Here is a 230,686-nt window from a genome sequence, read left to right on the forward strand (position 1 = left end):
GCGCCTGCGGCTCCTGCCGGAATCCCCCTTCGTCTCCGAACGGGGCCGACGTGGTTCCACCCCTCAGGAGGCGCTCCGCACCGTGCAGCGCGTCACCGCCCTCGCGGACTCGCTCGAGCAGTCCATCGCGTCCTGACCGGGCGAATCACCGCTGAGGACACGGATACGACAAAGCCGCCGCCGTTAAGGGAAGATGGGTCCCATGAAGGGACGCATTCTGGTAGTTGACGACGACGAGGCACTGGCCGAGATGATCGGCATCGTGCTGCGCAACGACGGCTTCGACCCGAGTTTCTGCGCCGACGGCGCCCAGGCGCTCAGCGCGTTCCGCAACGCCAAGCCGGATCTGGTCCTGCTGGATGTGATGCTGCCCGGTTCGGACGGCATCGAGGTCTGCCGGGCCATCCGTGCGGAGTCGGACGTCCCGATCGTGATGCTGACCGCCAAGTCGGACACCACGGACGTGGTCCGCGGTCTGGAGTCCGGCGCGGACGATTACGTCCCCAAGCCGTTCAAGCCGGCCGAGCTCGTGGCCCGTGTCCGCGCCCGCCTGCGCCCGGGCGATCAGAAGGCCCCCGAAACCCTCAAGATCGGTGACGTGTCCATCGACGTGGCCGGTCACACCGTGACCCGCGCCGGTGCCCCGATCTCCCTGACCCCGCTGGAGTTCGATCTCCTCGTGGCCCTGGCCCGTAAGCCCTGGCAGGTCTTCACCCGTGAGCTGCTCCTGGAGCAGGTCTGGGGTTACCGGCATGCCGCGGACACCCGGCTGGTCAACGTTCACGTCCAGCGGCTGCGGTCCAAGATCGAGAAGGATCCGGAGTCCCCGGAGATCGTCCTGACGGTGCGCGGTGTCGGATACAAAGCCGGTTCCTGATCCCGGAAGCCCTGCCGGAACTCCCGCCGCCGGGCCGGGCAAGGCTCTGGTCCGCATGACCCCTGAGACCTTCCCACCGCACAGTGGGACGGACGCCGAGCCGGACCCCAGGCAGGACGCCGAGCCGGACTCCAGGCAGGACGCCGTCGTGACCCGGGCCCAGGACACCAGCGGGGTTCTGAAACGGTACGGCGGACGAGGCGGACGGCTGGTCCGCCTCTTCGGGCTGCGGGCACTGGCCGTGCTCCGTCGTGCCGCCCGGATGCTCTGGCGCGGGGTGACCTGGCTGGGCGGATCCCTCATCCACCGCTGGCGCCGTTCGCTCCAGTTCCGGACCGTGCTCGTCACGGTGCTTCTCGCCTCCGTCGCCTTGGTCGCCGTGGGCGCGTATCTCAGCAGCCAGATCGCCAGCAACCTCTTTCAGGAGCGTCTCCACCAGGCCGAAAGCGACACCCGGAGCAGCGTCGCCACCGTGCAGAACACCTTCGACGGCGCCCAGGTCACGGACCTGGCCTCCGTGCAGAAGCTCGTGGGGGACACCCTGGCCGCGCTGGACAGCAGGGGAAACCAGCTGAACCGGCGGTTCATCTTCCTGGCCGTCCCGGATCAGACCCAGCCCCGTACCCGCTGGGTCGACTCGCGGAGTTCCACCGACATCGGCTTGAGTGTCCTCCCGGACGATCTGCGGGAGGCCGTGCAGAAGGCCGGCCACGAGCAGTACTGGGCCTCCACCTCGCTGCCCGTCCCCGGAGGGACGGCTCCCGCCATCGCCATCGGCAACAAGGTGTCCTTCAACGGCAGCGTCTATGAGCTGTACCTGATCTATGACATCTCCTCGGCCGAGACCACGCTGAACGACATCCAGAACGTGCTGCTCATCGGCGCCGGCGTCCTGGTGGTGCTGATCGGTGTGCTCGCCTGGTACGTGACGAGTGCCGTGGTCCGGCCCATCAGTCATGCCGCGCACGTCTCCGAGAATCTCGCGGCCGGGCAGCTCCAGGAGCGGATGCTGGTCAAAGGCGAGGACGAGGTCGCCCGGCTGGGTGCTTCGTTCAACCACATGGCGGCGAGCCTGCAGGAGCAGATCACGCAGCTCAACACCCTGTCGCAGATGCAGCAGCGCTTCGTCTCGGACGTGTCCCATGAGCTGCGGACACCGCTCACCACGGTCCGCATGGCAGCGGACGTGCTCTACGAATCCCGGGACGACTTCGACCAGATCAACAAGCGGTCCGCGGAGCTGCTCCACACCCAGGTGGAACGTTTTCAGTCCCTGCTCGCGGATCTGCTGGAGATCTCCCGCTACGACGCGGGCGCCGCGCAGCTCGACGCCGAACCGCTGGATCTCGCCGCGCTCATGGGCCGCGTGATCGAAGGCGCGGAGCCGGTGGCGCACGAGTACGGTTCGGACGTGCGCCTCAACGCGCCGCCCGGGGGTGTCGTCGTGGACATGGATGCCAAGAGGATCGAGCGGATCCTCCGGAACCTGCTGCTGAACGCCCTGGAACACGGCGAGGGCCGGAGGGTCGACGTGACGGTGGCGGCTAATGACGAAGCGGCCGCGGTGACCGTGCGGGATTACGGCCTGGGGCTGGATCCGACCCAGGCCGCACGGGTGTTCGACCGCTTCTGGCGTGCCGATCCGGCGCGTGCCCGGTCCACCGGCGGAAGCGGTCTCGGGCTGTCGATCGCCCTCGCCGACACGAAATTGCACCACGGCTGGCTCGAGGCTCGCGGACGCAAGGGGGACGGCAGCACCTTCCGGCTCACGCTGCCGCTCAAGGTCGGGGGCACGATCGTCGAGTCCCCGCTTCCCGTGGACAACTATCAGCCGGCGGAGGCTCCCGTGAGCCTGCCGCGATTCCTGCCGCCCGCTCTTCCTGCCGGGCCCGGCATCGCGGAACAGCGCTCCGAGGACCTGGGACGGGAGGACTCCCGATGAAACGGATGCGGTCCGGCGCGGACCACAGGGTCCCGGCAGCGGTGCGCACGGCGCCGGGTGCGGTCCGGCACGCCCGCCGCGACGGACGACGGCGGTGCGCGCCGTCGGTGCGCTCGGCGCTCGCGCTGGTGCTCGCCGTCGTCGTGCTGGTGACGGCGGGAGGCTGCGCCTCGATCCCGCGGTCCGGCCCGGTGGGCAAGAGCCAGGGTGACACGGTGCAGCAGCCCAAGGATGCCCAGAATTTCTATCCGCAGGAGCCGACGCCCGGCGGATCGCAGGACTCGATCATCGAGGGCTTCTACAACGCGGGCAGCAGTGACGCCGACGATTACCAGGTGGCCCGCCACTACCTGTCGCAGAGTGCCTCGACCACCTGGAAGCCGGAGGTCGGCACCCTGGTGTACCGCACCGCGAAGGTGGTGCCCGGCGCCAAGACCCACGAATACGTCTACGACCTCGATCTGGCCTACGAGGTCGACGGTCAGGGCATCGTGACCACGTTCCCGAAGGGGACCCACCGGAAGGTCCCGCTGACCCTGACCCAGGTCAACGGCGAATGGCGTATCGCCCAGCTGGAAGGCGGGACGGTCATCCCCCAGGACGTCTTCCAGCGCCGGTACAACCCGTACACGCTCTACTTCTACGATCCGAGCTTCCGGTACGCCGTTCCCGACGTCCGGTGGTTCCTCACCGGTTCCAGCACGGCCACGTCGATCGTCAAGGCGGTCCTCGCGGGCCCGGCGCCTCACCTCAAGGGCGCCGTGGTCAGCGCTTTCCCGGATGGAACCAGGCTCGCCAAGGACTCGGTGCCGATCGTCTCGGGCACCGCGCAAGTGGACCTCACCGCGGAACTGCTGCAGAGCTCGGTGACCGACCGTCACCGGATGCTGAACCAGCTCACGATCGCGCTGCGCGCTCCCGCCTCGGTGGTGAGCGTGCAGCTCCTGGCCGGATCCACGACACTGACCATGGACGGCTCCGATTCCGTGGTCCCTCCGATCCTGAACGCCACGGTTCCGTCCGGGCAGGTGTCCGTGCTTCAGGGACAGCTCGGGATCTACGAGAACAACAAGGCCGAACGGGTCAAGGGGCTGGATACCGCGTCGTACAACCCGCGCAATCCGGCGGTCTCCTACTCCCTGGACAGCTTCGCCTTCCTCAATCAGCAGCGTTCCGCCCTCTACATGGCCAGCGCCGGCAAGACGGTCAAGGAAGTGCTGGACGGGCCCGAGCTGCTCCGCCCGAGCTTTGATCCTCAGGGCTGGGTCTGGAGCGGCATGGGCAGCCCGCAGGGAGGCAGGCTCACGGCGTTCAGCTCGGACAACGCTTTCGGTGCTGCTCCGCCCGCCTCGGTGTCGCTCGCGCCTGACTGGCTGCGCGGGCAGACCGTCAAGGACGCCCAGCTGTCCCGGGACGGTACCCGAATCCTCATCCTGACGGGCACCGGCGAAGGCACCAAGGTGCTGATCGCCGGGGTCATCCGCGGGGCGGACGGCACGCCGCGCGGTCTGACCACGCCGCTCCAGCTCTCCGACGGGAAGAACGTGACGCAGGGCGCCTGGGTGAGCGACACCCAGGTCCTCGTGGCGAACACCTCGGGGACCGGCGCCGAGTCGCCCCTGCTGCTGTCGTTGAGGAGCTTCCAGGTTCAGGAACTGTCGGATGTGGTGGGCCTGCGTGGGATCAGCGTCGGCAATGGCATCCAGGACATCTATGTGCAGACGGCCACCGGGCTGGCCCAGAGAGTGGGCAACACCTGGGTCCAGCAGGGCGCGGGCGTGAAGGACCCGAAGTTCGCGGGCTGAGCCGGTTCTGATCACCCGGGGGTGGACTGCTCTTGTCCACATGGCTGTTTTCGGCTCTTCCGGCGCAGGGGTCGCCGAGGGAGCATCGGTGCATGGGAACCTCCGCGGCCTCTGAGCCGAGCCGCACACCGCACCCTTCTGGCCTGGGTCGATCCGGTCCGGATCGACCCAGGCCAGGCCGTCGTGCCGCTCGGCCGCGAGGTCCAGGGCGGGTGGCGGACGAGGCGCTGGCCGGGCTGTCCGCCATGGCGAGTCTGGTCACCGGCGCCGAATGCGCGGCCTGTGGCCGGCCCGAGGTGGTTCTCTGCGCCGCCTGCACCGGGGAATTGCACCGGAAGGGGCTGAAACCCTTCCCTGCCGGGCATCGGGCACCGGCTCTGGGCGGTGTTCCGGACTGGGCGGTTCTCGCCGCGTCGGATTACGGGGGCGAGGCCGCTCAGGTCATCCTGGCCCAGAAGCACCGCGGACACGGTGTGCTGTCCCGGGAACTCGGCGCGATGCTGAACCGCGTGATCTGGGCGTTTCCCGCTCCCGCCGAAGGAACCGGCGGTGGGAGCGCCGTCCCGCGGAGACTGTGGCTCGTGCCCGTTCCCACCAGCGGAGCGTCATTCCGCAAACGTGGCTTCGACCCGCTGGCGCTGGTCCTGCGGTGCTGCGCCGCCGCGGGCCTGCCCCCGCGCTGCACCGTGATGCCGACGCTCGCCGTCCGGAGCCTGCCGGAACGCCTCTGGCGCTCGCTGACCGCGGAACCCGGCTCGCCCGACGACGGCGCGGCGGTGCCTGCCGTGCGCCGAGCGCGCCGTGCGCTGGGGAAGCTCCTGCCGGGGCGAGGCGGCGGCCGGAAAGGGAACGGCCAGAAAGGCCTCGGCGCGTCGGCGAGAAAGGCACGTCTGTCCGGCAGCATGAGGCTCTCCCTGAGCTTCCGGACACGGCGCGGTGGAGGTGCCCTCGAGGGCGCCGAGTGCGTCCTCGTGGACGATGTGCTGACCACCGGGGCCACGCTGGCGGAGGCCGGACGCGTCCTGGAGGAAGCCGGGGCCAGAGTCCTCGGAGCGGTGGTCCTCGCCGCCACCAGGCCGCCGGCGGACCGGGAGAGTTCCCAGGAAGAAATAAGTGAACAAGGGATGAATTACTGAGCGCTATCCACTAACGTCAGTACTGGGTACCAAGCCAAGAAGGTACCTGTCGATAGCGGCTCGGAAAGGGGCTCGACTGTCAAACAGACCGGCCCCAGGAACCAGCCGTCGTCGTGCCACCGAAACACTGTGGAGGACACCATGGAGTTCATGATCAGCGGCCGCAACGTGACTGTATCGGACCGTTTCCGCGAGTACGCCAGCGAGAAACTCTCCAAGCTGGAAACGCTGGGCGACAAGGTCCAGCGGATCGACACGAAGGTCTCCAAGAAAGCCCACTCCCGTTCGGCGGATAACGATCTCACCGTCGAGGTCACTGTTCTGGGACGTGGCCCGGTGATCCGGGCAGAGGCTGTTTCGGGTGATAAGTTCGCGGCGTTCGACCTGGCCTACGGCAAGCTCCTCGAACGGTTGCGCAGGGCCAAGGACAGGCGCAAGGTGCATCATGGCAGGCACACCCCGCAAGCGGTGCACGAGGCGACCGCAAGCCTTGAACCGCCGGCCCAGGAGTCTCCCGAGCCACCCGCTCCCTATGAGATCCCCAATGACATCCCGGCAGGCGACTCGCCGGTGCTGATCCGCCGGAAGGTCTTCCCCGCCACCACCATGACGGTCGACGAGGCCGTGGACAACATGGAACTCGTGGGCCACGCTTTCTACCTGTTCGTGGACAAGGAGACCGAACAGCATTCCGTGGTGTACCGTCGCACCGGATGGACCTACGGCGTCATCACGCTGGACCCCGAATGCACGGAGGCCGAAGGGCTGGAGAAGATCCACGCCTACCGCTCCGATGACGAGGACGCGGTGGTCGTCGCCTGACGCAGGCGCGCGGGAGAGGCCGCGCGCAGAACAGACAAGGAGCACCGTGCCGGAAACGCTGACTCTCGCCCAGGCGAGAAGAATCGCATTGGCCGCACAGGGGCTCTCGAAGGAACGGCCCACCGGCCCCGCCACGGCGAGGTCGGTGGGCCGTTCCTTCGCCCAGATGCAATTGGTGCAGATCGACTCGGTCAACGTCCTGTCCCGCAGTCACTACCTGCCCTTCTTCTCGCGTCTGGGACCCTATGACAAGGCCCTGCTGGATCGCATGTCGCAGAAGGCCCCACGCAGCATGATGGAGTTCTGGGCCCACGAGGCCAGCTTCATCCAGCCCGCGCATTTCGAAGCACTGCGGCACTGGCAGCGCCGCCGCTGGGTCAGCGCCGAGCACCTCGACGCCGCCCAGCGCGAGCAACTGCGGGAGAGCATTCTCGGCCTTCTCGCGACCTCACGGCCACTGACGGCTTCGCAGATCACCGAACGCCTCGGCCACGTCGAGGAGAAGAAGAACGACCACTGGGGCTGGAACTGGAACGCGGTGAAGGTGGTCCTCGAATACCTGTTCGCGCGGGGCGAAGTCACCTCGGCGGGCCGGACGGAGCAGTTCGAGCGACGGTACACCCTGACCACCCGGGCGTATCCGCTGGTGGAGTCGCAGCCTGGGGCTGACCCTCACGATCCGCTGGCCCGGGAGGCGGCCCTCGACCTCCTGGTCGAGGCCTCCGCCAAGGCCCACGGGGTCGGCACGGTGAAGTGCCTCGCGGACTATTTCCGGCTGCCGGTCCGTCCCGTGGGCGAAGCGCTGGAGCGGTTGGCCGCGCGCGACGTCGTCTGCCCGGTCGACGTCGACGGCTGGGGGAGCGGGCTGTACCGGCACCTGGGTGTGAAGCTCCCGCGGGCCGCCTCCGGCCAGGCCCTGCTGAGTCCATTCGACCCGATGGTTTTCGAACGCACCAGGCTCGAACGGCTTTTCGGCTTCCACTACCGGATCGAGATCTACACCCCGGCTCACAAGCGCCGTTTCGGCTACTACGTCCTGCCCTTCCTGCTTCGTGACACGATGGCCGCACGCGTGGACCTGAAAGCAGACCGGGCCGCATCACGCCTGGTGGTGCGCGGAGCCTATGACGAACCGGAGGCCCCCTCGGACACGCCCGTCCAGCTCGCAAGGGAGCTGGAGAGCATGGCCTCCTGGCTGGGCCTGGCGACGGTGGAAGTCGAGGGGACGGGCGGGTTCGCCGCGCAGCTGAGGCGTTCGCTGTAGGCGCATTTGACCCCGTTGGTGGGAACTCTGAGCAGTTCCCACACGTGTCTCACGTAGACTGAACACGCCGTGAACGGCATGCCAAGACACGCGTATCGATTGGGAGTACCCGCACGTGGCCTCACTTCTTGAAAAACTCTTGCGCACCGGCGACAAGAAGACGCTCAAGCGTCTCCGCAACTATGCGGACGCCATCAATGCACTTGAGGATTCCTTCACAGGCTTCACCGATGCGGAGCTCCGTGCGGAGACGGACCGCCTGCGGGAACGCCACGAAGACGGCGAGTCCCTGGACGCGCTGCTGCCGGAAGCCTTCGCCGCCGTGCGCGAGGCATCGGCCCGGACGCTCGGCATGCGGCACTTCGACGTCCAGCTCATGGGCGGCGCCGCGCTGCACCTCGGCAACATCGCCGAGATGAAGACCGGTGAAGGCAAGACCCTCGTGGCCACCGCCCCCGCGTACCTGAATGCGCTGAGCGGCAAGGGCGTGCACGTGGTCACGGTCAACGACTACCTGGCCGAATACCAGTCCGAACTCATGGGCCGTGTCTACCGGTTCCTCGGTCTGACCAGCGGTTGCATCCTGGCCAATCAGGATCCGGCACTCCGTAAGGTCCAGTACGACGCCGACATCACCTACGGCACGAACAACGAGTTCGGTTTCGATTACCTGCGCGACAACATGGCGTGGGACAAGTCGGAACTGGTGCAGCGCGGCCACAACTTCGCGATCGTCGATGAGGTCGACTCCATTCTGATCGACGAGGCCCGTACGCCGCTCATCATCTCCGGGCCCGCCCAGGGCGACGCCAATCGCTGGTACGGCGAATTCGCCTCGCTGGTGCAGAAGCTGGGGGAGGGCCGCGACTACGAGGTCGACGAGAAGAAGCGCACCGTCGGTGTGCTCGAATCCGGTATCGCCAAGGTGGAGGACTACCTCGGCATCCACAATCTGTATGAATCGGCGAACACCCCGCTCATCGGGTTCCTGAACAACGCCATCAAGGCCAAGGAACTGTTCAAGCGGGACAAGGATTACGTCGTCATGGACGGCGAAGTCCTCATCGTCGACGAGCACACCGGGCGTGTGCTGGCCGGCCGTCGCTACAACGAGGGCATGCACCAGGCCATCGAGGCCAAGGAAAAGGTCGAGGTCAAGCCGGAGAACCAGACCCTGGCCACCGTGACCCTGCAGAACTACTTCCGCATGTACGACAAGCTCTCGGGCATGACCGGCACGGCCGAGACCGAAGCCGCGGAATTCATGTCCACCTACAAGCTCGGCGTGGTGCCCATCCCCACGAACCGGCCGATGCAGCGCATCGATCAGCCCGACCTCGTCTACAAGAACGAAGTGGTCAAGTTCGACGCGGTCGTGCAGGACATCGTGGAGCGCCACGAGAAGGGTCAGCCGGTCCTGGTGGGCACCACCAGCGTGGAGAAGAGCGAATACCTCTCCCAGAAGCTGGCCAAGGAAGGTGTGCGCCACGAGGTGCTCAACGCCAAGAACCACGCTCGTGAAGCCGCGATCGTGGCGGAGGCCGGCCGCAAGGGTGCCGTGACGGTGGCGACCAACATGGCCGGCCGTGGTACGGACATCATGCTCGGCGGAAGCCCCGAGTTCACCGCGGTCGCGGCGCTCAAGGCTCGTGGGCTGGATCCGGAAGAGAACCCCGAAGAGTACGAGGCTGCGTGGCCCGAGGCTCTGGAAGCCGCCAAGAAGGCGGTCAAGGACGAGCACGAGGAAGTCCTGGAGCTCGGCGGCCTGTACGTGCTCGGCACCGAACGGCACGAATCACGCCGTATCGACAATCAGCTCCGTGGCCGGTCGGGCCGTCAGGGTGACCCTGGTGAGTCCCGGTTCTACCTCTCGCTCACGGACGATCTCATGCGCCTGTTCAACTCGGGTGCGGCGGAGCGCCTGATGGCGTCCACCCTCGACGACGAGACCGCCCTCGAGTCCAAGATGGTCTCCCGCGCGATCGCCTCGGCGCAGGGTCAGGTCGAGGGCCGGAACGCCGAGCAGCGCAAGAACGTGCTCAAGTACGACGACGTCCTGAACCGTCAGCGTGAAGCCATCTATGGTGACCGCCGCCGGATCCTCGAAGGCGACGATCTGCACGAAAAGGTCCAGTTCTTCCTCGAAGACACCATCAACGCGGTGATCGACGACGCCACGGCGGAAGGTCACAGCGAGGAGTGGGACTACGACCTGCTCTGGAGCAACCTCAAGACCCTCTACCCGATGACTCTGAGCCAGAAGGACGTCTTCGACGAGGCCGGTGGCAAGGCGGGAGTGACGGCGGCTTTCCTCAAGGAGGAGATCCTCTCCGATGCCCGCTTGGCCTATGAGGCGCGGGAGACGCAGCTCGGCAGTGAGAACATGCGTGAGTTCGAGCGCCGGGTGGTCCTCTCGGTGATCGGCCGTAAGTGGCAGGAACATCTCTATGAGATGGACTACCTGAAGGAAGGCATCGGCCTTCGCGCCATGGCGCAGCGTGATCCGCTGGTCGAATACCAGCGTGAGGGGTACACGCTTTTCCAGGCCATGATGGCGGGCATCCGCGAGGAGTCCGTCGGTTTCCTCTACAACCTCGAGGTGGAGGTCACCGAGACGCCGGCGGCCGAGGCTGCGTCCGAACCGCACATCCACGCCGCCGGTCTTGAAACCCCTGAGCAGCCCGCACAGCTGCAGTACTCCGCGCCGGGCGAGGACGGGGAGACTGAGACCCACGTCGAGCGGAAGGATTCCGCCTCGGAGGCCATTCGCGATGCACGCTCGGGCAACCCCGCGCGCAGCGGAGGCAAGAAGGGCAATCGCAAGCGTCGTTAGCGGGACGGCGTGACGGCCCGGTCAGGAGTTCCTGGCCAGGCCGTCACCCGATCTCCAGGGCCGTCACGATCCAGGAAGCACGCCGTGCCTCCAGCCGGATCGCGACGGCCCTGGTGCGTTTACGGCACCGGACCACGGCGCTGGCCTCCAGAATCGCGGGCGTGATGCACTGGGCGTGAACACTCTGGACGTGGGCATCCGCATAGGGCGAAGGCCGGTCACGGCCGAAGTGCTCCTGAGCTTCCTGAACCAGGGCGCGACGGAGCTGGAGCGAGGAGAATAGCGAAGGTTCCATCCACCGGGAGAGCTGCTGCAATGGCCTGGCGCCGTTGAGTGCCTCCATGACTGCCTGGACCAGCTGTTGGACCTGCCCTGTGAGCTGATGGAGGCGTCGCGCGTCGTCCAGTGACGTGGGTGGTGAGGAGGCCGTCCTCGGCCGCGGCGCCGTGACGGTTCCCAGGGCTGCGGTCCGCTGAGGGAGGACCGAAAGGCCGGGCTGGGTGCGTGAAGCCGGGTCACCACCGGCAGTGACTGGTGTGGATGCTGACGGTCTCATGAACGGTTCCTTCAACGGTGAGTGGTGGGGGGGAGGGGGCGGATGCGTCCCGTCCGTGGGCGCGCGGCAATGAGTGGTGCAGCGTGATGACGGATGACGGTGCAGCGCTCATCGAGCAGGTCAGGCCCGTCACGCCCGGTCCGGGACGGTGAGAACCATCCCCGGCAGAAGGTGATCAGGGTCCTCGCCGATGACCGCGCGGTTCGCGGTGTACCAGCGGGGCCAGAACCGGGCGATCTCCAGGTCGGTGGCCCTCGGCCCGAGTTCCTGCGCCGCCAAGGTCCAGAGGGAATCCCCGGGGCGGACTTCCACTTCGCGGCCAGCGGTACGGCTTGCTGCCGGGGATCTTTGTGGGCTCGCCGCCAGATGTCCTGCCTCGGGTGGTGAGGGCGACGGTGTCCAGCCGGGATCCAGGGAACCGGAATCCTCTGCGGAGGCTGCAGGTGTCTGATGACCTGCCGGTGGGACCTCCGGGTCCGACAGCAGTGATCCGTGGACGGCGGCGGACCACGCCGGATCGAGAGGATCGGCAGGGGGAGAAGGCCGGCCTGGCGCCGTCGTGTCGATCTGAGTCCTGATCCCGCCCATGTGCGCCGGCTCGGCAGGGTGCCCAGGATCCTGCATGCGAAGGACACCCCTCACGTTCCGGGAGATGCCGGACACGGATGGAGCTGCCACCCCGGTGTCAGAGGCTGCGCTGACGTCGGCATGGGCGCCCGGCGCGGCAAGCAGGTTGAGGCTCAGGATCGCCAAAGCCAGACGACGCATGAAGGACGGCGTCCATCTGCGCAGCTGCGCCGAGGGAACCCGCCGCCCCCGAAGTTCGCACGCAGCGGCGAGAAACGCGATCATCATGGACATCAGCCACCAGATCAGGACGGCTGCACCCGCCCAGAGAGCGAGTGAACCCACCAGCGTCTCCGTTCTCAATCCCGGTGTGTCCGCTGTTTGCGCCCAGTCGAGCCGCCCGGCGGAGTAGGAGCGCCCCATCCAGCCGATGAGCAGGAGCGCCATGCCTGCGCCGAGCATCCCGAGGGACAGCAACGCGTCAGCAGCGGCCCCGGACGATGCAGAGGGTGTCCTCGGTGAACGACGCCGTCTCACATGATCTCCTTTGATGCGATTTGATGTCATTTGATGAAAGTAGATCCATCTTGATACGACCGACGCTGTTTGTCCAGACTCTGTTCCAATGAGCTGGACTTTTGAATGACAAGGCGACGCCTCTACCGTGATCCCATGCGCTGGGGACTGCTCTTCGGAGACATCGAAGCTCAACTCGAGGAAGCGCTGAGGCTCGAGCGGGAGTCCAGCGCTGCTGAACTGGAACGGGCCGAGTTCGCCAGAGTCCCCTTCCTTGACCGGATGCGCGGAAGCGAGGGGCGCACGATCTCACTGGTCCTGTCCGGGGCCGGCCGCCTGGAGGGTGTCGTGAAGCGGGTCGGCAACGGCTGGTTGGTTCTGGAGGACGGGCCTTCCGACTGGCTTGTCTGCGCCGACGCGATCAGAGCCGTATCCGGGCTGTCCCGGACCGTGCCGCCCGAGGAAGGGCTGCTCTGGCAGCGATTGGGGCTTGGTTCCGCGCTGAGGACGGTGTCCCGGGATCGCTCGGTCGTCCGGGTGTTCCTCGAAGGCGGCGGGCTGGAGCACTCGCCACCGTCGGGTGTGATCGCCCGGGTGGGTCTGGATTTCCTGGAACTCTGGGGGGCCGGGGAGCGCGGCCAAGGACGGAGAACTCAGACGGTCCGGGTCATTCCATTCGACGGGATCGCAGCCGTCCAGGGAGGGGCCGGTTCTGGAACGTTCCGGGGCGTTTGACCTCCATGGTCAGCTCGCCGACGAGTTCTCCGGCGTGGACGAAGGATTCTCGATGCTGAGCCTGGTCTGCTCGTACTGCTCCTGGATGTACTCCTCGAGCTTCTCCGACTCGATCCGCCAGACTCCGCGGCCGCCGACCCGGATGGCTTTCAGCTGCCCGCTCCGGACCAGCGCGTAGGCCTGTGACGAGGTGATCTGGAGAATCTCCTCCACATCGGCGAGGGTCAGAAAGCGGCGCATGGATCCATTCTGCCATCTTGTGGACGTCCGCACAGGCGAGTTATCCACAGTTCAGCATCATCATATGTCACGTGATGGAAAATTTCGTCAATCTTCATGAATAATGGTCCAAGATACGGACTGAAGACCCTGGTGAGGAATTGGAGAACCCCAGTGACTGATGCGACCATCACGCGCCTGAGGAAGCCCTCGTGGAAAGACCCCCGCCTGCTCCTGGGGATACTGCTGGTTCTGGTCTCCACAGCGGGCACGGTTGCGCTGATCGGAAGTCTGGACCATGGCGTGGAGATCTACGTGGCGCGCCAGGGCATCCCGGTGGGGGCGAGGCTTTCGTCTCAGGACCTGGACCGGATGACGGTGCGTCTGGGAGGCGCGGAAGCCCAGTACCTTCGAGCCGACGAACCGCTTCCCGAGGGTGCGATCGCCACGAGCTTCGTGGGGAAGGGCCAGCTCGTTCCCCGGGGCAGCATCGGCGCGGCCCGTGCGCTCACCGGCAAGCCGGTCGCGGTGCCCGTCGACGGGGTTCTCCCTGAACAGCTCCAGGAGGGCGCCCGGGCGGACGTCTGGGTGGCCGCACCTGACGAGCGCAACGGTTTCAAGGACCCCCACCTTCTGGTGCGAGCGGGGGAGGTGGTCAAAGTGGTGCAGAACCAGCAGGCCTTCGGCGCCAACGCATCCCAGGTGGTCATCGTCCTGATTCCGGATGACAAGCTGCCGCAGCTCCTCGCCGCTCAATCGAACAAGTCCAGGATCTCGCTCGTGTGGAACCCCGAGGGGAGTGCTCCGTGACGGTGGGCATCGCCGCATTCGGGAACGGTTCCGAAGATCTCGTGGAGGGTTTGAGCATGGGCCTCGGGAAATCGTTCCGGCTCGTCCGGCGGAGCGAAAGCCTGGAGGAGCTGATGGGCGCCTGCCAGGCCGGCCTGGCGCAGGTTGCGCTGTTCTTCGGAGATGGTCATGCCGTCGATGCCACCACGGTGGACCGCCTGCGGGCCCTCGGGGTCGTGGTGCTGGTGCTGCATCAGGAGCAGGCTGAGCGAAAACGCCTGGCCAAGGTGGGGGCGGTCACGCTGCCCGTCGATGCCGACGTCGCTCAGGTGGAGAACGTGCTCAGCACCGCACTGGAATCCTTGGGAACGCGAACAGAACCTGACCCGGTGGCCGACGGAAGCCCCGGGGCCGTCCCGAGAGTGAGGGTGGAGAGCTCGTGGTCGCTGGTGACCGCATGGTCCGTTCCCGGGGCAGGGAATCCGGGCCTGGCGGATCATCGTCCCCCGGAAGGAAACTCCGGTCAGGAGCGCACGCCTGTAGAGGCTGTGGAACGGACGACGGGCGGAGGGCCTGGAGAGGTCGTCGTGCGTCCCGACGGCGGAACGCCGGTGATCCGGGAGAGCGCGGATCCACCCCGTGTCCTCGCAGTCTGGGGCCCTGCCGGCGCCCCGGGGCGCACCACCGTGGCAGTCAACGTCGCGGCGGAGCTCGCGATGGAGGGGCGTCGGGTCATCCTGCTCGACGCCGATGCCTACGGCGCCAGTGTGGCGGCTCACCTCGGACTGCTGGACGAGTCCGCCGGCCTCGCCCAAGCATGCCGGCTGGCAGACCAGGGGCGGCTCGATGCGGCGGCGCTCGAACGAGTTCGTGTTCCACTGACCCTGGGTGCCGGCTCGTTGGATGTCCTGAGCGGTCTCACCCGGCCCGAACGGTGGACCGAACTCAGGGGCCCGGCTCTGGCGGTCGTACTGGACGTCTGTGCTTCCTTGTACGACCACGTGGTGATCGATTCCGGGTTCTGCCTCGAGGCCGACGAGGAACTCAGCTTCGACACCATGGCTCCACGGCGGAATGCGGCCGCGCTCACGGTTCTCGGATACGCCGACCGCGTCTATGCCGTGGGGGAGGCCACGGCTGTGGGACTGCCTCGTCTGGTGCGTTCCGTACCCGCTCTGCTCGACGCTGCGCCGCGCGCTCAAGCGGTTGTGCTGATGAACAAGGTACGGCAGAGCGCTGTGGGCCGCTTTCCCGAGCGCCAGCTGCGGGAGGCCTGGGAACGTTTCGGGCCGCCATTGCCGATCGGCTCTTTCCTGCCGTTTTCCTCCGAGGTTGCGGACCTTGCGTTGCGAAATGGGAACGTGCTGGCCGAGTCGGCGCCCCAGTCCGAGCTGCGCCGGGCGGTCCGATCTTTGGTTTGTGCACCTGCACAGCGTTCTCGGAAATCCTCTGTGTTTTACGCCACGACGCGGCGCGTGAGATCGCGCTAGGCTCGCCACTAAGACCGCAACGAAGCGGTGAATCATTCTCCCTGGAGGCGTGCAACGTGTCGCTGGCAGACAGCAATCCGACGATGACCAAGGAAACGGTCGACACTTTCCTGGACAACTACTACCAGCACCTCGCTCCCGAGGATCGGGCGCGCTATGACACGGACGTGCTCCGTGAACGGGCTCTCGCTCACCACGGGCTCGGCAGTCGCCGGTCCCCGGACCAGGCGCTCGTGGAAGTCCGGACCGAACCAGGGTGCAGTGTCGTTCTGATCGTCACGGACGACATGCCGTTCCTGGTCGACTCCGTCGTCGCCGAACTGGTCCGCCAGCACCGGGCCATTCGCCTCGTGGTGCACCCGATGCTCGTCGTGCAGCGGGACTCCGGCACTCACGAAGCGGGCAAGATCTCCCAGGTTCCGGCTCACGTCGGCCAGACCAGCGGCGACACGGCCGCGATTCCGTCCCTTGCGTCCTTCGTCGCCGCGGAAGGCGCCACCACCCGGCTCGAGTCCTGGATCGCGGTCGAGATCGACCGCGCCGATGAGGAGACCGCGGCTGCGCTGGTCGCCGGTCTCGAGAAGGTCCTGCATGACGTCCGCACCGCCGTCGAGGACTGGCAGAAGATGCGGGACAAGGCCTCCGAGGTCGCGGACGAACTCGGGCAGCTTCCCGCTGACGCGGGCATCCAGGACCTGACTGGGGCTCAGGCTCTGCTGCGCTGGATGGAGGACGACAACTTCACGTTCCTCGGCTACCGCGAATACGACCTCCTTGACGTCAACGGTGAGGATGTCCTCGAAGCCCACGAAGAGGGCGGCCTCGGACTCATGCGTCATCTCGGGGATTCCCCGAAGATCCAGCACCTCACGGACACCGGCCGGTCCAAGGCCCGCGAGAAGCGAGCCCTGCTCATCACCAAGGCGAACTCCCGATCCACGGTCCACCGTGCCGCGTACCTCGACTACATCGGCATCAAGAGCTTCGACGCCGCGGGCAATGTGACGGGTGAGCGCCGCTTCATCGGCCTCTTCTCCACCAACGCCTACACGGGCTCGGTGCGGACCATCCCGATCATCAAGGACAAGGTGCGTGCCGTCCTCGAGGCTTCCGGATTCCCCACCGAGTCCCATTCGGGCAAGGATCTGCTCGGAATCATGGAGACCTACCCGCGCGATGAGCTCTTCCAAATGGACGTGCCCGAGCTGGTCGCCACCACGCAGGCCATCATGCTGCTCCAGGAGCGTCGCCGCACGCGGCTCTTCCTCCGGCCCGACGTCTACGGACGGTTCATGTCTGCAGTGGTCTTCATCCCGCGTGACCGCTACACCACCTCGGTGCGTCTGCGCTTGCAGGACGAGCTGACCCGCACCTTCGACGCGGTGTCCATCGACTTCGAAGCCCGCATGAGCGAGTCTGCGCTGGCACGGGTCTTCTTCCGGATCCGTCTTCCCAAGAACGCGGACCTGAATGCGTTCGACACGGAAGGTCTGGAGGAGCGCCTGGTGCGCGCCGCCCGTTCCTGGTCCGAGGGCCTCGGTGAAGTCCTCGGCGAGAATCACCCCGAAGCGGAGGCCGAGCGCCTGGCTTCGCAGTGGAGCGACGCGTTCCCGGCCAGCTACCGGGTGGACTATGAGGTCGAGGACGCTCTGCTGGACATCCAGCGTTTCGAGGACTGCCTGAGCAATGCCGCCGCCCAGGGCACCGAGAAGGCGATGGAGCAGCAGATCCAGCTCCACGCCTACCTCCCGGACGGCGCCGGCGAGGTCCTCGAAGAGGACGCCCGCGTCAAGATCTACCTGCTTGCGCCGCGCAGCCTCAGCAAGATCCTTCCGGTGTTCCACAACCTGGGTCTCGAGGTGCTCGACGAGCGCCCGTTCGAGATCGAGACCAAGGACGGACGGGACTTCTTCCTGTACGACCTCGGGCTGAAGTACCCGGCTGGAACCGACCCGCTGGCCAGCAGCAGCCTCCTGGCCGAGTCATTCTCCGCGGCACTGAACGGGACCATCGAGTCCGACCGCTTCGACCGTCTGGTCCTGGCGGAGGGTATGACCTGGCGTCAGGTGCTGATCCTGCGCAGCTACGCCAAGTACATGCGCCAGATGGGCAACACGAACTCGTACGGTTTCATCGCGGACACCCTGCTTGCCAATGCTGAGGTCACGCGCGGGCTCGTCGCCCTCTTCGAGAGCCGTTTCGACCCTGCGCTTCCCGCGGCCGGCGGCGAACTCGACGGCGACGGCCGTGCCGCCGCCATCGAGCAGGCTCACGCTGCGCTGGAGGACGCCATGGCCGGCGTCGCGACGCTGGACGCCGACCGCGTGCTGCGGACCTTCATCAACCTGATCGACCAGACGCTGCGCACCAACTACTACCAGGGCAAGGACTACCTCAGCTTCAAGCTCAACCCGGCCGGCATCGAAGGGCTTCCCTTCCCGCGCCCGGCGTTCGAGATCTGGGTGTACTCGCCCCGCGTCGAGGGTGTCCACCTGCGCTTCGGCGCTGTCGCCCGCGGTGGTCTTCGCTGGTCCGACCGGCGCGAGGATTTCCGGACCGAGGTCCTCGGCCTGGTGAAGGCCCAGATGGTCAAGAACGCCGTGATCGTCCCGACCGGCGCCAAGGGTGGCTTCTTCGCCAAGCAGCTGCCGGACCCCGCCGTCGACCGTTCCGCCTGGATGGCCGAAGGCATCGAAAGTTACAAGACGTTCATCCGCGGTCTGCTGGACATCACCGACAACCTGGTGACCGACGCCAACGGCGAGCACGTGGTCGCTCCGCGCGACGTCGTTCGTCATGACGCGGATGACAGCTACCTGGTGGTGGCCGCCGACAAGGGGACCGCTTCCTTCTCCGACATCGCCAATGCCATTTCGGCCGAGTACGGATTCTGGCTGGGCGATGCCTTCGCCTCCGGCGGCTCGGTGGGTTACGACCACAAGGCCATGGCCATCACGGCGCGTGGCGCGTGGGAGTCGGTGAAGCGACACTTCTCCGAGCTTGACCTCGACACCCAGAACGAAGATTTCACGGTGGTGGGCGTCGGCGACATGTCCGGCGACGTGTTCGGCAACGGCATGCTGCTCTCCGAGCACATCCGCCTGCTGGCCGCCTTCGACCACCGGCACATCTTCCTGGATCCTCAGCCGGATGCCGCAAGCTCCTTCGCGGAGCGCAAGCGTCTCTTCGAGCTCCCGCGCTCGTCCTGGGACGACTACAACCGCGAACTGATCAGTGCCGGTGGCGGGGTGTTCCCGCGTTCGGCGAAGTCGATCCCGATCTCGACCCAGGTCCGTGTGGCGCTGGGTCTGCCCGATGGCACCGTGTCGATGAGCCCGCCCGATCTCCTCAAGGCGATCCTTCTGGCCCCGGCCGATCTCCTCTATAACGGTGGAATCGGCACCTACGTCAAGGCCAGCACCGAGAGCCACGCTGAGGTGGGGGACAAGGCCAACGACGGCATCCGGGTCGACGGCCGGGACCTGCGCGTCAAGGTCGTGGGCGAGGGCGGCAACCTGGGCATGACCCAGCGCGGCCGTATCGAGGCCGCCCTGCAGGGCGTCATCCTCAACACCGACGCGATCGACAACTCGGCCGGCGTCGACTGCTCCGACCATGAGGTCAACATCAAGATCTTCATCGATCGCATGGTGTCGGCAGGCAAGCTGGATCCTGCGGAACGGGCGGCCTTCCTGGCGTCCATGACGGATGAGGTCGGCGAGCTGGTGCTCGAGGACAACATCGAGCAGAACATCCTGCTGCTCAATGACCGCACCAGGGTGGCCGAATGGAGCCCGAGCTACGAACGGCTCATGGACTGGCTGGACGTCAAGGCCGACCTGAACCGCGAGCTGGAAGCACTGCCGTCCACCGAGGTCCTGCGTCAGCGCCTGGCCCAGGGACAGGGGCTGACCTCGCCCGAGCTTTCCGTGCTCGCCGCGTACGCCAAGATCGAACTCGCCGACGCCTTGCGCGACAGCGACCTCGCCGACGACCCGTGGTTCGGTTCCACCCTTCGGGCGTATTTCCCGAAGGCGCTGGCGGAGCGTTTCGACGCCGAGCTGGACAGCCACCCGTTGCGCCGCGAAATCATCGCCACCGTCGTCGCCAACGAGATGATCAACGTCGGAGGCATCACGTTCGCGTTCCGCGCGATCGAGGAGACCTCGGCCACGGAATCGGCCGTGGCGAAGGCGTTCATCGCCCTTCGTGAGATCTACAAGCTGCCGGAGATGCTGGATGCGCTGAACAGCCTGCCCGCATCGTTCCCGACCGCTCACTGGACCACGGTGCACCTGGACATCCGCCGACTTCTCGACCGTGCGGTGCGCTGGCTCGTCGCCGACGGGGCCACCAGCGCTCCGGTCGCGGAGATCATCGCGGACTTCGGCCCCAAGGTCGCGGCACTGCGCGGCCACCTGGCCGATTACCTGCGCGGTGAGGACCTGGTCCGCTTCGAAGCCTGGCGGGACCGCGCCAGCTCGTGGGGCCTGCCGGAGGAGCTCGGTATCCGCTGGGCCGAACTCTTCGAGAGTTTCCCCCTCCTGGAGATGGCCCGCATCTCCCGCCAGAGCGGTGAGAGCATGGACGACGTCGCTCGCGTATACTACACGGTGTTCGACCGGTTCCACGTGGACTCGCTGCTCGAGCGGATCAGTGCACTCCCGCGGGATGACCGCTGGCAGGCTCTGGCCCGTGCGGCGCTGCGCGATGATCTCTACTCGACGGTCGCAGACATGACCATCTCGGTGCTCGGCGTCAGCCAGGGCGAAACGGCTCCGGATGACCGTCTGGTCCAGTGGGAGGAACGGAACGCCGAACAGCTGCTGCGTGCGCGGAACATGTTCGAAGAGGTCAACTCGCTTGAGAAGGACGACATGGCGTCTCTCTCGGTAGCATTGAGGCTCTTGCGTTCCATCGTCCGGCACTGATCCAGGAGACACCCCGTGGCCATTTTCACTGATCCCATCAAGGAACATGCTGACTTCGGCCCCGGGGACGCGGAATGGCTCCATCTGCTGGTCGGCGACTGGCAGATGGTGGCCGATCTGGCCTTCGCCGACCTCGCCCTGTGGTTCCCCGATCCTGAACTGGGATTCGTGGCACTCGCTCATGTGAGGCCGTCCACGAGTCACACGGTGTTCCACACGGACTTCGTCGGCGAAGGCATCCGCTCCGACCTGCAGCCTCTCGTGGAGCGGGCCTGGAAATCCCGCCATATCGAGCGTTCCTCCGAGGCAGCTTGGAGCAACGGCGACTCCGCGCTCCGGGTGGAGGCCATCCCGATGGTCCGCAACGGCCGGACCCTTGCCGTCGTGACTTCTCACCTGGACCTGTCGAGCTCCCGGATGCCGTCCCGTCTGGAGCTCACCTACCGGCAGTGCGCCTATGACCTGCTCAAGATGGGGACCCAGGGCCTCTGGCCGGACTTCGCCTCACCGACGGGGTCGCGCCGCGGTGCGCCCCGCGTGGGCGATGGCCTCATCCGCTTGGACGCCGATGGCATCGTGCAGTACGCCAGCCCCAATGGAGTGTCCGCCTTCAGGCGGCTCGGCGACATCGAATCGTTGGAGGGGCGCTCCCTCGCCGAGGTCACGGCGGGTCTGATCAAGGATCGCCGTCTGGCGGATGAGACTCTTCCGCTCGTGGTCACGGGCCGGATGCCGTTACGCAGCGAGATCGAGTCCCGCGGTGTGTCTCTGACGCTGCGTGCCATCCCGCTTCGCGACGGGACTCATCGTTTCGGCGCCCTGGTCCTGTGCCGAGATGTCTCCGAGCTGCGTCGTCGTGAACAGGAACTGGTGAGTAAGGACGCCACTATCCGCGAGATCCACCACCGGGTCAAGAACAACCTTCAGACCGTCGCGGCATTGCTGCGGATGCAGTCGCGCCGCATGGTGAGCGACGAGGCCCGCCAGGGCCTGGAGCAGGCGATGCGCCGGGTGGCGACCATCGCCCGCGTGCATGAGACGCTGTCGCAGGGGCTGTCCCAGGTGGTGGATTTCGATGAACTCATCAGCCCTCAGTTCCGGCTTTCCGCAGAAGTCGCCTCCCCGGCGCAGAAGGTGAGCACGGAGCTGACCGGCGAATTCGGCAAGCTGCCGAGCGATCTGGCTACCCCGCTGGCACTGGTCATCAACGAATTGGTGACCAACGCGGTCGAACACGGCCTGCAAGACCGGGCGGGCACGGTATGGCTCGACGCGCAGCGGAGCGTGACCGAGGCAGGCGAACGCCAGCTCACCGTCACGATCTCCGACGACGGCGTGGGACTGCCTCCGGACGCGGAACCGGCCGCCGGGCCGGGGCTGCTTGGAGGCACCAGCGGCGGCCTTGGCCTGCAGATCGTGCGAACCCTCGTCACCTCGGAACTGCGGGGCACCATCAGGTGGCTCGCGCGGGACGGCGGAGGAACGGTCGTCCGGCTGGTGGTTCCTCTCGACGCGTAGTCTCAGGCCGCACGGCACACTCGGTTTCAGCCCGGCGGCTCGGCCGGGGGTGATCGTCTCGGAGCGCTGTCGGAGTGTCGGAGTATTGAGTGAAAACGCGAAGGCGGGCCGGAACCCTGAGGTTCCGGCCCGCCTTCGCGTTCGATGACTTCTGTGGCCTCAGGAGGCCCGACGAGCCCTCGCGGCGCGGCGCTTGAGTGCGCGGCGCTCGTCCTCGCTCATGCCACCCCAGACGCCGGCGTCCTGGCCGGACTCGAGGGCCCACTGCAGGCAAGTGTCCACGACCGGGCACCGGCGGCAGACGCTCTTCGCTTCTTCAATCTGGAGAAGCGCTGGGCCCGTGTTGCCGACAGGGAAGAAAAGCTCGGGGTCCTTGTCCAGGCAGGCGGCACGGCTACGCCAATCCATGCGATCACTCACTCCAAATCTGTGTCTCAGGCTTTGTGAAAAATTTCACTTGGCCCTTCATAGGAAAGGGGCCATTTCTGGCCCCGCGACTCTATTAACAAGCGTGTCACGTTAACGCGGAGCAAACAAGGGGTGAAAGCCGTCAAATCGCCGGAAAACATGAGTGGTGCATCACATCCCCGGCTCAGTGATGTCCCGAATTTGACTATGTCCGGTAGGGTGCGAATGTGTCAAGGGCCCTGCCGCGCGGCGCCCGTCACAGCCGATCGGCTGAAAGAGAAAGCATACAGATGAATCCGACAGAAACCGGTGTTCCCTCGCCACGTCCTCTCTCGGTGACCCTGGTCTCTTTGGTGGCGTTGGTTGAGGGGCTCGTCCTGCTGGTGGTCGCCGGCGTCTATGTGGTGAATCTCCTGGCGGGGACGCCCGTCCTCACCTTGGCGGGTGCGATCTTCCTGGCCGTGCTGTTCGCCGCGCTGGGCCTGGGCCTCATGGCGATCGGGCACTTCCTCTTCCGCGGGTACCGCTGGCCCCGATCGGGTGCCCTGGTGGCACAGCTCTTCATCCTTGCCATCGGAATCCCCACTCTTCAGGCGGGCCTGATCTGGCAGGGTCTTCTCATCATCATTCCTGCGGCCGTATCCGCAGTGCTCATTTTCGATCCGAGGGCAGTCGCCTACGGTCGATGGGGCACACAGGCTGTCGAGCCTGAGGAGGAACGCGGCGCCGGGGAGCAGGACTCCGAAGGCACAGCGGGTGGGACGTCCAGTACCCCGCGCTAAGGACCTTTGGCTGGAATGAGCTTCGGCTCTCTCGACGAGTTCGGATCATCGTGCCGGTCCTCGGCAGCGAGTGACACCGGCTGAGCCAGGTGAATGCCTCCGGGGAGGCTCGCACTTCTGATCAGCACTCGTGAAGACGATGGATGGAGTGCGGCGATTGCTTGGGCGAGCCGGCGGTCGTCCTCGATTTTCGCCGACGGCAAGTACAGCGCATGACTCACGGCTGTCATCACGCGCCCGCCGGCAAGCCCATCGTCGCCGCCCAGGAGAAATCGGAATCCGGCGTTTCCTTCATTGCGGAGCAGATCCAGAAGCTCATGCTCCAGCCCGTAGTTCTCCGAGCGCCGTATTGCGGCGAGCGTCGCCTCCCAGGATTCCACGTGAATGACCATCGCCTCAGCCGAGTCGGCTGGCATGGTGCGCAGGCGTCGGACGAGGCCGGCGATCCGTTCCGTGTCCTGGGCATGAATCTCCTGCAGCGGGCTGAGCCGTTGCAATTCCGGCTGTCGTGAAGTGTCCAAGTCCACGTCCGATCCCAAGTCAGGGCTTGCGTCCGTGAGGGTGCCGGTGGTCATTCGGTCCGATCGACAGCCTGTCAGCGGCTGGGCGGCGCCCGCCTTGCTCCCGGGACTCTGCACCCTGATGGAGATGAGCCGGCGGGCCCGTCCGGAGAATGCCTGGCTGAGGACTGCTTTGGCGAGGCCCTCCCGGTCGCGGGAGGCTCCGAGCAACGCCACTGACTCTCCTGGCGACCACCTCATGACGCGCAATTCCTGGAGTTCAGGAAGATCGACCACGGCGAGGGCCGGCCGGCCGTCGGGAGGGCATGATGGGTGCGGTTCGGACGTGAACGGCTCGATATTCAAGGGTCCGAAGCACAACGGATCGAAATATGAAGGAAGCGGAGACGCGAGAACCCGGCGCGGTTCTGGAGACGGCACTCCCGCCTCAGCGGAGGGCCCGGCGCCGACCTGCCCATGAGGGCCAGCGGAGCGCAGCATCCGGGCAGCCTCTGACGGATGAGCACCACGTTCGCCCCAGGGAGGCAGGGCACTGGCCGCTGCTTGCCAGTAATCCCAGGCCGTCGATATCTCCCGGCACCACTCCGCGATGCGCTCGGTGTCGGAGGGTGATTCCAATGCGGTGTCATCGGAGGGGACGCTGCTCTCATCCCACATCCGAACCTTCACCTCGTCCGCCCGCAGAGCGGGCACGGCGGCAGGGTGCGCCACCTGGATCATCATCTTCTCGGATCCTCTCGCCAGCACGGCCCGTCCAGGATGGTCGGCGGGGATGCCTGCGGCCAGGGCGGTTCCGATCACGTCCAGGGAATCGAGTTCGGACTGAACCCTCAAGGCGATGCGGGTACCGAGGTTGGCGCGGATGTCGGCGCTGATGGCACCCTGCGGCCGCTGTGTCGCCAGGATGAGATGCAGCCCGAGCGATCGCCCGATACTGGCCAGGCGGACGAGCTCGCCCAGGCTGTCGGGCGCGTGGTCCATCATCATCCGGAATTCGTCGATCACCAGGCAGATCCGGGGGAGTGGTGGCTCGCCGCTCGGTCGACGTCGCCTGTATGCGGCCCAGTCGGAGACGTTCAACTCGCGAAATCTTCGTTCCCTCTGAGTGATCTCCGCCCGGACAGACACGAGGACACGATCCAGCTCGGCCGGCCCCAGATCGGTGACGAGCCCATGCACGTGGGGCAATGAACGCAGTGCATGAAAGGCGGCGCCCCCTTTGAAGTCGACCAGGACGAAACCCAGCTCGGTGGGCGGCAGCCGGCTTGCCGCGGAGAGGAGGAGCGAACGGAGCAGGTCGGACTTGCCGGCCCCTGTGGTGCCGGCGACGAGAAAGTGTGGTCCGTCCTGTACCAGGTCCAGGGCGGCCGGTCCGTCTCCTCCGATTCCGAAGGGGACGACGAAGGTCTCCGTGCCGTATGAGGAATGCCAGGCTTCCAGAATCGCAGGGCAGGTGAAGGGAACGAGGTCGGCGAGTGCCACCTTGTCCGGAAGGTCGGAGGATCCCCAGGCCGGGCCCGCGGGCTCGACCGCGGCGGCCAATCGGCGGAAGTTCCGGCAGAACCTTTCCATGACCTCCGGCGAGACCAGATCGGGGACGAATCGGACGGCGCCGGGTTCTGAGGAGGATCCGTCCCCAAGCGGTGCGGCGCTCCCCGGTGCTCCGTGGGCGGGAAAGCCCGCTCCGGAACCGGCACGCCTGACCGTGCCGATGACGCGGTCGATTCTGACGACCGTGAAGCCGCGAGGCTCCGGAGACTCCTGAGGCACCGGTCCGCCGGGAACGGGTGAGCCGTGGACCACGACACTCAGTGGATCAGCGTCCGCCCGGATCTCCGCGGGGTCAGGTGGAGGAACTGCGGGAGCCCCGATCGCGACGATGCCGGCGGCTTCCGGCGTTCGTGAGGCGGAATCACGGGCTTCCTCCCAAGTGTCGGCCCAGCGGACGTGAGGAAGGAATCGCAAAGACGATGGCATGACGCGCCGGGGGTCCACCAGAACGAGCTCGGGACGGCGTTCGCGTGGTCGCCGGAGCAGCTGAACGATGAGTCCGTTGACGAAATCCACATACTCCGTCGGATTCCCCACGACGAGCAGCCCGGGATCCGCCCGGGTGATCACCGGCCCATCCGGGTGAACGATCGGGACCGATCCGGGGACAGCCGTTATGGACTGGCGAGAGGCCGGAGACCACGGCCATCCCCGGCCTCCGTGCTTTCGCTGAACGCGGGAACTCCGGCGCCCTCCCGGTCCCCAGCCGACTGCCGGCATCCATCTCAGTGCTCCCGCCCGGGGCTCCCGGGCCCGCCGCCACGCAGGGGATGTGCGCGTGGAGGTCACGTCCGTGCGGCACTCGATGTTCGCCACGACATTCCCGGTGCCGAGACGGAGCCAGAGGCCTGCACTGGAGTCCGGGACGCTTGAGCCCTGCCCGGGGGCGACGCCCAGGGCAGACGGTGAGCTCGTCGGTCTCCCGCGCGATGGCGAGGTGGGGGCGCCCCGGGCGAGGAGGAGCGCCCCCAACGGTGGAAAGGAGGTCTCCTGCTCCCTGCGGTCGTCGGCGATGGCCCGCTCGAGTTGTGCTCGGAATGACCGTGCCGCGCTGGTACCGGTGATCGCCGGATACACGAAGGGCGCCGTGGACAGCAGCGAAAGAAGCGCGAACTGCCACGATCCGGAGCCCCACGCCAGTACGACACCGCCGAGTAGAGGACCCAGAGCCATCATCACGGTGGTCAGGCGGTTTTGAGACGTCATCGGAGCAGCGACTTCGCGGGGTGCTCCCGGAGTCTCACCGAGCGATGCGAGATCAACTTCCCACAGCGCCGCAGGGCGGATGGAGAAGACGGTGGCGCCGCAGCGGATGACGCTGTCGGTGGAGATCGTGGTCGTGCCGCGGACCTCCACGCCGTCCACGAAGGTCCCGTGGAGACTCCCGCGGTCGGTCCACCGGATGGCCTCGGAGGAGACCGAGAGCACCGCATGGTCCCGGGACAGGCTCGGATCCGTGAGACGTATGGAGCGTCCGCCCCGTCCGAGGTGATGCTCGCCACGTCGCAGAGCGAGCGTCGCCCCCGCATCCGGCCCGGAGAGGACCACGAGCTCCAGATGCGCGGCCGGTTCCGATCGATCTTCCGGCCCGGGGCCGGTCGGAAATCCGGCCCCCAGGATGATGCAGCCTGCCACCAGGGGATCGCGGCCGGGAGTTAAAGCGTCCAGCGGCCGACCCGCGGCGGTGTGCTGAGCCGTGCCGAATCGGCGGTGGAGTGCGGACGAGAGGTCCTTGCCGGTCGCCGTCGGGCCGCATTCGACCGTGAGTTCGAGCGGGACCGCAGCGACGCCGGAAGGGTGCGCGGCGCCGTCGGGCATCACCAGCGTGCACTCGAGAATCACCGGCGGATTCAGAGGTTTCATGCCCTGAACATTAGGAAGAGAGGTGCCCGGATGGACCGCATGAGTCTCGCTATGTGGACAAGTCGGTCCTCCGGCCTGTGCACTCAAACTCGGGTACCCTAGTTCAGCAGGCGCATGCTCCTCCGTGCATGGGCACCGTACCGCCCCGAGTAGTTCAGGAGAATTGGTGAACGCTGATCTGGTTGTTGTCGGTTCAGGCTTTTTTGGTCTGACCATCGCGGAACGGGCCGCGCGTGAACTGGGCCTGAAGGTCGTGGTCCTGGACAAGCGCCACCACATCGGTGGAAACGCTTACAGCGAGACTGAGCCCCAGACGGGAATCGAAGTGCACCGTTACGGAGCGCACCTCTTCCACACCTCGAATGAGAAGGTCTGGGAGTACGTCAACCGTTTCACCACCTTCACGAATTACGTTCACAAGGTCTACGGCGTTCACAAGGGCGAGGTCTACTCCCTGCCCATCAACCTCGCCACGATCAACCAGTTCTTCCGGTCCAATCTGACGCCCGGTGAGGCGAAGGCGCTGATCCAGGAGCAGGCCGGCGAGCTGGCGGGCACCGACCCCCAGAATCTCAACGACAAGGGCATCCAGCTGATCGGACGTCCCCTCTATGAGGCGTTCATCAAGCATTACACCGGCAAGCAGTGGCAGACCGATCCCAAGGATCTGCCGGCGAGCATCATCTCCCGCCTTCCGGTCCGCTACAACTACGACAACCGGTACTTCAACGACAAGTACGAGGGTCTGCCCACCAACGGTTACACCGCGTGGATCGAGAAGATGGCGGAGCACCCGAACATCGAGGTGCGCCTGAACACCGACTTCTTCGATGACTCGCATGAGTACTCCAAGTCCAAGGTGGTCGGCAAGATCCCCGTGGTCTACACGGGCCCCGTGGACCGCTACTTCGACTACGTCGAGGGCGACCTCTCCTGGCGCACGATCGACTTCGAAGAGGAAGTCCTGCCGATGGGCGACTTCCAGGGCACGAGCGTGGTGAACTACAACGACGAGGACGTCGCCTTCACTCGCATCATCGAGCCCCGTCACTTCCACCCGGAGCGCGGCTACCAGGAGGAGAAGACCGTCATCATGCGCGAGTTCTCGCGCTTCGCGGACAAGGGTGACGAGCCGTACTACCCGATCAACACCCCTGAGGACCGCGACAAGCTCCTGAAGTACCGCGATCTCGCGGCAGCGGAGGACATGGTCCTGTTCGGCGGCCGTCTCGGCACCTACAAGTACCTGGACATGCACATGGCGATCGGTTCCGCCCTGTCCATGTTCGAGAACAAGATCCGTCCTGCGTTCGCGGACGGAGCCAAGATGGAAAGCGGTGGGGTGGACGCATGAGCTCCGAAACGACGGCAGCAGCGAACGAGTGGACCTGTCTCCAGAGGGTGATCCTGCCCGAGGTGACGCAGATGGACACCGCTCCTCTGTACATCGACATGGGGTCCGCGATCGGACGCTCCATCCCCACGATCCCCGGCGCAGCGCCGTCGGACACCTCGCGAGCCGGCGCGAGCGCGCCGTCCCGTGAGGTCCACTCCGAGGACTTCCTGAGCCGCACCTCGACGAAGGTCCGTGAGGGCGAACGTGCCTCCTTCGGCACTTACTTCAACGCGTTCGCCGCGAGCTACTGGCGCCGCTGGACCACGCTGGAAGCCGTGCAGCTCCGCGTGCACACCTCCGGCACCGGCACGGTGATCGTCTACAAGTCCAATGCGCGGGGCTCGCTCCAGCGCGTGGCCACCCAGCGGGTGTCCGGGACGGCGGAGTCGATCTTCGACCTCACGCTCGCCCCGTTCGGCGACGGCGGCTGGTACTGGTTCGACCTCGTGGCCGGCTCCGAGGCGCTGCTCCTCAAGTCCGCCGAGTGGGGGACTCCCACGAGCGGTCCGGAACTCGGTTCCGTGACGATGCAGATCACGACGCTCAACAAGACCGACTACTGCATCAACAACCTGCGCCTCCTCGCGCAGAACGAAGACGCGCTGACCCACGTCAAGGAGATCCTGATCGTCGATCAGGGCACCCAGAAGGTCTCGGAGGCCGCAGGGTTCGACGAGGTCAAGGAACAGCTCGGCGACCGCCTGCGCATCATCAACCAGGACAATCTGGGCGGGTCCGGCGGCTTCGCCCGCGGCATGTTCGAGTCGCTCGAGAACGGCAGCGACTATGTGCTGCTCATGGACGATGACATCGTCGTCGAACCGGAGTCGATCCCGCGCCTGCTGACCTTCGCGGCCTTCTGCCGCAAGCCCACTCTGGTGGGCGGTCACATGTTCGACCTCTACAACCGCACGGTGCTCCACACCTTCGGTGAGGTCGTGAACCCGTACCGCTTCCAGCCGGACGCCCCGCACCCGGACATGCAGATGGGCCACGACTTCATGGCCTCCAACCTGCGGCAGACCCCCTGGCTGCACCGCCGCGTCGACGTCGACTACAACGGCTGGTGGATGTGCCTCATCCCCACGTCCGTGATCCGCGAGATCGGCCTCTCCCTGCCGGTCTTCATCAAGTGGGACGACGCCGAGTACGGCCTGCGTGCCAAGGCGAACGGTTACGCGACGGTCAGCCTGCCGGGCTCCGCCGTCTGGCACGTCTCCTGGATCGACAAGGACGACCTGGTCGGCTGGCAGGCCTACTTCCACGCCCGGAACCGTGCCATCGCGGCGCTCCTGCACAGCCCCTACGAGCTGGGCGGCCGAGTGCTCAAGGAGTCCCAGTTCGCGGACATCAAGCACATCGTGTCCATGCAGTACGCGACCGTGGAAGGCCGCCAGTGGGCCCTCGACGACCTCATGGCCGGTCCGGACCGTCTTCACGAGATGCTGAACACCCGCCTGCCGGAGATCCGCGGAATGCTGTCGCAGCACCAGGACACCGTCTTCAAGAGCGACCCTGAGGCGTTCCCGACGCCCAAGATGGCCAAGCCCCCGAAGAACGGCAGGGGCTTCAGCAAGCCGAACCTGGTGAGCCTGCTGCCGTGGACGGCCAAGACCGTGATCCGCCAGCTGTTCGTCCCGGTCAACGAGCTCAGCAAGGAATACCCGCAGAGCAAGGTGGCCCACCAGGACAACAAGTGGTGGACGGTCTCGCAGTACGACTCCGCCGTGGTCTCCAACGCGGAAGGCACCGGCGCGTCCTGGTACCGCCGCAGCCCGGAGAAGGTCCGCAATTACCTGGCCGGCTCGAGCCGCCGTCACGCGTCGCTCCTGAAGGAGTGGAAGAACCTCCGCGAGGTCTACCAGAAGGCGCTGCCGGAGATGACCTCCGTCGAGTCCTGGCGGAAGACCTTCGAGAAGCACACGCAGCCGGGGGCTGAATGACGCAGGCAGAGACGGGCCTGGTCCAGCCAGGCCTGGGACGTGGCCTCCGGGACGTCTTCAGGGAGCGGTATCTCCTGAAGCTCCTGGTGGGCAAGGAACTGAAGATCCGCTACCGGGGTTCGATCCTGGGACTCCTGTGGTCCTATGTGAAGCCCGGCGTGCAGTTCGCCGTGTTCTATGTGGCGCTCGGCATCTTCCTCGGCCTGGAGAAGGGCCTGCACAACTATGCGGTGTACCTCTTTTCCGGCATCGTCCTGGTGAACTTCTTCTCGGAGTCGCTGAGTAACGCGTCCCGGTCCATCGTGAGCAACTCGGGTCTGATCAAGAAGATCTACCTCCCGCGGGAGCTGTTCCCGGTCAGCTCCGTGTGGGTCTCCGGGGTGCACTTCGTGCCCCAGCTCGCAGTGCTCCTGATCGCCTGTTTCGCGACGGGTTGGAAGCCCGATTGGCACAGCGCCATCGCGATGGTCGGCGGATTCCTGGTCGTGGCGATGTTCGCCATCGGCCTGGGCCTCTTCTTCAGCGCAGTCAACGTGTTCTTCCGCGATGTGGAGAACATCGTCGACCTGTTCCTCATGGTCGCCACCTGGGCCTCGCCCGTGATGTACCAGTGGACCATGGTGCGCAACGCTTTCGGGAGCACCTGGTACACGGTCTATCAGTGCAACCCGCTGACGATCGCCGTCGAACTCTTCCACTACGCGTTCTGGATGCCGACGACGGACGGCCGGGCACCTGCCGCACCCGACCACCTACTGAGCCTCTGGCTGCCTGTCGGCCTCGTGGTCTCGGCACTCGTGATGCTGCTGGGCCAGTGGACGTTCCGCAAGCTCGAATCCCGTTTTGCCCAGGAGTTGTAGACCGTGAACGAATCTCCGATCGCCGTCGAGGTCCGGGGCATCAGTAAGCAGTTTGTGCTGAGGCATTCCCGCTCCATCAAGGAGGCCATCGTCTGGCTGTTCAAGGGCCGGAAGGGTGATCTCTCCAGCAAGTTCCACGCCCTCAAGGACATCAACCTGGAGATCCGTCAGGGAGAGAGCGTCGCGCTGCTCGGCCTGAACGGCTCCGGCAAGTCGACGCTGCTGAAGCACATCTCCGGTGTCATGACACCGGATGAGGGCACAGTACGGACCCGCGGACGAGTTGCCGGGCTGATCGAAGTCGGCGCGGGTTTCCACCCAGACCTCTCAGGCCGGGATAATGTTTTCCTCAACGGCGCCATCCTGGGGATGACCGAGGAACAGATCAGGGAACGGTACGACTCGATCGTTGAATTCGCCGAGATCGAGCAGTTCATCGAGACTGAAGTGAAGTTCTACTCATCCGGGATGTATTTGCGGCTTGCTTTTTCAGTCGCGGTGCACACCGATCCTGAAGTATTCCTCGTGGATGAGATCCTCGCTGTGGGCGACGAACCGTTCCAGCGTAAGTGCCTTGCCAAGATTCGTGAATTGGTTGATGCAGGTAAGACTTTGGTGGTCGTGAGTCATGACCTGGACCTGGTTCAGCGGATCTGTGCCCGGGGAATCGTATTGGAGCACGGCAAGGTGGTCTTCGACGGGTCTTCCGAGGACGCAGTGTCCACTGTTCGGAGTCAGTGATGAGTGGGCCGCCAAAGCCAGTCCAGCGGCCCGACATCCAGGGCCTGAGGACGCTCGCTGTCGGTCTGGTGATCGTCTTCCATCTCGATCCGTCGTGGCTGCCCGGTGGATTCATCGGTGTGGACGTCTTCTTCGTGATCTCAGGTTTCCTGATCATCGGCTCGCTCGTCAGGGAAGCGGAGCGAAGTGGGACGGTCGACCTGGCGGCATTCTATTCGCGTCGTGTCAGACGACTTCTCCCGGCAGCCACCCTGGTGACTGTGCTCACTCTGGCCGCGAGCCTAGTGTTTTTACCCACCACCCGCTGGCTGTCGATCGCCTGGGATGCGATTATGTCCGCCTTGCAGGTGCAGAACTGGAACCAGGCGTACTCAGCCAATAGTTATGCCGACGCAACGGCAGCCCCCTCGCCTTTGCAGCATTATTGGTCACTTGCCGTCGAGGAACAGTTCTATCTTGTGATCCCTTTCCTCGTCATTGCGTGTTGTTGGGTCGCCCGCAGCGCCGGTCTCGACCGTCGGCGCGTCGTTTGGCTGGCTCTGGCCGTGATTGTCGGTGCATCCCTGATTCATTCCGCTGTCATCTCGGTCACCCAGCAGCAGATGGCGTATTTCATGACGACCACGCGTGCCTGGGAACTGCTCCTGGGCGGCTGCGCCGCCTTGCTCGCACCCCGGCTGAGATTTCCGCACGGAGTGAGAGCGCTCCTTGCATGGCTCGGCTTGGCCGCGATCCTCGTTTCCGCCGTGAGCTTCACCACGGCGATGCCGTTCCCCGGCCTAGTCGCCCTTCTTCCAGTAGCGGGGACCTGTCTCCTGCTTGCTCTGGGACCGGAAAACACCGGTGGCCAAGAACTGGACTTTCGTCATCCGGGAGGATTCTTCAGCCTCCGGCCGATGACTTTCCTCGGCGACATCTCGTACTCGCTATATCTCTGGCACTGGCCCCTGATCACGATGTGGGTTTCGGTCAAGGAACGCGCACCGGGACCCCTGGCGGCCATCGGTTTGACGGTGACGAGCATTCTTCTGGCAGTGATCTCCTACTATTGCGTGGAACAACCATTCCGCAGGCCACCTCGGCCAAGGCTTCCTCGGTTGGGCCGACACAGCCGGTCATTTGCTCGGAATTCCCGTCCGGCTGTGGGTCTTGCCATCTGCCTGACCGCCGTGAGCATTGCGTTCGGGGGAGGTCTTTGGCTATCAGAGGGTGAGCGTTCACGGAGTCTGTTCGACACATACCCATCCGCAGACTACCCAGGCGCGACGGCTATGGACGGGGGCGAACCCGCAACCCCAGCAGGTTCAGTTTCGGTAGCGCCTGACCCCGCCGTCGCCGCGCGAGATCTGCCCTTGGTGAACCGGCGGGGATGCGCGCTGTGGGAGCCAGGGAAGACTGACATCGCCAAGTGCGAGTATGGTGACCTCGGGGCAGAGAAGCGGGTCGTTCTGCTGGGTGATTCCCATGCAGGACAGTATTCTGATCCGCTCGACATCCTGGGTAGGCAGCGGCACTTCCGCCTAACGGCGCTGACAAGGAATGGGTGTCCGTTCAGCGCGGCACCTGCGTCCTCCGCCACCGAAGTTTTCACCAACTGTTCTGACCAGAATCGCAAGACAGCCAGGATCGTGCGGGATCTTCGCCCTCAACTCGTCGTGATCAGCGGCATGGTTCCTGCCGGGTATGCGAAGGATCTTAAGTGGACCTGGAGATCCGATCGAGAACTTGGCGATGGATACGGCGAACTCATCAGGACTTTTGCCAATGCCGGAATTGCAGTCCGGGTAATTCGTGACAATCCATTGCCTTCCCGCCGAATCCCGGACTGTGTCGCTTCGCGCGGATCGGACCGTGAGTGTAGTTTCCCCAGGGAGAACGCCGCCGATCCCATGGTAGAGATCTCGCGGAGGTTTCCATCCGTTCAGTTGGTTGACCTCGATCGATATTTCTGTGTGAAGGGGACGTGTCCGGCCGTGGTCGGCAATGTCCTGGTCTACCGGGACAACCACATGACCGCCACCTATGCGAAGACCCTGAGCCGGGCTCTAGGGAAGGAGCTGGGCCTGTGACCGGGCCTGGTGGATGCCCAGCGGCCCGTATGCGACGGCGAGTCATAGCCAACTTCAGGGCCTTGCCGGGCGGCTGATACTGCGGCGCGGAACGAGAACGGCTCAATTTTGGATATTCTGGCTTGCGGGGCTTGTTAGTAGCCTGCTTCGAGGCCGTCATCAGGAAAAGGATCACCGACACGTGAAAATTGCAGTCATCGCCCTGGGCAAGATCGGGCTCCCGCTTGCCGTCCAGTTCGCGTCGAAGGGCCACGAGGTGGTCGGCGTCGACGTGAACCAGACCGTGGTGGACCTGATCAACCAGGGGCAGGAACCGTTCCCCGGTGAGGCCCACCTTCAGGAGAAGCTCTCCGAACTGGTGCCCGCAGGCAAGCTGAAAGCGACCACCAGCTACGCGGAGGCCGTCCCCGGTGCCGACGCGATCGTCCTCGTTGTCCCGCTGTTCGTCGACTCTGAGGCCCGTCCGGACTTCGGCTGGATGGACGCCGCCACGGAGGAACTGGCCAAGCACCTCACGCCCGGCACCCTCGTCTCCTATGAGACCACCCTGCCGGTCGGCACCACCCGCACCCGCTGGAAGCCGGCCCTGGAAGCCGGTTCCGGTCTGGTGGAGGGCAAGGACTTCCACCTGGTCTTCTCCCCGGAGCGTGTCCTCACGGGCCGCGTCTTCGAAGACCTCCGCAAGTACCCCAAGCTCGTCGGTGGACTGAGCGAGGAAGGCGCCCGCAAGGCGGTCGAATTCTACGAAGCCGTGCTCGACTTCGACGAGCGCCCCGACCTCAAGCGCCCCAACGGTGTCTGGGACCTGGGCTCCGCCGAGGCCTCCGAACTCGCGAAGCTCGCCGAGACCACGTACCGCGACGTCAACATCGGGCTCGCCAACCAGTTCGCCCGTTTCGCCGGTTCCCAGGGCATTGACGTCTACCAGGTCATCGAGGCGTCCAACTCGCAGCCGTACAGCCACATCCACATGCCCGGCATCGCCGTCGGCGGCCACTGCATCCCGGTGTACCCACGCCTGTACCTCTGGAACGATCCGGAGGCCACCGTCGTGCGTGCGGCCCGTGCCGCCAACGCCGACATGCCCGACTACACCGTGGGTCTGCTGGAAGGCGCCTATGGCGACCTCAGCGGCGCCCGCGTCGTCGTGCTCGGCGCCGCCTACCGCGGCGGTGTGAAGGAGACCGCGTTCTCGGGCGTGTTCGACGCCGTCCGCTCGCTCCAGGCGCGCGGGGCCGTCGTCACCGTGCATGATCCGCTCTACACCGATGCGGAGCTGGAGAAGCTCGGCTTCACGGCTCATCACCTCGGCGACGCCGTTGACGCCGCCGTCGTTCAGGCCGATCACGCCGAATACCGGGAGCTCGCGCCTGAGGCACTGCCCGGCGTCAAGGTGTTCGTCGACGGCCGCCGGGTGAGCAGCGCAGAGCAGTGGCCTGGGGTGACCTACCGGGTCATCGGCAAGGCCTGAGGGGGAAAGGAACGGCATGAGTGCATTCATCGCGCCCGGCGCGGACGTCTCGGACGCCGCGACCCTGGGGGAGGGAACCAAGGTCTGGCACCTCGCCCAGATCCGTGAGGACGCCAACCTCGGGGAGAATTGCATCGTGGGCCGCGGAGCCTACGTCGGCACCGGCGTCCAGATCGGCGACAACACCAAGATCCAGAACTACGCTCTGGTGTACGAGCCGGCGAAGCTCGGCAAGGGCGTCTTCATCGGCCCCGCCGTGGTGCTGACCAATGACACGTACCCGCGTTCCGTGAGCCCGGACGGCTCGCTCAAGAGCGCGCATGACTGGACTCCGGTGGGAGTGACCATCGAGGACGGCGCGTCCATCGGCGCCCGTGCAGTCTGTGTCGCCCCGGTCACCATCGGTCGCTGGGCGACCATCGCGGCAGGTGCCGTGGTCGCCAAGGACGTCCCGGCGTTCGCGCTCATGGTTGGCGTTCCGGCACGGCGGGTCGGCTGGGTCGGCAAGGCCGGCGAGCCGCTGAAGCAGGATGGCGAGTACTGGGTCTGCCCCGCCACGGGTCAGCAGTACCGCGAAAATGGAAACACTCTTTCGGAAGTCGAGGACAACGCATGAGCACGGAATTCATCCCGGCAGCCAAGCCGATCATCGGGGACGAGGAACGCGCCGCAGTCGACGCCGTCCTCGCCTCGGGCATGCTCGCCCAGGGCAAGGAGGTGGCTGCCTTCGAAAAGGAGTTCTCCGACGTCCTGCTGGACGGCCGCGCCTCTGTCGCCGTGAACTCCGGAACCTCCGGTCTGCACCTCGGCCTCCTGGCAGCAGGCGTGGGTCCGGGCGATGAAGTCATCGTGCCGTCCTTCACCTTCGCCGCCACCGGCAACTCGGTCGCCCTGACCGGCGCCACCCCTGTTTTCGCCGACATCGAGCTGGACCACTACACGCTGGACGTGGACCACGTGGCCTCCCTCATCACGGACAAGACCAAGGGCATCCTCCCCGTGCACCTGTACGGCCACCCTTTCGCCGCCGAGGCGTTCGCCAAGCTGGCCGAAGAGCGCGGGATCGACCTGTACGAGGACGCCGCGCAGGCTCACGGCGCCAGCCTGAACGGTCGTAAGGTCGGCACCTTCGGCACCTTCGCCATGTTCAGCCTGTACCCCACCAAGAACATGACCAGTGGTGAAGGCGGCATGGTCTCCACCCCCGACGCCGACGTCGAGCGCCGCCTGCGCCTGCTGCGCAACCAGGGCATGGAGAAGCAGTACGAGAACGAGCTGGTGGGCTTCAATGCCCGGATGACCGATCTCCACGCCGCGATCGGCCGCGTGCAGCTGACCAAGGTGGAGGGCTGGACCGCGCAGCGCCAGTCCAACGCCGCGTTCCTTGACGCCAACCTCGAAGGCGTGGGCACGCCCAAGGTCGCCGACGGCGCCGTGCACGTGTACCACCAGTACACGATCCGCGTCCCCGAAGACCGCGACGGCCTGGCCAAGGCACTCCGCGAGGAGTACAACATCGGTTCCGGCGTGTACTACCCGGTCCCGAACCACCGCCTCCCGTCCTTCAACCGCACCGAGGATCTGCCCAACACGGAGGCCGCGGCCCTCGAAGTGCTCTCCCTTCCGGTGCATCCGTCCCTCAGCCAGGGCGACCTGGAGCGCATCGTCACTGCGGTGAACACGCTCGTCAAGGCAGGTGCCTGAGCCATGGCGAATCTGCGCGCAGGCCTGATCGGCCTCGGCATGATGGGGCGGCACCACGCCCGCGTGCTGAAGGAGATCGACGGCGTCGACCTGGTGGCCGTCGCCGACTCCTTCGGTGACCCCCACGGCGTGGCCGGAGGTGTGCCCCTGCTGTCCTCGGTGGAGGAGCTCATTGCTCAGGGTCTCGACATGGCCGTGGTAGCAGTCCCCACGGGGCTTCACGAGGAAGTGGGGCTCGCCTTGGCGGAGGCCGGTGTCCACACGCTCGTGGAGAAGCCGATCGCTGCGTCCGTTCCCGCCGGGGAGCGCCTGGTGGAGGCTTTCGACGCCAAGGGCCTGGTGGGCGCGGTCGGTCACATCGAACGTTTCAACCCAGCCCTGCAGTCGCTGCGGGCCCGGATCGAAGCCGGTGAACTGGGCGACGTCTACCAGATCGCCACGCGTCGGCAGGGGCCGTTCCCGGCCCGGATCGCGGACGTCGGAGTGGTCAAGGACCTCGGCACGCATGACATCGATCTGACGGCCTGGCTCGCGCAGAGCCCGTTCGCCACGATCTACGCGCAGACCACCACCCGCAGCGGCCGTCCGCATGAGGACATGGTCGTGGCCACCGGCCGTCTGGAAAGCGGCGTGATCACCAACCATCTGGTCAACTGGCTCTCTCCCATGAAGGAACGGATCACCATCGTCACCGGTGAAAAGGGTGCCTTCGTGGCGGACACCGTGACCGCTGATCTGACGTTCTTCGAAAACGGCACCGTGGCCACGCAGTGGGAGTCCATGGCGGCATTCCGTGGCGTGTCCGAGGGCAATGTCACCCGTCTGGCGATCGCCAAGCCGGAGCCGCTGCGCACTGAGCACGAAGCCTTCCGCGACGCCATTCTCGGCATCCGGAACGACGTCGTGACCATGCGTGAAGGCCTCGCCACCCTGCGTGTGGCGGAAGCCTGCCTGGAATCGGCCGCAACGGGCAACACGGTGGAGCTCTCCGCATAGTGGCTGGCCGAAAAGTCCTCATCACCAGCAGGATCTTCGCTCCGGAGCCGTCTGCTGCGTCGTTCAGGCTGCGCGCCTTGGCCAAGGGCCTCTTCCGCGCGGGCCACGACGTTCAGGTGCTCACGGTGAAGGACGGGGGTGGGCGAGCCGAGGAACACTTTGATTTCCCGGTGCGCCGCTGGCCCGTCAAACGGGATTCCTCCGGATATGTGCGGGGGTACGTCAGCTACATGAGTTTTGACATACCGCTGTTCTTCCGGGTCCTGTTGGCGAGGAAGCCTGCAGTGGTGATCACTGAGCCGCCACCCACTACGGGGGCCGTGATCCGGCTCGTCTGCTGGATCCGGCGAATTCCTTACCTCTACTACGCCGCCGATGTCTGGGCGGATGCCGCCGCCCAGACGGGTGCCAGTCCCATGGTGCTGAGAGTGCTGAGGGCCCTGGAGGTCTGGGCCTGGTCTGGAGCTGCGGGCATCCTCTCCGTTTCTCCGGGGGTCACTGTGCGGCTCAAGGAGCTGGGCGTCACTCGCCCGGTCCACACAGTGGGGAATGGGATCGACGCCGCTCTTCTGAACGTTGGGCTGGGGCAGCCTGCTCCACTCGGTGAACCCTATTTCGTCTATGCGGGTACGGCGTCCGAAGTCCACGGAGCGGGAATCTTCCTCGACGCGTTCCGTCGTCAGAGGGAGTTCCTGAGGCCCTGTCGTCTGGTATTCATCGGGGGCGGTGTGGACCGTCTCAAGCTGGAGGAAGAAGCTGAAGCCGCCGGGCTGAGCGGCCAGGTGATCTTCCTGCCGACGGTGCGCCCGGAGGAACTCGCACCGTGGCTGGCTCACTCGGTGGCTTCTCTGGCCAGCGTACGCCCTGGGCTGGGCTACGATTTCGCCTTCCCCACTAAGCTCTACTCCTCGGCGGCTTGCGGTGCGCCCATGATCCATTCCGGGGCGGGGCCGGCGCAGGAGTTCCTCGCCACCACGGTGGATGGCAGGCCGCTGGGCCGGAGTGTGGTCTTCGACGTGGAAGCGGTCGGGACCGCCATGACAGAGGCCTTCTCGACGTACTCCGGCGAGACCGTGGCCGATCGTACTGCACATCGCACCGCGGTCCGGGACTGGGCCGTGAACCACGTCTCGCTTGAGGCCGTGACAGACCGGATCGAGGCTGTCGTCCGCGCGGTTTGAGAAGTCCTGCGAGCGCTCCACGGAGCCGATCGTCACGACATTTGTGGAATACTGTTCCAGTGAGTCGAACTTGGATAGTCATCCCGATGTTCAATGAGGCGAGTGTCGTTGGGCAAGTCATCGAAGGCTTACTTCCACACTTCCCGTATGTCGTCTGTATCGATGACGGCAGCACGGATGGCAGCCAGGACGTGGCCCGCAAGGCAGGCGCCGTCGTCGTGCAGCACCCGGTGAATCTCGGTCAGGGCGCAGCCCTGCAGACCGGTTTCAGCTATGCTCTGCAGGATCCTGAGCTGGATTGCGTGGTGACCTTCGACGCCGACGGCCAGCACAGGGTGGAGGATGCCCTGGAGATGGTCGCCCGTGTCCGTTCCGGGGAAGCGGAGATCGTTCTCGGATCGCGCTTCCTGGACTCCCGGACCAACGTCGGGAAACTCAAACGCCTCGTTCTGAAAGTCGCAGCCATCCAGTCCAGGATCACCACAGGCATGAACCTGACTGATGCTCACAACGGACTCAGGGCGATCGGGCCGGATGTGCTGAAGAAGATCCATCTTTCCCAGAACCGCATGGCGCACGCTTCGGAACTGGTCAACCAGCTGGCTTCCATGAAGCCCCGCTGGGTGGAGCATCCAGTGGAGATCATCTACACGGACTACTCCAAATCCAAAGGCCAGTCGCTGCTCAACTCGATCAACATCATCGCCGACCTCTTCTTTAGGTAAGTCATGCAAATCCTTGTTCAGATCGTTCTGGTCATCGCCGTAATTCTCGGGTCGATCGCGCTCATGCGCGGAGGCACCAATGCCCGGCATCTTGCGATTCGCAGAATCATGCTCATGGTGTTTGCCGTGTGTGCTGCGCTGTCCGTCATTTTCCCGGAGATTCTTACGGGCGTCGCGCATGCTCTGGGTATCGGTCGTGGGACGGATCTGGTGCTCTACGCGATGGTGGTCCTGTTCTTCGTCTACATGGCCACGGCTTTTCAGCGCTCCCGGCAGACCGAAGTGACGCTGACCAAGCTGGCACGGAAGATCGCCATCGACGAAGCACCGAATCCTGTGGATGTGGCTGAGAAGGGCGACATCACGGGGCGTTGAGCTACGCTCCACTTTCCAGGATGGCAACGGAAGCATATTCATTCGACACCAGATGGGTGGGACGGGGCGTATGAAACCTCGGATTCTTTGTATTTCTTTCTCTGACATCAACAGTGACTCCCGGGTTCTGAGGCAGGTCGCCGTGCTGGCCGAGTTCGGCGAAGTCACCACACTGAGCTACGGCGCCAGACCTGAGCTGGCCACCAGCCATCTGGAGATCGATGCGAGCCTGCCCTCTTTGCCTCAGACGCTGAAGGGTGTCCTCCAGCTGGGCCTGAGAATGCATCGCGCGGCGTTGTTCGAAGCTCCCGCGGTCCGCGCAGCTTTCGAGGCGGCCCGTGGCATCCCCTTCGACATCATTGTTGCCAACGAGGCACGGGCGCTGCCGCTGGCCCACTCGCTGGCGGATCTGTTGTCCCCGCGTCCCATGGTCTGGTGCGATCTGCATGAGTGGGCTCCCGAGGAACGTGCCCATGTGCTTTCCTGGCGTCTGCTGGTGAAGCCGTTCATGACCTACGTCTGCCGGGAGTTCCTGCCGAAGACCGAGGCTGTGACGGTGGTCAACGGTTCGATCGGCGAGCTCTACCGGCAGCAGTTCGGCGTGAGCTGCCACGTGGTCAGGAATGCCAGCAAGTACCGTGACATCCAGCCCAGCGCCGTGCAACAGGGCACCGTGCGTCTGGTTCATTCAGGGTCTGCAGTTCCTGGCCGGAATCTGGAAGGCATGATCGAAGCAGTTCAGCTGCTCGATGAGAGCTACTCTCTGGACTTTTATCTGGTGGGGGCAAGGGACGGTGGCCGTTACCTTGAACAGCTCAAGGGTCTGGCCAAGGGTTCGGAACGCGTCAGGTTCCATGACGCGGTGCCGCCGGAGACATTGTCGGAAGTGCTCAACGCCTACGATCTGGGTATCTTCAGCCTCCCACCGCGGACCAAGAATCACGAGCTGATGCTGCCGAACAAGTTCTTCGACTTCGTCCAGGCGCGTCTGGGGATCGTGTTCAGTCCGTCCCCCGAGACCTCCAGGCTCATCGATGAATATCACTTGGGTGCCATCGCGGCCGACCACTCTCCTCAGGCCCTCGCCGACGCCATTCGTTCGGTGGGAACGGGTCAGAGCATCACCGAGCTGAAGAGGAATGCCCACGAAGCCGCGCGCTTCCTGAACTCTCAGCACGACGAGGAGACCGAACGGGAGATCCTGCGCGGGTTCTCCGACAGCCTCCCGGGCCACCGGTAGGACCGTCGTGCCGCGCCTCGAAGTGATCATCCCGGTGCACTCCGAGCACCGGCCGCTGGGACGAGCCATGGCCAGTGTACTGGGGGAGTCTCCGCAGACGGATGTTCATGTCACCGTGGTCTGCCACAACATCACCGCAGACCGCATCGCCGGGACGCTTGAGCAGCTCCCCCCGGCGGGCCGGGTCTCCTTCCTGGAGTTCCGGGACGGCATCAACTCACCAGCAGGCCCCAAGAATTTCGGGATCGCGGCAAGCGACAGCGAATACCTGACGGTCCTCGACTCCGATGACCACTTGGATCCCGGCGCCCTGGACGTCTGGACCGACAGTGCTGTCGAGAACCGGGCGGGCTTGGTGGCTCCTCGTCTGAAGAACGAGAACGGGCAGCGTATCAGAACCCCCCGCAGCCGGTGGCGACGGCACCACGACCTGGATCCGGCGAAGGACGGGCTCGCCTACGCCACCGCTCCCCGGGGACTTTGGCGGAGGAGTCTTCTGGAGTCGACGGGGGAGCGGTACACCAACGGGCTGCGGACCGGGGAGGACCTGGCACTGGGCCTTCGCCTGTGGTTCTCCGGGACCAGGATCGAACATCCCGTGCGCGGAGCTTACATCTTGACCGGGGACGGCAATGACCGGGTCACAGATCAGAGGTGGACCGTGGAGGAACAGCTTGAGCCGTTGCTGCGGCTGGACCTTGAGTGGCTGCAGAGCCTACGGACATCGGAGCGGCGTGCCATCGCCACCAAGCTCTGGCGCACCAACGTGATCGGTGCGGCAGTCTCGCAGGCCGGGACGAGCGTTTTCCCCAGCGCCACGGAGCTGGACGTGTTCCGCCGGCTTGGAGCATTTCTGGAGCGTGTGGCCCCGCTGAACCGTTTGCCCCTGAGCGTCGCGGAGGAGGGGCTGGCTTCGGCCCTGCTGCGCTCGGAGACAACCGAGAAGGTCGCTGACGGAATCTGCGGATTTTTGAACTCCTCTGTGTCCCAGAAGATCATGACGCGGTCGCCGGGGCTGATGTGCGCCGCCGACAGCCCCTTCCGTTCCCTGCTCAGGGCACGGCTGCCGGAGTGACCAGCCGGTGGCTCAGGAAGCTGAAGCCAGCGACCGGTAGTGCTCTTCGAGTTCCCGGACGCTCTCTGAGAGGCTGCGGTTCCTGACCACGAAATCGCGGGCGGCTCGCCCGCGTTGTTCGTGAGCCGCCCGATCCTCCGTGAGAAGGCGCGAAAGGCCCAGCGCGAGCGCATCGCCGTCGTTCTCGGCGATCAGGAGGCCGGCGTCCGGTGAGATCATCTCCGGCACCCCACCGCTGCGGTAGGCGACTACCGGAACGCCGCAAGCCTGCGCTTCCAACGGAACCAGCCCTGCTGCCTCACGGGTGCCTCGGTCCTCGGTGCTGGGGAAAGCCAGCACGGTGGCTTTGCGCAGCTCGTCACGAAGGCGGGCCCGGTCCACCTGGCCGAGAGGGGAGATATGCGGATGTTCCCGAGCGATGCGCCCGACTTCCTCCTCCAGAGGACCACGCCCGATGATGATCAGGTCATGAGGGAGTCTGGAGGAGAGCTCCACGGATGCCCTGAGGAGCTGGTCGATACCCTTCTGACGGTTCAGAGTCCCGGCGAAGACAAGTCTCGGACGGTCGCTACTCTCGCCGGAGGCCTCTCCCGGGGTGAAGTAGTCAGTGTCGATCCCTTGATAGTGCACGGCCAGCTTCTCCGCCGGGAATCCGAAGTCGCGGGCGAGCCCGGCCAGGTACTTGCTGACGGGGAGAAGAAGGCTGCTGACCGAGGCGGCTTGGGCGATCGTTCTTCGCTGATAGCGGTACATCGGGCTGTTGCGGGTGCTGCCGAGTAACCGGACGTCGGATCCGTGGAGAGTCATCATGAGAGGTGTTCCAGTCCGGATCGCTGCCTGAGTGGCGGGCCAGGCCCAGCTTGCGAAGTGCTGGTGGATCACGTCCGGAGAATACGAGCTCACCGCTCTGGACATCGGCAGAAGAGCCACGGGCAGGAGACGTTCCCTCTGTGCGAACGGCAGGCCCCGGAAAGGAGTGAACTCGCGTACCTTCAGACCGGGCAAGGAGTCCTGGATCGAAGCGGCCAGGGTGAAGAACTCGAAGCTGATGTCATTCCCCGGCTGATGGAGCATTTCCAGGGCATGAGAGACCGCGAAGTAGGTGGGTGGCACCTTGAGAGTTCCCTTGGTGAGAGCGATCTTCATGTCTGTCTCCTTTGCGGGCGTGCCGGGACGACCATCGGGGCAGGGACCATTCAGGATTTGGCAGGTCTGCCGGTAAAACTCTTCAGGTGTTTGATGTCGTGCCAGTTGACCGCGAACCAGATGATTGCGAAGGCCACGGCTGCTCCGGCATGGACCAGAGGGGAGGCCCCCAGCCCGCGGCAGAGGATGAACGCGCCGATGGCGACGGCCAGGCCCAGGAGCACCCGGATCACCATCCCGAGCCAGCGTTGGTCATCAAGCCTCCAAGCCCAGATGATCGGGACGGCGGACGTGGTGGTCACAACGCACAGATATCCGATGGCGATGCCCAGGACGCCGAGTGGAGGCCCCAGGACCGCCCAGAGGAGAAGGGCCAGGAGGAGGCCTCCAGCTGCGGTCAGGGAGACGCCGCGAGCCCCGTTCAACCCCATGGAGTTCAGCCGGTTGACGGCAGCGATGGGAAGCGTGGTGAACAGTACGGCTACCAGGAGGATCGCTAGCAGGGTGTCCGCTTCGGAGAACGAGGGACCGTACAGCACCAACATGACCAGGGGGCTGGCAAGGGCGAGCGTGCCGAAGACACCGGTCATCACGATGAACATGCCCTTGGTCGCGATGTCCGTTTGGCGCCGGAGCGACGCGGAATCGTTCCTGCCGGTGGCTTCGGCCATTGAAGGGAAGAGTACCTGGCTGAAGGTTCGGGCCACCATCGTGGCCGGAGTGGCGAGGCTGAGGGCGGCCGCGAAATGACCGGTATCCACTTTGGTGCCTACAAAGTTGGCCCAGATCATGGCCAGCTGGAGCATTCCGGTACTGGACAGCGTGCCCAGGACCCCATAGCTGACGAACTTGTTGACGGTACCTCGCAGCTCTTTGTCCAGGGGCCGGCCGGAACGACGAGGCCAGCAGATGACGGCATAGGCACCGTAACCGATGGACAATGGCAGGAGGAGGAGCGGCTCGGCATGGAAGAAGAGCACGCCCAACAGCAGAACGATGGCCAGTACCGAGCCTGCGGTGTCCCACAGCGAAGCCCGGACGATCAGGCCCGCGCCATACTGCACCCCTCGCGCATAGGACCATCCGGCGAAGCCGAGCAGCAGCGCACCTGAACCAAACGAGGTCCAGAGCCCCAGGTTCAGGATGAAATAGCTGACGAACACCGTGATGAGAGCCAGCAGGACACCGGAAACCAGGACTCGGCGGCCCAGATAGGTAGCGACGGCACGCGCCTGTTCCGGCTTGCCTGCACCGCGGAACTCGGCGACGTACCGCGTGGCGGCCTGCCCGGAGGAAGTCGGCCAGAGCAGACTCAGGAGAAGGGCCAGAGAGATTCCGGAATTCACATTGGCGAGCACCACGGGACCGAGGAAGCGGCCGATCAGAACACTGTAGAGGAACCGGACCAGGCCTTGGGAAATGGTTCCCAGCATCCCGAACGCCCACCGTGAGGACAGGGAACGATCCTGTTGCTCCGTGACATCGGTGCGGCGGAACATGGCCCTCAGCGCTGAGGAACGGGGTCCTGCCGGAACGGTCTGTTCCTGGGTTCCGGCAGATGAGCGTTCAGAATCAAAGGCTGGCGACTGGCTGTCTACCGGCATGCCGTCACCTGGTACAGCTTGTTGGTCCCTTGCTGGTCTACCAGCTTCAGCCCGGGAAGCTTCGCAAGTGTGGCGGAGTCCGGGAAGCGGTGCTTCATGCCGTTGACTTCCTTGGCCCCGAAATCGAGGACGTAGTCGATGCCCCGGCGGTCGATGGCGGTGCAGACCTCCGGGTTGGTGTCAAGATGCGGGAGTTCCTTTGCGAGGAATTGATCGTCCCTGGTGCCCTTGGAGTTGACTGCGAGCAGGTTCGTCTCGCGGTCAGCGAGAGAGAAGGCCAACGAGGCGCCGGTTCCCGGATTGACCATGATGAGAGCGTCGGGCGCGACCTTGCTGGGAAGTCGTTGCAGAAGTGCGAGTTCATCGGTGGTGATCAGCTCGGAAACATCGGTCACTTGATAGCCGGACTTAGCCTCGGCGAGGACGACGGCGAGCGGCTGGTTGGCTTTGGGTATCTGCAGAACGGCGGTGAGGGCGACGGCGGCCACCATCGCGAAGGCGAGCACGAGGCTCGTGTTCGTTGCGGATGTCTCCCGGTGCCGGCGCATGAAGAATGCCGGGACGCTCCGAAGTCCGGTACCGAGGAATCGCAGGCCCAGCGCAGCCAACGGTATGCCGAAGACCGGAAGCAAGGCGGCCACTCGATGGACATCGTTGTACCAGACCTGCGTGAAGAAATCCCTGTTCGGCCCGGCGGGAAAACCTGCCACGACGCAGTAGAGGAAGACAGCCACGCCGAAACAGGCGATGATCCAGAAGGACCCTCGGTGCCGGAGCACCACCACGATACCCAAGGCCACCAGGAGGGCGATGGCCCATGGGATGTACGGGGTGAGCGCTGCGAAGGTCAATGCCTCGCCCGCGGCCTGGGCCGGCTTCATGGTCGGGGGCCAGAATGAGGCGTCCTTGGACGGCCGTGCCTTGGTCCAGATGATGATGAGGGCGGTGGTGAAGGCGGCCACCAGCACGGCGCCGAGCAGCGCCTGTTTCACGGATGCCCGGCCTGCGGTCATCGACTTCGTGAGTCGCCACAGCCAGACCACGAGGATGGGAAGAGCGAATGCCCCGGCCGCGAGCACGGCGCTTGGGTGGGCCAGAGCGAGGCCAGGAGCGGTCGCCACCAGGGCGCACAGCGGAACCAGGAAGTGCCTGCTCCGCTCCGCAGAGAGGCCCACGACCATGATCGCCAGGGCGATCGTTCCAGGCAGGATGCTGAAGGCCAGGAAATTGGGGTAGAGAACGCCGAAGTCGATGAGATGGAAAGGGAACTGGGCGAAGGCCGCAACGAATGGGAGCGTGGCCAGGTAGCTGGAGGCTCGGTGCCCCATGATCCTGCTGGTCAGAAAGAAGACCGAAGCAGGCCACACCAGGCATGCGGTCACCGTGACCAGCGAGGACTGGGCGACGGGAATCGACGCGCCGGTGAGTTGGCACGCAGTGGCCACCACCACGTGCCAGATATCGGGGTAGAACCCTGCCGGCGACTGGGCATTGAGGTTCGAGATGGCCAGCGGTGACGCATTGCCGGTCTCCAGGATGAACCGGATTGCGTTCAGATGGAAGACATTGTCATACGTCTGCGAGATCAGTGAGGGATCGTTGATGATTCCTGTGACCGTGCGAAAGCACACTGCTGCCGCGAGCAGGAAGGAGAGAGACGCCACCACAGCGGTACGCCGGGCATCACCTTTCGCGGGGATCGACGGCAGGGAGAAGACGGATTCGCGTGGCTGCTTGAAGACCACCAGCCTGAGAAGCACGAGCACCGCGGAGACCACCAGAGTGAGCAGGAAGGGTACCCAGACGCTCCACGGTACTTTGACCACGTGTGCAAGGACCGCGGAAATCCCCAGCAGAGTGAAGGACAGAGGGGGCGCCGACGCGCCGAGCATCTGACCGCGAAGTCCAGCGGATCTGCCCATGACCAGACCCGGTAGGAAGACCAAGGCTGTCACGCTCAGCAGAACAGGAATTGCGGGTAACCAAGTGATCAAGGATTCAGGTCTTCCAGAGGATGAATCCCGTACATAGCACGGGCCGAACTCAGGTCATTGTAGCAAGGAGGTCCCTCGTGAGCCGGGACCTCCGCGCTCCTGGAATCGTCCCCGGAGCCGCCGAGGAGGCCGGACCAGGCTCGCAAGGTTCTGCCTCCCCAGGGTTCGCTGGAGTTCTCGATCAGTAACGGTTCAGCTTGGCTGGGATCCTACTTGAGAACGGCGCCGCGAATGCCCGCTGAGAGCGAGGACTCGGGCATGCCGGTGCCGGCGTAGAACCAGAGCGAGCCGTTGCTGTTGATGCCGACGAAGTCCGGACGGCTGTCCCCGGTGAGGTCTCCCGTGGGTGCGAGTGCCTTGTAAGCCGACCAGCCGCTCCGCCCGACCTGCCGGCCCGCTGCGAGGTACGGGGTGGTCCCGGTGCCCTGATAGAACCAGAGGGTTCCGTCCCGGCGCACCGCGTAGAGGTCGGTTCTTCCATCCGCGTCGGCGTCGAACGCCAGAAGCGAGGTGAAGCTCTGCCAGGAGGAGTTGCCGATCTTCTGCGGAGTGGAGAATGAAACATTGCCCGTGCCCGGGTAGAGCCAGAGGGTGCCATCGGGCTTGATGGCGACCAGATCCCAGCTGCCCTTGCCGCTGATGTTGCGGGCGGCGAAGACGGACTGGTAGATGTTCCAGCCGGACCCGATCTGGCGCGGCGTGGCGAAGCGGGGAAGACCGTTGGCGGGTCCGTTGTTCGCGGAGAACCACAGAGTGCCATCGGGGCGGATGGTCATCACGTCGCCACGCCCGGTGCTGGAGAAGTCGCCCAGGAAGGCCGACTTCACAGGGCCGAAGGACGTGCCCAGACGGGTCCCGGTCCCGAGCTGGCCCGTGGAGGTTCCCGCGTAGAGCAGGGCGCTGCCGTTGGCGTAGATGCCCAAGGTGTCGGAGGGGCCGGAGCCGTTGAGATTGAAGCCGCCGGTCACGGATGCGAAGGCGGTCCAGCCGCCGTTGCCGATCTTGCGCGCCGTGGCGTAGCCGCCGGAGTCTCCGGGCACCCCGGGGTAGAACAGGGAACTTCCATCGGCTCGCATGGCCAGCAGATCGGACTGGCCGTCTTGGTTTGCGTCGCCCGTGCCGAGGAGAGCGCTGAACTGGCCCCAGCCGCTGTTGCCGATCCTGACGGGGGCTCCGAAGGCGTTACCCGCGGAGTCGACGGAGCCGAGTCCCGGGAAGAGCGTCAGGGCTCCTGCGGAGTCCGTTGCGATGAGTCCCGGTGCCTTCGTCTTTGTGAAGGAGTTGTTCAGCGCCAGGAGCGGATAGGTGCCCCAGTTCGTTCCGGCGAGCTTCCGCGCCGGCCCGAAGCCCGAGGAGGCGGCGCTGGGAGTCGACAGGCCGGGAAGCAGATAGAGCGCGTTGTCCTGCCCGAGCGCCAGGATGTCCGGCCGCCCGTCACCCGTCAGATCTGAACCGCCGAGAATCCGGCTGTAGGAGGACCATTGGAGTCCCGAGAGACGGATTGCGGCCGCATAGCCTTGGTTTCCCGAGTTGACCGCGCCGGTGCCGGCGTAGAACCAGACGGAACCGTCCGGGCGTACACCCAGCAGGTCCGGGCGGCCGTCGCCGTTGAGATCACCGACGCCGATCAGCTGCTGGTAGATGTTCCAGCCCCGGCCGATGGTGGTCGGGGTCCCGTACCCGCCGGCCCCGTTCCCCGGGAAGAATGCGAGGGTGCCATCCGGCCGGATTCCGAGCAGGTCGGGGCGCCGGTCCCCGTTGAAGTCGCCGATGGCAGTGAAACGTGTGGCGTCTCCGTAGCTGGCGAAGCGGGAGAGGCCCGCGATGTCACCGTTCCACACATTGGAATCCCCGGCGAACGGTCCTTCCTCGCTGTACTGCCACATGCTGTACTGCTGCCAGCTGGCGGGCAGGGTGCCAGGAGTGCTGCTGGGAGAGGGCGGGTACGCCGCGATCCAGAGCGGATAGCTGGAGAAGGCCGTCGAGTTGCCGGTGCAACCGCTCCACCAATCGGTGGTGGTGTAGATGACGGGGTAGCGGCCGGTCAGCTGGCGCATGGTGTTGCCGAAGTCGGAGATCCACTTGACCATGGGTGCGCCGCCGAGGCTGTAGCAGACGTCCCCGGGGTTGAACCCGAGGTTGGTACGTCCCTGGTAGGGGTTGTACTCGATGTCCAGGACCGGTGGGAGGGTCCGGCCGTCCCCGCTCCAGCCGCCCCCGTGCGAGGCGAAGTACCGGGCCTGGTCGGCGCCGGAGGACCAGCTCGGAATGGCGAAGTGGTAGGCGCCGCGCACCATGCCCTGGTTCGCGGAGCCGTTGTACTGCGAGGCGAAGTTCGCGTTCGTGTAGTAGGTGCCCTCACTGGCCTTCACATAAGCGAAGCGGGAGCCGAGGCTCCACTGATTCGCCCAGTCCACCGTGCCCTGCCAGGCACTGACGTCCTGGCCGGGCACCCCGAAGGTCGGCCGCCAGTGCGAAGTGCTGAAGGCAGCGGGGACGCTGCGCGACAGCCCGGTCGCCGAGCCCGAGAGCCCGCTCGTGGGTGAGTCCTCGGCCGTCTTCGGTGCCGTGAGGGCCTCGGGCTTCGGAGCGGGTCCGTCGGCGGGTGGCGCCAGGAGCCGCTTCTTCTCGCCGTTCGTGCGCATGGTTGCGCCCTCGCGACCGACGGCCTGGCGTGCGACGGCGGGGTCGCCGGCGGTCTGGCCGTTGGGCAGCGGTTCGGACGGCGCCGGGGGGAGCTGGGTGGGCTCCGCCGCCGCGGTTGATGGTCCGCTCGGCTCCGGCGTGGGGGCCGCGGCCGCGGTGTAGGCGGCGGAGACGAGCAGCACGGTGGACATCGCAGCCGCTGTCAGGCTCCTGGTCAATGCTCGACGACGGTGGGCGGGGGCTGCGGGCTGGAACCCGTGGTGCATGAGACGTCTCCGTGGGCAGAGGAGGAGGGGGGAAGGCGGGAGTGGGGCGGACTCGCGCAGTGCATCCAGAGTAACAGCGCGCTCTCGGATGAGTCAGGGGTCGTCGAATCGTTATCCACAGGGCGTGAAAAGTGACTTGGCGTGAATCCATATTTTCCATAACATGACAGTCGTATGACATGAATCAACGAAGGGCGGATCGTGGAGACGGTGGAACTCATCGAGTCCGAAGTGCGGGAGCTGGTGCGCCGCCGCGGGATCGATCCGTGGACGGACACGGAGCGGATCAGGGGCTTGATCCTGGAGGCGGTGGCGGACTACGAGGAACGGGCCGCGCGCGGGGCTCTGCCGGCGCTTCGCGACCCGGAGGACACCGTGCGCCGGCTCCTGGACTCAGTGGCGGGTTTCGGTGAGCTGCAGGTGTACTTCGATGATCCGGAAGTGGAGGAGATCTGGCTGAACGGCCCGAGGGAGGTGTTCGTGGCGCGTGGCGGGGAGGCCGAGCGCACTGGCCTGGAGATCCCGCAGGCTCGGGTGGAGGACCTTGTGGAACGCATGCTTAAGACGTCGGGGCGGCGTCTTGATCTCAGTTCACCCTTCGTGGATGCGTCGCTGCCGGACGGCTCGCGTCTCCACGTGGTCATCCCGGACATCACGCGTCGGCACTGGGCTGTCAACATCCGGAAGTTCGTGGTGAAGGCCACTCGCCTGGAACATCTCGTGGAGCTGGGCACCCTGACACGGCCGGCGGCGAGATTCCTCGGAGCCGCCGTGAGCAGCGGGCTCAACATCCTGGTCTCGGGGGCCACTCAGGCCGGGAAGACCTCGGTGCTCAACTGTCTGACATCGGCCATCGGTTCGCGGGAGCGGGTCATCACCGTGGAGGAGGTCTTCGAGCTGCAATGCCCGCTTCCGGACGTGGTGGGGCTGCAATGCCGGCAGCCGAACCTGGAAGGGGAAGGTGAGATCCCCTTGCGCCGGCTGGTCAAGGAAGCGCTGCGAATGCGGCCGGATCGCTTGATCGTGGGGGAGGTCCGTGCGGCGGAGAGCCTTGACATGCTGATCGCGATGAATTCCGGCGTGGGCTCGATGGCCAGCGTCCACGCCAATTCCGCGAGGGATGCCGTGACCAAGATCTGCACTCTGCCCTTGCTCGCCGGAGGCAACATCAGCAGCGACTTCGTCGTTCCCACGGTGGCATCCTGCCTCGATCTCGTGGTCCATTGTCAGCGATTGCCGGGTGGGCGCCGGATCGTTTCAGAGATCGTGGCGCTCGGCCGCAGGGTCGAGAACAACGTCGTCGAGTCCAGCGTGATCTTCGCACTCAAGGACGGAGCACTGGAACCCACCGGCCAGTTCCCTCCGGATGAGAAGTTCGCCAGGGCCGGGTACAGGCTGCATTCTCTGGTGGGGGTCTCCTGATGTCGGCGGCACTGGGACTGGCGCTCGGTCTGGGGCTGCTGCTGATCTGGTGGTCGTGCTGGCCTCGGTGCGAGGGAAGCACCGTGGCTGCTCGCCCCTCCCGCGTGGCCAGAGCCCTCCAGGCAGCCGGAGTGGAGCGGGTGTCCGTCACCGGTCTGGTGGGTTCCGCGCTGGTTCTGGCGCTGGTGACGGGGTTGTTGCTCGTGATCATCACCCGATCGATGCCGATCGCCTTGTGCTTCGCCATCTTCGCCGCTTGGCTGCCCTGGTCGGTGGTGACGTGGCGGGCACGACGACGCGTGGCGGCCATGCGCAGGGCCTGGCCGGACGCGGTGGACCATCTGCGGTCGGCAATCCGGGCCGGCCTTTCTCTCCCGGAGGGCTTGATGCAATTGGCAGTCAAGGGACCCGAGGATCTGCGACCGTTTTTCGAGGAGTTCGCATCGGACTACCGCTCCGGTGGAAGCTTCGACCAGTCGCTCACGCGGCTGAAGGACAGGCTGTCGGACCCTGTCGCGGACCGGATCATCGAAGCCCTGAAACTGACACGGGAGGTGGGTGGGGCCGATCTTGGTGTGCTTCTTTCGACTCTGGCGGATTTTCTCCGGGAGGACGCACGCACGCGAAGTGAGCTCGAAGCGAGACAGTCGTGGACCGTCAATGGCGCACGGCTGGCAGTGGCGGCACCGTGGCTGGTACTGCTCCTCATGTCGAGCCGGCACGAGGCGATCAGTGCTTACAGCACGGTTCAAGGCGTGGGCGTTCTCGGGGGAGGATTCGTGGTGTCCCTGGTCTGTTATCGGGTCATGCAGCGGATCGGCGCCTTGCCCGCGGATGAACGGGTCCTCGGATGAGTCCATCGCTGCTCCTCGCTGCATTGTGCGGCGCCGCGCTCGGAAGCGGCCTGTGGCTTGCCGTGGTGCGACTTCCGTTCATGAGGGAGGTGACGCTCACCGAACGCGTCGCTCCGCAGTTGCGCTCGCAGGACACCAGCTCCCGCCTGCTCACGACCGCGGCGCAGCCTCTCACGCCCTTCGGTCCGCTGGAGCGGATCCTGGCACCAGCATTGCGCGACGTCGTCAGGTGGCTCGGACGGTTCCGCTGGGGCAACTCGGCCCTTCAGGACCGTTTGATACGGGCAGGAAGCGTCATGGCCCCGCTGGACTTCAGGGCCGGGCAGCTTCTCCTGGGCGGTGCCGCCTTCACCGCCGTCCTGCTGGTCAGCCTGCTGGGGATGTTCTCCGGGCGAGTCGCCCCGGTCCAGGCGGTGCTGGCCGCCCTGAGCGCCGCGGCTCTCGTCTCCCTCGGGCAGGAACAATGGCTGAATCAGCGGATCAGATCCCGTGAGGCGAAGATCCTCCGGGAGTTTCCCGGGCTGGCCGAGATGATGGCGTTGGCTGTCGGTGCCGGGATGAATGCCCGTGGCGCCGTCGAGCGTGTCGCCGCCATCACCCAGGGGGAACTGGCTGCGGAATTCGCCCGGACAGTGGCGGACGCCAGAGCGGGGACACCCTTCCTGGACGCGTTGAGAGGCCTCGCCCACCGGGTTCGGCTCGTCCCGGTGGAGCGCTTCGTGGAGGGCCTGATCGTGGCCATGGAGCGTGGAACTCCACTGGGGGATGTCCTTCGGGCCCAGGCCCAGGATGTCCGTGACACCGGCAAGCGGGAGCTCATGGAGTCGGCTGGCCGGAAGGAGATTCTCATGATGGTTCCGGTGGTTTTCGGTGTCCTGCCGCTGACCGTCCTCTTCGCTGTTTTCCCCGGCCTCGCGGCCATCACGCTGATGCTGTAGAGCGGCGGTTCCATCGGGACCATGCGTTCTGAGTGGGACGATCTTGCAGCCCTGACCCAAATCCAGCCCTGACCGAAATTCACTCCCGACCTGAATTCAACCCTGACCGAAAGGCGATGTGATGATCCATCACCAGATCCGACCCGCCACTCCCGGACGGCCGGCGCACCGTGCGACGCCGGGACACACTGTGCCGCCCACACGAGTCGTCGCTCCGGCTGGCCTCGCCCCGGTACCCCGTCGCCGGCCGTTCCCGTCCGTCGACTTCCGGGTGCCTGCGGCATGGAGGTCCGGCCGTGCCTCCGCGCTGACCTTCCTGCTGTTCGCCTTCGGCACGACGCTCAGCCTCCGGCTGAAGGGGGAGCGGGATGAGAGGAACAGCCATCCGGAGCGAGGAGACGTCCCCGGCTGGGTCATGGTGACCTTGATGACGGCCGCACTGGTTGCCTTGCTCCTGGCGGTGGCGGGTCCCGCGTTGGAGGGCCTGTTCCGGCAGGCCATCGACACGGTCACCCGGAAGTAGGTGCCGGGGTGGCCCGCCGAGCCTCCGCCGGACCCCGGTCAGAACAGCGGTCGATCCTGAACCGCACCCGGGGTCTGGGTACGGCCTGGGCCGACCGGGCACGCCTTGCCGGCTGGGAATCCCGTGCGGATCAGGAGCGTGGTTCCGCCGTGGTGGACTTCGTTCTGGTGTCGGGGCTGCTGACCTTGCTGTTCCTGGGCGTGCTGCAGCTGACACTGATCCTCCACGTCCGCAATTCGCTGATCGACGCCGCGTCATCGGGTGCGCGGTACGGGGCGCTCGCGGACCGGGTTCCTCGCGATGCGGTGGGCCGCGCACGCGAATTGATCTCGGACGCTGTCGGGGCCGGCTTCGCGCAGGATGTCACGGTGGAGGAAACCCGGGAAGGAGAGGTCCGGCTGATCACGGTCACCATTCGTGCGCCGTTCCCGGTCATCGGGCTTCTCGGCCCGGACAGGACTTTGGAAGTGAGTGGTCATGCTGAACGCGTCGGGTGAGAGCCTGAGACCCGGAACCTGCGGGCATCGCGTCCCACAGAAAAATGGGTCACCCGGCCTGCGCTGGTCCCACTGTCGCTGTGCGGCGACGCCCCGCTTCCATCGAACCGAATCCGGAGCTGTCGGTCCCCACCTGTGCCGTTCACGGGCTCCTCGCATCGACGGCCCCCGGACCAATCGTGAGTCGGGGAGCGCCACCGTTGAATTCGTCTTCCTCTCCCTCCTGGTGCTCATCCCGGTCCTGTACTTCGTCCTCACGGTCACTCGTATTCAGGCGGCCGGATTCGCCGTGACCGGTGCTGCCGACCAAGCGGCCCGGCTGGCCGTCCAGTCCACCGACGAAGGGAGCAGAAGGCAGGAGATGGATCGCGCCGTCGAACTCGCCCTGGCCGATCAGGATCTGCCCGCCGGTGCCGCGCAGTTGACCGTCACCTGTGAACCCACCGACTGCCGGACGCCCGGTACGGCGGTGACGGTGGAAGTGGCCGTCGACGTCCAGCTGCCGTTCACTCCTCCAGGGTTCGGCCTGGACGTCGCTCATGTCCGCGCGAGTGGTACGCAGATCGTGGGGCGATACAGATGAGCTCATCGGAGGCTGTCCTGCGACCCGCATTAAGCAAGACGCGGCGTCCGGGTGAACCGGACTCCTCGCGCGAACGGGGGAGCATCAACATCCTCACCCTCGGTTACGTGCTGATCGCCTTGCTTGCCGCCGTGGTCCTGCTGGATGTCTCCGCCGTGTACCTGGAACACAAGAAACTGTTGTCCTTGGCCGATGGGGCAGCGTCCGCGGCCGCGGATTCGTTCGACATCACCAGCATCGCCGGGGAGGGGCCCGGACGCGCTGCGGTGCGACTGGACGACGATCGGGTCCGCGCGGCGGGGGCGGCGTATCTGCACCGCAGTCCGGCCTCGGCCGCCATCGATGGCATGGTGCTGCTCGACGCGACGGGGAGCCCGGATGGCCGGAGTGCCACGGTCCGGCTCCGGGCGGTGGCGCACCCTCCGCTCCTCGGGGTGTTCGTGCCGGATGGCATCGTGATCGAATCGGAATCGACGGCGCGTGCCCGCCTGATGCGCTAAACAGGAGGCCGGAAGGCAGGGACTCTGAGAACATCCCTGGTTACACGCTCGCGCCGGCCCCGATTTCGTCGATGACGAATCATCAGAAAGCGGGGGCGAGCCACCAGGTGGTTCCTCTCTCGTGCAGCGCCGGGCCGGAGCGTGCCTCGGGCCGCCAGCAATCCGCGCTCGCACCTCCGCTGGTTGCCAAAGCAAGGGCGCGTTGGTCTACTGGGGCCATGCTGCCGAACGAAATGCCATGCCTCCAGCATGGGCCCGTGGTGCTGCGGGCTTTTGAGAGCAGCGACGCGGCGCTGGTGCAGTCCGTTGCCACCGATGATCTGATTCCCCTGATCACCACGGTCCCGGCCAGTGGGACGCACGAGGACGCTCTGGCATTCATTGCCCGGCAGCGTCACCGTCTGGTTGCCGGCACGGGATATTCGTTCGCCATCGCCGACGCTTCTTCGGGAGACGCTGTAGGTCAGATCGGATTATGGACCCGGGACATCACCCAGGGTCGGGCGACGACAGGGTACTGGGTGGCTCCCGCCCATCGGCGTCGGGGGTATGTCACCGCGGCCTTGCAGGCTTTGACCACCTGGGCCCTCCCGCTGGACGAGGTGGAGCGGGTGCAGCTGTACGTCGAACCCTGGAACCGAGGATCGTGGCAGGCTGCTGAACGCTGCGGGTTCCAGCGCGAGGGATTGCTGCGCTCGTGGCAGCGCGTAGGCGAAGTCCGGAAAGACATGTATGTGTACAGCCTGGTCAAGGACTCCGCCCCGGAAGCAAGGTGACCGGAGGGGTACCCGCATGCCAGACCGGCGATCGCCGCGCATGCCGTAGTCTTGGAAGACCATGGCTGAGATTGATTTTCCTGCAGAGATCCGTGCACTGAGGGCTACCTACGACTCCATCGCACAAGTGTCAGACGTCGATTCCCTGCGCCGGGACATCGCCGAACTCAGCGAGAAGGCCGGCGTCCCTGATCTCTGGGACGACCCCGCCGCCGCTCAGGTGGTGACCTCTCAGCTGTCCCACCGGCAGTCCGAACTGGAGCGCCTCACCACCCTGTCCAGCCGCATCGAGGACCTCGAAGTCCTGGTGGAGCTCGGACAGGAAGCCGGTGATGAGGATTCCATGGCCGAGGCGGCCACGGAACTGACCTCCATCCGTTCCGCTCTGGAACAGCTCGAAGTCGTCACACTCCTCTCGGGCGAGTACGACGAGCGCGAAGCCGTGGTCACCATCCGTGCCGGCGCCGGCGGTGTGGACGCCGCCGACTTCGCCGAGATGCTCATGCGCATGTACCTTCGCTGGGCTGAGCGGCACGGCCACTCCACCAAGGTGATGGACACCTCCTACGCCGAAGAAGCCGGGCTGAAGTCCGTCACCTTCGAAGTCAACGCCCCGTACGCCTACGGAACCCTCAGCGTGGAGGCCGGAACGCACCGCCTGGTGCGCATCAGTCCGTTCGACAACCAGGGGCGCCGCCAGACGTCGTTCGCCGCCGTCGAGGTCATCCCGCTGATCGAACAGACCGACTCCGTCGAGATCCCGGACAACGAGATCCGCGTGGACGTCTTCCGCTCCTCCGGCCCCGGCGGCCAGTCGGTCAACACGACCGACTCCGCGGTCCGCTTGACCCACATCCCCTCCGGGATCGTCGTGTCCATGCAGAACGAGAAGTCCCAGATCCAGAACCGTGCGGCCGCCATGCGCGTCCTCCAGTCCCGCCTCCTCCTGCTGAAGAAGGAGCAGGAAGACGCGGAGAAGAAGGCTCTGGCGGGAGACATCAAGGCCTCCTGGGGTGACCAGATGCGGTCCTACGTCCTGAACCCGTACCAGATGGTCAAGGACCTCCGGACCAACCACGAGGTCGGCAACACGAGCGCGGTCCTCGACGGCGACATCGACGATTTCATCGACGCCGGCATCCGCTGGCGGGCCGACAGCCGCAAGGCCGAGGCCTGATCGGGACCGGAGAAATTCTCCGGCACCGCGTGCCGAAGACGCCGGCCCGGGCAGGGAAAGCCGTGCAAGGCTTTGGACGACACGCCGCCCAAATGGGAAGGCGTTCCCGGAACACGAACATAAACTCGAGGAGCCGGTGCCATCACTTCCCCCAACACTAGGCCCAGGCCCCGGCCGCTGGAGCGGTTCCGTCGCGCCTGCCGACCGGGCTGTGTGAAGCCATGATTCGATTCGAAAATGTCACCAAAATCCACGACCCCAAGGCCAGACCCGCGCTCGACTCGGTGAGCGTGGAGATCGAGGGCGGCGAATTCGTCTTCCTCGTGGGAGCTTCCGGGTCCGGCAAGTCGACCTTCCTCAAGATGATCTATCGCGAGGACGTGGCCACCACGGGGTCCGTCTACGTCGCGGGGCACAACGTGTCCACCCTCTCCAGCTGGCGTGTTCCCAAGCTGCGCCGCAAGATCGGCGTGGTGTTCCAGGACTTCCGCATCCTCCCGCAGAAGAACGTCTACCAGAACGTGGCGTTCGCCATGCAGGTGATCGGCGCCAGCCGGGCCCGCACCAAGGAGCGCGTGACCGACGTGCTCGCGATGGTGGGCCTTGAAGGCATGGAGAAGCGCATGCAGCACGAGCTCTCCGGTGGAGAGCAGCAGCGCGTGGCGATCGCGCGCGCCGTCGTCAACCAGCCGGACATCCTGCTGGCCGACGAGCCCACCGGTAACCTCGACCCCACCACGAGCGTGGAGATCACCGAGGTGCTGAAGAAGATCAATGCCAACGGGACCACCGTGGTCATGGCCACCCACGATGACGACATCGTGGATCAGCTGCGCCGCCGTGTCATCGAACTCACCAAGGGCAAGGTGGTCCGTGACGAGGCCAAGGCCACGTACACGTCCTTGATCCCCAAGGTGAAGGCGTCCGCCGGCACGCCGGCTGCCACCACGGCACCCACGAACGCCACGGCAGGGGAGGAGCACGCGTGAGGCCCATGTTCATCCTCGGGGAGATCGTCAATGGTCTCCGCCGGAACCTCTCCATGTTCATCTCGGTGGTCCTGGTGACCTTCGTGTCGCTCACCTTCGTGGGCGCCGCCGGCATGCTCCAGATGCAGATCAACCAGATGAAGGGCTACTGGTACGACAAGGTCCAGGTGGCGATCTTCCTCTGCAGCCCCGGATCCACCACCGCCAACTGCTCCTCCGGTCCCGTGACCAAGGAACAGCAGGACAATCTGCGCAAGACCCTGGACTCGGACTCGATCCGGCAGTACGTCAACGACTTCCAGTTCGAGTCGCAGGACGAGGCGTACAAGCACTTCAAGGAGCAGTTCGCCAACTCGCCGATCGTCGACTCCGTGACGCCGGACCAGTTGCCCTCCTCTTTCCGGGTCAACCTGAAGGATCCGGAGAAGTACAAGGTCATCTCCGAGACCTTCTCCGCCCAGCCCGGTGTGGAGAGCGTGATCGACCAGCGTCAGATCCTGGAGAAGCTCTTCTCCGCCATGAACACCGCGTCGTTCGTGGCCATCGGCATCGCGGCGATCATGATCATCTGTGCGGCGTTGCTGATCGCCACCACCATCAGACTTTCGGCCTTCATGCGACGCAAGGAGACGGCCATCATGCGACTGGTGGGCGCGTCGAAGGCCGTGATCCAATTGCCCTTCATCCTCGAGGGCGTGATCGCGGCCGTGGTCGGAGCGCTGCTCGCCTCCGGGGCGATCTGGGGGATCTCCCACTTCTTCCTGACCGGCTACCTCGCCGAGCAGTACAAACAGACCGCCTTCATCTCGGACGCGCAGACGCTCTGGCTGGTCCCCGGCCTGATCATCCTGGGCGCCGTGATCGCGGGCGTCTCATCCCTGTTCACCCTCCGCAAGCCGCTCAACGCCTGAGCGTGGGCCCATGGAAAGGAACGCCATGAACGTTGCAGGATCGACTCGGAGGGCCCTCGCGAAAGCTGCGCGCCTCCGTTTCCCGTACGACGGCGCCCAGTGCCGGAAGGTCGGGCGGCGCACCGTGGGTGCGTCCGCCGTCGTCGTCCTCCTGCTCGGTCTCGGCCTGACGCCGGGCCATGCGGACAATCTGGACGACCAACAGCAGGCGCTGCAGGACCGCGCGAACCAGGTGCAGTCCTCGCTGGAGTTCCTGGACGGCAAGATCGCCAAGTCCGCCGCCGATCTGACCCTGTACCAGGGCCGGTTGCCGGGCGCCCAGAAGGCTCTTGCCGACGCGCAGGGCCGGGTCGCGGCCGCCGCGTCCGAGGCGCAGTCCCTAGCGGTCCGGGTGGACGCAGCCCAGCAGAGCAAGGCCAAGCTGGCGCAGGAGATGACCCAGGACAAGGCGAAGTCCGGTGAGACCAAGAAGCTGATCGGACAGATCGCGACTCAGGCGTACAAGTCCGGCGGTGTGCCCAATGACCTCACCCTCTTCTTCGGCGCGACCGACACGGAGAAGCTGGTCAGCGGAATGGACCTGGCCAACCAGGCGCTGCGCACTCAGAACGCCGCGATGGAGAAGCTCAATCAGCAGAGCGCCGTCAACGTCAACCAGTCGGCCCGGCTCGCCGCCGTCGAGCAGGAGATCGCCGACCTCAAGGCCCAGGCGGATGCCGCCCTGGCCCGCGAGCAGTCCGCCCGCGACGAGGCCGCGCGCCAGAAGGCACAGGTGGACAAGCTCGTGGCGGATACCACGAGGCTGAACAAGGAACTCGAGTCGTCCAAGCCGGCGATCCAGGCTCAGCTGGCCAAGGTCAACCAGGCCCAGGATCAGGTGGCCTCCCAGATCAAGGCCCGCGACGAGCGGCTGCGTCAGGAATGGCTGGCCGAGCAGCGCCGCAAGGCGGAGGCCGCCGCCGCTGCGGCCGCCGCTGAAGCCGCGCGTCAGGGTCAGGCTCAGCCTCCCGCGCAGCAGCCGTACGTGCCGCCGGCACCCGGACCGGTCTCGTCCTTCGGGATCCGGGCTCCGTTCGACGGCAACCCGCCCATCACCTCGGGCTGGGGCTGGCGCGCGGTTCCCCCGGGCACCATCGACTTCTGGGGCACCGGTGGGTACATGCACACGGGCGTCGACTTCGGCGTCGGCTGTGGAACCCCCGTCCACGCCGCGGCGTCCGGCACCGTGACCCTGGCAGGCTGGATCACCACCGGTGGCGGCTGGACCGTGCAGGTGTCTCACGGCGTCGTGCAGGGCAACGCGCTGACCACCGTGAACTACCACAACAGCTCTGTGGTGGTGTCCGCGGGACAGCATGTCGAGCAGGGTCAGGTCATCGCCTACTCGGGCAGTTCCGGCAACTCGACCGGATGCCACGCTCACTTCGAGACGTGGGTCAACGGCTCCCCGGTGGATCCGATGACCATGCTCTAGAGCATCCTGCGGAAGGCCCGTTCCCGGCTGGGGACGGGCCTTCCGTGTTCTCCGGCGTTCTTCCTGAGCGGACAATGCACGGGAGCGCACGACGCATGGGTAGACTGGAAGGACTGTTTTCAGACCGAAGGAGTCCGCCGTGCCGAAGGAAAGTGGCCGGAAAGTCGTGGCCACGAACCGCAAGGCGCGCCACGACTACGAAGTGCTGGACACCTATGAGGCGGGGATCGCGCTCATGGGGACCGAAGTGAAGTCGCTCCGCGAGGGGCACGCCAACATGGGCGATGCGTTCTGCACGTTCTACAACGACGAGCTCTGGATGGAGCAGGTCAACATCCCCGAGTACAGCCAGGGGAGCTGGACCAACCACTCCTCGCGCCGTCGCCGGAAGCTGCTGCTGCATCGTGCCGAACTCATCAAGATCTCGCACAAGATCCGCGAGAGCGGTTTCACGATCGTGCCGCTGCAGCTGTACTTCGTCGATGGCCGCGCCAAGGTCGAGATCGGCGTGGCGCGCGGTAAGAAGGAGTACGACAAGCGCCAGAGCCTGCGCGAGGCCCAGGACAAGCGCGAGGCGCAGCGCGTGCTGCGAGCACGCAACAAGCGCTAGCCGCCCTCGCCCGGGGACACTTCCGGGCTTGGCATCGTGCGCCAGTGGAGGTATGCTGGAGAGTCCTGTTGGGGAGACCTGGCAGGGATTGGTAAATGAACATGGGGATGATCGGTTTCGACGATGTCTGTCGACGCAGGTGAAGCGGGCCGAGGATGCAGGCTTATCTCGTAAACGATGTCTGCAAACCAATAAGTGCCGAATCTAAGCGCACTGACTTCGCTCTTGCTGCCTAAGCAGTAAGACAGTCCGTCAGCCCACGGTTGCTATCGCCGTGGAATCTGGCGTCGTCTAGATAGCCACTGCCAGGAGCCTTCGTCATCGGGGCTTCTGGGACGTTAAGATGACTGGGCCCGGATCAGCCAGCTGTTTGCAGCATGGCTGGGGCCGAGAAATTCCGACGCAAACTGCGCCCGGAGAAGCCCTGCAGAAGCAACATCGGACGCGGGTTCGATTCCCGCCATCTCCACTGTTGAAAGGCCCTGGATCTCACGATCCAGGGCCTTTCGCTGTCTTCAGGGTGGTTCTTCAGGGTGGTCGCTCGGAGAGCCGGGGTCAGGCCACGAGCGCGTAGGCGCCCCAGACCAGCAGTCCGGCAGGGATCCCTGCGAGCACCTGGGCCACCGTGTGGTCGCCGAGCCGGACCCGCGACCAGCCGACGGCGACCGGAATGGCGAGCAGTGGGATGCCCCACGGTCCCAGCGCGGTGACCAAGGCGGCGGTGGTGAAGACGACCACGGCGGTGTGCACGCGGAGTTTCCAGAACGCATTGACGGCTCCCACCACGATCATCCCCAGCGCCACGCTCAGCAATCCGAGAACGGCGGACCATGGTGCGTGCAGCAGGAGCAGGACGGCCCAGCCGATTGCTGCGGATCCGAGGGACGCGATCAGCACGGGCAGGCGCTGCCGTCGGTCGCCGACGTGGTGGTCGCTGAGCCGTCCCTTCCGGGCGATCAGGGGAGGCTCCCACTCACCGCCGCGGCTTGGCCTTCTTCGGCGTCGGCTTCTTGGGCAGCGTCGGCGGGTCGAACCGTCCATGGTCGTAGAGGCCGTACACCGCTTGCATGTACCGGGCCCACTGCGGTCCGGCGATGTCCGCGCCGTCGACGGCGGGATAGGTCCTGCCGTTGAGGGTCACGTTGACGCCCGGCCGCGATTCGCTCGCGTTGAACGGATCGCCGAAGAACGACGCCGTGGAGAGACCCTTGGTGTATCCGACGATCCAGGTCTGGTTGTTGTACTGATTGGTGCCGGTCTTGGCCGCAACCGGTGCGGTGACCTTGTCTGGGATCAGGAGCCCGGAGCCCTTGGAGATGACGTCCTGGAGGACGTTCGTGGCGCGTTTGGCCACCTCGGGCGTGATGGCCCCCGCCTTGCAGGATGGGCTCTGGCCGCCGAGCCGGCGGCCCTTCCCGTCGTCCACACGGGTGATGGTGATGGGCGTGCAGTAGGTGCCGTTGCTCGCGAAGGTGGCGAAGGCGTTCGCCATGGTCAGCGGAGCCACATTGGCGCCGCCCAGGAGGTTGCCCAGTGTGTTGAGCTGGAGCTTCTGGCCCTTGCCGGCGCCGTCGTGCATGCCGAGGGCGTCGGCCGCGCGCTGGATGTCGCAGAAGTCGTTCAGGCCGGCGGCGGAGGCGAAGGTCGCCGTGTTGATCGAGTAGTAGATGCCCATCCGGACGGTCATGGGCCGGTAGAAGCCGGGCGTGTCATTCTGCAGATCCGTCGCCGCGCCCTGACCGACCTGCCGGGAGTCATAGGCGCCCGCGACAGGCCCGCAGGTACTCTTCCACGGGAAGTTCAGCGGATAGACGCGACGCGCGGCGTCGACGGTCTGATCCGGCGACTTGCCCTCGCCCAGCCAGGCCGCGAGCGTCACCGGTTTCATGGTGGAGCCGGGCTGCATGCCGCCGACGCCGCCGAGAGCCTGGCCGGCGTCGTCCGTCTTGTCCACATTGAAGTTGTACGCCGTGACGAATCCGGAGCCCTGCTTCGCGAGCATCCGGGAGTTCTGCGCCATGGAGACCACCTTGCCGGTACCCGGCTGGATCGTGACCAATGACGCGCCCCACTTATCCGGGTTGGCCCCGGTGGTCGCGTCCACCTGGCGCTGTGCCGGTCCCTGCAGGCGGGGGTCGAGCGTGGTGCGGATGGTGAGCCCGCCGCGTTGCAGCAGCTTGAGCCGCTCGTCCGGCGTCGCGCCGTAGGCGGGGTCGTTCAGGAACTGGTGCAGCACATAGTCGCAGAAGTAGGGCGCCTGTGCGGCGTAGGCGCAGCCTTGCCGCGGCTGCTTCAAGCTGAGCTTGAGCGGTGTCTTCACGGCGGCGTCGTGCTTCTTCACCGTGATGTAACCGTGCTTGAGCATCGCGTCCAGCACCAGGTTGCGGCGCTCGACGGCGCGGTCCGGGTGGGCGACGGGGTCGTAGTATCCGGGGCCGTTCACGAGCCCCGCCAGCAGGGCGGCCTGCGGCAGGCTGAGCTTTGCGGCATCGACCGAGAAGAAGTACTGGCTGGCGGCCTGGACGCCGTACGCGTTGCCGTTGAAGGCGACGATGTTGAGGTAGCCCTGGAGGATCTGGTCCTTGCTCAGACGCTTCTCCAGCCCGAGGGCGAGCTTCATCTCCCGGAGTTTGTCCCCGGTGGTCTTCTGACCGTTGAGAACCACGTCGGAGGCGTCGCCCCGCGCCGTGCGATTGTCATTGAGGACGTTGGTCACATACTGCTGGGTCAGCGTGGACGCGCCCTGCCGGCCGCCGGAGGCGTTGCTGACCAGGGCCCGCATGATGCCCATCGGATCGATGCCACCGTGTTCGTAGTAGCGGTAGTCCTCGATGGCCACGAGCGCATTGCGCATGTCCGGGGCGACCTGCTTGAGCGTCACGTCCGACCGGTTCTCGCTGAAGACGGTGGCGATCTGTGATCCATCGGCGGCCAGGATCTTGCTCACCTGCCCGGGAGGATTGATGGTGAGCTCCTCCGGCAGACTGTCGAAGAACTGCACCGAGCCCTTGGTTGCCGCGTCCGTCGCGGCGACCATGGGCGCCAGGAACCCGACCAGGAGCGCGCCGATCACGGCGCTCACGGTGACGAAGGCCAGGAGTCTTCCACCCACTGCGGCCACGGACTTCAGGACATTTCTCGCAGGGCTCATCCCCTCGAGCCTAACGGAAGTGCCTGGACGGCCGCTCAGAAGACAGCCTCGGTCAGCGGTAGAAGCCCTCCCGCAGGCGGACGCCGTGCTCCAGCCAGGCCTTCATCGCGGCGAGCATGCCGGTCCATCCCATGCAGTTGCCGAACGCCGCGGTGGCTCCGGCTTCCGTGGGTTTCCAGGCCCGTTCACGGACCACCACCTTGGTCCGTGAACCCTTGTCCGCGGGGGAGAAGACGAGGTCGACCACCGTGCCCTCCTCGTCCACCGAGGACCCGGGCGCGGAACCCCGGCGCAGTGAGATCGACTCCTGGGGGACGGCCTGCAGTACCGTGACGGGGAACGCCCCCGGGAAGTCCGCGAAATCCCACTGCACGGCGGCACCGGTCTCCAGGCGTCCGACCGCGCCACCGGTGGTGAAGTACTCGCTCAGGACAGCGGGATCCGCCACCGCCTTGTAGACCTCCGCGACGGGGCGGGCGATGAATCCGAACACCTCGAAGCCGAGTTCCGTCACCGGGGCGTCTTGGGCGCCGCGGCTGCCTTCGTTGCTGTGGTCATCCTCCATGACTGCTCCTTTCCGTTGAATCCGTTGAACGTTCGGAAGTCTGTGGCCAGGGACGTGCCCCGCGGTCGTGTCCGCGTGGCGCCCGCTCAGTGCCCGTCCCGTCGTCGTTCCGCAGGCCGGCGCCGCACGGTGATCGACTTGAGATGATCCGGCCGGGCCGGGTCGAACCAGACGTCCACCAGCTCGCCGGTGACCACGGGATCGTCCGCGGTGATCATGGCCGGGCGGCGGATGAACCGGCGCGTTCCGTTGAGGTCCTCGAACGCGTAGGTGACGGAGGTCAGAATGCGGTTGGACTCGTGGAACCGTTCGTAGCCCTGGTTGGTGACCACGCCCGTGGTCAGCCGCCCGGTCGTCATGATCTCCTCCTCGCGATGCCGGCCGGCCGCGCGGGCGCCCCACGAGACCATGGACAGGATTCCGAACGCCACGGCGATCCCGGCCAGCCACCAGGTGCCGGCCAGCATGCGCGGTTCCTGGAACCAGGCCGGGGCAGGAGCGACGACCATGGTCCCCGAAGCGGCGGAGGCGCACATGAGGGCCACGGCCGTGCCGAAACCGGGGAGCCGGGGGTTGCGCACGGAACGTGCGACCCAGCTGTTCAGTCCGATGATCGTGGCTCCGGCTGCCACGGTGAGCGCCGCGATCCTGATGATCCACTGGCCGGCGTCGGTGTCGTCGCTCTCGGAGTCGAGCACGGTCGCGAACGCCGTGATGCTGTACGCGGTCACGAAGGAACCCAGGAGCAGCAGGATGGCGGGCGGCCGGAGATCCCGTGCCTGCGGGGTCCTGGCGGCTCTGGCCCGGGCGGCCGCGTCCGGATCGATGATGCTCATGCAAGGATGCAAACACGATGCCCCGGGATCCGCAACGGCCCAGGGCACGGCGGGGGAGCCGTCAGGAGAGGGTGCAGCCTTCATGCGGCGAGTCGTCCGCCACCCAGAGTGCGTGCAGCGCCTGCTCGCCCAGCTCGGCCGTGTGAGCGGCCTGCCCGCCGGCAGGAGCCACGTGAACCTGCAGTGCGCCGCTGAAGGGCTTGCGTTCGCCGACCTCGACGACGGCGTCCACGTCCACGCCCTCGCGGCTGAGATAGCGCAGGAGCTCCGGGTCGTCGTCGCTGATGCGGGTGATGTGCCCGTGGTGCCCCTCATCCAGCTCGGAGAGCAGCCGGGCGTCGGGGAGTGCGACGGTGCCGTCGGCAGTGGGGATGGGGTCGCCGTGCGGGTCGCGGCCGGGGTGGCCCAGCTTTTCCGCCAGGCGTTCCACGAACGTCTCGGAGACGGCGTGCTCCAGCAACTCCGCCTCGTCATGGACCTCGTCCCACGCATAGCCGAGTTCCCGGACCAGGAACGTCTCGATCAGGCGGTGCCTCCGGACGACCGCCAGTGCGAGGGTACGGCCCTCGACGGTCAGCGTCACGGCGCCGTACGGCTTGTGGTCCACCAGGCCGAGGTCCTTCAGCTTGCGGACCATTTCGGACACCGAGGAGTTGGCGACGCCGAGCCGCTGTGCCAGCTGGGTACTGCTGATGGGCTTGTCCTGCCACTCGGTGAACGAGTAGATGACCTTGACGTAGTCCTCGATGGAGGAGGAGGCGACGGCAGACTTCACGGCCTCAGTTTAGTCGAGCCAGGGGAGACCGCCCGGTGAACGTGCTCCGGCCGGCGTCGTCAGCCTTAGGGGACGAAGGTGAGCCAGATGAGCACGCCGTTGAGGACGATCACCAGGAGTGCGCTCACGGCCGCCGCGACCTGGAGTGCGGGATGGTCGGCGTGACGGCCCATGACGCGGCGGTCCCGGCTGAGCAGGAACAGCGGAATCAGCGCGAAGGGGATCCCGAAGCTCAACGCGACCTGGCTCAGGACCAAGACCTGCGTGGGGTCCATGCCCACGGCCAGGATGATCACCGCGGGGATGAGAGTGAGGACCCGGCGCAGCATGAGCGGGATCTGCACTTTGAGCAGGCCGCCCATGATGGTGGCTCCGGCGTAGGATCCCACGGCGGTGGAGGCGAGGCCGGAGGCGAGCAGCCCGATGGCGAACACCGCACCCACCACGGGGCCGAGCGTCGTCGTGATGGCCGCGTGGGCGCCCTCGATGCTGTCCGTGCCGTCCCGGCCGCTGAGGGCCGAGGCGGCCAGCAGCAGCATGCCGATATTGACCGCGCCCGCGATGGCCAGGGCCGAGACGACGTCCCAACGGGTGGCGCGGATCAGGCGGTTCAGGGTCCGCTCGTCCGGTTCGGAGCCTCCCGTGGGCCGGTGCCGGTCGCGGGACAGGGCGGAGTGCACGTAGATGGCGTGTGGCATGACCGTGGCGCCCAGCATGCTGGCCGCCAGCATCACGGATTCGGTCCCCTGGAACCGCGGCACCAGACCGCCGAGGACTCCACCGGCGCTGGGCGGACTGACGATGAGACCGCAGAGGAACCCCACCGTGATCACGGCGAGCAGGACGATGATGGCGTTCTCGAAGCTGCGCTGACGCCTCCGGTTCTGCATGGTGAGCAGGACCATCGACGCCGCGCCGATGATGATGCCGCCCAGGGGGAGGGGGATGCCGAACAGCAGATTGAGAGCGATCGCGCCTCCCACCACCTCAGCCAGGTCGGTGGCGACGGCGACCGTTTCGGCCTGGAGCCAGAAGAGCCGGCGGCCCCAGGTGGGGAAACGCTGCCCGAGCAGTTCGGGGAGGGAATGCCCCGTGACCAGCCCGAGCTTGGCGGACTGGTACTGGACCATGACGGCCATGACGTTGGCGGCGACCAGCACCCAGACCAGCAGGTAGCCGAACTGAGCTCCTGCGGTGAGGTTGGCGGCGACGTTGCCCGGGTCGACATAGGCGATGGCCGCGACGAAGGCGGGGCCGAGGAGCAGGACTCCCGCGCCGCGGCGCGGGGTGACGGCTCGCGGGGTCAGTTCCGTCGTCATCTCAATCTCCTTAGGTAACCCGAATTTCATAGTTTCGGCTTGCCTAAAACTCTAAAGTGACCGAGACGTGGACGCAAGTGTGACCGTCAGGTCCGCGCGGCCTTCCAGGCGTAGCAGCGATAGGGAAGGGTGAGGACTTCCTCCGGCCCGTGGCCCAGGTGCTCGTGCAGGTACCACTCGAGGTTTCCCAGGACCTTCTCTCGGGTCGGGGCGGAGGCCCTCAGGTAGTAGGACCGGGACTTGGTGAGTTCCAGGAGATCCTGCGGAGTGACCCGGTCGTGCCACGGGATCACGGCCCCCTGGAGCTCGCCGAAGCCGGGCCCGACGGCGGGCACGAAGTGCGGTTTGATGACGTCGCCGGCGTGCATGATGCGGGACAGCCTGTGCACCCACGGGACCGAGGTGTCCAGCTGATTCCAGACCAGCGCCAGGGTCCCGCCCGGGCGCAGGACCCGGACGGCCTCCGCGCTCGCCGCCAGGGGGTCGAACCAGTGCCAGGCCTGAGCCACGGTGATCAGATCGGCGCTCTCCGCCGGGAGGCCGGTGGCTTCCGCGGTCCCCTCCACCGTCGCGACGCCGGGGAACTGAGCGTGCAGTTGCGCGAGCATGTCGGCGGACGGCTCCACGGCCGTCACCTCAAGGCCGAGGTCCACGAGCAGCTCGGTGAACTTGCCGGTTCCCGCTCCGAGATCCACCGCGGACCGTGCTCCTGCGGGAACGCACCACGAGGCCGCTTCCTCCGGATAGGACGGCCGGACCTGCGCGTAGTGTTCCCCGCCCTGCTCGAAGGCCCGGCCCATCTCCCGTCGGGTGGAGGTGTCCATGCGGGGACCACCGGGTGGGGAGACGTGACGGGCTGACATGCGGGTGACTCCTGGACGACGACGGACGTCTCCCGCGGGCCGCCGGGAGACACTGCCGTTAAAGAGTGGCACAAGCGGGACGGGTGCGGATCCCCTCGGGGCGGAACCGCCGCCCGGACCCGACCCGCAGCCGCCCGGCTCAGCCTGCGGTGGTGCTCGGTCCGCGGTGGTGCTCAGTCCGTGGTCGTGCAGGGCGCGGCGCCGGCCGTGCCGGGGGTGTTCGGGGCCCAGTGAGGGTAGCTCCGCTCGTCGTTCGCCGGGACCCAGCGTCCGGCGTCCACGACGTAATCCCAGCCCAGACCGTGCTCGCGGAGCCGGCGGATGCCCTCGATGAGACGCTCGGCGTCCTCGAGCCGCGAGCCCAGGCCGAAGCTGGCACGGAGGGAACCGGCCGGCAGACCCAGACGCTTGAGGAGCGGATGCGCGCAGAATTTGCCGTCCCGGAGCCCCACCCCGTGCTCTGCCGAGAGGTAGGCAGCCACCAGGCCGGCGTCGTAACCCTCCACGGAGAAGTTCACCACGCCGATCGAATCAGCAGAATCGCTGAAGATCCGATGCACGGTGACGCCTTCCAGCGCGGAGAGGCCCTCCTCCAGGTGCCGGCGGATGTCCGCCTCATGCTGCTGCCACGAGTCGTGATCCAGGGAGGCGAGGACCTGGGTGGCGCGTGCCAGGGTCGCTGCGCCGAGCACGTTCGGAGAGCCGCCCTCGTGGCGTGCCGGGCCGGTGGTCCACACGACGGTGTCGAGGCGGGCCTCGCGCACGGCGCCGCCGCCCAGCAGGTGCGGTGTGCCGGCGTCGAGCCAATCGGCGCGGCCCACCAGGACTCCGGCGCCGAACGGCGCATACAGCTTGTGGCCGGAGAAGGCGAGGAAGTCGACGTCGAGCGCGGTGATGTCGATCCGGCGGTGCGGCGCCAGCTGGGCGGCGTCCACCACGATCCGGGCGCCGTACTCGTGTGCCAGGGCGGCGAGCTCGGCGATCGGCAGGATCTCCCCGGTGACGTTGGACGCGCCGGTGACGGCAAGAAGGGCGACGCCGCCGGTTTCGAGTTCCTCCCGGAGGGCGGCGACGGTGGCGGCGATGGTCTCGCGGGCCACCAGGCTCCGGTGCCCGACCCGCTGCCAGGGGAGCAGATTGGCGTGGTGCTCGATGTCCAGGTAGAGCACGTCGCCGGCCTGTTCGCCCTGGCGCTGCGGCAGGCAGCCCGCCAGGACATTCAGTGAATCGGTGGTGTTCCGCGTGAAGATCACCAGGTCGTCCGGGCGGCCGCCCACGAAGTCGCGGACGATCTCCCGGGCGTTCTCATAGACCGAAGTGCTGATCTGGGAGGCGTATCCGGCGCCGCGGTGCACGCTCGCGTAATACGGCAGGATCTCGTTCAGATAGGCCGAGACCACGCTGAGCGCGGGGGCGGAAGCCCCGTAGTCGAGGTTTGCGTAGCGGACCGCGCCGCCCTGGATGAGCGGGGCCTGAATCTCCGCGCCGGTGACCGCGGCGAACGGATTGGCGGCCAACGACGGCGCGTGACCGCGCTCGTTTCCTGCGACGGCGGAGCGGGGGGCGAGGGTGTTGACGGACATGCTGGACCTCTGCATCGTGAGGGGCCCGCACAGGCGGGCACCGCGCTTGCCGCACCACTTTCTGTGGACGGCCTGGTCGTCACCCGGGGCACCCCACCGCGTCTGGAGGGTTGCCGGCCAGCAAACCGGGGTTTAGCGCTGGCACTCGTGACCTGATTACGAGAGTAAAACAGCGGCGCGTCCCCGAAGGAACGCGCCGCCAATATTACGAGGAATATGACCTGCTCAGGGAGCCTGCAGCAGATCGTCCAGCCCGGGGTTGAGCCTCCGGAGGAACTCCGAGTGCAGAATGCCGTTGCTGGCCACCGCGTTGCCGCCGAACGGGCCGTCCTGGCCGTCCAGGGAGGTGAAACGCCCACCGGCCTCGGTCACGATCGGGACCAGGGCCGCCATGTCGTAGAGGTTCAGTTCCGGTTCGCATGCCAGATCCACGGCGCCTTCGGCGAGCAGGCAGTACGACCAGAAATCCCCGTAGGCGCGGGTGCGCCAGACCGTGTCATGAAGGTCGAGGAATTCGTCCCGCAGGCCGAGTTCCTTCCAGCCGCCCAGGCTGGAGTAGGAGAGTGAGGCGTCCTCGAGACGGTGGACGTCGGAGACCTTCAGGCGGGTCGCCGAGGCCAGGGACCGTCCGGTGTAGGCGCCGTGACCCTTGGAAGCCCACCAGCGGCGGCTCAGGGCGGGGGCGCTCACCACGCCGACCACCACTTGATCATCCTCGATGAGGGCGATCAGCGTGGCCCAGACCGGCACGCCGCGTACGAAGTTCTTGGTGCCGTCGATCGGGTCGACCACCCAGCGGCGCGAGGAATGCCCTGTGGTGCCGAACTCCTCGCCGATGACGGAATCCCGCGGACGGGCCCGGGAGAGCTGAGCGCGGATGTACTCCTCGGCACTCCGGTCCGCGTCACTCACGGGCGTCAGATCCGGCTTGGTCTCGACCGTCAGATCCTGGGCCTTGAAGCGGGCCATGGTCAGGGCATCCACCTGGTCCGCCATGACATGGGCAAGCCGGAGGTCATCGGTGTAGTTCTGGGAGGAGTCCGTCATGGGTTAAACCGTACCCACAAAGCGAGCGTCCCAGCTCATCCGGGCCCCGGACGTGACCGCGCCGTCAGGGCGTGCCGAGCTCCTTGGCCTCGCGTTCCTCCTGGGTTCCCGCGTCCAGGACCCTGCGTAGCGACTCCAGCCGCGACGCGCCGGCGGGCCCGGCGTGGCCCTCGGCCACCCAGGCATCCAGGCCGCAGCCGACCGCGTGCGCTCCGTGCTTGCAGCCGCGCTCACAGGCCTCGGTGCCGGGCGCCAGGTCCGGGAACGCCTGCAGGATGCGTTCGGGGTCCACGAGGGCCAGACCGAAGGAACGGACGCCCGGGGTGTCCACGATCCAGGTGCCGGGCTGTGCGCCGGGCATCTGGAGCGCCAGGGCGGAGCTGGAGGTGTGGCGTCCGCGGCCTGTGACCGCGTTGACCTGGCCGGTGGCCCGTTCGGAACCGGTCAGGGCGTTGACCATGGTGGACTTGCCGACGCCGGAGTGCCCCAGAAGGACGCTGACCGCGCCGTCGAGCTCCTCCCGGAGTTCCTCCACCGCGGCGCCCAGCAGCGAAGCGGAGCCGCCGTCGGCACTCCGGGCGTCGATGCCGCTCGCGCCGGCCTCCGTCGTGCGGCTGATGATGACTTTGAGATCCAGGGCCTGATAGTTGGCCAGCAGTTCCGCGGGGTCCTTCACATCGGCCTTGGTGATGAGCAGGATCGGCTCGATCCCGGCGTCGTAGGCGGCCACCAGGGCACGGTCGATGAAGCCGGTGCGCGGCTCGGGATTGGCCGCGGCCACCACGACCACCAGCTTGTCCGCATTGGCGACGACGACGCGTTCCACCGGGTCGGTGTCATCGGCACTGCGCCGCAGCAGGGTCTTGCGGGGCTCGATCCTGACCAGGCGGGCCAGGGTGTCCGGATCGCCGGAGACGTCGCCCACCAGCGCCACGAAATCGCCGACCACCACGGGGTTGCGCCGGAGTTCCTTGGCGCGGGCCGCGATGACCATCCGCTCCTGGGGGGTTCCCTCGTCCAGCATGGCGGAGTAGCGTCCCCGGTCCACGGTGATGATGCGGCCGATCACCGCATCCGAGTGGCTCGGACGGTCCTTGGTGCGTGGCCGGGAACCACGCTTGCTGGGCCGGAGCCGGACGTCGGATTCATCCCAGGAGGACAGGGAACGTGCGGAATTGCCACGCCCCACGTCAGGAGACCGCCTGCGTGCCGGGGGCCGGGATCTGCTCGGTGTCTCCGTCACGGTCTCCGTCGCGCCCGTCCAGCATCGCCTTCCAGAGTGCGGGGAAGTCCGGCATGGTCTTGGCCGTGGTGCCGATGTCCTGAACGAAGGTCTCTGGGACGGCCAGGCCCCAGATGGCGCCCGCGGTGGCCATGCGGTGGTCCGCGTAGCTGTCCAGCACGGCGCCGTGCAGGGCCGCGGGCCGGATGATCAGGCCGTCGGCGGTCTCCTCCGCGTCTCCGCCCATCCGCCGGATCTCCGTGACGAGGGCCTCGAGCCGGTTGGTCTCGTGGCCGCGCAGATGGGCGATGCCGCTCAGGCGCGACGGGGACTCGGCCAGGGCACACAGCGCCGCGACGGTGGGGGCCAGCTCACTCGTGTCCGCGAAATCTCCCCCGAGGATCCCGGACCCGCCGCGGACCACCAGGGTGGTTCCGTCCAGCGTCACGGAGGCGCCCATCCGGGCCAGGATGTCGCGCCAGAGATCGCCCACCTGCGTGGTGGGGCTGGGCCAGTGGGGGACACGGATGGTGCCACCCGTGACGAGCGCTGCGGCGAGGAACGGCCCGGCGTTGCTGAGGTCCTGCTCGATCCGGACGTCGAAGGAGCTGATGGGCCCGGGGGAGACGAACCAGTGGTCCGGCACGGAGTCGTCCACCGTGACCCCGAGAGACCGGAGGACCTCCACGGTCATCCGGATGTGATCGAGGCTGGGAACCGGCTTGCCGGCGTGCTCGATGTGGATCCCGTCCTGGAAACGCGCGCCGACCAGGAGCAGGGCCGAGACGAACTGGCTGCTGCCGCTGGCGTCGATGATCACGTGACCGCCGGGGACGGAGCCCTCGCCGCGCACGGTGAAGGGCAGCGAGGCGGGGGTGCCGCCGTCGTCGGACTCCAGGGCGATGCCGAGCGCCGCGAGTGCCTGGATGATGGCGCCCATGGGCCGCTGGCGTGCGTGCGGGTCACCGTCGAAATGCGTGTCGCCGTGCCGCAGGGCGGCCAGCGGTGGGACGAACCGCATGACGGTACCGGCGAGCCCACAGTCCACGCTCACGGCGGACGCCGGGGCGTCGTGAGGGATGGGGGTGATGACCAGGTCCGGGCCAAAGAACCCGTCTCCGGGGACCTCCTCCACGGTGGCCCCCAGGCTGCGCAGCGCCTCGACCATGAGTGCGGAGTCCCGCGAATGCAGCGGGGCGCGGAGCCGCGAGGGGCCGTCGGCCAGGGCGGCCAGGACGAGGTAACGGTTGGTCAGTGACTTGGATCCCGGCACGGAGACGGTCGCGTCGACCGGACCGGAGGCCAGGGGCGCCGCCCAGGGCTGGACGACAGGGGCTTGCTGCGGCACGAATCAGTCTCCCTTGGCGGCGCCGGCGCCACCCTCGGGCCTGTTCTGCACCCGCCAGACGAGGCTCGGCTTGCCCGCGGTGTCCACCACGGCCAGGAGCGCGGCGCCGTTGAGCGAGAGGTTCTTCAGGAACTGGTTGCGACGGGCGGCCCGGCCCTCCTTGGTGGTGGCATCGGCAGCGCGGTATTCCAGTGCGGTGGTGCAGGCGGCCGACGCGGCGAGCACCAGGGCGGCGAAGCGGGGCGCCTTGCCGAAGGCGAAGAGCAGACCGGCTCCGAGCTGGGCGCCACCGGCGGCCCGGTTGAGGAAGGCGTCGCCGAGCTCGACGGGCAGGGTGTCCGCCACCCGGCGTGCCAGCACGGCAGGCCTGACGGTGGGATCCTGCGCCTTCTTGATCTTGCGGATGCCATCGGCGATGAAGCTGCTGGCGAGGAGCGGACGGGCAAGGAATCGAACCACGGACACGAGACCTCCTGGAGAGATGGTTCACCTGGTGGGTCGCGGGACAGGATCGCCCGGACTACCTCTAGTCTTGCATCTTTGCGGAATATTTGCGCCGCGGGAGCCGTTGTCCGAAGCAGTGATGACACGAGGAGAAGCCTCGTGCGGAAGATGCGTCAGGAGAGCCCATGCCCGTGGTCTTGGATCGTCCGGCGGCACCCGTCATCCGGGCACGCGCCACCCAGCGTCCGGGTGTGCCCACGGGGCTAGACTGGGACGCGATGAACACCACGGAATCGGAGACCCCCGGGACCGGAGCCGCCACCGCGGCCCGGAAGGCGGGCGAAGAAGCAGCGGAGCGATCCGCCTCGGACAGCAGTGCGGTGGACGTCGCGTCCGAGAGCGATGACCAGCGCCGCGCCCGTTTCGAACGGGACGCCATGCAATACGTGGATCAGCTGTATTCGGCGGCCATGCGGATGGCCCGGAACCCGGCGGATGCCGAGGACCTGGTGCAGGAGGCCTACACCAAGGCGTTCTCGGCCTTCCACCAGTACAAGCCCGGGACGAATCTGAAGGCCTGGCTGTACCGCATCCTGACGAACACGTACATCAACCTCTACCGCAAGCGGCAGCGCGAACCCCTGCAGTCCCACGGGGAGACCATCGAGGACTGGCAGCTGGCGCGGGCGGAGTCCCACACCTCCACCGGTCTCCGCTCCGCTGAGACGGAGGCCCTGGACCACCTGCCGGACTCGGACGTCAAGCGGGCCCTGCAGGCCATTCCGGAGGAGTTCCGGCTGGCGGTGTACTTCGCGGATGTCGAAGGCTTCGCCTACAAAGAGATTTCAGAGATCATGAACACCCCGATCGGGACGGTCATGTCCCGCCTGCACCGCGGACGCCGGATGCTCCGCGAGATGCTGGCCGAGTACGCGGCCGAACGGGGAATCGGCGTGCGGCGCACCGCAGCTGACACGGCACCAGTGGAGAAAGCGAAATGAAAGACTGTCAAGGCCTGGGCGATTGCGAAGACGCCCGAATCGAACGCATCTATGAATACCTCGACGGAGCGCTTCCCCGCGCGGATGTGGAGGAGATCAAGGATCACCTGGCCAACTGCCCCAACTGCCTGGAGCAGCATGACCTGGAGTGCATGATCCGCTCCATGGTCAAGCGTTCCTGCACGGAGGCCGCCCCGGATCAGTTGAAGCAGAGCATCCTGGACCGGATCCACGCCGCACGCGCCTGAGCGTCGTCGTCCGCATTCCTGAGCCGGACGCGAGTGCAGCCAGAGCCCATGTGGCCGTCCACCGACGGTCACGTGGGCTTTCGCTTGTCCGGAGACTTGCCCGGGGAGAGGCGATCGCTCCGCGGAGTCGCAAGTGGTTAATTGTTTAACTTTTTCTGTAACAGCCATTGAACCGGCTCGGTGCCATCTGCTCAGGTGGAGATGATCGCAGCTTCCGGCCTTACCTGACCGGAGTGTCCAGCGATCATTCTCGCCTCCACCCTGAAAGGTGACCACCGTGAAAAGACAGATTGTGAGTGCGGCCTCCGCCGGCGTCCTGACCCTGGGTCTCGGATTGTCCGGTGTGCTGCTTCCCGCCACACCCGCCCAGGCAGCCATCGTCCCCACAGCGACGGATTCGGACGGGGACGGCCTGCCGGACAGCTGGGAGACCGACGGCGTCGACACGAACGGGGACGGGGCCATCGACCTCGACCTGCCCGCTCTCGGCGCTGACCCTCGCAGGGCCGACCTCTTCGTGGAGCTGGACTACATGCCGGGGCTGCTTCCCTCCACCGCGGAGCTCGACCGCATCCGGCAGAGTTTCGCCGCGCTGCCGGTGAACAACCCGGACGGCACCACGGGGGTCACCATCCACCTGGACGCGGGAGGCGCGCGAGGGGCCGCTTACGATCTGGGCGGTGGGAACGAGATCCCGTACAAGCAGAACCTGAGCGGCGTGGATGAGGTCCGCAAACTGCGGCAGCAGTACTCGGATCCCGCGCGGGCGAACGTGTTCCACTACACCGTGTTCGGGGACAGCTACGGCACCGGTTCGTCCTCCGGACAGGCCTGGATCAACGGTCTCGAGCTTCTGGTGACCGTCGGGCCGCGGTACTGGGGCACCGCCAGCAGCGACATCCGGGTCGGGACGTTCATCCACGAGCTGGGACACAATCTCGGTCTGACGCATGGGGGCACGGATGGCGTCAACAACAAGCCCAACTATCTGAGCATCATGAACTACTCGTACCAGATGACGGGCATCCCGCAGACGGCGGGCGGCGCCCTGTTCGCCTACTCCACCAGGGCCCAGAACAGTCTGAACGAATCCGCCCTCACCGAGGCGGGCGGCCTGGGGGCCGCCGCGGCGGGCAACCAGCTGTACTGGTGGACGGGCGGCACCCGGCATCAGGCGCGGGCGGACGGACCCATCGACTGGAACTGGAACGGAGTCATCAACCCCGGCTCCGTGCAGCAGGACCTCAACAAGGACAATGCGGTCGCCACCCTGACCGGCCCGAATGACCTGCAGAACCTCAGCCTGGCCGTCGGGACCAAGGGGAAGGCGTACAGCGGACGGACGGCGCGGAGCACCGAGTCTCCGCTCGTGACGACGACCGATGAGCTCACTCACGAACGGGCCCGCCAGCTTCACCCGGACAAGATCCCCTCTCCGCACTCGCCCCACGTCAAGCACTGAGCGGCGTGAGCATGACGGACGCCTGCATCTGTTCTGAACGCCCGACGTCGGCCCCCACCTCACACCTGAGGCGCGGTTTCGCTCCGGTCGCCTCCATATGGGAGACTTGAGGGCAGCTCTTTGAGAGTCGAGAACAGAAGGAGTCCAGCTATGAGCAAGCGTGCACGCAAGCGTCGTGATCGTAAGCGTGGCGGTGCCAACCACGGCAAGCGCCCCAACACCTGAGACTGACTGCCGCCCGGTGCGGCAGCCGATCTCAGCGTGACGCTGAACATTCGGGCCCTGGAACCATTGTGGTTCCAGGGCCCGAGGCGTCTGTGCGGCGGAACGGCGGTCAGCTCCTGAAGAGCTCCTTCGCCTCGGACCGTGCCCGGTCCAGGATCAGGCGGAGGGCCTCCAGCTCGGTCTCCTGCAGGTCACCCCGGGCTTTCCGGAGGCGGACCAGCATGAGCAGTTCCGAGCGGAATCCCGTGATGAGCTGTTCGGCAGCCTGGCTGAGTGCGGTGGCCCTGGCCTGAGACGCCGACGTGCCGGGCTTGACGTAGCCATGGTGAGCCGCCTCTTCCCGGGCCTGGCGCCTGGTGGAGGTCAGCTCCTCCCGCAGGGAACGGATGTTGCTGCCGATGTCTTCCCTCAGGGTGTCGGCGAGCCGACGGACCGAAGCCGAGATGTCGTTCTCCACGTGGGAGAGCTCCTCCCTGCGGTTCTCGAGTTCCCGGCGTCCCGCGTCGGTCAGGCTGTAGCTCGTCCGGCGGCCATCCACCTGAGTGCTGACCAGTCCCTCTTCCTCCAGCTTGGCGAGCCGGGGATAGATGGTGCCGGCGCTGGGGGAGTAGGTGCCGTTGAATCGGTCGCTGAGCGCCTTGATGAGGTCGTAGCCGTGCTTGGCGCCGTCCTCCAGCAGGGCCAGCAGGTAGAGGCGCAGAGCACCGTGGGCGAAGACCGGGGGCATTACAGCTCTCCTTCATCGTCCGGGGCGTGAACCACGGAGACGTCGCCGGACACCGAGTTGGTCCGCAGGACCAGGAGATGTTCCTCCGGACCCACGATCGTGGCGACGGTGTTCTTCACGGGCATGTAGCGCTGTGCGTCGATGATGACCTGGCCGGAGCCGGTCTTGGCCTTCAGGTCCACGCCCACGCTCCGGGGAAGGCGGATGGTCATGTCCCCGGAGACGGTGTTGGCCCCGATGTCCTGGGTGTCCGCGGAGACATCCAGGAGGATTTCACCGCTCACATTGTTGAGACGGACGTGATTGAGCGCTCCCGTGGCCGTGACGGCGCCGGACACGGTGTTCACGGACAGGCTGCCGTGGTGATTGCGCACGATCGCCTCGCCACTGACGGAATTGACGTCCAGGTGGGAGGAGGTCTGATCGGCGACGACATCACCCGAGACCGTGTTGAGGGAGGTCTTGGCGGTGGTCCCGGAGACCAGGCCGTTGCCGGCCACCGTCGAGGCGTCCACCTGGATGCCGGCCGGCACGGCGATGCTGATGGTGACCGTGTTCTCCTGGGACTGGGTCACGGTGTTCATGACGTTCTTGAACCAGCCCTGGGGGCCGGGCTCCTGGTGCCGCACCTCAAGACGGCCGGCGTTGAAGCTCACGTCGAGGGGGTCACCGGAGACCTCGGAGACCTCGATCCGGGTGATGCTGTCCTGATGGGTGACCACGTCGAAGCGGCCATGCACGATGCCGAGCTTCAGGGACGTCACGCCTTCGATGTCGATCGTCTGCGGACCGGTGACGGCCCAGCGTTCCTCTGCCATGCTCTCCTCCTCGAATCTTGCGATATATCGCGTCTGTGATTTCACGATATATCGCGATATATCTCGAGTCAAGGGTCCGGCTTAAACGCGTTGAGTGCTCAGTTGTTGCGGGTGTCGTCGGACGACACCCGCAACAACAGATGGTGACGACGCGTGGTCACGTCGGCGAATGCGGTGTTGAGCTCGGCCAGGCGGCGGTTCTTGGCCGGGTCCAGGGTCGGAGGAGGGCCCACCACGAACACGGACACACTCGCCTGCGAGGCGTGATCCAGGATGTTCGCCAGATTGAGACGGCTCCTCGCCGTGGACAGGCCGAACTCGACGTCCCGTCCGGAGAGGCCGATCACCAGGCGGTTCTCGTAACCCTGACCGAAACGCCGGCCCGTCTCGTCGGCCCAGCGTGCGGAGAGACCCTCGGTGCCCTCTTCGGGGCACGGGAGCGAATAGCTCTCCAGCGAGAACTGATCCCGCGGCGTACGGGCCAGGACCCGTCCGTACCAGCCCAGTGCGCGGGGGTCGCCGAGCCCTGCCAGCAGTTCATCGCCGACCGCGGCGATTCGAAGTTTTCTGTCCTCCACAATGTCCTTTCGCGCAGCTGAAGCGCCGTGTCCGGCGCAGCGTCCCCACTCCATTAAACGACAGACACCCGCTGCCTGTGCCACGAAGCGCAGGCGACGGGTGTCTGGAAGCCGCGACGCGCCGTCGTGCCTCACCGCTGAGCGGCGGACGACGACGGCGCGCAGGCCGCCTCAGGGGCGGTGGTCGAAGGCCTGCTGCATGAGCAGTGCGTTCTCGGCCGCGTGCCGCTTGCCGGTGCCCGCAGCCGTCGACGCGGAGGCGCGGCGGCTGACCAGACGGACCGGGCGGTCCAGCGACGGGACCAGGTTCAGGGCCATGAAGCTCCACGGACCCTGGTTGGCGGGCTCGTCCTGGGCCCAGACCACATCGGCGTTCGGGTACTTCGCCAGCTCGGCGCGGATCTCATCGGTGGGCAGCGGGTAGAGCTGCTCCACGCGGACGATCGCCGTGCTGGTGTCCTGAGCCTTGTCCCGGTTGGCGAGCAGGTCGTAGTACAGTCGGCCGGCCACCAGGATGACGCGCTTCACGGCTGCCGGATCCAGTTCGGCGTGGTCGCCGATCACGGGCTGGAAGCCGCCCGTGGTGAAGTCCGCCACCGAGCTCGCGGCGCCCTTGAGGCGGAGCAGCTGCTTCGGGGTGAAGACGATCAGCGGCTTGTGCGGGCGGCTGTACGCGTGCCGGCGCAGCAGGTGGAAGTGGTTGGCCGCGGTGGTCGGCTCCGCCACCACCATGTTGTTCTCGGCGCACATCTGCAGGAAGCGCTCGATGCGGGCGGAGGAGTGGTCCGGGCCCTGGCCTTCGTAGCCGTGCGGCAGCATGAGCACCAGGGAGGAGCGCTGTCCCCACTTCTGCTCGGCGGAGGAGATGAATTCGTCGATTACGGTCTGGGCGCCGTTGACGAAGTCACCGAACTGGGCCTCCCACATGACCAGGGCGTCCGGGCGCTCCACGGAGTAGCCGTACTCGAAGCCCATGGCGGCGTATTCCGAGAGCAGCGAATCGTAGATCCAGAGCTTGGCCTGGTCCTCCGAGAGGTTGTCCAGCGGAGCCCATTCCTCGCCCGTCTTGCGGTCGTGGAAGACCGCGTGACGCTGGACGAAGGTGCCGCGACGGGAGTCCTGGCCGGTCAGACGGACCGGGACGCCCTCCATGACCAGCGAGCCGAACGCCGCGATCTCGCCGAAGCCCCAGTCGATGCCGCCGTCCACGGACATCTGGGCGCGCTTCTCCAGAAGCTGCTTCAGCTTCGGGTGGACCGTGAAGCCCTCCGGGATGTTGAGGAACGCCTGACCGATGTGCGCCAGGGTCTGGGCGGTGATCGCGGTGGTGCTCGGAGTGTTGACCATGCCGTCGTTGCGCTGAGCCAGAGGGCGCTCGATGCCGGAGACGGCCGCCGAATCCGCGGTGATGACCGGGATGGGGGAGGTCTGAGCGGCGTGGGTCTCCGCGAAGACCCGCTCCAGGCGCTCCTGGTAGTCGCGCAGCAGCTGCTCCGCTTCTTCCTCGGTGATGTCACCACGGCCGATGAGGGCCTCGGTGTAGAGCTTGCGGACGCTGCGCTTGGCCTCGATCAGGTTGTACATGAGCGGCTGGGTCATCGAGGGGTCATCGCCCTCGTTGTGACCGCGGCGGCGGTAGCAGACCATGTCGATGACGACGTCCTTGTGGAACCGCTCGCGGAACTCGAAGGCGAGCTGGGCCACGCGGACCACGGCCTCCGGGTCGTCGCCGTTCACGTGGAACACCGGCGCCTGGATCATCTTGGCGACGTCCGTGGAGTAGGTGGAGGACCGCGAGGAGGACGGCGAGGTGGTGAAGCCGACCTGGTTGTTCACGATCACGTGGATGGTGCCGCCGGTGCGGTAACCACGCAGCTGGGAGAGGTTGAGCGTCTCCGCCACCACGCCCTGGCCCGCGAAGGCCGCGTCGCCGTGCACCAGGATCGGCAGCACGGGGAAGGCGGTGCCCTGATCCAGCAGGTCCTGCTTGGCGCGGACGATGCCTTCCAGCACCGAGTCCACCGCCTCCAGGTGGGACGGGTTGGCGGCCAGGTACACCTTGGTGGCGTTGCCCGACTCGGAGGTGAAGGTGCCCTCGGTGCCGAGGTGGTACTTCACGTCACCGGAGCCCTGGACGCTGCGCGGGTCCTGGGTGCCTTCGAACTCGCGGAACACCTGGGCGTAGGTCTTGCCCGCGATGTTGGTCAGCACGTTCAGGCGACCACGGTGGGCCATGCCGATCGCGACCTCGTCCAGGCCCTTGTCCGCGGCATCCGAGATGATGGCGTCCAGCAGCGGGATCAGGGACTCGCCGCCTTCCAGGGAGAAGCGCTTCTGACCGACGAACTTGGTCTGCAGGAACGTCTCGAAGGCCTCCGCCGCGTTCAGCCGGGAGACGATGCGCAGCTGCTCTTCGCGGCTCGGCTTGGAGTACGGGTGCTCCAGCTCGTCCTGGAACCACTGGCGTTCCTCGGGATCCTGGATGTGCATGTACTCGATGCCGGTGGTGCGGCAGTAGGCGTCACGCAGCACGCCGAGGATGGTGCGGAACTTGAGGAACTGCTTGCCGCCGAAACCGCCGGTGGGCCACTCGCGGTCCAGGTCCCAGAGGGTCAGACCGTGGTTGAGCACGTCCAGGTCCGGGTGCTTGCGCTGCACGTACTCGAGCGGATCGGTGTCCGCCATGAGGTGGCCGCGCACGCGGTAGGCGTGGATGAGCTGCTGGATGCGGGCGACCTTGTTGATCTCGTCGGTGGGATCCACCTGGACGTCCGGGCTCCAGCGCACGGGCTCGTACGGGATGCGGAGCTCTTCGAAGATCTCGTCGTAGAAGTTCTGCTCGCCCAGGAGGAGCTGGTGCACGATCCGCAGGAACTCACCCGAGCCCGCCCCCTGGATGACGCGGTGGTCATAGGTGGACGTCAGCGTGATGATCTTGCCCACGGCCATCTCGGCGAGCTTCTTCTCGCTGGACCCCTGGAACTCCGCCGGGTACTCGAGGGCGCCGACGCCGATGATGGCCGCCTGGCCCTTGGACAGGCGCGGGACCGAGTGCACCGTGCCGATGCCGCCGGGGTTGGTCAGGGACACCGTGGTGCCCGCGTGATCGTCGGCGGTCAGCTTGCCATTGCGGGCGCGCTTGATGAGGTCCTCGTAGGTGCGCCAGAATTCGGCGAACCGCAGGGTCTCGGCCTTCTTGATGTTCGGCACCATGAGCAGGCGGGTGCCGTCGGGCCGGGGCATGTCGATGGCGATGCCGAAGTTCACGTGAGCGTTCTCGACCGCGACCGGCTTGCCGTCCTGCACGTCGTAGGTGACGTTCATGGACGGGAACTGCTTGAGGGCCTTGACCACGGCGAAGCCGATGAGGTGCGTGAAGGAGACCTTGCCGCCGCGGGCGCGGGCCAGGTGGTTGTTGATGACCACACGGTTGTCGATCAGGAGCTTCGCCGGGACGGCGCGCACGCTGGTGGCCGTGGGGACCTCGAGGCTGGTGACCATGTTGGCCGCGATGGCCTTGGCCGGGCCGCGGAGGACCTGGACCACGTTCTCCTCGTGCGGGCCGGACTCCGCGGGCGCGCTCTTGGGCAGCTGGGCGGGGATCGGCGCGGTGGCCGTGGTGCGGTTGCCGTCCTTGGCGACGACGCGCGGCGGGGCCTTCGTGGTGGGCGCGGCGGGGGCGGTCTGGGCCTGGCCGTTCTGGGCCGGGGCGGCGGCCGGCGCAGCCTGGGCCGCGGCGACCGGTGCGGGTGCAGGGGCGGCGGGCGGCGCCGTCGCGGGAGCAGGTGAGGCGGGGGCCTCGGTCGCAGTGGCGGTCTTGGTCGCCGTGGCCACGGTCGGCAGCACCTGAGTCTGCGTCGACGGGGCCGGGTTGCCTGAACCGTAGTTCTCGAAGACAGACCACCACTTGGAGTCCACAGAGTTCTTGTCCTTCAGAAACTGCTCGTAGAGCTCATCTACAAGCCACTCATTTCCGCCGAACTCTTCGGGTAGACGGTGGTTTGGCTGCTCTGGCACGTGATACGCCTCTTCCATTTTTGTTTGCCCGCTGGAATGAGAGCCGGCCTCGGTGCCGGCCTGGTCCAGTGCCGGGTTGCGTGAACCCAGACCTTTGCAAGTCTAGTGACGAGGCTTGCTGAGGGCTAATCTACAGAGCGTAAAAGTTTGCGTGCCTTCCGGGCCCGGGTCTGGATAGACTGGTCTCCTTATGGACAGTCATTCCAGGTGCCGGCCTGGACACTCCCGACGCCGCCGCAGCCATGCTGCCCCCGCGGCCTCCGATCCAGCCGGCAGACCCCGATCTCATGCCCATCCACCCGCCCGCGGACTGACCGCTGCCAGCCGAGGGGGTGACCGCGCTCCATGGAATGGCTCTTCCTGCTCTTCGGCGTTCTGCTGATCTTCGGCACCGGCTTCTTCGTGGCCGTGGAATTCTCCCTCGTGGCCCTCGATCAGGCACAGGTCCAGGCCGCCGTCGACGACGGCGACGAGGCCGCCAAGCCTCTCCTGGCCTGCCTGAAATCCCTGTCCACCCAGCTGTCCAGCTGCCAGCTGGGCATCACCCTGACCACACTCCTGACCGGATACGTCCTGGAGCCCTCCGTCGGCAGTCTCCTCAAGGAGCCCCTGACGGGGCTGGGGATCGCCGATCCGACGCCGGTCTCCCTGGTGATCGCGATGATCGCGGCCACGGTGTTCTCCATGATCCTGGGCGAGCTGGTGCCGAAGAACCTGGCCATCGCCCAGGCGATGACCGTGGGCAAGGCCGTGGCCCGGCCCCAGCTGGTGTTCACGATGATCTTCAAGCCGGCCATCCTCCTCCTGAACGGCTTCTCCAACAAGGTGCTCGGCATCTTCGGTCTGGAGGCCAAGGAGGAGATCTCCGGCGCCCGCACCCCGGACGAGCTCGCCTCCCTGGTACGCCGTTCGGCCGAGATGGGGACGCTGGATCCGGGCACCGCCGAGTTCGTGGCACGCACCCTGCGCTTCTCAGACAAGACGGCGGCCGACGTCATGACCCCGCGTTTCCGCATGGAGACGCTGGATGCCGTGGAGCCGGTCACCGCCGTGATCGACGCGGCCCGCGCCAGCGGCTACTCCCGCTTCCCCGTCACCGGAGAGTCCGTGGACGACATCAGGGGAGTGGTGCACATCAAGAAGGCCGTGGCCGTGCCGACGGCCAAGCGTGCCGAACTGGAGGTCGGTTCCCTCATGACCGAGGTGTTCCGGGTTCCGGAGACCATCCCGCTGGATGATCTCATCGCCGAGCTGCGCGCCTCCAACATGCAGCTGGCCGTGGTGCTGGACGAGTACGGCGGCACCGCCGGCGTCGTGACGCTGGAGGACCTGGTGGAGGAGATCGTGGGCGAGGTGGCCGATGAGCACGACCGGCGCAGGCCGGGCGTGCTTCAGGGCGCCGACGGCCGGTGGTTCTTCCCCGGACTGTTGCGTCCCGATGAAGTGGGTGCGCAGATCAAGGGTCTGATCATCCCCGAGGACGGTTCCTACGAGACCGTGGGCGGCTTCGTGATGAGCAGTCTGGGACGGATCCCCGTGGCCGGCGACCACGTCGCGGTCCATGGGGGCGAATTGCGCGTGGTCCGGATGGACGGGCGCCGGGTGGACCGGCTCGCCTTCCTGCCTCTGGACGAGGAATCCGGAGAGGGGGAGCGTCATGAGTGACTGGATGGGGATCCTCTGGCTGGTGGTGCTGCTGCTCGGCAACGCCTTCTTCGTGGCGGCGGAATTCGCGATCATGTCCGCGCGCCGCTCCCAGATCGAGCCGTTGGCGGAGGCGGGGTCGCGGCGTGCGGCCACCACGCTGAAGGCCATGGAGCAGGTCTCCCTTATGCTGGCCTGCGCTCAGCTGGGCATCACGGTGTGCTCGCTGCTGATCCTGCAGGTGGCTGAGCCTGCCATCCACCACCTCATCGCCGAACCGCTGGAGCATCTGGGCATCCCGGAGACCCTGGCCGGCGCGCTGGCGTTCGCCGCGGCATTGCTCGTGGTGACCTTCCTGCACGTGACGTTCGGCGAGATGGTGCCGAAGAACATCTCGGTCTCCACGGCGGACAAGGCGGCCCTGCTGCTGGCTCCGGTGCTGGCGACTCTGGCGACCATGCTGCGGCCCGTGGTGGCGACCCTGAACTGGAGCGCCAACCACGTGCTGAAGCTCATGCGGGTGGAGCCGAAGGACGAGGTGACGTCCACCTTCACCCTGGAGGAGGTGCAGTCGATCGTCCAGGAGTCCACCCGCCACGGTCTGGTGGAGGACGACGCCGGCCTGCTCACCGGCGCTCTCGAGTTCTCCGAGCGCCAGGCCTCCCAGGTCATGGTCCCGCTGGACCGTCTGGCGACCCTCAGCGAGGACGCCACCCCGCAGCAGTTCGAGCGCATGGTCGCCAAGACCGGCTACTCCCGCTTCCTGCTGAAGGACGACGACGGTGAGCTGTCCGGCTATCTCCACGTCAAGGACGTCATCTCCATCCCGGAGTCCCAGTACGACCAGCCCATCGCCGTGGTCCGCCAGCGTTCGCTGGTGAACATCGCCCCGGAGATGGAGATCGAGGACGTGCTGGCCCGGATGCAGAAGAGCGGGTCCCATGTGGCCCGTGTGGTCGACGGACAGGGCCACACCCTGGGTGTCCTCTTCCTGGAGGACGTCATCGAGGAACTGGTGGGTGAGATCCAGGACGAGACGCAGGCGAAGGACGCCGTGCGGTACTGGGAGAGTCAGCGGGAACCCGGAGAACGGTAATTTCCATCCTTAAATGGAAATGATTCTCATTTAGGTCTAGGCTGGGGGAAGCAACCTTCCCCCAGCCTGAACCCGAGGTGCCCGTGCAGTTCCGAAAGAAGACGCAGTTCCGCAAGAAGACCCTGTCCCTGACCGCGCTCTCCGGCGTCGTGCTGCTCGGCGTCGCCGCCTGCTCCACCCCCGGCAGCAGCGCCGCGGGCACCGAGAGCGGCGCGTCCGGTGAGCTCACCGTCGTCGCGTCCACGAGCGCCTACGGAAGCCTGGTCAAGGCGATCGGCGGCGACAAGGTGAACGTCGAGTCGATCGTGTCCAAGATCAGCCAGGATCCCCACTCCTACGAAGCCACGGCCCAGGACCGTCTCAAGGTCTCCAAGGCGAAGCTCGTGGTGGTCAACGGCGGAGGCTACGACAGTTTCATGGACGGCATGGTGGCCGACGCCAAGCTGGATCCCGCCGACGTCATCAACGCGGTGAACGTCTCCGGTCTCCAGCAGGAGGGCGGCGAAAGCCCCGCCCCGAGCGCCACTCAGGCCGACGGTCATGACCACGGGCACGATCACGGCTCGTTCAACGAGCACGTCTGGTACGACTTCCCCGCCATGCAGAAGGTCGCGGCCCAGGTCGAGCAGCGCCTGAGCGCACTGGCCCCGGCGTCGGCGGCCGAGTTCAAGCACAACGCGGAAGCCTTCACGTCGCGCCTGGGCGGCTACCAGCAGACCCTGGAGAAGCTCACGAAGGGCAGCCATGTGGACGTGGCGGTCACCGAACCGGTGCCGCTCTACCTCCTGGAGGCCGCGGGCCTGCACAACGTCACGCCGGAGGAGTTCACGAGCGCGGTGGAGGAGGGCCACGACGTCCCGGCCACAGTCCTCGACCAGACCCTCAAGCTGTTCTCTTCGAAGAAGGCCGCCTTCCTCGCCTACAACGAGCAGACCTCCGGTCCGCAGACCGAAGCCGTGAAGAAGGCCGCCACTGATGCGGGAGCGCCCGTGGTGTCCTTCACGGAGACGCTTCCTGAAGGCAAGGACTACCTGAGCTGGATGTCGGACAACGTCTCCGCTGTCCAGAAGGCCGTGGAGAAGGTCCGGGGCTAAAGTGATAGCGGTGCGCCGCCGCGCATCCTCCATCGTCCCGTGCTCAGGGAGAACATGAACGAGAACACCATTCACCCGGCCCCGGCCTCCCTGATGTCACTCAGGGAGGCCGGGCTCGGATTCGGCCGGCGCGTCCTCTGGGAGGACCTGAACCTGGACATCAAGGCCGGGGAGTTCCTCGCCGTCCTCGGCGCCAACGGCAGCGGGAAGAGCTCCCTGCTCCGTGTCCTGCTGGGGCTCCTGCCGCTGACTTCGGGGACGCTGGAAAGCCGGGTCCCCAAGGCCCGGGTGGGCTATGTGCCCCAGCAGAAGGCCTTCGCCCCGGACACCGCTCTCCGGGCCCGGGATCTGGTGGGTCTGGGCGTGGACGGTCATCGCTGGGGAGTGCGTCTGGAACGGCGTGGCGTCAACCGGAGGATCGACGAGCTCCTGGCCCATGTCGGCGCCACGGATTACGCCAAGGTCCCCGTGGGCCAGCTCTCCGGCGGCGAACAGCAGCGCCTCAGGATCGCGCAGGCCCTCGCCGCGGATCCCGCCATCCTGCTCTGCGACGAGCCGCTGCTCTCCCTGGACCCGCGGCACCAGAACATCGTGAGTGAACTGGTCAACCGTCAGTGCCGCGACGCAGGATCGGCCGTAGTATTCGTGACCCATGAACTCAATCCCGTCCTGCCGTATGTGGACAAGGTCCTCTACCTGGCCGGTGGCCGCTTCTGCGTCGGCACCCCGGATGAGGTCATGAACACCGAGACCCTCTCCGAGCTCTACCAGGGTCATGTGGAAGTGGTCCGTTCCGGGGACCGCCTCATGGTCTCCGGCATCCCCGAACAGGTGCATCACGAACAGGAGAGCGAGTAAGTGGATTTCAACTCCGTTCTGAGCGCCATCTTCAACTTCGAGAACTACGGCGAACTCCTGGCGCTGCTCCAGAACTCCCTCTGGGCCGGAGCCATCCTGGGCGTCCTCGGGGGACTGGTGGGGGTGTTCGTGGTCAAGAGGGATCTGTCCTTCGCGGTCCACGGCATCTCCGAACTGTCCTTCGCCGGAGCGTCCTTCGCCCTCCTGATCGGCGCCGACGTGGTGTTCGGTTCCTTGCTCGGCTCCGTGGCGGCCTCCCTGCTGCTGGGCGTGATGGGCCTGCGCGCCCGGGAGAAGAACTCTCTCATCGGCGTGCTCATGCCGTTCGGACTCGGCCTGGGAATCCTGTTCCTCTCGCTGTACGAGGGCCGGGCCGCCAACAAGTTCTCCCTGCTCACCGGCCAGATCGTCTCGGTCGACTCCGTGCAGCTCCAGATGCTGGCGGTGACGGCCGCGCTGGTCATGGTGGCACTGGTCGTCCTCTGGCGGCCCCTGAACTTCGCGAGCGACGACCCTGATGTGGCGGAGGCCCGCGGCGTCCCGGTCAAGGGACTGTCCATGGCGTTCATGCTGATCCTCGGCGTCTCGGTGGCACTGTCCATCCAGGTGGTGGGAGCACTACTGGTGCTCGCCCTGCTCATCACGCCTGCGGCGGCGGCCTTCAAGGTCACGGGCTCCCCGGCGCTGGTGGTGCTCCTCAGCGTGGTCTTCGCCACCACGTCCACCGTGGGCGGCATCCTCCTGGCGCTGGGTGGCCGCATCCCGATCAGCCCCTATGTCACCACCATCTCCTTCCTCATCTACCTCGTGTGCTGGGGGATCGGCTCCTGGCGCAAGCGGAAGGGCCGCAACGGGCGTCACGTCGAGGTCCCGGCAGGTGTCTGAGCGGTCGACGGTGGAGGCCTTAGTGCTCTCGGACGACGACGCACGGGCGCGTGTCCAGCGCAGGACGCTCGCCGTCGTCGTGATCAGCCAGGTGCTGGGCGGCGCGGGGCTCGCCGCGGGCATCACGGTCGGCGCGCTGCTGGCGCAGGAGATGCTCGGCACGGACGGCGTCTCCGGATTGCCGACCGCGCTCTTCACCCTCGGCTCCGCTCTCGCGGCGTATCTGGTGGGCAGGACCACGCAGCGTTTCGGGCGCAGGCCCGGGCTGGCGTTCGGGTTCGGGGCGGGTGCCCTCGGAGCCGCGGGAGTGGTGCTGTCCGCGGTGCTGTGGAACCCGGTGCTGCTCTTCGTCTCGCTCTTCCTGTACGGCGGCGGGTCCGCGACCAATCTTCAGGCACGTTACGCCGGCACCGATCTGGCGACGGCGGATCAGCGGGGGAGGGCGGTCAGCATCGCCCTGGTGTCCACCACCTTGGGCGCGGTGGCCGGGCCGAACCTCGTGGAGCCACTCGGTGGTCTGGCGGCCTCCTGGGGCCTTCCGGTGCTCTCAGGCCCGTTCCTCCTGGCGGCCGTCGCCTACGCCGCGGCCGGCCTGGTGCTGTGGGTGCTGCTCCGGCCCGACCCCTACCGGCTGGCCCATGAGCTGCGGCGGAATGCAGCGGCTGTGGCTGTTCCGCAGGATCCGGAGTCGCCGGCTCCCGCGGCCGCGGGGGTGGCGCCGGAGAAGAAGCCGGTGCGCAACGGCGTCGTTCTGGCCGCTCTCATCATGGTCCTGACTCAGGTGACCATGACGGCCATCATGACCATGACCCCGGTCCACATGCGCGCACACCACCATGGCCTGGGGGAGGTGGGACTCGTGATCGGCGTCCACATCGGGGCCATGTACCTGCCCTCGCTCGTCACGGGCTGGCTGGTGGACCGGATCGGACGGGTGTGGATGGCCTGCGCGGGCGGGTTCGTCCTGGTCGCGGCCGCGGTTCTCGCGGCCCTCGCCCCGAGCGATTCGATGGGGCTCCTGGTCCTGGCGCTGGCGCTGCTCGGGCTCGGCTGGAACTTCGGCCTGATCACCGCGACGGCGCTCCTGGTGGATGCGACCGAACCGGACACCCGGGCTCGGGTTCAGGGTGGCGTGGACGTCCTGGTGGCACTGTCCGGAGCCGGGGGAAGCGCCATGGCCGGAGTGGTCATGGCGGCAGGGGACTACTCGGCCGTCACCCTCGGAGGCGGGGTGCTGGCGCTCCTGCTCATCCCCGTGGTGCTGTGGTCCCGGAAGCCTGGGAGCACTCGGCGCACAGCCCCATGATCTCCACGGTGTGAGTGACCGCCGTGAAACCGTGTTCGGCGGCCATCTTCGCGGCCCAGGCCTCGACGGCGGGAGCCTCGATCTCCACCGCCTTGCCGCAGCGGCGGCAGAGCAGATGGTGGTGGTGGCTGTCCGCCTCGCAGCGGCGGTAGACGGCCTCGCCGTCCGTGCTGCGGAGGACGTCGACGGCGCCCTCATCCGCCATGGACTGCAGGATGCGGTACGTGGTGGCCAGGGAGACGGACACTCCGGAGTCCTGCAGGGAACGGTGGAGCTCCTGCGTGCTCACGAAGTCCTCCAGCTGATCCAGGGCGGCGTCCACCGCGAGGCGCTGTTTGGTCACCCTCGTCTGCACACGGGCCTCTGAGCTCTGCTCCACGACTTCTCTCCTGGCTACCTTGAAGACGGCTAACTTGAACGCGGCTAGTTTGAACGCGGTCGTCCTGTCCTGAACCTTCAGTTTAACAAGGAGCGGGCACGGATTAGTCCCACCGTGGACCGCGACCGTGAGAGGTCCGGGCCCAGCCCGAGTGGCAACATTCGGGTTCCCAGGACGCCGGGAAGCTCCAGCCGCTAGGCTTCACTGCCATGGCATCCCTGAAAACCGTCACACTCGCCGATGGCACCGTCCTCCCCGCCCTGGGCCAGGGGACCTGGTTCGTGGGGGACGATCCCTGGCGCCGCGACGCCGAGATCGCGACGCTCCGGGAGGGGATCGATCTCGGCCTGACCCTGGTGGACACCGCCGAGATGTACGGCGACGGGCGCTCGGAGGATCTGGTCGGCGAGGCCATCGCCCCCGTGCGGGACCGGGTGTACCTGGTGGACAAGGTCCTGCCGTACAACGCGTCCCGGAGAGGGACCATCCAGGCCTGCGAGCGGTCCCTGGAGGTGCTGGGGACCGACTGGATCGACCTGTACCTGCTGCACTGGCCCGGTTCGCATCCGCTGGAGGACACCGTGGAAGGCTTCGAGGAGCTCATCCGGCGAGGGCTGATCGGCGCCTGGGGGATCAGCAACTTCGACGCCGACGCGCTGGACCGCTTCCCGAGCGCGCCCGCCGTGAATCAGGTCCTCTACAACCCGTCCCGCCGCGGCCCCGAGTTCGACCTGTTCCCGGCGCAGGAACGGCAGCCCCGTCCGGTGAAGACCATGGCCTATTCGCCGATCGAGCAGGGCCGGCTCCTGAACGATCCCGCGCTGACGGCCATCGCCGGGGAACACGGCGTGAGCGCGGCGCAGGTTCTCCTGGCGTGGGCCATCAGATCCGGGGACGTCATCGCGATCCCCAAGGCATCCAGTGTCGATCACGTCCGGGACAACGCGGCCGCCGCGGACCTCGAGCTCAGCGCCGCGGACCTGGCGCGCATCGATGCGGTGTTCCCGGCGCCCACCCGGAAGGTTCCGCTGGAGATGCTGTGAGTGTGCCCGGATCGCTGAGAACGTGACAGGCCGAGGCGTACCCTGAGGTCATGCAGCTGACCAAGTACACCCATTCCTGCGTCCGCCTCGACAAGGAGACCCCCGACGGTCTCCGCACCCTGGTCCTGGACCCCGGCACGTTCTCGGAGACGGATCGTGCCCTGGAGGGGGCCCACGCCGTGCTCATCACCCACGAACACGCGGACCATGTGGACGTCCCGGCCGTGGTGGCGGCATTGGTGGAGTCCCCGGAACTGATCGTCTACGCGCCGGCGGTGCTGGCGGGGACGCTGCGGCGCGAAGCCGCGGCAGCGGGCGCAGCCGATCCCGACGGCCGGGTGCACGACGCCGGGGACGGACTCGACGTCGTCGTCGCCGGATACGCGGTGCGGGGCTTCGGCAGCCAGCACGCGCTCATCCACCCGCTGGTCCCCGTGGTCGCCAATACGGGGTACCTGGTGGATGGGACGCTCTACCACCCGGGGGACAGCTTCACCGTTCCGGCCGGCGTGGAGGTGGACACGCTGCTCGTGCCGGTCCACGCCCCGTGGTCCAAGATCCAGGAGGTGGTGGACTTCGTGATCAGCGTCCGAGCCCGCCGCGCCTTCAACATCCACGAGGCGCTGCTGAATCCCGCAGGCCTGTCCATGCTGGAGGGCCATGTCACCCGGCTGGGCGGTCTGTATGGCACCAGCTACGAGCACCTTGACGCGGGGGACACCCGGGACCTCGGCTGATCAGCCGGCGAACGGTTCCCAGACACCGGTGTCGAGGAAGCGTTCGATCGTGCGTTCGTGCGGGGAGGGGTCCAGCCCCTTCCCGGCGAGCCACGCGTCGTTCTGGTGGCTGCAGGCGTAGCGGTTGCCGGGGTCGCACATGAGCGTCACCACGCTGCCGCGTTCGCCCCGTGCCAGCATGCCCGCGAGGATCTGCCACACGCCCCACAGGTTCGTGCCGGTGGAGGGGCCGGCGTCGAGGTTCGCGTAACGCTTCAGGTGGCGCATCGCCGCGATCGAGGCTGCGTCCGGGATGGGGATCATCGAGTCGATCACGGCCGGGACGAAGCTCGGCTCCACGCGCGGGCGCCCGATGCCTTCGATGCGGGACGGCATCCCGGTGGTGAGGTCCGGGTCGCCGTCCCGCCAGGACGGGAAGAACGCGGAGTTCTCCGGGTCCACGACGGCCAGTCTGGTCGGGTGCCGGTGGTACCGGAGATAGCGGCCGATCGTGGCGCTCGTGCCGCCCGTTCCGGCGCCCACCACGATCCATTCGGGCACCGGGTGCTTCTCTCGGGACATCTGCTGGAAGATCGATTCGGCGATGTTGTTGTTGCCGCGCCAGTCCGTGGCGCGCTCGGCGTACGTGAACTGATCCATGTAGTGGCCGCCGGTGGTCCGGGCGACCTCCTCGGCCGTGGAGTAGACCTCGCCGGGATGGTCCACCAGGAGGCAGGAGCCGCCGAAGTCCTCGATGAGGCGGATCTTCTCCTCGCTCGTGCTGCGGGCCATGACGGCGATGAACGGCAGGCCGAGAAGCCGCGCGAAATACGCCTCGGAGACGGCCGTGCTGCCGCTGCTGGCCTCCACGATGGTGGTTCCCGGTCCGATCCAGCCATTGACCAGTCCGAAGAGGAAGAGCGAGCGGGCGAGCCGGTGCTTCAGGCTCCCGGAGCGGTGCGTGGACTCGTCCTTGATGAACAGCTCGATGCCCCAGTGCTCCGGGAGCGGCACACTGTACAGGTGGGTGTCGGCGGAGCGATTGGCCTCCGCCGTGATGATCCGGATGGCCTCGTCGGCCCAGGCGCGATCATCGGAACGGACCACCTGGGGGAAATCTGCTGCACTCACGGGAACCAGCCTAATGGGCACGCCGGATCCGCGCTGAGCCCGGACCGGGGCGTTGCGGACCACCGCCACGCCGGGCATAGAGTGTGCCTCATGGAGCAAGAATTCCCCGTGACCATCGCGCCCACCGACGTCCATGACCTGGACCCGGACAAGCTCGTCCTCCTCGACGTCCGGTGGAAGCTGGGCGATCCGCTGGGACGCGAGAAATACCTCATGGGACACCTCCCCGCCGCGGTGTTCGTGGACCTGGAGAACGATCTGGCGGCGCCCGCCGGCCCGCAGGAGGGCAGGCACCCGCTGCCGGGCCTGGAATCCTTCCAGGCGACCGCACGCCGATGGGGCGTCAACGACGGCGACACGGTGGTGGTGTACGACGACTCGGGCTCCATGGCGGCCGCCCGGGCCTGGTGGCTGCTGCGCGCCCACGGGCATGCGGACACCCGGATCCTGGACGGTGGGCTCAGGGCCTGGGTCCAGGAGGACTTCCCCGTCGAGAAGGACGAGGTGGTCCTCCCCGCGGGGAACGTGACGCTCCGACCCCTGGACCCGGAGGCTGCCATCGGCATCGACGAGGCCGCCGCCTGGCCCGCGGACGGGATCCTGCTGGATGCCCGTGCGGGGGAGCGGTTCCGCGGTGAGGTCGAACCGATCGACCCCCGCGCCGGTCACATCCCCGGCGCGGTCAGTGCCCCGACCACGGAGAATGTGGACGCGGACGGGGCGTTCCTGACGCCCGAGGCACTGCGGGCGCGCTTCGCGGGCCTCGGCGTCGAGCCCGGCAGCCGGGTGGCCGTGTATTGCGGCTCGGGCGTGACGGCGGCCCACCAGGTGGCGGCCCTGGCGCTCGCGGGGATCGACGCCACCTTGTACCCGGGTTCGTTCTCTCAGTGGTCCCAGGACGCGTCCCGTGAGGTGGCCACGGGCGAATGAACACCGCGCGCCGGGTGAACGGCCGGGGCGGCAGCGCTCGTCTGGTCAGCCGAGCGGCCCGGGCGGTAGCGTTTCGGGTATGACTCCCGGACGTCCCGTGCCCCCGCCGCTCGGCAAACCACTTCCCGATCTCGTCTCGCCGCTGGGCGACCCTTCCGAGGCCGAAGGCCGTCTCGTCGCGGCCCTCGGCGCCCGTTCGGCGGAGGGCGGTCTCGAACCGATGACCGTGGCCCGGCGGGCGCCCTCCGCGGATGATGTGGAGATCCTGATCGAGTTCTGCGGGCTGTGCCATTCGGACGTGCACTCCACGCGGGGCGAGTGGGGCCCCGGGAATTACCCGCTGGTCCCGGGACACGAGATCGTGGGCAGGGTGCTGCGCACGGGTTCCGCGGTGACGGACTTCGCCGTCGGCGACCGGGTGGGCGTCGGATGCATGGTGGATTCCTGCCGTGAGTGCGACGCCTGTGAGGAGGGACTGGAACAGTACTGTTCCCGCGGCCTGGTGGGCACTTACGGAGGGACCGACACCCGCCACGGGGGCGTGAAGACCCAGGGTGGCTATGCGCGGACCATCGTGGTGGACCGCAACTACGTCCTGCGCATCCCGGAGACCCTCGATCCCGCCGCGGCGGCGCCGCTGCTCTGTGCCGGCATCACGACCTACTCGCCCCTCCGGCACGCAGGCGTCGAGGAAGGCGACGACGTCGGCGTCGTGGGCCTGGGAGGGCTCGGCCACATGGCAGTGAAGCTGGCCAAGGCCATGGGCGCCTCGGTGACGGTCTTCACCACTTCGGAGTCCAAGAGGGAGGCGACCGCGGAACTCGGGGCGGACCGTGTGGTCAACTCGCGGGACGAGGAGCAGATGCGGGCCGCATCCTCCTCCGTGGACGTCATCATCGACACCGTCGCGGCGCCGCACGACCTCAACGCCCTGATCCGGACCCTGCGCCGCGACGGCGTCATCTATCAGCTCGGGCTGCCGTCGGGAGCCATGCCGCCCGTGGATCCGGGACTCCTGATCCGCAAGCGGGCCGCCTATGCGGGCTCGCTGATCGGCGGGATCGCGGAGACCCAGGAGATGCTGGATTTCTGTGCGGAGCATTCGCTGACCAGCGACATAGAAATGGTCGGCGCCGGCGAGGTCGACGCCGCCTTCGACCGCATGGTGGCCGGCGATGTGAAGTACCGTTTTGTCCTGGACACCAGCACACTCCAGCCCGCAGGGAAGGAAGCAGACGCGTGAGCACTCTCTTCACCAAGATCATCAACGGGGAGATCCCCGGACGATTCGTCTGGCGCGAGCCGGACGTGGTCGCGTTCCTCTCGATCGGCCCGTTGGCCCCGGGGCACACCCTGGTGGTGCCCGTGGAGGAAGTGGACCGCTGGACCGACGCGTCGCCCGAGATCCTCGCCAAGGCCATGATCGTGGCCCAGCGGATCGGCAAGGTCCAGGTGGACGTCTTCGGTTCGGAGCGGGCCGGGCTGCTGGTGGCGGGCTACGAGATCGACCACCTGCACGTGCACGTCTGGCCGTCGAACTCCATGAAGGACTATGACTTCGCCGCAGTGGACGACAACCCCGACCCGGCCGAGCTGGACTCCAACGCGGAGAAGATCCGTGAAGGCCTCCGAGCCGCCGGCTATGCGGAGTTCGTCCCGGAATCCTGACCCGTTAAACGCATCGACTGTCCCCACCGGCGAGGGCCCAGCGCGAGGCACGAACGCAGGGAGCCGGTGGGGACAGTCGATGACGGTCAGGCGTGTTACTTCCTGCGCGGGGTCATGGCGACCATGCCCGCGAACGTGAAGCCGCCGCCGAAACCGAAGAGCAGGGCCGGGACATCGGCCGGGATCTTACCGGCGTGCCACCACTTGCTGTACCCGAGGGGCACGCTCGCGGCGGAGGTGTTGCCGGATTCGGTCACATCCGTCACCACCACCTTGTCGGTCAGGCCGAGCACCTGGGCCATGGGCTCGATGATGCGCAGATTGGCCTGATGCGTCACGAGGACCTCGATGTCCTCCATCTGCAGCCCGGAGCGCTCAACGGCGGCACGGGCGTGCTTCTCGGCGTCCTTGAGCGCCCAGCGGAGCACCTCGCGGCCGTTCTGCCAGAACTTGTTGGTGGGCGGTGCGATCAGCACGGCGTCGGCGAGGTCGCCCTTGGAGCCCCACACCACGGGGCCGATCCGAGGCTCGTCCGTCGGGCCGATCACCATGGCGCCCGCGCCGTCGGCCGTGAGCACGGCGGTGCTCCGGTCCGTCCAGTCGGTGACCTTGGACAGCGTCTCGGCGCCCAGCACCAGGGCGTGGCTGGCGGAGCCGGCACGGATCGACTGGTCCGCCAGGCCGAGTGCGTACTCGAACCCGGAACAGGCCGTGTTGATGTCGATGATGCCCGGGCCGCGCTCGGCGCTGCCGAGACCCAGGGCCTGCGCCACGCGGCCCGCCGTGTTGGGGGAGCGCTCCGCGGCCGTGGTCGTGGCCACGATCACCAGATCGATCTGATCCGCGGGGATTCCGGAATCCTCCAGGGCCATCCGGGCCGCGGGAATCGCCAGATCCTTGACCGTCTCCTCCTCCCCGGCGATGTGCCGGGTGACGATGCCGGTCCGCTGACGGATCCACTCGTCGGAGGTCTCCATCATGCCCTCCAGCTCATGGTTGTCCATGACCCGTTCCGGCTGGGCATGGCCGAGGCCGAGGATTTCAGTGCCGGCGACCGGCACAGGGAAGCTGAGCTTCATATGGAGTCCTTTGGTTGCGGATGGGCGGACCACCCAAGCTTATTTGACCGGGCCGCATCCTCGCTTCCATGACATCCTGCGCGGTCGGTCAGGGAGCCAGGGCCTTGTTCAGGGCGACGCGGATCCGCTTTTCGCTCACGGAGTACTGCGTGCCCAGTTCGACGGCGAAGAAGCTGACCCGCAGCTCCTCCAGCATCCAGCGCACATGGGTCAGCTCGGGGCCGGGGCCTTCCCCGGAACGGAGCGCCGCCACGGCGTCGTCGTAGTCGTCCTCCAGGCGCTGGACCACGGCCATGCTGTTGGCGTCGCGCTGCACATTCGTCGGCAGTTTCTCCAGGCGGCGTTCGATGGCCGTCAGGTACCGCGACAGCTGCGCGAGCTGTTGGTAGCCCGTCTGTGCCACGAAACCTCGGTGCACCAGCTGCGCCAGATGACTCTTCTCGTCATTCAGCGCGCTGATCAGAGCCAGGCTGGTGCTCGCCTTGAGCTGCTTCTCGATCCGCCGGGCGCTGGCGAGGATGCGCTCCACCACCGCCGTCACCGTGAACACCGTGTCGATGAGATCGGCCCGCACCTGCTCGTAGAGTGCATCGAACGCCTTCGCGTCCCACGGGAGCTGCGCGGGCACGAGCTTGTCGATCGCAGCCTGGGCGCAGTCGGCGATCAGCTCGCTGACACTGCCGTGCGGATTCTGGCTGAAGGTCAGCTTCTCGGTGTTGCTCAGGTGCTCGAGCACGTAGCGGTCCGGGGCCGGGATCTTCAGGGCGAGCAGCCGGATGACACCGGCGCGCATCGCGGACTCCTGCCGTTCCGCGGTCTGGAACACCCGCAGGCCGACCGTGGATCCCTCGTCCGCGAGCGCGGGATAACCCGTCACCGTGTGGCCACCTAGCTGACGGCTCACGCTGCGCTGGATCACCCCACCGCTCGCGGCGGTCAGCGCGGCCCAGTCCGTGAGGCCGCTCAGCTCAGCGATACCGGAGGCGTGCAGTCCAGGCTGGGCGCCCGCCGTCGTCGGGCCGGCTTGAGTGTCCTTGCCCGCGGACGTCTTCGGCGAGGCCTTCCCCGGGCGGGCCGGGGAGGCGTTCACCGACTTCGGGGTCGCACCCAGGCTCTCGGCGATGGCACGGCGCGTGGCCGGGGCCAGCTCGTCCTGAAGGGCCGCCAGATCCTTGCTCTCGCCGAGCACCTTGCCCTTGGCGTCCACCACGCGGAAGCTCATGCGCAGATGGGGAGCCACGGCGTCCCAGGAGAAGCTGCCGTCCGGGACCACCTGGCCACGCAGCCGGCGCAGCGTCAGGGCCAGCGCCTGCTCGATCCGGTCCTCGGTGGGGGAGAAGTCCGCTTCCAGGGCCGCCACCGCCTGCCGCGCCACATCCGGGGCCGGGACGAAGTTCTTGCGGACGGCCTTCGGCATCGATTTGATCAGTGCCGTGACCAGTTCCACCCGCTGGCCGGGGATCTGCCAGCGGAACGGTTCCGGGTCCACCTGGTTGAGGAAGAGGGCCGGGATCTCCACGGTGGCACCGTCGGACGGATCCGGGGTGGCGCCGGGTGCGACTGGATGGAACTCGTAACTCAGCGGGAACTCGAAGCCCTGCTGGTGCCAGGCCCGGGGGAAGGCTGCCTCGTCCAGATCGTCGGCCTCCTCGCTCATCACGAGGGCACGGTCGAAGTCCAGCAGGGTGGGATCATCCTGCCGGGCCTGCTTCCACCAGGCGTCGAAATGCCGTTCCGAGACCACCTCGCGGCCGATCCGCTGGTCGTAGAACTCGAACAGCGTCTCGTCATCCACCCGGATGTCGCGACGGCGCATCCGGGTCTCCAGCTCCTCCACCTCACGGAGGAGGGCCCGGTTGCGCTGGAAGAACTTGTGATGGGTGCGCCATTCGCCGTCCACCAGGGCGTGCCGGATGAACAGCTCGCGGCACAGTTCCGGGTCCACGGAGGCGTAGTTGATCCGGCGCTTGGGGATGATGGGCACGCCGTACAGCGTGACCTTCTCGTATGCCATGACGGAGCCGGATTTCGATGACCAGTGCGGTTCGCTGAAGGTCCGCTTCACCAGCTGAGGGGCCACCTGCTCGGCCCATTCCGGGGCGAAGGCGGCGGCCACGCGTGCCCAGAGGCGGCTGGTCTCGACGAGTTCAGCGGCCATCACGAAAGCCGGTGACTTCTTGAACAGCGCCGAGCCCGGGAAGATGGCGAACCGCGTGCCACGCGCGCCCGCATACTCGCGCTTGCGCTCATCGTAGAGGCCGATCTGGCTCAGCAGACCGGACAGCAGCGACTGGTGGATCGCATCATGAAGACCCACCGGGTCGGTGTCCCGGCTGTTGTCCACCGTGATCCCGAGCGGCTTGGCGAGCTGGCGGAGCTGCGCATAGAGTTCCTGCCACTCCCGGACCCGCAGATAGTTGATGAACTCGGTGCGGCAGAGCCGGCGGAACTGGCTCGACGAGAGTTCCCGCTGCTTCTCCTGCAGGTGGTTCCACAGGTTCAGGTACCCGGTGAAGTCGCTCTTCTCATCCTTGAAACGGGCGTGCTTCTCCGCGGCCTGCTGCTGCTTGTCCGTGGGGCGTTCGCGCGGGTCCTGGATGGTCAGCGCGGCGGCCAGCACCATGACCTCGCGGGCGCAGCCCCGGCGCGCGGCCTCCACGATCATGCGGCCCAGCCGCGGATCCACGGGAAGCTGGGCGAGCTGATGCCCGACGGCGGTCAGGCCGGAGGGCTTGCGGCCGCCGGCCCCTTGCCCGCGGCCACGTCCCCGGCCGCGCTGGCCACGGCCGCCCTGGCCGGCGGCGGTCGGCTCCGTGGACGCGGAGGGGGAGGGGGAGGGGGCGCCGTCGTCGTCCGACGAGGCGCCGGCTGCGGGAAGAGCCCCCAGTTCGCGCAGGAGGGTGACGCCGTCGTTGACCGCGCGGGTGTCGGGCGACTCGACGAAGGGGAAGCCCTCCACGTCCTTCGGCGTCTTGGCCACGCCGATGGCGATCATCTGGAGGATCACGGCCGCCAGATTGGTGCGCAGAATCTCCGGGTCGGTGAACTCGGGGCGGCCCAGGAAGTCGTCCTCCGAGTAGAGCCGGATGGCGATGCCGTCGCTGACACGGCCACAGCGGCCCGACCGCTGATTCGCGGAGGCCTGGGAGACGCGTTCGATGGGCAGCCTCTGCACCTTGGTGCGGTGTGAATACCGGGAGATGCGGGCGGTGCCGGTGTCGATGACGTACTTGATGCCCGGCACGGTCAGCGACGTCTCGGCGACGTTCGTGGCCAGGACGATGCGGCGGCGCGGACCGGGATTGAAGACCTTGTGCTGCTCGGCCAGGCTCAGCCGCGCGAACAGCGGCAGGATCTCCGCGTCCGCCAGGCGGGGATTGCGCGGCAGGCGGCCCTGCAGCGCCTCCGCGGCCTCCCGGATCTCCCGCTCACCGGAGAAGAACACCAGGATGTCGCCCGGGGCTTCCCGCGAGAGTTCGTCCACGGCGTCGCAGACCGCGTCCACGGGGTCCCGGTCCTCTTCGAGTTCGTCGTCCAGCTCCTCGTCGCTGCCCGGTTCGGACAGCGGCCGGTAGCGGATCTCCACGGGGTAGGTGCGGCCGGAGACCTCGACGATGGGAGCTGGGGTGTCCTCGCCGCCGAAGTGCCGCGCGAAACGCTCCGGATCGATCGTGGCCGAGGTGATGATGACCTTCAGATCCGGGCGCTGGGGGAGCAGGCGCTTGAGGTACCCGAGGATGAAGTCGATGTTGAGGCTGCGCTCATGGGCCTCGTCCACGATGATCACGCTGTACTTGCGCAGCAGACGGTCCCGCTGGATCTCGGCCAGCAGGATGCCGTCGGTCATGAGCTTGACCTGAGTCTGGGGCCCCACCTCGCCTGTGAAGCGGACCTGGTATCCGACCTCCTGGCCGAGTTCCACGCCGAGTTCCTCCGCGATGCGCTCCGCGACCGTGCGGGCGGCGAGGCGCCGCGGCTGGGTGTGCCCGATCAGGCCCTTCTCGCCGAGCCCGAGCTCCAGGCACATCTTGGGCAGCTGCGTGGTCTTGCCGGAGCCGGTCTCGCCGGCCACGATGACCACCTGGTTCTCCGCGATGGCGGCCATGATGTCCTCACGGCGTTCGGAGACGGGGAGCGCGGCGGGGTATGTGATGTTCAGAGGCATGACCTGATCAGTCTAGTTGGGCGTGTGAAGTGCGGCGCCGGAGGCGTCCCCGTCGAGGGGGCCGGAGTGACCGAGGTGCTCTGCTTGCTTTCCCCGCGCGCTGTTGCCCGGTGACGCCGGTGTTGGGGCGCGGGGCCCCTTGACGCAAGCTGCCGCACCTCGGTCACTCCGGCTGCGCCTCGCGTCGCATCATCCACCTCTGCACTCGGCGCTCGCGGACTGCTCGGTCGCGCCGGTCCGGGGAAGGGTGGAGATGACGAGAGCCCCGGTTCCGTGGAACCGGGGCTCTCGCTGTATCTGGTGCCCTCGATAGGATTCGAACCTACGGCCTTCTGCTCCGGAGGCAGACGCTCTATCCCCTGAGCTACGAGGGCGGGCCAGGGATCCCGGGGTGGCCCCGGAACGTCCTCGAGCTTAGCAGGAATCCACCTCCGGATGCGAAATCGGCACGGTCCGTGAGCGGGGCGCGGATGTTCCCGGAGGTCTCTGAAGCCCTGGCGGCGACCGGCGAGTCAGTGGCCTGAGCATCAGTAGCCGAGGAAGGAATCGCTCCTGACCCGGCGGACGCCCGCCGAGCGCAGAGCCCTCCTGAGCGTCGCGACGAATTCCGGTGCCCCGGAGACCATCGCGTGACGCCCCGCCGCGTCGGGCACCAGTTCGGCGATCCGGGCGGCGGTGAAGCGCTCACTGCCCACATGCTCGACGCCGTCGGGCAATTGAACGTCTTCGGGAAGGGGATCGGACGTGCGGAGGAGGACACGCGCGCCGGAGCGGGCCAGCTCACTCAGGTAGGCGGCGTCGTCGAGATCCCGGACCGAATAGAGGACCACCGTGTCCGGGACCGCCCCGGCGGCCGCCCCGTCCAGCATCCCCACGAACGGCGTGATGCCGATGCCGCCGGCCACCAGGAGCGCCGGCCGGCTGGCTGGTCCGAGCAGGAATTCGCCGCCGGTGCGGCTCAGACGCAACTCGTGGCCGGTCTCCATCTCGTACAGGGCCTTCTTGGCGGGGGACGGCCGGCTGGGCATGCGCGTGGCGATGCGGAGGACGCCGTCGCCGGCAGCGACCGGGCTGAACACCCGCCGGGAGGAGCCGATGCCCGGCACCGGCACGGTGAGTTCCACGTACTGGCCTGCGGCGAGACGGGAGTCGCCCGTGGCCCGGAAGGTGAATTCGGTGATGTCCCGGCCCACCGGACGGTGATCGAGGAACGTGACCAGGCTCGAGCCCTTGGGGCGCAGAGCGAAGGCGAGAAGGTTACCCACCAGGAGCACGGCCTCGGGAGCGTTCGACAGGATCACGGCGCCGAGCTGGAGGGAGAACGGCAGGCTGAACAGCAGACCCACCAAGGCGCCCACCAACACGCGCTGCCACCTCCGCGGAGGAAGTGTCAGGGGTTCGCTGAGCATGAAGCAGGCGAAGAACACGGTCGCCTGACTGGCGAACCAGAGGGCGGGAACCTCGGCAACGGACAGGCCGCGGCCCAGTGCGACCCCCACGGCCGTAAGCAAGGAGACGGCCAGGAAACTCAGCGCCACGGGGAACTGCCCGGCCCGGTAGAGGACCAGCAGGCCCAGGGGCACCACGGCCCAGAGGAGCAGGGGGGAGCCGACCCACCAGGTCGCCGCGTTGAGGCCGGTCAGCGACACCACGAACGCGCCGAGAGCGGCCGGATTGAAGAGGTGGCGACCGCGCCAGGCCAGAGCGTACTTCGACGCCGAGGCCAGCACGGCGGCCAGGGCCACGCCCAGCCCTTCACGGAAGGTGGCTGCGGGCCAGAACAGGAAGTACAGCAGACCGGCGGTCACCAGGGATGAATCCCAGTATGGACGCATTCTGAACAGCAGGGCGCAGGCCCCGTTGGACAGTGCGGTCGCCGCTAGACAGAGCACCAGGTGCGCCAAGAGTGCGGGGACGCCGAACTCGGTCCAGCCGAGGGCGTCGAGGACGATGCTGTACGCCACCAGGACGCCGAGGGCCAGAGCCACCACACGAGTCATCGAGAGTCGGCCCAGGGACCGGGTCACGCGCTGCGTGAGATTCAGGAGTGCGGACATCAGAACAGGCCTTCCAGGAAGTACTCGGAACCTTCGGCATGCCCATCGCTGTGCACGCTCAGCCACTCCACGCCGTAACGTGCCGCCAGATCGGCTCCGGGGACGAAGAACAGCGCCGTGGCGAGCCCGTCGGCCAGCATGGCGTCGGGTGCCACCACCCAGCTTGCCACCACTCGCCGCACGGGTTCACCCGTCAGACCGTCCACCACGTGGTGAAGGCCGCGTCCCCAGGCGCGGCGGCTCACCCCGGAAGCGGCGAGCGCCTGATCTTCGACCTCGACGACGCCGATCGCCCGGCTGCTGTCGAACGGGCTTTCCAGCCCGATCCGCGCGGCCGTGGGACCGTGATGCCGCAGGTCACCGCCCGCGTCCACCAAGAACTCCCGAACCCCCGCGTCCCGGAGGATCCCGCAGACCAGGTCCACCAGGAGCCCTTTCCCCGCCGCACCGATGTCCAGGAGGACGGGTGCGCTCGCCGTCACGGTGCGGTCCTCCCACAGCGCGTCCCTGCCCCAGGCCGGTGCCGGTATCGCGGGACCGTGCGGGGTGAGGGAGTACGACGCGTCATAGCCCAGCCGGACGAGCGATTCGCCCACGAATGGCGTGACCGATCCTCCACTCAGATCGTGGAGTTCCCGGTACAGGCGGCCGAGGGGCGCTGCTTCGGCAGGGAGCACGAGGGTGCGCTCGGTGCCGGCGCCGTCAGGTGCCCCGGAATTCTTCGCCTCAGCCCACCCGGACGCCCAGCGTGAGACCTCGGAGTCGGAGCGGAAACGCGACCACACGCCGTCGAACTCGTCGATCCGCCGCCGGATCTCCTCCGCGACCTGATCGGTGAGCCCGCCGGCCTGGATCCACCAGCGGGTCCCGATGGCATCGAATTCCAGGGGGTCATTCATGCCGCGGCTCAGCTCGCCTGCTTCTTGATGGCCTCCACCGCGTCCTTGAAACCGCCGCTGGTCAGGCTCGATCCGGCCACGCGGGAGACGTCGAGCTCGTCGATGCTCTTGCCCACCACGAGGTCCTTGATGCCGCCGGCGAACCGGTTCTGGAACAGCTGGGTGTTCGCACTGGTGGGATGCGTGGCGATCTTGACGTCGCTGATCTTCCCGGAAGCGAGCGTGAGGGTGACCCCCACCGTCTCCTCGCCGTTCGGGGAGGTGTAATGTCCGTCCGCGCTGTAGGTGCCGTCCTTGTAGTGACCGGGCGTGGCGGGGGCCGCCGCGGCGCCAGGGGTGCTGGAACCTCCGGCCGGTGACGACACCTCGGCCGTGGGGGAGCCTTGTTTCGCCGGTGCGCAGGCCGTGGCTCCGGCCATGACGGCGAGCCCCGCGGCGGTGCCGGCCAGGATTTTCGCAGTGGGGGTGGAGATGGTCATCGATGCTCCTGGTGGGGGACGAAGGGATGAAGGACCCGAGGGGCTGGCTCCACCGTAGAACGGGATGCTGGGCGAATGTCCAGAGTTTGCTGAGAATGGGTGGACTCTGTGGATCACGCTGTCCACATACCGGATTCATGCTTTTCCGCCGGGAAGGCCCCTCCCCGTAGGATTGAGGGGTGACTCCCGAACAACTCTCCGCAGCAATCACCGCATGCCTGAAGGACGCCGTCGCTGACGGCTCGATCAACCTCCCCGCCGAGGCGCTGGAGGCCGAGGTCCGCGTGGAGCGACCCAAGAACCGTGAGCACGGTGACTGGGCGACCAATGCCGCGATGCAGTTCGGAAAGCGCGCAGGCCTGACGCCTCGTGAGTTCGCCACCATCCTGGCCGGGAAGCTGGAAAGCGTGGAAGGCGTCGCGTCCGTGGACATCGCAGGCCCGGGCTTCATCAACATCACCCTGGACGCCGGAGCCGCCGGCGAGCTCGCGCGCACCATCGTCGAGGCAGGTGCCACGTACGGCAACAATGACGCGCTCGCCGGCCACACCGTCAACATGGAGTTCGTCTCCGCCAACCCCACCGGCCCGCTGCACATCGGCCACACCCGTTGGGCGGCGCTGGGTGACTCGATCGCCCGCGTGCTGCGTGCCGCCGGTGCGTCTGTCACCGCCGAGTACTACATCAACGACGCCGGCAGCCAGATGAACGTGTTCGCCAACTCCGTGCTGTCCCGCCTGCGTGGCCGGGACGTCCCCGAGGGCGGCTACCCGGGTCAGTACATCGTGGACCTCGGGCAGGAGGTGCTCCGCGAGCACCCCGCCATCCGCGAGCTGACGGACGAGGCCGCGCTCCCCATCGTCCGTGAGGCCGCTTACCAGGCTCAGCTTGAGGACATCAAGCAGACGCTGGCCGATTTCGATGTGCACTTCGACGTGTACTTCTCGGAGCGCACCCTGCACGAGTCCGGTGCCCTGGAGGCCTCCGTGGACCGCCTGCGCGAGCAGGGCCACGTCTTCGACCAGGACGGCGCCGTGTGGCTGCGCACCACGGACTTCACGGATGACAAGGACCGTGTCCTCATCCGTGCCAACGGCGAGCCCACCTACTTCGCAGCGGATGCCGCGTATTACCTGACCAAGAGGGACCGCGGCTTCGAGGAGAAGATCTACCTCCTCGGCGCAGACCACCACGGTTACGTGAACCGCCTCAAGGCCATCGCGGCCTGCGCGGGGGATGACCCGGAGAAGAACATCGAGGTGCTCATCGGGCAGCTGGTGTCCGTCAACGGCGCCAAGCTGTCCAAGCGCGCGGGCAACATCATCGAACTCAAGGACCTCATCAGCTGGCTCGGCAAGGACGCCGTCAGGTACTCCCTGGCCCGCTTCCCCGCGGATTCGCCCATCACGCTGGAACCCGAGGTCCTCAAGAAGAACAGCAACGAGAACCCGGTGTTCTACGTGCAGTATGCGCACGCCCGCTCCCGCGGAACCGCGCGCAACGCGGCAGCGGCCGGCGTGGACCGCAGCGAGTTCGACGCTTCGCTGCTGACCGACCCCACCGAGAACGAACTGCTGTCCCAGCTGGGCAGCTTCCCGTCGATCGTGGCGAAGGCCGCCGAGCTGCGCGAGCCGCACCGGATCGCACGTCACCTCGAGGTCATCGCCGGGGCATACCACCGCTGGTACGACGCCTGCCGTGTCACACCGCTGGGTGACGAGGACGTGACCACGCTCAACAGGACCCGCCTGTGGCTCAACGACGCCACGAGCCAGGTCCTGGCCAACGGCCTGGCGCTGCTCGGCGTCTCGGCTCCGGAGCGCATGTAGTGAGCGGGGCGGACGTGACGGCGGCGAGCCCGCTGGCCCCGGAATGGCTTCAGGCCCCCGCGGACCTCAACGCCCTGCACGCCCCCAGCTGGGCACACGACGTCGCGCGGTCCGCCTCGGGCGAACTCACCGTGGACGGTGTTTCGGTCAGCTCTCTCAAGGAGCAGTTCGGCACACCGCTCTTCGTCCTGAGTGAGGCGGACTTCCGCACGCGGGCACGCGCATTCCGTGATGCTTTCAACGCGGCGTTCGCTTCGCTCTGCGGTGGCGTGGACGTCTACTACGCGGGCAAGGCCTTTCTGAGCGTCGAGGTGGCCCGGTGGGTCCGCCAAGAAGGGCTGCGCCTGGACACTTGTTCCGGTGGCGAGCTGGCGGTCGCCCAGCGTGCGGGATTCCCGGCCGAGCTGCTCGGACTGCACGGCAACAACAAGTCGTCGGCCGAGATCAACCGAGCCCTGGACATGGGCGTCGGCCGCATCGTGGTGGACAGCATCGACGAGCTGGAACGCGTCGCCGGGATCGTCCAGGGACGCCGGGCCGAGGGCCGGGCGGAGACCGCGAAGGTCATGCTCCGCCTCACCCCGGGAGTGCATGCGCACACCCACGAATTCATCGCCACGGCACATGAGGACCAGAAGTTCGGTCTGTCCATGGCGCCGGGGACCGCGGAGGACGCGGAGCTCCGCGGCATCGACCCGGCGCTGTCCGCCGCCGAACAGGCCGTGGACGCGGCCGTCGCGCTCGAGGGCATCGAACTCCTCGGTCTGCACTGCCATATCGGATCGCAGATCTTCGAGGCTGATGGCTTCGCCGTCGCCGCCCGAAAGTTGTTGGCCTTCCACGACGCGATGCAGCGCAAGCACGGCATCGTGCTGCCGGAGATGGACCTCGGGGGCGGGCACGGCATCGCCTACACCCCGGTGGACACCCCGCGACCCGTGGCCGACATCGCCCAGGCCCTGGCCGCCGTCGTGCGTGATGCCTGCCAGGAGCTGGGCATCGACTGCCCGCGCATCTCGATCGAGCCCGGCCGCGCGATCGTGGGCAGCACCACCTTCACGCTGTACGAAGTCGGCACCCGCAAGACCGTCCAGGTCGAGGCCCCCGAGGGCGGGGATCAGACCCACCCGCGCCGGTATGTGTCCGTGGATGGCGGCATGAGCGACAACCCCCGCCCGGTCCTCTACGACGCCGATTACTCGGCCGCGCTGGCGAACCGCGCCTCGGACGCCCCCGCGCAGTTGTCCCGAGTGGTGGGCAAACATTGCGAGAGCGGCGACATTGTTGTTAAAGATGTTTACCTGCCCTCGGATGTCAGGGCCGGTGATCTCCTGGCGGTGCCGGGGACCGGCGCCTACTGCTGGGCACTCGCGAGCAACTACAACTACCTGGCCCGTCCGGGAGTGGTCGCGGTCTCCGATGGGACCGCCCGGTGGATCATTCGTGGGGAAACCGAGGAAGACCTCTTGAACCGAGACATGGGAGCCGGAGAGCTGTGAACACCGATGTGAATGAGACGAAGACCCTCAAGGTCGCGCTTCTGGGCTGCGGCAATGTGGGGTCTCAGGTGGCACGCATCCTCCTCGAGGACGCGGAGACCCTGGCGGCCCGCACGGGCGCACGCCTGGAACTCGTGGGCATCGGTGTCCGGAACATCGACTCGCCCCGTGATGTCGAGCTTCCCCGCGAACTCTTCACCACCGACGCCGAGTCCCTCGTTGCCGGCGCCGATCTGGTCATCGAACTCATGGGCGGCATCGAGCCGGCCCGGAGCCTCATCCTGTCCGCGGTCCGCCATGGCGCCTGCGTGGTGACGGGCAACAAGGCCCTGCTGGCCCAGGACGGTCCCACCCTCTATGAGGAGGCGGACAAGGCTGGCGTCCAGCTCTCCTACGAAGCCGCGGTGGCCGGCGCCATCCCGATCCTGCGTCCCATCCGCGACAGCCTCTCGGGGGACCGCATCACCCGGGTGCTCGGCATCGTCAACGGCACCACCAACTTCATCCTGGATCAGATGGATTCCACGGGCGCGCAGTTCGAGGACGCCCTGGCTGAGGCTCAGCGCCTGGGGTACGCGGAAGCCGACCCCACCGCCGATGTGGAGGGTCACGACGCCGCTGCGAAGGCCGCCATCCTGGCCGCGCTGTCCTTCCACACCCGCTTCTCCCTGGATGACGTGCACTGTGAGGGCATCACGAAGGTCAGTGCCGCGGACATCACCGCGGCCAAGGATGCCGGCTTCGTCATCAAGCTGCTCGCCATCGCGGAGAAGCTGACGGACGAAGAGGGCGGCGAGGGCGTCAGCGTCCGCGTCCACCCGACGCTCCTGCCGCGCGAGCACCCGCTGGCCGCTGTCCGCGGCGCCTTCAACGCGGTGTTCGTCGAAGCCGAGAACGCCGGCGAACTCATGTTCTACGGTCAGGGCGCCGGCGGTACCCCCACGGCGTCGGCCGTCCTCGGTGATCTGGTCTCCGCGGCGCGACGGATCGTTCTCGGCGGGCCCGGCCGGACCGAGACCACCACGGGACACGTTCCCGCGCTGCCCATCGCTGCCAGCCGCACCAGCTATCACGTCGGCCTGCGGGTCGCGGATCAGCCGGGTGTGCTCGCACGCATCGCTCAGGTTTTCAGCGACAACGGAGTGTCGATCGAGCTGTTCCGGCAGAGCATCAGCAGCGCTGATCAATCCGCGGAACTGCGCATCGTCACGCACCGCGCCAGCGAGGCCGACCTCGCGGCGACCGTCGCATCCATTTCTCAACTGGACGTCGTGCAGGACGTGACGTCCGTCCTCCGTGTGGAAGGTGTCTAAGTGGCTCATCAGTGGCGCGGCGTGATCCGCGAATACGCCGAACGTCTGCCTGTCGACGAGAGCACCCGGGTGATCACCCTGGGTGAGGGCGGGACCCCTCTGGTGCACGCCCAGAAGCTCTCCGAGCTCACCGGTAACACCGTCTACCTCAAGGTCGAGGGCATGAACCCCACCGGTTCGTTCAAGGACCGTGGCATGACCATGGCCATGACGGCCGCCGTTCAGGCGGGCGCGCAGGCCGTGGTCTGTGCCTCCACCGGCAACACCTCCGCCTCCGCCGCGGCGTACGCCACCTCGGCCGGTCTGCGCTGCGCCGTCCTGGTGCCCGAAGGCAAGATCGCCATGGGCAAGCTGTCCCAGGCCATCGCTCACGGTGCCACCCTGCTGCAGGTGGACGGCAACTTCGACGACTGCCTGGAGATCGCCCGCAAGCTGAACGAGGCATACCCGATCTTCCTGGTGAACTCGGTCAACCCGGCACGCATCGAAGGCCAGAAGACCGGCGCCTTCGAAGTGGTCGACGCGCTCGGTGACGCACCGGACATCCATGTCCTTCCCGTCGGCAACGCCGGCAACATCAGCGCTTACTGGAAGGGGTACAAGGAGTACGCGGCCCCGTACCAGTCCGCCACCGCCGGTGAACTCCCGGCCGTCGCGACGCGGACCCCCGTCATGTGGGGTTTCCAGGCCGCCGGCGCCGCGCCGTTCGTCGCCGGACACCCGATCACGCACCCCGAGACGATCGCCACCGCGATCCGGATCGGCAACCCCGCCTCCTGGGACACCGCCGTCGCCGCGCGTGACGAGTCGGGTGGCCTGATCGAGGCCGTCACGGATGACGAGATCCTGGCCGCACACCGCTGGCTGTCCAGCAAGGAAGGCGTCTTCGTGGAGCCCGGCTCCGCCGCGGGCGTCGCCGGTCTGCTCAAGAAGCACGCCGCGGGCGAAGTCCCCACCGGCAAGACCATCGTCATCACGGTGACCGGTCATGGCCTCAAGGACCCCCAGTGGGCCCTGCGCACCGAGGACGGCGGCGACGTCTCCCCGGTCAAGGTGCAGAACGACGTGGTCTCCGTGGCCGCAGCGCTCGGCTTCGAGGGCTAGGTCTTGGCTGAACTTCACGACGGCGGTGCGGCGCCACTCGTCGCACTGCCGTCCGGTCTTTCCGTCACCGTCCGGGTCCCGGCCACCAGCGCGAACCTCGGCCCGGGCTACGACAGCCTTGGCCTGGCCGTCCAGCTCTTCGACACGGTGACGGTGGAGACACTGGACTCGGGGGCCCTCGACTTCACGCTGAGCGGCGAAGGCACCGAGTCCGTGCCGCGGGACGGCAGTCACCTGGTGATCCGTTCCCTGGAATCGGCGCTGGCCCAGCTGGGTTTCCGCCATCAGGGCCTGCACCTGAGGGCCGAGAACGTCATCCCGCACGGCCGCGGTCTCGGCAGCTCTGCCGCGGCGGTGGTCGCGGCCGCTCTCGCAGCCAATGGCCTGGTGCCGGAGGGCGCCCGCCGTGGGCTGGACTGGGTCTTGCAGTTCACGAGTGAGCTGGAAGGCCATCCGGACAATGTGGCACCCGCGATCTTCGGAGCGCTGGCGCTCTCCTGGCAGGAGGGCGACGCCTTCCACAGCGCTCGTGCCGAGGTCCACGCCGACGTCGTCCCTGTGGTCGCGATCCCGGACTTCGAACTGTCCACCGAACTTGCCCGGACGCTGTTGCCCGCCCAGGTAGAGCACCACGCGGCGGCCATGAATTCCGGACGGGCGGCGCTGCTGGTGGCCGCGCTGACCTCGCAGCCGGATCTGCTCGTGCCGGCGACGCGGGACTACCTCCACCAGGACTACCGGGCCACGGCGATGCAGCCGAGCGCCGATCTGATCGCCGCTCTGCGCGAACGCGGTCACGCCGCCGTCGTCTCGGGAGCGGGCCCAACTGTCATGACCCTCACCCGTTCGGTGGAGGAAGCCGCCGAGGTGGAGGATTTCATCCGGCAGCGGGAGTCCGGCGCGGTGTCGTGGCGTGTGCTGCGACCGGCGGTGGACCGCGAAGGTGCTAAAGTGGAAGTGCATCCGCGGTAAATCCGCAGTGGATGCCACTTTTTGCGCGCGGGGAACGTACCCGCGGATCCTTTCCTTGGACCGTGTGTTTCGCGCGGCAAATTCCTTGCAAAAACTCATGCGTCGCCCCATTGCGCGGTCATGAGCAGCCCAGGATGATCTGAAGGCCTGTGCTGTCAACCCAACCGTCCGGCTCCAGCCCGGGCGCCATCGAGGGGGAAGGATCCTTCGTGACTGAAACCACTGTCCTGACAACGGATGTGGACAAGACAAGCTCCGCTGCACCCGCAGCGAAAAGCAGCGGCCTGGCGGGCCTCAAGCTCGCCCAGCTGCAGGCGCTTGCCAGCCAGCTCGGCATCTCCGGGAGCTCCCGGATGCGCAAGGGCGACCTCGTGACCGCCATCTCCGACCACCAGCGCGGTTCCTCCGTGGCAGACCGCCCCGCCAAGGGCGAGGAAGCCGCCAAGGCCACCACCGCCAAGACCACCAGGGCTTCCGCGCCCAAGGCTGAGGCTCCCCAGGAGGCTCCCGCCGCTGCTTCCGCCGAGCAGGAGACCGCCTCGGAGGCGGCCCCTGCCCGCGGCCGTGCCCGTGGTCGCTCCCGCCGCGCCGGCAGTGACGGCGTCGTCGCCGCAGCCGAGACCGCTGCGGAGACCGCACCCGCCGAGTCCGCAGCCCCGGTCGCCGAGCAGCGTGCTGAGAACGCCGAGAACAACTCCGGCGAGCAGGGCTCCGAGCGCCGCAACACCCGCACCCGGAACCGCAACCGCCGTGCCGAAGGTGGCGAGAACACCGGCGAACGCGCCGAGGCTCCCGCCGAGTCCGCTGAGCCCGCCGCCGAGCAGGGCGAAGCCCGCGAGGGTGAGGGCAACCGCCGTAACCGTCAGCGCTCCGAACGTGGCCCCCGCAACGGTGAGGGCAACGGCCAGAACGCTGCGAACCAGAACAACGGCAATCAGCAGGGCGCACGCCAGCAGGAGAACCGCCAGCAGGACACCCGCAACGACGAGGAAGAAGGCGGGAACCGCCGGAACCGTCGTAATCGTCGGGACCGCAATGAGCGGAACGACCGCGGCGACCGGAATGACCGCAACGACCGTTTCCGCGATCGCAACGAGCGTCGCCGCGGCCGCAACCAGGGCCCCGAGGTGGATGACACCGAGCTGAGCGATGACGATGTCCTGGTCCCCGTGGCCGGCATCCTCGACGTCCTGGACAACTACGCGTTCATCCGTACCTCCGGTTACCTGCCGGGCCCGCAGGATGTCTACGTGACCCTCAACCAGGTCCGGAAGTACAACCTGCGCAAGGGCGACGCCGTCGTCGGCGCCATCCGTGCTCCGCGCGAAGGCGAGAACAACAACAACCAGCAGAACAACCGCCAGAAGTTCAACGCGCTGGTGCGCGTCACGAGCGTCAACGGTCTGCAGCCTGAAGAACTCAAGAACCGCGTCGAGTTCAACAAGCTCGTCCCGCTCTACCCGTCCGAGCGTCTGCGCCTCGAGACCGATCCCAAGAAGATCGGCCCGCGCATCATCGACCTCGTGGCTCCCATCGGCAAGGGCCAGCGTGGCCTGATCGTCTCCCCGCCCAAGGCCGGTAAGACGCTCATCCTGCAGTCCATCGCCAACGCCATCACCACCAACAATCCTGAGGTCCACCTCATGATGGTCCTGGTCGACGAGCGTCCCGAAGAAGTCACGGACATGCAGCGCACGGTGAAGGGTGAGGTCATCGCCTCCACCTTCGACCGTCCCGCCGATGACCACACCACGGTCGCCGAGCTCTCGATCGAGCGCGCCAAGCGCCTCGTGGAGATGGGCAAGGACGTGGTGGTCCTCCTGGACTCCATGACGCGTCTGGGCCGTGCCTACAACCTGGCCGCGCCGGCATCCGGTCGCATCCTGTCCGGTGGTGTGGACTCCGCCGCGCTGTACCCGCCCAAGCGGTTCTTCGGCGCAGCCCGCAACATCGAGAACGGCGGCTCGTTGACGATCCTCGCCACGGCCCTGGTCGAGACCGGTTCCAAGATGGACGAGGTCATCTTCGAGGAGTTCAAGGGCACCGGCAACATGGAGCTCCGCCTGTCCCGCCACCTGGCGGACAAGCGCATCTTCCCGGCTGTCGACGTCAACGCTTCCAGCACCCGCCGCGAGGAGAACCTCCTCTCGCCGGACGAGGTCAAGATCATGTGGCGTCTCCGCCGCCTGCTCTCCGGCCTCGAGCAGCAGCAGGGTCTGGAACTGCTCACGAGCAAGATCCGTGAGACGCAGAGCAACGCCGAGTTCCTGCTCCAGGTGCAGCGCACCACCCTGGCTGCAAAGTCGGAGAACGACAAGTAGCTCCTGACGGGGATGGGACCGGCCACACGCCGGTCCCATCCCCGTTTGCCGTCTCCCGATAAACTTGCCACCAGGTTGAAAGAGGTTTTGAACATGTTTGAGTCCGTCCAGGGTCTGCTCGACGAGCACGCCGCGATCCAGGCGCAGCTGAGCGACCCCGCCGTCTACGCCGACCAGTCGCTGGCCCGTAAGCTGGGCCGTCGTTCCGCGCAGCTCAACGGCATCGTGGAGGCGTACAACACCTGGCGCGGGCTCAGCGATGACCTGGAGGCGGCACGGGAGATGGCCGCCGAGGACCCGGACTTCGCCGAAGAGGTCACCCAGATCGAGGAGAAGCTGCCGGCCGCTCAGGAGAAGCTGCGCCGTCTGCTCATTCCGCGTGATCCCGACGACGCCCGCAACGTCATCATCGAGGTCAAGGGCGGCGAAGGCGGCGAGGAGGCCGCGCTGTTCGCCGCCGACCTCCTGCGCATGTACACCCGGTACGCCGAGGCCCATGGCTGGAAGACCGAACTGATCTCCGCCAACGAGTCCGATCTGGGCGGCTACAAGGACGCTCAGATGGCCATCAAGGGATCCTCCAACGACCCGGCACAGGGTGTCTGGGCCCGCCTGAAGTTCGAAGGTGGCGTGCACCGCGTCCAGCGCGTGCCGGCCACCGAGTCCCAGGGACGCATCCACACCTCGGCCGCCGGCGTCCTGGTGTTCCCCGAGGTGGATGAGCCCGAGGAGATCGAGATCAATCAGAACGATCTGAAGATCGACGTCTACCGGTCCTCCGGCCCCGGCGGGCAGTCCGTGAACACCACCGACTCGGCCGTCCGCATCACCCACCTGCCCACGGGCATCGTGGTCGCCATGCAGAACGAGAAGTCCCAGCTGCAGAACCGCGAGGCGGCCATGCGCGTGCTCCGTGCGCGACTCCTGGCGCACCAGCAGGAGCAGCTGGACGCGGAGAGCGCCGAGCACCGCAAGTCGCAGATCCGCACCATGGACCGCTCGGAGCGCATCCGGACGTACAACTTCCCGGAGAACCGCATCGCGGATCACCGCACCGGGTACAAGGCCTACAACCTGGACGCCGTCATGAACGGTGACCTGGAGCCGGTCATCCAGTCCGCCATCGAGATGGACGAGCAGGCCCGCCTGGACGCCATCGGCGAGTAGCGGACCGCCGTGAACGACGACGACGCCCTGCGCCCCGGCGCGCCCCTGGCCCCCGCCGTCCGGGCCGCCGCAGCCGTGCTCGCCGCAGCGGGTGTGCCGAGTCCGCGCCGGGACGCCGAACTGCTCCTGGCGCATGCCCTCGGGGTCGACCTCAAGGAACTGCAGCTTGTGGTCCTCATGGGTTCCGGCGCCGTCCCGGAGGGTTTTCCGGGGCTGGTGGCGCAGCGTGCGGAGCGGATCCCGCTGCAGCACCTGACCGGGGTGGCCTACTTCCGGCACCTGGAACTCTCCGTGGGTCCGGGCGTCTTCATCCCGCGTCCCGAGACCGAGACCGTGGTGCAGTGGGCCGTGGACCGGTGCGCCGAGCTGCGGGCCGGGGGAGTGCTCGAGCCTCTTCTGGTGGACCTCGGAACGGGGTCGGGCGCCATCGCGGCCTCGCTCGCGCAGGAGGTTCCGGGCGCGCGCGTGCACGCCGTGGAGCTCAGCCCGCTGGCCATCGCCTGGGCCGAACGCAACACCCGGCCGCACGGCGTCGAACTTCATCAGGGTGATCTGCGGGACGCCCTGCCGGAGCTGAACGGCCTGGTGGATGTGGTGGTCTCCAATCCGCCGTACATCCCCAGCGAGGCTGTGCCCCGTGAGCCGGAGGTCGCGGATCATGACCCCCAGATGGCGCTGTATGGCGGGGGAGCGGACGGCATGGAGCTTCCCCTGGCCGCTGCGGCCAGCGCGGCGCGGCTGCTCAGACCGGGCGGCTGGTTCATCATGGAACATGCTGAGGTGCAGGCGCCCTGGCTGGCCGCACGCCTGGGCCAGGACGCCGCCTGGTCGGACGTCAGGACGCATCAGGACCTCAACGGCAAGGACCGCGCCACGTCCGCCCGCCGCGTGTGACCGGACGCCGGGCGAGCCCTGTGGGCTGTGACGCGGCGCGGACTGTGGATCCGAAAAGAATGGGAGAATGTCAGCGTGACTTCTAGCTATGACTGTTCAACGGAAGAAACCCGCTTCGAGGGGCTGGCACACGCGCAACGCGCCATCACCGAACAGCAGTGCATCGTCTTCCCCACGGACACCGTGTACGGCATCGCCGCGGATGCGTTCTCACCGCTGGCGGTCCGGCTTCTGCTGGCGGCCAAGGGCCGCTCCAGGACCATGCCGCCGCCCGTGCTGATCCCTCGCGTCCAGACCATGGACGGGCTGGCCGTCGACATCGGCGACGACGCCCGCAAGCTCGCCGAGAAGTTCTGGCCCGGTGCTCTCACCTTGATCCTGCACGCTCAGCCGTCCCTTGAATGGGATCTCGGCGAGACCAAGGGCACCGTGGCACTGCGCGTGCCCGACGACGAACTGGCCCTGGAGATCCTGGCCCGGACGGGCCCTCTGGCGGTGTCCTCGGCCAATAGGAGCGGTCAGCCCGCCGCGCAGACGGCCGCTAATGCCCAGGAGCAGCTCGCCGAGTCGGTCGAGGTCTACCTCGACGGCGGCCCCCGTCCGGCGGAGTCCGAGAGCGAGGAGGCGGCCCTGCCGTCCACGATCGTCGACTGCACCGGGTCCCGTGCCCGTGTCGTCCGTCAGGGTGCGATCGCCCTGGAGGACCTGCGGGACGTGGTCCCGTCGATCCTGGCCTTCGGCCAGGAGGTCCCGGTCTGGGAGCCTGGCGCGGACAGCGCGCTGAACAGTGCCGACGCCGACACCGACGCACAGGCGGTCGCGGACCAGCCGGCAACGGCTACCGTCACGAGCGAGGATGCCAAGACTCCCCGGGAGACCGGGGCGGAGAGCTGAATGCGGAGGGACCGCCTTCCGCTCGTCGACGTCGACGTCACCGCGCTTACGGCTGATGAGACCGCCCAGGAGCTGGGCCGCTTGCTCGCCTCCGGGGAGCCGCACACCGTCGTCGGCCACAATCTGCACAGTGTGACGCTGTATCACAGCGATCCTGCGTTCGCCGTCTTCTACGACCGCAGCTCCGTCATCCTGCTCGACGGCGCTCCGCTGGCCAAGCTGTGGGCGCGGACGTTCAACCGGGGCCAGGGCGCGGGGAGCCACCGCGTGGGATCCGTCGATTGGCTGGCCCGCGTCGGAGCCGTGCCTGGCCTGGACCGCATCGCGGTGCTGGGAGCGGGCGCCGAGGCGAACGAGGGTGCGGTCGCCGAATTGCGCCGTCGCGTTCCGGGGGCAGTGGTGGAAGGACGGCCCGGGGCGGGCTGGAACGCGGAAGCGGAGTTGGCTGCGTCCGCCTGGCTCCGTGAGTTTCGTCCGCAGCTGGTGCTGACCGGTCTCGGGATGCCCCTGCAGGAACAGGTCATCGCCCGCATGCTGATGGAGATTCCGGCCGTGCACTGCGCCGTCGGCGGAGCCATCGAGCAGGTGGCCGGCATTCAGAAGCTCGCACCGCGCTGGATCGGTCGTCTGGGCTTCGAATGGGCGTGGCGACTGCTGTTCGATCCGCGGCGCGTGGCGTATCGCGTGTTCGTGGAGCCCTGGAAGCTGGCGTTCATCCTTCTGCGCCGTCGCATGAGCCGCAGCGTCAGGCGTCAGGATGTGCGTTCATGATGGGCGGAGCGGCGGAGGAGACGAACGCGCGTCCCCGGGTGGCCGCCGTCGTGGTCACGTATAACCGCAGGGAGCTGCTGAAGGACACCCTCCGTGGACTGCTGACCGCTACGGTCCGGCCGGACGCGCTGATCGTGGTGGATAACGCCTCGGACGACGGAACCCCGGAGTTCCTGAAGGCGTGGGCTGCCAGCGAGGGCGCGGCGGCTGCCGACAGGACCGTTCTGGATCTGGTCCGTCTGGAGAGCAACACCGGCGGAGCCGGTGGCTTCGTGGTCGGCATGGAACGCGCGGTGCTGGATCATCAGGCGGACTATGTCTGGATCATGGACGACGACACGGAGCCTCTGGCGGATTCGCTGGCAGAAGCGCTTTCGGCCTTGGACACGATCGCCGCGCAGGGTGTGCCGGCTCCCGCCTACCTGGCCAGTCTGGTCCGGTGGACCGACGGGCGTCCGCATCCGATGAACCGGACCAAAGAGCGTCTGCGGCTGGACGCCGCGGGCCGTGCCCGCGCGGACTCCCTGGGTTTGACGAGCATCCGGACGGCGTCGTTCGTCTCGATTTTCGTCTCCGCGGACGCGATCCGCCGCCAGGGCCTTCCGATCGCGGACTACTTCATCTGGAACGACGACTTCGAGTTCACCGCCAGGATCACTCGCCAGGCCGAGGCCTTCGCCGTGCCGGACTCCGAGGTCTTGCATCACACCAAGACCTTCGGTGACGCACAGGCCGACCCGGGCGACCGCTTCTACTACGAGGTGCGGAACAAGCTCTGGGCGTACTTCCGTTCCCCGGCGCTGCATTGGTGGGAGCGCGTGCTGTTCCTGGGAGCCTCGGTGCGCAATTGGACCCGGACGGTGGCCCGGTCCGGCCAGCGTGCGCGCCTGCTGCGAGGACTCTTCCGTGGCGTCAAAGACGCCCTGAGGAGTCCTCGCAGCAACAGCGAAGTCCTGGACGGTGTGTACCGGCTCCGGGAGATCCCGGCGCTGACGGCTTCAGCGGCCGTCGGCGAGTGAGCGGATCCCCTCGTCGAACGAGACGGGCGGCGTCCAGGAGAAGTCCGGGGCGCTGCCGCTGACCAGGACTTCCAGATCCTCGGTCAGACGGTCGGCCTCCGCGCCCTTGCCGAGGAGCCGGGCTCCGAGGCGCAGGAGCGCCGGGGGACAGGGGATCAACCGCGGGGTCCGTTCCGCGGCCGCACCGAGTGCCCGGCACAGATCCGCGGTGGAGACGGCGCGGGAATCGGCGGCCAGGATCAGCTGGTACAGGTCCGTGTCGTGCTCCAGTGCGTACTGGATGGCCGAACAGACATTGCCCACGGCCACCATCGTCCTGCGGTTGCGCACCGACGCGAGGGGCAACGGGAGTCCACGCCGGATGGCGCTCAGGAGCCGCTGGACGTTGCCCTTGTTCCCCGGGCCGTACACCATCGGGATCCGGATACTGGCGCCCCGTAGCCCGGAACGTGTGCTCACCGCCGCCAGGGCCTGCTCGGCCTCCCATTTGGACACCCCGTAGGGATCGGCCGGTCGGGGCGTGTCCGCTGCGGAGAACGGTGCGCCGGTGGTCCGTTCGCCGTTGACTTTGATGCTGCTGAGGAACACGAACGCCGAGACGCCCGCGGCGGCGGCGCCTTCGGCCAGCCGGTGAGTCAGAACGGTGTTGGCTGCCCGGTGTGCGGCAAGTGGATCGTCGCTGTCCTCGGCCATGCGGTGGACCCGGGCGGCGAGATGCACGACCGCGTCCAGACCGGTGAACAAGGAGGAACAGTCCTCGACCCGTTCGAGGTCCCCGGTGGCCCGCGCCGTCGCGCCGCGGAGAGCGGCAGCCGCGCTGTCGTCCAGCGGAAGAGTCCTGACGAGCGCCACGACGTCGTGCCCGGCGGAGACCAGGCTGCGTACCACGTGACGGCCCACGAACCCCGTGGCCCCGGTGACTGCGACTTTCATGGAGCCCCTCTCGACGGCCTACTGCCCGCGTAGCCGCGAGACTGCCGGAAATCCACAATAGCCGATGCCCGGCGCGCTAAGCTGGTCGCGGTGTCCGATGCCGCTCCCTGCGGTCCCCACGTCCTCCGGGCCTGGTCGGAAAGCGCGGATGCCGAGGGCGGGAGACTTCTTCCGCCCCTTGATTTTCGAGCAAGGTGGCCATTGTCGTACTCCAAGACTGCTGAGAGCAGAACCGGCTCCTGGGAGTGGATCCAGTTCATCCTCGACGCCCTCTGCTGGTTCCTAGCAATGGGCCTGGCCCTCGTGCTCCGCTACGAACTGCACGTCGAATGGGCTCAGTTCCCCGGCCTCCTGGCGGTGACCGGTATCGCGGCCCTCGCGCAGCTCGTCTTCGGCTACCTCCTCTCCGTGTACCGCGGCCGCTACCAGTCCGGCTCCTTCGGTGAAGTGCAGGCGCTGCTGATCGCCACCCTCATCGTGGCGACGGCGGCCACGCTGCTCCTGCTGGTGGGCTACCGCCAGTTCGACGTCGGCCGCAGTGTCGCCCTGATCGCCGCGCCGATCGCCTTCATCGGGATGGCCGGTATCCGTTATCTCCGGAGGCTCTACCGGGAGGCGAAATCCCGCCCGGGCGACGCCGCCCGGAACACGCTGATCTACGGCGCCGGCTTCGTGGGTAATTCGCTGGTCTCCCGCATGCTTCAGGACCCGGATTCCCCCTATTACCCGGTCGGCCTGATCGACGACGACCCCAGCAAGAAGCATCTGCGCCTCTCCGGCGTGCAGGTCCTGGGGCGCGGCGAGGACATCCGTTCGATCGTCCACCGGACCAAGGCCGAAGTCCTGGTGCTGGCGTTCGGCAGCGTGGAGCGCGACGTCGTGACTCGGGTCTCCGACAGCGTCGCCGGCCTGAACGTCAGGGTGCTCGTCCTGCCTCCGCTGAACCAGATGCTCAGCGGAGGTGCACCGCAGGGCTTCTCCGACTTCCGCGACATCTCAGTGGAGGATCTGATCGGGCGGAGGCCGGTGGACATCCAGGTCGAGAAGATCGCCGGATACATCTCCGACCGCAGGGTGATCGTCACGGGCGCGGGCGGTTCGATCGGCAGCGAGCTCTGCCGCCAGATCAGCCAGTTCAGCCCGGCCGAGCTGATCATGCTGGACCATGACGAGACGGCCCTGCAGCAGACGCAGATCTCACTGACCGGCCAGGGATTGCTGAACGGCCAGGACACCGTGCTGTGCAGCATCCGGGACCAGGCAGGTCTCGACGCGGTCTTCCAGGAAAGGAAGCCGGAGGTCGTCTTTCATGCCGCGGCCCTCAAGCACGCCCCGCTTCTGCAGCAATACCCCAACGAGGGCTGGAAGACCAACGTCCTGGGTTCGCTGAACGTCCTGCGTGCGGCCCGGGCGGTGGGAGTGAGCCGGTTCGTGAACATCTCCACCGACAAGGCGGCGAACCCGAGCACGGCTCTGGGCCATTCCAAACGGATGGCCGAACGGCTGACGGCCTGGATGGCGCAGGAGACAGGCCTTCCGTACGTTTCGGTGAGATTCGGCAATGTTATGGGGAGCCGTGGGTCCATGCTCCCGCTGTTCACTCGGCAGATCCAGGCCGGAGGGCCGGTGACGGTGACGCACAAGGATGTCACCCGGTTCTTCATGACCATCCCGGAGGCCTGCCAGCTGGTGATCCAGGCTGGTGCCATCGGGCACGGCGGTGAGGTCATGCTCCTGGACATGGGGGAACCCGTCCGGATCCTGGATGTCGCGCAACGGATGATCGCGATGTCCGGAAAGAACGTCGAGATCGTCTTCACGGGTCTGCGGCCGGGCGAGAAGATGCATGAGGAGCTCATCGGGGACGGAGAGGTCGACTCCACCCGGATCCACCCGAAGATCTCGCATGCGCGCATCCAGCCGATCGACCCGGAGGATCTGGATCTGGAATCCTGGCTGGAGGCCTGCCGGCTCGACGAGGAGAAGCTGAGCGCCTCCGGCATCGCCGACGAGGAGTCCGAAGACCCGGTGGATCTGGGCCGGGTGGGATCGTGACCCCCGTCGCCATCACTGCGGCGGCGACGTTCGTGGTGGCACTCGTGGCACCCTGGGCGGTCAAGCCGTTCCTCGTCCGGCTCGGAGTCATCGACGTGCCGACGGCTCGCTCCTCCCACTCTGAACTGACGCTGCGGGGCATGGGCCTGGCCACGAGCCTCGGAGTGCTTGCGGGCTCAGCCACGGCTCTGCTGACCCATGCGGTGCCCACCAACCGCTTCCTGGCTCTGGCGGTGGCGGGGTGCGCGCTCGGCTCCGCACTTCTGGGCTGGGTCGAGGACATCCGTGGCCTGTCCATCCGGGTCCGGGCGTCCGCTCAGCTTCTCCTCGGCCTGGTGGTGACCGCCGCCATGACCGCGAATCTCCAGGTCTCCTGGTGGTGGCTTCCCCTGGGGGTCCTCGCAGTGAGCGGCTACATCAACGCGGCGAATTTCATGGACGGCGTGAACGGCATCTCGGGCATCCACGGTCTCGTGGTCGGCGCGCTGTACTGCACCGCCGGTGTCCTGTCCGGCCAGGTGTGGCTCACCGTGTCCGGGGTGGTCCTCGCGGCCGCCTTCGCGGCGTTCCTGCCGTGGAATCTCGGCCGTGGCCGGGTGTTCCTCGGGGATGTCGGAAGCTATCTCCTGGGCGGAGGCATCGCCGCCATGGCTGTCGCCGGATTCCTGTCGGGTGTCGCGATCGAATACCTGCTGTCGCCCCTCATGATCTATCTCGCCGACACGGGATACACCTTGGTCCGCCGGTACCGGCAGGGCAAACGGTGGTACGAGTCGCATCGGGAGCACGTCTACCAGCGACTCACCGATGTGGGTTTCAGCCATGTGCGCGTCGCCCTGCTGGTGGGGTTGTTCAGCGCGCTGACCGGCATGTGCGGGATCGTGGCGGCCACTTCCCCCTGGTGGGGCGCCCTCGCGGCCCAGGCGATCACGGTCGGCGCCATCGTGCTGTATCTGGCGCTGCCCTCCCTCCTGGAGCGGCGACGGGCGGGACGGGCCGTGTGAAGGTGGCCAGGGGCGCCGGTACTTCTATCTCGTGTAGAATTCACCGTTGACGGTGTGTATCCCGTCGCATCACATGCCCTCCACCTGATAGGCCGCCATGTCTGCATCTTCGCCCCGCCCTTCCAGGGCTTCTCGGCGTCGGACGACGACGGCGGCGGGGGAGACGGGATCCTTGTGGCTCCGACTCCTGGTGCTCAGCTCAGCGGTGTCCGCAGCAGGTCTTCTGGTCACCGCGGTCATCGCCGCGGTGATGAACGGGGGACTGGGCGCGCTGTCCGTGATCTGCGGTGGCGCCCTCGTCATCGTCTTCTTCGCGATCTCCCTGCTCGCCGGGCATTTCGTCGGCAGGAACAACCCCTCCGGAGCCATCGGGCTCATGGTGGCGCTGTACTTCGTCAAGGTCGTGGTGTTCGGGGTCGTGTTCCTGGTGCTCGGCGCCCCGGGCTGGTTGCATGGCCGGTGGTTTGTTACAGCGGCGGTCGTGACCGTCGTCCTGTGGCAGATCGCGGAGCTCTATGGGTTCTCCCGCGCTCGGCTCCTGATCTTCAACGTGCCCGCGCAGCCCGCTGAGCAGGCCCAAGACTCCTCCGACACTGCAGAAGGAGGCCGCTGACGTGGCAAAAGAAAATCACCGTCCGTCGGAAGCCGATCCTTCACATGACGGCGACGGCGGATACAACGCCGGAATGGCCGTCTTCAGCTATATCGTCGGCGGAATCCTGGTCTGGAGTTTGATAGGGTGGGGACTGGATTCACTGTGGGGGACCCGCTGGATTGTACTCGCCGGAGCATTGCTCGGGGCGGCCGGCGGTTTCTATCTGGCCCAGATGCATGGATTCTTCAAACACCGCGCTGACAGCTCTGGCGCGGATCCGAAGAAGCCTCACAAACCTTCCGAATAATTTCACATGGGGGAGCCGCTCACCGAGCGTGGAGCCCCGCTAATTTGCCCAACGATGGACACTGCAGAGAGGAAACGCGTTGTTCGCGCTTACGCTCCCCGCTCAGGATTCGGGTTCTTTCAACCCGCCTGGTATTGACGAAATGCACCTCCCGGCGATTTTGCCCTGGGGTGCAGCGGACGGCTTCTCCAAGCAGATGCTCCTGGTGATCCTCTCCGTGGTCATCATCGCGGCGTTCTTCCTGGCCGCCGCCCGCAAGGGACAGCTGGTCCCCGGGAAACTCCAGTTCGCCGGCGAGTCCGCCTACGGCTTCGTCCGTAACGGCATCGCCAAGGACATCATCGGCGGCAAGGACTTCATCAAGTACGTCCCGCTGCTGTTCAGCTTGTTCTTCTTCATCCTGGTCAACAACATCTACGGGGCCATCCCCGTCATCCAGTTGCCCACCTTCTCCCACGTGGGCGGCGCCTATGTGCTGGCCGGCCTGGTGTACCTGACCTGGATCGTGATCGGCGTCAAGAAGAACGGAATCCGTTACTTCAAGCTGGCCACCGTACCCTCGGGTGTTCCCCTGTACATCCTGCCGATCGTGGTCCCGATCGAGATCATCTCGAACTTCGTGGTCCGCCCGGTCACGCACAGCCTCCGTCTGTTCGCGACCATGCTGGCCGGCCACTTGATCGTGATGATCGCCGGCTCGGGCATCGAGTTCCTGATCGCTCAGGAGAACGTCCTGCTCAAGGGCACCTCGGTCCTGGTGCTGGCCGGCGCGGTGGCCATGTACATGCTGGAAGCGCTGATCATGGTGCTGCAGGCGTACGTGTTCACGCTGCTGACCGCCATCTACATCGAAGGCGCTCTCCACGCGGACAGCCACTAAGACTTCACCCACACTTCCCCTCTCGGGGAAAAATAACCCCGTAACAGCCGCTCCGCGGCGACTGAAAGGAAAACCATGAACGGCGAAATCAACGGCTCCCTCAACCTCGTTGGCTACGGCCTCTCCGCCATCGGCGGTGGCATCGGTGTGGGTCTCGTGTTCGCGGCCTACATCAATGGTGTGGCTCGTCAGCCCGAGGCACAGCGTGTCCTGCAGCCGATCGCATTCCTCGGTCTGGCCCTGACCGAAGCTCTCGCCATCCTCGGCCTGGTTTTCGCGTTCGTTCTGAAGTAAACCTTCAGCCCCTACGCCAAATCAGTTACGAGTAGATAGGACGGGTGAATATGGATCAGCTGATCCTTGCTGCAGACCAAGCCCACGAGTCTCCCAACCCGCTTGTTCCCAATGTCTGGGAAATGGGCGTGGTCCTGGTCGGCTTCCTGGTTCTGCTCTTCATCGTGGTCAAGTTCGTTGTCCCGATGTTCGAGAAGACCTACGCCGAGCGTGCCGAGGCCATCGAAGGTGGCATCGCCAAGGCTGAGAAGGCCCAGGCGGAGGCCACCGCCGCTCTGGAAGAGTACAAGCAGCAGCTGACGGACGCCCGCGCAGAGGCCAATCGCATCCGCGAAGAAGCCCGTGCTGAAGGCGCCCAGATCCTCGCTGAGCTCAAGGAGAAGGCCGCCGCCGAGGCAGCCCGCATCACCGAGCAGGCCCATGTACAGATCGAGGCAGAGCGCCAGGCCGCCGTCGTCTCCCTGCGCAGCGAAGTCGGCAGCCTTGCCACGACGCTCGCCGGGCGCATCGTCGGTGAGTCGCTGGAAGACGACGCCCGCGCTTCCCGCGTGGTCGACCGCTTCCTCGCAGATCTGGAGAACCAGAGCGCAGGTGCAGCACAGTAATGGCAGGTGTATCGAGCGAATCGCTGAAGGCGGCGCTGGCCGAGGTGGAGCCCAAGCTCCCCACGGCTCCGCTGTCCCTGGCAAATGAGCTTTTCGGAACCCTCGAGGCGCTTGACGGCTCGGCCGGACTGCGCCGGGCTCTGACGGATCCTTCGCGCAGTGCGGAGGAGAAGTCGGGCCTGATCCGTGGACTCCTGGCCGGCAAGGTCTCGGCCGATGCGGAGCAGATCGTCAGTTCGCTGGCGGCCTCCCGCTGGGCCGACTCCCGTGACATCGGCGATGCGCTCGAAACAATCGCCGCAACCGTGGCGATCGCCGTCGCTGAGTCCAAGGGTGCCGCCGCAGGTGGCGGCGCCTCCGGGCTGGAAGCACTGGAGAACGACCTCTTCGCATTCAACACGGTGGTGGGTGCCAGCCATGAGCTGCAGCGTGCTCTCGTGGAACCGGCTGCCGCCCCGCAGCAGAAGGCGGAGCTGGCACGCAAGCTCGTGCCGAGCGCCGGCGAAGAGGCTCAGCTCCTCATCCGTCAGGCCGTCGTCGCCCCGCGTGGCGTCAAGCCGGCCAAGCTGGTGGAGCGCTTTGCAGAGTTGGCCGCCAAGCGCCAGGAGCGCTGGATCGCCACGGTGGAAGTGACCCGCCCCCTCACCGACGAGCAGCAGTCCCGCCTCCAGGCCGGTCTGAACTCGCTCTACGGCCGGGAGCTCAAGGTCAACACCGTCGTGGATCCGGAGCTCATCGGCGGTATCCGCGTCAAGGTCGGTGACGAAGTGGTTGACGCTTCGATGCTGACCAAACTCGGCGAACTGCGCCGCAAGCTGGCCGGCTGAGCCAGGCAAGCACAACTTACCGACAGAACACCAGGTCATCGTGAGCAGCGATGATCACGAAACAGGAGAGCAGGGACTGCAGATGGCCGAATTGACCATCAATGCCGACGACGTCCGCAATGCCTTGAACGAGTTCGCGGCGTCCTACGAGCCCGGCAATGCCGAGCGCGTCGAGGTTGGTCGTGTGACCACCGCCAGCGATGGTATCGCCCGTGTCGAGGGTCTTCCCTCGGTCATGGCCAACGAGCTCCTTCGCTTCGAGGATGGAACTCTGGGTCTGGCCCAGAACCTTGACGTCCGTGAGATCGGCGTGATCGTACTCGGTGACTTCACCGGTATCGAAGAAGGCCAGGAAGTGCACCGCACGGGTCAGATCCTTTCTGTCCCCGTGGGCGACGCCTTCCTCGGCCGTGTGGTTGACCCGCTGGGCCAGCCCATCGACGACCTGGGCGACATCAAGGCCGAGGGCACCCGTGCACTGGAACTCCAGGCACCGGGCGTGACTCAGCGTAAGTCGGTCCACGAGCCGATGCAGACGGGCCTCAAGGCCATCGACGCGATGATCCCGATCGGCCGTGGCCAGCGTCAGCTGATCATCGGTGACCGCCAGACCGGCAAGACCGCCATCGCCGTCGACACGATCATCAACCAGAAGGCCAACTGGGAGTCCGGCGACGTCAAGAAGCAGGTTCGCTGCATCTACGTCGCCATCGGCCAGAAGGCGTCCACCATCGCCGCTGTGCGCCAGACCCTGGAAGAGAAGGGTGCCTTGGAGTACACCACGATCGTGGCCTCCCCGGCGTCCGACCCCGCGGGCTTCAAGTACCTGGCTCCGTACGCAGGTTCGGCCATCGGTCAGCACTGGATGTACGGCGGCAAGCACGTCCTCATCATCTTCGATGACCTCTCCAAGCAGGCCGAAGCCTACCGTGCCGTGTCGCTGCTGCTGCGCCGCCCGCCGGGACGTGAAGCCTACCCGGGTGACGTGTTCTACCTGCACTCCCGTCTGCTCGAGCGTTGTGCCAAGCTCTCCGACGAGCTGGGCGCGGGCTCGATGACCGGTCTTCCGATCATCGAGACGAAGGCGAACGACGTGTCCGCCTACATCCCGACCAACGTCATCTCCATCACCGATGGTCAGATCTTCCTCCAGTCGGACCTCTTCAACGCCAACCAGCGTCCGGCCGTCGACGTGGGCATCTCCGTGTCCCGCGTGGGTGGTTCCGCTCAGGTCAAGGCCATGAAGAAGGTCTCCGGCACCTTGAAGCTGGACCTGGCCCAGTACCGCGACATGCAGGCCTTCGCCATGTTCGCCTCGGATCTGGATGCGGCTTCCCGCCAGCAGCTGACCCGTGGTGCGCGTCTGATGGAGCTGCTGAAGCAGGGCCAGTACCAGCCGTACCCGGTCGAGAACCAGGTCGTGTCCATCTGGGCAGGCACCAACGGCTACCTGGACGATGTCCCGGTGGAGGACGTCTCCCGCTTCGAGTCCGAGTTCCTCGAGCACCTGAAGCACAGCACGTCCATTCTGACCACCATCGGCCAGACCAACCTGCTGGAGAACGACACTGTCGAGGCTCTGAAGACGGCGATCACCGACTTCAAGCGCGGCTTCTTCGGTGAAGGTGACAACCATCTGGTCGGTGCCGGCCACGAGGAGCACGAGGCCATCTCGGGCGACTCCGTGGACCAGGAAAAGATCGTCAAGCAGAAGCGCTAAAGGCGCATCACCCCGGGGCCGCCTTCACGGGTGGCCCCGGGGTGCCGCACCGGAGCCTTGGATCCGCTGGATCCTAAGAAAGGACAAGTATGGGAGCCCAGATCCGGGTCTACCGCCAGAAGATCGCCTCGACCACGTCGATGCGCAAGATCTTCAAGGCGATGGAACTGATCGCCACCTCTCGCATCGGTAAGGCACGTGCTCGTGTGGCTGCATCCCAGCCCTACGCCCGCGCCATCACCCGTGCCGTTTCTGCAGTCGCCAGCCAGAGCCAGGTGGAGCACCCGCTCACCACCGAGCCCGCCCAGATCCGCCGCGCCGCCGTCGTCGTGATGACGGCCGACCGTGGTCTCGCCGGCGCATACTCTGCGAGCGTGCTCAAGCAGGCCGAGGGCCTGATCGAGCTGCTGCACGGCGAAGGCAAGGACGTCAAGACCTACCTGGTGGGTCGCAAGGCGCAGGCCTACTTCGATTTCCGTTCCCGTCCTTACGCCCGCGTCTGGACCGGCGGCACCGATGCTCCGGAGTTCGCAACCGCTCAGGAGATCAGCAAGGTCATCCTGGAGGACTTCGCCACCGACTTCGAAGAGGGCGGCGTGGAGGAGATCCACGTGGTCTACACGCGCTTCAAGTCCATGGTGACCCAGGAGCCGACCGTTGTCCGCCTTCTGCCCTTGGAGGTCGTGGAAGAGGAGGACACTCCGGAATCGGAGATCCTGCCCCTCTACGACTTCGAGCCCGAGACCGAGCAGGTGCTGGACTCGCTGCTGCCTCGCTACATCGAATCCCGCATATTCGCGGCGATGCTGCAGGCCGCCGCGTCCGAGCTGGCTGCCCGTCAGCGTGCCATGAAGTCCGCAGGCGACAACGCGACCGAGCTGATCAAAAAGTACACGCGACTGCGCAACACGGCCCGTCAGGCCGAGATCACGCAGGAGCTCACCGAGATTGTGGCCGGTGCCGACGCTCTGGCGTCGTAACTCCACGAGAATCCCGGCGCAGCCTTCGCGGCTGTACCCAACGCTAGACTTAACACACGCCATCTACTGAGTGAAGTGAGAGAGATGACTGCCACCGCTACCGAGCACGCAGCCACCGCGGCCGGCGCCACCGGTCGTATTGCCCGCGTCATTGGGCCGGTTGTCGACGTCGAATTCCCGGCCGACGCCATCCCGGAAATCTACAACGCCCTGACCACTGAGGTCACCCTCAATGGTGAGACCAAGACCATCACCTTCGAGACCTCGCAGCACCTGGGTGACAACCTGGTCCGCGCCATCTCGCTGCAGGCGACCGACGGCCTGGTCCGCGGCACGCAGGTGTTCGACACCGGTGCCCCGATCTCCGTGCCCGTGGGCGACGGCGTGAAGGGTCACATCTTCAACGTTCTCGGCAAGCCGCTGGACGTCGAAGAGTCCGAGCTCCAGGTCACCGAGCGCTGGCCGATCCACCGCAAGGCCCCGAGCTTCGCGAGCCTTGAGGGTTCCACCGAGATGCTCGAGACCGGCATCAAGGTCATCGACCTCCTCACCCCGTACATCAAGGGTGGCAAGATCGGCCTGTTCGGCGGCGCCGGCGTGGGCAAGACCGTGCTCATCCAGGAAATGATCACCCGTGTCGCCCGCAACTTCGGTGGCACCTCCGTGTTCGCCGGTGTCGGTGAGCGCACCCGTGAGGGCAACGACCTCTGGGTCGAAATGGACGAGGCCGGCGTTCTGAAGGACACCGCCTTGGTGTTCGGCCAGATGGATGAGCCGCCGGGAACGCGTCTGCGCGTGGCCCTGTCCGCTCTGACCATGGCGGAGTACTTCCGCGATGTGCAGAACCAGGACGTGCTGCTCTTCATCGACAACATCTTCCGCTTCACCCAGGCCGGTTCCGAGGTGTCGACCCTGCTGGGCCGCATGCCTTCCGCCGTGGGTTACCAGCCGAACCTGGCCGATGAGATGGGTCTCCTCCAGGAGCGCATCACCTCGACCAAGGGCCACTCGATCACGTCCATGCAGGCGATCTACGTCCCTGCTGACGACTACACCGACCCGGCTCCGGCGACCACCTTCGCCCACCTGGACGCGACCACCGAGCTCTCCCGTGAGATCGCTTCCCGTGGTCTGTACCCGGCCGTGGACCCGCTGACCTCCACTTCCCGAATCCTGGATCCCCAGTACATCGGCAAGGACCACTACGACACCGCTGTGCGCGTGAAGCAGATCCTGCAGAAGAACAAGGAACTCCAGGACATCATCGCCATCCTCGGTGTCGATGAGCTCTCCGAAGAGGACAAGATCGTCGTGGCCCGCGCCCGTCGCATCCAGCAGTTCCTGTCCCAGAACACCTACACCGCCAAGCAGTTCACCGGCGTCGAGGGTTCGACCGTGTCCATCAAGGACACCATCGAAGGCTTCAAGGCGATCTGCAACGGCGACGTCGACCACATTGCCGAGCAGGCGTTCTTCAACGTCGGTGGCATGGACGATGTCGAGCGTCAGTGGGCCAAGATCCAGTCTGAGACCCGCTGATCATGGCCGAGCTCGACGTTGAGGTTGTCGCGGCGGACCACTTCGTGTGGTCCGGCGCGGCCAAGGTGGTCAACGCGCGCACCAGCGATGGCGCGATCGGCATCCTCCCGGGACACGCTCCTGTGCTGGCGATCCTGGCGGAAGGCGAGCTGTCCATCGAACCGGTGACCGGGAGCCGCATTCACGTCACCGTGGATGGGGGATTCTTCTCCGTTGACAATGACCGAGTGGTGATCGTCGCTGACAATGCTCAGCTCAACGATTCCGCCGCGGCGTAGGGCTGAACAGTCCGCGCTAGATGGGTGATTCGGTCATTGTCACTCTGGGCATCGCAGCGATCGTCGCGATCATCATCGGTGCTCTGTGCCTGGTAGGGGTGCGCCGCGTCAATCTGCGGCGCGCCCTGGGCACCATCGACGCCTCCATCTGCCTGGCCAACGGCCGCTGGCAGATGGGGGTTTGTCGTTTCCAGGGCTCGGAGCTCGAGTGGTTCAAGATGTTCTCCTTGAGTCCCACCCCGCGCTACAGCTTCGAGCGCAACCAGCTTGATCTGGTGCGACGGCGTGAACCGGGGGAGACGGAGTCCTCCCGGATCCAGCCGGGTTCGGTGATCGTGGAACTGAGCTACGAGGGGCAGGAAGTGCTGCTCGCCATGCGGTTTGACGAGTACACCGGGCTGTCTTCCTGGCTCGAGGCCGGTCCCCGACCGGGACTCAACCGCCTGGACTGAGGACAGCGTCCAGGGAGCACTGGTTCCCAGGAGCACTGAAATTCTCAGGAGCACTGAAAGGCCGGGCCGTGGTCCGCAGCGGGATGATCCGCGGCGGCCCACGGCCCGGCCTTCTGCGTCGCTGAGGGGGTTCGGCTCAGACGAGCCATTCTCCGTTGCGCAGGACGCGCTGGAGCTGAAGATCGGCGTCGAGCACCACGACGTCGGCGCGCAGGCCGCGGCGGAGGCTCCCCACCTCGTCATCCAGGCCCAGGACATCGGCGGGGACCGCTGTGGCGGAACGGACGGCGTCGGCAAGTGGGACACCGGCCGCCACGGTCCGTTGGACCACCTGGAGCAGCGTTGCCGTGCCGCCGGCGATCGAGCCGGTGGCGTCGAGCGTCGCGATGCCGTCGGCAACCGTGACGGGGGAGGGGCCGAGCATGTAGTGCCCGTCACTCAGTCCGGCGGCGGCCATGGAGTCCGTCACGAGGAGCACATTGGCCGAGCCCACCAGGTCGAAGACCGTCAGGGTGGTCTGCGGGTCCAGGTGGGTGTTGTCGGCCACGAGCTCGACGGCGGCCTTGCCGGCCTGAGCGGCGCGGAGGCAGGCGGTCACGGGCCCGGGGTCGCGGTGGTGTATCGGGCGCATGCCGTTGAACAGGTGGGTGACGGTCGGCCGGCTGGTGGAACCGTCGAATCCGGCCGCGGCCAGGCCGTCCCGTGCAGCCGCCAGGGAATTGGCGGCCGTGGGGTCATCGGAGTCCGTGTGTCCGAGCGACGGAACCACGCCGTGAGTGGTCAGGAGATCGACCAGCTCGGCCGCGCCGGGCAGCTCCGGGGCGTACGTCATGGTCCGCAGTTTCCCGTTGGCAGCGAGGATGAGTTCCTCGGCGAGTTCCAGATCCGGGTTCAGGAGGAAGGCGGGGTTCTGGGCGCCGCAGCGGGCCTCGGACAGGAAGGGGCCCTCCAAGTGGATGCCCGCCAGGAGGCCTTCCTCGGTCAGGCCGACGTAGAGCTCGATGCCGTGGAGCAGATCCTCGCGGGACGCGGTGACCATGCTGGCGAGCAGGGTGGTGGTGCCGGAGCGATGCAGGAAGTCGATGGCCGTGCGGGCGGAATCCTCCTGGCCGGACGGGAAGTCGCCCCCGTTGCCGCCGTGGCAGTGGATGTCCACCAGGCCGGGGATCAGGATGGCGCCGTCCGGCAGGGGAGTCGGTTCCACGCCGTCGAAGGCCGGGTCGGAGAAAGCGGACGCGGGCCCGGTATGGACGATCCGGCCATCCGCGATGGCCACCAGTCCGTCGGCGAGGGAGTCGCCGTCGGAGACGATGCGGCCGCGCAGGATGACGCGCTGTCCATCAGAGGATGAGGTGGTGTCCAGAGGCATGCCATGAGTCTACGGGCAGGACCGCGGACGGTTGAAGCGTGACCTGCGTGGGATGGCGCCGGCCCGCCGTTCTCAGACGGAGTGGCCGTCCAGCCGCTTCACCGGAAGCCAGGTCGCGAGTGATGCGCCGAGGGTGGTGACCAAGGGCGTCCCGAACACGCACAGCGTCTCTTCCCAGGGGTGCCCGAAGACACCGGACGACATGTCCGGAACGAAGAACGTGAAGTAGTCACCATCGGGGTACACCGGGATCTGCCAGGTCTGGGACCACGTCATGGCGAGAACTGACGGCCGGAAGCGGTATCCCGGGTGCTGCCAGTCGAGGGCGATCCATTCGTCGACTTCCGGGAGAGCCCACACGAAACACCGAAGTGCCTCTGCGTTGATGGCGTCATAAGCGGCGCCACGTCGCGGCCCGTCGGCGATGACCGAGAGGTCGAAGGTGATGGATGGGGCAGGCTCGTCAATGGCAGGCCACTTCTCAGGGTCGGTGGATGCCCGGAACGCGAACCGCTCATCGAAGCCGTCCCAGATGACACCGTTCTCTGCGGTGCCCAGTTCGATCCAGGCACTCTGAGCCGGCGGTTCAGCGAAACGTTCACTCACGACAAAGACCTCATGCGAGTAGGGAATCACATCCGACGGAATACCTCACGCGCCACCCGCGCGGAGCAACGGGCACCCAGCGCAGCCTCAGAACAGGCGGCTCTCCGCGTCGTCCACGCCGCGCATCGCGTCGTAGTCGAGCGTCACACAGTCGATGCCGCGGTCCTGTGCCAGGACCCGTGCCTGGGGTTTGATCTGCTGAGCGGCGAAGATGCCTCGGACGGGGGCGAGCACCGGATCCCGGTTGAGCAGCTCCAGGTACCGCGTGAGCTGCTCGACGCCGTCGATGTCACCGCGGCGCTTGAGCTCGATCGCCACGGTGGCTCCGGCCGCGTCCCGGGCCAGGATGTCAACGGGGCCGATGGCGGTGAAGTATTCGCGGCGGATGAGGCTGTACCCGGTCCCGAGCAGCTCGATCTGCTCGGCCAGAAGGCGCTGAAGGTCCGCTTCCACGCCGTCCTTGATCAGCCCGGGATCGACGCCGAGGTCGTGTGCGGTGTCATGCAGGACCTCGTGGATGTTGATGATGAGCCGGTCGTCGGTCTTGGCCGACTGGACCACCCACTGCTCGGACACTCCGGTCTCCAGCTCCGTGTCCTCGGGTGCCTGGACGCGGAGGGTCGCGGGCGGGCTCATCCAGTTGAGGGGCTTGTACGAACCGCCGTCGGAGTGGACGAGCACGGAGCCGTCGGCCTTGACCACCAGGAGGCGTTTAGCCAACGGCAGATGGGCCTTGAGCCGGCCGACGTAGTCCACGGAGCACTGAGCAATCACCAAACGCACGCACAGAACAATACCGGCTCGAGCCGGGATCGGGGTGCGGGCCGCGGCCCTGTGCGCCTCGGGTTGCACAGGTGAACCTCCCTCGCCCCCGACGAACGTCGTCTGAACGGTGCGCGAGCGCTCCATGAACTCTTGGCCGGAAGACGTCGTGACCCCTGGGCAGCCAGGTTACCCGTTGGTAATTTCGGTCTCGGCCCCACCGTCGGGGCCGTCCGCCGGTCCGCCGGATCCGGGGACGCGTCACCGATCAGGAGTCTCCAGACATGCAGCATCATGCCCGCGGGATGCGTTCCCGCCTTCTCCCAGCCCTCAGTGTCATGGCTCTGGCCGTCACGTCCCTGCTTGCGACATCGCCCGCGGCCCGTGCCGACGGCCCAGGCGCCGGAAGCCCCTGGGTGGTCTCCGTCGGGGATTCCTACATCTCCGGCGAGGCGGGACGCTGGGCCGGCAACACGAACGGCAGCGCGGCAGGGATCGACGCCCTGGGCGCCACGGCCTACAACGACAACGCCCCCAACACCGCCGAGACGATCGCCCGGTGCCACCGGAGCCACTCGGCGGAGGTCGGCATCGGGGGTGCGGTGAGCAGCCTCAACCTCGCCTGCTCCGGAGCCCGCACTTCGACGTTCACCAACTCGAGCGGCAACTTCAAGCCCGGCCTGGACTTCTACAACTCGGGTGGGCAGCAGGGGCAGGCGCTCATGCTCCAGAACTTCGCCGCGAGCCACAATGTGAAGATGGTGGCGCTGTCCATCGGCGGCAACGACTTCGAGTTCAGCACGATCATGCAGGAGTGCGTCACGGACTACCTGACCTCGTTCAGCTGGAGCCCGAAGTACTGCAAGAACGGCAGCGCAGTCGCCACCGCCATGAGTTCCAGCACGGTCGCCGCCAATACGGGCAAGATCGCAACGGCGATGCAGAACATCCGCACGGCCATGCGGAGCGCCGGGTACGCGGACGGTGCCTGGACGCTCGTCGTGCAGAACTACCCCTCGCCGCTGCCCGCAAGCGGTGCCATGCGCTACGGGCAGAGCGGCTACACGCGGCAGAACACAGGTGGGTGCGGCCTGTGGGACGCCGACGTCGACTACGCCGCGAGCACCCTCCTGCCGACCATCAACAGCGCGGTCGCCAACGCAGCCGCCCAGAGCGGCCTGAGCAATGTGAAGACTGTGGACGTCACCTCGCTGTTCTCCGGTCGACGCCTCTGTGAGAACACCGTGGGACTGCTCGAGGAGAGGGGCCTGAGCTCCTGGACCCAGGCCGGGGCTTCCGATGCCACCGAGTGGGTCAACCAGATCCGCACGGTCAGCACCGCGAACTCCGACTACTTCGTCCAGGAGTCCCTGCATCCCAACTATTGGGGCCAGCTCGCCTTGCGGTCCTGCCTGCGTCAGGCCTACAACCAGGGCGCGCCGAAGGGCGGCAGCTGCTCGCGCACCGGCACGGGCCTGCTGGGAGGGGAGCCCGCCGTCGCCCTCCGCTGACCGGCTCCTCCGGCCAAGCCCCCGGGCGCGTCCCGGGGCGACACCGCGGCGGCCCGACGGCGACGGCTTTGGCACAATGGAACCATGCCCCGCAGCAACCGTCCCCGCCGTCGTCCCGGGAGCACGCCCACCGGGAGCGGGAAGCGTGGTGCTGCACCTGCTCCGCTCGAAGGGCTGGAACGGGCACGGATCGGCATCGACCGTCGCGAGGTCGCCCCGGACGGCGTCTGGATGGTCCGGACCATGACGGCGCTGCGGGCCGGCAAGGAGTACACCTGCCCCGGATGCCATCGGCAGATCCCGCCAGGAATGGCCCATCTGGTGGTGTGGGAAGAGGATCACCTCTTCGGCGAACAGGCCGGGATCAACGAGCGCCGCCACTGGCACACCCGATGCTGGACGGGGCGGAGCTACCGTTACCGCTGAGCGCCGACGCGCTCCGGCCGGGGAGCACAGCGCCGCGCCGTCCTGACTTAAGCTTGGGACCATGACTGCAGTGCCCACCGCTTATGACCCGGCCGACCCGGCGACGCTCACCTTCACCGATTCCGCGGGACCCCAACCCATCAGGGCCTCCACGGTCCTTCCGGCCGTGCGGGAGAACATCGAACTGCGCACGGAGGACGGGCTCACTCTCTACGGCGAGCTGGCTCTCCCGGCCGACGGTCCGGTGCGCGCCACCCTGGTCACGCTCCATCCCCTTCCGACGCACGGCGGCTTCATGGACTCGCACGTCTACCGCAAAGCGTCCTACCGCCTGCCGGCCCTGGCCGGGATCGCCGTGCTGCGATTCAACACGCGGGGCACGTCCTCGCCCCGCGGCACGAGTGAGGGCGAGTTCGACGGCGGCATCGCCGAACGTCACGACCTGGAGGCCGCGGTGCGTTTCGCCGTCGACCGCGGACTCCCGCGACTCTGGCTCCTGGGCTGGTCGTTCGGCACCGAACTCGCCCTGAGCTATGGCAGCGTCAGTCCCGCCGCCGAGGAGATCGAGGGCGCGATCCTGCTTTCCCCGCCCTTGCACCGAGCCGGTGACGACGACCTGCGCCGCTGGGGACCCACCACCCTCCCCCTGAAGGTCCTGGTGCCCGAGCACGATGACTACCTGCAGCCCGAGGAGGCCGCGCAGCGATTCTCCCTGGTGCCGCAGGCCGAGGTGATCGGCGTCGACGGCGCCAAGCACCTCTGGGTGGGGGAGAAGCACGTGCAGCGGGCGCTCAACGAGATCGTGGCGACCGTGGCACCCGAGGTGCCGACGCCACTGCCCACGGAATGGTCCGGCCCGGTCGCCCAGGGTCAGTGAAACCCTCCTGAACGGCGAAGGGCCTCACCGCAACCGCGGTGAGGCCCTTCGCCGTTCCCGGCCCGTCTCAGGACCGCAGGGAACCGACGCTATTTCCGGTCCTGCTGCGGGACCAGCACTTCCTTGATCAGGAGCATGATCGCCGCGGCGGTCGGGATGGCGATCAGGGCGCCGAGCACCCCGAGCAGGCTGCCGCCGGCGATCACCGAGATCACGGCCACGGAGCCTGGCACGGAGACGGCACGCTGCATGATGCGCGGGGAGACGAAGTACGCCTCGAACTGCAGGTACGCGAAATAGCAGATGGCGTAGATGACGGCGGTCTGCCAGCCCATGGTGAACGACACCAGGGTCACCAGGATTCCGGCGATCAGGCCTCCCACCAGCGGGATGAACGCGAGCAGGGCCACCACGAACGCGAGCAGGACGGAGAACGGAACGTTCAGGATGGACATCACGATGAAGGCGAAGGTGGCGTTCAGCAGAGCCACGCAGACCTGACCGATCACGTAATTGCCCACCGAACGGGTGATCTCCTCGGAGAGCTCCATCACGCGCGGGCGGCGCGAACGCGGAGCCAGACGGTAGGCGAAGGTCTTCATGGAGGGCAGCGCCGCTAGGAAGTAGAGGGTCAGCACCAGGACGATCAGCGCGCCGAAGAGGCCGTTGGCCACCGAGGTGCCGAAGCCGACGATTCCGCCGAACACGCCGCCCACGGCGCTGGAGTCCTTGATGAACTTCTGGATCTCCTCGGTGACCCGGTCCTTCAGACCGAACTGCTCGTTCAGATTGTTGTAGAAGTCCGAGCTCAGGAAATCGTTGATCCAGGTCGGGCCCTGGGTGATGATCTGGTTCACCTGGTCCACCACCGTGGGGATCAGGGTGGCGAAGAATCCGGCGACCACCCCGACGAGAGCGAGGAGCACGATCACGATGCCGGCCGGCCGCGGGATCCTGCGGTTCTCCAGGGTCCGGACCACCGGGTCGAGGCCGAGCGCGATGAACAGCGCCGCGATGATCCAGAGGATGAGCTGCGTCGTGTGACTTCCGACGTAGAAGAGGAGCAGTGCCAGTCCGACGCCGACGGTCAGCATGAAGCCCAGCAGCACGGGGCGCTGGACGGAGAAGCCCTGCACCGACTGCACGGTCGGGTTGCCGTCGTCGTCGAAGGCGGCCTCCGGCAGCGCGAAATGTGCGCGGGGCATGGCGCCCGGCACCGGCTTCTTCAGCTGGCCGAAGGCCCGCTTGACCCGACCGAGCAGCCCGGAGTCCGTCACCTCTGCCTGCTGCGCGTTCCCGGCGGAGGTCTCAACGGACTCACGCGCGGCGGGGGTGGGCGCAGGAACGGAGCCGGTGGTGTCCGTCTCGGGGGACGACTGTTGCGTTCCGTCGGTGGACGGGGCGTTCTCCGGCTGGTTTTCACTCATGGGGTCTTCCTTGGGTGGTTCAGGCGAAATGGTGGGCAGGGGCGCGATTCACACTATCAGCGGAGCCCTTTCCTCCCTGCTTCCCAGTCTCAGCGGATACCATGAAAGAGACCATGACCCCGATGTTAGGTGCATTTGTGCGTTTGAAGTCAGCGATCGCCGTCTTTGTCCTGGGACTGGTAGCCCTGTTCCTGGGCATCGGCCAGAAGACCTTCTGGGCTCCGCCCGAGAGGGTGAGCGTAGCGCTCCCTTCCTCGGTGCAGCAGGCCCCGCTCACGGTGGTGGACCCCGCGTTCGCGAAGTTCGGCGACGGCAAGGTGGACCTCGACGTCAAGGGTGAAGGCAGCTTCACCGTCGCCATCGGCCGCCCCGACGACGTCGCAGCCTGGGTGGACAAGACCGCCCACAACACCGTCAAGGGACTGGACGCGGAAGGCAAGGCGCTCGACGTCCAGCACGTCGACGGCGAAGCCAAGGCGCCGAACCCCGCCGACGCCGACATCTGGGCCAGCACTCAGACCGGCAACGGGAGCCTCAGGTTCCCATGGTCCGCGCCGGACAAGGGCGACTGGTCCCTGGTGATCGCGACCGACGGCACCAAGCCGGCTCCGTCCCAGCTCGAATTCAGTTACGCGAATGACACGAGCACGCCGTGGAGCGTGCCGCTCATGGTGCTGGGCGGCCTGCTGATGCTGGGTGCGCTCCTCTTCGCCTTCCTCTTCGGCAAGGGCGGTTCCACTCCGGACAAGGCCGTCGCCGCGGCTGGAACGGGACCGCGGAAACCCCGGGGCACGGACGCAGCGGCGGACACCACTCCTGCCGAGGGCGAGCCCGCGAAGGCTGAAACGCCTGAGGACGCCGCCTCCGCCGAAGGCTCTGAACAGCCCACCGAGACCCCCGCCCAGGACGAGGGGCCGACGGAGAAGGCCAAGGACAAACCGTCGGCCTTCCGCCGGATCCCCGCCGTGGCCGGCGCGCTCAGCCTCGCCGTCGTCGGCGCACTCGGAGGTGTGGCGCCCGCTCACGCCGACACCGCGACGCCGAGCCCGGCCGCTTCCGAAGCCGCCTCCGCCGGCGTTCCCGTGGTGACCGACGACCAGCTGAAGCGCATCCTCTCCAGCACCGCGGACTCGGTGAGCAGTGCGGACGCCGCCAAGAACGCCAAGGACCTGGGCGAGCGCGCCGGCGGTGAGGCTCTCTCCATCCGCACACAGAACTACAAGATCCGCGCCTCGGCGACGAGCCACCCCGCGGTGGCGCCCGTCGCCGCCCAGAAGCTGCTGGCGCAGGTGGTCCCCACCGAACGCAGCTGGCCCCGGACCCTGACGGCCGTGACCCAGGGCCCCAAGAACCCCACGCCCCTGATCCTCACCCTGACGCAGAAGTCGGCCCGGGAGAACTACAAGCTGGTGAGCGCCTCGTACCTGCTCCCCGGCAACACGTTCCCCGCCATGAGCGCCGACGGCGTCAAGACGCTGGACGCGAAGAGCGCCAGCGGCCTGACGGCGAGCCCCACGGATGCGATCGCCGCCCTGGTGTCCCGGCTGAAGGATCCGAACGGCGCGTCGAAGCTGAAGTTCGGTGACAACACCTACTTCCAGCAGGCGGAGCAGCAGAAGCAGGACGCGATCGACCCGAAGAACAACGCGGCCAACGTGAAGCCCGGTTTCGACTACAAGCTCATCGGCCAGCCGGACGCGGTGTTCCAGTCTGGTGACGGCGGCGCCGTGGTGGTGGCGGACCTCGAGTTCACCATCACTCTCGTGCCGACCAACGAGGGTGACACCGTGGATCTGTCCGACCAGGCCGTGGCCACGCTCGCCGGGACCAAGAAGACGAACAAGAAGGTGACGCAGCACTTCATCGACTCGGTGACGCTCCGGATCCCGCCGGCCGGTTCCAAGGAGAGCTTCACGCTGCTGTCCGCGGACCGCTACCTGACCGGTGTCAAGCTGGGCTGAGCCCGTCCAACCATCGTTTCCCGGCCGGTGAGGTGATCCCTCACCGGCCGATCCCCTAGGAGGACAGTTGCCCCAGGCAGCACAGAACCCGTTCGATTCACTTGCCGGCCTTCGCGGAGCGGTCGATCTCTCCGGCCTGAAGGCACGGGCCGCCGCGCCCCCGCCCGCGCCGGCACCGCGCCCTGCGGCGCCCGGCGCGGACGGCGCAGACACCCCGGGCGCTTCCGGGTCGTACCGCGCGAACGTCACCGAGGCGAACTTCCAGGACATCGTGGAGCTGTCCGTCCAGGTGCCCGTGATCCTGGCACTCTGGGCGCAGTACTCGCCCGAGTCGCAGAACACCCTCAGCCTTGTCGAGGACCTGGTGGAGCGTCAGGACGGCGCCATGGTCCTGGGTGCGGTGGACGTGGAGGCCTTCCCGCAGATCATGCAGGCCATGCAGATCTCGGGAGTCCCCGCCGCGGTCGCCGTGGTGAAGGGCCAGCCGGTGCCGCTGTTCCAGGGGCCCGTCGAAGAGGCCCATCTGGAAGCGCTGTTCACCGAACTGCTGCAGCTGGCACAGGCCAACGGCGTCCACGGCAGGATCGGCCCGGTGTCGGGTGACGGCGCGGGCGCCGAACCGGTGGAGGCGCCTCTGCCCCCGCTCCACCAGGAGGCCCTGGACGCGATCGAGTCCGGCGACTACGCCGCGGCCGAGCGCGCGTACCAGCAGGCCCTGGACGAACAGCCTGCCGACGCCGACGCGAAGGCCGGCTTGGCCCAGGTGCGGCTGCTGCTCCGTCTCGAGGGCCTGAGCGCCACGGACGCGGAGACGCTGCGCCAGCGGGCCGCAGCCGACCCCGACGACGTCGAGGCCCAGCTGAGCCTGGCCGACCTGGACGTCTCGGGCGGCCACGTCGAGGATGCCTTCTCGCGGATCGTCACGTTCATCGGGCGGCACTTCGGACCGGAACGCGAGAGCGCACGGGTCCGTCTGCTGGAGCTTTTCGAAGTGGTGGGTGTCAAGGATCCTCGGGTCGCCGCGGCGCGCCAGGCTCTGGCGCGCGTGCTGTTCTAGGCGAGCAGTCGCCGCAGGGCGTCACCGGGTGGACCGGTGACCGGGCCTTCAGCGGGGGAGGACGTTCCGGAAGGAGCGTCCTCCCCCGCGGCGTTTCTGGGGGAGGAGGGATCCGCAGGGCGTAGGCAAAGATCGTCCTGAAGTAGCATCCCGGACTGTCATCACACTTGTTAGCGTGAAATGCATGACTCACTCGCACCCGGAATCCCAGCCATTTTCCCCGGTGGAAGTCCCCAGGACCCCGTCGCACATCCCGGCCATCGCCCTCCGGGGGCTGGCCAAGCGCTTCGGCGAGAAGATCGCCGTCGACGGCATCAACCTGGATGTCCCCGTCGGCTCCTTCTTCGGTCTGGTCGGCCCGAACGGCGCCGGCAAAACCACCACGCTGTCCATGGCGACCGGTCTTCTGCGCCCGGACTTCGGCACGGCCGAGATTCTCGGCGTGGACATGTGGCAGGACCCGCAGGCCGCCAAGAAGCTCCTGGGGACCCTGCCCGATGGTGTGCGTCTGTTCGACCGCCTGAGCGGGGAACAGCTGATCACGTATTCCGGTCTTCTGCGGGGGATGGACCGGGACACCGTGGCCGAGCGCGCCCGCGAGCTGCTGGCGGCTCTCGACCTCACGGCGGACGCGGGCAATCTCGTGGTGGACTACTCCGCGGGCATGACCAAGAAGATCGCACTGGCCTCGGCGCTCATCCACGCGCCGCGCGTGCTGGTGCTGGACGAGCCGTTCGAAGCCGTGGATCCGGTCTCCTCCGCGAACATCACGGACATCCTCAAGGGTTTCGTGGCCTCAGGCGGCACCGTGGTGATCTCGAGCCATGTCATGGACCTGGTGCAGAGGCTCTGTGACCACGTGGCCGTCGTGGCCGGAGGACGTCTTCTGGCCGCCGGCACCGTGGACGAGGTGCGCGCCGGACAGACTCTGGAAGAGCGTTTCGTCAGCCTGGTGGGCGGCCGTCACGAAGGGGAGGGGCTGGCATGGTTGCGACACTCCTGAGGCTCAAGCTCCAGATCCTGGCCAACGGCTTCCGCCGCAGTCCCTGGCAGATCGTCGGTCTGGTGCTCGGCGGGCTGTATGGCCTGGGCGTCCTGACGTTCATGGTCATCGGTCTCATCGTGCTCCGGCTGACGGATGTGGATCTCGCCCGGACCATCCTGGTGCTGGCGGGTTTCGGGGCCGTGCTCGGCTGGACCGTGGTCCCCATCCTGGCGTCCGGCATGGACATGACGCTGGACCCGCAGCGCTTCGCCTCCTTCGGCATTCCGCAGCGCGAACTCATGACCGGCATGGCGCTGGCGGGTCTGGTGGGCATTCCCGGACTGCTGACCGCCATCCTCAGCCTGACCACCGTGGTGAGCTGGTGGCGATCCCCTCAGCAGGTGATCGCGGCGTTAATCGGGGCGGTGCTGGGTCTGGCGAGCTGCATGATCTACTCGCGGTGCGCCGCGGCATGGGGCAACAACCTGGCGCAGTCGCGCCGCTACCGGGAGATCGGGACGATCCTGATCTTCATCCCGCTCGTGCTGATGGGACCGATCTTCAGCGGTGCCGCGCAAGGCCTGAAGGACAATGCCCGGTATCTGCCGGACCTGGCGACCGCCTTGGCCTGGACGCCCTTCGGAGCCCCCTGGGCGCTGCCTGCCGACGTCGCGGCCGGGGACTACGGCAGTGCGGCACTGAGGATCCTGATCTGCCTCGCCGTGCTGGCGCTCGCCGCCTGGCTCTGGAACATCGCCCTGGTCCGGTCCATGGTCAACCCTCCGCGGGCCACGGGCGCCAAGCGTGCCGCCGGCAAGCTCGGGTTCTTCTCCTGGTTCCCTGCCACCCCCACGGGGGCGGTGGCGGCCCGGACGGCCACCTACTGGTTCCGCGATCCCCGCTATTCGGCCTCGCTGATCGTGGTGCCGCTCCTCCCGGTGCTCCTCTACTTCATGGGCATGCGCGACGGGCAGTTCGGCATGCTGCTGGTGGTGGGCCCTTTGGTGGCGTTCCTCATGTCGTGGAGCATCAGCTCGGACATCTCCTATGACGACACCGCGTTCGCGCTGCACGTGGCCACCGGCACCCCGGGACGTGCCGACCGCTGGGGCCGGGTGCTCGGGTGCTGCATCCTGGCCGTGCCCGCCGTGGTGGTCGTGGTGTTCGCCTCGATCGCGCTCAGCGGACGCTGGGCGCTGCTGCCCGGGATCTTCGGCGCGTCCGCGGGTGTGCTGATGGCCGGTCTGGGACTCGCGTCGGTGATCTCCGCCCGCTATGTCACGGCGGTTCCGAAGCCCGGAGAGAGCCCGTTCAAGAATCCGCCGGGCGGCAAGGGTCTCACCCTGGCCGTTCAGGGTCTGGGCATGCTGGTCCTCGTGGTGATCTGCCTGCCGCTCGCGGGGCTCCTGATCGCCGAACTGGCGACGGGAGACCACCTGTGGGGCTGGCTCAACCTCGTCTTCGGGACCGCGTGGGGAGCCTTCCTGCTGTGGCTCGGGGTACGCCTCGGCGGTCGGGATGTTGAGCGCCGAGGACCCGAACTTTTAGCGCAATTGATTAAAAATAGCTAACTTCACTCACTTTCTATCGTTTTTTGGGGTCGAACTGTATAAGATCGAAGCAGTTCACAGCTCCTGAGTAGGAATGAGGCCGCAAGAGCATGGAAGTTGTCATCCTTCCCGATGCCGCTCATATCGGTGCCATGGCGGCGGACGCCATCGAAGCGCTCCTGAAGCGCAAGCCGGAGGCGGTGCTGGGCCTGGCGACGGGCTCGTCACCGCTGCCGATCTATGACGAACTCGCCCGCCGCCATGCGGAGGAAGGCCTGGACTTCTCCCGGGCCAGCGGTTTCGCCCTGGACGAGTACGTCGGTCTGCCTCCGGGACACCGGGAGTCCTATCGTGAGGTCATCCGGCGTGAGTTCAGCGACCGGGTCAACATCGATCCGGACCATGTGCACAGCCCGAACGGCTCGGCGAAGGACCTCGTGGCGGCGTGCCAGGAGTACGAGGATTCCATCAAGGCCGCGGGCGGTGTGGACCTTCAGATCCTGGGCGTCGGCACCGACGGGCACATCGGATTCAACGAGCCCGGGTCCTCGCTGGCCAGCCGGACCCGGATCAAGACTCTCATCGAGCAGACCCGTAAGGACAACGCCCGCTTCTTCAACAGCATCGACGATGTCCCGCACCATGTGGTGACCCAGGGTCTCGGCACCATCATGGACGCCCGGCACGTGGTCCTGGTGGCCACGGGAGCGCAGAAGGCGCAGGCCGTCCATGACTTCGTGGAAGGCCCCGTCGCCGCGATCTGCGCGGCATCGGTCCTTCAGCTGCACCCCCATGCGACCATCCTGATCGACGAGGCGGCGGCCTCCTCGTTGAGGCTGGCCGACTATTACCGGCACACCTTCGAGAGCAAGCCGGAGTGGCAAGGTCTCTGACCTCCGGTATCACGGGAGAGGGCTCCCAGCAGACGTTCAGACGTCCGCTGGGAGCCCTTCCTCGAGTGTGAGCACGGTAGAGTGGATGTCATGACTCTGCCTCCCGATCCTTTCGAGAACGACCCCTCGCGCGAGCTCTCCGGCCCGGGCGGTTCGACGGCGACCATCGAGCGCACCGAGCAGCGCGAACAGGTGGAACCGGGCGATCATGAGCGCTTCTCGCACTACGTGCGCAAGGAGAAGATCATGGAGTCCGCGCTGACCGGAGAGCCTGTCATCGCGCTCTGCGGCAAGGTCTGGACCCCCGGCCGTGACCCGCAGAAGTTCCCCGTGTGCCCCACTTGCAAAGAGATCTACGAGGGCCTGCGCCCCGGCAAGGACGGCGGCGACAAGAAGTAGCGCCGCTCTTCCGCGCCGTCCGCGCACCCGTCCTGACGGTGCCTGTGGCAGTGCGCCACGCCCGGCCTGCCCGGGTGTTCCGTCCCTCCCTCTCCTCTGACGACCGACGACCCCAGCGAGGCTCTTCCCCCCATGACTGACACGCTCTTCGGCGGCCCCACCCTTCCACCGGCCTACCCTGAGCGTGCCGCCTGGGGCACCGCGCCGAAACTGCGTGCCTGGCAGCAGGAGGCCCTGGACAAGTACCTGAGCAATCGCCCGCGGGACTTCCTCGCCGTCGCGACGCCGGGCGCCGGTAAGACGACCTTCGCTCTCCGTGTCGCGACCACCCTGGTGGACTCCGGCGTCGTGAACCGCATCTGCATCGTGGCGCCCACCGACCACCTCAAGCGGCAGTGGGCCGATGCGGCCGCTCGCGTCGGGCTCGCGATCGACCCGAACTTCAAGAACTCGGACGGCCGGCACGGCCAGGGGTTCATCGGCGTCGCGGTCACCTACGCCCAGGTGGCGTCCAAGCCCATGCTGCACCGGGCGCGCACCGAGGCGGCCCGGACCCTCGTCATCCTGGATGAGATCCACCACGGCGGCGAGTCGCTCTCCTGGGGTGACGGTTTGCGGGAGGCGTTCGAACCGGCAGTGCGGCGGCTCTCGCTGACCGGAACGCCGTTCCGCTCGGACACCTCGCCCATCCCGTTCGTGGAGTACGCGGAGGACAAGGACGGGATCCGCCGTTCCAAGGCCGACTACAGCTATGGCTATGGCAGCGCCCTGAAGGACCACGTGGTCCGCCCGGTCATCTTCATGGCCTACTCGGGGCAGATGCGCTGGCGGACCAGCGCCGGCGAGGAGATGGCGGCTTCCCTGGGCGAGGCGGCGGTCACCAAGGACGTGACGTCGCAGGCCTGGCGGACGGCGCTGAATCCCCAGGGCGAGTGGATCCCGGCCGTGCTCTCCGCGGCCGACAAGCGGCTCTCCGAGGTGCGCCGCACGGTGCCGGACGCGGGCGGGCTCGTCATCGCCACGGACCATGAGGACGCCCGGGCGTATGCGGGCCAGCTCCGCAGGATCACGGGGGAGTCACCCACCGTGATCCTCTCCGACGATGCCAAGGCCTCCATCAAGATCGAGGAGTTCTCCGCCGGTCAGAGCCGCTGGATGGTGGCGGTGCGCATGGTGTCCGAAGGCGTCGACGTGCCGCGCCTGGCCGTGGGCGTCTACGCCACGTCGACCTCCACCCCGCTCTTCTTCGCGCAGGCCGTGGGCCGCTTCGTGCGTGCGCGGAAGCGCGGCGAGACCGCCTCGGTGTTCCTGCCGTCCGTGCCGCAGCTGATGGGCCTGGCCAACTCGATGGAGGCCGAACGGGATCACGCCCTGGACCGGCCCCGGAACGAGGACGAGGACGGCCTGTTCAACCCGGAGGACTCGTTGATGGACGAGGCCAACCGGGAGGAGAAGGCCTCCGACTCCCTGACCAAGGGGAAGTTCGAGGCGCTGGACTCCCAGGCTTCCTTCGACCGTGTGCTGTTCGACGGCGGCGAGTTCGGCACAGGCGGTGACATCGGCAGCGAGGACGAACTCGACTTCCTCGGGATCCCGGGTCTGCTCGACGCCGATCAGGTGGGTGTGCTGCTGCGCCAGCGTCAGGCGGAGCAGCAGTCCCGCCGGCGCAAGCCCTCAGCGGCCGCTGCTGCGGAGGCGGCCGGCGTCGCGGATCACCGCCGTCTGATGGAGCTGCGCAACGAGCTGGCCAAGAACGTCTCGGCCTGGTCGGCCCGCACCGGGACCCCGCATGGCGTGGTGCACAACTCCCTGCGCGAGGCGTGCGGAGGTCCCGCCGTCGCGCAGGCCAGCGAGGACCAGCTGAAGGCCCGCCTGGCGAAGATCCAGGGCTGGTTCGTCGGCCGCAAGTAGCGTCCAGGGGGGTGTGCCTGGAACCGTGCGTGCCCGGATGGTTGTGTGCTCAGTAGTTGCGGGTGTCCCGGAAGAACACCCGCAACAACTGAGCACACAACGCCGGATCAGGCGATGTCGACGCCGGCTTCCTCGAGCTCGTCGAAGGTGGGCTCCGGGTCGGCGGCCACGGAGTCGGTCAGCTCACGGAGCACCGTGACGCTGTAACCGGCCTGCACGCCGTCCAGTGCCGTGGCCCGGACGCAGTGGTCCGTGGCGATCCCGACCACCACGATGTCCTCCACGTCGCGCTCCCGGAGCCACTCGTCCAGAGACTCGCCGTCCTCGTCTTCCGAGGGCAGCGCACCGGGCTGCCGGTCACCGGTGGACACGGCGTCCTCGGGGGCCAGCAGGCCCTCGAATCCCGAGTAGGCCGCGGCGAAACGTCCCTTGCGGAAGATCGCCTCGATGAACTCCTGGTCCAGGTCATGGTGGAGTTCCGCGCCGCTCGTGCCGGCCACGCAGTGCGGTGGCCAGGAGTCGTGGAAATCAGGGTCGTCGGAGAAATGGGTTCCTGGGTCCACGTGCCAGTCCTGCGTGGCCACCACGTGGTCGTACAGGTGCCCATGATCGTCCAGGTACTCACTGATGGCCGCGGCCAGAGCCGCGCCACCCTCGACGGCCAGCGAACCTCCCTCACAGAAATCGTTCTGCACATCCACGATGATCAGGGCTTTGCTCATGGTGCTTCCTCATAGACGGTGGGGATGACGGGTTCTCCTCGCTGGAGCCTGTTCACGGCCGGCGGCATCTCGGCCAGGGACGCGGCATGGCGCTCCCGCGCGCGGGTCACGGCCTCCGGGCCCGTCCAGCCCGGCAGCACCTCGCCGCCGGCGACGAACTGCACCAGGAGCGGCCGGTCGTTGCCGTCGTTCTCCGGCTCATGGCCGATGCCCACCAGCTCCGCTGTCGCCGTGCCGCGTTCGTTGAGCCGGCGCAGGGCGTACTTGCGGCCGCCCACGCTCGCCTTGTTCTTCGCCGCCTTGGCGACCGAGACGAACTCGCCGTCGTCGTCCGTGCGGCTCACCAGCTTGTACACCATGCCGGCCGTCGGGGCTCCGCTGCCCGTGACGAGGGAGGTGCCGACGCCGTACGAATCCACCGGTGCGGACTGCAGGGCGGCGATCGCGTACTCGTCCAGATCGCTCGTGACCACGATCCGGGTGTTCACGGCGCCGAGTTCGTCGAGCAGCTGCCGGACCCACTGGGCCTGCGCCACCAGATCGCCGGAGTCCAGGCGCACCGCGCCCAGCTTGTCGCCGGCCAGGTCCACGGCCGTGCGCACGGCCGTTTCGACGTCGTAGGTGTCCACCAGAAGCGAGGTCTCCGCGCCCAGCGATTTCAGCTGTGCGGTGAACGCCTCGCGCTCCGTGTCGTGCAGGAGGGTGAAGGAGTGCGCGGCGGACCCGAAGGTCTTCAGGCCGTAGCGCAGGCCGGCCTCCAGATTGGAGGTGCTGACGAAACCGGAGATGATGGCCGCGCGGGCGGCCGCCACGGCCGACTCCTCGTGCGTGCGGCGTGAGCCCATCTCGATGCAGGGCCGGCCCCGGGCGGCCAGTGCCATGCGGGACGCGGCCGAGGCGATGGCGCTGTCATGGTTGAGGACCGAGAGCACGTACGTCTCGAGGATGCAGGCCTCGGCGAAGGTCGACTCGATCACCAGGAGCGGGGAATTGGGGAAGTACAGTTCACCTTCCGGGTAGCCCCAGATGTCACCGGTGAAACGGTACGAGGCCAGGAAGGCCAGGGTCTTCTCATTCACCACGCCCGTGCTGCGGAGGAACTCGAGCTCCTCGGGCCCGAAACGGAAGTTTCGGATGCCTTCCAGGAGCCGGCCCGTTCCCGCGACCACGCCATAACGGCGGCCGTCCGGAAGGCGGCGGGCGAAGACCTCGAAGACGGAACGCCGCTGCGCGGCGCCCGACTCCAGAGCCGCCTGCACCATGGTGAGCTCGTAATGGTCGGTATACAGCGAAGCACGGGGATGCTGCCAGGATGTACTCACGCATCACACTTTATCCCCACGGCTTCCTCCACCGCTGGTTCCGTCCGGGGTACGGGCCGGGCGACCCGCCGGGGACGCGAGCGGCTCCGGACACTGCCTAGAATGGACTAATGAATCCCACAGCCACGGCAGAGGTGCGGCTTGCCGCCCTGACGGACCCGGAGGTCCGTGAGGAGCAGGGCCTGGAGGAACGGACGCTCACGGACACCCCGTGGAATCTGGTGGTCTGGAATGACCCGGTGAACCTCATGAGCTATGTCAGCTACGTGTTCCGGAGCTACTTCGGCTACTCCCAGAAGAAGGCCGACAAGCTCATGATGGAGGTGCACCGCAAGGGGCGTTCCATCGTGGCGCACGGAGGCCGGGAGCGCATGGAGCAGCACGTGGTGGCGATGCACGGGTACGGCCTCTGGGCCACCGTGGAACGCGCCGGCGCCGGTGGAAAGGGACAGCATGGCTAAGACATTCGTACCGGGCAGCCGGGGCATCACGGGTTTCCTCGAAGAGGAGGAACGGGAGCTCCTGCGCAAGCTGTTCTCCGACGTCATCACGATGCTGGAGCCCGAGGCACTCGACTCGGAGGACCCGCTGGTCGCGCTGGTCGGGTTCGACCCCCATATCGCTCCTCCGGAGGACTCCGCGCTGCGCCGCCTCCTTCCCGACGGCGTGAAGGACGACGACGAAGCCGCCCTCGAGTTCCGCCGCTTCACCGAGCGCTCGCTGCGGGAGAGCAAGATCGGCGCACTGCGGGCCGCCTCCCTGGCGCTCGAGAGCAATGAGATCCAGCTGGACGCCGCCCAGGCCCGGAACTTCGCCATGGCTCTGAACGATGTGCGCCTGGTGGTCAGCGACCGCCTCGGCATCCGGACCGAGAGCGACGCCGAGGCCGTCCACGCCATGCAGGAGTGGTCCGACGCCGACGACCTCGAGACGTACCTCGCCGTGGTCTACAACTTCGTCAGCTGGCTCCAGGAATCCCTGGTCCAGGCCCTCGCCTACAGCCTCGACGACGAGCCGTCCCCTGCCGGGGAGAAGGGCGAGCGGGAGGACCGCGCATGAGCCTGCCGGGTTCTGAACTGCCGGCGTCCGCCGGGAATGAGGGCACGCAGCTGCCCCGGTCCGAACGCCCGATCGGGATCTTCGATTCGGGTGTCGGCGGCCTGACGGTGGCCCGTTCGGTCATCGATCAATTGCCCAACGAGGCCGTGCTGTACGTCGGCGACACCGCCAACGGGCCGTACGGTCCGTTGCCGATCGCGGAGGTCCGCGCCAACGCCCTGGGCATCATGGACGAACTCGTGGACTCCGGCGTGAAGCTCCTCACCATCGCCTGTAACACGGCGTCGGCGGCGGTGCTGCGCGACGCCCGCGAACGGTATGAGGCCCGGTACGGGATTCCGGTCATCGAGGTCATTCAGCCCGCAGTGCGCAGGGCGGTCTCGTCCACCCGCAACGGCCGGATCGGGGTGATCGGCACCTCCGCCACGGTGGGGTCCCGCGCCTACGAGGACACCTTCGCGGCCGCCCCTGACCTGGAGGTCCTTTCGGTGGCGTGTCCCGAGTTCGTGCCCTTCGTGGAGGCCGGGGTCACCACGGGTCCGGAGCTTCTGGCCCTGGCCGAGGACTACCTGGCGCCGCTCAAGGCGGCCGGGGTGGACACGCTGGTCCTGGGCTGCACCCATTACCCGCTGCTCACCGGGGTCATCTCCTACGTCATGGGCGAGGATGTCACCTTGGTCTCCAGTGCTGAGGAGACGGCCAAGGACGTGTACCGTTCACTCATCAGGCACGGTCTGGAACGCCAGGACCCGGCCACACCGAAGCACCATTTCGTCGCGACGGGTGACGCCGCGGGGTTCGGGAAACTGGCCCGGCGATTCCTCGGTCCGGAGGTGGTCAGCGTGGAGCATGTGGATCATGTCTCGGCGAGCTATCCCACCGGAAGCCTGGCCAAGATCACACCGGAGATGCTGGAAGCGGCACGGGCGGCGGCCCGGCAGCCGCGCATCTCTCATTTCGTGGCGAACGCCGCGACGGACGGGGGACTGGGATGAAGCTGACCATCGTGGGCTGCACGGGGAGTTTCCCGGGGCCCGCCTCGCCGGCGTCGTGCTATCTCCTGACGGCTGACAGCGGTGGACGCCGCTGGAAGATCGTCCTGGACCTGGGCAGCGGCGCCCTCGGTTCGCTGCAGCGGTACACCGACCTCGAGGACATCGACGCGATCTTCCTGAGCCACCTGCACCCGGACCACTGCATGGACCTGTGCGGCCTGCACGTCGCAGTGCACTGGAAGCCGGGAGGCTGGGACCGCGGGCGCATCCCGGTGTGGGGACCGGAGGCGACGGCGGACCGGCTCGCCACCGCCTACGGCCTGGAGCTCGATCCGGGTATGCACGAGGACTTCGACTTCGGGTCCTGGACCGCCGAGAAGCCGGTCCAGGTGGGCCCGTTCACCGTGACCCCCTACGCCGTCAACCACCCGATCGAGGAGGCCTACGCCCTGCGCGTGGAGTGCCGCCAGGAACTCGAAGACGGCACCGTCAAGGAGACCGTGCTCAGCTACTCGGGCGACACGGACAGCTGCCCCGCGCTGGTGGAGGCGGCGCGCGACGCCGATCTGTTTCTCTGCGAGGCAGCCTTCCAGGAAGGCCGTGACGATGCCATCAAGGACGTGCACCTGACCGGTAAACGGGCGGGGGAGGCGGCCGTGGACGCCGAGGCCAAACGGCTCCTGCTGACGCACATCCCGGTGTGGACCGATGCGAACGCGGTCCTCTCGGAAGCCAAGGAGGTCTTCGGCGGCGGAGTCTCCGTGGCCGTGGCCGGGGTGCACTACCAGCTCTGACGGCCCGCGATAGGCTGGTGTCATGACCCCCAACCTTCCGCATGAGTCATCCCTGTCCGCCCCCGTGGTGCGCGCCGACGGGCGCAGCCCCGAGCAGCTGCGGCCCATCAGCATCACCCGCGGCTGGTCGAATCAGGCCGAAGGCTCGGCGCTGATCGAATTCGGCAACACCCGCGTCCTGTGCACCGCATCCCTCACCGAAGGGGTGCCGCGTTGGCTCAAGGGGGAGGGCCGCGGCTGGGTCACCGCCGAGTACGCGATGCTGCCCCGCGCCACGAACACCCGTTCCGACCGTGAGTCCGTGAAGGGCAAGATCGGCGGCCGCACGCACGAGATCTCCCGGCTCATCGGCCGGTCGCTGCGCTCCATCATCGACACCAAGGCGCTGGGGGAGAACACCATCGTCCTGGACTGCGACGTGCTGCAGGCCGACGGCGGAACCCGCACCGCCGCGATCACCGGCGCCTTCGTGGCGCTCGCCGAGTCCATCCGCTTCGCGCGGGAGAACAAGCTCATCGCACCGAAGGCCAAGCCGCTGACGGACACGATCGCCGCGGTCTCCGTGGGCATCATCGACGGCGTGCCGATGCTGGACCTGCCGTATGTCGAGGACGTCCGCGCCGAGACCGACATGAACGTGGTGGTCACCGGCGGCGGCAAGTTCGTGGAGGTCCAGGGGACCGCCGAGGGTGCGCCCTTCGACCGGGACGAGCTGAACCGCCTCCTGGACCTCGCCCTCATCGGCACCAGCCAGCTGGCCGCCATCCAGCGGGAGACGCTCGGGGAGACCTTGGACGGCATCCTGTGACGACCCCTGAGTGCACGGCTCCCCAGTACACGGTTCCGGAGGGCGCCCGCCTGGTGCTGGCCACGCGGAACGCCGGCAAGCTCAACGAACTGCGGGAACTGCTGCGCGGGCAGGTGCCCGGCCTGGACGTGGACACGCAGGTGATCGACGCCGCGACGGCGGGAGTGCCGGACGTGGTGGAGGATGGCACGAGCTTCGCCGAGAACTCCCTGCTCAAGTCGCGTGCCGTGGCGGCGGCGACGGGCCTGCCGTCCATCGCGGACGACTCCGGCCTGAGCGTGGACATCATGGGTGGCGCGCCGGGCATCTTCTCGGCCCGCTGGGCCGGCCGTCACGGTGACGACCAGGCGAACCTCGATCTGCTCCTGGCCCAGCTGGGCGACATCGCCGAGCCGCACCGCGGCGCCGCGTTCATCTGCGCCGCAGCGCTCACCGTGCCACCGGTGGCAGGCGAGGAGGCGTACGACGTCGTCGAGTACGGCACGCTGGACGGCACCCTGCTGCGGGAGCCGCGCGGCGCGGGCGGCTTCGGCTACGACCCCATCCTGCAGCCGGAGGGCGAGACCCGCAGCTGCGCCGAGCTGAGCCGCGAGGAGAAGAACGCCATCAGCCACCGCGGCAAGGCTTTCCGGGCCTTGCTGCCCGCGATCGTGAAGGCGCTGTCCTAGGGCCGGATCCGTTCCTCAACGCATGAGCCCCCACTGGATTCCAGTGGGGGCTCATGTGCGTTCGGGATGGACGGCCGGAGTCAGACCTTTCCGGACTTCCTCTTGTCCAGGAAGCCCTTGATGCCTTCGATGAGGATGGGCAGAACCGAGACGAGGACGATCACGATGAAGATCAGGTCCAGGTTCTTGGAGACCCACGGCACGCGGTCACCGAGGATGTAGCCGAGCAGGGTGACGCCGCCGCCCCAGAGCACGCCGCCGATCACGTTGAACAGGAAGAACTTCTTACGGTCGTACTCCGCGACGCCCACGATCACCGGGACGAAGGTGCGGATGATGGGCACGAAGCGGGCCAGCACCAGCGCCTTGCCGCCGTGCTTCTCGAAGAAGACGTGGGCCTTCTCCACGTTCTCATGCTTGAACAGCCGGGACTCGGGTCGGTTGAAGAGTGCGGGGCCGGCCTTGCGGCCGATCAGGTAGCCGCACTGGTTGCCGATGATGGCGGAGATGATCACGAGGATGATCAGGGCCACGATGTTGAATTTGATGGTCCCGGTGGCCACGAGGAGGCCTGCGGTGAACAGCAGGGAGTCGCCCGGCAGGAAGAATCCCACCAGCAGACCGGTCTCCGCGAAGACGATGCCGCAGACCAGCAGGACCACCCACGGTGCCAGGGCCGGATCGGCCAGGAAGATCTGCGGGTTCAGCCAGTCCGGCAGGAACGAAGCGGTCGGTACGGGTACACGCGCCATGGCGTGCAGGGTATCGGCGGCAAAAGAGGCATCAATCACCGTCCCAGACTACGGGTCTCCACTGGGGTTTCGCTGGACGTTCCCTCCACGGGCTTGCGTGACGGCTTCGGTGGTTCTATGGTTAGTTACATGAGTAATGAACCAGTGTGGTTGGGAGGTGTGCGGTGATCGACGACTCCGGCCCGATCTTTCTTCAGATCGCGGCTCTGATCGAGAACGACATCGTCTCGGGTGCTCTTCCGGAGGAATCCCAGGTGCCCTCGACCAACGAGTTCGCCCAGTACTACCGCATCAATCCGGCCACGGCTGCCAAAGGAGTGAACACCTTGGTGGAAGAAGGAATCCTGTACAAGCGTCGCGGCATCGGCATGTTCGTCACCGCCGGCGCCCGGGACAAGCTGCTCGGCCGCCGCCGTGAGCACTTCAAGTCGCAGTTCGTGGAGCCACTCTGCCTCGAGGCCGGAAAGCTGGGCATCGCCCGCGCCGAACTCCTGGCGATGCTGGCCTCGGCGCTGGACGAGGGCGCCGCGGACGAGCAGCACGCGAGCACTCAGGGGAAGGCAACGTCATGAACGAACAGGCAGTCGTGAACCACCAGCCGGTGGTCCAGGTGCAAGGCCTCAGCCGGAAGTACAAGGACGTCACCGCGCTGGACGAGGTGAACCTGGAATTCCGCCAGGACAGGATCTACGGCCTGCTGGGCCGCAACGGGGCGGGGAAGACCACCCTGATGTCGATCCTCACCGCTCAGGGCTTCCCGAGCAGCGGCACCGTCCGCGTGTTCGGCGAGGACCCGTATGAGAACGAGCGGGTCCTGCGCCGGATCTGCTTCATCCGGGAGTCGCAGAAATACCCGGATGACTTCACCCCGGCTCAGGCGTTCCAGGCCGCATCCCTGTTCTTCGCCGACTGGGACCAGGCTTTCGCCGAGCGGCTGGCGGAGGACTTCCAGCTGCCGCTCAAGCGACGGATCAAAAAGCTGTCCCGTGGCCAGCTCTCCGCCGTCGGGATCGTGATCGGCCTGGCCAGCCGCGCGGAACTGACCTTCTTCGATGAGCCGTACCTCGGCCTGGACGCCGTGGCACGCCACCTGTTCTACGACCACCTGGTCAAGGACTTCGCCGAGCATCCCCGCACGGTGGTGCTCTCCTCCCACCTGATCGACGAGGTGGCGAATCTCCTGGAGCACATCGTGGTCATCGACAAGGGCCGCATCATCATGGACGACGAGGCGGAGGAGATCCGCGGTTCGGCGGTCAGTGTGGCCGGACCTGCCGACGTGGTGGCCCCCTTCATCGACGGCTATCCCGTCCTCTTCGAGGAGCGGCTGCTCAACACCGTCTCCGTCTCCATCGCCGGGCGGCTCAGCCCCGCGCAACGCCGGGAAGCCGCCGAACTGGGACTCGCGATCGGGCAGGTCTCGCTCCAGCAACTGGTGGTCCATGCCTCCCTGTCCGCCCAGGGCGCGGAGAGCTCATTGAACGACGCCGCCCGTCCCGGTCGCGGCGCGGACAGCAAGGAGGTGACCCGGTGAACAGGGTCCTCGCGGTGAGCCGCATGCAGCTGATCAACAAGTGGACGTTCCTGGGAATCCCGGCCGTCATCCTCGGTGGGGCGTTCGCCCTGTGCCTGGCGCTCTACGCCATCATCCCCACGGGCCCGAAGTACAGCGGCGGTGCTCCGTTCGCTCCGCTCTGGTACTTCTTCGCCCTCGGAATCCAGAGCCTCACGCTGACGTTCCCGTTCTCGCTGGGCATGAGCGTGACGCGCAGGGCGTACTTCCTGGGCACCTACGTGACGTTCTCCGCCGTCGCGCTCGGCATGGCCGTGATCTACGGGATCGGCACCCAGGTGGAGCTCGCGACGCACGGCTGGGGGATGGACGGGTATTTCTTCCGTGTCCCGTATCTCTTCGACGGCCCGTGGTGGCAGAGCATGATCGTGTCCTTCGTCATCACCCTGTTCTTCTTCACCCTGGGGTTCTGGGGCGCCACGCTGTACAAGCGCTGGGGCGTCACGGGAGTCCTCGTGGTGAGCATCGGCCTGGCTCTGCTGGTGGTGGCCGCGATCTTCGTCATCACGCTCGGTGGTTTCTGGGGCACGGTGGGGGACTTCCTGGTCCGGATCTCCGTCCTGGGTCTGTCCGGCATCCTCGCCCTCCTGGCGGTGGCGATGGGACTGGGAGCGTTCCTCACCATCCGCCGCGCCGTGCCCTGACCGGTCGGCGGCACCCCTCCCGGACCTTCCGGCGGGGCCGGATGCCCGGCCCCGCCGGAAGGCGTAGGCTTGAACGGTGCCCCTGGATTTCACCGCGATCGACTTCGAGACCGCGAACGGATTCTGGGGCTCTCCGTGTGCCCTGGGCATGACGCGTGTCCGTGACGGACTGGTGGTGGAGGAGGACTGTTTCCTCATCCGGCCTCCCGCGGGCCACGATCATTTCGATCCCCGCAACATCGCGATCCACGGGATCCACCCGCATGAAGTGGCGGGGGAGCCACGGTTCCTGGAGCTGTTCCCCCGGATCCAGGAATTCCTCGGCGACGACGTGGTGGTGGCGCACAACGCCGCCTTCGACCTCGGCGTGATCGAATCCGCGCTGAGGGTCTCGGGGGAGCGGGCCCCGCGCTATCGCTACGCCTGCACGGTGGTGCTGTCCCGGCGCTGCTACAGCCTGCCGTCCAACTCGCTGCCCTTCGCCGCCCATCAGGCCGGTGTCCCACTGATCAATCATCACGACCCCGCCGAGGACGCCCGCGCCTGCGCCGGGATCCTGGTCGACATCGCCAGGCGTCAGGGCGCCGGCTCCATCGAGGAGCTCTACCGGACTCTCGGCATGACGGTGCCCCAGACCTCAGGCGTGCCCACCCGCTGACCGGGCGGGTCTGCTGCCCGGAGTCCGGTTACTCGGAGACCAGCCGGGCGAGTTCGTCCGCGATGTGCTCCACCACGTCCAGCCCCGTGACGCTCCGCAGCCAGGCCCCCGGAAGTGCCTCCTCGCCGTACAGCACGCCGAGGATGTTACCGGTCAGGGACGCCGTGGAATCGGAGTCCCCATCGTGGTTGACCGCCAGCGCGACGGCCGAGCGGAAGTGCCGCTCGGCCGGCGCCGCGGCGGCGCGGCCGTCCGCCGTCGCCCCCTCCGTGTCCTGTCCGGTCGTCTGGGTGGCCAGCGCGGCGTACAGCGCGATGGCGAGAGCCTCCTCGGCCACCCAGCCCTCACCGAGCTCGGCGCACAGTTCCTCGGGGGAGAGCCGGCGGCCCTCCCCGGCAAGCTCCACCGCCCGGGAGACCCGGAGTCTGAGGGCGGGGTCGATGGTGGGATCCTCGTCGAGGCGCCGGACCAGAGCTGAGGCGGCGCCGTCGAGCGTGGCCCCGAGGAGCAGCTCGTGGATGAGGAGCGAGAACTGCGCGGCGGACTGCCGGGCGGAAGGGTGCCCGTGAGTCAGGGAAGCGGCGTCGGCGCTCAGCCGGAGCACGGCGGCGGGCTCGAGCTGGGGGACCAGACCGAACGGCGCTGACCGCATCACCGTGCCGCAGCCTTTGCTGTCCGGGTTCACGGGGCGGGCAGCGGTGCCCATCTCGCCGCTTGAGAGCCCCGTGAGACACGCGTTGCCGGGGTGGCGCTGGTGGTGCAGGATTTCCTGGGCGTCGATCCACCGCGGCTGGGGATGCGGGGCCGAATCCGGCAGGGCGACCCCCTGGGTCTGCAGCCACCGGAGGTAGGCCAGCCACACGCACGCCACCTCATCGGCGCCCACCCCGTCGCGGGCCCAGGCGAGCACGTCCGCGAGGCCGTCCGCGCTGTACAGGGTCATCTGGGTGTCATCGGAGAAGTCCACGGGTCCGCTCAGCTGTTCGAAGCCCTGCAGCCCGGCCGCGCCGAAGCGCTCGCGGATGACGGGGACACGGTCGAATTCGACCACATAGCCGAGAGCGTCTCCCAGGGCCCCGCCCAGGAGTGTGCCACGGATCTTCGATGCGATTGCCATGGTGCCAATCTATCGTCCCGCGCAGGTGCCGGGCGCACGTCCCGGCACCTGGACCAGCTGGCGCCGGGCATCGCCCCCGCGCTCCTTCGTGTCGTCCTGTGCGTGGTGCTGGCTCTCATCGGCGCGGGGCTGGCCGGGATGGCGTACCGGCGCTGGGCCCAGGCGGAGGACGCCATGCGTCAGGGCCGCGAACTGCCGTTCTCCTGGATCCTCCTGGTGATGAGCGTGGTGGTGGTGCTGGCCGCGATGGTGCTGGCCGTTCTGATCGTGGTGCGGCACTGAGCGTGGAGAATCCCGAACGGGATCCCGGGCTGCAGCCGCAGCGCACGGCGCTCGCGTGGCGCCGCACCCTGCTCTCCCTGCTGGTGGTGGACTTCTTCATCCTGCGGTCCTGGCTGTTCCCCCGGGCCGACGGCAGCGGACCCGTGACGCTGGTGAACGGCGTCGCCGTGGCAGCCGCGGCCGTGGCGACCGTGGTGGTGTGCGCCTTCGCGGTCCTGCGTGTCCGTCACCTGCGCGACGGCGAGGGCGCGCCCCGGGCGCTGGCCATCGCCGGGAGTTCGGCCGCAGTGTGCCTGCTGGCCTGCTGCGCCGTGGCCGTCATGCTGGTGCGCTGACCCGGGCACTAGCGTCCAGTGCCTGCCCCGGACTTCGCAGAGCTCAGCCCGGGGACCCCTGGCACTAGACTTAGGGCTACAGGGGGCTCCCAGGCAGTGATGCCATGGTGAGGGGGCCCGCGTGGCCGGAACCTTGCCGCGCATCACATCAAGCTGATATTCGAAGGACAGGACATTCATGACTTCCGTCGACGCTGAGCGCGCCGAAACGGCCATCCGTACGATCCCCGGAAGCGGACAGAAGCCGGCACATGGCCTGCTGCTGCGCGCAGGGGCCGAGGTTCTGGGCACCTTCCTGGTGGTCCTGGCAGGCGCAGGCGTGGTGATGTTCACCAACACCTCACTCGCCCTGTTCCCGGGTCCCATCGCCACCGGTCTGGCGACCATCGCGGCCATGTATGCTCTGGGCCGTGTCAGCGGAGGGCATTTCAACCCGGTCCTGACGCTGGCCTCCGCTGTCGCCGGACGCTCGGCCTGGCGTGACGCGATCGTCTACCTGCTCGCGCAGCTGGTCGGCGCCCTCGGCGCGGCGCTGGCGCTCGCCGCCGTGCTCCGCAACATCCCGGGCATCAAGGTGGACAGCTCCTTCCGCTTCGTCGCCGCGGGCTACGCCGAGCATTCGCCCTTCTCGGTGCAGCTGCCCGGTGTACTTCTGGTCGAGATCGTCGGCGCCGCGGTGCTGGCCGCCGTGTACCTGGCCGCGAGCAAGGACGGCAAGAACCGCAACATCCCTGCCGCCGCCGTCTCGGTGGGTCTCGCTCTGGCCGTCCTGGGACAGTTCGCCCAGGGGCTGTCCAACAGCCAGTTCAACCCGGTGCGCTCTCTGGCCACCGCCATCTTCGCCGAGCCGTGGGCGCTCCAGCAGCAGTGGCTGTTCTGGGTCGCTCCGCTCGCAGGCGCCCTGCTGACCGGCATGGTGGTCCGTCTCATCACCGTCACGGGGGCTGACCTTGCCGCGGCCGAGGAGACCCGCGCGGCGGAAGCGAGCCTTCCGGCGGAGGCTGACGCCGTCGTCGTGCAGGAGACCGTGGTTGCGGAGGCTCCCCAGGAGCAGCCGGAGGACGACCGCGCCGCCGCCGAGCATGAGGAGGCCCGGGACTTCTTCGACAAGAAGTAGCCCGGAGCGCCGCCGTTGGAGGCCGCCGACCGTGWGGTCGGCGGCCTCTCGCGTTCCCGGAGTCAGCCGTTCCCGGCGGTTCGCGGCGCGTGCCGCAAGACCAGGTCCTGGGCGAGCTGACGGACACGGATGCGGGCCTCCTCGGGGGAGAGGACCTCGACGTGGTCCCCGAACTGCAGCAACTGACGCACCCCTTCGAGGTCCGGGTAGCGGACGACGGCGGTGCACCAGCCGTCCTCAGCGGTGGAGACCGTCTGGATCCGGGTGCCGAGAATCCGGTGGGCGAGATCGAGGCGGCTCGCGCGCAGACGCACCGTGACGCTCACCCGTCCGGGCGACTCGGTGCGATCTTTCAACGCCGTCCAGACCGTCCGCAGCGTCTCGCCGTCGCGCAGGACCGCCTGTGCCTCAAGCAGCTGGAAGCCGGAGAGCCGCTCCAGGGCGAACAGACGACCCTCGCCGTCGGCGTCCGCGACCAGATACCAGCGCCCGGACTTCGCGACGAGCCCGTAAGGATCCAGCTCCCGCCAGGACGGCAGCGACTCCGCGTTGCGCCGGTACTCGATCCGCATCCGGCGCCGCTCACGGAGAGCCCAGGCGAGGTCCGCGACGTCGACCCCCGGATCCTGGCCCGCGAACCAGGCCGTGCTCTCGACGTGGACCAGATCAGCCAGGCGGACCATGGTCCGCGCATCGGGGCCCGTGGCGACCCGGGCGGCGATCTTGCGCGCGGCGGCTTGGTGCACGGCGGAGAGCCCCAGCTTCTCGAGCTGCCCGGCGTCCAGGCCGGTGACCGAGAGCGACTCCAGCTCGGCCGGGTCCAGATGTGAGGCGTTCAGCCGGGCGTCGGACAACAGGACGATGCCGCCTGCCCGCCCGCGCTCCGCGTACACCGGGACACCCGCCGCGGACAGCGCTTCGACGTCCCGCAGGATGGTCCGGCGTGAGACCTCAAGGCGTTCCGCGAGCTCCGCGGTGGTCACCCGCTGGCGGATCTGGAGGAGAAGCAGCAGGTGCAGCAGCCGTGAAGCCTTCATGGGAACCCATCCTCCCAGAAAAGGTGACACCGGTTGTCGTGATTCCCTGATCGGCTGGTCGGGTACTGATCACCACTCATCGGAGGAGTTCCCATGTCCGCGCCGAATCTGTTTCTGTTCTATGTCAGTGACGCCGAGGCCTCGACCGCATTCTACAGCGATCTGTTCGAGATCACGCCTGCGTTCACCAGCCCCCGCTACATCGCCTTCGAGGCGGCGCCGGGCGTGCTGTTCGCCCTGTGGACCGGCCGCAGCGAACAGGCCGTCCCGGGGACACCGCGCACGAGCGAGATCGGCCTCATGGTGCCGGGTTCGGCGTCCGCCGTGGACGCGCTCTTCGCCCGCTGGGTGGCGAAAGGCGTCACCGTGCTGGACGAACCGCACGACGACGTCTTCGGCCGCACCTTCGTGGTCGCGGACCCTGACGGCAACCTCATCCGTGTGTCGCCGGTCGACTGACCGGGTGAGCCCTGCGTGAACAGACGTGCACTGCCTGACCATGTGAGCCGTGCCCCGGCCCGGAGCGGCCTCGCTACTCCAGCGTGGGCTGTTCCGGGGCGGCCGCCGGACGGGACAGTTCGGCGAACTTGGCCGCCATGGTGGGGTTGCCCCGCGTGAGCTTCTTGATGGTCACGTCCTGAGCCTTGTCATTGGCGAGGCGCAGATTCCGCTCGGAACCGAGCAGCGATTCCTTGACCTTCTGCAATTGGGCGATCGACTTGTCGATCTGGTCGATCGCCTCGTGGAAGCGGCGCGACGCCAGATCGTAGTTCTTGCCGAAGCGGGACTTGAAGTCCTCGAGCTGGTCCTCGAAGTCCGTGATGTCGATGTTCTGCGCCCGGACGAGTTCCAGTTCCGTCTTGTATTTCAGCGAGTTCAGCGAGGCGTTGCGCAGCAGGGTGATGATCGGGATGAAGAACTGGGGACGGACCACGTACATCTTCGGGTAGCGGTGGGACACGTCCACGATCCCGCTGTTGTAGAGCTCGCTGTCCGCCTCGAGAAGGCTGACCAGAACACCGTACTCGCACCCCTTCTCGGCACGGTCCCGGTCGAGTTCCTTCAGGAAGTCCTCGTTCCGGTGCTTGGTGGCCGTGCCGTCGCTTTCGTTCTTCATCTCGAACATGATGGAGACGATCTCGGTGCCGTTCTCATCGCTGTCGCGGAAGATGTAGTCACCCTTGCTGCCTGTGCGGGCGTCGTTGTCCTTCTCGAAGTACGCGCGCGGGAACGCGGTGGCCCGCAGGCGGTTGAACTCGGTCTCGCAGTGCTGTTCCAGGGTCTCGCCGACCATCTTGGTCGACAGCCTGGCCTTCATGTCCCGCAGGCGCTCGATGGCGTCGTCGCGGTCCTTCAGCTGCGTCTCGTACTTGTCCTTGAGCGCCTGCTCCGCGAGCTTCTTCTCCAGGGCCGCTCGGTCCAGTTCGTTCTTGAGAGCGTCACGGTCCTTCTCCACGGTCCCCACCGCCTCGGCGATCGCGAGCTTCCGGGCGGTCTCGCCGGCGTCGAGCTTCGCCTTGAGGTTCTGGATCTCGGCGTCCTTCGCGGCCGCGGCGGCCTGCAGTTCGCTGCGGAGCTTCGCCTCGAGCAGCTTGGTGGCGGTCTGCTGCTCACGCCGCGCCTGCTGGAGTTCACCCTGGAGGGCGTCCCGCTCCTTCTCCAGACCGCCGAGCGCCTCCGCCACGGCGAGCTTCCGCGCGGTCTCCTCGGCATCGAGCCGGGCCTTCAGATCCTGGATCTCGGTGTCCTTGGCGGTGGCGGACTTCTGCAGTTCCTGGGCCATCCGGGATTCGGCGAGCTCGACGGCGGCGGCCTTCTCCTTCTCGGCCAGCTCCAGGCGCTGGTGCAGCTGATCCTCGAACTCGCGGTCCCGGACCTGCCGGACGATCTCGGCATATCCCGCCTCATCGATCGTGAAGGCTTTCCCGCAATGGGGGCAAACCACCTCGTGCATGTCCACGCTCCTTCCGCATCGCCGGGATCCGTCCCGCAGCCCCCAGCCTATAGCGAAGGAGGCGTCTCCCCGACGCGGTGCGTGGGCGGGAACCCCGGTATACTGGAGGGAGTACACAGGGTTGGGCGCATCGGGTGGCAGGGACGGTGCGCACTGCGTTTGCAGTATCACCTTTCAGGAGTCCTGCGCATGACAGCACCCTCCCGTACCTCCGAAGACCGCCCGTCCGTGGCGGCATCCCCGGTCTCCGCCTGGGAGCGCATCGTCGGCATGTTCCGGCAGTACGCGCAGCTCCCGCGCCTCAGCGGTGGCTGGTACATCTTCCTCACCATGCTGGCCCGCCTTCCGCTGGCCATGCTCACCATCGGCACCATGAGCCTCGTCACCGCGGTCACGCATTCGTATGCCTCGGCCGGGCTCGCCGCCGGAGCCGTCGGCATCGGCTCCGCGGTCGGAGCGCCGCTCGTGGGAATGCTCGCGGACCGGCTGGGGCAGCGCCCGGTCCTCCTGGGCTACGCCGCAGCCAATGTGGTCTCTCTCGGTTTGTTGCTGGGAGCGTGCCTGGCGTCGCAGGAGCCCTCCGTGCCCTGGATCGTCGCCGCGGCCTTCGCCGGGGGCTTCACCTCGCCGCAGGTGGGACCGCTGTCGAGGGTACGGTGGCTGGCGCTGATCGGGCGGAAGCGCGGCTCGCGGGCCGGGATGAACGACGTCGCCATGTCCTTCGAGGGCACCACGGACGAGCTCACGTTCGTGCTCGGCCCCGCGCTGGTGGGAGCCCTGGCGGCGTTCCTGGCGCCCTGGCTGCCTCTGGCGCTCGCGGCGCTCCTCACCCTGGTGCTGGTCCCGCTCTTCGCCGTTCATCCGAGCGTCGCCGCGGCGCAGGGCTCACGCAACGCGCCCTCCGGGACGACGACGGCGGACACCCCCGGCGGCGCGGGCCGCTTGCGTCTGGCCATGATCGTCGTCGCCGTGCTCGCGATGGTCTGCATGGGGACCTTCTTCGGCGGCACGCAGGCCGCCCTGAGCGCCTTCGCGGGCGAGTTCGGGAATCCGGAGCTGGCAGGCCTGCTCTACTCCGCCATGGGACTCAGTTCCGCGGTCATGGCCTTGTCCATCGCGGCCTGGCCCGAACGGTTCCGGCAGGGGGCGCGGTGGGTGTTCAGCGCCCTCCTGCTCACGGTGGGCAGTGCGCTGCTCCTGCTGCCCCTGAATCTCGGCGGCATCATTCCGGTGCTGCTCCTGCTGGGCGTCGCGGTGGGACCGCTCATGGTGACGGTTTTCGCGATCGGCGCCCAGGTGGCCCCGGCGGCCCGCATGTCCACGGTGATGACGGCCCTGTCGAGCGGGATCGTGGCCGGGACCGCCCTGGGCTACGCCGTGGCCGGTGCCGCGGCGCAGGCCGGCGGTTCGCATCCGGCTTTCCTGGTCTCCGGTTCGGCGGCCCTGTTGCTCATGCTTTTCGGGCTCGTGGCCGGGCGCATCCTCAAGGCGCTGTCCCGTTGAGTGCTGTTTCCCCGTTGAGTGCTCAGCAGTGGCGGGTCCCGCGCGTCGGAACCCGCACCTCCTGAGCACTCACCTCAGGGCGTGCGGGTCTCAGCGGCCCAGGAACTCCAGCGCCGCTTCCTTGAAGACCCGGCTGGTGACGGCGTTCGTGTGATTCCGCCCCGGGATGAGGAGCGTTTCGGCATGACCAGCCGCCGCCTCCACCAGCGCGGCGAGAGTGGGGAGTGACGCCGCGCGGGGATCCTCCGAGCCTGCGGCGAGGAGGATGTCCTGACGGGGCACGGCATCCTCAGGATCGAACGGCTCCACCTTGGCCGCCTCGATCAGGGTCAGGAACGCGAAGATGTTGTTGCTCGGCACCAGCTGCGCCATGGTGAGCAGCGCCGCGGTGGATTCATCCGCGATCGGGGTGCCGTCCGCCAAGTGGCGCTGCGCCGCGACGACGTCGAACTCCGCCAGTGGATCGTTGTGGCTCGGTCCGCCGAGCACCGCGCGCCGGACGAGTCCGCGCTGCGTTCCGGCGATCTCCCAGCCGATGCGCCCGCCCAGGGAGTAGCCCACCACGTCGAGGCCGCTGCCCGCGTCGCCGTCACGCAGGGGCCGGACCCCGACGTCGGTCACGGCCTGCAGGAGGTCGGCGCGGATCTTGCCGGGGGAGTAGGAGTCCATGTCGGCGGGTGCCGCGCTGTGCCCATGACCGGGGAGGTCCACGGCGATGGCCCAGCGGCCGGCCTTCACGAGGTCCCGGACCCAGCCGCTCTGGACCCAGTTGAGTTCGATGCTGGAGGAGAAGCCGTGCACCAGCAGGATGGGCGGCAGCCCGGCGTCGGAGTCGCCGCGGAACACCTCGACGTTGAGCCCGGGATCGCTTCCCTCCACGGTGTGCGGATGGTTCTGGCCTGCGTGCCGGGTCATGCTCGTCTCCTCTGCAGCCGTGTGTTTCAGCCGTTTGTCCCACTGTAACCGCAATGCGGCGGTCGGCTCAGGCTCTCCGGCCGGTTCGGGGAGATGGGGATGAGCTTGTGGTGTGAGAAGGAGTATCCTTAGTTATAGTCATAGTGACTTTAACTGAGGAGGTGAGTCGATGAGTGAATGGCACCCCGCCGGGAGCACCGTGCTTCCGAACGCGGCAGGCAACGTCTCGGAACGGCGCATCGCTCCACCGGGCCTGGCCATCTCCACGGTCATCTTCGCGCTCAAGCCCAGCGAGACGTCCGGCCGTCCCACTCTCTGGCTGCCCCTGGTCCGGCGGATCCGGGAGCCTTTCAAGGGACAGTGGGCGCTGCCGGGCGGCCCTCTCCGGCATGACGAATCGCTTCCCGAAGCCGCCTCCCGCAACCTCCTCGACACCACGGGCCTGGCCCCTCGCTACCTGGAACAGCTGTACGCCTTCGGCGGCCTGCACCGTTCGCCGGCACAGCGCGTGGTGAGCATCGTCTACTGGGCCCTGGTCCAGCCTGAGGAGGCCGAGCTGCCCGGGGAGGAGGACAACGTGCGCTGGTTCCGGGCGGACCGGGTCACGGACCTGGCGTTCGACCACCAGGAGATCGTGGACTACGCCCTCTGGCGGCTCCGCAACAAGATGGAATACGCCTCGATCGCGTTCCACCTCCTCGGTGAGTACTTCACCCTGGCCCAGTTGCGCGAGGTCTACGAAGCCGTCCTGGACAAGCCGCTGGACCCGGCCAATTTCCGCCGGCACGTGAAGAACGCCGTCGGCATCGAGCCCAGCGATCATTACCTCCAGGGCGGCAAGCACCGGCCCCCGCGCCTTTACCGCTACACCGGCCCCGCGCCGTCGAGCACTCCCCAGAAAGCACCGAACACAGCAAGGACTCCCTCATGAGCAGTGTCAACGCCACCATTCAGCTCCTGACGCGCGAACAGGCCGAGAGCGCGGCCCAGTCCGGCGCGGCCGGTCAGAGCACGTGCAGCACCGAGCTCGCCAGTGGACCCTGGGAATACGACGCCGCGGAAGCCGCCCGGGGGATCCCGGCGTACGGACCCGGCGCCTCCAGCGCCGACGTCGCACCCGCCGCCACACCCCGGCAGGGTGAGATCCCCGCCGAGTACAAGCAGGCGAGCGACGCCGAACTGGACCGCCGGATCCTGGCGGCCAAGGAGACGCTCGGGGACCGCGCGGTCATCCTCGGTCACTTCTACCAGCGGGATGAAGTGGTCAAGTACGCGGACTTCGTGGGGGACTCCTTCCAGCTCGCGAACGCGGCCCTGACCAAGCCTGAAGCCGAAGCGATCATCTTCTGCGGCGTGCACTTCATGGCGGAGACGGCGGACATCCTCTCCACCGACCGCCAGTCCGTGATCCTGCCGAACCTCGCGGCCGGCTGCTCGATGGCCGACATGGCGGACATCGATTCCGTGCAGGAGTGCTGGGAGCAGCTCGAGGAGATCTACGGAACCGAGCCGGACGCCGACGGCAAGGTTCCCGTCATCCCCGTCACCTACATGAACTCCTCCGCGGCGCTCAAGGCGTTCTGCGGCGAGCACGGAGGGATCGTCTGCACCTCCTCCAACGCCGCCACGGTGCTCGAGTGGGCCTTCGAGCGCGGGCAGCGGGTCCTGTTCTTCCCGGACCAGCACCTGGGCCGCAACACCGCCAAGGCCATGGGCGTCCCGCTGGAGCACATGCCACTGTGGAACCCGCGCAAGGACCTGGGCGGCAACAGCGAGGCGACGCTGGAGGAAGCGGAGGTCATCCTCTGGCAGGGCTTCTGCTCGGTGCACAAGCGCTTCACGGTGGCCCAGATCGAGAAGGCGCGCGTGGACCACCCGGGTGTCACGGTGATCGTGCACCCGGAGTGCCCTATGGACGTGGTGGACGCCGCCGACTCCGCCGGGTCCACGGACCACATCCGTAAAGCCGTGGCCGCCGCCACCGAGCCCACCACCTTCGCCATCGGCACGGAGATCAACATGGTCAACCGTCTCGCGGCGGAGTACCCGCAGCACACCATCTTCTGCCTGGACCCGGTGATCTGCCCCTGCTCCACCATGTACCGCATCCACCCCGCCTACCTGGCCTGGGTGCTGGAGGAACTGGTGCAGGGACGCGTGGTGAACCAGATCGTGGTGGACGACGCCGTTCAGCAGGGCGCGCGTGTCGCCCTGGAACGGATGCTGGCGGCGCGGCCATGACACCCCGCCCGGTGGTGTCCTCGGACGCGCACGACGACGGCGCCTCGCGCCCCGGCGGCACGGGCACCGCGGCAGGGCTCGCCGTCGTCGGAGCCGGGATCGCGGGCCTCTACGCCACGCTGCTGGCCGCCGAAGCCGGGATCCCCGTGGTGCTCCTGACCCGGAGTGAGCTGGAGGCCAGCAACAGCTTCGCGGCCCAGGGCGGCATCTGCGCCGTGCTGGACGGGGACCGCCGCGCCCCCGGCGATTCGGTCGAGTCACACATCGAGGACACCCTGGCGGCCGGTGCCGGGCTGTGTGACCCGGAAGCGGTCCGTGTGCTCTGCTCCGGCGCCGAGCTGGACGTGCGGAACCTGGAGCGCTTCGGGGTGCGGTTCGACGCGGACGCCGCGGGCAACCCGTCCCTCGGCCTCGAGGCGGCCCACTCCCACCCGCGGATCCTCCACGTGGGCGGCGACGCGACCGGGGCGGGGATCGTCCGCGCCCTGGTGTCCTCCGTGATCGCCCAGGTGCTGTCCGGGCGAGTGAGCCTCGTGGAGAACGCCTGGGTCACCGGGCTCCTCGATCAGGGTGACGGGTCCGTCCGCGGTGTCGTCTTCGAACGTGACGGGGTCCGGCACGAGCTGACGGCCGCCGCCGTGCTGCTGGCCACCGGAGGCGCCGGACGGCTCTACGCCCGCACCACCAACCCCGCCGGAGCGCTCGGTGAGGGAGTCGGCCTGGCGCTGGACGCCGGAGCCGTGGTTTCGGATGCCGAGTTCCTCCAGTTCCACCCCACCGCGCTGCGGCTGCCGGGCCGGCCGCAGGACGGCTGGCTGATCTCGGAGGCGGTCCGCGGAGAGGGCGCCCTGCTCGTGGACGAGGACGGGGTGCGCTTCATGCCGGACCACCATCCGCTGGCCGAGCTGGCGCCCCGCGACGTGGTGTCCCGGGCGGTCGCCGCGCACCTGGCCGCGCGTGGCACCCCCGAGGGAGCTGTGTACCTGGATGCCCGGCCGATCGTGGCGCGGGAGGGCCGCGGCTTCCTGGCACGCAGGTTCCCGAGCATCAGCGCAGCGCTGGCGCTCGCCGGCCTCGACTGGGAGCGGGAAGCCGTTCCGGTGGCTCCTGCCGCCCACTACTGGATGGGAGGCGTCGCCACCGACCTCTGGGGCAGGACCTCGGTGCCCGGTTTACGAGCCGTCGGCGAGGTCGCCTGCACCGGCGTGCACGGCGCGAACCGGCTCGCCTCGAACTCCCTGCTGGAAGGGCTCGTCTTCGCCCGGCGCACCATCGAGGCGCTGGTGGCCGAACGTGCGGGTGCCGCGTCTCCGTCCGATCCGGCTGCCCGGGAGCGTCCGGACGGCGCGATGCACTCGGACGGCGCGGTGCACTCGGCCGGCCAGTGGAACACGGTCGTGGCCCCGCTGCCCACCCCGATCGGCGAGCCGTCCCACGGGTCCTCCCTCGAAGCGCCCGGCCTGGAAGCGCTGCAGCACCTCATGACCGCCGACGCCGGGATGTCCCGCACCGCCGAGGGCCTGACCCGGGCCGCGGCCGTGCTGGACGACTGGCTCGCCGGGGAGAACAGCCCGGCGTTCCGGCACAGCCTCCTCGCCGCCCGGGCCCTCGTGGCGGGCGCGCTCGCGCGGGAGGTCGGCGTCGGCGCCCATTTCCGCGCGGACGCCCCGGCCGGGCGGTCCGTCGACCCCCGGCATCTCGGCTGGCGCGCCGAGCCGCGCCCCGCCGTCGTCCCCTCGCCTTCCGGAAGGATCCCCACCGCATGAACCAGACCTCGACCTCCGGATTCCTGGCTGCGCCGGATGACCGGTCCCTGGACCGGATCATCCTGGCCGCCCTGGAAGAGGACTCCGCCCACGGTGACCTGACCAGCGAGGCGTTCATCCCGGTCTCGGCGACCGCCCGGGCCGTGGTGCGCGCCCGCGTGCCCGGCGTGCTGAGTGGCGGCCCCGTGGCGCAGCGGGTGTTCGCGCTGGTCGATCCACGGGTGCGGGTGACCGCGCTGCTGGACGACGGCGAGGGCTTCGAGCCGGGCGCCGACCTGGCGCTGATCGAGGGCCCGGCCCGCTCGGTGCTGCTGGGTGAACGGATCGCCCTGAACCTGATGCAGCGCATGAGCGCGATCGCCACGGCCACCCACGCACTGGTGCAGGCCGTCGCGGGAATGTCGGCACGCGTGACGGACACCAGGAAGACGACGCCCGGCCTCCGCACCCTGGAACGGTACGCCGTGCGCTGCGGCGGCGGCTCCAACCACCGCTACAGTCTGTCGGACGCGGTCATGGTGAAGGACAACCACCTGGCCGTCCTGACCGGCGGAGACACCGGGAAGATCACGCAGGCGCTCCTGGAGGGCAAGACCCGGCTGGGGCACACCGTCCACGTGGAGGTCGAGGTGGACAGCCTGGACATGATCGAGCCGGTGCTCGCCGCCGGGGTGGACACCATCATGCTGGACAACTTCTCGCTCGAAGACCTGGCCGAAGGCGTGCGGCGAGTGGCCGGACGGGCGCTGGTGGAGGCGAGCGGCAATGTCCGGCTGGACACCATCGCCGCGATCGCCGCGACCGGCGTGGACGTCATCTCGTCCGGCGCGATCACGCACAGCGTCGCCAATCTGGACCTGGGCCTCGACATCGACATCCGCACCGAGGGCACGCCGTGATCTATCTGGATGCGGCCGCCACCACTCCGGTCCGCCCGGAAGTCCTGCAGGTCCTGTGGCCCGTTCTGGCCGGGACGTTTGGCAACCCGGCCAGTCACCACGAGGTGGGCGAGGGCGCCCGTGCGCTCCTGGAAGACGCGCGACGCCGGGTGGCCGCGGTGCTCGGCTGCCGTCCCGCCGAGGTGCTCTTCACCTCCGGTGGCACCGAAGCGGACAACGCGGCGCTCAAGGGCATCGCCCTGGCGCGCCGCGCCCGTGATCCACGGCTGGACCGTGTGCTGATCAGTACGATCGAGCATCCGGCCGTGGTCGAATCCGCGGAGTATCTGGCGAGGGTTCACGGATTCTCGGTGGACGTGGTTCCCGTGGACGGTCAGGGCGTGGTCCGGCCGGAGGCATTCGGCGCGTTGCTGGGCGAGCGAACGGCCGTGGCCAGTGTCATGTACGCGAACAACGAGGTGGGCACCATCCAGGACCTTCCGGCCCTGGCTGACCTCGCCCGGCAGGCAGGAGTCCCGCTGCACAGCGATGCCGTGCAGGCCGCCGGGGCCCTGTCCCTGGACGTACGCGGGCTGGGCGTCGCGGCGCTCTCCCTGGCCGGACACAAGGTGGGCGCCCCGAAAGGGAACGGCGTGCTGTTCCTGAAGGCCAGAACGCCGTTCGAAGCGCTCCTCCACGGTGGCGGCCAGCAGCGGGACCGGCGTTCCGGCACCGAGGACGTCGCGGGGGCGGTGGCCTTCGCGACCGCTCTGGAGCTCGCCGACGCCGAACGCCAGGCCGTCGAGGGGCTCCGCTCGCGCCGGGACCGGTTCATCCGTGCCGTGCAGGAGGCCGCTCCCGGCGCTATCCTCACGGGGCATCCCGTGGACCGGCTGCCGGGTTCTGCCTCGTTCTGCTTCCCCGGAGTGGCCGGTGAGACGGTCCTGCTCGAATTGGAGCGGCGGGGGATCGTCTGTTCGAGTGGTTCGGCGTGCGCCGCCGGCTCCAGCGAACCGTCCGCCGTCCTGACCGCGCTGGGCATTCCGGCGGATGTCGCGCTCACGGCCGTGCGGTTCAGTTTGCAGCACGACACGTCGGAGGAGGACCTGCTCACCACGGCGCGCGCGGTGGGGGAGATCCTCACCCGGCTCGCTCCGGGGACCGGAACTCTCTGACGCGTCAGGTCACGTGCCCGACTCGCGCGAAGCTCCGGGCTGGTCGTCAGGCGTTGCGGGCGCGGCGGAAGATCCATTGCCGGAACAGGGTGAATCGAACCACGGTGGCCAGGAATCCTGCCAGCGTGGTGGTCCACAGTTCCTCGGTGACGGTCGCCTCCGGCTGGATCCAGTGCAGGAGCACCAGACTGGACGCCGTGATCACCCAGGCGATGCCCATCACCAGGAGACCGCGGACGTGGTCCCGCGCGGCGCCATGGCTTCCCTGGATGCGGAACGTGGCCGCGCGATTGAGGGCGGTGTTGAGGATCGACGTGGACACGAGTGCCAGCGCGTTGGCCCATTGGGGTCCCACCGAAGGGCGCAGCAGCGCGTAGAGGCCGATCGACGCCGCCGTGCACAGGATGCCGACCACCGTGAAACGGCCGATTTGGCCCCAGAGGCGGGAGGGCGCCGTCGTCTGCGTGGAGCCGGACGCCGTGCCGGCGGATTCACCGGAAGCGGCGAGGCCGGTCGGCGTTTCTCCGCCGCGTCCCGTGGTGCCGATCGCCTCCGTGGTCCTGCTGCTCATGCCTTCAGTCTTTCATGGGCGCCTGTGTTCCGCCGGTGGGCTGCTGTGGGCCGGCTGTGAGGCGCAGCCGAGCGACGAGCAGTCCATCAATGGAAATGTTGGACATTTACGGGAATTTCCCTTGTGTTGACAGAATTTGTCAGAGATTCTGAAGGCGTCATGATCCCGCTCTTCAGCGCCGGGCTCCGGCGCCGGAAGGAGTTTGCGTGAAATCGTCATTCCTCGGACTTCGCAAGACCCTGACCCTCCTGGCGGCGCTGCTGACCGCCATCCTCGGCTCATCCCTCGGACTGCTCGGGGCGCCCGCCGCTCAGGCCGCCCCCACCTCCTGGTATCTGAACTACACGGGCCAGGCCCAGGAGCAGAGCAATTGGTGCTGGGCAGCCACGGGCGACAGTGTGGCCGACTACTTCGGCTACAAGCAGTACTCCCAGAATCAGTTCTGCAACATGGCGTTCGGCAATGCGTTGAATGCCGCCTGCCCCAACAACCAGGCGACGCTCGCCAATGACCAGAGAGCCTTCCGGACCATCGGCATCCCGGCGGGCACCTACATCTCGGGAACGGTCTCCTACGGGAAGGTCCAGAGCGAGATCGGTGCCAACCGACCGGTCATGACCCGCATCCAGTGGGCGTCCGGCGGTGGTCACATGATGACGCTGATCGGGTACGACGCCTCGGCGAGCACCGTTCAGTATCACGATCCGTGGCCGGACGATCAGCGCATCAACACCTCCACCTATGCCTGGTACACCAGCAACAGCCAGTTCACCTGGACACATTCTCTCTACGGAATCGGGGCTTGATCATGAACGGTTTTCATCGTGTGTGCCGCAAGACCCTCCGTCTCGCGGCGGTGCCGGCGGCCCTCCTCGGGGTGCTGGTGAGTGCGGGCGTCGCTCAGGCGTCGCCGTTGGGTCCAGGAGATCTGGACAAGGCGCGTGCCGCGTCGTCGTCACCGGCGGCCACGGCTCTGCTGCAACGCGCCCTGGAGGCGCAGCAGGCACCCGGGGGAGCCGGCGTCGTCGGAAAGCAGACGGCCGGCGGCGCGCAGCCGACCGTGGTGGATCCCGCCGCGATTCCCGTCTACGCGCTCAACGCCGATTTCGTGAAGGGGACGTCGCGGGAGCCGGGGACACTCTGGTACGTCGCGTTCGCGGCCACCCGAGGAGAGGTGCACCAGACGTTGTTCACTGCGCCGGACGCCTTCGGCGCCTGGAAGCCGGTCAACGTGGCCGGTGGTGACACCGAGCAGCGGATGGCTGCCCGGGCCGGGGGTGGGCGGTTGCTGCTGGAGCCGCAGATCGGTGCCTGGTACTCGGTCGCAGGGGAGCGGCTCAGGCCGCTCAATGCCCGGGCTGTCGAGTCGACCGGCGCATCGCCCGTGACCGTGGCGAGCTACCAGCGCAAGGTCGCCGCTGCCTACCGCGACAAGCTGCCCGGTGGCTCGTACGACCAGAGCGGCGCCGCGGGCGGTTTCGACGCGAAGGGAAGCACGACGGCGGGCGGCGGCACCGCTCGACCCGCGGAGGGTCCCTCTGCGGAGGGCCAGGCCGCGGTGCAGGCCGCCGGGCCGGTCCAGTCGGCGGGCCCTCACGAGTCGGCGGGCACCCTGGTGATGCAGCGGGCTGCGATTGTCGCCGGACTGGCCGTGGTCCTCGGGTCGGTGGCGCTCGGCTGGCTGATCGTCCGGCGTCGGGCGCCCCGGTCCTGATGGACGCCCGGCTCATCTCGTCGATGGGCTGAATCGACCCTTGGCGGACGCGGACGCGGCGGCCGGTGATCCCGTCACCGGCCGCCGCCCGTCGTCGTGCCGGTCGCCCGGTCTGAATGCTCTGGCGACCGCCCTAGTCGGGCAGCCCGCTCCGGAGCTTCTCGGTGAGGCGCATGAGCTCCGTCATCTCGGCCTCGCTCAGCGCAGGACCCACCAGTGCGGCGATGTCCCGGACGTGCGCCCGGCCGATCTCCTTCTGCACCGCCCGGCCCTCCGGGGTCAGACGGATCAGGATGCCCCGGCCGTCGTCGGGTGCCGTCTGACGCTCGATCAGTCCCCGGTTCTGCAGGCGCTCGACCAGTCGGCTCAGGCTCGACTGGCTCAGCAGCACCCGGTCGTTGATCTCATGCAGACGCAACCAGCCCTCGGGGCAGCTGCTCAGCGTGAAGAGGACGTCGTACTCCTTCACGCTCACCTTGTGGGAGACACCCACCTGGCGGAACGCCGGGGCTTCGTTGAGCCGCCGCATGATGGCCACCTGGGTGCGGAAGAGCGACTCCCAGGTGGCGGCGGCGAGGCGGACATGCGGCGCCTTGCTCATGACGTGGCGACCTGATCCGCCGTCTGGTCCTGACCGGTGGCCGCTTCCTCGGCCAGGCGGGCCTGCTTGGCCGCCACCAAGGATTCGTGCGTCGGGGCCTCCGGCACGGTGGCCGGGCGTCCCTCGGCGAAGCCCTTGCGGAGCTCCGGCAGGATCTCCCCGAGGAGGTCCAGCTGCTCCAGCACGGTCTTGAGCGGCAGTCCGGCGTGATCCACCAGGAAGAGCTGGCGCTGGTAGTCGCCGAAGGTCTCGCGGAAGCTCAGGGTCTTCTCGATCACTTCCTGCGGGCTGCCCACGGTCAGGGGGGTCTGCGAGGTGAAGTCCTCCAGGGACGGGCCGTGACCGTAGACCGGGGCGTTGTCGAAGTACGGACGGAACTCGCGGACGGCATCCTGGGAGTTGCGGCGCATGAAGAACTGCCCGCCGAGGCCCACGATGGCCTGTTCCGCCGTGCCGTGACCGTAGTGCTCGTAGCGCTCGCGGTAGAGGCCGATCAGGCGCTGGTAGTGCTCCTTCGGCCAGAAGATGTTGTTGGCGAAGAAGCCATCGCCGAAGTAGGCCGCCAGCTCCGCGATCTGCGGGGTGCGGATGGAGCCGTGCCAGACGAACGGCGCCACGTCATCCAGGGGACGCGGGGTGGAGGTGAAGTTCTGCAGCGGAGTGCGGAACTTGCCCTGCCAGTTGACGATGTCCTTGTCCCACAGCTCGCGCAGCAGGCTGTAGTTCTCGATCGCCAGATTCACGCCGTCCTGGATGTTCTTGCCGAACCAGGGGTAGACCGGCGGGGTGTTGCCGCGGCCGAGCATGAGGTCCACGCGGCCGTCGGCCACGTGCTGGAGCATGGCGAAGTCCTCGGCGATCTTCACCGGGTCGTTCGTCGTGATGAGCGTGGTGGAGGTGGAGAGGATGAGCTTCTCCGTCTGCGCCGCGATGTAGGCCAGCGTGGTGGTGGGGGAGCTGGAGAAGAACGGGCGGTTGTGGTGCTCGCCGAGTGCGAACACGTCCAGGCCGACCTCCTCGGCCTTCTTGGCGATCTCCACGGTCGCCTTGATCCGCTCGTGCTCCGTGGGCGTGGTTCCCGTGGTGGGGTCCGTGGTGATGTCACTCACGGTGAAGATTCCGAATTGCATTACTGCCTCCTTGACCGCTTCCAACTCTAGCAAATTATATGCATTTGCATCTAATTTCATTCGTGTCAGCGTTGCGAGGCGCTGTTCTATTCCCCCCGGGTGAGACCGGACGGAAAGGACCGGAACGGGGAGGCCCGCCCGGTGCGCCGGCGTGCTGCCGGTGCCCCGGGCGGGCCGGTGGCCGTGGTCGTTACCGCAGGTCAGTCCAGGGCATCAGTCCTGGCCGTCAGTCCTGGCCATCAGTCTTGAACGGCGGCGTGCCGGTGGTGCGCCTGCTTCCCTTCCTGGCGACGCTCGCGGCGACCCTCCACCAGGCGGTAGAGGACGGGCACCAGGACCAGCGTGAGAAGCGTGGAGGACACGAGCCCGCCGATCACCACGATCGCCAGCGGCTGCGAGATGAAGCCGCCGCCGCCCGTGACACCCAGGGCCATGGGGGTCAGGGCGAACACGGTGGCCGCCGCGGTCATGAGGATGGGCCGCAGACGGCGCCGCGCGCCGTGTTCGATCGCGTCCGCCACGGACATGGCCTCCCGGCCGTCTCCCGGTCTGCGGTACTGGTTGATCAGGTCGATCAGCACGATCGCGTTGGTCACCACGATGCCCACCAGCATCAGCATGCCGATCAGCGACGGCAGGCCCAGCGGCACGCGGGACAGCAGGAGCAGGCCGATGGCGCCGGTCGCGGCGAAGGGGATGGAGACCAGCAGGATGAGCGGCTGGACCAGGGATTTGAAGGTCGCCACCATGATCACGTAGACGATCGCGATGGCGGCCAGCAGCGCCAGCCCGAGCTGACGGAAGGAATCCGCCTGCTGCGTCGTCGCGCCGCCGACGGTCGCCGTCGTTCCTGCTGGGAGGCTGATCGAGGCCAGGCGCTTCTGCACCTCCGTGCTCACCGCGCCCAGATTGCTCCCGTCCGGGGTGACCGAGACGACGGCGGTTCGCTGGCCGTTGCTGCTGGTGATGCTGGACGGAACGCTGACCTGCTTGACGTCGGCCACCGCTGACAGCGTCAGGGGTGTGCCGGGGATCTTGCTGTCCTTGAGCTCCTGGATGCTGCGGAACGGCTGCGCTTCGCCCACACGGACTGCGTAGTCCGTGACCCCGAGGCGGAGCTTCACGTCCAGCGGGGGATTGGACGCACTGGCCAGCAGGCCGCCGATCTGCTGCTCGGAGAGCCCCAGGGCGGCCGCCTTCGCGCGGTTCACCTCCACCTGGACCACCGGGTAGGAGGCGGCGAGATTGCTGGTCACGGAGGTCGTGTTCGGCACGTCCCCGAACGCCGTGATGAGCTGCTGGGAGGCCTTGGCCAGGGCGTCGGAGTCGCCCGAGCGGATGGTCACGTCCACGGTGTTCGAGCTGCCGAAGCCGCCCTGCTGGGAACCGATCGTCACCTTGCCCGCGTCCTTCAGCCCGTCGAGCCTGGCCCGCGCGGCGTCCTGGAGCTTCAGCTGGTTCTTCTTCTCGTCCGTGGTGACGGTGAAGTTGGCATCGGAGGAGCCACTGGAGACCATGGCGCCATACCCGGACCCGGCGTTGCCCAGGATGACCTGCACGTCCTTGACGCCGTCCAGGTCCTTGAGCGCCCCCTCGACCTTGGCTGCCGCCTTGCTCGAGTCGTCCAAGGTGGTGCCCGCGGGCAGGGACTGCCGGACGGTGAAGCTGTTCTGCCCCGAGTCGCCCAGGAGGTTCGTCGGCAGCAGCGGGGTCATGGCGAAGGTCGCGACCAGGACCACCACAGCGGAGACGAGCGTGATCACGGGATGGCGCTGCGTGGCGTGCAGCACGGGGACGTAACCGCGGGCGAGCCAGGACCGCTCCTCCTTCGCATGCGCCTCCCGCTCGATCTCCGCCTGCTCGCGGCCCTGGACGTTCCCGGACTTGAGGAACCAGTAAGCGAGCACGGGGACGATCGTGAGGGAGACGAAGAGGGAGGCGAGGAGGGCGATGGTGACGGTCAGGGCGAACGGACGGAACAGTTCTCCGGCGATGTCACCGACGAAGGCGATCGGCAGGAACACCGCCACCGTGGTGAGGGTGGAGGCCGTCACCGCTCCGGCCACCTCACGGATCGCGCTCAGGATCGCCGTCTTCTTGTCCTCGCCGTAGCTGAGGTGCCGCTTGATGTTCTCGATCACGACGATCGAGTCATCCACCACGCGGCCGATCGCGATGGTCAGGGCGCCCAGCGTCAGGATGTTCAGGGAGTACTTGGCCGCACCGAGACCGATGAAGGTGATCAGCAGGGACAACGGGATGGAGATGGCCGTGACCAGGGTGGAACGCACCGAGAGCAGGAAGAGGAGGATCACCACCACGGCGAATCCGAGCCCCAGCAGGCCCTCGGTGGTGAGGTCCTTGATGGATTTCTCGATGAAGGGCGCCTGATCGAACACCGAGGTGAACTTGGCGCCGTGGCCCAGCTCGTCCTGCAGCGCGGGGATCGCGTCATGCACCGCGTGGGAGAGCGCGACCGTGTCCGCCTCAGGCTTCTTGGTCACCGAAAGAGCCAGCGTCTGGACCCCGTTGGTGCGGGTGATCGACGTGGCCGGGTTGTCCTTGAGCTGCACCTGGGCGATGTCACCGATCGTGGTGGGCGTGTTCGCCCCCGTGAGGGGCAGAGCCTTGACGGCGTCCAGGGTGTCCACTCGCGTGCCCACCTGGAGGGAGAGCTCCTTGCCCTGCTCGGTGATGGTGCCGATGGGGATGACGGAGCCGTTGTCCTTGAGCGCCTGGCGGATCGACTGGGCGGTGACGCCGCGCTGGGCGAGCGCTCCGGCCTGGGGCAGGATCGAGACGTACTGACCGGTGGCGCCACTGACCTCGGCGCCGCGCACGCCGTCGAGCTTGAGCAGCCGCGGCACGCTCAGGCGGTTCAGCTGCTCGCTGAGCACGCTCAGCGGCTGGTCGGAGGACACGGCCAGGTAGACGACCGGGAAGTCGTTGATGTTGCCGGCGTAGGACTGGGGGTCGACGTCGGCCGGAAGGTTCCGCTTGGCGCTGGAGATGGCGCGGTCCACCTGGTTCCTGGCCCGGTCCAGATTGGTCCCGTACGCGAACTTGAGGCTCACCGTGGAGACGCCGCTCCGCGAAGTGGACGTGGTGGACTCGACCGATTCCACGCCGCCCAGAGCCTGCTCCAGAGGTTCACCCACCTGCTTGTCCACGACTTCGGCGGAGGCGCCCGGCATGGTGCTGAGCACGGAGATCTGGGGGAACTCGATGGACGGGATGAGTTCCTGCTTGAGGGAGCCCATGGTGATGACGCCGAACACCGCGGCGAACACCGTGATCAGCGCGATCAGGGCTCTGTTGGCGAGGGAGAGCTGGGACAGGCGGAACACGGTACTCCTTGCGCAGGAACGGTCAGTGCGGGACTCGGCCGTGAATGCAGAGAACCCCCGCCACAGGGCGGGGGTTCACCACGGGTTCAGGGACCCGTGCTGCCCGACACTGTTGCTGGGGGCAATCTTACTGCGCGGTCCTGACCGTTTTGGCCTCGTCCAGCTGGAGCACGGTGGCGGTGTGCGCGGCCAGCTCCTGGGCCAGTTCCGGGTTGTCGTTGAGACGCACGCCGTAGCCGGGGAGGATCTCCTTGATCTTGCTTTCCCAGCCCTTGAACTGGGCCGGGAAGGAGCGCTTGAGGAGTTCGAGCATGATCGGCACGGCGGTGGAGGCTCCCGGGGAGGCACCCAGCAGGGCGCCGATCGAGCCGTCACGGCTCGTGATGACCTCGGTGCCGAACTGGAGGGCGCCGCCGCGCTTGGGGTCCTTCTTGATGATCTGCACGCGCTGGCCGGCCGTGATGAGCTCCCACTTGTCGCCGTCGGCCTCGGGGTAGTACTCGCGCAGGGCTTCCACCTTGGCGCCGTGGGTCTTGGTGACCTCCTTGACCAGGTACGCCACCAGGTCCAGATTGTCCTTGGCCACGCCCAGCATCGGCACGATGTTGTCGGGGCGGACGCTGCCCGGCAGGTCCCAGTAGGAGCCGTTCTTGAGGAAGTTGGTGGAGAAGCCGCCGTACGGGCCGAACAGGAGGGAGCGCTGGCCGCCGACGTAGCGGGTGTCCAGGTGGGGCACGGACATGGGCGGGGCGCCCACGGAGGCCTGGCCGTAGACCTTGGCGTTGTGCTGGGCGGTGATGTCCTCATCGGTGCAGCGGAAGAATTTGCCGGACACCGGGAACCCGCCGTAGCCCTTGGACTCGGGGATGCCGGACGCCTGGAGCAGGTGGAGGGCGCCGCCGCCCGCACCGACGAAGACGAACTTCGCCTTGACGCTGCCGCGCTCGTTGGATCCGAGGTGGCGGGTGGAGACCTGCCAGCCGCGGCCGAAGGAGAGCTTCTCCAGATCGGTGACGTCGTGGAAGTAGTTGACCTCCACGCCGGAGCGCTCCAGGTAGCCCGTGAGTTCGCGGCTCAGGGCGCCGAAGTCGACGTCGGTGCCTTCGGCCACGCGGGTGGCGGCGAAGCGGCCCGGCTGGCGGCCTTCCATCACCAGGGGTGCCCAGCCCCCGATGGTGGCGGCGTCTTCGCTGTGCTCCATGGTGGAGAAGAGCGGGTTCGGCTTGAGTGCCTCGTAGCGCTTCTTGAGGTAATCGGAGTGGTCATCGCCGAGCACGAAGCTCATGTGCGGGACCGTGTTGATGAATCCCTTGGGGGAGCCGATGAGCTGTTCGGAGACCAGGTGGGACCAGAACTGGCGGGAGAGCTGGAAGCCCTCCGCGATGCCGAGCGCCTTCGCCGGGTTCACCGAGCCGTCCTTGGCCTGCGGCATGTAGTTCAGCTCGCAGTAGGCGGAGTGGCCCGTGCCCGCGTTGTTCCACGGATCGGAGCTTTCCAGGCCCGCCTGATCGAGGCGCTCGTACAGCACGATCGACCAGTCCGGCTGGAGCTGCTTGAGGAAGGCACCGAGGGTGGCGCTCATGATGCCTCCACCGATGAGGACGACGTCGGCGGAGGAAGTCTTGGAAATGAAGGTCACGGTGAACTCCGATTGCAGCAACATTGGGCAGTAGCAGAATATCCCTTGGCGGTCTCTATCAAAAATTGCCCTCAGGGGTTATTCTTTGAGTTTTACCTTCGAGAAGACCTCGTTCAGGACGGGGGACGAAGGGTAACTCACCACGCGGTCGGACATCGCAAGAGCCGAAATCGGGTAGGCGATGGGCAGTGCGGGCAGTGCCTTGGCGATCCGCTCGTTGATGGAGCGGTAGAGCGTCGAGCGTTCGTCGCCGTCGGGCAGGGTGCGCGCCCGTGCGATGTCCTTGAAAACGTCCGCGTCGGTGTAACCGAACTCACCCCGTGTGGAGCCGAAAAGCGGCGAGAGGAAGTTGTCCGGATCGGCGTAGGAGCCGTTCCAGCCGAACAGATGAAGCCCATGGCTGCCGGCCGAGGTCACCTTCTGGGCGTACCCGTCCGTCCACGGGATCGGGACCGGCTTGATGACCAGCCCGACGGCGGTGAGCTGGCGGGCGATCTCGGCGTAGACCTTCTCCGGGGACGGCAGATAGGCGCGGGTCACGTTCACCGGGTAGTAGAACGGGATGGGCTTGCCGTCGTAGCCGGCCTCCTTGAGGAGGGCCTTGGCCTTGTTGGGGTCGTAGCCGAGGGCCGGGGCGCCGTTGTTGAAGCCGGAGAGCCGCGGCGGGACGAACTGGGTGGCCTGGGCGGTGCCGTCCAGATAGAAGCGCCGGACGATCGTGTTCTTGTCCACCGCGTACTCGATGGCCTGGCGGACCTTGAGGTTGTTGAGGGGGGCCACGGCCTGGTTCATGCCCAGGTACATCACGGAGAAGGGATCGCGCTGCACCACCTGCTGGCCCTTCTTGACCAGGGCCTCCATGGTGTCCACCGTGATGTTGTCGTAAGCGTCGATCTCACCCTTGTCGAGCGCTTCCCGGCGCACCTCGGGATGGGAGATGACCCGGAAGGTCACCGTGCCGATCTCTCCGCGGTCGCCCCAGTAGTGAGGGTTCGAGCTCAGGGTGACCTCGGAGTCGTTCCACGACGTGAACTGGAACGGGCCGGTGCCCACGGGGTGAGTGCCGTAAGCGGAGACCTTCGTCCCGGCCTTGGTCTGGGTGAGGGAGTCGGCCTTGCCCTGGGCGAGAGCCTTGGGCGAAGAGATCGCGAGCGACGGCATGGTCAGCGACTGCAGGAATCCCGTGAACGGTTCCGCGAGGTCGATCGAGACGTGGCCGGAATCCGCCGCGGTGCAGCCGCGGTAGATGGACTTGGCGGGCTCGTCCGAATAGCCGCGGAAGATCGTGCCGAACGTGGCACTGCTTTCCTTGCGCAGGGCCGGGCTCAGCTTGTACCAGCGCTGGAAGTTGGCACAGACGGCCTGCGCGTTGAACGGCGTCCCGTCCTGGAACGTCACGCCCTGGCGCAGGGTGAAGTCGTAGCGGAGGCCGTCGTCGGAGGCTTTCCACTCGGTGGCGAGGGAGGGCGCAGGCTTGCCCGTGATCGGGTCGACGGTCAGGAGCCCTTCCAGGACCTGACGGGAGACGCGGTAGGACTCGAGATCGGAGGTCAGCGCCGGGTCCAGCCCTACGGGCGGCGCCGGGGTGCCGAACCGGAAGGTCTTGCTGGGGGCCGTGGAGGAGCTGGTGCTGGGCTCGGGCGTCACGGTGGACGTGCAGCCACTGAGAAGGACGACGGCGGCACTGGCGGCCGCCAGCAGGCGCCGCGTGCGCGGGACACGGACGGAGCGGGCTGGGGCCACTGGCTTCATCACCTCACGTGTGGAAAGGCCGCCGGCTGTCCGGCGGCCCGTGGACTGCTTGGTGTTCAGGGATCGTGCTTTGTCAATCGTTCTATGTCAGTAGTGCGCAAGGTGGGACTTGAACCCACACGCCCGAAGGCACAGGAACCTAAATCCTGCGTGTCTGCCAATTTCACCACTCGCGCTGGTGCTGTGCGGCGCTGAACGCCACGCTCAAGTCTAGACGCATTTGCCTGGCGGACGGCTCAGCGAATTGCGTGATGTGGATCCTGCGGCGGCGTTTCTGTGCCACCGCAGGATCCTTCCGACGGCTCAGGCGGGAAGCTTGAGATCCCGGCGGAGCTTGGCCACGTGACCCTTGGCCCGCACGTTGTACTGCGCCACGGCGACGTCGCCGTTCTCGTCGATCACGAAGGTGCTGCGGATGATGCCCTGGTACGGCTTGCCGTAGTTGAGCTTTTCGCCCCAGACGGCGTAGCGCTCGGCCACCAGGTGGCCTTCGTCGGCGAGCATCGTGTAGCCGAAGTGCTCCCGCTGGTCCCAGGCGGCGAGCTTGTCCACCGGATCGGGGGAGATGCCCAGCACTGCGTAGCCCTCCTGGCCGAAGCGCGCGAGGTTGTCCCGGAAGTCACAGGCCTGCTGGGCGCAGGCCGGGGTGTCCGCCTGGGGGTAGAAGAAGAGGATCACGCGCTGTCCACGGAGCGAGGAGAGCGTGACGTCTTCGCCCTGGGCGTTCTTCAGCGTGAAGTCCGGTGCGGGAGTTCCCGGCGTCAGGCGCGGGGTGGTGGACGTGGGCAAGGGTCTCCTCCTTGAAACGGTGATCCGGGGACGGCGCGGCCGGCTTGGCGGGGGCCGTCGGTGTCTTCCTTCAGCCTATATTCCGGCCTGGGAGTGCCCTAATTCAGGAGTGCCCTAATTCAGCGCTGTCCGAATTCAGCGGCGTCGGGCGGCACGTGCGAGCCGGATGAAGCGCACCAGGATCCCGACGGCGAACACCGCCGTCCCGGCCACCACGGACTGCAGCGGCAGGGTCACCGCCAGGCCCACGCAGGCCACCGCGCCGAGCACCTGGAACACCCGGGGATACCGGCGGTCCGGGGCCTGCTGGGTGAACGCGGCGAGATTGGCCACCAGGTAATAGATCAGCACGCCGAAGGAGGAGAAACCGATCGCTCCGCGGAGGTCGGCCACCGCGATGATCAGGCAGACCGCGACGGCGACCGCCACTTCGGCGCGGTGCGGCACCTGGTAGCGGGGATGGATGGCCGCGAGGCCGTGCGGAAGGTCGTGTTCACGGGCCATCGCCAGGCCGGTCCGGCCCAGCCCGGCGATCAGCGCGAGCAGGGCGCCGAGCGCCGCCACCGCGGCGCCGGCCCGCACCACGGGTGAGGCCCAGGCCGCGCAGCCGGATGAGACGGCCGTGGCGAGCGGGGCCGGGTCCGTCGCGATCGCCGTCGCTCCGAGTGTCGCGAGCAGGGTGACTGCCACGACCGCGTAGACGACGGCGGTCAGTGTCAGGGAGATGAGGATGGCGCGGGGGATCGTCCGCCGGGGATCCCGGACCTCCTCGCTCAGCGTGGCGATCCGTGCGTAGCCGGCGAAGGCGAAGAACAGGAGGCCTGCGGATTGCAGGACGCCGTACCAGCCGTGAGCCAGGAGACCGTCACCAGCGATCCTGCCCAGGTCAGGGGACGAGCCCGCCCAGCAGGCCGCGATGATGACGGCCAGCGCGGTCAGCACCAGGACCATGAGGATCCGGGACAGGCGGGCCGTGCGGGTGATGCCGTGGTAGTTCACGGCGGCCAGCGCGATCACGGCCAGGATGGCGACGGGGCGCTCCCAACCGGGTGGGGCCACATACGCGGCGAAGGTCATGGCCATGGCGGCGGCGCTCGCGGTCTTGCCGATCACGAATCCCCAGCCGGCCAGGAAGCCCGCCCAGGGGCCGAGCCGTTCTCTGCCGTAGAGGTAGCTGCCACCAGAGGCCGGGTAGGCCGCGGCGAGCTGCGCCGAGGAGCTCGCGTTGCAGAAAGCCACGAAGGCGGCCACGAGCAGTCCGATCAGCAGGCCCGAACCCGCCGCCGCAGCCGCGGGGGTGAAGGCCGCGAACACCCCGGCGCCGATCATGGACCCGAGCCCGATCATCACGGCGTCCGTGGTGCCCAGACGGCGTGCGAGAGCGGGGGTCTCACTCATGCGGGTCCCTCTCGGGGTGTCGTTGCTCCAGGGCGGAACGGCGGGCGTGTGCGTCCCCCAGATCGTCGCACGTGCCCGGGGGAAAACGAATCCCGAGGCGGGAGCGCACGCGCCTGGTGTGGACCAGCAAGTGACTCTTGATCAAGGAGTTCCGGGTTCGCCACGGGTGGCGGTGGACGCTGCCTGCTGGAAGTGCGCCTCGACGTGTGACTGTCGCCCGTGACCTGTGCCGTGCTTGGATCGGAGGACATCATCCTGTGGGCACGATGTCGGTCGGCCCCGTGCCCACAGGGCACCGACAGCGCCACGCCTTGGACTGGGCGCGGCCGGATGGTGAGGGGGAGACTGCTATGAGGGGACCGCTATGAGCTACTGCAAGAAAGCCGCATTCTCGCAAGGTTCACTGTTCATCGTCCTGGCGGTGACGAACGCGCTATCGGACCAGAGTCCGGGGTGGAAGATCGGCTTGGTGACGGCGAGCGTCGTGATGGCCGCCGTGGTCATCGTGGGCTGGCTGTGGCGCGACCGTCGTGAACCGCCGCCGCGGGGGTCGGCTCGGGAATAGCCGCAGTTCAGGACAGTGCCAATGTTCGGGACAGTGCCAATGTTCAGGGCGGTGCCAATCCGTTTCCGACTGTGGCTCCGAATCGTTGCATATCGATCCGGATCACTTCAGAAAGCGGCACATCGTGAGCACCCTCTCCTTCATCGGCCATTTGCCGGCAACGCATCGTCTCACCGGTGACCAGCGCGACGGGATCAGCTCCGAAGCGCTGGCCGCCGTCGACCACATCATGTCCGGGGGAGCGGTGTATCTTCCCTTCGCGCGGCTGGGGCACGAGACCGCCGCGGCCAGGGGCAAGAGCCCGGAAGTGGAGTTCCTCGGTCTCTACTCCGCGTCCTCGCCGTACACCGAGGGTGTCCTGTTGAAGGTCCGCTTCGCCGACGACCCGCTCGTGGCGTTCTGGGTCCCGGCGGACTATCTCGCCCACGGGGCCTGCCGCAGCTGCCGGCCGTTGTGGGACGAGGTCGGCGCGCTCGCAGCCGACGCCGCCCCGGGCGCCATGCTTTACGGCCTGACGAGCGCGGACAACGGAGTGCTGGTGAAGGAGGCGGACCTGGTGCGCGCCCTCACGGAGTGATGTGGACTACACGACCAGGCCGGAGGTGTAGGTCCCGACGGCGGTTGCGTCGATCTAGTGCTCGCCGTCGATGGTCTCGTATTTGACGGTCCGCAGGGACGCCGGCGCTTAGAGGACGCGCCAATAGTCCTTCGTAGCATCGGCGCGTCCTCGTCTGGCGAGCTACATCCCGAGGAGTGCGGCCTGGGCGAGCGCGAGTAGCGCCTGTCCCGCCCCAGTTCCGGCCGCAGATCCCAGCGCTCCGATGAACGAGGTCACGGCCGACTTGAGCACTCCGGCGGAGGCTCCCTCATGAGCGGCAGCTTCAATTTCTCCGACCGCTCCTTCAGCGCTGGCTTTATCGTCCTCTGACATCTGAAGGAGAGGTGCCATCTGACGGAAAGCATCAACCAGATTGCGAGCTTCCTGCACCTGCTTCTGGGTGACAGAAACCGACTGTTCAACGTTCTTGCTTCCGGCCGCAACGTTGACGTTGTTCGAGCCACTGATGTGCACGTTGTTGTTTGTCACGCTCATTCCCACCCCTGGGTCGTTAACTGATCGATTTTGCTCTACTACGGCCGTCCCACGCGGAGTGATAGAGGGACGGAGCACTCCTGTCCCCATGGCCGCGGGACCCTTGATGTAATCCTCCTCGCGGAGCCAAAGGCTGGCTCGGTCCACCTCTTCGTCGGAATAGGGCGAGCCGAAATGGTTTGCCCCTGACTCGGGCAGGAAGCTTGACAGTCTCGGACTGCTCCCCAGGGCGTGTTCCGCCGCATAAACCCACCTGAGGAGGCTATCTCGAAGCGACCTGTTCCTAGAGACAAGGTCACGTTGAAGATCGGAGAAGTTCGCCGCGATGTCTCGCCCTTCCTGGCGAACCTGAACGCCTCCAATGCCCGCAAGGGTTTCCCAATAGTCAATCCACTTCAACTGACGCATCTGGGCCAGGTCGGAGTTGAGGGATTCACGGGTCCCGCCGTCGGCGAAGAAATCTTCCTCGACATCTTCCACTGGGACATCCTGGCCGTCGCCTGGTTGTTCAGCAAGGAGCTTCATCAGCTTGAGCTGTCGAAGCCCGCCTGGAGCACCGGCAAAGTTTTGCAAGGTCGTCACAATGTCCCCAATCTCGGATGCCAGAGCGTTCGTGCTCTGCCTTCCGAAAATACCAATAGGCTCTGACATTTCAAGGCCCGTGACAGCAGAGCGCCGCCGATTTTCTGAGTGAGACGCCAAGCCCCCTAGGCCCTAACGAGTGTCGAACCCCGATCGACCCTTCAATCCCACCCCTCCATCTACACTGAGGCCGTGAAGAGGATGAAGTACGAGAAGGGTCTGATCAGCCGCGCGGCGCCTGAGTACTTCCCGTCTGCCACAGTGTTCCCCGCCAGAGTCCTCGCGGCCCAGGTAGCAGCTTCCATGGCTCTCGACGGTCGCCGTGTTAATCCGGATGCGATCACCGTGGAGTCAACCGTGGAGTCAACGGCGGCATCCCGCAAGGTGGTTGCCAGGATTCTCGCCATCAAGAACGGCGAGGCCTAGCTTTCCAGCGAACCTCAACCTTTGGGATCGGCCCGACCATCACCAGTCCACACCGGCGCGAGCAGCTCGTCCATGCCGACGCCGAACGCCTTCGAGAGCTTCAGCCAGGTCATGAGGTCGCCCTTGTGCCGTCCTGCCGCGATGTTCAGCAAGGTCTGGCGACCCAGGTTTGATGCCTCCGCTAGCTGGTCATAGGTCATTCCGGCCGCTTCTCTACGGACGTTGAAGATCGGGCGAAGTTGCGTGAGATCGGGATCGTGAAATGCCATCTATCCAGCCCACGGGACTTCCCTCGTGAAGTCAGTCCACAATTGTGTACTATCGGTACATGATCATGAACTGTCGCTCGCCAAGGGGATTCGCCAATGTCGTCACGTCTTGAGCCGATCAAGGTGGCCTGGAAAGCCGCGCCGAAGCCCCTCCGTGCCGCTTCCGCCCTGTGGGCCGCCGCAGGAATATGGGCCGTGATCACGGCAGTCTCCATGCTCATTGCGGCAGCGAATGCGGTGAACCGGGCTACTGGGGCTCTCAACGGAATCGGCCAGTTCAGTGATAGTCAGGAGATCCGTAGCGGCGAGTTCATGCAAAAGGGCCTGGCCCCGTTCCAGGGCATCGCGACCGGGATGAGCTTCGGCCTAATCGTGGTAGCGGTCCTGATATGCGCCTGCTACATGCTCCTGGGCTTCTTCGCGCTAAAGGGCAATGCCGCGCCCCGAGTCATCGCCACGATTCTCGCGGCCCTCTCACTGCCGGGCTTGTTCATGGGGCCTGGAGTCTTCTTCGGGGTCCTCCTTGGAATCGTGGGCGTCGTCCTTGCTTGGCAGAAGCCGGTCACGTACTTCATTAGGGCGAAGGCGCTACCTCTGCCGCCGTATCAGCCGCGAAGCACGCCCGAGGGAGGCCAGTGATGAGTGAGCAATTCAAGTCCAAGGACCTGCATCGGACGGCTGCAATCGCACGCTTCCTCGAAGTCGTGAGGGAGGAACTGGGTGACCGTTCGCATCTGTCGATTCCAGACGCGGAGGTCTTCCCACTGATCATGAGCGTGGTCGCCACCGGCGCGACACATGCTGAAGCTGCAAGGGGTCGTTGCACCGAGCAGGTGCTGGTCGAACGGCATCGGGAGTGGGCCGAATCTGGGCTCTGGACTCGCTACCTGTTCTTGGACTACCCCCAGGTCATCGAGGCGATTGGGATGCTGTAGCGAGTCGAATGGGATTCGGAACGGCTATCGAGTGAGCATTCAGATTACATTCTGTAATCTTGTAGTAAGCTATTCATAGAGAGGTCGATAGAGAAGAGTGGGCTAGCCCTCCGTGCAAAGAGAACCAGCCCACTCGTTTCGGGTATCGACTACCCTCCCAGTCGCTTGATCAAGTCAAGCAACAACGGATTAAGAGCCGAGATCAGCTTCGCCACGGTATGCAGCCACCGGCGAGCGGTCTCGGGTCTTCCATCTTCTGGGGACTTCTTCCCCACATTCACCACCTCCTTCTCACTTACGCCACATCTGCGACGAGTGCCGCAGAAGGGTGCGACAGGGCTATCTTGCCAGATCATGCAAGAACTTCTTGGCATTGGGTCGGTTCGAATTCCTAGGGAGAACGTCGATTACCGGCCTTCCGTTTGATTCGGCGTCCTAGGCTCCGTCCCCACTTTGATTTCCACCGCTTGGGTCGCCCTTCCCACCTGTGTCGCACCCATCCCTCTTTGACGAGCTTCTTGATCAGGATGATCGCCGTGGCGAACTGGACCCAAGCGTCAATCACCACCCAGTGCCTCTCATGGCAGACCGCCAGGACCTTGAACGAGTTGAACCAGCTATGGGCCCTCTCGACCTTCCACCGGGTGTCAGCTTGAAGCTTCACGCCTCGCTTGCTGATCAGGTAGTCGCAGCCGAGTTCGTCCAGGAACGCACGCGTCTTCCGCGAGTCGTACCCGGCATCGAGGTGAACGGTCATCTGGTCTGGTAGCTCGAACGTGAACGGGCGAAGGCCTTCGAACGTGGGCGCAAGGAGCCGCGAATCATTGGTGTTCGCCGGAGCAATGATCGTGACGAGTGGTGCACCATTGCCGTCGACCATCAACGACCGCTTGATGCCGAGTTTGGCTCGGTCCACTGGCGACTTGCCCGCGACTTCGCCACCGCCAGGGGCTTTCGTTATGCATCCATCCACCGCTATGTCTCTGAAGTCGAACCCGATCATCCGGTCGTAGCCGGCCTGGACAATCTCAAGGAGATGATCAAAGATGCCGGCCTCGATCCACTCGTCCCGGCGTCGTCTCAGCGTCGTGGCTGAAACCTCGAGGGTGCTGGCTCTCTCATACGAGCGTCCCTCGACAACGATCGAGACCAGGCATTCGAAAATGGTTCGATCACTGATCCGGGGGCGGTGACCGCCGTAGGGATGTGTATCGATGCGTTCCGGTATCAACGGTTCAAACGCTTTCCACAGGGGAATCAGGAAGTCCCGAGCGAGAGCGGGCACAGAGGTCTCCAGTCAATGATGACTAGAGCCGGAAAGGCGAACCAGATTGCCGATCCATAAGCTGACGGTCGTCTAATACCCGCCAGGAGCATCGCCCCATCCAGAGCTCTGCCAGTGACTACTGCCGATCTCGGACTCTTAACACCGAGCGGAGGGTCGTGTTTCTCCGGACGACCACCGGAACTGCTTTCGTTAGTTCGAGTTTAACGATTCTTCGAGGATCCCCGTCAACCCCAATAGCCTGAGAGTTTCCTGGGAATAAACTAGAGCGCGAATACGTCTACCGGTGGAGGGAAGATGGCTGACAAGCCGCTAACCGTTGCAGAAGCAGCCAAGCTTGCGAAGATTCCCGAATCGACGTTCCGGTTCTGGATCAAGCGCGGTGAGATCAAGATGGAGCGTTCGCCTGGTGGGCTCATGCGTGTCAGAGAGTCTGAAGCTCGACGCCTTAGATCATGGCTAGACGGCGAAGATGTGGAACCGTCCCGGATGCCGCATGAATAGGTGTCTTATGTCCAACCGAGATGCTTTGCGATCACGGTCGTAGCAGTCCAGAGGCCGGTTCCGAGCGCGGAGCCAGTGGCCGCATTTACTCGCTCTGCAACCCAATGACGGGCAGCCTTAAAATGGAATGATCCTGTATCAAGTCGACCTGCGGCCGCCTCTTCGAACACCAGCGCGACCTCGTCCGCTTCGGCCCGCTCCTCTTGGCTAGCTAGGGCCGCATCTTCGCGGATCGCTTCTGCAACCTGCTGATACAGATTCAATGATAAGTCTCCGCCCGAGATGGCTTGAAAGCCGCCAATGTTCACGGGGGCATGGACAGGCCCTTCAAAGAAGATGTGGCTGCGGCCCTGCTGATTTGCCATGAGTCTCTTGTATTCCCCGCTAGTTAGGGCAATCGAGGGTGGGAGTTTACCTTGAATAAGGAGATTTTGATTCCAGTCTCCAAATTCGATCCGATTTCGTTGCTTCATCCAAAGCAAAAGATTCGCTATCTGAAGCGGTTTGAGACCTAAAGTGCCCCAGTCGAACCGTCGAAAGACATGTTCATCATTAGCCACGAGAAGGAGTCCATTGGTCAGGTCATTGGAGTGCCACTCGTACGACTCTTCGTCAGGGAGCGCGGCAGCTTCAAAGGCGCTCATGTACTTCTTTTGCTCAGAGCGAAGGAACCAATATGCCGATGCGGCCATGAGACCAAGTGCGATGTACCAGAGAACCTCCACTTATTCGCCCCTCGCTAGTCGCCTGCATACCACGGTAATCCTAGTTCGTGGGAGTGTCGGATTTTGCTCAGGTCATTTCGTTTCGTGTCGCGAGACGGCCAGTCTCCTTCCCGCTCCGTTCCCTGCGCCGCGCGACACCACGATACTTGGGGGAGAGTCTCGCTGGTCAGTCCAGAGAGACCTGGCCAGCGAATCCGAAAACTGTGTCAGTCGACGCCCCTAGGATCGGTTGTGTCCGCAAAGGACAGCTCCGACAAGGAGTCTCTGGTGAACCGCAAAGGGGATTTACGCTCATGACAACCGTGACACGCAGAATCCAAGAAGTGAAGCAACCACGGGGCGGATACATCAATCCACGTAGCCTTGAGGCGCAGGTGCTGAGCCACATCGGGGTTCTGAACCACACCGAGAACGTCCATGCCTCCATCACCGGTATGGCTGTGGACTACCTGACCCGGCTGGCGAACGGGGCTTCGCCGATGGAGGCATTTGAGATTTCACTCCGCGGTGCTTATCTCCTTGAGCAGGTGGGGATACCAGCCCTTGCAGATGCGAAGGAGGCGCTCGGCGAGCTTGAGCCGGGAGTTCTGCCGAGCGCGGCAAGCGTCATCTCAGCCTGCCGCTTGGTCAGGTATGACGTGGCGTTCAGAGCTGGCCCCGGGATGTACAACCCATATGCTCAGTCCAAGCCTGATGCTGCAACGATTGAGAACATTCAGACAATGGTTGCGAGGGCATCTGCCTTCTTCTCGCAGTACGGGCCGATCACGCTGGATGGCTTCACCTTCGATGGTGCCTACACGGAAATCGTCACTGCCGGCGACGGAGACTTCCTCACCTCGGACACGCTCTGGGACTTCAAGGTCTCGGTCAAAGGGCCGACCAAGGATCATACGCGTCAGGTTCTCATGTACTACCTCATGGGCATGAAGTCTGGTCAAGCCGAGTTCCAGTCGATCACTCATCTTGGTGTTTTCAACCCTCGTCTGAACACGGTCTACCGGATTAGTGTCGCCGACATCCCGGTCGAAGTAGTCACGGAAGTCAGCCGGGATGTGATCGGCTACAACTAGCACAATCACCGGCCGGCCCTGTGGTAATTGCTGGGCTGGCCGGTGATCTAGGTGGATCGCTCGGCCTGGCCCTACTGACATCGATTGCGCCTCGTTGGAAGGGGGCTATTGGCGCGTCCACTTAGGGTTCTGGAGGTTCCTTCGGCTCCGTGCCGGGGAAAGGTGCGGAGGTCATGTTCTTCGTCCTTGTGCTGTATAGGCGGGTTGGTCGGTGAAGGGCCACCAGAGCTGGCGGGGCGTCCACATGCACACGCGCCTGCTGTTCAGGTGTGTGGGGTGGTTGCGCTGTCCGCAGAGGGCGGCGGGAAGAGGAGAAGGGAAGGCATGGTCGGGCTTTCGGGCATGAAAAAGCACCCGCGGCTGGTGCCTGGGTGCTTGCGGGTGTTGGGGGCTGGTGGCCTCATGAGCCCCGGAAACGTGGCGGGGATGCAAAAACGTCCTCACCGAATGGCCGGGGCCGTCCGGTGAGGACGTTCAGGTGAAGATGGGGAGTGCTACTCGTAAAGGTACTGCTTGGTGCTCATGTAGTCGATGAAATTGCCGATTGCCTTGTATCCGAGATGCCCGACGAGGCCGATGAGGACCATGAAGATCCACGACGTAGGTGTCGGATTATCCATCAACAGGGGGGATGCAGCCCAAGCGATTGCCGCGACTACTACGACAGCGGCCACTGCTTTCAGGACCTTTGGCAGGTTCTTCTTATTCATCTGCTTGGCTCCCTTCTAGTGACACTGACTTCCAGTGTAGATAAATGTGTTCCAGGAGGCGAAGGGTGGCATTGGAGACGGGTAGGCAATGATCCCTACGCACTTACCCTGGCCGTTCGCCGCCAGGGCGGTGATGGTCACGTAGCCCGTTCCGAGCACACAGACGAACGCAGCCGGGCCGGGTGCCATTTTGCAGGCGTCCTTGATTGTCAGGGCACCGAAAGAGCCGCCGGCGGCGATGAGGCTTGTTTCGCCCCTGTCGAAGTAGATCGAGCACCAGCCGATGCCGCAGCCGTACTCTGGGTCCGCCACGACCGGGTACGCCGCGCCACGGTGATCGACCTTCTGAACTAGCGTGTTCCCCGCCACCGTGTACGAGGTGGGGAGAGACTTCCCTGTGGCGTCCTTCGCCCATGGGGGCAGGATGTCGTTCAGCTGCTCGCCGGCGGCGTTCTTGACGGTGACGGAGCCGTTCTTGTTGAGGCTCAATTTGGTGTCGACGTTTCCGACGATGAACTTGTACTCGCTCGGCGCCGTGGGGGTGTTGATCACCACGTAGCCGGCTTCGGTGCCGTGCGGGCCGGTGCCGACGACGGTTCCGTAGTCGTTTCCGCGGGCGCGGTTGACCTTGACGCCGTTCTCGACGGTGGCAGTCGTGCCGGGCGCGGAGGCTACGAGGCTCACTGGCCCGAGCTTCGATTTGCCCGCGGGGTTGGCCGCCACGTTCCGCGCGGCGACATCGTTCTGCGCTCTGGCCGCAGGTGCGCCGACGAGGCCCTGCTGCTGGACCACGGTGAGCGGATCCTTGTGGTGGTTCGCTTCGGCGGCATTCGCCGGTCCGGCGACCCCCAAGGACGTAGCGAAGACGAGCGCGGCTGCGGCACCCGTCAGTAGCTTCTTCAGTGCTGGCATCTAGTTCTCCCCTGAACTATTTGTTGACTTGGAAAGTTTGACCGATCGTTCTGGCCATTTTTGACGCTATCTGACATGACGCGACATTCGCTGCCATCCCCGGGGCGTATTTTCTACACCGAATTGAATTTATTGGACGTCTGATACCCGCGCGGAGCAACTGCACTAGTCCAAGTGCTCGCATTCTCGACTCATCGTGTTTACCAGCAGGTATCCGGCGGTGGCATTCCCGAACTCAGCACCGGCGCTCATGTGGTTCACGTTCGGGGCGCGAAAATGCATCCAGTGGAATGCCTCGGTACTTGGAGGTGCTAGGTTCCAGATGGGTCGTCGCAGGAGTGTTGTTCGTCGGGTTGCTTGAATGCGGGCAGACAACACTGGAAAACGAGCATGCTGAGAGCCCGGCTGCGGATCCGGTGTAGTTGCACACGTTCGAACCCCAATGCACGACTCCCATGCGGTCGCAGGTTCACTCGTCCTGGCAGGCAATGCCGAATCTGTTACAGATCGCAGGGTCCGCGAACTGGATGAAGAAGAGGTCTTCTGTCGAGGACGGCTGTCCGACCTCCGAGCCTCTGGTCTGGTCCGGGGGTGCAGGAAGACCTCCGTTAATTGTCTGAACGACCGCGGGCGCTCGTCAAAGCGGGCACGAAAAAGTCCCGCCCGATCAAGCGTTTCAGCTGATCGGACGGGACTTCGTGGTGCACCCCCCGGGACTCGAACCCGGAACCCATTGATTAAGAGTCAATTGCTCTGCCAGTTGAGCTAGAGGTGCATCGTTGTGGCTTCTCAGCCGGGCTTTTCGGCCCGTCTGCGTTCCCCGCAACGAGTAAGAACTCTACTGGAGTTTTCCGCAAAAGTGAAATCGGGGCCGCGGAGCCTCCTCCGGGCGGCCCGGCGAGCCCTTCCGGCGCGGAATTCCGGGGGAGCGGACGGCAGGCGCAGTCGCAATCCGGGACCTTGAAACCCCTCCGGTGCCATTCTGTGAGGCAGGTCATAGACTGGCGGCAACGCGCCGGGTCTGCTCGCTGGGCCTGGTTCCCGAGCGACGGAGGATGCCATGACCGCAGAACCCACTCCAGACATCAAGCCGCGTTCCCGGGTGGTGACGGACGGCATCCACGCGGCTCCGGCCCGTGGCATGTTCCGTGCCGTCGGGATGGGGGACGATGACTTCGCCAAGCCGCAGATCGGCGTCGCGAGCTCCTGGAATGAGATCACTCCGTGCAACCTCTCCCTCAACCGTCTCGCCCTGGCGGTCAAGGAAGGCGTGCACGCAGGAGGCGGGTTCCCGATGCAGTTCGGCACCATCTCCGTCTCGGACGGCATCTCCATGGGACACGACGGCATGCATTTCTCCCTGGTCTCCCGTGAGGTGATCGCGGATTCGGTGGAGACCGTCATGCAGGCCGAGCGGATCGACGGCTCCGTGCTGCTGGCAGGCTGCGACAAGTCCCTCCCCGGCATGCTGATGGCCGCCGCGCGCCTCGACCTGGCGAGCGTGTTCCTCTACGCCGGCTCCATCATGCCCGGCTGGGTGCGGCTGGAGGACGGCTCCGAGAAAGAAGTCACGCTCATCGACGCCTTCGAGGCGGTGGGCGCCTGCGCCGCCGGAAGGATGAGCCGGGGAGACCTGGACCGGATCGAGCGCGCCATCTGTCCCGGGGAAGGCGCCTGCGGCGGCATGTACACGGCCAACACCATGGCCTGCATCGGCGAGGCGCTCGGGATGTCGCTGCCCGGTTCCGCGGCGCCACCGTCGGCAGACCGGCGACGTGACGACTTCGCGCGCCGTTCCGGTGAGGCCGTGGTCAACCTTCTGCGCCTGGGCATCACCGCCCGGGACATCATGACCAAGCCGGCGTTCGAGAACGCCATCGCGGTGACCATGGCGTTCGGCGGCTCGACCAACGCGGTGCTGCACCTGCTCGCGATCGCGCGGGAGGCCGGCGTCGACCTCGTCCTGGACGACTTCAACCGCATCGGCGACAAGGTCCCGCACCTGGGCGACCTCAAGCCGTTCGGCCGCTACGTGATGACGGACGTCGACCGCATCGGGGGAGTGCCCGTGATCATGCGGGCGCTGCTCGACGCCGGCCTCCTCCACGGCGACTGCCTCACCGTCACCGGCAAGACCGTGGCGGAGAACCTGGAAGCCATCAATCCACCGGATGTGGACGGCAAGATCCTGCGTGCCCTCGACAACCCGCTCCACAAGACCGGCGGCATCACCATCCTCCACGGCTCCCTCGCGCCGGAAGGCGCCGTGGTGAAGACCGCCGGGTTCGACGCCGACATCTTCGAAGGCACAGCCCGCGTCTTCGAGCGGGAACAGGGCGCCCTCGACGCCCTGGACCGCGGCGAGATCCAGAAGGGTGACGTGGTGGTCATCCGCTATGAGGGGCCCAAGGGCGGCCCGGGCATGCGGGAGATGCTCGCCATCACCGGCGCGATCAAGGGGGCGGGGCTCGGCAAGGACGTCCTGCTGCTGACCGACGGGCGCTTCTCCGGCGGCACCACGGGCCTGTGCATCGGTCACGCCGCCCCGGAAGCCGTCGACGGCGGACCCATCGCCTTCGTCAAGGACGGCGACCGGATCCGCGTGGACATCGCGGCGCGCTCGTTCGATCTCCTGGTCGATGAGGATGAACTCGCCTCACGCAGGGTGGGCTGGGCGCCGCTTCCGGGGCGCTTCACCACGGGAGTGCTGGCGAAGTACGCCAAGCTGGTCAACTCGGCGTCGACGGGCGCGTACTGCGGGTAGCGCACGCTTCCCAGGCGACGACGGCGGTGCGTGGCGCCGCCGTCGTCGTGACCGCATGCCGGACGCGACTGTCCGCATAGTGAGACGGAGCGTCCAGCAGTTGACACTAAATCACGCCACGGGGAAAACTGTAGCCATGACTGAAACCGTGATCGTCGTAGTCCTTACCAAGCGCGTGGCATAAGCCAAGCTGGTAACGGTCAGTCACGCGCAACCCCTCGAAGAGCCTCACGGCTGAGGGGTTTTTTTGTTGCTACAGACGCCACGATCAGTCACCCACCCGAAATCGCCCCGCAAGGGGCACCAACGAGGAAGAGTCCGATGAGCAAAGGATCGCCCATCAGCCCCACGCTGTTGGCTGCAAAGTCCGCGAAGAACGCGGAAAAGTCCGAGCGCGCCGTCACCGCTGCCGATGACGCAGCGGCCCTCTCTCCTGTCCTCGGGCCGAACAACGTTGTACCCCCAACGGAGATGACCGGCTCACAAGCACTCGTCCGCTCGCTCGAAGAACTCGGCGTCAAGGACATTTTCGGTTTGCCCGGTGGTGCCATCCTGCCCACCTACGACCCGTTGATGGCTTCCAGTTTGAATCACATCCTGGTCCGTCACGAGCAGGGAGCCGGCCACGCCGCGCAGGGCTACGCCATGGTCACCGGTGAGGTGGGCGTGTGCATCGCCACCTCCGGTCCTGGCGCCACCAACCTGGTCACCGCCATCATGGACGCCCACATGGACTCCGTGCCGATGGTGGCCATCACCGGTCAGGTCTCCAGTGGAGTGATCGGGACGGACGCCTTCCAGGAGGCGGACATCGTCGGCATCACCATGCCGATCACCAAGCACTCCTTCCTGGTCACGGACCCGGACGAGATCCCCCGGGTCATGGCCGAGGCCTTCCACCTCGCCTCCACGGGCCGTCCCGGCCCCGTCCTGGTGGACTTCGCCAAGGATGCACAGGTCGCCAAGACCATGTTCTCCTGGCCGCCCAAGATCGATCTGCCCGGGTACCGTCCCGTGCTGCGCGGCCACAGCAAGCAGCTCCGCGAGGCGGCCAAGCTGATCGGCGCCGCCAAGAAGCCCGTGTTCTACGTGGGCGGCGGCGTGCTCAAGGGCCACGCCTGCGAGGAGCTCAAGGAACTCGCGGAACTGAGCGGCGCCCCCGTGGTCACCACCCTCATGGCCAAGGGCGCTTTCCCGGACTCCCACCCGCAGCACGTCGGCATGCCCGGCATGCACGGAACGGTGTCCGCCGTCACCGCGCTGCAGCAGGCTGACCTGCTGATCACCCTCGGCGCCCGATTCGATGACCGCGTGACCGGCGTGCTGAAGACCTTCGCACCGAACGCCAAGGTCATCCACGCGGACATCGACCCGGCCGAGATCTCCAAGAACCGCACCGCGGACGTGCCGATCGTGGGCAGCGTCAAGGAGATCATCCCGGAGCTGACCGAGGTTCTCCGCGCGTACTTCGAGGCCAACGGCAAGCCCGACCTGGGCGCCTGGTGGGCTTTCCTGAACAACCTCAAGGAGACCTACCCGCTCGGCTGGACCGAGCCGGAGGACGGCCTGATCGCCCCGCAGCGCGTGCTGCAGCGGATCGGCGAGCTGACCGGACCCGAGGGCGTCTTCGTGGCAGGCGTCGGCCAGCACCAGATGTGGGCCGCGCAGTTCATCAAGTACGAGCGCCCGCACGCCTGGCTCAACTCCGGCGGCGCCGGCACCATGGGCTACTCCGTCCCGGCCGCCATGGGCGCCAAGGTGGGCAACCCGGACCGCGTGGTCTGGGCGATCGACGGCGACGGCTGCTTCCAGATGACCAATCAGGAACTCGCCACCTGCGCCATCAACAACATCCCGATCAAGGTCGCGATCATCAACAACTCCTCGCTGGGCATGGTCCGCCAGTGGCAGACCCTGTTCTACGAGGGCCGCTACTCGAACACGGACCTCAACACGGGCCATGACACCGTCCGGATCCCGGACTTCGTCAAGCTCGCCGACGCCTACGGCTGCGCCGCGCTGCGCTGCGAACGCGAAGAGGACATCGACGCCACCATCCAGAAGGCGCTGGAGATCAACGACCGCCCCGTCGTGATCGATTTCGTGGTCAGCCCCAACGCCATGGTGTGGCCGATGGTGCCCTCCGGCGTGAGCAATGACCAGATCCAGGTCGCCCGGAACATGACCCCCGAGTGGGAAGAAGAGGACTGATCATGAGCCGTCACACTCTCTCCGTGCTGGTGGAGGACAAGCCCGGCGTGCTCACGCGCGTCTCCGGCCTCTTCGCCCGCCGGGCCTTCAACATCAATTCCCTCGCCGTCGGCCCCACGGAGGTGCCGGGCACGTCCCGCATCACCGCGGTGGTCGAGGCGGAAGGTGACCTGATCGAACAGGTCACCAAGCAGCTCAACAAACTGATCAATGTGATCAAGATCGTAGAGCTCACGAGCGACGCTTCCGTACAGCGCGACCATATCCTGGTCAAAGTACGGGCCGATGCCGCAACGCGTCTGCAGGTCACCCAAGCCGCAGACCTGTTCCGTGCCTCCGTGGTCGATGTGTCCACCGACTCATTGATCATCGAGGCCACCGGTCATCCGGAGAAGATCACAGCACTGCTGTCAGTCCTGGAGCCTTTCGGCATCCGCGAGATTGTGCAGTCCGGCACCTTGGCCGTTGGACGGGGACCCCGCTCCATGAGTGACCGCGCACTGCGGTCCGCCTGAAGCCCACACGAGACACCGTTCAACCCCCACCATTCCAAGGAGAATTTCCATGACCGAGCTGATCTACGATGACGATGCAGACCTGACGATCGTCCAGGGCAAGAAGGTCGCCATCGTCGGCTACGGCTCCCAGGGCCACGCCCACGCCCAGAACCTGCGCGACTCCGGCGTCCAGGTCGTCATCGGCCTGAAGGAGGGCTCCAAGTCCATCGCCAAGGCGGAGGACGAGGGCTTCGAGGTCAAGAGCGTGGCGGACGCCGCCGAGTGGGCCGACCTCATCATGATCCTGGCGCCGGACCAGCACCAGCGCGCGATCTACAACGACTCCATCAAGGACAAGCTGACCGCGGGCAAGACCCTTGCCTTCGCCCACGGCTTCAACATCCGCTTCGGATACATCCAGGTTCCCGAAGGCGTCGACGTCATCCTCGTCGCCCCGAAGGCCCCCGGCCACACGGTGCGCCGCGAGTACGTCGCCGGCCGAGGCATCCCGGACATCATCGCCGTCGAGCAGGATGCCACCGGCACCGCCTGGGAGACCGCGAAGTCCTACGCCAAGGCCATCGGCGGCACCCGCGCCGGCGTCATCAAGACCACCTTCACCGAGGAGACCGAAACCGATCTCTTCGGCGAGCAGGCAGTCCTCTGCGGTGGCGTGTCCCAGCTGGTCCAGTACGGCTTCGAGACCCTGACCGAGGCCGGCTACCAGCCGCAGATCGCCTACTTCGAGGTGCTCCACGAGCTGAAGCTCATCGTCGACCTCATGTGGGAGGGCGGCATCGCCAAGCAGCGCTGGAGCGTCTCCGACACCGCAGAGTTCGGTGACTACGTCTCCGGCCCGCGCGTCATCGACCCGCGCGTCAAGGAGAACATGGCGGCCGTCCTGGCCGACATCCAGAACGGCGCCTTCGCCAAGCGCTTCATCGATGACCAGGACAACGGCGCCGTCGAGTTCAAGGAACTGCGCGCCAAGGCGGAGCAGCACCCGATCGAGGCCGTGGGCAAGGACCTCCGTGCCCTGTTCTCCTGGAAGCAGCAGGACTCCGACTACGTCGACGGTTCCGCCGCTCGCTGATCCCCACCCGGGGGATCGCGATCCTTCACAAAAGGGAAGCCGATTCCCGGCACGCCGCACCGAACCAGTAATCTCGGTGCCAGGCGTGTGAAGCAAGGACGCCGGGCCCGCACAGTGCGCGGGCCCGGCGATTCCACGCTCAGGACACCTGAGACAAGCCACTGCAGTATCGATCGCCACAAAGAGGTCACCGGTGACAGACACCAAGCCCGTAGTACTCATTGCCGAAGAACTATCGCCTGCCACCGTGGCGGCACTGGGACCGGATTTCGACATCCGGCAGACCGACGGCGCAGACCGTTCCCAGCTCCTGCCGGCCCTGGCCGACGCCCACGCCATCCTGGTCCGCTCCGCCACGCAGGTGGACGCTGAGGCCATCGCCGCCGCGCCGAACCTCAAGGTGATCGCCCGCGCCGGCGTCGGCCTCGACAACGTCGACATCAAGGCCGCCACCCAGGCCGGTGTCATGGTGGTCAACGCGCCGACCTCCAACATCATCTCCGCCGCCGAGCTCACCGTCGGCCACATCCTCAGCCTGGCCCGCCACATCCCGCAGGCCTGCGGCGCCCTCAAGGCGGGCGAGTGGAAGCGCTCCAAGTACTCCGGCACCGAGCTGTACGAGAAGAAGATCGGCATCATCGGCTTCGGCCGCATCGGCGCGCTCGTGGCCGCCCGCCTCCAGGCGTTCGGCACCGAGATCCTCGCCTACGACCCCTACGTCACCTCGGCCCGCGCCGCACAGCTCGGCGTCAAGCTGGTGACTCTGGACGAGCTCCTGGCCCAGTCCGACTTCATCACCATCCACATGCCGAAGACCCCGGAGACCGTGGGCATGCTCGGCGCCGAGGCGTTCGAGAAGATGAAGGAGACCGCGTACGTGGTCAACGTCGCCCGCGGCGGCCTGGTCGATGAGACCGCGCTGCACGAGGCCCTCGTGGCCGGCAAGATCGCCGGCGCCGGCATCGACGTGTTCTCCAAGGAGCCCTCCACGGACCTGCCGTTCTTCGGCCTGGACAACGTGGTGGTCACCCCGCACCTGGGCGCCTCCACCGCGGAAGCCCAGGAGAAGGCCGGGATCTCCGTGGCCAAGTCGGTCCGTCTCGCCCTGGCCGGCGAGCTCGTCCCCGACGCGGTCAACGTGGCCGGTGGCGTCATCCACTCGGACGTGCGCCCGGGCATCCCGCTGATCGAGAAGCTCGGCCGGATCTTCACCGCGCTCACCCACGACTCGGTGACCCAGATCGACGTCGAGGTGGCCGGCGAGATCGCCGCGCTGGACGTCAAGGTCCTGGAACTGTCCGCCCTCAAGGGGGTGTTCGCCGACGTCGTCTCCGAGCAGGTCTCCTACGTCAACGCCCCGGTGATCGCCGAGCAGCGCGGCATCAACGTCCGCCTGATCACCACGGAGAATGCCGAGGACTACCGCAATGTGCTGACGCTGCGCGGCGCGCTGAGCGACGGCTCGCAGATCACCGTGTCCGGCACCCTGACCGGCCCCAAGCAGGTCGAGAAGCTGGTGGGCGTCAACGGCTTCGACGTCGAGATCCCCATCACCGATCACCTGATCGTGGTCAGCTACCAGGACCGTCCCGGCGTGGTCGGCACGATCGGCCACATCCTGGGCATGAACAACATCAACATCGGCGGCATGCAGGTGGCTCGCAGCACCGAAGGCGGCGACGTGATGGCGCTCCTGACGGTCGATTCCTCCGTTCCGCAGCAGGTCCTGGACGCCATCAAGGCGGGCGTGGGCGCCAATGCCGTGCGCGAGGTCGACCTCGAGTCGTAGGGCCACACTGATGGGACCGCGGGTCCCGGGAACCGGGGCCGGTCTGCCTACAATAGCTATGGCGCTTTGAGCGCCACAGCGGTCGGCAGGCCGGCCCTGAGCCTTGAACCACCCCGTCGGAGCGTGGGCGAAGCCATGTCTGCAGAGCAGCCCTCTCCCGTTCCCTCACCCCAGGAGTGCAATGAACGCCGTTGAACGGTTCATCAGGAGCCGCGTGCTGCTGCTGACCGCGACCATCCTGATCGTGACCATGGCGCTGTCCGTCCTGGTCCAGAGCAGCTCACAGGCTGCCCTGGTCAAGACCGTGGACCAGAACTCCCGTGGCCTCTACGACATCCTGGTGCAGGCGCCGGGGCAGGGGGACGGCAAGCTCATGCAGCCGGACATCGTCACCGGCCAGGGCGGGATCAGCTTCGACCAGCTGGACAAGATCCGTCAGATGGACGGCACCTCGGTGGCCGCGCCCATCTCGCTGGTCTCCCGCGTGACACAGAACCTTGAGGCTCCTCAGCTCCGTGCGATGGACTACCTCGGCTACAACTCGGGCCTCGTGGGGCTGCAGCAGACCAGCACCCCGGGCTCCACCGACGGATCCAAGTGGCCGCAGGCCGAATCCGTGCTTCCGGACAAGGCCACCAAGTACCGCATCACGGCCAGCGCCACCAGCTCGGACGGGGTGACCGAGCGGCAACTGTTCAGCACCGTGGGTGAAGGGACCCTGGGCAAGGCCAAGGTCGTGGAGACCACCGTGGCCGGTGGCAAGTCCGTGCAGATCCAGGCCCCGGACGGCGAGACCGGCATCAAGTTCCCCGCCCCGGCGGGCACTTCCACCCACACCCTCTTCAACGCCAACATCGCGCTGCCCCTGGCCCCCGAGATCAGCGAATCCGTGGTGGCCGTGGACCCGACCGCCGAGCGCGCGCTGCTCGGGGACGCCGGTGCGTTCCTCGCCCCGCTGGAGAAGGCTCCGCCCGCGGACGGGCGCAACGCCGGGGCGATCGGCCGTTTCTTCCAGGAGAAGCTCTCCTCCGGCATGTCCCAGCAGGACATCCAGGACGGTCCGGACTTCCTCGGCGTGCGTCTGAAGTACTGGGCCCCCACGCTCATGCAGTACGAGGCGAGCGTGCGCAGCAAGCAGATCACCGACGACTCGCAGGCGATCCCGCTCGTCGTCCGTCAGGGCACCGATCTGGACGTCAAGTACAACGTCAAGATCGAGGAGCTCGACGACGCCGGCAAGGTGACCAAGGAGGTCGGCACCGTCTCGAAGAACCTCGGTGACGGCTACCTCCCGTTCGTCTCGAAGTCCCCGTTCGTCCTGCAGTGGCCGGGCGGCACGGATCACTCCGATCTGCTGGGGTCGACCTCCAGCTTCGCGTCCGGCCTCTACGACCCCGCCACCTGGAGCACCCAGTTCGCTGCCGCCCCGGACTACTCCGCCAAGGGCACCGGGGCCAATGGCTCCGAGGAGAAGCAGGCCGTTCCCGGTGACTGGGTCACGGTCAACAGCCTGCCGGAGCGCGCCCTCGACGGCACCGCCGTGGATCAGGGACAGCGCAAGCCGGTCCAAGACCGTTCCTACCGCAAGGACGTCGCCCGCGGCGACGCCAAGGCGACCCCGCTGCCCATCGTCTACGGCACGTTCGACCCCTCCGCGGTCCAGAAGGCGGCGGGCGACATCAACCGCCTGCCCCTGGGCGGCTACGATCCCGTGCCGTTCAGCCTGGCGAAGGACGCCTCGGGCAACGACGCCGGCTCCAAGGCCCTCAAGCCGAGCCTGAGCGCCACGGGTCTGGTCAGCCAGTCCGCCGGCGCCATCACGGACTACTACGGTCTGGCCGCCGCCCGCGGTTACACCAAGGACGCCGACGTCGTGGACGCCGTCCGCGTGCGCGCCAAGGCCGAAGGAGGCTGGCGTCAGGCCGGCGGCGACATCGCCAAGCTCGCCGACCAGATCCGCGCCCTCGGCCTCAAGGCCACCATCGTCTCCGGCTCCGCCCGCGAGGACGCCAACATCTTCGTCCCGGGCTACAGCAAGGACGCCTCCGGCGCCGAACAGGCCCTCGGAACCGTCCAGCAGTCGTGGGTCCGTCAGGACGCCGCGGCCGCCGTGAGCAGCTCGCTCTCCGGGACCAACATCATGCTTCTCTTCCTGGCCCTCCTGGGCGCCACGCTGCTGACCGCGGCCTCCACGGTCAGCTACGTGCGCAAGCGCCGCGCGGACGCGTCCATCCTGCGCGCCATGGGCTGGAACCAGAAGCAGATCAGGAAGTGGGTCCTCCAGGAGTTCGGTGTGGGCGCCGCGGCACTGGCCGTGGCGGGCCTCATCCTCAGCCTGCTGAGCTGGAACCTGGCCACCGCGATCGTCTCCCTGCTGGTCCTGGTCATCTACGCCGTGGCGGCCTGGCTGGCCGTGCGCCAGCTGCGTCACCACCACGTGGTGGACCAGGAAGTCGTGGACGACGCCAGCCTCATCACGATCGACTCGCCGCTGACCTTCGCCAACCGCCAACTGAAGACCCACCGCTTCAACACCCTGGCCCTGGCCGTCGCCGTCGGCGTCTTCGGTGCGGCAGTCGGTGCGCTCGTGTCCGTCCTGGTCGACATCCCGCGCGCAGCCGGCGCTTCCGCCCTGGGTGGCCTGGCGGCGGGGAGCATCGTGCTCCCGGCCATCATCCTGGCCGTCGCGGGCGCCGTCGTCGGGCTGTTCCTGACCATCGTCACGGGACGCTTCGAACTGGGCGCCAAGCGCGAGCAGATCGGCGTGCTGAACGCGATGGGCTGGAACCCTGACATGCTCCGTCAGGTGCGCTTCTTCGAACACGCCCTCGTGGGCCTGTACGCCCTTCCCATCGGCGTGCTGGGTGCCGCGCTCCTGGGTATTTTCCTCGCCCCCTACGCGGCCATCTGGGCCGGCCTGGCCGGTCTGCTCGCCGTCGTACTGTGGGTTCCCGTAGCGACAAGGATCATTCGATGACCGTTGAACCAGAATCCCGGAAGAACCGCCGCGCCGAAGAGCGCCCGGCCCCGACCCAGGACCAGGAGAACACCGTGAGCGTGGAGCAGCCCATCGAGGACGCCACCGAACTCCAGACCCGTGCGAACACCATCATCAAGGTGGCCGACCACGAGACCCCACTGCGGCTGGAGGACGTGACCATCCGCTACGGCGGGGAGCGGAACGGCGCCGAGCGCGTCACCGTGGTCGAGGGCTTCAACATGGACCTCGACGCCGGTGAGATGCACTGCGTCGCCGGCCGTTCCGGCTCCGGCAAGACCTCCATCCTGACCGTGAGCGCCGGCCTCACCCTGCCGACCAGCGGCCGCGTGTTCTGGGAGGACGCACCGCTCGACGCGATGAACGACGACGAGGTGGCCGACCGCCGTCGCGCGCTCATCGGATACGTGGACCAGGGCGGCGCGCTCATCGAGGGCATGAGCGCCCTGGAGAACGTGCTGCTGCCCGCGGTCCCGGACGGCGAGGTGGAACAGCGCACCGAGATGGCGAAGGACCTCCTCGAACTGGTGGGACTGGGCAAGCGCATCAAGCACCGCCCGGCTCAGCTGTCCGGTGGCGAACGCCAGCGTGTGGCGATCGCCCGCGCGCTCATCCTCGGCACCCGCGTCCTGGTGGTCGACGAACCGACCGCCAGCCTGGACCGCGCCGCGGCCAACAAGATCATCGGCATCCTCAAGGACACCACCAAGGACGGCATCTCGGTCCTGGTCGCCTCACACGACCACGAGCTCATCCGCGTGTCCGACTCGATGACCGAACTCAACTGAGCACCGCCCAGCGCCCCGCACGCACCGCAGGAGAGAACACACCGTGACGCAGCAGAAGCCGTCCTATTACCTGACCACGGCCATCACGTACCCGAATGGCGTCCCGCACATCGGGCATGCCTACGAGTACATCGCCACGGACGCCATGGCGCGCTTCAAGCGCCTGGACGGCTACGACGTCATGTTCCTGACGGGCACGGACGAGCACGGCATGAAGATCGCGCAGGCCGCCGAGAAGGAGGGCATCACGCCCAAGGAACTCGTGGACCGCAACGCCGAGATCTACAAGGCCACGCACGCGGAACTGGGCATCAGCTACGACCGCTTCATCCGCACCACGGATGAGGACCACTACGCGGCGAGCCAGGAGATCTGGCGCCGCATGGAGGCCAACGGCGACATCTACCTCGGCAAGTACGAGGGCTGGTACTCGGTCCGTGACGAGGCGTTCTACGGCGAGGACGAGACCGAGCTCCGCGAGGACGGCAAGCGCTACTCCAAGGCCACGGACACCGAGCTGACCTGGACCGAGGAGGAGAGCTACTTCTTCCGGCTCTCCCAGTACCAGGAGAAGCTCCTGGCGCTTTACGAGGAGCAGCCGGAGTTCGGCTACCCGCGGAGCCGTTTCAACGAGGTCATCAGCTTCGTCAAGGGCGGGCTCGAGGACCTTTCGATCAGCCGCACGACGTTCGACTGGGGTGTGCCCGTCCCGGGCGACGACAAGCACGTGATGTACGTCTGGGTGGACGCGCTGACCAACTACCTGACCGGCGTCGGCTTCCCGGACGACGCGGGGGAGAAGTTCCAGCGGTTCTGGCCCGCGGACGTGCACGTGATCGGCAAGGACATCTCCCGCTTCCACGCCATCTTCTGGCCGGCGTTCCTCATGAGCGCCGGGCTGCCGCTGCCCCAGCGCGTGATGATCCACGGCTTCCTGCACAACAACGGTGTGAAGATGTCCAAGTCCCTGGGCAACGTGGTGGCTCCCGCGGACTTCGTGGCCCAGTACGGCCTGGACCAGGTGCGGTACTTCTTCCTGCGCGAGGTGCCGTTCGGCGCCGACGGCAGCTACAACCACGACGCGATCGTGGGCCGTATGAACGCCGATCTGGCCAACAACTTCGGCAACCTGGCCCAGCGTTCTCTCTCGATGGTGGCGAAGAACTGCGACGGCGCGGTGCCGGTGCCAGGTGACTTCACGGCCGCCGATGAGGCGATGCTGGCCCAGGCCGACGCGCTGCTGGAGACGGTCCGCGCCGAGTTCGAGGAACAGCAGTTCTCGCGGGCCCTGGAGGCCATGTGGCACGTGCTGGGGGAGTGCAACGCGTACTTCGCCGAGCAGCAGCCGTGGGTTCTGCGCAAGACCGACCCTGCCCGGATGAACACCGTGCTGTACGTGACGCTGGAGGTGCTGCGCCAGGTGGCCATCCTGAGCCAGCCGGTCATGCCCGGTTCCGCGGGCAAGGTCCTCGATCTGCTCGGCCAGGAGTCCGAGGAGAGCCGTCTCTTCTCCGCCCTGAGCACGCGTCTGGTGGCCGGCACGGCCCTGCCCGCTCCCGCCCCGGTGTTCCCCAAGTATGAGGAGCCCGCAGAAGCCTGATTCGCCTTCTTCCTGACGCGAGGGAACAGCTGAGGCCCGGAAAACATGGTTTTCCGGGCCTCAGCTGTTCCCTCGCGGAAGGCATCGCCTTGCCGCGGGAGGCGGATCAGCTCACGGCCAGACCCTCCACCGGGGAGAGACGCGCGGCGCGCCGGGCCGGCACGATCGAGGCGAGCAGCGCCGCCACGACCGCGACCAGGAGGACGCCCGCGATGCCGAGCCACGGGGCGTCGAAGGGAACCGGACCCATCACGCCGAGGGCCGACTTCGCCCCGAGCCAGCCGAAGGCCGAACCCAGCACCACGCCCAGCAGGGCGGAGACCCCGGCGATCAGGACCGCTTCCAGAGCCAGCATGAGCCGGAGCTGGCGCCGTGTCAGGCCGAGCGCCCGCAGGAGTGAGTTCTCCCGGGTGCGTTCCAGCACGGACAGGCTCAGCGTGTTGGCCACGCCGATCAGGGCGATGAACACCGCCACGGCCAGCAGTGCCGTGACCACGAGCAGCATCACGTTGATGACCTCTTCGAACGCGGCCCGTTCCATGACGGCTCCGCTCACGAACGCCGCCGGGACGTCCAGCGTGGTCGCGATCGAGTTGACGATCCCGCGGATGTCGCTCGCCGCGACATCGGCGTTGAGCTTCACCCAGAGCTGCTCGCCGGCGCTGGGCAGCGAGTTGTTGATGGTCCGCGCGTCGTCCAGGGTCATGACGGGGATCATCTCGTCGGTCTTGGTGCGCACGGCTTCCAGGACGATCTTGCCGCGCGGGCCGTTCACGGTCACGGGGCCCTTCGGCCCGGTGCGGGAGACCAGCAGTGTCCCGTTCTGGGGCTGACGGTTCTGATCGTTGAGCACGGTGCGTGCGGCACTCGGATCCACGGCGTAGACCGTCATTTCGGAGCCGTTCGCGCCCTCCGCGGTGTCGGCGAAGCTGCCTGCCTTGACCAGGATGGCGCTGGCCGCCACACCCTTCAGCCCGGAGACGCTCTGTGCGGAGGCCGCGGTGAACGCCTTGGATGACCCGCTCTGGCCGTCGGCGGGACCGGCCGGGGAGCTGACACTGATGTCCACGGGGTAGCGCTCGGCCAGTCCTTGTCCCAGGGCCGCCTTGGCGGAGCCGGCGCCCACCATCATCATGGTCACGAGCGTCACGCCGATCAGCAGCGCCGACGCCGTGGCGGAGGTGCGCGCCGGGTTGCGGACCGCGTTGAGGGCCGCGAGCCGGCCGGGAACGCCACTGGGGTGTGCCAGACGGCCGAGGCCGCGGACGGCGCCCGGGATGAACAGCCCGGCGCAGAACAAGATGCCCAGGAACGTCAGGAGTCCGCCCGGAAGGGCCACCGGGAGGCTGTTCAGCCAGGCCCCGCCCAGCAGCATGGGCAGGCCGATGAGCATCAGGACGAAGCCGATCACCAGGCGGACGCGGCCGCGGCGGTTGCTCAGAGACGCGTCGTCGAGCGGTCGCAGAGCGGCCAGGGGAGCGACGCGCGTCGCGGCCCGGGCGGGCACCAGTGCGGCGATGAAGGTCATGATCACACCGATGAGCACGCCCGCCACGAGGGCCACCGGGTCCACGGCGAGCGTGGCGAAGGAGCGGGTGGGATCCGTCTTGGCCAGGGCGATCAGGCCTGCGAGGACGCCGATGCCCACGAGAGCGCCCACCACCGAGGAGACCAGGCCGACGATCGCGGCTTCCAGCAGCACCGAGGACCGGATCTGCGACCGGGTGGCGCCGATGCAGCGAAGCAGCGCGAGCTCCCGGGTCCGCTGGGCGATGATGACCGAGAACGTGTTGGACACCACCAGGGCGGACACGAACAGCGCGATCACGGCGAACGCGAGCAGCACGATCGTCAGCTGGTCCTGGCCGTCCGTGAACGTCTGGACCTGCGCGACGGCGGCTTCCTCCGGAGTCCTGACGGCTGCGGCCACGGGGTTGGACTCCAGCGCCTTCGCGGCCGCCTGCTTGACCTGGCCGAGGTCGGCGCCGGGCGCCAACTTGAGCTGGATCATGGCCACGCGGTCCTCACCGGCGCTCAGCTGGGAGACCACGGAGGCCGGGGCGAGCAGCTGCGCGAAGCTGCCGCGCAGTGGATCGGAGCTGGGCTCCAGAATGCCCGAGATCTTCAGCTCGATCTTGCCGGGCTTGGCGGGAGTTCCGTTCTCCTCAGGACCGGACGGCGCCTGGAGCTTGAGCACGGAGCCGACGCTGAGGCGGAACTGCTCGGCCGTGCTGGCGTCGACCGCCACTTCGCCGGTGGCGCCCGGCAGATGGCCGGAGCGGGTGCGCGCCGATTCCAGTTCGGCGGGCGCCGAGTTCTGGACCATGCCCATGAACGAGGCGTTGTTGCCCTCCACCACGGTCATGGCGTTGGCCTGGCCGTAGACGGTCTGCACGCCGGGCACCTTGGCCAGGGTCCTGACGTCCTGGGCGGTGAAGTTCTCGGTGCTCTTGACGGGGGACACCACCAGGCCGGCCCGGTGATAGCTCTCACCGAGGCTGGCCGCCAGCGAGGCCTTGGTGCTGGAGGACACCAGCAGGGTGCTCACCAGGAAAGCGACCGCGAGCATGATGGCCAGGCCCACGGCGATGAAGCGGCGCCCGTGGGTGCGCAATTGGGACAGTGCGACGCGCAGCATCAGGCCCCCAGCTCGCTCATGGCGGCCAGCACGGACTCCGCGGTCGGTGACTCGATCTGGCCCACCACCTGGCCGTCGCTCATGAGGATCACCCGGTCCGCGTAGCTGGCCGCGACGGGATCGTGGGTGACCATGATGATGGTCTGGCCCAGTTCCTTGCTGCTGCGTCGGAGGAGGGAGAGGACCTCGGCGCCGGAGCGCGAGTCCAGGTTGCCGGTGGGCTCATCGCCGAACAGCACGTGCGGCCGGGTCAGCAGCGCGCGTGCGACGGCGACGCGCTGCTGCTGCCCACCGCTGAGCTCGTGCGGGCGGTGCTTCAGCCGGTCTTTGAGTCCGAGGACGTCCACGATGAAGTCGAACCATTCCAGATCGGCCTTCCCGCCGGCGAGTTCGATGGGCAGCAGGATGTTCTGCTCAGCGGTGAGGGTGGGCACCAGGTTGAAGGCCTGGAACACGAAGCCGACGTTCTCGCGGCGCAAGGTGGTGAGCTGTGTGTCGTTCAGGTCGGTGATCTCGGTCTCGCCGAGGCGGATGCTGCCCGAGTCTGCGGTGTCCAGGCCTGCGAGGAGGTGCATGAGGGTGGACTTGCCGGAGCCGGACGGTCCCATGATGGCGGTGAAGCGGCCCTTGGCGAAGTCGATGCTGACGTCGCGGAGGGCGGCCACGGCGGTTTCGCCCTTGCCGTAGTTCTTCACCAGGTGCTGGGCGCTGACGGCCGGCTGAGTGGTGCCGGAGGGCGACCCGGGGGATGGGAAGTTCTGAGTTGTCGTGGTCATGCTTCCACGCTATGGCGCGGAGCGTCCCGGGCGGATCGGGCCGTGGTCTGCCTTTGGGAACGGGCGGGCTCATACCGGAGGATGAGGTCCGGGCCCGGAGTCTCCGCCCAGGGTCAGCCGACGCCCGGGGTGACCACTCCGGCCTCGTACGCCATGACCACCAGCTGCACGCGGTCCCGGGCCTGCATCTTGGCCAGCACGTGTCCCACGTGGGTCTTGACGGTGGCCTCGGAGACGAACAGCCTGGCGGCGATCTCCGGGTTGGAATCGCCCACGGCGATCATCTCGAACACCTCGCGCTCGCGGGGCGTGAGGGAATCGAGTTCCTCTTGATGGTTGCCCCGGGCCTGGGGGCTGTTGCGGAGCATCGGCGCCACGTGATCCAGGAGCCGGCGAGTGGTGGAGGGGGCGATCACGGCGTCGCCGCGGTGCACGGTGCGGATGGCCTCCAGGAGTTCCTCCGGCGGGGCGTCCTTGAGGAGGAACCCGCTGGCGCCGGCCTGGATGGCTTCGAGCGCGTACTCGTCCAGGTCGAAGGTGGTCAGGACCACCACCTTGAGGTCGGCCCGCTGGGATCCGGGGTTCTGGCGGGAGGAGTCCTCCAGGAGACGGCGCGTGGCTTCGATTCCGTCCATGCCCGGCATGCGCACGTCCATGAGGACCACATCGGCCGCGGTGGCGGCGAGGTTCTGGAGTGCTTCGAGGCCGTTGGACGCTTCGACCACCACGTGCAGGTCGGGCTGGGAGTTGATGAGCATGCTGAATCCCGAGCGGACCAGTTGCTGATCGTCCACCAGGGCGACGCGGATGGGGGTGGGTTCCTGCATGCTCAGGCCTCCGAGTAGGGGATCAGTGCTTCCACGGTGAATCCTCCGCCGGGGGCGGGTCCTGCCGTGACCTCTCCATCGTAGAGCGCCACGCGCTCCGCCATTCCGCGCAGCCCGTTGCCTCCGCCGGAGGTGGGCGGGTCTGCGGCGGCGCCGCGGCCGTCGTCGGTGACGGCGACGTGCAGTCCCTTGCCGCTCCACCGCAGCGTGGTGTTGACCGACGCCGCAGGCCCGGCGTGTTTGAGGCAGTTGGTGAGCGCTTCCTGCACCAGGCGGTACGCGGTCAGTCCCGCTCCGGCGGGGAGGGTGGAGCGCGGGGCGCCCTCCTCCTGAAGCGCGACGACGAGCCCGCTGGACCGCATGTCCGTCACCAGATGAGGGATGTCCTCGAGCCCCGGCTGAGGCCGGTACTCGGTGTCCTCTTCCTGCCGCAGCACTCCGAGGAGCCGGCGCATCTCGGCCAGGGACGAGCGGCCGGTCTGAGCGATCGTTTCGAGGACCTTGCGGCCCATTTCGGGGTCCGCCACCGCGGCGTAGCGGCCGCCATCGGCCTGGGTGATGATGACCGAGAGGGAGTGCGCCACGATGTCGTGCATCTCCCGGGCGATGTGCGCCCGTTCGTCCGCGGCGGCCAGCTCCCGTTCCTGCTGGTTCTCGACCTCGAGCCGGCGGGCGCGGTCCTCGAGGGCCTGAATCCGGATGCGGCGCGCACGGGTCAGCGCCCCGAGGGTCCAGCAGAACAGCACCACCAGCCACAGGGTGACCGACGCCAGCCCGACGCCGAAGAGCTCCCCGCGGGAGAAGCCGCCTGCGTTCTGGATCAGGATCTTGGCGGGGAGGAGGACGCCGCCGAGCAGGCCGAGCAGAAGGGCGAAACGGCCATCCCAGCGCCGCCCGTAGGCGGCCGCCGCGTAGATGATGAAGGGGACGGCCAGGATGCCTCCGGCCAGGTCGTATTCGATTCCGAGACTCGCGAGGCAGAGCACCGCCAGCGTCCACATCGCGAGCCGGGGCCGGGTGCGCCGCCAGGCGAGGGTGGCGAGCATGGGGACGCTGAGGACGGCGCCCCAGATCCTGCTCGTGTACATCGTGTCCGTGCTGTCCGGATACGGAATGAGCGACACCAGGTAGATCGATCCCACCCCGAGGATGACGAGGACCGCCACGATCGCGTCCACGGTGAAGTGGTGCCGGTGGGTCCACTGGGTGATGCGCTGCCAGAATTCCATCGCTCCGACCCTATGCCACGGCCCGGCGCCCGGTCCTCAACCCTGGGTCGGAATTCACCGCAGGCACACCGGAATCAGGCCGCGGTCCACAATGCGAGACGCGTTGACCATATTCTGGATGCTCTGGCACTGTGGAAACATGAGCACGAGCACCATTGACCTGGCAGTCATCCCCGGCGACGGCATCGGACCCGAAGTCACCGCCGAGGCTCTCGCGGTGCTCACGGCCGCCGTCGAACGTGACGGCGTTCAGGTCGACCCGACCCACTACGCGCTCGGCGCGCAGCACTGGCTCGAGACCGGCGAGACCCTGCCGGAGTCGGTGCTCGAAGACCTGAAGACCCGGGACGCCATCCTCTTCGGCGCCATCGGGGCTGCTCCGGGTGACACCCGGATCCCGTCAGGCCTGATCGAGCGCGAGCTGCTGCTCAAGCTGCGATTCTCCTTGGACCACTACGTGAACCTGCGTCCTTCCCGCCTGTACGGCACGGTGGGCAGCCCCCTGGCGAACCCGGGGGAGATCGACTTCGTGGTGGTCCGTGAGGGCACCGAAGGCCCGTATGTGGGCAACGGCGGATCCCTCCGGACCGGCACCCCGCACGAGGTGGCCACCGAGGTCTCGCTCAACACGGCCTACGGCGTCGAGCGCGTGGTCCGGGACGCCTTCCGGCGTGCCAGCCAGCGCCCCCGCAAGAAGGTCACCCTGGTGCACAAGCACAACGTCCTGGTCTTCGCCGGGCACCTGTGGAAGCGCACCGTGGAGGCTGTGGCTCAGGAGTTCCCTGAGGTCAGCCACGATTACCTGCACATCGACGCGGCCACCATCTTCCTGGTGACCGATCCCAGCCGCTTCGATGTGATCGTCACGGACAACCTCTTCGGTGACATCCTCACCGACCTCGCCGCTGCCGTCACGGGCGGCATCGGCCTGGCGGCGTCCGGGAACATCAACATGGACCGCACCGCACCGTCCATGTTCGAACCCGTGCACGGCTCGGCGCCCGACATCGCCGGCCAGCAGAAGGCGGACCCCACGGCGGCCATCCTCTCCGCCGCGCTCCTGCTCGATCATCTGGGCCACCACGAGGCGGCCCGGCGCATTGAGACGGCCGTGGCGGCCGACGTCGAGTCCCGCACGGGTGCCGCGCGCACCACGAGCGAGATCGGCGCAGCCATCACCGAAGCCGTCCGCAAAGCGTAAGCTTGACAAGGACAACTCACCAGCCGCTCGCGGCGTCCCCTCAGCGATGAGCAGGCGCCGCTTTTGCGGCACTTTTTGGAGGAATCATGACTGCGACGGCTCAAGACGTCACCTTCACCATCCAGCGCTCGGAGACCCCGAAGACCGCTGAGGAACGCGCCGAAATCCTGGCGAACCCGGGATTCGGCAACCATTTCACCGATCACACCGCCGTCGTCGATTACACGGTCGACGCGGATGGCAACGGTTCCTGGCACGATGCGCGGGTGGAGCCGTACGGCCCCATCAGCCTCGACCCGGCAGCAGGCGTGCTGCATTACGGCCAGGAGATCTTCGAAGGCCTCAAGGCGTACCGTCACGCGGATGGTTCCGTCTGGACCTTCCGGCCCGACGCCAACGCCCGCCGTCTGAACAAGTCCGCCGAGCGCCTCGCCCTGCCGCAGCTTCCCGAAGAGGTCTTCGTCGAAGCCATCAAGCGGCTCGTGGCGGAGGACCAGGACTGGGTCCCGTCCGGCGACGGCGAGGCCCTGTACCTCCGTCCGTTCATGATCGCCACCGAGGCCTTCCTGGGTGTCCGTCCTGCCCGTGAGGTGTCCTTCCGCGTCATCGCGTCCCCGGCCGGCAACTACTTCGGCGGCGAACTGAAGCCCGTCTCCATCTGGATCTCCCGCCAGTACGCCCGCGCGGGCCGCGGCGGCACCGGTGCGGCCAAGTGCGGCGGCAACTACGCCGCGTCCCTGATCGCGCAGATGGAAGCCGAATCCCACGGCTGCAAGCAGGTCCTCTTCCTGGATCCGTTCAACGACAACGCCGTGGAAGAGCTCGGCGGCATGAACGTGTTCTTCGTCTTCAAGGACGGCTCCCTGGTCACCCCGGCCCTCTCCGGCACCATCCTGGAGGGCGTCACCCGGTCCTCCATCATCACGGTGGCCCGCGAGATGGGCCGCGAGGTCACCGAGCGCAAGATCACCCTGGACGAATGGCGTGACGGCATCGCCTCGGGTGAGATCACCGAGGTCTTCGCCTGCGGGACGGCCGCGGTCATCACCCCGATCGGCCTGCTCAAGGATGAGACCGAGAGCATCGGCAGCGAGGACGCCAAGGCCGGCGAGGTCACCATGGCCATCCGCGAACGCCTGCTCGGCATCCAGACCGGCAAGGTCGAGGACACGCACGGCTGGCTGACCCGCCTGGTCTGAGTCCGTTCTTCCAGGCCCCGCTTCCGGTGGCCTTCCGTGGCCGTCCGGCGATGAATCCATCGCTGGGCGGCCACGGCTGTTTCTGGCAAGCTGTCCTCATGCCGGAAACCACCCCTGAACCTCTCGTGCCGGGAACCGAGCCGCAGACCGGGACCCTCAGTTCCGTCGGTCCGGGAATCCGGGTCCTGCTCGCTCCGAATCCGGGACCCATGAGCCTGCGCGGGACGCAGAGCTATGTGATCGGGCCTGACGGCGACTGCATCGTGGTGGATCCGGGCCCTGACGACGAGGCGCATCTGGCCGCGCTGGCCGCGCTCCGGCCCGTGCTCGTGGTGGTGACGCATCGTCACGCGGACCACACGGCGGGCATCGATCGTTTGCGGGCGCTGACGGGAGCCCCGGTGCGGGCGGCGTCCCGTGACTTCTGCAGGGAGGCCGAGCCGCTCCTCGACGGCGAGATCCTCACGGCGGGAGGACTTGAGGTCCAGGTGCTCGCGACGCCGGGCCACACCTCGGACTCGCTGTGCTTCCGGGTGCGCGGTGCCGGCGGTGACAGCCTCCTGAGCGGGGACACCATCCTCGGCAGCGGAACCACCATGCTGGACCACCCGGACGGCACGGTCGCCGACTACCTCTCCAGCCTGGACCGGCTGGCGATCCTCGCCGACTCGGCCACGGCCCCGGTGACCCTGCTGCCGGCGCACGGTGGGCTGGGCGGGGAGCTCGGCGTCGTCGTGCGCCAGTACCGTGAGCACCGCCTGGCGCGGCTGGCTGAGGTGCGCCGCGCCATGCGGACAGTGGGCGACGACGCGGACGCGGTCACCGCGGCCGTCTACCCTGACGTGCCGGACGGGGTGCGGCGCGCGGCGCGGCTGAGCATCGAAGCACAGCTCCGCTACCTACGGGAGTCGTCGGAGTGATCCGGGGCCGAGCGGCGGCCGAACGAGAGGAGCCCCTGGCTGAGGGCGATCCCTGCGATGACGACGACCGCGCCCAGCGGCTCATTCCAGGAGACGGACTCGCCGAGCACCACGATGCCCAGCACCACGCCCACCACCGGCGTGAGATACGTGACCGTTGACGCATTGGTGGCGCCCCAGGCGGCCACGACGTTCGTGTTCCAGAGGTAGGCCAGTCCGGTGCCGACGACCCCGAGGGCTGCGACGCTGAGCGTCACGGGCCAGGACAGACGCATCGGATCGGTGGCGGTCAGTGGGGCGAGCGCCAGCATGATGACGGCGCCCAGGCCGACCTGCACGGTCGCCACCGAGAGAGCCGGCAAGCGGCGTGGCGAGACGAACCGCCGCAGATAAACGAAGGCGAGTCCGTAGGACAGGGTGGCGAGCAGACATGCCGCCTGCGCGAGGCCTTCACCTCCGGAAAGGCCCCGCCAAGGACCGAGAACCACCACGACGCCGATGAACCCGAGCAGCAGGCCCGTGAGCTTCGTGCGGTCCGGACGCTCTTCGGGCAGCGCGACGGACGCGACCAGCAAAGTCATCAGCGGCGTCGTCGCGTTGTAGATGCTGGCGAGCCCGGAAGGGACATGCAGCTCGGCCCAGCTGAACAGCGAGAACGGCAGGACGCACAGCAGGACCGAGACGACCGTCAGGTGCCCCCAGACCGCCGGATCACGGGGGAGGCGCTGCCGGGTCACCGCCGTCACGGCAAGGAGGGCGACGGCGCCGGCCAGCAGTCGTCCCAGGACCACCTGAGCGGGCGAGAGTCCTTCGAGGGCGATCTTGATGAACAGGAAGCTGGAACCCCAGGCCAGAGCCAGCAGGAGGAATTGGCCGAGAACTGCGGGGGAGGGTGCTGATCTGAACCGGGCCATCATGTATCGCGGTCTCCTTGCTCCAGGAACTTGCTCCGGGAACCGGGAGCTCACGGCATGGACGGTGTGTCCGGAACAGCGGCAGGCTCATCGGACTGCCGCCGGCCACAGAGTCCAGTGTGGTGCGTGTGAGGACTGCATGCTGGCGGTTTTCGGACATCGCATTCCCAGGATGCCAAGGAGCCCTGCATTCGCGCGGCGCCTAGGCGCGGGTGACCACGAGCGACACGTTCTGCCCGCCGAAGCCGAAGGAATTGCTCAGCACGGCGTTCTGGGGCGCATCGCGGCGTTCCATGGCGACGTCCAGACCGATCTCGGGGTCGAGCAGCTCCGGCGTGAGGTTCCGGGTGGGCGGGACCACCCCGTGCTCCACACTCAGGACCGCGATGAGGGCCTCGATCGCCCCCGCAGCACCGAAGAGATGACCCAGCGACGCCTTGGGCGCGGTGACCGTGGCGCGTCCGAAGACCTCATGGATGGCCCGCGCCTCGCCGAGATCGCCCACGGGTGTCCCGGTGGCGTGGGCGTTGACATGGGAGATCCGGCCGGGAAGCAGGCCCGCCTGGGCCAGGGCCTTGCGCATGGCGGCGGTCTGGCCGGAGCCGTCCGGAGCCGGCGCGGTGATGTGGTGCGCGTCCGAGGTGATGCCCGCGCCGGCCAGCATCGCGTGGACGTGCGCCCCGCGGTTCCGGGCCCGTTCCGCGTTCTCCAGGACCACGATCGCGGCGCCTTCGGACAGGACGAACCCCTGGCGGTCGGCGGCGAAAGGCCGTGAAGCGGAGGCGGGATCCGTGCCGGGCTGGGCGAGGGCGCGGGTCTGGGCGAAGCCGGCGACGGTGATCGCCGCGATGGCGGCCTCGGTGCCCCCGGCGATGACGAGGTCCGCCTCGCCCGTCCTGATGAGCCGGGCTCCGAGGGCGATGGCCTCAGCCCCCGAGGAGCACGCGGACACCGGCGTGAAGGCCCCGCCCCGGGCGCCGTACTGGATGCTGACGGCCGCGGCCGCGGCATTGGGCATGAGCATGGGGATGGTGCGCGGGGAGACGCGGCGCGGCCCAGCGCTCTCCAGCACGTCGTCCTGGTCCAGCAGCGTGTTCACTCCGCCGATGCCCGTGCCGATCGCGACGGCGAAACGGTCCGGGTCGACGTCGGGCCGTCCGGCATCCGCCCACGCCTCCGCCGTGGCCACCAGGGCAGCCTGCTGTGCGCGGTCCAGCCGCTTGGCCTGCACCGGGTCCAGCAGCGTGGCCGGATCCGCTGCCATCTGACCTGCCACCTGGGGCGGCAGGGCTGCCGCAGCGGCGCCGGTGAGGGTGAGGGTGCTCAGTCCTGACTCGCCGGACAGGAGCGCCGACCAGGTCGAGGGGACATCCGGGCCCAGGGGGGTGATGGCGCCGACGCCGGTGATGGCCACGTCGAAGGATTCCATGAGATCCGCTCTTTCTTGTATGCGATACAACTAGGTCTTAATTTGTATCACATACAATTCGAGAATGAGTGCGGAACGAAGCGTGACCCCGGCAGCAGCGACTCCGGGCGGCGAGCGCGGCCGGGCCACCCGGAACCGGTTGATCGCGACCGCTGCGAGGCTCTGCTCGGAACGGCGGAGCATGGACCTGAGTGTGGCGGAGATCGCCCGCGAGGCGGGGGTCTTCCCGAACCAGGTCACGTATCACTTCGGGTCCAAGGACTCGCTCCTGCTGCAGGCGGCGTTCCTGGTCCTGCTGCACGAGACGCGGAGAGTCGAGCGGATCGGCCGGCGGGCCCCGGACGCCGCGGCGTTCCGGCGCAACGTCTCCCGGGCGGTGCTCGCGCTTCCGTCGCTCCCGCTCGTGGCGAAGGCCCTCGCCACCGGGATCGCCAAGCCCGAGCTGGCCCCCGTGGTGGAGCAGCACCTCAATCTCCTGTTCCGTCAGTCTGAGCGGTTCCTGGGCCAGCTGCTCGACAGCCGGGGCTGGACGGCCGAGCGCCCGCTGGGGGAGGAGGCCCGGACCTTCTGGAGCACCGCCCTGGGAGCGGCGCTGCTCTCCCGGGCCGGCGCCGACGGCACGGCGGATGATCTGGACCTGGCCGGGGTGCTGAGCGTGCATGACGGGCCGGCGCTCGCAGGGTGACGGAGAGGTGCTGCGCTCGTCCGGGGCCCCTCGCGCCCTAGACTTAGCACCATGCGTATCGCCCGTTTCGTCCTTGACTCCGAACCTCAGTACGGCATCGTCGACGGCCCCGCCGGGTCCGAGACCGTGACCGTCATCCACGGCGACCCGTTCTTCAACGGCGTCGAGCGGACCGGAACCACTCACCCGCTCGCCGACGTCCGCCTCGTGGCCCCGATCATCCCCCGCAGCAAGGTGGTGGGCGTGGGCCGAAACTACGCGGAACACGCCGCCGAACTCGGCAACGAGGTCCCCGAGGAGCCGCTCCTCTTCTTCAAGCCCAACACGTCCGTGATCGGCCCGGGGGAGCCCGTCTTCCTGCCGGAATTCAGCGACGAGATATCCTTCGAAGGCGAGCTCGCCGTCGTGATCGGCCGCATCTGCAAGGACGTCCCGGTGGAGCGCGCCGAGGAGGTCATCTTCGGCTACACCTGCGCCAATGACCTCACCGCCCGCGACGTCCAGCGCCGCGAGAAGCAGTGGGCCCGTGCCAAGGGCTTCGACGGCTCGGCCCCTCTGGGTCCGTGGATCGAGACCGAGCTGGACACCGAGTCGCTCGGCCTCCGCACCCTGGTCAACGGCGAGGTCAAGCAGAACGGCAACACCGCGGACATGGTCTGGGGTGTCAAGGAACTGGTGGCCGAGGTGTCCCGGGCGTTCACGCTGCTGCCCGGCGACGTCATCCTGACCGGCACGCCGGCCGGGGTCGGCCTGCTCGACGAGGGCGACCGCGTCTCCGTGGAGATCGAGGGCATCGGCACGCTCAGCAACCCGGTGGTGCGCCGCTAGGCGCTCCACCCAAGTCTCCCGAGCAAGCAATCCGGGCACGACGGCGCGTGGCGGCTCAGGCTGCCACGCGCCGTCGTCGTTTCCACGCTCAGCCGCCGCGTCCGTGAAACGTGCCGGAAAGTCGTAAAGTTAGAACCACTATGACTACCGCTGAACGCCTTGGCCTTGAAATCCCCAGCGTCGATGAGAACACGCCCGTCCGCGTGCGCTTCTGCCCGTCGCCCACGGGAACCCCGCACGTCGGTCTGATCCGCACCGCCCTGTTCAACTGGGCCTACGCCCGGCACACCGGCGGCAAGATGATCTTCCGCATCGAGGACACGGACCAGCAGCGTGACTCGGAGGAGAGCTACCAGCAGCTCCTCGAGGCCCTGGCCTGGCTCGGGATCACCTGGGATGAAGGCGTCGTCACCGGCGGCCCCCACGAGCCGTACCGCCAGTCCCAGCGCGGTGAGATCTACCAGGACGTCATCGCCAAGCTCGTCGCCGGAGGCCACGTCTACGAGTCCTACTCCACGCCGGAGGAGATCGAGGCCCGCCACCGCGCCGCAGGGCGCGATCCCAAGCTCGGCTACGACGCTTTCGACCGCGAGCTGAGCGAGGAGCAGGTGGCCGCGTTCAAGGCCGAGGGCCGCGAGCCCGTGCTGCGCCTCCGCATGCCGGACGAGGACCTGACCTTCACCGATCTGGTGCGCGGCGAGATCACCTTCAAGGCCGGTTCCGTGCCGGACTTCGTGGTGGTCCGCGCCAACGGCCAGCCGCTCTACACCCTGGTGAACCCGGTGGACGACGCGCTCATGGGCGTGACCCACGTGCTCCGTGGCGAGGATCTGCTGTCCTCCACCCCGCGCCAGATCGCGCTCTACCGTGCGCTGTACGCCATCGGCGTGGCCGAGTACATGCCGCTCTTCGGGCACCTGCCGTACGTCATGGGCGAAGGCAACAAGAAGCTCTCCAAGCGTGACCCGCAGTCCAATCTGTTCTTGCAGCGGGACAAGGGCTTCATTCCGGAAGGCCTGCTGAACTACCTGGCCCTGCTCGGCTGGTCGCTCTCCGCTGACGAGGACATCTTCACGGTGGACCAGCTCGTGGCGAACTTCGACATCCACGATGTTCTCGCCAACCCCGCCCGCTTCGACCAGAAGAAGGCGGACGCCATCAACGGGACGCACATCCGCATGCTGGGCGGCGAGGACTTCCGCAACCGCCTGGTGCCGTACCTGCAGGCCGCGGGCCTGGTGGGGGAGACCCTGTCCGGCCGCGAGGAGGAGATCCTGACCGAGGCCGCTCCGCTGGTGCAGGAACGCATCACCCTCCTGGGCGAGGCTCCGGAGATGCTTGCCTTCCTCTTCAAGGCCGACGACGCGATCGACGTCGCGCCCGATGCGCTGAAGGGCCTGCCGGAGAACGCCGGTGAAGCCCTCGACGCGGCGGTCGACGCCCTGGACGCTCTGGAGGACTGGAACGCTGAGACCATCCAGGAGGCCCTGCGCGGCGCCCTGGTGGACGGCCTGGGCCTCAAGCCCCGGCTGGCCTTCGGCCCGGTCCGCACGGGCATCTCGGGACGCCGGATCTCCCCGCCGCTCTTCGAGTCGATGGTGATCCTGGGGAAGGACTCCTCCCTGGCCCGTCTCCGCGCCTTCCGCGCCACCCGCTGAGGCGCCTCATGGTCCGCACGGGAGTCCTGTTCGACATCGATGACACCCTCGTGGACCTGGCCTCGGCCATGACCCGCGCCCTGGGCGGCAGCCTTATCGAGGTACTGCCGCCCGGGGCGTTGGCGTCCCTGGGGCTGGCGGCCGGCGTGCCGGTGGCCGACGGCGCGGGGCTTTCCGCGCACGACGCCGAGGCCCGCCGTCGCTGGCTGACGTTCAGTGAGCATTTCGTCCAGGACGTCACGGGCGCCTACGACGACTACCTGGCCGGACGTCTCGACTTCCAGTCCATGCGGATCCTGCGGCTGCACCGGGCCGCGGAACCGCTCGGGCTGAGGATAGACCAGGAGCTCGCGCTGCGCTGGGTGCCGCGTTTCGCGCAGCTGGCCGAGACCGGAGTGACGCCGTTCCCGGACGTCCAGCCCCTGCTCGACGTGCTGGACGCGCACGGTATACCGTATGGCGCGGTCAGCAACAACGTGGAGGCGTTCCAGCGGGCCAAGCTGGGCTACGCCGGCCTGTCCGGCATCACCGTGGTGGTGGGCACCGACACCCTCGGGGTGACCAAGCCGGACCCGGCCATCTTCCATGAGGGCGCCCGTCAGCTCGGTGTGCTGCCGGAGGACTGCTGGTATGTGGGGGACAACCCGGTGGTGGATCACGACGGCGCCCTGGCCGCCGGCCTGAAGGCCGTTCACCTCGACCGCGGGGTGCCCGGCAGTGGCAGCTCGGGGAACTCACCCGTGCCCGGCTTCGTGCGGCCGGCCGGGGAGCGGAGGGTGATCCATTCCCTGTCCGAGGTGCCGGCGCTGCTCGGTCTGGATGCCGCGGACCGGGAGTCCGTGAGCGCCGGTGACGCGGTGTGAGATGCCGGCCCGGCCGCCGATTTGTCACCGGCCAACGGACCAGGTAAAGTAATTACTCGTGCTGAAGGGCACGGTGAACCGCGAGGGGAACCGGATAATGTCCTGAAATGCCGATGGGATATGGTGTAATTGGCAACACTACGGTTTCTGGTACCGTCATTCTAGGTTCGAGTCCTGGTATCCCAGCGCAGGATTTCCTTCGGGAAATACAGCCGGAAGGTCAAGAGTCATCTGACCATCCGAAAAGTACCTGGCCCCATCGTATAGCGGCCTAGTACGCCGCCCTCTCACGGCGGTAACGCGGGTTCGAATCCCGCTGGGGTCACGAAAACCATTCACACGGCATGCCGGGTGGATGGTATTCATGTCTGGCAGCAGACGAAAAATGGTGCGAACTCGTTCTCCGGAATGAAATCGCAAGTGCTCGGCCCCATCGTATAGCGGCCTAGTACGCCGCCCTCTCACGGCGGTAACGCGGGTTCGAATCCCGCTGGGGTCACCATCAGGAATCCCCGGTCCACATGGGCCGGGGATTTTTGCGTTAAGCCGGGTCCGTCCGTGCGCCGAGTTCGGGGGTTCGTTCCGGGAGCGATGGTTGCAGGCCCGGTTTTCGGAATGAACCCCCGAACTCGGTGGCGGCTGGATCCTCAGGCGAGGGCGGCTTGGACCTTGAGCAGCGTCCGGAGATTCCGGGTGGTGGTGTACGGCTTGTAGGCGGCACGTGCCATGAGCTTGGACACCGGAGCGTCCGTGCTGGACCCCACGGCGACCTGGGTCGCGATGGCGCCGGGTGTCAGGCGGACGATGCCGGTGGGGCCGAGCGCCGAGGCGGCCTCGACCAGGGAGTCCAGCACCGCGGGGTCGCTCGCCAGGGTCACATAGGAGTGCAGGGCGGGGTCGTCGGCCGGGTAGGGGGTGGCCTCGACGATCCGGTCGATCTCCTCGCGGCCCGTCACGATGACCCAGGCTTCGTAGCCGAAACGTTCCCGCAGGGCGTCCTCGCAGGCCTTTTTCACGGCGTCCGGACCGGCGGAGGAGTCGAGCACCACGTTCCCTGTGGCCAGCAGCGTCTTCACCCCTTCGAAGGGGCCGTCAGCGAGGCAGGCTTTGAGATCCGCCATCTTGATGTTGATGCCTCCGACATTGATTCCGCGGAGGAAGACGGCGTAGCGGCGCGGCTCGGTCATGACCTCAACCGTGCCTCAGTCGTTGCCCTTGCGCAAGGCTTCGGTGAGCAAGCGTCCTGCGTTGCAGACCACCTCGGCGTGCATCCGGCCCGGCTGGCGGGTGAGACGTTCGATCGGGCCGGAGATCGAGACGGCCGCGATCACGCGGCCGGACGGTCCGCGCACGGGGGCCGAGACGGAGGCGACGCCCGGCTCGCGTTCGCCGAGGCTCTGCGCCCAGCCGCGGCGTCGTACGCCGGCGAGGACGGTGGGGGTGAAGCGGGCGTTCTGCAGGCCCTCCAGCAGACGGTCGTGGTCCTCCCAGGCGAGGAGCACCTGGGCGGCGGAGCCGGCCTTCATGGACAGCTGGGTGCCGACGGGGATGGTGTCCCGCAGCCCCACGGGGCGCTCGGCCGACGCGACGCACACGCGCCACTCGCCCTGACGACGGAAGATCTGAGCGGATTCGCCGGTGGCGTCCCTCAGCTGCAGCAGCACGGGGCCCGCGGAGGCGATCAGGCGGTCCTCACCCGCGGCGGAGGCGAGCTCCACCAGGCGGCTGCCGAGCACGAAGCGTCCCTGCATGTCGCGGCTCACCAAGCGGTGGTGCACGAGTGCGAGAGCGAGCCGGTGCACGGTGGGGCGCGCCAGTCCGGTGGCTGCAACCAGCTGTGCCAGGGTGGTGGGTCCGGCCTCGAGAGCGTCGAGAACCTGAGCCGCTTTGTCGATGACGCCGACGCCACTTGAAGTGTCCATACAATGATATTGCCGTCTCAATATCTGAGATGCAAATCATTTCGCTGGCACTCTCCGGTGCGGACTGGAACAGTTGAAATACAGCATCAGCACACCGCGGGGCCACCGGCCCGCGCAATGAAGGGAGAAGGCCATGCCGAAGACACTGGCCGAAAAGGTCTGGGACGCGCACATCGTGCGTAAAGGCGAGGGCGAAGGAGTCAACGCCCAGCCCGATCTCCTCTTCATCGACCTTCACCTCGTGCACGAAGTGACCTCACCGCAGGCGTTCGAGGGCCTGCGTCTGGCCGGCCGCCCGCTGCGCCGCCCGGACCTGACGATCGCCACGGAGGACCACAACACCCCGACGATCGACATCGACAAGCCGATCCCGGACCCCACCAGCCGCACCCAGATCGAAACCCTGCGCGCCAACTGCAAGGAGTTCGGCGTCCGGCTGCACTCCCTGGGCGACAAGGAGCAGGGCATCGTCCACGTGGTCGGACCTCAGCTCGGACTGACCCAGCCGGGCATGACCGTGGTCTGTGGCGACTCCCACACCTCCACGCACGGCGCTTTCGGAGCGCTGGCGATGGGCATCGGAACCTCCGAGGTGGAGCACGTGATGGCCACCCAGACGCTCTCCTTGAAGCCGTTCAAGACGATGGCCATCAACGTGGAAGGCACGCTGAAGCCGGGCGTCTCCTCCAAGGACATCATCCTGGCCGTGATCGCGAAGATCGGCACCGGCGGCGGTCAGGGCTACGTCCTGGAATACCGCGGGTCGGCGATCCGGGCCCTGTCCATGGAAGCCCGCATGACGATCTGCAACATGTCGATCGAGGCCGGCGCCCGCGCCGGCATGGTGGCGCCGGACCAGATCACCTACGACTTCATGAAGGGCCGCCCGCACGCGCCGGAAGGTGCCGACTGGGATGCCGCCGTCGAGTACTGGAACACCCTGCACACCGATGAAGGCGCCGTCTTCGACGAAGAGGTGTTCCTGGATGCTGACACCCTGGAGCCTTTCGTCACCTGGGGCACCAACCCGGGCCAGGGCGTCTCGCTGTCCCAGGCCGTCCCGGATCCCGAGTCCTTCGGCGACGAGAACCAGAAGGCCGCCGCACGGCGTGCTCTGGAGTACATGGACCTGGAAGCAGGCACCCCCATGAAGGACATCCGGGTGGACACGGTCTTCCTGGGGTCCTGCACCAACTCCCGCCTGGAGGACCTGCAGGCCGCCGCGGACGTGATCCGCGGCCGCCGGAAGGACCCCAACATCCGCATGATGGTGGTCCCGGGCTCGGCGCGGGTCCGTCTGGAGGCCGAGGCCATCGGTCTGGACAAGGTGTTCAAGGAGTTCGGCGCGGAATGGCGCTTCGCCGGCTGCTCGATGTGCCTCGGTATGAACCCGGACCAGCTGGCCCCGGGGGAGCGCTGCGCGTCCACGTCCAACCGCAACTTCGAAGGCCGTCAGGGCAAGGGCGGGCGCACCCACCTGGTCTCGCCCGTGGTGGCCGCCGCCACCGCGGTCCGCGGGACGCTGAGCTCCCCTTCGGACCTGGAACCACTGGCACAGGACGACGCCGGCGCTGCCGCCGCCTGAGCCGTCCGAGACACGAACTCCCAGGAGCACACGATGGAAAAATTCACCACCCACACCGGCATCGGCGTCCCGCTGCGCCAGAGCAACGTCGACACCGACCAGATCATCCCCGCGGTCTACCTCAAGCGCATCACCCGCACGGGCTTCGAGGACGCCCTCTTCGCCGGCTGGCGCAAGGATGAGAACTTCATCCTGAATCAGGAGCCCTTCAGCCGGGGTTCCGTCCTGGTGGCGGGCCCCGATTTCGGCACCGGCTCCTCCCGCGAGCACGCCGTGTGGGCGCTCAAGGACTACGGTTTCAAGGCCGTGCTGTCCTCGCGCTTCGCGGACATCTTCCGAGGCAACTCCGGCAAGCAGGGCCTCCTGGCGGCCGTACTGGAGCAGGACGACATCGAACTGATCTGGAAGGTCCTGGAGAACGCCCCGGGCACCGAGATCCGGGTGGATCTCCAGTCCAAGGTGGTGGAATGCGGCAATGTGGTGGCGCCGTTCCAGATCGACGATTACACCCGCTGGCGTCTGCTGGAGGGCCTGGATGACATCGGGCTGACTCTGCAGCACGAGGAGGACATCACGGCGTACGAAGCGACGCGCCCCTCCTTCAAACCGAAGACGCTCCCCGCCAAAAGCTGAATGACGGAGCGCTGAAGGACAGCGCGCTGAACGGCGGGCTCTGAACCTGGCACGCTCGGCCAGGACCGACCGCGTACGACGACGGCGGCCCCCCCCCCCCCSCGGGAGGGGCCGCCGTCGTCGTACGCTGGACGCGGTGTCAGCGGCTGGGTGGGTCAGCCCCTCAGCCAGGCGGTGGTCGCCGCGGGGAGGTCCCGTCCGTCGAGTGGCGCGCTGCTCAGCAGCACCTCACCCTCCGGAAGCGGGACCGGCGCCCCACCGAAGTTGGTGATGCTGATCCAGCCGCCGGGCCGCCGGAAGGCCAGCACTGAGTCGTCGCCGGTGGGCAGCCATTCGAGGTCCTCCGCCCCCTGAAGCCCGGACCGCAGATGCAGGGCCTTGCGGTAGAAGTTCAGGGTGGAGTCCTCCTCGGCTTCCTCCACCTCGACCGAGCACTCCCCGAACCATGCGGGCTGGGGCAGGTGAGAACCACCGGCGCCGAAACCGAAGGAGGGACCGTCGCTCGTCCAGGGCAGCGGCACGCGGCAGCCGTCGCGGCCGATCTCCACTCCGGGATTCCGGAAGAAGGACGGGTCCTGGCGTTCCTCATCCGGGATCCGCCCCACTTCCTGCAGTCCGAGTTCCTCACCCTGGTAGAGGTACGAGGAGCCGGGCAGCGCGAGCATCAGCTGAGTGGCCGCGCGGGCACGGCGCAGACCGAGTGCGGTGTCGACCACGGAGGGGTCACCGCCGGCGAGCAGCCAGGCTTTGCCCGCGTTGGCCATGATGGCGCCCGCCTCGGCGGGCCCGGTGGCCGGCAGGCCGTACCGGGTGGCGTGCCGGACCACATCGTGGTTGGAGAACACCCAGGTGGAGGAGGCGCCGCTCGCTGCGGCCTCCGCCAGGTTCTTCGTGATGATCCCGTGGAATTCCGCGGCGTCGAAATCCGCCTGGAGCAGATCGAAGTTGAACGCCTGTCCCAGACCTTCCGGGCTGGCGTACCGGGCCCGGCGGTCGGGGTGGACCCAGGCCTCGGCCACGGCGGTGCGGGCAGGGGTGTACTCGTTGAACACCGTGCGCCACTCGGCGTAGATCTCGTGGACCGCGTCCCGGTCCCAGAATGGATGGGAGCCGTCGACGAAACCGTCCGTGCCCGTGTTCAGGGCCTGGAGGTCCGCCTTGGACGGCATGGGCTCGGAGAAGTCCTTGGCCATCCCGTGCGCCACGTCCACGCGGAAGCCGTCCACGCCGCGGTCGGACCAGAACCGGAGGGTCTTCAGGAAGTCTTCGCGGACCTCCGGGTTGTCCCAGTTGAAGTCCGGCTGTTCCCTGGCGAAGAGGTGGAAATACCACTGGCCCGGAGTGCCGTCCGGTTCCGTGATGCGTTCCCAGGCCGGACCGCCGAACACCGAATCCCAGTCCGACGGAGGCAGTTCGCCCTGCTCGCCCTTGCCGTCCCGGAAGATGTACCGTTCCCGCGCTGCGGAGCCGGGAGGGGAGGCCAGCGCCTCCCGGAACCATTCGTGCCGGTCGGAGGAGTGGTTCGGCACGATGTCCACGATGAGGCGGATCCCGGCGCCGTGCAGTGCTGAGACCATGGCGTCGAAGTCCGCGAGCGTCCCGAGCCGGGGGTCGACGTCGCGGTAGTCGTCCACGTCGTAGCCGCCGTCCGCGAGGGCGGAGGGGTAGAACGGGCTCAGCCAGACGGCGTCGATCCCCAGGGCCTTGAGGTAGCCGACCTTGGAGGTGATGCCGGGCAGATCGCCGATGCCGTCGGCGTCGGCGTCGGCGAAGCTGCGGGGGTAGATCTGGTAGACGGACGCCTGGCGCCACCATTCGGGGTCGCTCAGGCGGTCGTCGTCGCGGTGCTGTGCCTCGGAGGCGGTGGTGCTCACAATGCTCCTTTGATGGGGATCTGATGCCCTGCGTCCCGGCGGTGGCCGGGACGCAGGGTGGTGGTGGGCCGCCCGTGGCTCAGGCGGAGGCTACCGGTTCGGGGACCCGCAGCCAGGCGGTGGCGGAGCCCGGCAGAAGGCCGCCGTCCAGGGGCGCGCTCGTCAGCAGCGGCTCGCCCTCGGGCAGGGGGACCGGGGTCCCGCCGAAGTTGGTGACGGTGAGCCAGCCGCCGGGGCGGAGGAAGCCGAGCACCTCCGGACCGGACGTCTCAACCCAGTCCAGGGTCTCCGCGCCCTGCAGTGTGCGGCGCAGGCGCAGGGCTTCTCGGTACAGGTGGAGGGTGGACCCCGGGTCCGATTCCTCCACCTCCACGGAGAACCCGCCGAACCACTCCGGCTGCGGCAGGTGCGCGCCGCCGGGCCCGAACCCGAACGAGGTGCCCGACGCCGTCCAGGGCAGCGGCACCCGGCAGCCGTCCCGGCCCAGGCCGTCATAGGACCAGTCGGGCTGGTTCACCGAACGGTGGTAGGCCGGATCCTGGCGCGCGTCCGCGGGAAGGTCACCGACCTCCTGGAGGCCGAGTTCCTCGCCCTGGTAGAGGTAGGTGCTGCCGGGCAGTGCCAGGAGGAAGAGTGTCGCGGCGCGGGCCCGGGCGAGCCCGAGCGCCGGATCGACGCCGTCGGCCGGTGCTCCCGCGATCATCCACTCGATGCCCTGCTTCACGCCCATGCGGTCGCCCAGCGGCGGCAGCCCGTACCGGGTGGCGTGACGCGTGACGTCGTGGTTGGACAGCACCCAGGTCGAGGAGGATCCGGTGGTCGCCGACTGGGCGAGGTTCTCCGTGACGATCCGCCGGAATGCCTCCGGGTCGAAGTCGGCCGTCAGGAGATCGAAGTTGAAGGCCTGGCCCAGCCCGGTGGGCGCGGCGTACTTGGCACGGCGCACGGGGGAATCCACCCAGGCCTCCGCGACGGCGGTGCGGGGCGGGTCGTACTCGTTGAACACGGCGCGCCAATCGGCGTAGATCTCGTGCACCTCGTCGCGGTCCATGAGCGGGTGGGTGCCCGAATCGCGGTCCAGGCCCTCCAGTTCGGCCCGGCTCGGCAAGGTCTCCGGAAGGTCCTTCACCAGCAGGTTCGCGACGTCCACGCGGAAGCCGTCCACGCCGCGGTCGGACCAGAACCGGAGGGTCTTCAGGAAATCCTCGAGGACCTCCGGGTTGTCCCAGTTGAAGTCCGGCTGCTCCTTCGCGAAGGTGTGCAAGTACCACTGGCCGGGAGTGCCGTCCGGTTCGGTGATGCGCTCCCAGGCGGGTCCACCGAACACCGAGTCCCAGTCGGACGGCGGGATCTCCCCGTCCGCTCCCAGACCGTCACGGAAGATGTACCGTTCCCGGGCTGCGGAGCCAGGCGCGGAGGCCAGCGCCTCCTGGAACCAGGAGTGCTCGTCCGAGGAGTGATTCGGCACGATGTCGACGATCACGCGGAGGCCGGCCGCGTGCAGCGCCGCCACCATCTCGTCGAACTCGGCGAGCGTGCCGATGCGCGGGTCGACGTCGCGGTAGTCCGCCACGTCATAGCCGCCGTCCGCAAGGGCCGAGGGGTAGAACGGGCTCAGCCACACGGCGTCGACCCCCAAGGCGGCCAGGTACGGAACGCGGGAGATGATCCCGCGCAGGTCGCCGATGCCGTCGCCGTTGGCGTCGGCGAAGGACCTGGGGTAGATCTGATAGACGGCCGCCTGCCGCCACCAGGTGGCGTCCGGGACGAGGACGGTTTCTGCTGCCATGAGGATTCCTCGGGGAAGTCGGGTGGGAAGGGAAGGGAAGGGGCGTCAGCCCTTGACGGCGCCCTGGGTGACGCCCGCCATGACCCAGCGCTGCGTGAACAGGTAGGCGACGATCGCAGGAGCCATGGCCATGAGGTAGGACGCGAAGGACACGTTGTAGTTGTTGCTGAATTGAGTCTGGAACAG

The 230,686-nt window shown here is 67.2% G+C and carries 203 protein-coding genes, 6 tRNA genes, 1 other RNA gene, 4 pseudogenes and 1 riboswitch (2 of these 215 cut by a window edge); of the genes and pseudogenes, 141 read left to right on the top strand and 73 right to left on the bottom strand.

Annotated features, from left to right (window positions below; all coding sequences use genetic code 11):
• From AB4Y75_RS03460 to secA, 8 genes are all read left to right on the top strand, one after another.
• Nucleotides 1-136: the 3' portion of a hypothetical protein gene (locus AB4Y75_RS03460; protein WP_441434486.1), read on the top strand. It extends 932 nt beyond the left edge of the window; 136 of the gene's 1,068 nt are visible here — the last part of the coding sequence; its start codon lies off the left edge, out of view; it ends in the stop codon at nt 134-136.
• Nucleotides 137-202: 66 nt separating this feature from the next.
• On the top strand, nt 203-877 hold the full coding sequence (gene mtrA / locus AB4Y75_RS03465) for an MtrAB system response regulator MtrA (protein ID WP_441434487.1): 675 nt from the start codon (nt 203-205) through the stop codon (nt 875-877).
• Between the two features lie 55 nt (nt 878-932).
• The gene (gene mtrB, locus AB4Y75_RS03470; RefSeq protein WP_441434488.1) at nt 933-2,819 is read left to right on the top strand and encodes an MtrAB system histidine kinase MtrB; all 1,887 of its coding nucleotides are present in this window, start codon (nt 933-935) and stop codon (nt 2,817-2,819) included.
• Entirely contained in the window at nt 2,816-4,624 is a 1,809-nt protein-coding gene (locus AB4Y75_RS03475; protein ID WP_441434489.1) for an LpqB family beta-propeller domain-containing protein, read from the top strand. Before mtrB ends, AB4Y75_RS03475 begins: the two co-directional genes overlap by 4 nt.
• Before the next feature lie 212 nt (nt 4,625-4,836).
• Nucleotides 4,837-5,760: a ComF family protein gene (locus AB4Y75_RS03480; protein WP_441434490.1), complete on the top strand. Its 924-nt coding sequence runs from the start codon at nt 4,837-4,839 to the stop codon at nt 5,758-5,760.
• Nucleotides 5,761-5,901: 141 nt separating this feature from the next.
• Nucleotides 5,902-6,582 carry a ribosome hibernation-promoting factor, HPF/YfiA family gene (hpf, locus tag AB4Y75_RS03485; protein WP_441434491.1) on the top strand — a complete coding sequence of 227 codons (681 nt, stop codon included), beginning with the start codon at nt 5,902-5,904 and terminating at the stop codon, nt 6,580-6,582.
• Nucleotides 6,583-6,628: 46 nt separating this feature from the next.
• Nucleotides 6,629-7,846, top strand: a complete 1,218-nt coding sequence (locus AB4Y75_RS03490; protein WP_441434492.1) for a winged helix-turn-helix domain-containing protein — start codon at nt 6,629-6,631, stop codon at nt 7,844-7,846.
• Between the two features lie 115 nt (nt 7,847-7,961).
• Nucleotides 7,962-10,679, top strand: coding sequence for a preprotein translocase subunit SecA (gene secA / locus AB4Y75_RS03495; protein WP_441434493.1), 2,718 nt, complete (start codon nt 7,962-7,964; stop codon nt 10,677-10,679).
• A 43-nt stretch (nt 10,680-10,722) separates the two neighbouring features.
• Here the strand turns inward: secA and AB4Y75_RS03500 are convergent, their stop codons facing one another.
• Nucleotides 10,723-11,235 carry an Rv3235 family protein gene (locus AB4Y75_RS03500; protein WP_441434494.1) on the bottom strand — a complete coding sequence of 171 codons (513 nt, stop codon included), beginning with the start codon at nt 11,233-11,235 and terminating at the stop codon, nt 10,723-10,725.
• A gap of 129 nt (nt 11,236-11,364) precedes the next feature.
• The gene (locus AB4Y75_RS03505; RefSeq protein ID WP_441434495.1) at nt 11,365-12,339 is read right to left on the bottom strand and encodes a LysM peptidoglycan-binding domain-containing protein; all 975 of its coding nucleotides are present in this window, start codon (nt 12,337-12,339) and stop codon (nt 11,365-11,367) included.
• Nucleotides 12,340-12,474: 135 nt separating this feature from the next.
• On the opposite strand from AB4Y75_RS03505, the gene AB4Y75_RS03510 reads away from it, so the two are divergent.
• On the top strand, nt 12,475-13,053 hold the full coding sequence (locus tag AB4Y75_RS03510) for a hypothetical protein (RefSeq protein ID WP_441434496.1): 579 nt from the start codon (nt 12,475-12,477) through the stop codon (nt 13,051-13,053).
• Between the two features lie 9 nt (nt 13,054-13,062).
• Here the strand turns inward: AB4Y75_RS03510 and AB4Y75_RS03515 are convergent, their stop codons facing one another.
• A complete protein-coding gene (locus AB4Y75_RS03515) occupies nt 13,063-13,293 on the bottom strand; it encodes a helix-turn-helix domain-containing protein (protein WP_441434497.1) in 231 nt (76 codons plus the stop codon).
• Nucleotides 13,294-13,446: 153 nt separating this feature from the next.
• Here AB4Y75_RS03515 and AB4Y75_RS03520 point away from each other — a divergent pair, with 153 nt between their 5' ends.
• The 4 genes from AB4Y75_RS03520 to AB4Y75_RS03535 all read left to right on the top strand — a co-directional run bounded on the left by AB4Y75_RS03520 (nt 13,447) and on the right by AB4Y75_RS03535 (nt 22,000).
• The gene (locus AB4Y75_RS03520) at nt 13,447-14,082 is read left to right on the top strand and encodes a hypothetical protein (RefSeq protein WP_441434498.1); all 636 of its coding nucleotides are present in this window, start codon (nt 13,447-13,449) and stop codon (nt 14,080-14,082) included.
• Nucleotides 14,079-15,551, top strand: a complete 1,473-nt coding sequence (locus AB4Y75_RS03525; RefSeq protein WP_441434499.1) for an AAA family ATPase — start codon at nt 14,079-14,081, stop codon at nt 15,549-15,551. Before AB4Y75_RS03520 ends, AB4Y75_RS03525 begins: the two co-directional genes overlap by 4 nt.
• A gap of 83 nt (nt 15,552-15,634) precedes the next feature.
• Nucleotides 15,635-20,482 (top strand): NAD-glutamate dehydrogenase, encoded by a 4,848-nt coding sequence (locus AB4Y75_RS03530; RefSeq protein WP_441434500.1) that lies wholly within the window; start codon nt 15,635-15,637, stop codon nt 20,480-20,482.
• A 15-nt stretch (nt 20,483-20,497) separates the two neighbouring features.
• Nucleotides 20,498-22,000 (top strand): sensor histidine kinase, encoded by a 1,503-nt coding sequence (locus AB4Y75_RS03535; RefSeq protein ID WP_441434501.1) that lies wholly within the window; start codon nt 20,498-20,500, stop codon nt 21,998-22,000.
• Nucleotides 22,001-22,159: 159 nt separating this feature from the next.
• On the opposite strand, the gene AB4Y75_RS03540 is transcribed toward AB4Y75_RS03535, so the two are convergent.
• Nucleotides 22,160-22,408, bottom strand: a complete 249-nt coding sequence (locus AB4Y75_RS03540; RefSeq protein ID WP_066211085.1) for a WhiB family transcriptional regulator — start codon at nt 22,406-22,408, stop codon at nt 22,160-22,162.
• Between the two features lie 290 nt (nt 22,409-22,698).
• On the opposite strand from AB4Y75_RS03540, the gene AB4Y75_RS03545 reads away from it, so the two are divergent.
• A complete protein-coding gene (locus AB4Y75_RS03545) occupies nt 22,699-23,190 on the top strand; it encodes a hypothetical protein (protein ID WP_441434502.1) in 492 nt (163 codons plus the stop codon).
• On the opposite strand, the gene AB4Y75_RS03550 is transcribed toward AB4Y75_RS03545, so the two are convergent.
• Nucleotides 23,187-25,253 (bottom strand): FtsK/SpoIIIE domain-containing protein, encoded by a 2,067-nt coding sequence (locus AB4Y75_RS03550; protein WP_441435254.1) that lies wholly within the window; start codon nt 25,251-25,253, stop codon nt 23,187-23,189. The two genes, AB4Y75_RS03545 and AB4Y75_RS03550, sit on opposite strands and share 4 nt — an antisense overlap.
• Before the next feature lie 1,296 nt (nt 25,254-26,549).
• A pseudogene (locus AB4Y75_RS03555) lies at nt 26,550-27,404 on the bottom strand (FHA domain-containing protein); the annotation flags it as partial.
• Here AB4Y75_RS03555 and glf point away from each other — a divergent pair.
• From glf to AB4Y75_RS03625, 14 genes are all read left to right on the top strand, one after another.
• Complete coding sequence (gene glf, locus AB4Y75_RS03560; RefSeq protein WP_441434503.1) at nt 27,292-28,479, top strand: UDP-galactopyranose mutase; 1,188 nt, start codon at nt 27,292-27,294, stop codon at nt 28,477-28,479. The pseudogene AB4Y75_RS03555 and the gene glf sit on opposite strands and share 113 nt — an antisense overlap.
• The gene (locus AB4Y75_RS03565) at nt 28,476-30,464 is read left to right on the top strand and encodes a glycosyltransferase (RefSeq protein WP_441434504.1); all 1,989 of its coding nucleotides are present in this window, start codon (nt 28,476-28,478) and stop codon (nt 30,462-30,464) included. The genes glf and AB4Y75_RS03565 overlap by 4 nt, the downstream gene beginning before the upstream one ends.
• A complete protein-coding gene (locus AB4Y75_RS03570) occupies nt 30,461-31,324 on the top strand; it encodes an ABC transporter permease (protein WP_066211074.1) in 864 nt (287 codons plus the stop codon). The genes AB4Y75_RS03565 and AB4Y75_RS03570 overlap by 4 nt, the downstream gene beginning before the upstream one ends.
• A 3-nt stretch (nt 31,325-31,327) precedes the next feature.
• Nucleotides 31,328-32,065 carry an ABC transporter ATP-binding protein gene (locus AB4Y75_RS03575; RefSeq protein ID WP_441434505.1) on the top strand — a complete coding sequence of 246 codons (738 nt, stop codon included), beginning with the start codon at nt 31,328-31,330 and terminating at the stop codon, nt 32,063-32,065.
• On the top strand, nt 32,065-34,134 hold the full coding sequence (locus AB4Y75_RS03580) for an acyltransferase family protein (RefSeq protein ID WP_441434506.1): 2,070 nt from the start codon (nt 32,065-32,067) through the stop codon (nt 34,132-34,134). The genes AB4Y75_RS03575 and AB4Y75_RS03580 overlap by 1 nt, the downstream gene beginning before the upstream one ends.
• A 181-nt stretch (nt 34,135-34,315) precedes the next feature.
• The gene (locus tag AB4Y75_RS03585; RefSeq protein WP_441434507.1) at nt 34,316-35,605 is read left to right on the top strand and encodes a nucleotide sugar dehydrogenase; all 1,290 of its coding nucleotides are present in this window, start codon (nt 34,316-34,318) and stop codon (nt 35,603-35,605) included.
• A 16-nt stretch (nt 35,606-35,621) separates the two neighbouring features.
• Nucleotides 35,622-36,221 (top strand): acyltransferase, encoded by a 600-nt coding sequence (locus AB4Y75_RS03590; protein ID WP_441434508.1) that lies wholly within the window; start codon nt 35,622-35,624, stop codon nt 36,219-36,221.
• Entirely contained in the window at nt 36,218-37,309 is a 1,092-nt protein-coding gene (locus tag AB4Y75_RS03595; RefSeq protein WP_441434509.1) for a DegT/DnrJ/EryC1/StrS family aminotransferase, read from the top strand. Before AB4Y75_RS03590 ends, AB4Y75_RS03595 begins: the two co-directional genes overlap by 4 nt.
• Nucleotides 37,310-37,312: 3 nt before the next feature.
• Complete coding sequence (locus AB4Y75_RS03600; RefSeq protein WP_441434510.1) at nt 37,313-38,305, top strand: Gfo/Idh/MocA family oxidoreductase; 993 nt, start codon at nt 37,313-37,315, stop codon at nt 38,303-38,305.
• Nucleotides 38,305-39,486 (top strand): glycosyltransferase, encoded by a 1,182-nt coding sequence (locus AB4Y75_RS03605; RefSeq protein WP_441434511.1) that lies wholly within the window; start codon nt 38,305-38,307, stop codon nt 39,484-39,486. The genes AB4Y75_RS03600 and AB4Y75_RS03605 overlap by 1 nt, the downstream gene beginning before the upstream one ends.
• 86 nt (nt 39,487-39,572) lie before the next feature.
• On the top strand, nt 39,573-40,211 hold the full coding sequence (locus AB4Y75_RS03610) for a glycosyltransferase family 2 protein (RefSeq protein WP_441434512.1): 639 nt from the start codon (nt 39,573-39,575) through the stop codon (nt 40,209-40,211).
• 3 nt (nt 40,212-40,214) lie between these two features.
• Nucleotides 40,215-40,586: a DUF2304 domain-containing protein gene (locus tag AB4Y75_RS03615; RefSeq protein ID WP_441434513.1), complete on the top strand. Its 372-nt coding sequence runs from the start codon at nt 40,215-40,217 to the stop codon at nt 40,584-40,586.
• A gap of 142 nt (nt 40,587-40,728) precedes the next feature.
• Nucleotides 40,729-41,826 (top strand): glycosyltransferase, encoded by a 1,098-nt coding sequence (locus AB4Y75_RS03620; protein ID WP_441434514.1) that lies wholly within the window; start codon nt 40,729-40,731, stop codon nt 41,824-41,826.
• A gap of 7 nt (nt 41,827-41,833) precedes the next feature.
• Entirely contained in the window at nt 41,834-42,901 is a 1,068-nt protein-coding gene (locus AB4Y75_RS03625) for a glycosyltransferase family 2 protein (RefSeq protein WP_441434515.1), read from the top strand.
• Nucleotides 42,902-42,913: 12 nt separating this feature from the next.
• Here AB4Y75_RS03625 and AB4Y75_RS03630 read toward each other — a convergent pair whose 3' ends face one another.
• The 4 genes from AB4Y75_RS03630 to AB4Y75_RS03645 form a co-directional block, all read right to left on the bottom strand.
• Nucleotides 42,914-44,047, bottom strand: coding sequence for a glycosyltransferase family 4 protein (locus tag AB4Y75_RS03630; RefSeq protein WP_441434516.1), 1,134 nt, complete (start codon nt 44,045-44,047; stop codon nt 42,914-42,916).
• A gap of 50 nt (nt 44,048-44,097) precedes the next feature.
• A complete protein-coding gene (locus tag AB4Y75_RS03635; RefSeq protein WP_441434517.1) occupies nt 44,098-45,480 on the bottom strand; it encodes a lipopolysaccharide biosynthesis protein in 1,383 nt (460 codons plus the stop codon).
• Between the two features lie 161 nt (nt 45,481-45,641).
• The gene (locus AB4Y75_RS03640) at nt 45,642-47,606 is read right to left on the bottom strand and encodes a DUF6541 family protein (RefSeq protein WP_441434518.1); all 1,965 of its coding nucleotides are present in this window, start codon (nt 47,604-47,606) and stop codon (nt 45,642-45,644) included.
• Nucleotides 47,607-47,854: 248 nt separating this feature from the next.
• Nucleotides 47,855-50,557 (bottom strand): GH25 family lysozyme, encoded by a 2,703-nt coding sequence (locus AB4Y75_RS03645; RefSeq protein WP_441434519.1) that lies wholly within the window; start codon nt 50,555-50,557, stop codon nt 47,855-47,857.
• Nucleotides 50,558-50,758: 201 nt separating this feature from the next.
• Between AB4Y75_RS03645 and AB4Y75_RS03650 the strand changes: the two genes are divergently transcribed.
• The 14 genes from AB4Y75_RS03650 to ssrA all read left to right on the top strand — a co-directional run bounded on the left by AB4Y75_RS03650 (nt 50,759) and on the right by ssrA (nt 62,283).
• Entirely contained in the window at nt 50,759-51,979 is a 1,221-nt protein-coding gene (locus tag AB4Y75_RS03650; RefSeq protein WP_441434520.1) for a CpaF family protein, read from the top strand.
• The gene (locus tag AB4Y75_RS03655; protein WP_441434521.1) at nt 51,979-52,833 is read left to right on the top strand and encodes a type II secretion system F family protein; all 855 of its coding nucleotides are present in this window, start codon (nt 51,979-51,981) and stop codon (nt 52,831-52,833) included. The genes AB4Y75_RS03650 and AB4Y75_RS03655 overlap by 1 nt, the downstream gene beginning before the upstream one ends.
• Entirely contained in the window at nt 52,830-53,771 is a 942-nt protein-coding gene (locus AB4Y75_RS03660) for a type II secretion system F family protein (protein WP_441434522.1), read from the top strand. Before AB4Y75_RS03655 ends, AB4Y75_RS03660 begins: the two co-directional genes overlap by 4 nt.
• Nucleotides 53,772-54,042: 271 nt before the next feature.
• Complete coding sequence (locus AB4Y75_RS03665; RefSeq protein ID WP_441435283.1) at nt 54,043-54,294, top strand: hypothetical protein; 252 nt, start codon at nt 54,043-54,045, stop codon at nt 54,292-54,294.
• Nucleotides 54,295-54,302: 8 nt separating this feature from the next.
• Complete coding sequence (locus tag AB4Y75_RS03670) at nt 54,303-54,791, top strand: TadE/TadG family type IV pilus assembly protein (RefSeq protein WP_441434523.1); 489 nt, start codon at nt 54,303-54,305, stop codon at nt 54,789-54,791.
• A gap of 226 nt (nt 54,792-55,017) precedes the next feature.
• Nucleotides 55,018-55,374 carry a hypothetical protein gene (locus AB4Y75_RS03675; protein ID WP_441434524.1) on the top strand — a complete coding sequence of 119 codons (357 nt, stop codon included), beginning with the start codon at nt 55,018-55,020 and terminating at the stop codon, nt 55,372-55,374.
• Nucleotides 55,371-55,874 carry a pilus assembly protein TadG-related protein gene (locus tag AB4Y75_RS03680; RefSeq protein WP_441434525.1) on the top strand — a complete coding sequence of 168 codons (504 nt, stop codon included), beginning with the start codon at nt 55,371-55,373 and terminating at the stop codon, nt 55,872-55,874. The genes AB4Y75_RS03675 and AB4Y75_RS03680 overlap by 4 nt, the downstream gene beginning before the upstream one ends.
• Before the next feature lie 218 nt (nt 55,875-56,092).
• Nucleotides 56,093-56,650 (top strand): GNAT family N-acetyltransferase, encoded by a 558-nt coding sequence (locus AB4Y75_RS03685; RefSeq protein ID WP_441434526.1) that lies wholly within the window; start codon nt 56,093-56,095, stop codon nt 56,648-56,650.
• 61 nt (nt 56,651-56,711) lie between these two features.
• Nucleotides 56,712-57,827, top strand: coding sequence for a peptide chain release factor 2 (gene prfB, locus AB4Y75_RS03690; protein ID WP_441434527.1), 1,116 nt, complete (start codon nt 56,712-56,714; stop codon nt 57,825-57,827).
• 221 nt (nt 57,828-58,048) lie between these two features.
• Nucleotides 58,049-58,816 carry a cell division ATP-binding protein FtsE gene (ftsE, locus tag AB4Y75_RS03695; RefSeq protein WP_441434528.1) on the top strand — a complete coding sequence of 256 codons (768 nt, stop codon included), beginning with the start codon at nt 58,049-58,051 and terminating at the stop codon, nt 58,814-58,816.
• Complete coding sequence (gene ftsX / locus AB4Y75_RS03700) at nt 58,813-59,727, top strand: permease-like cell division protein FtsX (protein WP_441434529.1); 915 nt, start codon at nt 58,813-58,815, stop codon at nt 59,725-59,727. The genes ftsE and ftsX overlap by 4 nt, the downstream gene beginning before the upstream one ends.
• A gap of 25 nt (nt 59,728-59,752) precedes the next feature.
• Complete coding sequence (locus tag AB4Y75_RS03705; protein ID WP_441434530.1) at nt 59,753-61,201, top strand: peptidoglycan DD-metalloendopeptidase family protein; 1,449 nt, start codon at nt 59,753-59,755, stop codon at nt 61,199-61,201.
• Nucleotides 61,202-61,340: 139 nt separating this feature from the next.
• Nucleotides 61,341-61,811, top strand: coding sequence for an SsrA-binding protein SmpB (gene smpB, locus AB4Y75_RS03710; RefSeq protein ID WP_066211021.1), 471 nt, complete (start codon nt 61,341-61,343; stop codon nt 61,809-61,811).
• 103 nt (nt 61,812-61,914) lie between these two features.
• Nucleotides 61,915-62,283, top strand: a transfer-messenger RNA (tmRNA) gene (gene ssrA / locus AB4Y75_RS03715).
• A gap of 83 nt (nt 62,284-62,366) precedes the next feature.
• Here ssrA and AB4Y75_RS03720 read toward each other — a convergent pair.
• The 12 genes from AB4Y75_RS03720 to AB4Y75_RS03775 all read right to left on the bottom strand — a co-directional run bounded on the left by AB4Y75_RS03720 (nt 62,367) and on the right by AB4Y75_RS03775 (nt 74,985).
• Nucleotides 62,367-62,708, bottom strand: a complete 342-nt coding sequence (locus AB4Y75_RS03720) for a hypothetical protein (protein WP_441434531.1) — start codon at nt 62,706-62,708, stop codon at nt 62,367-62,369.
• Nucleotides 62,709-62,784: 76 nt separating this feature from the next.
• On the bottom strand, nt 62,785-64,962 hold the full coding sequence (locus tag AB4Y75_RS03725) for a transglycosylase domain-containing protein (protein WP_441434532.1): 2,178 nt from the start codon (nt 64,960-64,962) through the stop codon (nt 62,785-62,787).
• 52 nt (nt 64,963-65,014) lie between these two features.
• Nucleotides 65,015-65,527 (bottom strand): SRPBCC domain-containing protein, encoded by a 513-nt coding sequence (locus AB4Y75_RS03730; protein WP_441434533.1) that lies wholly within the window; start codon nt 65,525-65,527, stop codon nt 65,015-65,017.
• A gap of 86 nt (nt 65,528-65,613) precedes the next feature.
• The gene (locus AB4Y75_RS03735) at nt 65,614-66,363 is read right to left on the bottom strand and encodes a hypothetical protein (RefSeq protein ID WP_441434534.1); all 750 of its coding nucleotides are present in this window, start codon (nt 66,361-66,363) and stop codon (nt 65,614-65,616) included.
• Nucleotides 66,364-66,424: 61 nt separating this feature from the next.
• On the bottom strand, nt 66,425-67,138 hold the full coding sequence (locus tag AB4Y75_RS03740) for a metal-dependent transcriptional regulator (protein WP_441434535.1): 714 nt from the start codon (nt 67,136-67,138) through the stop codon (nt 66,425-66,427).
• Nucleotides 67,139-67,203: 65 nt separating this feature from the next.
• Nucleotides 67,204-68,457, bottom strand: a complete 1,254-nt coding sequence (locus tag AB4Y75_RS03745) for an Nramp family divalent metal transporter (protein ID WP_441434536.1) — start codon at nt 68,455-68,457, stop codon at nt 67,204-67,206.
• An 86-nt stretch (nt 68,458-68,543) separates the two neighbouring features.
• Nucleotides 68,544-69,320, bottom strand: a complete 777-nt coding sequence (locus AB4Y75_RS03750) for a methyltransferase domain-containing protein (protein ID WP_441434537.1) — start codon at nt 69,318-69,320, stop codon at nt 68,544-68,546.
• A 173-nt stretch (nt 69,321-69,493) separates the two neighbouring features.
• Nucleotides 69,494-70,903, bottom strand: a complete 1,410-nt coding sequence (locus AB4Y75_RS03755) for an aminotransferase class V-fold PLP-dependent enzyme (RefSeq protein ID WP_441434538.1) — start codon at nt 70,901-70,903, stop codon at nt 69,494-69,496.
• A 37-nt stretch (nt 70,904-70,940) separates the two neighbouring features.
• Nucleotides 70,941-71,056, bottom strand: a riboswitch (SAM riboswitch).
• A 72-nt stretch (nt 71,057-71,128) separates the two neighbouring features.
• Complete coding sequence (gene hisN, locus AB4Y75_RS03760) at nt 71,129-71,950, bottom strand: histidinol-phosphatase (RefSeq protein WP_441434539.1); 822 nt, start codon at nt 71,948-71,950, stop codon at nt 71,129-71,131.
• 64 nt (nt 71,951-72,014) lie between these two features.
• A complete protein-coding gene (rsgA, locus tag AB4Y75_RS03765; protein WP_441434540.1) occupies nt 72,015-73,139 on the bottom strand; it encodes a ribosome small subunit-dependent GTPase A in 1,125 nt (374 codons plus the stop codon).
• Nucleotide 73,140: 1 nt separating this feature from the next.
• Nucleotides 73,141-74,520, bottom strand: a complete 1,380-nt coding sequence (gene aroA, locus AB4Y75_RS03770; RefSeq protein WP_441434541.1) for a 3-phosphoshikimate 1-carboxyvinyltransferase — start codon at nt 74,518-74,520, stop codon at nt 73,141-73,143.
• 3 nt (nt 74,521-74,523) lie between these two features.
• Nucleotides 74,524-74,985, bottom strand: coding sequence for a DoxX family membrane protein (locus AB4Y75_RS03775; protein WP_441434542.1), 462 nt, complete (start codon nt 74,983-74,985; stop codon nt 74,524-74,526).
• A gap of 257 nt (nt 74,986-75,242) precedes the next feature.
• Here AB4Y75_RS03775 and AB4Y75_RS03780 point away from each other — a divergent pair, with 257 nt between their 5' ends.
• The 4 genes from AB4Y75_RS03780 (at nt 75,243) to AB4Y75_RS03795 (ending at nt 77,900) form a co-directional block, all read left to right on the top strand.
• Nucleotides 75,243-75,965, top strand: coding sequence for a sigma-70 family RNA polymerase sigma factor (locus AB4Y75_RS03780; RefSeq protein ID WP_441434543.1), 723 nt, complete (start codon nt 75,243-75,245; stop codon nt 75,963-75,965).
• Nucleotides 75,962-76,213, top strand: coding sequence for a mycothiol system anti-sigma-R factor (gene rsrA, locus AB4Y75_RS03785; RefSeq protein ID WP_441434544.1), 252 nt, complete (start codon nt 75,962-75,964; stop codon nt 76,211-76,213). Before AB4Y75_RS03780 ends, rsrA begins: the two co-directional genes overlap by 4 nt.
• Nucleotides 76,214-76,490: 277 nt before the next feature.
• Nucleotides 76,491-77,675 carry a hypothetical protein gene (locus AB4Y75_RS03790; RefSeq protein WP_441434545.1) on the top strand — a complete coding sequence of 395 codons (1,185 nt, stop codon included), beginning with the start codon at nt 76,491-76,493 and terminating at the stop codon, nt 77,673-77,675.
• 150 nt (nt 77,676-77,825) lie between these two features.
• A complete protein-coding gene (locus AB4Y75_RS03795; RefSeq protein ID WP_369299106.1) occupies nt 77,826-77,900 on the top strand; it encodes a 50S ribosomal protein bL37 in 75 nt (24 codons plus the stop codon).
• Between the two features lie 109 nt (nt 77,901-78,009).
• Here the strand turns inward: AB4Y75_RS03795 and AB4Y75_RS03800 are convergent, their stop codons facing one another.
• The 4 genes and pseudogenes from AB4Y75_RS03800 to AB4Y75_RS03815 form a co-directional block, all read right to left on the bottom strand.
• Nucleotides 78,010-78,627: a helix-turn-helix transcriptional regulator gene (locus AB4Y75_RS03800; RefSeq protein ID WP_441434546.1), complete on the bottom strand. Its 618-nt coding sequence runs from the start codon at nt 78,625-78,627 to the stop codon at nt 78,010-78,012.
• Entirely contained in the window at nt 78,627-79,445 is an 819-nt protein-coding gene (locus tag AB4Y75_RS03805) for a DUF4097 family beta strand repeat-containing protein (protein WP_441434547.1), read from the bottom strand. Before AB4Y75_RS03805 ends, AB4Y75_RS03800 begins: the two co-directional genes overlap by 1 nt.
• A 137-nt stretch (nt 79,446-79,582) precedes the next feature.
• Nucleotides 79,583-80,023: pseudogene (locus tag AB4Y75_RS03810) on the bottom strand (GDSL-type esterase/lipase family protein); the annotation flags it as partial.
• 171 nt (nt 80,024-80,194) lie between these two features.
• Nucleotides 80,195-84,040 carry a multifunctional oxoglutarate decarboxylase/oxoglutarate dehydrogenase thiamine pyrophosphate-binding subunit/dihydrolipoyllysine-residue succinyltransferase subunit gene (locus tag AB4Y75_RS03815; RefSeq protein ID WP_441434548.1) on the bottom strand — a complete coding sequence of 1,282 codons (3,846 nt, stop codon included), beginning with the start codon at nt 84,038-84,040 and terminating at the stop codon, nt 80,195-80,197.
• A 345-nt stretch (nt 84,041-84,385) separates the two neighbouring features.
• On the opposite strand from AB4Y75_RS03815, the gene AB4Y75_RS03820 reads away from it, so the two are divergent.
• From AB4Y75_RS03820 to AB4Y75_RS03845, 6 genes are all read left to right on the top strand, one after another.
• Nucleotides 84,386-85,705, top strand: coding sequence for a hemolysin family protein (locus AB4Y75_RS03820; RefSeq protein WP_441434549.1), 1,320 nt, complete (start codon nt 84,386-84,388; stop codon nt 85,703-85,705).
• Entirely contained in the window at nt 85,698-86,780 is a 1,083-nt protein-coding gene (locus AB4Y75_RS03825) for a hemolysin family protein (protein WP_441434550.1), read from the top strand. The genes AB4Y75_RS03820 and AB4Y75_RS03825 overlap by 8 nt, the downstream gene beginning before the upstream one ends.
• An 83-nt stretch (nt 86,781-86,863) precedes the next feature.
• On the top strand, nt 86,864-87,874 hold the full coding sequence (locus AB4Y75_RS03830) for a metal ABC transporter solute-binding protein, Zn/Mn family (protein ID WP_441434551.1): 1,011 nt from the start codon (nt 86,864-86,866) through the stop codon (nt 87,872-87,874).
• 93 nt (nt 87,875-87,967) lie between these two features.
• Nucleotides 87,968-88,732 (top strand): metal ABC transporter ATP-binding protein, encoded by a 765-nt coding sequence (locus tag AB4Y75_RS03835; RefSeq protein WP_441435255.1) that lies wholly within the window; start codon nt 87,968-87,970, stop codon nt 88,730-88,732.
• The gene (locus tag AB4Y75_RS03840) at nt 88,733-89,617 is read left to right on the top strand and encodes a metal ABC transporter permease (protein WP_441434552.1); all 885 of its coding nucleotides are present in this window, start codon (nt 88,733-88,735) and stop codon (nt 89,615-89,617) included. It abuts the gene before it with no gap.
• The gene (locus tag AB4Y75_RS03845; RefSeq protein ID WP_441434553.1) at nt 89,610-90,923 is read left to right on the top strand and encodes an MFS transporter; all 1,314 of its coding nucleotides are present in this window, start codon (nt 89,610-89,612) and stop codon (nt 90,921-90,923) included. Before AB4Y75_RS03840 ends, AB4Y75_RS03845 begins: the two co-directional genes overlap by 8 nt.
• On the opposite strand, the gene AB4Y75_RS03850 is transcribed toward AB4Y75_RS03845, so the two are convergent.
• Entirely contained in the window at nt 90,865-91,302 is a 438-nt protein-coding gene (locus AB4Y75_RS03850) for a Fur family transcriptional regulator (protein ID WP_441434554.1), read from the bottom strand. The genes AB4Y75_RS03845 and AB4Y75_RS03850 overlap by 59 nt on opposite strands.
• Before the next feature lie 209 nt (nt 91,303-91,511).
• Between AB4Y75_RS03850 and AB4Y75_RS03855 the strand changes: the two genes are divergently transcribed.
• Nucleotides 91,512-92,345, top strand: a complete 834-nt coding sequence (locus AB4Y75_RS03855; protein ID WP_441434555.1) for an aldo/keto reductase — start codon at nt 91,512-91,514, stop codon at nt 92,343-92,345.
• Between the two features lie 50 nt (nt 92,346-92,395).
• Nucleotides 92,396-93,082, top strand: a complete 687-nt coding sequence (locus AB4Y75_RS03860; protein WP_441434556.1) for an MBL fold metallo-hydrolase — start codon at nt 92,396-92,398, stop codon at nt 93,080-93,082.
• On the opposite strand, the gene AB4Y75_RS03865 is transcribed toward AB4Y75_RS03860, so the two are convergent.
• Nucleotides 93,083-94,192, bottom strand: a complete 1,110-nt coding sequence (locus tag AB4Y75_RS03865; protein WP_441434557.1) for a PLP-dependent cysteine synthase family protein — start codon at nt 94,190-94,192, stop codon at nt 93,083-93,085.
• A gap of 90 nt (nt 94,193-94,282) precedes the next feature.
• Here AB4Y75_RS03865 and AB4Y75_RS03870 point away from each other — a divergent pair, with 90 nt between their 5' ends.
• From AB4Y75_RS03870 to AB4Y75_RS03880, 3 genes are all read left to right on the top strand, one after another.
• Complete coding sequence (locus AB4Y75_RS03870) at nt 94,283-95,122, top strand: sulfurtransferase (RefSeq protein WP_441434558.1); 840 nt, start codon at nt 94,283-94,285, stop codon at nt 95,120-95,122.
• A 79-nt stretch (nt 95,123-95,201) separates the two neighbouring features.
• On the top strand, nt 95,202-96,365 hold the full coding sequence (locus AB4Y75_RS03875) for an NAD(P)-dependent alcohol dehydrogenase (RefSeq protein ID WP_441434559.1): 1,164 nt from the start codon (nt 95,202-95,204) through the stop codon (nt 96,363-96,365).
• Nucleotides 96,362-96,790: an HIT family protein gene (locus AB4Y75_RS03880; protein ID WP_441434560.1), complete on the top strand. Its 429-nt coding sequence runs from the start codon at nt 96,362-96,364 to the stop codon at nt 96,788-96,790. Before AB4Y75_RS03875 ends, AB4Y75_RS03880 begins: the two co-directional genes overlap by 4 nt.
• A 95-nt stretch (nt 96,791-96,885) precedes the next feature.
• Here AB4Y75_RS03880 and AB4Y75_RS03885 read toward each other — a convergent pair whose 3' ends face one another.
• The 6 genes from AB4Y75_RS03885 to AB4Y75_RS03910 all read right to left on the bottom strand — a co-directional run bounded on the left by AB4Y75_RS03885 (nt 96,886) and on the right by AB4Y75_RS03910 (nt 105,469).
• A complete protein-coding gene (locus AB4Y75_RS03885) occupies nt 96,886-97,869 on the bottom strand; it encodes a beta-ketoacyl-ACP synthase III (RefSeq protein WP_441434561.1) in 984 nt (327 codons plus the stop codon).
• Nucleotides 97,870-97,957: 88 nt separating this feature from the next.
• On the bottom strand, nt 97,958-102,034 hold the full coding sequence (gene hrpA, locus AB4Y75_RS03890) for an ATP-dependent RNA helicase HrpA (RefSeq protein ID WP_441434562.1): 4,077 nt from the start codon (nt 102,032-102,034) through the stop codon (nt 97,958-97,960).
• A 298-nt stretch (nt 102,035-102,332) separates the two neighbouring features.
• A tRNA-Arg gene (locus AB4Y75_RS03895) sits at nt 102,333-102,408 on the bottom strand.
• A gap of 153 nt (nt 102,409-102,561) precedes the next feature.
• Nucleotides 102,562-104,091 (bottom strand): FAD-dependent oxidoreductase, encoded by a 1,530-nt coding sequence (locus AB4Y75_RS03900; RefSeq protein ID WP_441434563.1) that lies wholly within the window; start codon nt 104,089-104,091, stop codon nt 102,562-102,564.
• Nucleotides 104,091-104,990 (bottom strand): FAD:protein FMN transferase, encoded by a 900-nt coding sequence (locus AB4Y75_RS03905; protein ID WP_441434564.1) that lies wholly within the window; start codon nt 104,988-104,990, stop codon nt 104,091-104,093. The genes AB4Y75_RS03900 and AB4Y75_RS03905 overlap by 1 nt, the downstream gene beginning before the upstream one ends.
• 8 nt (nt 104,991-104,998) lie before the next feature.
• The gene (locus AB4Y75_RS03910) at nt 104,999-105,469 is read right to left on the bottom strand and encodes an FMN-binding protein (protein ID WP_441434565.1); all 471 of its coding nucleotides are present in this window, start codon (nt 105,467-105,469) and stop codon (nt 104,999-105,001) included.
• A 179-nt stretch (nt 105,470-105,648) separates the two neighbouring features.
• Between AB4Y75_RS03910 and argS the strand changes: the two genes are divergently transcribed.
• The 11 genes from argS to AB4Y75_RS03965 all read left to right on the top strand — a co-directional run bounded on the left by argS (nt 105,649) and on the right by AB4Y75_RS03965 (nt 119,252).
• The gene (argS, locus tag AB4Y75_RS03915) at nt 105,649-107,298 is read left to right on the top strand and encodes an arginine--tRNA ligase (protein ID WP_441434566.1); all 1,650 of its coding nucleotides are present in this window, start codon (nt 105,649-105,651) and stop codon (nt 107,296-107,298) included.
• Nucleotides 107,298-108,797, top strand: coding sequence for a diaminopimelate decarboxylase (gene lysA, locus AB4Y75_RS03920; RefSeq protein ID WP_441434567.1), 1,500 nt, complete (start codon nt 107,298-107,300; stop codon nt 108,795-108,797). The genes argS and lysA overlap by 1 nt, the downstream gene beginning before the upstream one ends.
• Nucleotides 108,798-108,805: 8 nt before the next feature.
• On the top strand, nt 108,806-110,110 hold the full coding sequence (locus tag AB4Y75_RS03925; protein ID WP_441435256.1) for a homoserine dehydrogenase: 1,305 nt from the start codon (nt 108,806-108,808) through the stop codon (nt 110,108-110,110).
• The gene (gene thrC, locus AB4Y75_RS03930) at nt 110,111-111,214 is read left to right on the top strand and encodes a threonine synthase (RefSeq protein WP_441434568.1); all 1,104 of its coding nucleotides are present in this window, start codon (nt 110,111-110,113) and stop codon (nt 111,212-111,214) included.
• Between the two features lie 3 nt (nt 111,215-111,217).
• Nucleotides 111,218-112,186, top strand: a complete 969-nt coding sequence (gene thrB / locus AB4Y75_RS03935; RefSeq protein ID WP_441434569.1) for a homoserine kinase — start codon at nt 111,218-111,220, stop codon at nt 112,184-112,186.
• A gap of 209 nt (nt 112,187-112,395) precedes the next feature.
• The gene (rho, locus tag AB4Y75_RS03940) at nt 112,396-114,507 is read left to right on the top strand and encodes a transcription termination factor Rho (protein WP_441434570.1); all 2,112 of its coding nucleotides are present in this window, start codon (nt 112,396-112,398) and stop codon (nt 114,505-114,507) included.
• A 93-nt stretch (nt 114,508-114,600) separates the two neighbouring features.
• A complete protein-coding gene (gene prfA / locus AB4Y75_RS03945; protein ID WP_441434571.1) occupies nt 114,601-115,674 on the top strand; it encodes a peptide chain release factor 1 in 1,074 nt (357 codons plus the stop codon).
• 9 nt (nt 115,675-115,683) lie between these two features.
• On the top strand, nt 115,684-116,568 hold the full coding sequence (gene prmC, locus AB4Y75_RS03950) for a peptide chain release factor N(5)-glutamine methyltransferase (RefSeq protein ID WP_441434572.1): 885 nt from the start codon (nt 115,684-115,686) through the stop codon (nt 116,566-116,568).
• A 75-nt stretch (nt 116,569-116,643) separates the two neighbouring features.
• Nucleotides 116,644-117,462, top strand: coding sequence for an L-threonylcarbamoyladenylate synthase (locus AB4Y75_RS03955; protein WP_441434573.1), 819 nt, complete (start codon nt 116,644-116,646; stop codon nt 117,460-117,462).
• Nucleotides 117,463-118,233, top strand: coding sequence for a WecB/TagA/CpsF family glycosyltransferase (locus AB4Y75_RS03960; protein WP_441434574.1), 771 nt, complete (start codon nt 117,463-117,465; stop codon nt 118,231-118,233).
• Nucleotides 118,230-119,252: a glycosyltransferase family 2 protein gene (locus tag AB4Y75_RS03965; protein ID WP_441434575.1), complete on the top strand. Its 1,023-nt coding sequence runs from the start codon at nt 118,230-118,232 to the stop codon at nt 119,250-119,252. Before AB4Y75_RS03960 ends, AB4Y75_RS03965 begins: the two co-directional genes overlap by 4 nt.
• Here the strand turns inward: AB4Y75_RS03965 and AB4Y75_RS03970 are convergent.
• Nucleotides 119,232-120,185, bottom strand: a complete 954-nt coding sequence (locus AB4Y75_RS03970; protein WP_441434576.1) for an NAD-dependent epimerase/dehydratase family protein — start codon at nt 120,183-120,185, stop codon at nt 119,232-119,234. The genes AB4Y75_RS03965 and AB4Y75_RS03970 overlap by 21 nt on opposite strands.
• Nucleotides 120,186-120,386: 201 nt before the next feature.
• On the opposite strand from AB4Y75_RS03970, the gene AB4Y75_RS03975 reads away from it, so the two are divergent.
• The 13 genes from AB4Y75_RS03975 to AB4Y75_RS04035 all read left to right on the top strand — a co-directional run bounded on the left by AB4Y75_RS03975 (nt 120,387) and on the right by AB4Y75_RS04035 (nt 131,721).
• Nucleotides 120,387-122,240: a nucleoside-diphosphate sugar epimerase/dehydratase gene (locus AB4Y75_RS03975; protein WP_441434577.1), complete on the top strand. Its 1,854-nt coding sequence runs from the start codon at nt 120,387-120,389 to the stop codon at nt 122,238-122,240.
• Nucleotides 122,237-123,244: an MraY family glycosyltransferase gene (locus AB4Y75_RS03980; protein WP_441434578.1), complete on the top strand. Its 1,008-nt coding sequence runs from the start codon at nt 122,237-122,239 to the stop codon at nt 123,242-123,244. Before AB4Y75_RS03975 ends, AB4Y75_RS03980 begins: the two co-directional genes overlap by 4 nt.
• A gap of 97 nt (nt 123,245-123,341) precedes the next feature.
• On the top strand, nt 123,342-123,857 hold the full coding sequence (locus AB4Y75_RS03985) for a hypothetical protein (RefSeq protein WP_441434579.1): 516 nt from the start codon (nt 123,342-123,344) through the stop codon (nt 123,855-123,857).
• 1 nt (nt 123,858) lies between these two features.
• Nucleotides 123,859-124,146: a hypothetical protein gene (locus AB4Y75_RS03990; RefSeq protein WP_441434580.1), complete on the top strand. Its 288-nt coding sequence runs from the start codon at nt 123,859-123,861 to the stop codon at nt 124,144-124,146.
• A gap of 79 nt (nt 124,147-124,225) precedes the next feature.
• Nucleotides 124,226-125,026: a F0F1 ATP synthase subunit A gene (atpB, locus tag AB4Y75_RS03995; RefSeq protein ID WP_441434581.1), complete on the top strand. Its 801-nt coding sequence runs from the start codon at nt 124,226-124,228 to the stop codon at nt 125,024-125,026.
• A 75-nt stretch (nt 125,027-125,101) separates the two neighbouring features.
• Nucleotides 125,102-125,320, top strand: a complete 219-nt coding sequence (gene atpE / locus AB4Y75_RS04000) for an ATP synthase F0 subunit C (RefSeq protein ID WP_066210942.1) — start codon at nt 125,102-125,104, stop codon at nt 125,318-125,320.
• A gap of 50 nt (nt 125,321-125,370) precedes the next feature.
• The gene (locus AB4Y75_RS04005; protein WP_441434582.1) at nt 125,371-125,925 is read left to right on the top strand and encodes a F0F1 ATP synthase subunit B; all 555 of its coding nucleotides are present in this window, start codon (nt 125,371-125,373) and stop codon (nt 125,923-125,925) included.
• The gene (locus AB4Y75_RS04010) at nt 125,925-126,752 is read left to right on the top strand and encodes a F0F1 ATP synthase subunit delta (protein WP_441434583.1); all 828 of its coding nucleotides are present in this window, start codon (nt 125,925-125,927) and stop codon (nt 126,750-126,752) included. Before AB4Y75_RS04005 ends, AB4Y75_RS04010 begins: the two co-directional genes overlap by 1 nt.
• Before the next feature lie 82 nt (nt 126,753-126,834).
• The gene (gene atpA / locus AB4Y75_RS04015) at nt 126,835-128,472 is read left to right on the top strand and encodes a F0F1 ATP synthase subunit alpha (RefSeq protein WP_441434584.1); all 1,638 of its coding nucleotides are present in this window, start codon (nt 126,835-126,837) and stop codon (nt 128,470-128,472) included.
• Between the two features lie 89 nt (nt 128,473-128,561).
• On the top strand, nt 128,562-129,452 hold the full coding sequence (locus AB4Y75_RS04020; RefSeq protein WP_441434585.1) for a F0F1 ATP synthase subunit gamma: 891 nt from the start codon (nt 128,562-128,564) through the stop codon (nt 129,450-129,452).
• Between the two features lie 84 nt (nt 129,453-129,536).
• Nucleotides 129,537-130,991: a F0F1 ATP synthase subunit beta gene (gene atpD, locus AB4Y75_RS04025; protein ID WP_441434586.1), complete on the top strand. Its 1,455-nt coding sequence runs from the start codon at nt 129,537-129,539 to the stop codon at nt 130,989-130,991.
• Nucleotides 130,992-130,993: 2 nt separating this feature from the next.
• Nucleotides 130,994-131,269 carry a F0F1 ATP synthase subunit epsilon gene (locus tag AB4Y75_RS04030; RefSeq protein ID WP_066210930.1) on the top strand — a complete coding sequence of 92 codons (276 nt, stop codon included), beginning with the start codon at nt 130,994-130,996 and terminating at the stop codon, nt 131,267-131,269.
• A gap of 20 nt (nt 131,270-131,289) precedes the next feature.
• Nucleotides 131,290-131,721, top strand: a complete 432-nt coding sequence (locus tag AB4Y75_RS04035; RefSeq protein WP_441434587.1) for a DUF2550 domain-containing protein — start codon at nt 131,290-131,292, stop codon at nt 131,719-131,721.
• Between the two features lie 136 nt (nt 131,722-131,857).
• On the opposite strand, the gene AB4Y75_RS04040 is transcribed toward AB4Y75_RS04035, so the two are convergent.
• The 3 genes from AB4Y75_RS04040 to nucS form a co-directional block, all read right to left on the bottom strand.
• Complete coding sequence (locus AB4Y75_RS04040) at nt 131,858-133,090, bottom strand: N-acetylglucosamine-6-phosphate deacetylase (RefSeq protein WP_441434588.1); 1,233 nt, start codon at nt 133,088-133,090, stop codon at nt 131,858-131,860.
• 72 nt (nt 133,091-133,162) lie between these two features.
• Nucleotides 133,163-133,696: a DUF2716 domain-containing protein gene (locus AB4Y75_RS04045; protein WP_441434589.1), complete on the bottom strand. Its 534-nt coding sequence runs from the start codon at nt 133,694-133,696 to the stop codon at nt 133,163-133,165.
• 87 nt (nt 133,697-133,783) lie between these two features.
• Entirely contained in the window at nt 133,784-134,479 is a 696-nt protein-coding gene (nucS, locus tag AB4Y75_RS04050) for an endonuclease NucS (protein ID WP_441434590.1), read from the bottom strand.
• 263 nt (nt 134,480-134,742) lie between these two features.
• Here nucS and AB4Y75_RS04055 point away from each other — a divergent pair, with 263 nt between their 5' ends.
• The 3 genes from AB4Y75_RS04055 to AB4Y75_RS04065 all read left to right on the top strand — a co-directional run bounded on the left by AB4Y75_RS04055 (nt 134,743) and on the right by AB4Y75_RS04065 (nt 137,272).
• A complete protein-coding gene (locus AB4Y75_RS04055) occupies nt 134,743-135,969 on the top strand; it encodes a hypothetical protein (RefSeq protein ID WP_441434591.1) in 1,227 nt (408 codons plus the stop codon).
• An 84-nt stretch (nt 135,970-136,053) separates the two neighbouring features.
• On the top strand, nt 136,054-136,395 hold the full coding sequence (locus AB4Y75_RS04060) for an ATP/GTP-binding protein (protein WP_441434592.1): 342 nt from the start codon (nt 136,054-136,056) through the stop codon (nt 136,393-136,395).
• 61 nt (nt 136,396-136,456) lie between these two features.
• Nucleotides 136,457-137,272, top strand: coding sequence for an alpha/beta hydrolase (locus AB4Y75_RS04065; protein ID WP_441434593.1), 816 nt, complete (start codon nt 136,457-136,459; stop codon nt 137,270-137,272).
• 89 nt (nt 137,273-137,361) lie between these two features.
• Here the strand turns inward: AB4Y75_RS04065 and AB4Y75_RS04070 are convergent, their stop codons facing one another.
• Nucleotides 137,362-138,699 carry an AI-2E family transporter gene (locus AB4Y75_RS04070; RefSeq protein WP_441434594.1) on the bottom strand — a complete coding sequence of 446 codons (1,338 nt, stop codon included), beginning with the start codon at nt 138,697-138,699 and terminating at the stop codon, nt 137,362-137,364.
• 137 nt (nt 138,700-138,836) lie between these two features.
• Between AB4Y75_RS04070 and AB4Y75_RS04075 the strand changes: the two genes are divergently transcribed.
• The 7 genes from AB4Y75_RS04075 to AB4Y75_RS04105 all read left to right on the top strand — a co-directional run bounded on the left by AB4Y75_RS04075 (nt 138,837) and on the right by AB4Y75_RS04105 (nt 147,455).
• Nucleotides 138,837-140,660 (top strand): hypothetical protein, encoded by a 1,824-nt coding sequence (locus AB4Y75_RS04075; RefSeq protein ID WP_441434595.1) that lies wholly within the window; start codon nt 138,837-138,839, stop codon nt 140,658-140,660.
• Nucleotides 140,661-140,727: 67 nt separating this feature from the next.
• On the top strand, nt 140,728-141,717 hold the full coding sequence (locus tag AB4Y75_RS04080; protein WP_441434596.1) for a tetratricopeptide repeat protein: 990 nt from the start codon (nt 140,728-140,730) through the stop codon (nt 141,715-141,717).
• Nucleotides 141,718-141,901: 184 nt separating this feature from the next.
• Nucleotides 141,902-142,720, top strand: a complete 819-nt coding sequence (locus tag AB4Y75_RS04085) for an ABC transporter ATP-binding protein (RefSeq protein WP_441434597.1) — start codon at nt 141,902-141,904, stop codon at nt 142,718-142,720.
• Complete coding sequence (locus AB4Y75_RS04090) at nt 142,702-144,273, top strand: transporter (RefSeq protein WP_441434598.1); 1,572 nt, start codon at nt 142,702-142,704, stop codon at nt 144,271-144,273. The genes AB4Y75_RS04085 and AB4Y75_RS04090 overlap by 19 nt, the downstream gene beginning before the upstream one ends.
• Nucleotides 144,274-144,362: 89 nt before the next feature.
• The gene (nagB, locus tag AB4Y75_RS04095; protein ID WP_441434599.1) at nt 144,363-145,145 is read left to right on the top strand and encodes a glucosamine-6-phosphate deaminase; all 783 of its coding nucleotides are present in this window, start codon (nt 144,363-144,365) and stop codon (nt 145,143-145,145) included.
• Between the two features lie 90 nt (nt 145,146-145,235).
• The gene (locus AB4Y75_RS04100; RefSeq protein ID WP_441434600.1) at nt 145,236-145,544 is read left to right on the top strand and encodes a DUF3039 domain-containing protein; all 309 of its coding nucleotides are present in this window, start codon (nt 145,236-145,238) and stop codon (nt 145,542-145,544) included.
• 132 nt (nt 145,545-145,676) lie between these two features.
• A complete protein-coding gene (locus AB4Y75_RS04105; protein WP_441434601.1) occupies nt 145,677-147,455 on the top strand; it encodes a DEAD/DEAH box helicase in 1,779 nt (592 codons plus the stop codon).
• Nucleotides 147,456-147,562: 107 nt separating this feature from the next.
• Here AB4Y75_RS04105 and AB4Y75_RS04110 read toward each other — a convergent pair whose 3' ends face one another.
• Both AB4Y75_RS04110 and AB4Y75_RS04115 read right to left on the bottom strand, forming a co-directional pair.
• On the bottom strand, nt 147,563-148,177 hold the full coding sequence (locus tag AB4Y75_RS04110) for an isochorismatase family protein (RefSeq protein WP_441434602.1): 615 nt from the start codon (nt 148,175-148,177) through the stop codon (nt 147,563-147,565).
• Nucleotides 148,174-149,499 (bottom strand): nicotinate phosphoribosyltransferase, encoded by a 1,326-nt coding sequence (locus tag AB4Y75_RS04115; RefSeq protein WP_441434603.1) that lies wholly within the window; start codon nt 149,497-149,499, stop codon nt 148,174-148,176. The genes AB4Y75_RS04110 and AB4Y75_RS04115 overlap by 4 nt, the downstream gene beginning before the upstream one ends.
• A 110-nt stretch (nt 149,500-149,609) precedes the next feature.
• On the opposite strand from AB4Y75_RS04115, the gene clpS reads away from it, so the two are divergent.
• Genes clpS through rdgB form a run of 6 tightly spaced genes read left to right on the top strand, consistent with a single transcriptional unit; the run spans nt 149,610 to nt 153,823 of the window.
• Nucleotides 149,610-149,960: an ATP-dependent Clp protease adapter ClpS gene (gene clpS / locus AB4Y75_RS04120; protein WP_441434604.1), complete on the top strand. Its 351-nt coding sequence runs from the start codon at nt 149,610-149,612 to the stop codon at nt 149,958-149,960.
• A complete protein-coding gene (locus AB4Y75_RS04125; RefSeq protein ID WP_441434605.1) occupies nt 149,953-150,558 on the top strand; it encodes a DUF2017 domain-containing protein in 606 nt (201 codons plus the stop codon). The genes clpS and AB4Y75_RS04125 overlap by 8 nt, the downstream gene beginning before the upstream one ends.
• Nucleotides 150,555-151,553, top strand: coding sequence for a glutamate racemase (gene murI / locus AB4Y75_RS04130; protein ID WP_441434606.1), 999 nt, complete (start codon nt 150,555-150,557; stop codon nt 151,551-151,553). The genes AB4Y75_RS04125 and murI overlap by 4 nt, the downstream gene beginning before the upstream one ends.
• Complete coding sequence (locus AB4Y75_RS04135) at nt 151,550-152,347, top strand: MBL fold metallo-hydrolase (protein WP_441434607.1); 798 nt, start codon at nt 151,550-151,552, stop codon at nt 152,345-152,347. The genes murI and AB4Y75_RS04135 overlap by 4 nt, the downstream gene beginning before the upstream one ends.
• Nucleotides 152,348-152,369: 22 nt before the next feature.
• Nucleotides 152,370-153,155, top strand: coding sequence for a ribonuclease PH (gene rph, locus AB4Y75_RS04140; protein WP_441434608.1), 786 nt, complete (start codon nt 152,370-152,372; stop codon nt 153,153-153,155).
• A complete protein-coding gene (rdgB, locus tag AB4Y75_RS04145) occupies nt 153,152-153,823 on the top strand; it encodes an RdgB/HAM1 family non-canonical purine NTP pyrophosphatase (RefSeq protein WP_441434609.1) in 672 nt (223 codons plus the stop codon). Before rph ends, rdgB begins: the two co-directional genes overlap by 4 nt.
• Before the next feature lie 80 nt (nt 153,824-153,903).
• Here rdgB and AB4Y75_RS04150 read toward each other — a convergent pair whose 3' ends face one another.
• On the bottom strand, nt 153,904-154,575 hold the full coding sequence (locus AB4Y75_RS04150) for a DedA family protein (RefSeq protein ID WP_441434610.1): 672 nt from the start codon (nt 154,573-154,575) through the stop codon (nt 153,904-153,906).
• A 164-nt stretch (nt 154,576-154,739) separates the two neighbouring features.
• On the opposite strand from AB4Y75_RS04150, the gene AB4Y75_RS04155 reads away from it, so the two are divergent.
• The 4 genes and pseudogenes from AB4Y75_RS04155 to AB4Y75_RS04170 all read left to right on the top strand — a co-directional run.
• Nucleotides 154,740-155,147 carry a GntR family transcriptional regulator gene (locus AB4Y75_RS04155; RefSeq protein WP_441434611.1) on the top strand — a complete coding sequence of 136 codons (408 nt, stop codon included), beginning with the start codon at nt 154,740-154,742 and terminating at the stop codon, nt 155,145-155,147.
• On the top strand, nt 155,144-156,109 hold the full coding sequence (locus tag AB4Y75_RS04160; protein WP_441434612.1) for an ABC transporter ATP-binding protein: 966 nt from the start codon (nt 155,144-155,146) through the stop codon (nt 156,107-156,109). The genes AB4Y75_RS04155 and AB4Y75_RS04160 overlap by 4 nt, the downstream gene beginning before the upstream one ends.
• Nucleotides 156,106-156,792 (top strand): hypothetical protein, encoded by a 687-nt coding sequence (locus tag AB4Y75_RS04165; RefSeq protein WP_441434613.1) that lies wholly within the window; start codon nt 156,106-156,108, stop codon nt 156,790-156,792. The genes AB4Y75_RS04160 and AB4Y75_RS04165 overlap by 4 nt, the downstream gene beginning before the upstream one ends.
• 76 nt (nt 156,793-156,868) lie before the next feature.
• Nucleotides 156,869-157,426 (top strand): annotated as a pseudogene (locus tag AB4Y75_RS04170) (3'-5' exonuclease); the annotation flags it as partial.
• 52 nt (nt 157,427-157,478) lie between these two features.
• On the opposite strand, the gene AB4Y75_RS04175 reads toward AB4Y75_RS04170, so the two are convergent.
• A complete protein-coding gene (locus AB4Y75_RS04175) occupies nt 157,479-158,567 on the bottom strand; it encodes an ADP-ribosylglycohydrolase family protein (RefSeq protein ID WP_441434614.1) in 1,089 nt (362 codons plus the stop codon).
• Between the two features lie 102 nt (nt 158,568-158,669).
• Between AB4Y75_RS04175 and AB4Y75_RS04180 the strand changes: the two genes are divergently transcribed.
• From AB4Y75_RS04180 to AB4Y75_RS04190, 3 genes are all read left to right on the top strand, one after another.
• Nucleotides 158,670-158,849, top strand: a complete 180-nt coding sequence (locus AB4Y75_RS04180) for a hypothetical protein (protein ID WP_441434615.1) — start codon at nt 158,670-158,672, stop codon at nt 158,847-158,849.
• Between the two features lie 2 nt (nt 158,850-158,851).
• Nucleotides 158,852-159,184, top strand: a complete 333-nt coding sequence (locus AB4Y75_RS04185) for a DUF202 domain-containing protein (protein WP_441434616.1) — start codon at nt 158,852-158,854, stop codon at nt 159,182-159,184.
• 178 nt (nt 159,185-159,362) lie between these two features.
• Nucleotides 159,363-160,301 (top strand): MIP/aquaporin family protein, encoded by a 939-nt coding sequence (locus tag AB4Y75_RS04190; RefSeq protein WP_441434617.1) that lies wholly within the window; start codon nt 159,363-159,365, stop codon nt 160,299-160,301.
• A 62-nt stretch (nt 160,302-160,363) separates the two neighbouring features.
• On the opposite strand, the gene AB4Y75_RS04195 is transcribed toward AB4Y75_RS04190, so the two are convergent.
• On the bottom strand, nt 160,364-161,338 hold the full coding sequence (locus AB4Y75_RS04195; protein WP_441434618.1) for a helix-turn-helix transcriptional regulator: 975 nt from the start codon (nt 161,336-161,338) through the stop codon (nt 160,364-160,366).
• Nucleotides 161,339-161,431: 93 nt separating this feature from the next.
• On the opposite strand from AB4Y75_RS04195, the gene AB4Y75_RS04200 reads away from it, so the two are divergent.
• Entirely contained in the window at nt 161,432-161,797 is a 366-nt protein-coding gene (locus AB4Y75_RS04200) for a VOC family protein (protein ID WP_441434619.1), read from the top strand.
• Nucleotides 161,798-161,870: 73 nt separating this feature from the next.
• Here AB4Y75_RS04200 and AB4Y75_RS04205 read toward each other — a convergent pair whose 3' ends face one another.
• Entirely contained in the window at nt 161,871-163,292 is a 1,422-nt protein-coding gene (locus AB4Y75_RS04205) for a DUF2130 domain-containing protein (RefSeq protein WP_441434620.1), read from the bottom strand.
• A 189-nt stretch (nt 163,293-163,481) separates the two neighbouring features.
• On the opposite strand from AB4Y75_RS04205, the gene AB4Y75_RS04210 reads away from it, so the two are divergent.
• Complete coding sequence (locus AB4Y75_RS04210; RefSeq protein WP_441434621.1) at nt 163,482-164,795, top strand: MFS transporter; 1,314 nt, start codon at nt 163,482-163,484, stop codon at nt 164,793-164,795.
• 90 nt (nt 164,796-164,885) lie between these two features.
• Here the strand turns inward: AB4Y75_RS04210 and AB4Y75_RS04215 are convergent, their stop codons facing one another.
• Nucleotides 164,886-165,710 carry an alpha/beta fold hydrolase gene (locus AB4Y75_RS04215; protein ID WP_441434622.1) on the bottom strand — a complete coding sequence of 275 codons (825 nt, stop codon included), beginning with the start codon at nt 165,708-165,710 and terminating at the stop codon, nt 164,886-164,888.
• Nucleotides 165,711-165,879: 169 nt separating this feature from the next.
• Here AB4Y75_RS04215 and AB4Y75_RS04220 point away from each other — a divergent pair, with 169 nt between their 5' ends.
• Genes AB4Y75_RS04220 through AB4Y75_RS04240 form a run of 5 tightly spaced genes read left to right on the top strand, consistent with a single transcriptional unit; the run spans nt 165,880 to nt 171,770 of the window.
• On the top strand, nt 165,880-166,641 hold the full coding sequence (locus AB4Y75_RS04220; RefSeq protein ID WP_441434623.1) for an NUDIX hydrolase: 762 nt from the start codon (nt 165,880-165,882) through the stop codon (nt 166,639-166,641).
• Nucleotides 166,638-167,951 carry a quinolinate synthase NadA gene (gene nadA / locus AB4Y75_RS04225; RefSeq protein WP_441434624.1) on the top strand — a complete coding sequence of 438 codons (1,314 nt, stop codon included), beginning with the start codon at nt 166,638-166,640 and terminating at the stop codon, nt 167,949-167,951. The genes AB4Y75_RS04220 and nadA overlap by 4 nt, the downstream gene beginning before the upstream one ends.
• Nucleotides 167,948-169,717 (top strand): L-aspartate oxidase, encoded by a 1,770-nt coding sequence (locus AB4Y75_RS04230; RefSeq protein WP_441434625.1) that lies wholly within the window; start codon nt 167,948-167,950, stop codon nt 169,715-169,717. The genes nadA and AB4Y75_RS04230 overlap by 4 nt, the downstream gene beginning before the upstream one ends.
• Nucleotides 169,714-170,616: a carboxylating nicotinate-nucleotide diphosphorylase gene (gene nadC, locus AB4Y75_RS04235; RefSeq protein WP_441434626.1), complete on the top strand. Its 903-nt coding sequence runs from the start codon at nt 169,714-169,716 to the stop codon at nt 170,614-170,616. The genes AB4Y75_RS04230 and nadC overlap by 4 nt, the downstream gene beginning before the upstream one ends.
• Nucleotides 170,613-171,770 carry a cysteine desulfurase family protein gene (locus AB4Y75_RS04240; RefSeq protein WP_441434627.1) on the top strand — a complete coding sequence of 386 codons (1,158 nt, stop codon included), beginning with the start codon at nt 170,613-170,615 and terminating at the stop codon, nt 171,768-171,770. The genes nadC and AB4Y75_RS04240 overlap by 4 nt, the downstream gene beginning before the upstream one ends.
• A 46-nt stretch (nt 171,771-171,816) precedes the next feature.
• Here AB4Y75_RS04240 and AB4Y75_RS04245 read toward each other — a convergent pair whose 3' ends face one another.
• Entirely contained in the window at nt 171,817-172,341 is a 525-nt protein-coding gene (locus AB4Y75_RS04245; protein WP_441434628.1) for a GtrA family protein, read from the bottom strand.
• Between the two features lie 206 nt (nt 172,342-172,547).
• On the opposite strand from AB4Y75_RS04245, the gene AB4Y75_RS04250 reads away from it, so the two are divergent.
• Together AB4Y75_RS04250 and AB4Y75_RS04255 are read left to right on the top strand one after the other, a co-directional pair.
• A complete protein-coding gene (locus tag AB4Y75_RS04250) occupies nt 172,548-173,147 on the top strand; it encodes a papain-like cysteine protease family protein (RefSeq protein WP_441434629.1) in 600 nt (199 codons plus the stop codon).
• 2 nt (nt 173,148-173,149) lie between these two features.
• Nucleotides 173,150-174,055, top strand: coding sequence for a hypothetical protein (locus AB4Y75_RS04255; RefSeq protein ID WP_441434630.1), 906 nt, complete (start codon nt 173,150-173,152; stop codon nt 174,053-174,055).
• A gap of 133 nt (nt 174,056-174,188) precedes the next feature.
• Here the strand turns inward: AB4Y75_RS04255 and AB4Y75_RS04260 are convergent, their stop codons facing one another.
• The 8 genes from AB4Y75_RS04260 to AB4Y75_RS04295 form a co-directional block, all read right to left on the bottom strand.
• Nucleotides 174,189-174,656: a MarR family winged helix-turn-helix transcriptional regulator gene (locus AB4Y75_RS04260; protein WP_441434631.1), complete on the bottom strand. Its 468-nt coding sequence runs from the start codon at nt 174,654-174,656 to the stop codon at nt 174,189-174,191.
• Nucleotides 174,653-175,786 (bottom strand): LLM class flavin-dependent oxidoreductase, encoded by a 1,134-nt coding sequence (locus AB4Y75_RS04265; protein WP_441434632.1) that lies wholly within the window; start codon nt 175,784-175,786, stop codon nt 174,653-174,655. The genes AB4Y75_RS04260 and AB4Y75_RS04265 overlap by 4 nt, the downstream gene beginning before the upstream one ends.
• 239 nt (nt 175,787-176,025) lie before the next feature.
• On the bottom strand, nt 176,026-179,133 hold the full coding sequence (locus AB4Y75_RS04270) for an efflux RND transporter permease subunit (RefSeq protein ID WP_441434633.1): 3,108 nt from the start codon (nt 179,131-179,133) through the stop codon (nt 176,026-176,028).
• Nucleotides 179,134-179,260: 127 nt separating this feature from the next.
• Nucleotides 179,261-180,772 (bottom strand): malate:quinone oxidoreductase, encoded by a 1,512-nt coding sequence (locus AB4Y75_RS04275; RefSeq protein ID WP_441434634.1) that lies wholly within the window; start codon nt 180,770-180,772, stop codon nt 179,261-179,263.
• 78 nt (nt 180,773-180,850) lie between these two features.
• Entirely contained in the window at nt 180,851-182,524 is a 1,674-nt protein-coding gene (locus AB4Y75_RS04280) for an ABC transporter substrate-binding protein (protein ID WP_441435257.1), read from the bottom strand.
• Nucleotides 182,525-182,618: 94 nt separating this feature from the next.
• Nucleotides 182,619-182,700: transfer RNA gene (locus AB4Y75_RS04285), tRNA-Leu, on the bottom strand.
• A gap of 127 nt (nt 182,701-182,827) precedes the next feature.
• On the bottom strand, nt 182,828-183,313 hold the full coding sequence (gene bcp, locus AB4Y75_RS04290; RefSeq protein WP_441434635.1) for a thioredoxin-dependent thiol peroxidase: 486 nt from the start codon (nt 183,311-183,313) through the stop codon (nt 182,828-182,830).
• Between the two features lie 135 nt (nt 183,314-183,448).
• Nucleotides 183,449-184,711 carry an APC family permease gene (locus tag AB4Y75_RS04295; protein WP_441434636.1) on the bottom strand — a complete coding sequence of 421 codons (1,263 nt, stop codon included), beginning with the start codon at nt 184,709-184,711 and terminating at the stop codon, nt 183,449-183,451.
• Nucleotides 184,712-185,075: 364 nt separating this feature from the next.
• Between AB4Y75_RS04295 and AB4Y75_RS04300 the strand changes: the two genes are divergently transcribed.
• Complete coding sequence (locus AB4Y75_RS04300; protein WP_441434637.1) at nt 185,076-185,276, top strand: hypothetical protein; 201 nt, start codon at nt 185,076-185,078, stop codon at nt 185,274-185,276.
• 124 nt (nt 185,277-185,400) lie between these two features.
• Complete coding sequence (locus AB4Y75_RS04305; protein WP_441434638.1) at nt 185,401-185,853, top strand: hypothetical protein; 453 nt, start codon at nt 185,401-185,403, stop codon at nt 185,851-185,853.
• Nucleotides 185,854-186,015: 162 nt separating this feature from the next.
• Here AB4Y75_RS04305 and AB4Y75_RS04310 read toward each other — a convergent pair whose 3' ends face one another.
• Nucleotides 186,016-186,363, bottom strand: coding sequence for a hypothetical protein (locus tag AB4Y75_RS04310; RefSeq protein ID WP_441434639.1), 348 nt, complete (start codon nt 186,361-186,363; stop codon nt 186,016-186,018).
• Between the two features lie 306 nt (nt 186,364-186,669).
• Here AB4Y75_RS04310 and AB4Y75_RS04315 point away from each other — a divergent pair, with 306 nt between their 5' ends.
• Both AB4Y75_RS04315 and AB4Y75_RS04320 read left to right on the top strand, forming a co-directional pair.
• Nucleotides 186,670-187,017 carry a hypothetical protein gene (locus tag AB4Y75_RS04315; protein ID WP_441434640.1) on the top strand — a complete coding sequence of 116 codons (348 nt, stop codon included), beginning with the start codon at nt 186,670-186,672 and terminating at the stop codon, nt 187,015-187,017.
• Between the two features lie 126 nt (nt 187,018-187,143).
• The gene (locus tag AB4Y75_RS04320; RefSeq protein WP_441434641.1) at nt 187,144-187,377 is read left to right on the top strand and encodes a hypothetical protein; all 234 of its coding nucleotides are present in this window, start codon (nt 187,144-187,146) and stop codon (nt 187,375-187,377) included.
• Nucleotides 187,378-187,391: 14 nt separating this feature from the next.
• Here AB4Y75_RS04320 and AB4Y75_RS04325 read toward each other — a convergent pair whose 3' ends face one another.
• Nucleotides 187,392-187,646: a helix-turn-helix transcriptional regulator gene (locus AB4Y75_RS04325; RefSeq protein WP_441434642.1), complete on the bottom strand. Its 255-nt coding sequence runs from the start codon at nt 187,644-187,646 to the stop codon at nt 187,392-187,394.
• A gap of 195 nt (nt 187,647-187,841) precedes the next feature.
• Between AB4Y75_RS04325 and AB4Y75_RS04330 the strand changes: the two genes are divergently transcribed.
• Together AB4Y75_RS04330 and AB4Y75_RS04335 are read left to right on the top strand one after the other, a co-directional pair.
• Nucleotides 187,842-188,285 carry a hypothetical protein gene (locus tag AB4Y75_RS04330; RefSeq protein WP_441434643.1) on the top strand — a complete coding sequence of 148 codons (444 nt, stop codon included), beginning with the start codon at nt 187,842-187,844 and terminating at the stop codon, nt 188,283-188,285.
• Nucleotides 188,285-188,581, top strand: coding sequence for a hypothetical protein (locus AB4Y75_RS04335; protein WP_441434644.1), 297 nt, complete (start codon nt 188,285-188,287; stop codon nt 188,579-188,581). The genes AB4Y75_RS04330 and AB4Y75_RS04335 overlap by 1 nt, the downstream gene beginning before the upstream one ends.
• 463 nt (nt 188,582-189,044) lie before the next feature.
• Here the strand turns inward: AB4Y75_RS04335 and AB4Y75_RS04340 are convergent.
• A pseudogene (locus AB4Y75_RS04340) lies at nt 189,045-189,866 on the bottom strand (IS5 family transposase); the annotation flags it as partial.
• A gap of 297 nt (nt 189,867-190,163) precedes the next feature.
• Here AB4Y75_RS04340 and AB4Y75_RS04345 point away from each other — a divergent pair.
• Nucleotides 190,164-190,370, top strand: a complete 207-nt coding sequence (locus tag AB4Y75_RS04345; protein ID WP_441434645.1) for an excisionase family DNA-binding protein — start codon at nt 190,164-190,166, stop codon at nt 190,368-190,370.
• A 5-nt stretch (nt 190,371-190,375) separates the two neighbouring features.
• On the opposite strand, the gene AB4Y75_RS04350 is transcribed toward AB4Y75_RS04345, so the two are convergent.
• Complete coding sequence (locus AB4Y75_RS04350; RefSeq protein WP_441434646.1) at nt 190,376-191,014, bottom strand: hypothetical protein; 639 nt, start codon at nt 191,012-191,014, stop codon at nt 190,376-190,378.
• Between the two features lie 404 nt (nt 191,015-191,418).
• Between AB4Y75_RS04350 and AB4Y75_RS04355 the strand changes: the two genes are divergently transcribed.
• Nucleotides 191,419-192,168, top strand: a complete 750-nt coding sequence (locus AB4Y75_RS04355; RefSeq protein ID WP_441434647.1) for a hypothetical protein — start codon at nt 191,419-191,421, stop codon at nt 192,166-192,168.
• Between the two features lie 494 nt (nt 192,169-192,662).
• Here AB4Y75_RS04355 and AB4Y75_RS04360 read toward each other — a convergent pair whose 3' ends face one another.
• The 3 genes from AB4Y75_RS04360 to AB4Y75_RS04370 form a co-directional block, all read right to left on the bottom strand.
• Complete coding sequence (locus AB4Y75_RS04360; protein ID WP_441434648.1) at nt 192,663-192,878, bottom strand: hypothetical protein; 216 nt, start codon at nt 192,876-192,878, stop codon at nt 192,663-192,665.
• A 15-nt stretch (nt 192,879-192,893) separates the two neighbouring features.
• On the bottom strand, nt 192,894-193,790 hold the full coding sequence (locus tag AB4Y75_RS04365) for a hypothetical protein (RefSeq protein WP_441434649.1): 897 nt from the start codon (nt 193,788-193,790) through the stop codon (nt 192,894-192,896).
• Between the two features lie 699 nt (nt 193,791-194,489).
• Nucleotides 194,490-194,565: transfer RNA gene (locus tag AB4Y75_RS04370), tRNA-Lys, on the bottom strand.
• Between the two features lie 285 nt (nt 194,566-194,850).
• On the opposite strand from AB4Y75_RS04370, the gene ilvD reads away from it, so the two are divergent.
• The 8 genes from ilvD to metG all read left to right on the top strand — a co-directional run bounded on the left by ilvD (nt 194,851) and on the right by metG (nt 207,530).
• Entirely contained in the window at nt 194,851-196,554 is a 1,704-nt protein-coding gene (gene ilvD, locus AB4Y75_RS04375; RefSeq protein WP_441434650.1) for a dihydroxy-acid dehydratase, read from the top strand.
• Nucleotides 196,555-196,875: 321 nt separating this feature from the next.
• The gene (locus AB4Y75_RS04380; RefSeq protein WP_278266714.1) at nt 196,876-198,765 is read left to right on the top strand and encodes an acetolactate synthase large subunit; all 1,890 of its coding nucleotides are present in this window, start codon (nt 196,876-196,878) and stop codon (nt 198,763-198,765) included.
• 2 nt (nt 198,766-198,767) lie between these two features.
• Nucleotides 198,768-199,280 carry an acetolactate synthase small subunit gene (ilvN, locus tag AB4Y75_RS04385; RefSeq protein ID WP_066210822.1) on the top strand — a complete coding sequence of 171 codons (513 nt, stop codon included), beginning with the start codon at nt 198,768-198,770 and terminating at the stop codon, nt 199,278-199,280.
• Nucleotides 199,281-199,329: 49 nt separating this feature from the next.
• Nucleotides 199,330-200,355 carry a ketol-acid reductoisomerase gene (gene ilvC / locus AB4Y75_RS04390; protein WP_441434651.1) on the top strand — a complete coding sequence of 342 codons (1,026 nt, stop codon included), beginning with the start codon at nt 199,330-199,332 and terminating at the stop codon, nt 200,353-200,355.
• A gap of 193 nt (nt 200,356-200,548) precedes the next feature.
• Entirely contained in the window at nt 200,549-202,144 is a 1,596-nt protein-coding gene (serA, locus tag AB4Y75_RS04395; protein WP_441434652.1) for a phosphoglycerate dehydrogenase, read from the top strand.
• 181 nt (nt 202,145-202,325) lie between these two features.
• Nucleotides 202,326-205,121 (top strand): FtsX-like permease family protein, encoded by a 2,796-nt coding sequence (locus AB4Y75_RS04400; RefSeq protein WP_441434653.1) that lies wholly within the window; start codon nt 202,326-202,328, stop codon nt 205,119-205,121.
• Complete coding sequence (locus tag AB4Y75_RS04405) at nt 205,118-205,930, top strand: ABC transporter ATP-binding protein (RefSeq protein WP_441434654.1); 813 nt, start codon at nt 205,118-205,120, stop codon at nt 205,928-205,930. Before AB4Y75_RS04400 ends, AB4Y75_RS04405 begins: the two co-directional genes overlap by 4 nt.
• Nucleotides 205,931-205,973: 43 nt before the next feature.
• The gene (metG, locus tag AB4Y75_RS04410; protein ID WP_441434655.1) at nt 205,974-207,530 is read left to right on the top strand and encodes a methionine--tRNA ligase; all 1,557 of its coding nucleotides are present in this window, start codon (nt 205,974-205,976) and stop codon (nt 207,528-207,530) included.
• A gap of 106 nt (nt 207,531-207,636) precedes the next feature.
• On the opposite strand, the gene AB4Y75_RS04415 is transcribed toward metG, so the two are convergent.
• The 4 genes from AB4Y75_RS04415 to AB4Y75_RS04430 all read right to left on the bottom strand — a co-directional run bounded on the left by AB4Y75_RS04415 (nt 207,637) and on the right by AB4Y75_RS04430 (nt 213,000).
• Nucleotides 207,637-210,168: an ABC transporter permease gene (locus AB4Y75_RS04415; RefSeq protein ID WP_441434656.1), complete on the bottom strand. Its 2,532-nt coding sequence runs from the start codon at nt 210,166-210,168 to the stop codon at nt 207,637-207,639.
• Complete coding sequence (locus tag AB4Y75_RS04420) at nt 210,168-210,944, bottom strand: ABC transporter ATP-binding protein (protein ID WP_441434657.1); 777 nt, start codon at nt 210,942-210,944, stop codon at nt 210,168-210,170. Before AB4Y75_RS04420 ends, AB4Y75_RS04415 begins: the two co-directional genes overlap by 1 nt.
• A gap of 113 nt (nt 210,945-211,057) precedes the next feature.
• Complete coding sequence (locus AB4Y75_RS04425) at nt 211,058-211,771, bottom strand: response regulator (RefSeq protein WP_441434658.1); 714 nt, start codon at nt 211,769-211,771, stop codon at nt 211,058-211,060.
• A 2-nt stretch (nt 211,772-211,773) separates the two neighbouring features.
• A complete protein-coding gene (locus AB4Y75_RS04430) occupies nt 211,774-213,000 on the bottom strand; it encodes an ATP-binding protein (RefSeq protein ID WP_441434659.1) in 1,227 nt (408 codons plus the stop codon).
• Nucleotides 213,001-213,139: 139 nt separating this feature from the next.
• Here AB4Y75_RS04430 and AB4Y75_RS04435 point away from each other — a divergent pair, with 139 nt between their 5' ends.
• The 3 genes from AB4Y75_RS04435 (at nt 213,140) to AB4Y75_RS04445 (ending at nt 216,320) form a co-directional block, all read left to right on the top strand.
• Complete coding sequence (locus tag AB4Y75_RS04435) at nt 213,140-214,201, top strand: 3-isopropylmalate dehydrogenase (RefSeq protein ID WP_441434660.1); 1,062 nt, start codon at nt 213,140-213,142, stop codon at nt 214,199-214,201.
• 86 nt (nt 214,202-214,287) lie between these two features.
• Nucleotides 214,288-215,400: a branched-chain amino acid aminotransferase gene (locus AB4Y75_RS04440; protein ID WP_441434661.1), complete on the top strand. Its 1,113-nt coding sequence runs from the start codon at nt 214,288-214,290 to the stop codon at nt 215,398-215,400.
• A gap of 98 nt (nt 215,401-215,498) precedes the next feature.
• A complete protein-coding gene (locus AB4Y75_RS04445) occupies nt 215,499-216,320 on the top strand; it encodes an MBL fold metallo-hydrolase (protein WP_441434662.1) in 822 nt (273 codons plus the stop codon).
• On the opposite strand, the gene AB4Y75_RS04450 is transcribed toward AB4Y75_RS04445, so the two are convergent.
• Both AB4Y75_RS04450 and AB4Y75_RS04455 read right to left on the bottom strand, forming a co-directional pair.
• Nucleotides 216,296-217,237 (bottom strand): DMT family transporter, encoded by a 942-nt coding sequence (locus AB4Y75_RS04450; protein ID WP_441434663.1) that lies wholly within the window; start codon nt 217,235-217,237, stop codon nt 216,296-216,298. The two genes, AB4Y75_RS04445 and AB4Y75_RS04450, sit on opposite strands and share 25 nt — an antisense overlap.
• A 199-nt stretch (nt 217,238-217,436) precedes the next feature.
• Nucleotides 217,437-218,663 carry a beta-ketoacyl-[acyl-carrier-protein] synthase family protein gene (locus AB4Y75_RS04455; protein ID WP_441434664.1) on the bottom strand — a complete coding sequence of 409 codons (1,227 nt, stop codon included), beginning with the start codon at nt 218,661-218,663 and terminating at the stop codon, nt 217,437-217,439.
• 64 nt (nt 218,664-218,727) lie between these two features.
• On the opposite strand from AB4Y75_RS04455, the gene AB4Y75_RS04460 reads away from it, so the two are divergent.
• From AB4Y75_RS04460 to AB4Y75_RS04490, 7 genes are all read left to right on the top strand, one after another.
• Nucleotides 218,728-219,348 carry a TetR/AcrR family transcriptional regulator C-terminal domain-containing protein gene (locus AB4Y75_RS04460; protein ID WP_441434665.1) on the top strand — a complete coding sequence of 207 codons (621 nt, stop codon included), beginning with the start codon at nt 218,728-218,730 and terminating at the stop codon, nt 219,346-219,348.
• Between the two features lie 51 nt (nt 219,349-219,399).
• Nucleotides 219,400-220,176: a fumarylacetoacetate hydrolase family protein gene (locus AB4Y75_RS04465; RefSeq protein ID WP_441434666.1), complete on the top strand. Its 777-nt coding sequence runs from the start codon at nt 219,400-219,402 to the stop codon at nt 220,174-220,176.
• A 140-nt stretch (nt 220,177-220,316) separates the two neighbouring features.
• Entirely contained in the window at nt 220,317-221,834 is a 1,518-nt protein-coding gene (gltX, locus tag AB4Y75_RS04470) for a glutamate--tRNA ligase (RefSeq protein WP_441434667.1), read from the top strand.
• An 8-nt stretch (nt 221,835-221,842) separates the two neighbouring features.
• Entirely contained in the window at nt 221,843-222,697 is an 855-nt protein-coding gene (locus tag AB4Y75_RS04475) for an HAD family hydrolase (RefSeq protein WP_441434668.1), read from the top strand.
• A gap of 114 nt (nt 222,698-222,811) precedes the next feature.
• A tRNA-Gln gene (locus AB4Y75_RS04480) sits at nt 222,812-222,883 on the top strand.
• A gap of 66 nt (nt 222,884-222,949) precedes the next feature.
• Nucleotides 222,950-223,022: transfer RNA gene (locus tag AB4Y75_RS04485), tRNA-Glu, on the top strand.
• Nucleotides 223,023-223,123: 101 nt separating this feature from the next.
• Nucleotides 223,124-223,199 (top strand) — tRNA-Glu (locus AB4Y75_RS04490).
• A gap of 145 nt (nt 223,200-223,344) precedes the next feature.
• Here the strand turns inward: AB4Y75_RS04490 and AB4Y75_RS04495 are convergent.
• Nucleotides 223,345-223,884, bottom strand: coding sequence for a DUF1697 domain-containing protein (locus AB4Y75_RS04495; RefSeq protein WP_441434669.1), 540 nt, complete (start codon nt 223,882-223,884; stop codon nt 223,345-223,347).
• Nucleotides 223,885-223,899: 15 nt separating this feature from the next.
• The gene (locus AB4Y75_RS04500) at nt 223,900-224,619 is read right to left on the bottom strand and encodes an IclR family transcriptional regulator (protein WP_066210786.1); all 720 of its coding nucleotides are present in this window, start codon (nt 224,617-224,619) and stop codon (nt 223,900-223,902) included.
• Between the two features lie 133 nt (nt 224,620-224,752).
• Here AB4Y75_RS04500 and leuC point away from each other — a divergent pair, with 133 nt between their 5' ends.
• A complete protein-coding gene (leuC, locus tag AB4Y75_RS04505; RefSeq protein WP_441434670.1) occupies nt 224,753-226,204 on the top strand; it encodes a 3-isopropylmalate dehydratase large subunit in 1,452 nt (483 codons plus the stop codon).
• Nucleotides 226,205-226,237: 33 nt separating this feature from the next.
• Nucleotides 226,238-226,837, top strand: coding sequence for a 3-isopropylmalate dehydratase small subunit (leuD, locus tag AB4Y75_RS04510; RefSeq protein WP_307497347.1), 600 nt, complete (start codon nt 226,238-226,240; stop codon nt 226,835-226,837).
• 155 nt (nt 226,838-226,992) lie between these two features.
• Here the strand turns inward: leuD and AB4Y75_RS04515 are convergent, their stop codons facing one another.
• From AB4Y75_RS04515 to AB4Y75_RS04525, 3 genes are all read right to left on the bottom strand, one after another.
• Entirely contained in the window at nt 226,993-228,711 is a 1,719-nt protein-coding gene (locus tag AB4Y75_RS04515; RefSeq protein ID WP_441434671.1) for a glycoside hydrolase family 13 protein, read from the bottom strand.
• A 79-nt stretch (nt 228,712-228,790) separates the two neighbouring features.
• Nucleotides 228,791-230,500, bottom strand: coding sequence for a glycoside hydrolase family 13 protein (locus AB4Y75_RS04520; protein WP_441434672.1), 1,710 nt, complete (start codon nt 230,498-230,500; stop codon nt 228,791-228,793).
• A 45-nt stretch (nt 230,501-230,545) separates the two neighbouring features.
• Nucleotides 230,546-230,686 carry the 3' portion of a carbohydrate ABC transporter permease gene (locus AB4Y75_RS04525; protein ID WP_441434673.1) on the bottom strand. Its footprint extends 762 nt past the window's final position, so the window shows 141 of its 903 coding nt (coding positions 763-903); the start codon falls outside the window, past its right edge — the gene reads right to left on this strand; the stop codon is at nt 230,546-230,548.

Origin of the sequence: Arthrobacter sp. RAF14, from assembly GCF_052114185.1 — a bacterium.
In the GTDB taxonomy this organism is placed as follows: domain Bacteria; phylum Actinomycetota; class Actinomycetes; order Actinomycetales; family Micrococcaceae; genus Arthrobacter_E.

Bases quoted from the DNA above. Each gene is read 5' to 3' on its own strand.
- mtrA (WP_441434487.1), top strand. From the start codon at position 203: ATGAAGGGACGCATTCTGGTAGTTGACGACGACGAGGCACTGGCCGAG.
- mtrB (WP_441434488.1), top strand. From the start codon at position 933: ATGACCCCTGAGACCTTCCCACCGCACAGTGGGACGGACGCCGAGCCG.
- AB4Y75_RS03475 (WP_441434489.1), top strand. From the start codon at position 2,816: ATGAAACGGATGCGGTCCGGCGCGGACCACAGGGTCCCGGCAGCGGTG.
- hpf (WP_441434491.1), top strand. From the start codon at position 5,902: ATGGAGTTCATGATCAGCGGCCGCAACGTGACTGTATCGGACCGTTTC.
- AB4Y75_RS03500 (WP_441434494.1), bottom strand. From the start codon at position 11,235: ATGAGACCGTCAGCATCCACACCAGTCACTGCCGGTGGTGACCCGGCT.
- AB4Y75_RS03510 (WP_441434496.1), top strand. From the start codon at position 12,475: ATGCGCTGGGGACTGCTCTTCGGAGACATCGAAGCTCAACTCGAGGAA.
- AB4Y75_RS03515 (WP_441434497.1), bottom strand. From the start codon at position 13,293: ATGCGCCGCTTTCTGACCCTCGCCGATGTGGAGGAGATTCTCCAGATC.
- AB4Y75_RS03530 (WP_441434500.1), top strand. From the start codon at position 15,635: ATGACCAAGGAAACGGTCGACACTTTCCTGGACAACTACTACCAGCAC.
- AB4Y75_RS03540 (WP_066211085.1), bottom strand. From the start codon at position 22,408: ATGGATTGGCGTAGCCGTGCCGCCTGCCTGGACAAGGACCCCGAGCTT.
- AB4Y75_RS03545 (WP_441434502.1), top strand. From the start codon at position 22,699: ATGAATCCGACAGAAACCGGTGTTCCCTCGCCACGTCCTCTCTCGGTG.
- AB4Y75_RS03565 (WP_441434504.1), top strand. From the start codon at position 28,476: ATGAGCTCCGAAACGACGGCAGCAGCGAACGAGTGGACCTGTCTCCAG.
- AB4Y75_RS03570 (WP_066211074.1), top strand. From the start codon at position 30,461: ATGACGCAGGCAGAGACGGGCCTGGTCCAGCCAGGCCTGGGACGTGGC.
- AB4Y75_RS03580 (WP_441434506.1), top strand. From the start codon at position 32,065: ATGAGTGGGCCGCCAAAGCCAGTCCAGCGGCCCGACATCCAGGGCCTG.
- AB4Y75_RS03590 (WP_441434508.1), top strand. From the start codon at position 35,622: ATGAGTGCATTCATCGCGCCCGGCGCGGACGTCTCGGACGCCGCGACC.
- AB4Y75_RS03595 (WP_441434509.1), top strand. From the start codon at position 36,218: ATGAGCACGGAATTCATCCCGGCAGCCAAGCCGATCATCGGGGACGAG.
- AB4Y75_RS03600 (WP_441434510.1), top strand. From the start codon at position 37,313: ATGGCGAATCTGCGCGCAGGCCTGATCGGCCTCGGCATGATGGGGCGG.
- AB4Y75_RS03610 (WP_441434512.1), top strand. From the start codon at position 39,573: ATGTTCAATGAGGCGAGTGTCGTTGGGCAAGTCATCGAAGGCTTACTT.
- AB4Y75_RS03615 (WP_441434513.1), top strand. From the start codon at position 40,215: ATGCAAATCCTTGTTCAGATCGTTCTGGTCATCGCCGTAATTCTCGGG.
- AB4Y75_RS03630 (WP_441434516.1), bottom strand. From the start codon at position 44,047: ATGAAGATCGCTCTCACCAAGGGAACTCTCAAGGTGCCACCCACCTAC.
- AB4Y75_RS03635 (WP_441434517.1), bottom strand. From the start codon at position 45,480: ATGCTGGGAACCATTTCCCAAGGCCTGGTCCGGTTCCTCTACAGTGTT.
- AB4Y75_RS03645 (WP_441434519.1), bottom strand. From the start codon at position 50,557: ATGCACCACGGGTTCCAGCCCGCAGCCCCCGCCCACCGTCGTCGAGCA.
- AB4Y75_RS03655 (WP_441434521.1), top strand. From the start codon at position 51,979: ATGTCGGCGGCACTGGGACTGGCGCTCGGTCTGGGGCTGCTGCTGATC.
- AB4Y75_RS03660 (WP_441434522.1), top strand. From the start codon at position 52,830: ATGAGTCCATCGCTGCTCCTCGCTGCATTGTGCGGCGCCGCGCTCGGA.
- AB4Y75_RS03680 (WP_441434525.1), top strand. From the start codon at position 55,371: ATGAGCTCATCGGAGGCTGTCCTGCGACCCGCATTAAGCAAGACGCGG.
- AB4Y75_RS03685 (WP_441434526.1), top strand. From the start codon at position 56,093: ATGCTGCCGAACGAAATGCCATGCCTCCAGCATGGGCCCGTGGTGCTG.
- prfB (WP_441434527.1), top strand. From the start codon at position 56,712: ATGGCTGAGATTGATTTTCCTGCAGAGATCCGTGCACTGAGGGCTACC.
- ftsE (WP_441434528.1), top strand. From the start codon at position 58,049: ATGATTCGATTCGAAAATGTCACCAAAATCCACGACCCCAAGGCCAGA.
- AB4Y75_RS03705 (WP_441434530.1), top strand. From the start codon at position 59,753: ATGAACGTTGCAGGATCGACTCGGAGGGCCCTCGCGAAAGCTGCGCGC.
- AB4Y75_RS03725 (WP_441434532.1), bottom strand. From the start codon at position 64,962: ATGAGCCCTGCGAGAAATGTCCTGAAGTCCGTGGCCGCAGTGGGTGGA.
- AB4Y75_RS03730 (WP_441434533.1), bottom strand. From the start codon at position 65,527: ATGGAGGATGACCACAGCAACGAAGGCAGCCGCGGCGCCCAAGACGCC.
- AB4Y75_RS03735 (WP_441434534.1), bottom strand. From the start codon at position 66,363: ATGAGCATCATCGATCCGGACGCGGCCGCCCGGGCCAGAGCCGCCAGG.
- AB4Y75_RS03745 (WP_441434536.1), bottom strand. From the start codon at position 68,457: ATGACGACGGAACTGACCCCGCGAGCCGTCACCCCGCGCCGCGGCGCG.
- AB4Y75_RS03750 (WP_441434537.1), bottom strand. From the start codon at position 69,320: ATGTCAGCCCGTCACGTCTCCCCACCCGGTGGTCCCCGCATGGACACC.
- AB4Y75_RS03755 (WP_441434538.1), bottom strand. From the start codon at position 70,903: ATGTCCGTCAACACCCTCGCCCCCCGCTCCGCCGTCGCAGGAAACGAG.
- hisN (WP_441434539.1), bottom strand. From the start codon at position 71,950: ATGACGGACTCCTCCCAGAACTACACCGATGACCTCCGGCTTGCCCAT.
- AB4Y75_RS03780 (WP_441434543.1), top strand. From the start codon at position 75,243: ATGAACACCACGGAATCGGAGACCCCCGGGACCGGAGCCGCCACCGCG.
- rsrA (WP_441434544.1), top strand. From the start codon at position 75,962: ATGAAAGACTGTCAAGGCCTGGGCGATTGCGAAGACGCCCGAATCGAA.
- AB4Y75_RS03800 (WP_441434546.1), bottom strand. From the start codon at position 78,627: ATGCCCCCGGTCTTCGCCCACGGTGCTCTGCGCCTCTACCTGCTGGCC.
- AB4Y75_RS03805 (WP_441434547.1), bottom strand. From the start codon at position 79,445: ATGGCAGAGGAACGCTGGGCCGTCACCGGTCCGCAGACGATCGACATC.
- AB4Y75_RS03820 (WP_441434549.1), top strand. From the start codon at position 84,386: ATGGAATGGCTCTTCCTGCTCTTCGGCGTTCTGCTGATCTTCGGCACC.
- AB4Y75_RS03825 (WP_441434550.1), top strand. From the start codon at position 85,698: ATGAGTGACTGGATGGGGATCCTCTGGCTGGTGGTGCTGCTGCTCGGC.
- AB4Y75_RS03835 (WP_441435255.1), top strand. From the start codon at position 87,968: ATGTCACTCAGGGAGGCCGGGCTCGGATTCGGCCGGCGCGTCCTCTGG.
- AB4Y75_RS03855 (WP_441434555.1), top strand. From the start codon at position 91,512: ATGGCATCCCTGAAAACCGTCACACTCGCCGATGGCACCGTCCTCCCC.
- AB4Y75_RS03860 (WP_441434556.1), top strand. From the start codon at position 92,396: ATGCAGCTGACCAAGTACACCCATTCCTGCGTCCGCCTCGACAAGGAG.
- AB4Y75_RS03870 (WP_441434558.1), top strand. From the start codon at position 94,283: ATGGAGCAAGAATTCCCCGTGACCATCGCGCCCACCGACGTCCATGAC.
- AB4Y75_RS03875 (WP_441434559.1), top strand. From the start codon at position 95,202: ATGACTCCCGGACGTCCCGTGCCCCCGCCGCTCGGCAAACCACTTCCC.
- AB4Y75_RS03885 (WP_441434561.1), bottom strand. From the start codon at position 97,869: ATGAAGCTCAGCTTCCCTGTGCCGGTCGCCGGCACTGAAATCCTCGGC.
- hrpA (WP_441434562.1), bottom strand. From the start codon at position 102,034: ATGCCTCTGAACATCACATACCCCGCCGCGCTCCCCGTCTCCGAACGC.
- AB4Y75_RS03900 (WP_441434563.1), bottom strand. From the start codon at position 104,091: ATGTCCGCACTCCTGAATCTCACGCAGCGCGTGACCCGGTCCCTGGGC.
- AB4Y75_RS03905 (WP_441434564.1), bottom strand. From the start codon at position 104,990: ATGAATGACCCCCTGGAATTCGATGCCATCGGGACCCGCTGGTGGATC.
- AB4Y75_RS03910 (WP_441434565.1), bottom strand. From the start codon at position 105,469: ATGACCATCTCCACCCCCACTGCGAAAATCCTGGCCGGCACCGCCGCG.
- prfA (WP_441434571.1), top strand. From the start codon at position 114,601: ATGTTTGAGTCCGTCCAGGGTCTGCTCGACGAGCACGCCGCGATCCAG.
- AB4Y75_RS03960 (WP_441434574.1), top strand. From the start codon at position 117,463: ATGCGGAGGGACCGCCTTCCGCTCGTCGACGTCGACGTCACCGCGCTT.
- AB4Y75_RS03965 (WP_441434575.1), top strand. From the start codon at position 118,230: ATGATGGGCGGAGCGGCGGAGGAGACGAACGCGCGTCCCCGGGTGGCC.
- AB4Y75_RS03970 (WP_441434576.1), bottom strand. From the start codon at position 120,185: ATGAAAGTCGCAGTCACCGGGGCCACGGGGTTCGTGGGCCGTCACGTG.
- AB4Y75_RS03985 (WP_441434579.1), top strand. From the start codon at position 123,342: ATGTCTGCATCTTCGCCCCGCCCTTCCAGGGCTTCTCGGCGTCGGACG.
- atpE (WP_066210942.1), top strand. From the start codon at position 125,102: ATGAACGGCGAAATCAACGGCTCCCTCAACCTCGTTGGCTACGGCCTC.
- AB4Y75_RS04005 (WP_441434582.1), top strand. From the start codon at position 125,371: ATGGATCAGCTGATCCTTGCTGCAGACCAAGCCCACGAGTCTCCCAAC.
- AB4Y75_RS04010 (WP_441434583.1), top strand. From the start codon at position 125,925: ATGGCAGGTGTATCGAGCGAATCGCTGAAGGCGGCGCTGGCCGAGGTG.
- atpA (WP_441434584.1), top strand. From the start codon at position 126,835: ATGGCCGAATTGACCATCAATGCCGACGACGTCCGCAATGCCTTGAAC.
- AB4Y75_RS04020 (WP_441434585.1), top strand. From the start codon at position 128,562: ATGGGAGCCCAGATCCGGGTCTACCGCCAGAAGATCGCCTCGACCACG.
- atpD (WP_441434586.1), top strand. From the start codon at position 129,537: ATGACTGCCACCGCTACCGAGCACGCAGCCACCGCGGCCGGCGCCACC.
- AB4Y75_RS04030 (WP_066210930.1), top strand. From the start codon at position 130,994: ATGGCCGAGCTCGACGTTGAGGTTGTCGCGGCGGACCACTTCGTGTGG.
- AB4Y75_RS04035 (WP_441434587.1), top strand. From the start codon at position 131,290: ATGGGTGATTCGGTCATTGTCACTCTGGGCATCGCAGCGATCGTCGCG.
- AB4Y75_RS04040 (WP_441434588.1), bottom strand. From the start codon at position 133,090: ATGCCTCTGGACACCACCTCATCCTCTGATGGACAGCGCGTCATCCTG.
- AB4Y75_RS04055 (WP_441434591.1), top strand. From the start codon at position 134,743: ATGCAGCATCATGCCCGCGGGATGCGTTCCCGCCTTCTCCCAGCCCTC.
- AB4Y75_RS04060 (WP_441434592.1), top strand. From the start codon at position 136,054: ATGCCCCGCAGCAACCGTCCCCGCCGTCGTCCCGGGAGCACGCCCACC.
- AB4Y75_RS04065 (WP_441434593.1), top strand. From the start codon at position 136,457: ATGACTGCAGTGCCCACCGCTTATGACCCGGCCGACCCGGCGACGCTC.
- AB4Y75_RS04070 (WP_441434594.1), bottom strand. From the start codon at position 138,699: ATGAGTGAAAACCAGCCGGAGAACGCCCCGTCCACCGACGGAACGCAA.
- AB4Y75_RS04085 (WP_441434597.1), top strand. From the start codon at position 141,902: ATGACTCACTCGCACCCGGAATCCCAGCCATTTTCCCCGGTGGAAGTC.
- AB4Y75_RS04090 (WP_441434598.1), top strand. From the start codon at position 142,702: ATGGTTGCGACACTCCTGAGGCTCAAGCTCCAGATCCTGGCCAACGGC.
- nagB (WP_441434599.1), top strand. From the start codon at position 144,363: ATGGAAGTTGTCATCCTTCCCGATGCCGCTCATATCGGTGCCATGGCG.
- AB4Y75_RS04100 (WP_441434600.1), top strand. From the start codon at position 145,236: ATGACTCTGCCTCCCGATCCTTTCGAGAACGACCCCTCGCGCGAGCTC.
- AB4Y75_RS04105 (WP_441434601.1), top strand. From the start codon at position 145,677: ATGACTGACACGCTCTTCGGCGGCCCCACCCTTCCACCGGCCTACCCT.
- AB4Y75_RS04110 (WP_441434602.1), bottom strand. From the start codon at position 148,177: ATGAGCAAAGCCCTGATCATCGTGGATGTGCAGAACGATTTCTGTGAG.
- clpS (WP_441434604.1), top strand. From the start codon at position 149,610: ATGAATCCCACAGCCACGGCAGAGGTGCGGCTTGCCGCCCTGACGGAC.
- AB4Y75_RS04125 (WP_441434605.1), top strand. From the start codon at position 149,953: ATGGCTAAGACATTCGTACCGGGCAGCCGGGGCATCACGGGTTTCCTC.
- murI (WP_441434606.1), top strand. From the start codon at position 150,555: ATGAGCCTGCCGGGTTCTGAACTGCCGGCGTCCGCCGGGAATGAGGGC.
- AB4Y75_RS04135 (WP_441434607.1), top strand. From the start codon at position 151,550: ATGAAGCTGACCATCGTGGGCTGCACGGGGAGTTTCCCGGGGCCCGCC.
- rph (WP_441434608.1), top strand. From the start codon at position 152,370: ATGACCCCCAACCTTCCGCATGAGTCATCCCTGTCCGCCCCCGTGGTG.
- AB4Y75_RS04150 (WP_441434610.1), bottom strand. From the start codon at position 154,575: ATGGCGCGTGTACCCGTACCGACCGCTTCGTTCCTGCCGGACTGGCTG.
- AB4Y75_RS04160 (WP_441434612.1), top strand. From the start codon at position 155,144: ATGAACGAACAGGCAGTCGTGAACCACCAGCCGGTGGTCCAGGTGCAA.
- AB4Y75_RS04175 (WP_441434614.1), bottom strand. From the start codon at position 158,567: ATGGCAATCGCATCGAAGATCCGTGGCACACTCCTGGGCGGGGCCCTG.
- AB4Y75_RS04190 (WP_441434617.1), top strand. From the start codon at position 159,363: ATGACTTCCGTCGACGCTGAGCGCGCCGAAACGGCCATCCGTACGATC.
- AB4Y75_RS04195 (WP_441434618.1), bottom strand. From the start codon at position 161,338: ATGAAGGCTTCACGGCTGCTGCACCTGCTGCTTCTCCTCCAGATCCGC.
- AB4Y75_RS04200 (WP_441434619.1), top strand. From the start codon at position 161,432: ATGTCCGCGCCGAATCTGTTTCTGTTCTATGTCAGTGACGCCGAGGCC.
- AB4Y75_RS04205 (WP_441434620.1), bottom strand. From the start codon at position 163,292: ATGCACGAGGTGGTTTGCCCCCATTGCGGGAAAGCCTTCACGATCGAT.
- AB4Y75_RS04210 (WP_441434621.1), top strand. From the start codon at position 163,482: ATGACAGCACCCTCCCGTACCTCCGAAGACCGCCCGTCCGTGGCGGCA.
- AB4Y75_RS04215 (WP_441434622.1), bottom strand. From the start codon at position 165,710: ATGACCCGGCACGCAGGCCAGAACCATCCGCACACCGTGGAGGGAAGC.
- AB4Y75_RS04220 (WP_441434623.1), top strand. From the start codon at position 165,880: ATGAGTGAATGGCACCCCGCCGGGAGCACCGTGCTTCCGAACGCGGCA.
- nadA (WP_441434624.1), top strand. From the start codon at position 166,638: ATGAGCAGTGTCAACGCCACCATTCAGCTCCTGACGCGCGAACAGGCC.
- AB4Y75_RS04230 (WP_441434625.1), top strand. From the start codon at position 167,948: ATGACACCCCGCCCGGTGGTGTCCTCGGACGCGCACGACGACGGCGCC.
- nadC (WP_441434626.1), top strand. From the start codon at position 169,714: ATGAACCAGACCTCGACCTCCGGATTCCTGGCTGCGCCGGATGACCGG.
- AB4Y75_RS04245 (WP_441434628.1), bottom strand. From the start codon at position 172,341: ATGAGCAGCAGGACCACGGAGGCGATCGGCACCACGGGACGCGGCGGA.
- AB4Y75_RS04255 (WP_441434630.1), top strand. From the start codon at position 173,150: ATGAACGGTTTTCATCGTGTGTGCCGCAAGACCCTCCGTCTCGCGGCG.
- AB4Y75_RS04260 (WP_441434631.1), bottom strand. From the start codon at position 174,656: ATGAGCAAGGCGCCGCATGTCCGCCTCGCCGCCGCCACCTGGGAGTCG.
- AB4Y75_RS04265 (WP_441434632.1), bottom strand. From the start codon at position 175,786: ATGCAATTCGGAATCTTCACCGTGAGTGACATCACCACGGACCCCACC.
- AB4Y75_RS04280 (WP_441435257.1), bottom strand. From the start codon at position 182,524: ATGAAGCCAGTGGCCCCAGCCCGCTCCGTCCGTGTCCCGCGCACGCGG.
- AB4Y75_RS04295 (WP_441434636.1), bottom strand. From the start codon at position 184,711: ATGAGTGAGACCCCCGCTCTCGCACGCCGTCTGGGCACCACGGACGCC.
- AB4Y75_RS04300 (WP_441434637.1), top strand. From the start codon at position 185,076: ATGAGCTACTGCAAGAAAGCCGCATTCTCGCAAGGTTCACTGTTCATC.
- AB4Y75_RS04325 (WP_441434642.1), bottom strand. From the start codon at position 187,646: ATGGCATTTCACGATCCCGATCTCACGCAACTTCGCCCGATCTTCAAC.
- AB4Y75_RS04335 (WP_441434644.1), top strand. From the start codon at position 188,285: ATGAGTGAGCAATTCAAGTCCAAGGACCTGCATCGGACGGCTGCAATC.
- AB4Y75_RS04345 (WP_441434645.1), top strand. From the start codon at position 190,164: ATGGCTGACAAGCCGCTAACCGTTGCAGAAGCAGCCAAGCTTGCGAAG.
- AB4Y75_RS04350 (WP_441434646.1), bottom strand. From the start codon at position 191,014: ATGAGCGCCTTTGAAGCTGCCGCGCTCCCTGACGAAGAGTCGTACGAG.
- AB4Y75_RS04360 (WP_441434648.1), bottom strand. From the start codon at position 192,878: ATGAATAAGAAGAACCTGCCAAAGGTCCTGAAAGCAGTGGCCGCTGTC.
- AB4Y75_RS04365 (WP_441434649.1), bottom strand. From the start codon at position 193,790: ATGCCAGCACTGAAGAAGCTACTGACGGGTGCCGCAGCCGCGCTCGTC.
- ilvD (WP_441434650.1), top strand. From the start codon at position 194,851: ATGACCGCAGAACCCACTCCAGACATCAAGCCGCGTTCCCGGGTGGTG.
- AB4Y75_RS04380 (WP_278266714.1), top strand. From the start codon at position 196,876: ATGAGCAAAGGATCGCCCATCAGCCCCACGCTGTTGGCTGCAAAGTCC.
- ilvN (WP_066210822.1), top strand. From the start codon at position 198,768: ATGAGCCGTCACACTCTCTCCGTGCTGGTGGAGGACAAGCCCGGCGTG.
- ilvC (WP_441434651.1), top strand. From the start codon at position 199,330: ATGACCGAGCTGATCTACGATGACGATGCAGACCTGACGATCGTCCAG.
- AB4Y75_RS04400 (WP_441434653.1), top strand. From the start codon at position 202,326: ATGAACGCCGTTGAACGGTTCATCAGGAGCCGCGTGCTGCTGCTGACC.
- AB4Y75_RS04405 (WP_441434654.1), top strand. From the start codon at position 205,118: ATGACCGTTGAACCAGAATCCCGGAAGAACCGCCGCGCCGAAGAGCGC.
- AB4Y75_RS04415 (WP_441434656.1), bottom strand. From the start codon at position 210,168: ATGCTGCGCGTCGCACTGTCCCAATTGCGCACCCACGGGCGCCGCTTC.
- AB4Y75_RS04420 (WP_441434657.1), bottom strand. From the start codon at position 210,944: ATGACCACGACAACTCAGAACTTCCCATCCCCCGGGTCGCCCTCCGGC.
- AB4Y75_RS04425 (WP_441434658.1), bottom strand. From the start codon at position 211,771: ATGCAGGAACCCACCCCCATCCGCGTCGCCCTGGTGGACGATCAGCAA.
- AB4Y75_RS04430 (WP_441434659.1), bottom strand. From the start codon at position 213,000: ATGGAATTCTGGCAGCGCATCACCCAGTGGACCCACCGGCACCACTTC.
- AB4Y75_RS04435 (WP_441434660.1), top strand. From the start codon at position 213,140: ATGAGCACGAGCACCATTGACCTGGCAGTCATCCCCGGCGACGGCATC.
- AB4Y75_RS04440 (WP_441434661.1), top strand. From the start codon at position 214,288: ATGACTGCGACGGCTCAAGACGTCACCTTCACCATCCAGCGCTCGGAG.
- AB4Y75_RS04445 (WP_441434662.1), top strand. From the start codon at position 215,499: ATGCCGGAAACCACCCCTGAACCTCTCGTGCCGGGAACCGAGCCGCAG.
- AB4Y75_RS04450 (WP_441434663.1), bottom strand. From the start codon at position 217,237: ATGATGGCCCGGTTCAGATCAGCACCCTCCCCCGCAGTTCTCGGCCAA.
- AB4Y75_RS04455 (WP_441434664.1), bottom strand. From the start codon at position 218,663: ATGGAATCCTTCGACGTGGCCATCACCGGCGTCGGCGCCATCACCCCC.
- AB4Y75_RS04460 (WP_441434665.1), top strand. From the start codon at position 218,728: ATGAGTGCGGAACGAAGCGTGACCCCGGCAGCAGCGACTCCGGGCGGC.
- AB4Y75_RS04465 (WP_441434666.1), top strand. From the start codon at position 219,400: ATGCGTATCGCCCGTTTCGTCCTTGACTCCGAACCTCAGTACGGCATC.
- gltX (WP_441434667.1), top strand. From the start codon at position 220,317: ATGACTACCGCTGAACGCCTTGGCCTTGAAATCCCCAGCGTCGATGAG.
- AB4Y75_RS04475 (WP_441434668.1), top strand. From the start codon at position 221,843: ATGGTCCGCACGGGAGTCCTGTTCGACATCGATGACACCCTCGTGGAC.
- AB4Y75_RS04495 (WP_441434669.1), bottom strand. From the start codon at position 223,884: ATGACCGAGCCGCGCCGCTACGCCGTCTTCCTCCGCGGAATCAATGTC.
- AB4Y75_RS04500 (WP_066210786.1), bottom strand. From the start codon at position 224,619: ATGGACACTTCAAGTGGCGTCGGCGTCATCGACAAAGCGGCTCAGGTT.
- leuC (WP_441434670.1), top strand. From the start codon at position 224,753: ATGCCGAAGACACTGGCCGAAAAGGTCTGGGACGCGCACATCGTGCGT.
- leuD (WP_307497347.1), top strand. From the start codon at position 226,238: ATGGAAAAATTCACCACCCACACCGGCATCGGCGTCCCGCTGCGCCAG.
- AB4Y75_RS04520 (WP_441434672.1), bottom strand. From the start codon at position 230,500: ATGGCAGCAGAAACCGTCCTCGTCCCGGACGCCACCTGGTGGCGGCAG.